This window comes from Synechococcus sp. 8F6, assembly GCF_002252665.1.
GTDB lineage: Bacteria > Cyanobacteriota > Cyanobacteriia > PCC-6307 > Cyanobiaceae > Cyanobium_A.
Map to the genome: position 1 here is coordinate 1 of NZ_NQKZ01000003.1, position 178,757 is coordinate 178,757.

Consider the following 178,757-nt stretch of genomic DNA (forward strand, 5'->3'; position numbering starts at 1 on the left):
CCCCGGTTGTCGCCAGCGACAACCGGGGGGCGATCAGTTCCCCTAACCGGCCAACTTGATTGACGCCAATCGGCCAAGGGGCTTGACGCGGGACAGCCCCGTCTGCACCATCACGTCGATCGGCTGCTGGGTGTTGCCGAACATGGCGATACTGGCGTCGCCGGCAAAGCTCTCAGCACCACGCTGGAATTGCCCCGACTCGCAGTAGGTCTTCATGGTGGTGATGACCTCCTTGGGCATCTTCTGGAGGTCGGCCACTTCGTCGAAGCCGACCACGTCCCAGATCGAGACCATCCCTTTGACCTTGCCGTTCATGTGGCCAAACAGTTTGGCCACCGTGGCGGGCCCAGTGAGCAGGGCCGCGTAGGGGGAGAGCTCCTGCACCGCAAAGCTCTTGCCGGTGCCGCGAGGACCGAGCTCCACCAGGTTGTAATTGCGCTCGCAGAGCGGGATCAGGCGCAGCAGGAAGAGGTATTTGAGCCGCTGGCTGAACTGAGACGGCTCGTAGCCCATCGAGCGGATCAGCAGATCAATCCACTCCTCGGTGCTGAATTGGGTGCGCAGCTTGCGGTATTCATCGAGGTTGAAGCTGGCCAGCTGAATCGGTGTGAGCTGGCTGATTGAGAAGGGTGCTCGGCTATCACTTTCATCCCACTCCACCTCCACCTGGGCCCACACCCCGCCGGTGAGCAGCCGCTCAAAGGCATGCACATCGTCATCGGAGATGCGCAGGCTGTTGCTGCCGAAGTTGACGCACTCGGCCACATAGGTATTGCCGATTGCCCCGCAGAAGCCAGCAGCGCGCAAGGGTCGCGCAGCGACTTGCGTTAGCCCTTGCGCGCTGCTGCTGCCGGGGCAGACCAAGGGGAGTGCTCGCCAGCCCCATGACCCACCACCTCTTTCAACTGCGCCAGCCGCGCTACTTGCCAGCAGCGAGCCCCTTGTAACGTCTCACCAAAGTGTTCCTGGCGATACAGATGGCGGCACCCTGCGCTGGCCATGGTGATTAGCCAAGCAGGAGAGATATGCAGGCATCTGGATCCACTGCTCGGCGCAGCACAGCAAGTCAGTCGCTTGAGCGCAGCTACCGCCTAATCGACGGCAGCTGCGAGCCGCACCTACAGCTCGACGGTCAGTACAGCTCCCTTGATGACGCCATCGCTGATGCCATCGAATGGATTGGTCTCTTTAGTGAGCCCGACCATCCCAGCAGCTGGATTGGGGTGGAGGTAAGCAGCACCAATGGCGACTGGCGCACCTGCCGCCTGCCGGGACCCTTGCTTTGTCCGCTGTGAGGTGATCGCCAGCAACAGGTCAGCTACCGAACTAGCTGGCTTCCTCCACCGCTGGAGCAGCACGAGCACTGGCAGCTGGAGGGCCGCCGCATGTTCTCCGCCGAGAGCATGGCGACCATCCCGGAGCTCGGCGACATCCCCATCCTGCAGACCCTCAGCGCCTGAAAGAAGCAGGACGCAGGCCCCAGGGGATCGAGGCTGCAGCGCCCCACAGGACGCAGCGGCCTTGATCGCCGCCCGGGGGCCGGGGCAACAACTTGTGGCTGGTGCCAGCTACTCCAGATTACAACACATCCGCGATCGGGCGAAAGACTTGACAAGTCAATCGCCCTGATTCAACGTGGAAGAGCGAGGTGCATCTGCGCCTCCGGAATGACAGCTCGTCATTCCACCCTGTTCACCCTCTGATCAGGGTATTCGGGCCTCGGGTTTTACACCACGCAAAAGGACGCGGCCTGAGTTCGATACGTGGATCACCCATCCAATGCGCCACATTGCTGCGTGACCCTGTCTGGAAGTTATCAACTCAGATCACGTTGTTATCCGGATCTGCCATTAACCGATCGATTAGGTGAGAGCCGATAAATCCGGCTCCACCAGTCACGAGGTGACGCATTGATTCAGTTTTGTGGTGCTCGGCAACCCTATGAAATTTCCCCGATATCTCTTCGTTTTCAACACGAATGCTGGATTATCGCTCCCACTTGCATCAACTCGCTCCGGTGTGCTGCAAGCCTATGTTTGAGGATGCCGATCTTTTTTGTGCTGGTGGCGTGCAATGCCCATGAGAGCCTCAGGCCAGCACCGGCAGTTTTGCTGGTTCGGTTTGATGGAAGCGCAGCTTGTGGGCTTCCCCCTCGCCCGTGGGCTGTAGCTCCACATCCACCGCGATCGTGTGGCCTGCGGTGAACTGGCCTCCCAGGATCCCCTTGGCGATCGGGGTTTCCAGCTCGCGCTGGATGGCGCGCTTGAGCGGCCGGGCGCCATACACCGGGTCGTAACCCACGCCGGCGAGCCAGTCGAGGGCATCGGCGTTGAGCTGGAGCGCCAGTTTTTTGTCCTCCAGGCGCTGGGCTAGGCGCCGCACCTGCAGCTCCACGATCTCGCGTAGCTCCTCCTGTTTGAGGCTGTGGAAGATGATCGTTTCATCCAGCCGGTTCAGGAACTCAGGCCGGAAGTGGCCGCGTAGGGCCTCGTTGACCCGCGCTTCCATCTCACTGTGGCGTGCCGGATCACCGGCCAGATCAAGGATTGACGCGCTGCCGATGTTGCTGGTGAGGATCAGCACGGTATTGGTGAAGTCCACCGTGCGGCCCTGCCCATCGGTGACGCGTCCGTCATCGAGGATCTGCAGCATCACGTTGAACACATCGGGGTGGGCTTTCTCCACCTCGTCGAACAGGATCACCGCATAGGGCCGGCGCCGCACCGCTTCAGTGAGCTGGCCCCCCTCCTCGTAGCCCACGTAGCCCGGAGGCGCTCCGATCAGCCGGCTTACGGCGTGCTTCTCCATGTATTCGCTCATGTCGATGCGCACCATCGATTCCTCGGAATCGAACAGCTGCGCCGCCAGGGCTTTCGAGAGCTCGGTTTTGCCCACGCCGGTGGGGCCAAGGAAGAGGAAGCTGGCGATGGGCCGGTTCGGATCGCTGAGCCCGGCGCGGGAGCGCTGGATGGCATCGGCCACGGCCGTCACCGCCTGGGCCTGACCGATCACACGCGTGTGCAGCTCATCTTCAAGGTGGAGCAGTTTGTCCATCTCGCTCTGCACCAGCTTGGCCACCGGGATTCCGGTCCATTTGGCGATCACCTCGGCGATGTCGTCTTCGGTGACCTCCTCGCGCAAGAGGGTCTTGTCGCTGCCACTGGCGTTGAGCTCCTCTTCTTTGGCGGCGAGCTTCTTGTGCAACTCCGCCAGGGTGCCGTATTCCAGTTCGGCAGCCTTGTTGAGATCGTAGTTGCGCTTGGCCTGCTCCACCTGCAACTGCACCTGCTCGATCTCCTCCTTGATCGCGCCGAGTTCATCGATCGAGCCCTTCTCCTGCTGCCACTGGGCATTGAGGGCGCTCTGCTGTTCGCTCAGATCGGCCAGCTCCTTCTCGAGCCGCTCAAGCCGATCCTTGCTGGCCGCATCGGATTCACGCCCCAGCGACAGTTTTTCCATCTCCAGCTGCAGGATGCGGCGATCGAGCTCATCGATCTGCTCCGGCTTCGAGGTGATCCCCATCTTCAGCCGGGCTGCCGATTCATCCACCAGATCGATGGCCTTGTCGGGCAGAAAGCGATCGGCGATGTAGCGGCTGCTGAGCACCGCTGCCGCCACCAGGGCGTTGTCGGCGATGCGCACGCCGTGATGCACCTCGTAGCGCTCCTTTAAACCACGCAGGATCGAGATGGTGTCTTCCACTGTGGGCTGGTCCACGAACACCTGCTGGAATCGGCGCTCCAGGGCAGGATCCTTTTCGATGTGCTGGCGGTGCTCATCGAGGGTGGTGGCGCCGATGCAGCGCAGTTCTCCGCGGGCCAGCATCGGCTTGAGCAGGTTGCTGGCATCCATCGCCCCGCCGGTGGCGCCGGCCCCCACCACGGTGTGGATCTCGTCGATAAACAGCACAATCTGGCCTTCGGAGGCGGTCACCTCCTTGAGCACGGCCTTGAGCCGCTCCTCGAATTCACCGCGGTACTTGGCACCGGCGATCAGGGCACCCATGTCGAGCGACACGAGCTGTCGGTTCTGCAATGCCTGGGGCACATCGCCATTGACGATCCGCTGGGCCAGGCCCTCCACGATCGCCGTTTTGCCCACGCCGGGCTCGCCAATCAGCACCGGGTTGTTTTTGGTGCGGCGGCTGAGGATCTGGATCGTGCGGCGGATCTCCTCATCGCGGCCGATTACCGGATCGAGCTTGCCCTCGCGGGCGGCCTTGGTGAGGTCGCGGCCGTACTTCTCCAGGGATTCGTAGGTGCCTTCGGGGTTCTGATCGGTCACGCTTTGGGATCCGCGGATGGACTGCACCGCCTCTTTGAGTTTGTCGGCGCTCGTGCCGGCCTGCGACAGCAGTTGCTTGCCGCAACGGTTGTCGATCGCCAGGGCCAGCAGCAGGTGCTCAATGGCGATGTAGCTGTCGCCGTAGGTCTCCTTGAGGCTGCCTGCCTGATCGAGCACGGTGTTGAGACCCTTGCCCAGGTAGACGTTGTCGGGGGGGGCGCTCAGGCTGGGTTGACCGGCGATCCAGGCGTCCACCTTCTGGCTGAGGCTGCCCACATCCACGCCGGCCTTCTCCAGGATGCGGCCGGCCAGGCCTTGCTGGGCCAGCAGTGCCGCCAGCAGATGTTCGCTTTCCATCTGTTGCTGGCGCTTTTGTTGGGCCAGCTGTTGGGCAGCCACCACGGAGGCCCAGGCTTTTTCGGTGAAGAGTTCGGCGGTGGGATGCATTTGGAACCTCAGTGATGGAGCCGTTGAATCAACGCTATGAGCAGCTTCCGCAGCTGGCATCCCAGGAGGCCGAAGCAGCCTGTGGTGAGAACCGGCCATGGCCGTGCAGCCACTTCTATGGGGCCATCCGAACCCCCACTCTGTGACGGAATTTTGTGCTTAGGGTTTGCTGTGCAGCACGTTTGCTACCAGTAAGGGGCCTTCAAAGGGGACATTGAGTTGATTGCCACCTGCCCAGCTCTTGACCCCTTGTTTGTATTGCCAAGACTGTTCAACGCACTGTGACCGCGGCCCTCAGTGCCGCCATCCTGCTCAGCTCTGCCGTGAGTCCGATTGCTGCTGAGGCCCGCGGTGGCGGGGGTGGTTTTCGTGGCAGTGGCGGGTTTGGCGACGGCGGCTATCACTGGTCGGGTGGCGGTGATCGCAACGTCAACGTCGACCGGAACGTCGATCGCAATGTGTCCGGTGGCGGCGACTGGCGCTCTGGCTACCAGGGCTACCACCCGATGTATGGGGCCGGAAGCCGTACCTCGATCGGCAACAACGACTTCAACCGGAATCTCACCGTCAACAACAATTTCTACAACCGCGATTACAACGGTTGGAATGACGGGTGGCGCAATGGTGGCTACTGGGGCAGTCGCCCCTGGAACACCGGCTGGTATGGCGGCTGGGGAGGCTGGGGTTGGTGGGGCGCCAATGCTGCTGCCTGGGGCGTGGCAAGCCTGGCAACAGGCGCGGTGATTGGTGGGCTTGTTAATGCGGCTTCGGCGCAGCAGTCACCGGTGTTTCTGGTGCCCAACACCAGCTACCAGCTCAACTACGGCTCGGTGGAAGCCGTGGGTAGCTCCGGAGTGAGTTTCTTTTACGGGGTTAACGGCACCCAATTGCTAGGAGCCGCCAATTGTCAGCAGGGTCTGCTGAACGGCCAGATTCCAGCTGACGCCGACCAGGCCCAGCTGCTCAATGCCGTGTGCCAGGTGGCTTACGGCTCCGGCAGCTGAATCACGCCGGCATCGGGGCCGCACAGCCGGAGCGGACAGCCGTCCGCTCCGTACACCGCATCCGCGGGCGAGAGGCAGCCCATCGCGTTCTTGGCCTTCACCTGATCGGGCTGGATGCGCCGGGGCTGAAGCAACGTCTGGCTTGCCTGCACCACCAGTGGACAGGAGGGCTTTGGCAAGGCCTGGGCTTGCGCCGAGCCCTGGGAGGCCCCCAGCAGCCCAGTTCCGGCGAGGGCGACAACGAGCAGCAGGACGGGATCCAACCCAAGCATTAGCTGGGTTGTGGGCGAGGGGCGACGGGCAGCCATGCCGATCCACTGGTTCAGACTGAGCCCACTCTGGACTCCCAATGGGGGCTCCCACGCTGCCGTTGTCTGCCGTCATGGATGAGCCCGGATCCGATCCTGTGTTGAACGAGCCGTTGAACAGCCCTTCGCACGACGCGTTCAACGACGCATTGATTGCGCGCCTTGCTGCTCAATCGCGGGAGTTTGATGCCACGGGCCGGGATCCGGAGCGCAACTGCTGGCTGGCGGTGCATCGGCACGTGCACGGCGTGCTCCCTAGTGAGTACGACATCCGCGAGGTGCCCGAGGAGCTCTACCTGGCCGTGCTGGCTGCCCGTCGAGAGCAGGGCTGATGAGGCCCAACAAAAAACCCCGGCCGAAGCCGGGGTTTGCTGAAACGGTTTGACCTGGGCATCCAAGCGTGAGCTCAGCTGTGATCAGGCCCAGCCTTTGGAGGACATGTCCTCGACGTAGGCGGCGACATCAGCGATGTCGCCGTCGCTCAGCTTGCCGCCGAAGGCGGGCATGGCGTTTTTGCCGTTGGTCACCTGGTAGGCGATGGCAGCTTCATGGCCGCTGCTGTAGTTGGCCAGATAGGCCTCAAGGGCATCCTGCTTGAGGGTGCGCTCGGCATTCACCACGTTGCCGCCACCCATGTGGCAGGCCGCGCAGTTGGCGGAGAAGATTTGACCACCGTGGGCCACATCGGCGGCGAAGCTCGGAGCAGCGCCCAGCACGAGCGCCAGGCAGAGAGCGATCAGGGAGAAGAGACGGCGCATGGAAGGCGCTTTGAAAGCACGGGCTACCCGCCAAAATTAAACTGGGAGCGGCGCTGCTGTGACCCTTGCCAGCCAGGTTCGCAACATTTGCCACACACTCTCGGGGTCATTCGGTTGCGTTTTCAGCGGCCACCACGTTGATTTCGCCGGTCATGCCCGCAGCCCGGTGCGGCTCGCACCAGATGGCGTAGCGGCCCGGGGTGTCGAATTGCTGGTCCCAGCTCTCGCCAACAACAAAGCTCAGCGGCTCATGGCTCCATTCGGGGTGGCTGTCCACAATCAGGTTGTGGGGGCCAAGCCCGCCAACTTCAAACCGCACCCGCTCACCCGCTGCAATCGTCAGGCGCTCGGGTTGGAACACCAGAAATCCCTCCTCGCTGCCCAGCCGCATCACGGCCGTGGCTGCCTGGTCTATGGTCGCTTGATCTGTGGTCGCCTGAGCCTGCTGGCCTGACCACAGCAGCACGAGCCCCAACACCACGAGCCCAAGCAGCAGGGCGGCGAGCAGCCGGCGCAGGCCGGACGGGTTCATGGCTTGGGCAGGCCGCGGTGGGGCAGGCCCGATACGTCGAAGACGGCCTGCAGGGTGGGGGCATGGCTCACTAGGCCAAACCGCTCCGGCGGGCTCACCGGTTCGTGCACGAAGTGACGCTGGCGGATCGAAAAGCGATCCCAGGCGTTCACCTCGATGCGCAGCAGCTTGATCAGGGCCTCGATCAGCCAGCCCTGCAGGTCGAGGCCCAGCGGTGGCCGCCAGCTGCGGCGCCAGCGGCACAGCTGGGCCACGGTGTCGTTGACCGTGATCGCGGCCTGCCCCAGCACCAAGCGGCGCACGGCCCCCTGGCCCGGCTCCGGGTTGCTCTGGTGAGGCTGGGTGGCCAGGTGGACGCACACCTGGGCGATGTCAGCGGCGTGGATGAAGTGGAAGCTGGCATCGGCCCGCAGCCACTTCGCCAGCCAAAGCCAGCGGCAGGCTTCGCTGAGCCCGGCCGTGAGGTAGCTGGTGGGGAAGGGGCCCTGCCCATCCACACGGCCGCCGAACACCAGGGTGGGGAAGACGGCCACCACCTTGGCGGCCAGCGGGTGGACCTCCAATTGCTGGAGGCAAAGGGCTTTGGTCTGGATGTATTCGGTGCCGTAGGCCTCGGCCTCGGGCAGCAGTTGCAGCTGGCGATCGAGGATCGAGGCCGTGGAGAAATAGATCACCTGCTCCAGCCATTCGGGGCTGGTGAAGGACAGCAGTTGCTTGACCGCCTCCACGTTGACCTGCTGGGCCCGCACGGGATCGCCCCAGGCGGTCGCGGTGTGAATCACCCGGGTGGCCGTCGCAATGGCGCCGGCATGGGGGGTGAGCTCCCGCAGGTCGCCCACCAGCAGGGTGATGCGGGGATCGTGCGCCGGCACCGCCGTGAGCTTGGCGGGATCTCGAAGCAGCAGCAGCAGGTCGGCGTCGCTCTCGCGGTAAAGCTGGGCTGCGATGTGCTGACCCACGCAGCCCGAGGCACCGGTGATCAGGATCCGCTGGGGCCTGCGACAGGGTTGGGAGGTCGCCGCCGACGGGTCGCTCAAGTCAGCGCTCCCCGCTGCTCGCCGAGGCGATCCATCACGCTCTTGCCGGCCTCAAAGAAGAACTGGCCGTTCTCCTCCGGGGTGCCGGGCAGGATCCCGTGTCCCAGGTTGAGGATGTGCTTGCGGCCGCGGGCCTTGCGCACGGTGTCGTCGATGCGGGCCTGGATGGCCTCGGGGGTGCCGAACAGCAGGCCGGGGTCCACGTTGCCTTGCACGCCCACGTGCTCAGGCAGGCGGGCTAGGCCCTCGGCCATGTCCACGGTCCAGTCGAGAGACACGATGTCCACACCCGTGCGGGCCATCCGCTCAATCACGCCGGCACTGCCGGAGATGTAGAGGATGAAGGGGGTGTCGGGGTGGGTCTGCTTGACCAGATCCACCACCTTCTTCTGGTAGGGCGCGGCGAAGGTGTCGTAGTCCATGGGGCTGAGCTGGCCGGCCCAGGAATCGAACATCTGCACCACCTGGGCGCCGGAGTCGATCTGGTAGCGCAGATAGGCCGCAATCGATTCAGCGAAGTGGTTGAGCAGCTTGTGCAGCAGGGCCGGCTCCTGGAAGGCCATGGCCTTGATCACCGCGTAGTTCTTGGAGCTCTTGCCCTCCACCACGTAGGCGGCCAGGGTCCAGGGAGCACCAACAAACCCGAGCACGGCGGCCTCATTTCCCACCGACTGGCGCAGGCGGGTGAGCACCTCGCCCACAAATGGCATGCTCTCGCCCGGCTGCAGGGGGCGAAGCGCTTCGACCTGGGCCATGGTGCGGATCGGGTCCTGAATCAGGGGACCTTTGCTCTCCACGATGTCGAAGTCGATCCCCATGCCCGGCAGGGGCGTGAGGATGTCAGAGAACAGAATCACCCCATCGGGCTTGAACGCCTCGAAGGGCTGCATCGAGATCTCGTAGGAGAGATCGGGGTTCTCCGAGCGCTCCCGGAAGCCGGGATGGCGGTCGCGCAGGTCGCGGTACACCTTCATGTAGCGGCCTGCCTGGCGCATCATCCACACCGGCGGCCGCTCCACCTGCTCACCTCGGGCGGCGCGCAGCAGCAGGGGAGCGGTTTCGGTCATGGGTGCAAGCTAGGCGAAGCGAGAACCTACCCGAGCGGGGCCCCGGTTTCGGCGGCTTCGTCACAGGTGTCCTCAACCCGTTCCTGGCTGCGCTTTTCGTCACGGCGGAGCACCAGCACCGACAGGGGCGGCAGGCAGAGATCGAGCGATTGCTCGTAGCCGTGGATGCCCCACTCGTCGGTGAACTTGCCGCCCAGATTGCCCAGGTTGCTGCCGCCATAACGCTCGGCATCGGTGTTGAACGCCTCCTCGTAGAAGCCCTCCAGCGGCACCCCCACCCGGTAATGGGAATGGCTCTGGGGGGTGAAGTTGGCCACCACCACGACCCAGCGGCCGGTGGCGCTTTCGCGGCGCATAAAACTGATGATCGAGTGCCGGTTGTCGTTGCAATCGATCCACTGGAATCCAAACTCGCTGAAGTCATCGCCCCAGAGTGCACGTTCTGATTTGTAGAAAACGTTGAGGTCGTCGACGAGGCGCTGCAGGCCCTGGTGGGCATCGTGTTGCAGCAGGTCCCACTGCAGATCACCCCACACGTTCCATTCGGCCCGTTGGCCGAACTCCATCCCCATGAAGATCGTCTTCTTGCCGGGGTGAGTCCACATGTAAGCCAGCAGGGCACGCACGTTGGCGAACTTCTGCCAGTCATCACCAGGCATTTTGTGCAGCAGGTTGCTCTTGCCATGCACCACCTCATCGTGGCTGAGGGCGAGCATGAAGTTCTCGGTGAAGGCGTACCAGATCGAGAACGTCACATTGTTCTGGTGGTACTGGCGGAACCAGGGATCCAGCTCGAAGTAATCGAGCATGTCGTGCATCCAGCCCATGTTCCACTTGAGGTTGAACCCGAGGCCGCCGATGTTGGTGGGCTGGGTGACCATCGGCCAGGTGGTGGATTCCTCGGCGATCGAGAGGGCTCCTGGGAAGTGCTCGAACAGCACGTGGTTGGCCTGCTGCAGAAACTGCACCGCCTCGGTGTTCTCGCGGCCGCCGTGTTCGTTGGGCAGCCATTCGCCGTCGGGACGGAGGTAGTCGCGGTAGAGCATCGAGGCCACCGCATCAACGCGGATGCCATCGATGTGGAATTCCTCAAACCAGTAAACAAGGTTCGCCACCAGGAAGTTGCGAACTTCGTTGCGGCTGTAGTTGAAGATCAGCGTGCCCCATTCCTTGTGCTCGCCGATGCGGGGATCGGCGTGCTCATAGAGGTGGGCGCCATCGAAGAAGGCCAGGCCGTGGGCATCTTTCGGGAAGTGGCCCGGCACCCAGTCGAGGATCACGCCGAGGCCCTCGGCATGGCAGCGGTCCACGAAGGTGCGGAACTCATCCGGGGTGCCGAAACGGCTGGTGGGGGCGTACCAGCCCGTCACCTGGTAGCCCCAGGAGCCATCGAAGGGATGCTCCGAAATGGGCATCAGTTCGATGTGGGTGAAGCCGCGGGCCTTCACATAGGGGATCACCCGATCGGCTAGCTCCGGGTAAGTGAGCAGGCGAGCGCCGGGCTTGAGGTCCGCGGCGGGCACGGGTGCGCGCGGAGTGCCGTCGGCTTCGATGTAGGGCGCATCAGCGGCGGCATGCATCCAGCTGCCGAGGTGCATCTCGTACACCGACACCGGTTGATCCAGGGGGTTGCGGCTGTCCCGCTCCGCCATCCAGGCGCTGTCGCTCCACTGGTGACCTGAGGGGGCTTCGATGATCGAGCCGTTGTTGGGCCGCACTTCGTGGCGGAAGCCGTAGGGATCGGCCTTCTGGTAGCAATGGCCGTTCTGGGCCCGCACTTCGTATTTGTAGATCTCGCCGGGATGGAGCCCTGGGATGAACAACTCCCAGGAGCCCCCAACCCGCGCCTGCATCGGGTGATGGCGGCCATCCCAGCTGTTGAAATTCCCCAGTACCGCAACGCTGCGGGCATTGGGTGCCCACAGGCAGAACTGCACGCCGCTGACGCCGTTGTGCTCGGTGAGATGGGCGCCCATCCGGCGCCAGATGTGGTGGTGGTTGCCCTCGGCAAACAGCAGCCGATCGAGCTCGCCCATCCATTCATGGCGGAACGACCAGGGGTCGTGCTGCACGTGCTCGATGCCACCGCGCAACACCCGCAGCTGATAGCCCGTGCCGGGATCGCGTTCGAGTTGGGCCTCGAAGATCCAGGGATGGTTGGGGCTGGCCATCGCCAGGGTCTGGCCGTCGAGCAGCAGCTCAACGCGCTCAGCTTCCGGCATCCAGATGCGTACCACCCAGGCGCCGCTGTCGAGCGGCTGGGGGCCCAGCACGGCGAAGGGATGGTCGTGGCGGCATTCGGCCAGCCGTTCGGCGTCCTGCAACATCCAGTCAAGGCTGAGCAAGGACATGTACCAACGACGTTCTGGCCGCGAGCTTAGGCGGCTTTTTCTTTAGCGAACCGGCTTTGGGGCGATTGGGTCGTTGGGGAAATCGACGTTGATGATCTCGTTGTTGCTGTTGAGGATCACAAACAGGGAATCGCTCAGCCGGTTGAATTTGGTGTGGACCAACACCAACCGTTGGTCGCTGCTGCTGTCGGCTTCCACGGCCTTGAGGATGCGCACGAAGGACCCGGTCTGCCGCTCCAGTTCCTGCCAGCGCAGCTGCAGCCGCTCAGCTGGGATTTCCGCCTGCATCGGCAGGCTCAGGAAGCTGCGGGCGGTGATGAAGTGCCCCTGGCTGAGGGCGGTAACGAAGTCTCGCGCCACGAGGCTGGCGGCCTCGTCGGTGAGGTCGATGTGATAGCCGGTGAGCTGGCCCGCATCGTTGAGCACCATGAAGAGATCCTGTTGGCCCTTGCTGGTGATCAGGCTGGCCTCCACCGTGGTGCTGCGCAGGCCGCTGCGCACGCTGAGCAGCGTCCAGCGCCGCAATTTGGGTTGGGTGCGCATGGTGGCGGCCACCATCGACGGGCTGCTCACCGCCTTGAGCTCGTCGGAGAACTGGCTGTAGCGCAGGTTGGCGTCGCCGCTCCTCACCGCTTCAAGGATGCGGTTGGCGGCAGCTCGGGCCTGCTCGACGCTGAGGGCTGGCAGGGTTGCGCTGCTGCTCTGGGGTTGAGCCTGCGCCTGAGCCCGCGCTGCTGATCCCGGGGTTCCGGGCATCGCGGACAAGCCGATGCTGAGGCCGGTGGCGAGGGCCAGCAGCCCTAGGGCAACGGGTTGGGGGGCGGAGCGCAGGCGGCGCATCAGCATTGGAGCGGCTAGAGGGTTGGCTCAGTTTGCCCCAACTTCTGCGTCCAGTAGAGGCAGCAGCCGCAATTGGGCTCCTGCCAGATCCAGCCCCAGGCTGATCACCCGATGCCGGGGGCCACTTGGCCCTTGCGGCAGGCTGCTATCGCCCGGATTCACGGCGATCTGGGGCCAGGCTGAGCCCGCCAGCGACAGTCGTAACCGATGCCCCTTCTCGAGGTGGGCAACGAGCGGCTGCAGCTCCAGTTGAAGCGCGGCGCTGCTGCCCTGTTGCTGTTGAAACCGGCCCACACCGGTGCAGAGCTGGTGCACGCCGCTGCCGTCGCGGTCCAGCACCGACAGGGCGGCGCAGAGATCAAAGCTGGGTTGGTCGGCTTCCACGCGGAGCCGCAGCTGGGGCCGTCCTTCCAGGTTGAGCGGCTCGGCTAGCGGGGCGCTGGTGAAGCAGACCACATCGCCGCGGCGGTCAAGGTCGCTGCGCTCACAGGGCCCGGCGTCGAGCCCAAGGTGGCCGCCGCGACCGGGAACGGGCCGCCAGGGGTCGTGCACCACGGTGACACTGCCGCTGCCGGATTGCCCCAGCATCAGCTCGCCCTCTGTGGCATCAATGGCGGCCAACCCGCCGCTGCGCAGGCCCCAGCTGGGCTGCTCCGCTAGGGCGGCGGGCGCCTGCCACTGGCGGCTGCGGATGTCCTGCAGCAGCACCGGCGCCCCGAGCTCCGCTGCGGCGTTCTGATGTTGCAGGTGGTGCTGAAAAAACGCCAGCTGCAGCCGGTCCATCCCTCCATCCCAATCCAGGTGGGTCCAGGCGCCAATCCGCAGCCAGGGCGTGGCCCCGGCTGCCTTGCAGCGGCGCCAGAGCTCCAGAATTCCGCGCAGGTGGGGGTCATGCCAGCCGCCGATCAGCAGCATGGGGCGGGCGAGCAGGGCGTCGGGCGGTTGATGCAGCACGGCTTGGCCTTCGGGGGCGGCGGGCTGTTGCAGCCAGCGGTAGGCCATTCCCTCGGGATCGTGGCGGGCGAGCAGCTCCAGCCCGTCGTGCAGAAAGGACCCGCTGGTGAGGCTGGCGCGGATGGCCTGCCATCCGGCCCCATCGCCCTGCCTCTGGCAGCGCTGTGCCGCCAGTTGCAAGCCCCAGCCCAGCCCGAGGGCCCACCAGTGGGCGCCCCCTTCGCTGGCCCAGTCGCGCTGCTCATCCAGGCCGGCCATGGCCGGAGCCAGGCAGTCGGGGATGGCCGTGGGATCGTCGCTGAGCAGCTGGGTCAGCCCCTGATAGGAGAAGCCGTAACAGCCCAGCCGACCGTTGCTGCCCTCGAGTTGGCGGGCCCAGCGGACGGTGTCGGTGCCATCGGCGGCCTCCTGCGCAAAACCCAGGAACTCCCCTTCGGATGCGCCCCGGCCCCGCACGTCCTGCACCACCACCAGGAAGCCGTGGGCGGCGTACCAGCTGGGATGGGCGTAGGTGACGGTGGAGGCGATCGCCCGGCCGTAGGGCTGGCGCATCAACAGCACCGGCCAGGGGCCGTCTGCTTCCGGATACCAGAGGCGGCTGACGAGCCGGATGCCGTCCCGGCAGGCCATGTCCGCGTCCCGCCAGCGCACTCAGTGCACGTCTGGGCAGTAGAGCCCGATCACGTAGGTGGTGAGCACCTCGGCATCCATGGGGCTGAGATTTTCCTGGCGGGCGATCTGGGCAACCGCGGCGGGCGAGGTGGCGGCCAGACCCTGGGCATTGAAGCTGCGCAGTTGGCCGCACAGCGCCTTGGCACGGGCAGGATTTTGCTTGACCGATTCCAGCAGGGCCGATTGGGCTTGCACGGCGCTTGGCACCGCAACGAGACCCGAAAGCAGGCCCAGCAGCACAGACGCCAGGCTCGGTGAAAGCCTTTGGCGGAGCCTGAACAGAAGGAAATCGCGGGTGGTCACCATGGCAGAGACCCCTAGTACATCTATTTCAGCGACTTGGCGCACCGGGTGGCGGGCCGCCTGGATCAGTTTGTTGGGCGGCGTCGGGCCCGCTGGATCCAGCTCTGCAGGGTGACCAGATCGACCATTGGGGCTGCCATGCCGGTCAAGCTGCGTTGCAGCCGCCCCATCTGCACCAGCAGCCTGTGTGGATCTGCCTCCGCCAGCCCGGCCCGGTTGGCGATGCCGGCGTAAAGCAGCAAGGCGGCCTCGGGCGGCTCCACCCCCACCTCCACCACCAGCCGGGCCTGGCCCCGCAGCTTGGTCAGGCGAGCTTCACTGGCTCCGCCGCTACGGCCCAGGCGGCGCAGGTCGGCATCCAGCAGGCCCGCCAGCTGCTCCCAGCTCACGATCCCAGCGGCCTCCAGCTGGCGCTGCTCCCTCTGGAAATGGGCTGGAAGTTGCCACATCGTCAGGGGAGCAGCTCAACCGTGCCGTCAGTCAAGTTGCGGGTGGCTTCGGCCAGCACCGCCGGTTTGCTGAGTCCTGGCGCAACCGTCTCAATCCGCCGCAGGCGCACGTGCACGAGCCCATCGGCGCTGCTGCGGCCACTGCCGCGCAGGTTCTGAGCCACTTGTTGCACGGTGGGCGCTTCCGCTTCCGAGGGAAGGTCGGCCGGGGCCGCTGCAATCACCAGATCGCTGCCGTTGTCAAACACCACCGGCACGCTCACCGCTCCCTCCAGCTGCACCCGCGGCGTGTAGCTGATCGCGAAGGCCAGGCAGGACACCGCCAGCAGGGCTGTGAAGCTGGTGACTCCCACCAGGCGGAAGCGAATCCCCCAACGGCTCAGGTAGCCCACCACCGTGGCCAGAGCCAGCACGCCGCTGGCGGCCCCCAGCCATTGGCCCGCTGTGAACAGGATCGGATCCGCGGCCATGGGGCTGGAAGGTTGGTTCTGGGCCTTTATATTGCGCCCGACGCTGGCAGTGGCAGCCCACGGGGATGGCGGTGTTGCCAGAGCAGGAGCCCGGTCCGAGCACTCCACCTCCAATCCGGTCGCCCCGCTCTGATCGGGCCCGGGTGTGGGTGGCTCTGGCGGTGCTGGGTGGAGGTTGCGGGTTGGTGGTGTGGGGCGGCGACCTCGCTCTGCGACGCCTTTACGGGCACTGGAAGCCCCGGCTGGAGCGGCCGTTGACCGAGCTTCTGGGCCATCCGGTCGCCCTCGGGCCCTATCAGGGCCTGGGCTGGGGTGGCCTGCGCTTGGGTCCCAGCCGGGTCGGGCCAGGGCCGAGCGACGCCTCCAGCCTTGCCGTTGGCTCGATGGCGGTCAGCGTGGATCCGCTCGCCAGCCTGCGCCAGCGCCTGCCTGTGCTGCAGGTGACGTTGGCTGGGGTGCGGGCAGATTTGCGCCGCAACGCCAAAGGGCAGTTCTGGGTGCCGGGCCGCCTCGCTGCTGGAGCCCAGCCGCCCCGGTTGGACCTGCGGCTGCGGCTGTCTGATCCGGCCCTGGTCAGCTTGACCCCTCCGGGCCAGACCTTCCTCCTGTCCGGGCGCCTCGCGCTGCTCACCCACCGCCACCAGCTCCATGTCAACGCTCGGCTCCGGCCTGGGCAGGGGGCCGGCCTGGTGACCTTGGACGGGCAGGGCGATTGGAAGGCGGGTCAATGGCAGGGGCAGCTGCGCAGCGAGGCCTTTCCGCTGCATCCGCTGCAGTCGCTTTTACCCCTGCCAGGCCAGCTCGCTGGACAGCTCGATGGCACGGTTGCGTTGGCTTGGGATGGGCGCCTGCCGGCCTGCCGCGGTGGGCTGACGCTGGGTCAGGTGCAGTGGCGCCCCGCCCAGGGGGGTGGCCGCCTGGAGTTGCCCTCCTTGCCGCTGCGCTGCCGGGGCCAGGTGCTGGAGCTGGCCAGCTCACGCTGGCGCTGGGCCCAACCGGGCACCCGTGGACTGGACGGCACGGTGCAATGGGCGGCCCTGTGGGATGGCGCCCAGCTGCAGCTGCGCCAACTGGAGCTGCGCCGTGGTGGGTCCTGGCTGCGGGCCCGTGGCCGCCTGGGCCAGCGCCTCGATCTGACCGGGCAATGGCGTTTGCGTCCACGGGACCTCCCCGTGCAACCCGGCAGCCCCCCCTGGCTGCTCGACCAAGTGGTGAGCGGCACCCTCACGGCCCGGGGGCCTTGGCGATTGCCCCAGCTCCAAGCGGTGCTGGGCCAGGCCAGCAACCCCCTGTTGGGGCGTTGGGAGGCCGCCCTCGATTGGCGCGACCAGCGGCTGGTGCTGCAACGTTTCACCAGCCCCCAACTCACGGCCCGCGGCGCCCTGCCCCTGGCGCTGCGGGCCGGCCAGGGCCTCGTGCCAGGGCTGCTGGACCTCAGCCTGGAGTTGCAGCGCTACCCCTTGTCGCGTCTCAATCTGTTGGTGGGCACCCAGCTGCAGGGGGTGCTGCAGGCCTCCGGCCGAGTGCGGGGTCCGCTGTCGGCCCTTACCCCCGATCTCGACCTCCGCATCGACCAACCCGGGGCCGGGCCGATCAGTTTGCGGGAAAGCTGGCAGGGCCAGTGGTTTGGTGATTCCGCAGGTGGTGGGCGCCTGCGGATGGAGGCCCTGGCACCGGCTCCGGTGGGGCTGTTGGAGGCCCGCTTCGATCCCAGCTGGGTGCCTGATCAAGTGCGCCTAGAGCGCGACTCCGGAGCTCTGGCCTTGACCGGTCGGCCCCGGGGCTATCGCTGGCAGGCGACCCGGCTCCCCCTTGATGGCTTGCAATTGGCCCTTGGCCCGCAGGCGCGCCGCCAACCGCTGCAGGGTCGACTCAGTGGCCAGGGGCTGCTCGAGCTCCAACCGTTGGCCTTCAGCGGCACGGCCGAGTTGGATCGTCCGGTGTTCCTCGGCATCTGGGGCCAGTCGGCCCAGGCCGATTTTCGCTATGCCGATCGCCGCTACCAGGCCAAGGGCAGCCTGTCCCCCTTGGGGGGCGGTGCCCTGGCAGTCGATTGGAGTGGTGTGTGGAACGGGGCTTTCCGCTCGCGCCTTGAGGCCCGTCAGCTGCCGGTGCGGTTTCTGCAGCAACTGATGGGTGCCTGGCCCCAGTGGCGCGGCGCGGCAGAACCGATCGTGGGGCGGGCCAGCGACATCGGTACGTTGCTGATCGACACCTTTGGCGGCAGTGTTCAGGACCAGCTGATCGCCCTGGACGCGGCCCGGGCCCGGTTGCTGGCAGACCGGACTGAGCAGACCAGCCGCCTATCGCTGCGCGAGCGCCTGGCGCAGCTCGGTGGCAGCGTTAATGCCGACCTTCGCCTGGCGGGCCCCACCCTGCTTCAGGCCAATGCCGACCTGGAGGCCCGGGCCCAGCTCTGGTTGCCGGAGCAGGATCAGGACAGGGCCCTCACCCAGGTGCCGGTGCTGGTGCGCTTCCAGGGGCCCCTGCGCAACGGCTCTGGCGACTTCAACCTGGCCGACCTGCCCCTGGAGCTACTGGCGCTGTTGACCCCCGTGCCAGCTGGACTGCGGGGCACGTTGTCGGCGCGTGGGCGCTACCGCCTCGGGGCTGGCGAGCCGGAACTCACCCTCAACCTCGCCTTGAATGAAGCCAAGTTGCAGCAGACCTCCCTGGCCCTCGAGCGGGGACTGATCCAGTTACAGGGCGGAAATCTCCTGCTCGACCTCTCCCTGCGGGCCGACGGTGTTTCCAGCAGTGTCGATCTGGCGGGGGTCGTGCCGCTGGACTCCCAGCAGGAGGGGCTGGAGCTGCGCCTGGCCAGCCGGGACGATGGTCTGCGCTTCCTTAGCAACCTGGCCCAACCAGCCCTGGAGTGGAACAAGGGCAGCGGCGACCTGCAGCTCCTGGTGCGCGGCAGCATCGCCAATCCGATCGCCAACGGCTTTTTGCGTTTCCGTGGTGGCGAGCTGGAGTTCATTGGCCAGCGGGTGCGCGATGTCGAAGCGACCGTGCTGTTCGACTTTGAACAGCTGTTGCTCCAGGAGTTCAACGCCAAGGTGGGCGAGAAGGGATCTGTTACGGGGAAGGGATCTCTCGGCCTGCTGCAGCCCGCCCGCAGCGCCGATGGCCAGGTCGCCCAACTGGCGGTGGAGATCAAGGCGGTGCCCTTTGCCTTGCCCCGAATCAAGGCCGTCGCCGATGGTCAGCTGCTCATCGGGGGCAGTATTCCCGCCCTCAATATCGGCGGTGCCTTGGCCATAGCCAGGGGCACGGTGAATGTCCAACCGGGTCGCTTGGCCAGCGAGGAAGGGCCGGTGGTGACCGCGGCCACACCGTCGGAAATGCTGGATGCTCGCTGGGATTATCAGCAACCCCTCGTGTTGCTCGGTCCGGAAGTGGAGAGCAACGCCAGTGAGGCGCTGCGGGCCGCCGTGCCCAATATCCGGGCCGTTGGCTTCGACGATCTGCGTCTCAGCCTGGGCCCCGATCTCAACGTGGGGGTCCCCAACCTCGCCAGCTTCGGCACCAGTGGCCTGTTGAGGCTCAACGGACGCCTCGATCCGAGCCTGCAGCTCCAGGGGGTGGTGCGGCTCTTGCGGGGTCGCCTCAACCTATTCACAACCACCTTCAGCCTCGATTCCGATTCCCCCAACGTGGCGGTGTTCACGCCGTCGATGGGCCTCATCCCATACCTCGACATCTCCCTGCGCACGCGGGTGTCCGACAGCCTGCCGATCACCAGCGGGCTGGGCCCGGCTGGCAGCCAGTCGCTCCAGGATCTTCAGGCTTCCGGTGCCACCAATTCCCTCGACCAGCTCAACCTGGTGCGGGTCTTCCTCAGTGTGAGCGGTCCGGCGGATCGCCTCGCCGATGATCTGGTGCTGCGCAGTTCGCCGCCCCTTTCTCAAGACCGGTTGCTGGCCCTGATCGGTGGCAACACCTTGGCCGGACTGGCTGGTGCTGGCGGTGCCAGCGTTTTGGCTACGGCCCTGGGCCAGACCCTGCTCTCGCCCCTGCTCGGCACCCTCAGTGATGCCTTTGGTCAAAGGCTCAGTTTTGCCCTCTATCCCACCTATGTGAATCAGGTGGTGAACAGCTCCACCGAGCTCCGCTCAGGCCGGGTTCCCCCCCAGCTGGTGCTTGGGGCTGAGATCGGCCTCGACATCTCGGAACGCTTCAATGCTTCTGTGCTGGCCGCCCCCAACCGCTCCGATGTGCCCCCCCAGCTGAACCTCAATCTCAAGGCCTCCGAGTTGCTCAACCTGCAGGGTTCGATTGACGCCCAGGGTGCCTGGCAGACCCAGTTGCAGGTGTTCTTCCGCTTCTGATGAACCAGCTGATCGGCGTGGATCTCGGCGGCAGCGCCATTAAGCTCGGCCGCTTCAGCGAAGCCGGGGCGTTGCTGGCCGAGCTGCAGGTGCCGACCCCCCAGCCGGCCATGCCCGGGGCCGTGACCACGGCGATTGTGGAAGCGGTGCAGCAGCTGGACCCCGAGCGTCTGGCCGACCGGGTGGGCGTGGGCCATCCCGGACCTAGTGATGCGGACGGCCGGGTGGCGCGCATCGCCATCAACCTGCCGGGCTGGCGGGATGTGCCCTTGGCCGATTGGCTCGAACCCCTGCTCGAGCGCCGCGTCACCCTGGCCAACGACGCCAACTGTGCCCTGATCGGTGAACACTGGCTGGGGGCGGCTCGCGAGGCGCGCGATGTGCTGTTGCTCACCTTGGGCACCGGGGTTGGCGGCGCGGTGCTGCTGGATGGCCAACTGTTCACCGGCCATCGGGGAGCGGCGGCGGAGCCCGGTCTGATCGGCATCGATCCCGACGGCCCCGCCTGCAACAGCGGCAACCGCGGCTCCCTGGAAGCCTTCTGCAGCCGTCGTGGCTTCGATCGACTCTCCAGCGTGGATCCAGCCGAGCTCTGTCGCCGGGCCGATGCCGGCGATGCCGATGCGCTTGCTGTGTGGCAGTCCTATGGCCGCCTGTTGGGCATCGGCGTGAGCTCTCTGCTGTATGTGTTCACGCCGGAGCTGGTGCTGATTGGTGGCGGCCTGAGTGGCGCCAGTGCCCACGTTTTGCCTGCGGTGTGGAGCGAGGTGGAGCAGCGGGTCCAGGCGGTGAGCCGGGAGGGGCTGACGATTCGGCGTTGCAGCCTGGGCAATGGCGCTGGCCGGCTCGGTGCCGCACGGCTGGCCCTCGAGCGCTTGGGGCCTGGCTTGGGATGATGGCGCGATGATCCCTGACCCCTCCCCAGACCTGCTCGCCCGGGCGTCCCAGGTGCGCCGCTGCGCCATGGCCCTGGGCCAGCTCAGCGACGACCAGCGGCGGCAAGCCGTGCTGGTGATGGCCGCTGCCCTTGAACGCAACCGCGACGCCATCCTGGCTGCTAACCAGGCCGATCTCAGCGCCGCTGCTGCTGAGGATCTGGCCCCGGCCCTGGTGGCCCGGCTCAAGCTCGATGGCGCCAAGCTGGATGGGGCCATCACCGGTGTGCGCCAGGTGGCCGAGCTGGCCGATCCGCTCGGGCAGCGCCAGCTGCACACCGAGCTGGATGAAGGTCTGGTGCTGGAGCGGGTAACGGTGCCCCTGGGGGTGCTGGGGGTGATCTTTGAAGCCCGGCCCGATGCGGTGATGCAGATCGCCTCCCTGGCGATCCGCTCTGGCAATGGGGCTCTGCTCAAGGGGGGGCGGGAAGCCAGCCACAGCTGCGCGGCCATCCTCACGGCGCTGCGCCAGGGTTTGGCCGAGAGCCAGGTGGCCCCCGATGCCCTGGAGCTGCTCACCAGCCGGGAGGAGAGCCTGGGTCTGCTGAAGCTCGATGGACTGGTTGACCTGATCATTCCGCGGGGGTCCAACGCCCTGGTGCGCTTCATTCAGGACAACACCCGCATTCCGGTGCTCGGCCATGCCGACGGCATCTGCCACCTGTTTGTGGATCGGGCCGCCGACCCGGATCTGGCCCTGAAGGTGGCGCTGGATTCCAAAACCCAATACCCCGCCGCCTGTAACGCGATCGAAACCCTGCTGGTGGATGCGGCGATCGCCCCGGCGTTTCTGCCCCGGGCAGTGGCGGCCTTTGCCGCCGCCGGCGTGGACTTGCGCGGCGATGCCGCCGCCATGGCACTGGGGGTGAGCCATGCCGCCAGCGACGACGACTGGAGCACGGAGTATTCCGATCTGATCCTGAGCGTGAAGGTGGTGTCCGATCTGGATGCTGCCCTGGATCACATCGCCCGGCACGGCTCGCGCCACACCGATGCCATCTGCACCCGGGATGCCGCCACGGCCGATCGCTTCCTGGCCGCGGTCAACAGCGCCGGGGTGTACCTCAATTGCTCCACTCGCTTTGCCGATGGTTTCCGCTACGGCTTCGGCGCCGAGGTGGGCATCTCCACCCAGACCCTGCCGCCCCGGGGGCCGGTGGGTCTGGAGGGTCTGGTCACCTACCGCTACCGCCTGCGCGGCGAGGGCCACATCGCCGCCGACTACGCCAGTGGCGCGCGCCAGTTCAGCCATCGCAGCCTGCCGTTGTGAACGACGCGGTGGGCGGCGATCGCATCTGGGTGCGCGGCTTGCGCCTCTGGGCCCACGTGGGGGTGCTGGATGTGGAGCGCGCCGAGGGCCAGTGGTTCGAGCTGGATCTCGAGCTGGCGGTCGATCTGGCCAGGGCCGGCGGCAGCGATGCCCTCGGCGACACCCTCGACTACAGCCAGCTGATCACGGCCCTGCAGTGCCAGGCCCGAGCGATCTGCTGCCAAACCCTCGAGAATTACAGCGAGCGGATTCTGGATCTGGCTGAGGAGCTCTATGGGCCGGTGCCAATCCGCCTGGAGCTGCGCAAATGCCACGCTCCGGTGCCGGGCTTTGGCGGCGTTGTGGCGGTGGAGCGTCGCCGACGCTGGCTCATGGCACCTGAATTGTGAATCCACCGCGATGGTGGAAATCGGCCTCGGCGGCTGGATGGTGCAGGGCCCAGTAGCTCAGGGTTCCATCGCTGCCTTGGATGACGGCCGTGATGCCAACCTCCAGCCCTGGGCGTTCAACTGAGGTGGCCCCAGTTGCACCAGCTGTTTCAAAAGCTGATTCACCAGTTGTTTCACAACCTGTTTCACAAGCTCTTTCAACGCCTTGTCTTTGCACATCGGGGGGCAGTGGGCAGCGCAGCGTCAAGGTCAGCTGCTGCGTCGTGAAGCCTGCCCCATGCTGTTCCACCTGGAAGAGCAGTTGCTGATAGGCCGGTTCGGGCGTCAATCCCTGCCGGTAGCCCTCCAGGCGGTAGACGTTCCAGTGGCCGGCCGGGGACAGGTTGAATTCCCAGTAGCCGTTGGCTCCCTGGCGGGCCAGGAACAGCTCCAGGCAGGTGGTCTGCCAGAGCAGATCGCGCCGCTCCGGCTGGCTGGCGGGAGCGGGGAGGCTCAGCCGGGCCAGATCGCCCTGGAGTTGGTAGGCAATCTCGAGGGTGTCGGCCTCGAGGGTGCCTGCGGTGAAGCTGAGGTGGCCGCTGATCGTGAAGCTCTCAGGAAGGCTGGAGCCACCAGGCTCCTTGTCTGGACTGCCGCCGCTAAAGGGGATCAGCCGGAAGGGAGTGCTGGTCATCACAGCGCGTCGACGATGGCGCGGATCTCAGCTTCCTGGGCTTCGATGCTTTCGGTGAGCCGAAACTGCACCCGGGCGCGATCGAGGTTGTGGCCGGGCCTGCTGGTGCGGAAGTATGCATCGCCCGCCAGGTGGTCGCTGAAGAAACGCAGGCCGAGCTCGAAGCTGATCAGGCGGGCTGCATCGAAAATGTGGTCGAGGTCGGCAGCGCTGAGGCAGGCGCGGGCCGCCCCCAGGTAGCCCTGAAGCACGGCCCGGCAGAGCTCCAGGTCGAAGCACACCCCCTCGCCATCGCCGGCTTCCTCTCCGAGACGATTGCAGGCGGAGCGCAGGCAGTCACCGATGTCGTAGTGCACGAGCCCGGGCTTCACCGTGTCGAGATCCACCAGGCTCACAGCGATCCCCGTGTTGGCGCAGAGCATCACGTTGTTCACCTTGGGATCGCCATGAATGGGCCGTAGCTGCAGCCGCCCGGCCGTTGCTGCGTCCTCCAGCAGCGGGGCAAGCTTGCGGCGCTGCTCCACAAAGGTGCAACACCACTGGCTCCGATCGCAGAGCTGGTGCAACGTGGACTGCAGGGTGGTGTCGTAGGCGGCTAGATAGCCGGGTGTGATGTGGAACCCGGGCAGGGTGTCGGCCAGCTGCTCGGCGGGCAGATCGCTGATCAGGCTGTGGAACAACCCCAGACCCCGCCCAACCTGCCGAGCCTGCTCCGCGGTGGTGATGGCATCCACTGTCACCGCGTCGTTGACGAAGGTGAGCAGCCGCCAGAACTGGTCCCCCCTCTCCATCCAGGGCTCTCCCGTGTGGCGGTTGGGGATCACCTGGGGCACCTCCCAGCGTTGGCCCGCCATCGGCCGCTGTTGGACGTGGTTGCTGAGCACCTGGAGGTTGCCCATCACCAGCTGGGGCTGGGGAAACACGGCCCTGTTGATCCGCTGCAGCACAAAGCGATCGCCTCCGGCGGTGTCCACCCGGTAGGTGTCGTTGACGTTGCCGTTGCCCAGGGGCGCAATCGCGGTGACGGGCCCGGGCAGGGCAAAGGCCTCGGCGATGGCCACCAGCTCCGGGGCGGCAGCAGCCATCAGGCGGCCACCAGCCCGGAGTGGCGGATCAGGGCCTCACTGCTGGGTTGGCGGCCGCGGAAAGCCTCGAACACCTCCGCTGGAGGGAGGCTGCCGCCCAGGCTGAGCACGGTGTCGCGGAAGCGGCGGCCGGTGGCCACGATCTCTTCTTCCTGCTCGAGCCCCACCTCTTCAAAGGCGCTGAAGGCGTCGGCGCTGAGCACCTCGGCCCACTTGTAGGAGTAGTAGCCGGCCGAATAGCCGCCAGCAAAGATGTGGCTGAAGGCGCAGAGAAAGGCGTCTTCGGGGATGGGTTCGAGCACTGTGGTGGTGCGGGCGAGGTCGCGGCGCAGCTGCTCCGGGCTCTGGCCGCAAGCCGGCGTCCACTGGCTATGCAGGCGCAGGTCGGTGAGGGCGAAGTGCACCTGCCGCAGGGTGGCGCTGCCACCCATGAAGGTGCGCGCCGCCAGCAGCTTCTGATAGTCCGATTCCGGCAGGGGTTCACCGGTTTGCCAATGGCGGGCCATGCCCATCAGGGTGGCTCGGTCGTAGCACCAGTTCTCCATGAACTGGCTCGGCAGCTCCACCGCATCCCATTCCACGTTGTTGATTCCGGCGGCCTGCGGGCGCTCCACGGTGGTGAGCATGTGCTGGAGCCCATGGCCAAACTCGTGGAAGAGGGTTTCCACCTCGTCGAAGGTCATCAGGCTGGGGGTGTCGCCCACCGGCGGGCTCTGGTTGCAGATCAGGTAGGCCACGGGCAGCACCGCTTCGCCGGCATGGGTGCGGGAGCGACCGAGGCACTCATCCATCCAGGCACCACCGCGCTTGCTGCCGGGGCGGCTGTAGGGATCGAGGTAAAAGCCTGCCAGGGCTTGGCCGCTGGCCCCATCGAGCACGCGGAAATAGCGCACATCGCTGTGCCAGATGGGCGCCTCGCCATCGGCGGCAACGATGCGGATGTCGAACAGGCGCTGGCAGAGGCCGAACAGCCCCTGCAGCACCTGCTCCAGGGAGAACCAGGGCCGCAGGGCTTCGCTATCGAGGTCGAAGCTCTCTTGCCGCAACACTTCAGCCCAGTAGCTCACATCCCAGGGTTTGAGTGCCGCGGCCTCGTCGGCGCCATGGCGGGCGGCGCAGGCGGCAAGGGCCTCCAGCTCCTGCTGGGCGGCGGGATAGGCGGCGGCTCGCAGGTCGTCGAGCAACGCTTCCACCTCCGCCACTGAGCCGGCCATCTTCGAGGCGAGGCTCACCTCGGCCCAGTTGGCATAGCCCAGGCGCTGGGCCTGCTCCAGCTTCAGCTGCAGGATCTGCTCGATCAGGGGATGGTTGTCGAGCTCGCCCGTGGAGGCCCGGCTCACCTGGGCGCGGTACACCTGCTCGCGCAGGTCGCGGCGCTGGCTGTATTTGAGGAACGGCACCACCCGGGGCATGTCGAGTCCAAGCCGCCAGCCGCTCTCGCCAGCATCCCGGGCGGCCTGGGCCAGCAGCTCCCGCAAACTCGCCGGCAAGCCGGCCAGGTCGGTCTCACTGGTGAGGGTGAGACTCCAGCCATTGGTGGCATCGAGCACGTGGTTGCTGAAGGTGGTGGCCAGCTCGGCCTGCCGGGCGCTGGCGGCATTGAAGGCCTCCTGCTCCGCTCCCTCCAGCCCGACCCCGCGCAGGCGCATGTCGCGCAGCTCGGCCTCCAGGATGCGGCGCTGGGTGCCATCGAGGTTGGCGGCGTTTTGCTGCAGGGCTTCGAGGGCGCGGTAGATCGGCCGCGACTGGCCGGCGCGGTTGCCGAATTGCACCACGGCGCCCTGCTGCTGCTGGTGGGCCGTCCGCAATTCGGGGGTGTTGCAGACGCCATTGAGATGGCTCACCACCCCCCAGCTCCAGCGCAGGCGCTCGCCGAGATGGTGCAGGGGATCCATCAGCTCGTCCCAGGCGAGCGGAGTGGCCTCGGCCAGCCTCTGCTCCAGCTTGGTTTCCAGGGCCGTGAGTTCACTGTTGAGGGCATCAAGCAGGGCGGGGATGCCCTGCTGCACCTGCTCCGGTGTGATCGCCTCAAACTGGGGCAGACCCTGGCCAGCCAGCAGTGGCAGCGAAGCGCTCACGGTCATGGGTGCGATCGGAAGTGCCTCCATTTCACCCGATTGGAGCGGGGTGGCGTGGTTCAGCCCAGGGCGGTCAACCGGCCCACGGCGAGCAGGGCGGTGGAGCTGAGCTGCTCGGCCAGGGCATTGGTGGACGCCTCATAGACATCGATCGCCAGCCGGGGCCAGAAGCCAATGGCCAGGGTCGGCACCAGCAAGGTCAGACCGATCAGCAGTTCGCGCGGGCGCATGTCGCCCACCATGGCCAGTGCCGGAATCCTGGGGCCAAAAAACACGCGGCGGCAGAGGCTGAGCAGGTAGATGGGCGTCAGCACAAGGCCGATGGCCGCCAGCACGATCGTGATCACGCGGAAGCCGATGGTGAAACCGTCGTTCGCCGTCACGCCGAGAAACACCGTGATCTCACTGACAAAGCCGCTCATGCCAGGCAGGGCCAGTGAGGCGAGGGAGCTGGCCAGGAAGAAGGCGAAGGTGATCGGTAGAGCTTTGGCCAGGCCCCCCATGTTGGGGATCGACAGGGTTTCGGTGCGCTCGTAGAACACACCGGTGACAAAGAACATGGCGGCGGCGATCAGGCCATGGCTGATCATCTGCAGCATGGCGCCACTGAGGCCGAGGGCATCGATCGCGCCGATTCCCACCAGCACGAAGCCCATGTGGCTCACCGAGCTGCAGGCGATACGGCGCTTGACGTTGTCTTGAGCGAAGGCGTTCAGCGCCCCGTAAATGATGTTGACGATGCCCAGCACGATCAGGGCTGGCGCTAGCTGCAGGTGGATCTCCGGCAGCATCTGCACGTTGAAGCGCAGCAGGGCATAACCGCCCATCTTGAGCAGCACCCCCGCCAGCAGCATCGACACCGGCGCGTTGGCTTCGCCGTGGGCATCGGGCAGCCAGGTGTGCAGCGGGAACACCGGCAATTTCACGCCGAAGCCCACCAGGAAGCCCAGATAGCAGAGCAGGCCGAAGGTGCCTCCAGGGGACCGGGTGGAGAGCTCCGAGAGGTTGAAGGTGAAGGTGTCGCCAGAGAGGGCGAGGGCCAGGCCGCTGAGCAAGATCAGCAGGGAAGCTGTGGCGGTGTAGAGGATGAACTTGGTGGCCGCGTATTGGCGTTGCTTGCCGCCCCAGATGGCGATCAGCAGGTAAACGGGTACCAGCTCCAGTTCCCAGGCGAGGAAGAAGAGCAGGAAGTCTTGGGAGAGAAACACCAGGCCCTGGGCCGAGGCCTGCACCAGCATCAAACCGAAGTAGAGCCGGGTTTTGCGCTGGATGTTCCAGCTGGCCGCAACCGAGAGCAGCGTGACCACGCCAGAGAGGAGCACCAGAGGAGCGGAGAGGCCATCGGCTGCCAGGGACCACTCCAAGCCAAGGGCTGGCACCCAGCTGACCCGCTCCACCAGTTGCAGGCCACTGTCGGAGCCGTCGTAATGCTGGCTGAAGCAAATCAGCATAAGAGCCAAGTCGACCCCCAGGGCCCCCAGGGCCAGGGTGCGCGGCCATTTCGGATCGCTGCCATCTCCTGGCAGCAGGGGCATCAACAGGGCGACCGCCGCCGGGAGCAGCACGATCAGGCTTAACCAAGGAAACGCGCTGTCCTCGGTGGGCAGGGCAAGGCTGGACGCGGCGAGCAGGGGCAGGTTGGCGTCCATCACGGCCCGGTTGCAGATCTGGTAATTCCCAGGGCAGGACCGAGATCGGACCCTGTTGGAATCGGCGATGAATCTATCAGTCGCCCCAGGGGAGTTGAGTAAAAATACTTAGATCGCTGGATTCAGCTGGGGGCTCCGGCCGGTTGATCGGGCAGCGCTTCCCAGCGGCTCCCCTCCTGCTGGAGTGGCAACACCTCGGAGCGCGATTCCACGCCGGCCTGGTGCCAGGCCCGCACCATTGCCGTGCTCACCGCTTCGGCCACGGGCTTGGGGCAGAGGGCCAGCAGGCTGGGGCCGGCGCCGCTGATCACGCAGCCCCAGGCGCCAGCGGCCAGAGCCGCTTCTCGCACGGCCTTGCCGCCATGGATCAGACCCCAGCGGTAAGGCTCATGCAAGCGGTCGTGCATGCCATCGGTGATCAGGTCGCCGTTGCCGGTGCGCAGCCCCTGCAGCAGCAGCGTCAGCGATCCCAGGTTGATCACCGCATCACCCACCGGAATCGACTTGGGCATGGCACGGCGGGCTTCGCTGGTGGTGAGCCGGATGGCGGGGATCGCCACCACGGCCTGCACCTCCGGCGACCACTCGCAACGCACCACCCGCCAACGGTGGGAAGCGGCTTTGGCGGTCATGCACAGCCCGCCCACCAGGGAGGGCACCACGTTGTCGGGATGGCCTTCGATGTCGATGGCCAGTTCCAGCAGCTTCTCGCGGCTGAGGGGCTCGCCCACCAGGGCGTTGGCGCCGATCAGGCCAGCCACAATCGCCGTGGCGCTGCTGCCCAGGCCACGGGCCGGTGGCACGGCCAAGCGCACCCGGGCCTCGAGGGCTACCGGCTCCTCACCGGCTTCCTTCCACACCCGTTGGGCGGAGCGATACACCAGGTTGTCGGGGCCCCCGCGCAGGTGGGCGCCCTCGCTGCCTTCGATGATCAGATCGAAGCGCTCACTGCCACCCTCGATGCAGCGCATCTGGAAAACGTTGTCGAGATCAAGAGCCGCTCCGAGGCAGTCAAAGCCAGGGCCCACATTGGCTGTGGTGGCGGGAACGTGAACCACAACCCCTTGGCCGACCCGGGGGCGCACCATGCAACAACGTCTGCTCGACCCAGTGTCTCAGGCCGCCCAATCTCAGGCCACCAGCATGCGCGCTCGGCAGGCGGCGCTGAACTGGCCGATCGCGGCATCGAGTACGGCGGTGATCGGCATGTCGGCCAGCACGGCAGCGAGGCGTCCCTTGCGCAGAAAGGCCTCCGTGAAACCGGGCGACTGGAGGGCCGCCAGCAGTTTTGCGGCGGTACCGCCGGCCAGCCACACCCCGCCGCGGCTGAGGCCGGCCAGGGCGAGATCGCCGCAGACACTGCCGTAACAGCTGATCCAAAGTGCCAGGGCTTCGCCCGCCAGGGCATCGCCCCGGGCGGCGGCTGCGGCCACTGCCGCTGGTAAGGCGTCTCCATCCACCAAGGCGCTGAGGGGATGGCCGGCGTCCGGGTGGCGACTGGCCAGCAACCAGCGCGCCACCTCGCCGAGCCCCGTGCCACTCACCACCCGCTCAATCGACACCCGCTCCAGACCGCGTGCAGCGGCCAGCCATTGCTTGAGCTCCCACTCCGCCTGGCTGCGGGGGGCAAATTCGCCATGGGCGGCTTCGCTGGCCATCGCTACCAGGCCTGTGGGCGTCGGCACCCCGTAGGCCACCCCCAGGCCCGTTCCCGCCCCCAACACCAGCAGTGGCGCTTCGGGCCGAGGTCGCCCCGGACGGATCGGGGCCTGCTGGTGCTCGGCGAGGTGGGGCAGCCCGTAAATCAGAACAGCGAAATCATTGACCAACGCGACCTGGCCGATCCCGGTTGCGCTCGCCAGCAGTGCCTCGTCCAGCTGCCAGCTGAGGTTGGTGAGCTGGGCTTGCCCCCCCTCCACCGGCCCGGCCACCGCCAGGCAGGCCGCTGCCGGGGGCTGGTGGGATCCGGCAGCCAGGAAGGCACGCACCATGGGCGCTAGATCGTCCCAGTCGGCCGATGAATAGCGCTCGCTGCCCAGCAGGCTCAGGTTGCCTTGCTCCCCTAGCGCGTAGAGCGCCAAGAGGGTTTTGGTGCCACCGATGTCGCCGGCCAGCAGGGTGGTCATGGCTGTGCGCTGAGCCCCAGCCCTGCGGCGCGGTGGGCATTGGCACCCGTCGCGGCCGCGAGCAGATCGGCCACGGACGCGCTGCCCAGATCCCCATCGCGGCGGCTGCGCAGGCTCACCTGGCCGCTTTCGGCCTCTTTGGCGCCGATCACAGCCAGCACAGGGATCTTCATCTGCTCGCCGTTGCGGATCAGCTTGCCGAGGCGATCGCCGGAGTGGTCGATCCTGGCGCGTACGCCCGCGGCGTTGAGCTGGCCGAGGAGCTCCTCGGCGTAGGGCATCACCTCATCGGTGACCGGCAGCAGCCTGATCTGCTCGGGGGCCAGCCAGAAAGGGAAATCGCCGGCATAGTTCTCGGTCATGATCCCGAAGAACCGCTCCAGCGAGCCGAAGATGGCGCGGTGGATCATGATCGGGCGCTGGCGCGTGCCATCGGCGGCCACGTACTCCAATGCGAAGCGCTCCGGCAGGTTGAAGTCGAGCTGGATCGTGGAGCACTGCCACATCCGGCCGATGGCGTCTTCGATTTTGAGGTCGATCTTGGGGCCGTAGAAGGCGCCGCCGCCCTCGTCGATCTTGTAGGCCCAGCCCTTGCGGTTCAGCGCTTCGATCAGGCCCTGGGTGGCCAGTTCCCACACGGCGTCCTCGCCGATCGATTTCTCCGGCCGGGTGGAGAGGTTGATCTCGTAATTGCGGAAATCGAAGGTGCTGAGGATCTGCTCGGTGAGATCGAGGATGCGCAGGATCTCATCGCTGATCTGCTCCGGAAAGCAGAACACGTGGGCGTCGTCCTGGGTGAAGCCGCGCACCCGCATCAGCCCGTGCATCACGCCGGGGCGTTCGTAGCGATACACGGTGCCCAGCTCGGCCCAGCGGATCGGCAGCTCCCGGTAGCTGCGCAGGGTGCTGGCGTAGGTGAGCACGTGGAACGGGCAGTTCATCGGCTTGAGCTGGTATTGGCGCTCATCCACCTGCATCGGGCCAAACATGCTCTCGGCGTAGAAGTCGAGGTGGCCGGAGGTCTTCCAGAGGCTGATGTCGGCCACGTGGGGCGTGTACAGAAGCTCGTAGCCCGCTTTGAAGTGCAGATCCCGCCAGAGGTCTTCGATCAGCAGGCGCATGCGGGCACCGCGCGGATGCCAGAACACCAGGCCAGCGCCGGCCTCATCCTCGATCGAAAACAGGTCCAGATCGGTGCCCAGGCGCCGATGGTCGCGGCGTAGGGCTTCCTCCTTGCGGCGCTTGTGTTCGGCCAACTGCTCAGGGGTTTCCCAGGCGGTGCCGTAGATGCGTTGCAGCTGGGCCTTGGTTTCATCGCCGCGCCAGTAGGCGCCCGCCACACTTTCGAGCTCAAACGCCTTGGCGTTGAGCTCGCTGGTGTTGGCCACGTGGGGGCCGGCGCAGAGGTCCCACCACTCCTCGCCGAGGGTGTAGAGGCTGATGGGCTCCTGGATGCCCGCGAGGATTTCGAGTTTGTAGGGCTCGTTCTGGGCCTGGATCCGGCTCTCGGCCTCGGCCCGACTCACATCGATCCGCTCGAGCGGCAGCTTCTTGTTGATGATCCGGATCATCTCCTTCTTGATCGCCTTGAGGTCGGCCTCGGTGAAGGGATCAGGGCTGTCGAAGTCGTAGTAGAAGCCGCTCTCGGTCCAGGGGCCGATGGTCACCTGGGCCTTCGGGAAGAGCTTCTGCACCGCCATGGCCATCACGTGGCTCATCGAGTGGCGGATGCGAAGCAACCGCTCGCTCTCGCTGGTTTTGGGCAGGGCGATCGGTGCGGGCTCGGCGCTGCTGGTGGTCACGGGCACGGGCACAGATCGCGCGTCGATCAAGGGCGAGGGACGATCCTACGCAGCGCTCCTAGGCTGAATCGATGGGTTCCTCCTCTCCCCCTCCAGCCCCGGAATCATCTGGGGCACTGCTTGATCAGCTGCTGGGTTCCCTGCTGGGCGACTTCAGCACCTGGTTTGAGCGCGGGCTGGTGCTGCTCGACCACTGCCCCGAAACGGTGATGCCTGAGGAGCAGCAACATGAGCTGCGGGCCCGGCTGGAGCTGGCCCGTAAAGAGCTCTCAGCTGCCAGCAGCCTGCGCCAGGCTGCCCCGATCCCGATGGCCCTGGAGATGGAGACCCTGGCGCCTTGGCACAAGCTGGTGCTCACGGTGTGGAACCTGTCGGCCAGTCTGCGGATGCAGGGCGTGCCCCTGCCGGAGATGGAGTGGCCCGCCGGATTGCCCCTGCCAGGGGCGCCTGGATCCAGATTCTCTGAGGAGCCGTCGCAGTAGAGATGCGGAGCTCGCGACGGCTGCTCAGCGCGGAGCAACGCAACCTGGCCCTGGCCTATGGCCTCTGGGCCCTCGGTTGCCTGGGTGTGTGCGGCGTGCACCGCTTTTACAACCGCAAGCCCCTCAGCGGTGTCCTCTGGCTGCTCACCTTCGGCTTCTGCTTTGTGGGTCAGCTGGTGGATCTCTGGCTGATGCCGGAGTTGGTGCAGCAGGCCAATGCGTCCCTGCTGCTGCGGGGCGGTCCGCCATCGGTGGAGCGCCAGCTGGTGCAACTGGCCCGCCGCAGCGGTGAAGCCGGTTTCACCCTCAACGACGCCCTCCTGGAGATGGACCTGCCTCTGGGCGTGGAGAGTCGCGAGGTGCGTGAGGAAATTGAACGCTTGCTGCACGCCCAGCTGCTCGATGTCGCCAACGACCCGCGGGGGCGGGTGATTTACCGGGAGCCGTGAGCATGCGCCGCCCCACGCTGGTGCGCGCCGCCGGGATCGCGGCTGCCACCACGGTGCTCGCACTGGCGACCAGGGCCGGCGACGGCCGCGCCCTGCCTCTGGGGCTGTGGCGTTGTCCGGTGCGTCAGCTCACTGGAATTCCCTGCCCCACCTGCTATCTGACGCGGTCGGTGCTCGCCACCCTGCAGGGCGACCTGGCTCAGGCGCTGCATTGGCATGCCTTCGGGCCGCTGCTTGTGGCGCTGACGGTGGGTCTGGGCGTCTGGGTGGCTTTCGGCGGCCGTTTGTCTCGGCGCCCACTGCTCCAGGGAGCCGTCGTGTTGGCGGCGCTGGCGGTTGGCTACTGGTTGCTGCGGCTCTGGGGCTGGAGCCATGGCCAGCCTTTGCCGCCTTGACATGGCTGTCGGTTTTCGGCTCAAACCAGCAGCGAGGGGTAGATAAGTGGGACGCAGCGTGCGACGAGCGCTTGCGTCACACTGAGTCTCAGTTGAATGAATGGGGGAGGGGATGCCAGCAAGCCATGGTTCAGGTGCAGCTCAGCTGCGCGGCAGGAAACCCAGGGCCTGGCGGACCCGCTCCAGGGTTTCGTTGGCCACCGCAGCTGCCTTGGCCTCCCCCTCCCGCAACACGGCTGCCACGGCACCGCTGTCCTGGCGCCACTGCGTGTAGCGCTCCTGCAACGGGCGCAGCGCTTCAACGGTGGCTTCCGCCAGCAGCGGCTTGAAGCTGCCCCAGCCCATGGCGGCGCACTCCTGGGTGGCCTGATCGCGGGTCTTGCCAGCCATCAGGGCGTAGAGGCCCAGCAGGTTGTCCGCTTCTGGTCGCTCGGGATTGCCAAACTCCAAACCCATGGTGGGGTCGGTTTTGGCCCGTTTGATCTTCTTGGTGATCAGCTCGGGAGGATCGAGCAGGCTGATCCGTGATCCCTCGTTGGGATCGCTCTTGCTCATCTTGGCGCTGCCATCGGTGAGGCTCATCACCCTGGCCCCCTCGCGCAGGATCAGGGGTTCGGGCACTTTGAGCACCGGGATCGGCTCGCCACTGGGGTCCCGCGGAGCAAAACGGGCGTTGATGCGCTGTTGGGCGATGTCGCGGGCCAGCTCCAGGTGCTGCTTCTGGTCTTCGCCCACCGGCACCAGATCGGCGTCGTACAGCAGGATGTCGGCGGCCATGAGCACCGGGTAATCCAGCAGCCCCACCGACACCTGATCGCCCTGTTTGATTGCCTTCTCCTTGAACTGGATCATCCGCTCCAGCCAGTTGAGCGGGGTGACGCAGTTCAGCAGCCAGGCCAGCTCGCAATGGGCGGCGACGTGGCTCTGCACGAACACCGTGGCGCGCTGGGGGTCAATGCCACAGGCCAAATACAGGGCTGCGGTCGTGAGGGTGTCCTCCGCCAGCCGTGCCGGGTCGTGGGGCACCGTGATCGCGTGCAGGTCGACCACGCAGAAGTAGGTGTCGTGGCTGTCCTGCAGGTCCACCCAGTTGCGGATGGCCCCCAGCCAGTTGCCGAGGTGCAAGGCCCCGGTGGGCTGGACCCCGGACAGAACCCTCGGCCGTGGCATGGGTCTCAGCTCTCGGTGCTGGTGTCGCCAGATGCGCTGACGGGTGCGTCCTCGGCAGCTTCGACGGCCGCATCAACCACGGCTTCGGCGTCGGTTTCGGCGACAGCTTCAACCACCTCGGGCGCCGGGGCCGGCGGCTTGCTGGGCCGGGCAAAGGGATCGATCCGGGGGGCGCGATCCTGACGGTCGCCACGCACTTCACCCGATCCGGGTCGGCGGTCGCCGCGGGGACGATCACCACGGGCGCCTTCGCCACGAGGCCCATCGCCACGGTTGCCTGCCTGGGCCCGTTGTTGGGCCACGAGCTCATCGAGTTGGCCGTCTTCAAGCAGTTGGGCCACGGTGCGGATCGCCAGGCCAAGGGCCGCCACCGTGGAGCGCAGGCCAAAGCTGTCTTGGATCGCCCTGGCAGCGCGCATTTCGTTGTCGCTCAGCCGGATGCGGAATCCGCCGGGTTCCCGGTTTCCGGGCGGGCGGCCCCCACTGGGACGTCCCCCCCGGTCGTCGCGGGGTTGGGAAGAGGTGGTGTCGTCGGCCATGGCCGCAGCCTTTGCAGTCAGGCGCAAGTGTGCCGCATCGGCTGGCCCAGGGGGGCTAGCCAGTGCAAGCTGTGGGCCTCCCGTTGACCGCCGCGGGCGAGCACGATCAACGGCAGGGCCCGCGTCACACCGGGCTCGCACTGACGCCGGTAGGTCTCCAGGAATTGCAGATAGCTCTGCAGAGTCCAACCGTGGTTGCCCCGGTCCTGGTGGTTCCAAAAGCGGCGCAGGGCGTCCTGGCAGGCCGGCTGGCCGAATTCCTGCCAGCAGCGCACCTGGGCAGACCAGGCCGGTTGGCCGGCGGCGATCCAGGCGCGGTAGCGCACCAGCTCGGGGGCTTCGCCGCTGGCATCCGGTGGCAGCACCGTGGCCAGCTGTTCCACAGGCACCCGTTGCAGCCGCAGCCAGCAGCGCTCGAGCAGGGCAACCGGCAAGGATCCGCACCAGCCCTGGGCAGCCTGGAGCTCAGCGCTCCAGGTTTCCACCAGCACCCGCTGCCGCAAGGTCAGCGCCTCGAGCAGCTCAGCCATGGGTCCCCTTGAAGGTGATCGCCGCACTGGCGTATTCACGCGGTTCAAGGTGAATGGTGCAGCGCACCCTGCCGAACTGGTCCTGCAGGTGCTCCTCCACCAGCTCTGTGATCCGGTGGGCCGTGGCCAGGTCCGTCGCATCCACCACCATGTGCATGTCGATGAACACCTGCTGGCCCAAGACACCCCGGCTGGCGATGTCATGGCAGTTGAGCACCCCGGGCACGTTCATGGCCACCTGGTGGATGGCTTCAGGGGCGATGGCGATCTGGTCCACCAACTGGGGCAGGTTGGCGCGCAGCACCCTCCAGCACACCCGCACCAGCAGCAGGCAGAGGGGGATGGCCAGGGCGACATCCAGCCAGTTGAGCTTCAGCCAGACCGCCCCACTCAGACCCACCAGCACCACAACAGTGGTCCAGATGTCACTGCTGGTGTGGGTCGCATCGGCTGTCAGCAGGGCGCTGCCAAGCCGCCGGCCTTCCTCGCGCTCATAGCTGGCCAACAGGATGTTGAAACCCAGCACCAGCAGCAGCACCACCAGCTCCTGGCCCTCCAGCCGCAGGGGCTGAAGACCACCCCGCAGGCGCTCGACGGCGGTTTGGAGAATTTCAAAAGCGGTGAACAGGATGAAGGCCGCAATCGCCAGCGCTCCGATGGCCTCGTACTTGTGGTGGCCGTAAGGATGGTCGCGGTCGGGTTCGGGATCCGACAGGCTGTTGGTCAGCAGACCAAGCAGGCTGGAGAAACCGTCGGTGGCGCTGTGCATCGCATCAGCAAGGATCGCCAGCGATCCTGTGAACAGGCCGAGCACAACTTTCAACAGCGTCATGCTGACGTTGACCACCAAGGCCACCAGCAGCACGCGTTGTACCTGCTGGCGGTGGTCCTGCTGGGCCGCCGGCTGCCGTTGCATCCTGTCGCGGTTGTCGCTCAACCCTGGAGCCGCCAAGACACTCACTCAACTTAGTGACTTTTGGCGGAGGCGCCGCGTTCCAAGCTGAGCTAGAGATGCACCAATTCCAATTCGTCCAGCGCCGTTGCCCCCGCCGGTGATCCTCCCCGAGCTTGCTGGCCTGACTGCGGCCCGCCAGGCCGTTCCCGCTCCCTTGAGGCCCTGGCTCCCGGCGATTGGCCTGGGGCTGGGTGGCTGGGTGGCTACCGATGTCCTGCTGCGGCTCAGCCATCTGCCCCTTTCGCCTGGATTCACCCTGGCGGGGCTGGCTCTGGGGGCTTGGTGGCTGCGACGCCCCCGCCCGATTGGACCCCCTGCCACCGATGTTCCAGGCTGGCTGGAACGGCTGGAGCAGCTGCAGCTTCAGTTTGCCCAGCTGGAGGAAGAGGGGGCTGAGGCGCACCAGCTGCGGGCAACCCAGCTGGCCGCGTTGCGGGAAGAGTTGGCACGGCCGGGCCTGATGTTGGCCCTGGTGGGCACCCAGCCCCCGGGGGCGGAGCTTCAGCCTGCGCTGGTGGAGGCCCTGCGCGGGCCCGAAACCTTGCTGCTGCATTGGGCCCATCCGCTGCCCGCCTGGAGTGCGGCCTGGTCGTGGCCGCCGCTGTTTGAGGCCTGTGATGGCTTGATCCATCACCTGCGCACGCCCCTCTCCGCCGCCGATCTGCGCTGGCTGGAAGCCCTGCCTAGCGGCCAGCCGGCCTGGTTGTTGGTGGATCGCAGCAACCAGACCCAGGAGCCGCTGGCCGCCGAGCTGGAATCTCAGCTGGGGCCTGAATTGGCCCAGCGCCTGTTGTTCTGGGATGGACAACCCCAGAGCCTGGCGGCGAGCCTCGCTCCCTTGGCGCGGCAGCTGGCCAGCACCGCCCCGGCCCTGCGTCGGGACCGCCAGCTGCGCAGGTTGCAGCAGCTCCATGGCCGCTGGCAGAGCGATCTGGAGCGGCTGCGCCGCCAGCATTTTCTGCCGCTGCAGCGCCGCACCCAGTGGCTGGTGGCTGCCGGTGTGGTGGCGGCCCCCCTGCCGAGCCTCGATCTGTTGGTGCTGGCGGTGGCCAACGGGTTGATGCTGCGGGACATGGCCCGCATCTGGAACTGCCCCTGGACCCTGGAGCAGTTGCAGGCGGCTGCCACCGAACTGGCCAAGGCCTCTCTTGCCCTCGGGGTGGTCGAGTGGAGCAGCCAGGCCCTGGCCGGGGTGGTCAAGTGGCACGGCGCCACCTGGTTGGTGGGTGGGGCGATGCAGGCCCTCAGTGCCGCCTACCTCACCCGGGTGGTGGCCCGTGCCATGGCCGACATGCTCGCCCTTTCCGTTGGCGTGCCGGAACCGGATCTGGCCGCCATCCAACGCCAGGCGCCCCTGCTGGTGTCCCGAGCTGCGGAGGCGGAAAAGCTCGATTGGGCAGCGTTCCTTGAGCAAGCACGCCAGTGGTTGCGCAGCCAGTCGGCCGCGGGTCTGCCCGCCCCTGGGGTATGACGCCCTTGCTCGAGATGGATCAGCGGGTGGTGTTTGCCTTCTCGCTCACCCTGGCGGCAGGATTGTGCACGGGGCTCGGCAGCCTGCTGGGGCTGGTGTCGCGGCGGTTCAGCCCCCGGGTGCTCACCCTGTCGCTGAGCTTCTCTGCCGGTGTTATGATCTACGTCTCCTTCGTGGAGATCTTTCCCAAGGCCCGGGAGTCGTTGGCGCTGGGACTGGGGCCGGCCGCGGGTTACGCCGCCACCGTGCTGGCTTTTTTCGCCGGCATGTTGCTGATTGCCCTGATCGACAACGCTCTGCCCTCCCACAATCTGGCTCTCACGGATGGGGATCAGTCCGGCGTGAAGTCGCAAACCCTTTTGCGCACGGGTTTGTTTTCGGCGCTGGCGATTGCCATTCACAACTTTCCAGAGGGTCTGGCCACCTTTGTGGGGGCCCTCTCCAGCCCACGCCTGGGGATTGGCATCGCCATTGCCATCGCCATCCACAACATTCCGGAGGGGCTGGCGATCTCCGCGCCCGTGTATTTCGCCACCGGCAGCCGTCGCAAGGCCTTCTGGGTGTCGTTTGCGTCGGGCCTGGCGGAGCCGATTGGCGCTGTGGTGGGGTACCTGTTTTTGCGCCCCTACCTCGGCAACACCGTGATGGGTCTGGTGTTCGCCAGTGTGGCCGGGCTGATGGTCTACATCTGCCTCGATGAGCTGCTGCCGGCCGCCCAGCGCACGGGTGCCCACCATCACCTGATGATTGCGGGAGTGACGGCGGGGATGGTGGTGATGAGCATCTCTCTGGTGTTGCTGGCCTGAGGTGAACGCCCTTCCTGCCGATCGCACCGCCCAGCAGCGCTGGCCCTGGTGGCCCCTGCTGCCGCTCTACCCCTACGGCCTCCGCCGCACCGTGGTGCGTGAGCTGATTCCCGAACAGGTCTGGAGTCTGGAGCAGCTGCAGGGGGTGTTGTACGTGGCGGTGCCGATCCGCATGACGGTGGTGCGGTTGCGCGCTGGGCTGATGCTCTACGCCCCGCTGCCGCCCACCGGTGAGGTGCGCGGGGCCCTGGCCGAGCTGGAAGCTCGCTATGGGCCGGTGCTCACGATCGTGCTGCCCACCAGCTCGGGCCTGGAGCACAAGTTGCCCCTGCCAGCCCTGGCGCGGGCCTTCCCGGCGGCGCAGGTGTGGGTGACCCCGCGGCAATGGAGCTTTCCCGTGCAGCTGCCCCTGAGCTGGCTGGGCTTTCCAGCCCAGCGCACTCGGGTGCTGTTTGAGCAGGGGCTGCCCCACACCGATGAACTGCGCTGGATCCCCCTGGGTCCGCTGGATCTGGGCCTGGGCACCTTCATGGAAGCGGCTTGCCTGCATTGCGCCAGCGGCAGCCTGCTGGTTACCGATGCCCTGGTGGCGATCAGCGCCGAGCCGCCCGAGCTGTTTGCCGCCGATCCCAGCCCCCTGCTCTTCCACGCCCGGGAGCGGGGTGACGACCCCCTGCTCGATACCCCTGAGCAACGCCGTCGCGGTTGGCAGCGCCTGGTGCTGTTTGCCTCCTACCTGCGCCCAGAGCCGTTGCAGGTGCCCGGCTGGCGGGAGCTGCTCTCCGGGCTGCTGGCCCCGGGCGTGCGGGAGAGCCGCGCCTATTTCGGGCTTTACCCCTTCCGCTGGCAGCAACACTGGCAGCAGGAATTCCGGCGGTTGGTGCCGGGCGAGGGCTCGGCCCTTCTGGTGGCGCCGGTGCTGGAGCGGTTGGTGTTCCCGCGCTGCCAGGCGGCTCTACTGGGCTGGATCCGGGCGTTGGCGGCTCATCCGGAGCTGCGCTGGCTGGTGCCGGCTCACTACGACGCGCCTGTCCCCTGCAGTCCTGAACGGCTCATGGCCCTGGCCGATGCGCTCGAGGGGCGTCCCTGGGCCCCGGACAACGGCAGCTGGGCCTATCTCGCTGGTATCGATCGCGCGTTGTTGCAGCTTGGGCTGGTGCCCAACCAACCGCTGCAATCCGAAGTGATGGAGCCAAGCCCGACGGAGTCGGATCGTTCGGAATCAGATCGTTCGCAATCAGACGAGGAGCGGCTCAGAGCCTGAGTTCACCAGGATCGGCGTCCAGCTCCGAATCCAGATCGCCACAGCCCAGCAAGCTGGTGTCAAGCTCCATGCGCTGCTCCATCTGGCGCAGGAAGTAACCGGTCATCATGGCGGAGGCCAGCAGGCCAGCCAGGTTGTCGCGGTTGGTTTGGATCTTCACTTCAAACTGCTCGCCGGGAAGCATGCCCAGCAGGCCTTGCACGTTGTGGCGAATGATGTCCTGAATGTCGCCGCTGGCCGAGCGCGCCACCCGTTGCAGCACATCCGGAGATTGCTCCTGGAGGTACTGGATCAGCGAGTTGCCGCTGATCGCTTCGTTGTCGGTGGTCAGGAACTCCGGGTTGAACATCGCCGGTGTGCGCTGCGTCCGGATTGCACCCTACCCCAGCTCTCCCGCTGCACCAGGGGGGTGGCCCAGGAGGGAGAACCGTAACCAGCCGAATCGGTTGAGCGGCCAGTAGCGCAGCACCGCCGTGCCGATCACCGCCGCTCGGGGCAGGGGGCCCCACAGGTGGGAATCCAGGCTGGCGTTGCGGTTGTCGCCCAGCACCAGCAGGTGATCCGGCGGCACCGTCAAGGGCTCCAGGTGGTAGTTCATCGGTTCGGCCGACCAATCCATCGGGGCTGGAGCACCGTTGCGCCAGAGCACCCCCTCGCGCACCTCCACCCGGTCGCCGGCTTCGGCCACCACCCGCTTGATCAGGGCGGCGTTGGGGTCGTAGCCCGCCTCGAGCAGGGCCGGCGGCGGGTGGAAGACCACCACGGAACCAATGGGCACGGGGCGATGCAGGCGGGCCCGCAGCTTCTCCACCAACACCCGGTCCTGCAGTTGCAGCGTCGGCAGCATCGAGCCGGAGGGGATCCAGCGGGGTTCCAGCACCGCCCAGCGCAGCACCAGAGCCAGCACCACCCAGGCCAGCACAGGCAAAACCTGACGGCGCAGGGCCTGCAACAGGCCGTTGGTGCTGCTGGAATTGCTGGGGGGCGTTGGGGCCAAGGGCGCAAGGGAGGATGGTTGCCCCATCCTGTATGGCCCCGGCTTGGAGTTGGCCCGTCGCAATCTGGAGGTGGCGCTACTGCTGCTCAGGACCCTGATGGCGCGGGGGCTCAGCCATGCCGTGCTTTGCCCCGGCAGCCGCTCCGGCGCCCTGGCCATGGCGGCAGGGGTGCTGGAGGGCCGCGGGCTGATCCTCCACACCGCTGTGGATGAGCGCTCCGCAGCCTTTTTTGCTCTGGGCCTTGGCCGGGCCTCGGGCCGGGCGGCTGCGGTGATCACCACCTCGGGCACGGCCGTCGCCAACCTGCTGCCGGCGGCGGTGGAAGCCGACTACGGCACCATTCCGCTGCTGCTGATCACGGCGGATCGGCCCGATCGCCTCAAGGGCTGCGGCGCTAACCAGACCGTCAATCAGGAGTGCTTCCTGGCGGCGAGTGTGCGCTGGCTAGGGCAGGGGGATGGCTCTGGCCTTGCCGCCATGGCCGATGGCGCGATCATCCAGTTGGCGGAAGCTGCCCTGCTGGCGACGGCGGCGACGGGCCAGCCGCCTGGGCCCGTGCACCTCAATCTTCCCTTCGAGGAGCCCCTCCACGCCGATGGACTCGCCCTGCTGGAGGCGGCTGATGGCTTGGAATGGCCCGAGTGCATTGGGCCTGAGTCGCGAGCGCCGGCGCCAGCTCCCCCACGCCCAGCTGGGGGGATGCCGCCCCCCGATCCGGATCGTCCCGGTGTGGTGGTGGCTGGGCCCTGGCGCGGCCTGCCCCAGCATTGGGATGCCCATGTGGAGGCGCTGCGCCGCTGGCAACGGCGCACGGGTTGGCCGGTGCTGGCCGATGGTCTGAGCGGTCTGCGCGGCCTGGCGGAGCTCGATCTGGTGGCCGGTTACGACCTGCTGCTGGATGGCTCGGATGTCAGCCTCCAGGCTCCTCAGGTGTTGCGCCTGGGGCCTCTGCCAGCGAGCCGCCGCTTGCAGCGCTGGCTCGCCGGCCTGGACGCGCAGCACTGGCTGGTGAGTGAGAGCGATCCGCGCGGACTCGATCCCCTGGGCACCGCCTGCCACCAGAGCGCAGCGGGCTTAGCGGCCTGGGTCGCCGGCTGGCCCCACGCCACCTGGCGGGGGCAGCCCAGCTCCGTGGCCCTGCAGCTGGCGGCGGCCTGGCGGCAGCGGGAGGACGCCTTGCAGGTGATGTTGAGCACGGTCCTGCCCCCCGGCAGCCCGGGGGAGCCGGCGCTGGCGCGTGCACTGGGGACTCTGCTGCCGGCGGGTCTGCCGCTCGTGATCGCCAACAGCAGTCCGGTGCGCGACTGGGAAAGTTTTGGCGACCCGGCGGCCCCAGCCAGGCCGGTTTACGGCTTCCGGGGCGCCTCTGGCATCGACGGCACCTTGTCGATCGCCTGCGGGGTGGCGGAAGCCTTGGGCCAGGCGGTGCTGCTCACTGGGGATCTGGCCCTGCTGCACGACAGCCATGGCTGGCTGTGGCGCCAGCAGCTTCACGGCCGCCTCACCGTGATCCTGATCAACAACGATGGCGGCGGCATCTTCGAGCAGCTGCCGATCCGCACCACGCCAGCCCAGGCCCTCGATTTTGAGCGGCTGTTCGCCATGCCCCAGCCGTTGGATCCCTTGGAGTTGGCGGCGGTCCATGGGGTGCCGGGGCGCAGGGTCCAGGCCGCTTCTGACTGGGAGCTCCAGCTGGCCTGGGCCCTGCAGCAGCCGTTGGCGCTGTTGGAGTGGGTTAGTGATCGGCGCGTCGATGCGGGCCGGCGGCAGGCGCTGCGCAGAATGGCCGCCGTTCCCGAGCTGCAGCCGTGACGGCCTCCTCCATCCCCTCGGCACCGGTGGCCTGGCAACCCGCAGGCTCCTACGAGGACATCCTGTTTGACCTCTGTGAGGAGGGCATCGCCCGCATCACGATCAACCGGCCCCACAAGCGCAACGCCTTCCGGCCGCGCACCGTGCAGGAGCTATGCGATGCCTTTTCGCGGGTTCGCGACAATCCCCGCGTCGGTGTGGTGCTGTTCACCGGGGCTGGCCCCGCCCCCGACGGCGGTTGGGCGTTCTGTGCCGGCGGCGACCAGAGCGTGCGCGGCGAGGGGGGTTACGTCGATGAGTCGGGTCTGCCCCGGCTCAACGTGCTCGATCTGCAGCGGCTGATCCGCAGCCTACCCAAGGTGGTGATCGCCCTGGTGGCTGGTTACGCCATCGGCGGCGGGCAGGTGCTGCATCTGCTCTGCGACCTGAGCCTGGCTGCCGAGAACGCCGTGTTTGGCCAGACCGGGCCCCGCGTGGGCAGCTTCGACGGGGGCTTTGGCGCGGGGTATCTGGCCCGGGTGGTGGGCCAGCGCAAGGCCCGTGAGATCTGGTTCCTCTGCCGCCAGTACGGCGCCCAGCAGGCCCTGGAGATGGGCCTGGTGAATGCGGTGGTGCCCCTGGCGGAGCTGGAGGCGGAGGGGGTGCGCTGGGCGTTGGAAGTGCTCCAGCACAGCCCCACGGCGATTCGCTGTCTCAAGGCCGCCTTCAATGCCGAAACCGATGGCTTGGCCGGTATTCAGGAGCTGGCCGGCCAGGCCACCCACCTCTTCTACCGAACGGCAGAGGGCCAGGAGGGCCGCAATGCCTTCCTGGAGAAGCGCTCTCCCGATTTTTCTGACGCTCCCTGGTTACCTTGAGGACCAGGGGCTCGTCAGGGCGAGGGATAGACGTTGGCGATGGAGTGGCGGCGATGGGGTGGTGGCGATGGGGTGGTGGCGATGCGGTTGCTAGGCAAGGCCCTTGGGTTTGGGCTCCTGATGGTGACGGCTGGCATGCCTGGCCGGGCTGCCCCCAACCTTCCGGCTGCCGTGATCAGCTCCCCGCCTGCCGCTGCTGATCGCTATTTCGTGCTGGATCGACGTCAGCGCCGCTTGACGGTTTTTGAGGGGGGGCAGGAACGGCGCCGCTTTCCGGTGGGGGTTGGCCGCCCCGGCTGGGAGACTCCCGTTGGCCAGTTTTCGGTGATTGAACTGGCGGTGGATCCCACCTGGGAGCACCCCGCCACCGGTCGCCGCATCCCGCCGGGCCCTGCCAATCCTTTGGGCAGCCGCTGGATCGGCTTCCATCGCGATTGCAACGGCCGCGTTGGTTTCAACGGCACGGAGCACCTGGTGGTGAAGGGCTGCGTCAGTGCAGGCTTCCATGGCACCCCCCAGCGCGACAGCGTCGGCCGGGCCGTGTCCCACGGCTGCGTGCGCCTGCTGGATGAACATGTGCGCGAGTTGTTCGAGCTGGTGCAACTCGGCACCCCCGTGACGGTGCTGCCTTAGCGGCGCCCGTAGAGTTGCGCCCACCTCGGTGCACCAGGTATGCGGATCTTGTTTGCGGCGGCCGAATGCGCGCCGATGATCAAGGTTGGCGGCATGGGAGACGTCGTTGGATCGTTGCCGCCGGCCCTTGCTGCCCTGGGCCACGACGTGCGCATCATCCTGCCGGGATACGGAAAGCTGTGGTCGAAGCTGCAGGTGTCGCCCGAGCCGATCTGGCGCGGCCACACGATGGGCAACGACTTCGCTGTTTTTGAGGCGCGCCACCCCACCAATGGCCTCACCCTGTATCTGGTGGGCCATCCGGTGTTTGATCCGGAGCGCATCTACGGCGGAGAAGACGAGGACTGGCGCTTCACATTCTTTGCCAGTGCTACTGCCGAATTCTGCTGGCATCACTGGAAGCCCCAGGTGCTGCATTGCCATGACTGGCACACCGGCATGTTGCCGGTCTGGATGCATCAGGATCCGGAGATCAGCACCGTGTTCACCATCCACAACCTGAAATACCAGGGGCCGTGGCGCTGGAAACTCGATCGCATCACCTGGTGTCCCTGGTACATGCAGGGGGACCACACGATGGCGGCGGCGCTGCTCTACGCCGATCGCGTCAATGCGGTGTCGCCCACCTATGCCATGGAGATTCGAACGCCCCAGTACGGCGAGCATCTCGATGGTCTGCTGAATTTCATCAGCGGCAAGCTGCGCGGCATCGTCAACGGCATCGACACTGAAGACTGGAATCCGGCCGTTGATGCCACCCTGCCGGCTCGGTTCTCGGCCACCGATCTGGCCCCCCGGCCTGTCAACAAACAGGCCCTGCAGGAGCGTTTCGGGCTGGCGGTGAATCCCCGTTCCTACCTGCTGGGGATGGTGAGCCGACTGGTGGATCAGAAGGGCGTTGATTTGCTGCTGCAGGTGGCCGATCGGGTGCTGGCCTACACCGACAGCCAGATCGTGGTGCTGGGCACGGGCGATCGCACCTATGAAAGTGGGCTGTGGCAGATGGCGTCGCGCCATCCCGGTCGCTTCGCCGTGTTCCTTACCTACGACGATGCCCTCTCCCGGCTGATTTACGCCGGCAGCGACGCCTTCCTGATGCCGAGCCGCTTTGAGCCCTGCGGCATCAGCCAGATGTTGGCCATGCGTTATGGCTCGATCCCGGTGGTGCGCATGGTGGGCGGTCTGGTCGACACCGTGCCCCCCAACGATCCGCTGGCTGGTAGCGGCACCGGCTACGGCTTCGACCGTTACGAGCCGATCGATTTCTACACCGCGATCGTGCGCTCCTGGGAGGCCTACCGCAACCAGGCCAGCTGGCAGGACCTGCAGCGCAGGGCCATGGCCGTGGATTTCAGTTGGGCCCGCTCGGCCCTGGCCTATGACGCCATGTACCGCGATGTCTCTGGGGTCAAGGAACCAACGCCCGAGGCGTCCGATGTGGAGCGCTTCTCCCAGGGTCAGGATGCCGACCCCAGCCGCCGCGGCCTGGCGTCGCTGCTGAAGCGCCGTTGAATCCTCTCCGGTGACGCCCCCCCGTGACGCCCCCCGTGACGCGCCCCTAGACGCCGCAAGCCCTGCGACGGACTCTGCGCCCTATCCAGCTCCTTACGAGGAGCCATGGGGGCGCCTGGCGGGCGATCTGGGTGCCGTGGTGGCTAGTTCGGGCTTGAAGCTGCGCGAGCTCTGGCGTCGCAATCGGGAGGGGGATCTCTCGGTGCCGGGGTTCTGGCCCGTCTCCTTGGCCCCCCTGTTCTGGCCGCTGCTAGTGGCCCTGGGCCTGGCCCTTGTGTTGGCGCTGATCCTGCGTTTTGCGCCCGGTCAGCACCACGCTGCGTCAGGCGTTCAACAACCTGTTCAACAACCTGTTCAAGAACAAGGTCAACAACAGGTCCCATCAGCCCTGTCACAACCTGTTTCCAAGTCTGTTTCACAAGCTGTTCAACAGCCTGGCCAGCAGCGTGCGGCGAATGTGCTCCAGCCCCCATCGCAGTCCCCATCCCCGCCCCAGTCGCCGCCCGAACCGCTGCTGGAGCTCGATCCCCTGTTGGCCCTGCTCGCCGAAGACGACCCGCAGGCCTGCATCGCCTCGGCCCGTCCGCACCCGCAGGCGAGCCGCCTCGATCTGGAGATGGCCGCCGCCTATCAGGCTCTGCTTCCGGAGCGCCGTCAACAGCTGGCCGACCACTGGCTGCAGCGCAGCCGGGAGCTGGGCTATGAACGGTTGCGGTTGCTGGATGGCAGCGGCACGGTGCTGGGCCAGGCGGCCCGGGTGGGTAGCGGCATGGTGCTGCTGGAGCTGTCCCCAGAGCCTCAGGCATGATCCTGGGCGTCGTCTCGCCCCGCACCGATGACCTTGCGCCTGGCCCAGCTGCAGGAGCTCTGGGGGATCCCCACGACTGGCTCCTTATCGGCCGCGCAAGCCGCAATCACCCTGGCTCCCCAGGCGATCTGCACCGACAGCCGTCACCTCGCCCCCGGCCAACTGTTTGTGCCACTGGCGGGCGAGCGCTTTGACGGCCACACGTTTCTTCCCGCTGCCCAGGAGCTGGGTGCCGCTGCTCTGCTGGCCCAGAACGGCCATCTCGATCTCGCTAGCCAGGAGGCGCTGATTGGGGAGGCCACCAAGGCGGGCGTTCCCCTCTGGCTGGTGCCAGACACCCTGCTGGCCTACCAGCAGCTCGCGGGCCTGTGGCGCCAGCAGCTGCAGGCGCCGGTGGTGGCGGTAACCGGTTCGGCCGGCAAAACCACCACGCGGGAGTTGATCCGGGCCGCCCTGGCTCCCCTGGGGGCGGTGAGCGCCTCTAGGGGCAACAACAACAACGACATCGGTGTCCCCCTGACGCTGCTCCAGGCCAGCTCCAACGACGCGGCTGTGGTGGTGGAGATGGGCATGCGGGGTCTGGGCGAGATCGAGCGCCTCAGCTGCAGTGCGCGCCCCGACGTGGCGGTGATCACCAACATCGGCACGGCCCACATCGGCCGGCTCGGCAGCCGCGAGGCGATCGCTACCGCCAAGTGTGAGATCACCGCCGGGCTGCGGCCCGATGGAGTGGTGGTGATCCCGGCAGGGGATCCCCTGCTGGATGCGGCCCTGGCGCGGGTGTGGCAGGGCCGGGTGGTGCGGATCGCCCTTAAGGGCGAAGGCCATGAGGCCCAGGCCGATTGGCTGGGCCGTCTGGATGCCAGTGGGGAGACGCTCGTGGTGGCAGGGGTTGTGGTGGAGGTGCCTCTGGAGGGGATCCACCACGCCCGAAACCTCATGTTGGCTCTCGCGGTGGCGCGGGAGCTGGGGCTCGAACCCGACCGCTGGCAGCCCTTGCAGGTGGATCTGCCCGGAGGTCGCAGCCGGCGTCTGGAGCTGGGTGGGGTGCTGGTGCTCGATGAGACCTACAACGCCTCACCGGAGGCGGTGCTGGCCTCGTTGGATCTTCTGGCCCGGCAACCCGGTCGCCGTTTTGCGGTGCTCGGCACGATGCTCGAGCTGGGCGAGCAGAGCCTGCACCTACACCGGCAGGTGGCCGAACGGGCCCGCCAGCTGGGCCTGGATGGCCTGGTGATCGTGGATGGGGGTGAGGAAGGGGCTGTGATGCTGGAAGCTGCAAGTGGTCTGACCCGGCTGGAGCGGGTCGCCACGCCAGAAGCTGCGGCGGCTCAGCTCAAGGGCTGGCTGGCTCCTGGAGACGTGCTGCTGCTCAAGGCGAGTCGCGGCGTGGCACTGGAGCGGTTGATTCCCCTGCTCCAGCAGCAGCGCCAGCACCTGGCTGATCCGTCATGATGGCTGTGGAGCAGCATTTCACGATGTTGTGCCTTCGGGCAGAGGCCCTGGGTGGTGGTTCACTCGGGGCCTTTCCTTTGTTGAGCGATCGGACCTGGCTCAGCTGAGATACCAGCGCAGCAGCGCCGTCAGCTGGCCCACCATGCCCTTGCCCGTGAGCAGTTCGCCGGCGATGGCGGCGGCAAAGCCCAGCATCGCCACGCGTCCGTTGAGCAGCTCCACTCCGGCCAGAGCCCTGGTGTTCCAAGGTTTGGGGCTGGTCATGCTGGCGCCAAAGCGCTCCACCGGCTCGTACAGAAACTTTGATTGGTCGGAGTTTTCCGGTAGGTCGGAGTTCTCCGGGCGATCTGCGTTGTTCAGGCTCATGGGCGGGGACCTGTCCAGTTTTCCTTGACCAGCTGGCGGGCCCGGCCCAGGGCCAGCGCCCCATCGGGGACATCCTTGGTGATGGTGGATCCGGCCCCCACCGTCACGTTGCTGCCTAGCCGCAGGGGCGCCACCAGCACCGAGTTGGCACCGGTCTTGCTGCCGGCCCCCACCACCGTGCGGTGCTTGCGCATTCCGTCGTAGTTGGCCGTAATCGTGCCGGCTCCCACGTTCACCCCCGCGCCCAGGTCGGCGTCGCCGATGTAGCTGAGGTGGTTCACTTTCACGCCGCTGGCCAGGCTGCTGTTTTTCACCTCCACGAAGTTGCCGATGTGGCACTGCTGGCCGAGTTGGGTGCCCGGGCGGAGTTGGGCAAAGGGCCCGATGGCGCAGCCATCGGCTACCTCGGCCTGCCGCAGGACGGAGTGGAGCACGGAGACGTTGGCGCCCAGTTGGCTGTCTTCAATCAGGCAACCGGGGCCGATGCGGCAGCCATCGCCGATCGAGCTGGTGCCGCGGAAATGGCACTGGGGTTCGACCACCACATCTCGGCCGAACCGGGTGCCCTCACTGAGGGTGCAGCTGGCGGGGTCGACGAAGGTCACACCTTCAGCCATCCAGTGGCGCCGCAGGCGATCCTGCAGCAGGGCCTCACACTGGCTGAGCTGGAGCCGGTCGTTGATGCCGGTGATCTCATCGGCGTCGTCCACCTCCCGGTGCATGGCCGGGTTGAGCATGGCCACTGTGTCGGTGAGATAGAGCTCGCCCTGGTCGTTGTCGGTGGTGAGCTGCGGCAGCACCGCCGACAGCTGCTGCCAGTTGAAGCAGTAGATGCCCGCATTGGTGAGGGCGTTGCGGCGTTGCTCGTCGTTGCAGTCGCGGTGCTCCACGATGGCGCTCACCTGTCCATCGGGGCTGGCAAACACTCGGCCATAGCCGCTGGGATCGGCCAGCCGGGCGGTGAGCAGGGTGACGGCGGCGCCGCTGCTGCGGTGTTGCTCCAGTAAGGCGGCGAGAGTTTCAGAGCGCAGCAGGGGCACGTCGCCATTGAGCACCAGCAGATCGCCGCGGAAATCCCGCAATGGCTCCAGCAGCTGCTGCACGGCGTCGCCCGTGCCGTTCTGGGGCTGTTGCAGCACAAATTCCAGGCCGCTGTGCCCCTCCAGTTCCTGTTCCACCCGTTCAGCCTGGTGGCCCACGATCAGCAGGCGGCGGTCGGGCTGGAGGTGCTCACAGCTGGCCAGCACCCGCTCCACCAAGGTGGCGCCGGCCAGGGGCTGCAGCACCTTGGGCAGGGCGCTCTTCATGCGCGTGCCCTTCCCGGCAGCCAACACGGCAACGGCAAGCATGGACAGGTGCAAACGGCTGGGCCGGAATCTACGCGGGCTGCTTCAGGGGGCAGGCTGGCGCAGGCGGGCCAGATCGTCCCAGAAGCCTGGGTAGGACACGGCCGCCGCCTCAGGGCGGTGCAGCTGGCTAGCGCCGGCGGCAATGCCCGCGGCCACCGCCAGGCTCATCGCCACCCGGTGGTCGGTTTCGCTGTCGACCGTGGCGCCGCGGAGCTCGGTGATGCCCGTGATCGTCATACCGTCTTCGAATTCCTCAATCCGGGCCCCCATCGCCCCCAGTTGGCGGGCCATCACCGCCAGCCGGTCGGTTTCCTTCACCCGCAGTTCCTCGGCATCGCGGATGCGGCTGGTGCCTTCAGCGCAGCAGGCCGCCACGGCCAGCACGGGGATTTCATCCACCAATCGCGGAATCAGGTCGCCGCCGATCTCAAAGGCCCGCAGGGGGCCATGGCTCACCTGCAGATCCCCCACCGGCTCGCCGGCCACATCGCGGGCATTGATCACCGTGATGTTGGCGCCCATCTGCTCAAGCACCTCGAGGATGCCGGTACGGCTGGGATTGAGGCCCACGTTCTCCACCGTGAGCGCGGCGCCGGGGGTAATCGCACTGGCTACCAGCCAGAAGGCGGCGGAGCTGATGTCACCGGGCACCACCACGCTCTGGCCGCGCAGGGTCTGGCCTGGCGTCAGGGTCACCACGGTGTTCCCCGCTCCACCCACCGTCAGGTCGGCCCCGAAGGCCCGCAGCATCCGCTCGCTGTGGTCGCGGCTCTGGGCCGGCTCAATCACGGTGGTGGGCCCCTCTGCGGTGAGGGCGGCCAGCAGGATGGCGCTCTTCACCTGGGCCGAGGCCACCGGCGTCTCGATCGTGGTGCCCTGCAGCGGCTGGCCCAGCACCGCCAGCGGGGCGAAGTTGCCGTCCTTGCGGCCGTGAATCACGGCGCCCATCGCGGCCAGGGGCGCCCCCACCCGCCGCATCGGCCGGCCCCGTAGGGATCCGTCGCCGGTGAGCACGAAGTGGCGCCCCGCCCGGCCCGCCAGCAGGCCGAGCATCAGCCGCATCGTGGTGCCGGAGTTGCCGCAGTCGAGCACGTTCGCGGGTTCCTGGAGCCCATCGAGGCCTACGCCTTGCACAGTCACCGGCTCGCCGGCACGGATCTCCGACACCGTTACCCCCATGGCCCGCAGGCAGGCGGCAGTGCTGAGTGGGTCTTCGGCGGGCAGTAAGCCCTCGATGCGGGTTGTGCCCTCGGCGATGGCGCCGAAGAGGAGCGCCCGATGGGAGATGGATTTATCGCCCGGCACCTGCACCGAGCCGCGCAGGCTGCCGCCGCCGCGGAGCTGCAGGGGGCTGGAGGCGGTAGTGGTCTCAGCCACGGGCAAGCAGGGCGCTGGTGCGGCGATCCTATGGAGTGTGCTTTCCCCCGCCGATGGCCTGGCTCCTGTCTCTGCTGCTCACCCTGTTGCTGGCTGTGCCCGCCTGGGCCGCGGCTCCTGACTCCCAGCAGCAGCCTCTGCAGCGCGATGCCTACCTCTGTGAGGGGGATCCGCTGCAGGCAGAGGTGTTTGCGGGGGCCGTGGATGCGCCTGGGATCGCCAACATCAGCGTGGGCACGCCACCGGGTGCCTTTGTCGTGCTCCGCTGGCGCGGTGTGAGCCTGCAGCTGCCGCGCACCAACAATGCCGGCGCGCCCAGTTACACCGATGGCCGCTGGTGGTGGAGCGCGGTGGACCCGGAGCACCCCGAGTTCAGGCAGCGCCGGGGCGGGGTTGAGCGTTACGGGTGCGAGCGGGGGGAGGCAGGGCCCTGGTCTGACTAGCGTCGATGAGCTGCTCCGTTGTGTTGATCTTGGCGCCGCTGGCCCTGGTGGCCTGCCTGCTCCTACTGGTGCTGTGGCCCTCCTGGCTGATCCGCCTGGTGCTGCAGCCGCTGCTGCCCCAGGTGCTGTTCTGCGCCGGCGGTCGGCGCCGGCAGCTGGCGATCACCATCGACGACGGCCCGAGCTGGGCGGAGCAGCCGGGCGATCCCACCAGCCTGCAGCTGCTGGACCTGCTCAGGCGCCTGCAGGTGCAGGCCACCTTCTTTGTGATCGGCGAGCACCTGGAGCGGGGGGCGCCGCAGTTTGTGGCGCGGGCCCTGGCGGAGGGCCACAGCATCGGCAACCACCTGCAGCGCGATCGGATCTCCGCCTGCCTGGACGGGCCAGCGTTCATCGAAGAGCTGCTCAGCACGGAGCAATCCCTGCAGCGGGCCGCTACGCCCCAGCCGTTGCCGCTGCACTGGCTTCGCCCTGGTGGCGGCTGGGTGCATCCTCCGATGCTGCGCCGGGTGGAGGCCTATGGCTATCGCACCGTGCTCGGGTCGGTGTTCCCCTGGGACACGTTCCATCCGCCGCTGGCCTTTCAGCGTTGGTTTGTAGGCCGCAATGCCCATCCCGGCGCCGTTCTGGTGTTGCACGACCGGCCTGACACCATCGCTGCCACCCTCGGCACGCTGGCGGCTGTGGTGCCGGAGCTGCAGCGCCGGGGCTACAAGTTTGTGGGCCTGGATCAGTTGGTGGCGGATGACTGCGTTGAGGACGCTTAAGGGGGGTCTTCGCGTTCGTTGCTGCAGTCGTTGCCCATGGGTCCACTGGGGAACGTCCTTCAGCCGTTCAGCGTTCGGGCTCGATGGTCTACCCCAGCAGTAGCCCCGCCTCACTGTTGGCGCTGGCTTCGGCGCTGCGCAGATCGAAGAGCAGGTCTTCGAGGCTCAGGTCTTCCAGCGCCTTGAGCCGGGCCCGCTCCAGTCGCCGCTGCAGGGCCTCGGTGACCTGATCGGCTGGCGAGACCTCCTGGCCAACAGTCGGGCTCATGCCGATGTCGCCCCATTGCAGCGCAGCCCCTTCTCCCAGCCCGGCCAGCACCGCAGCCAGGCTGATCTCCCGCGCTGGCCGTGCCAGTTGGTAGCCACCCTGACGGCCCCGGCGCGCCACAAGGAGTCCGTGGCGCCGCAAGCGCAGCAGCAGTTGCTCCAGCATCGGCTCCGGCAGCTGCTGGGTCTGGGCCAAGGCGTGGGTCGACTGCCACTGCGAGGGGTGGGCTGCCAGCTCCAGCAGGGCCTTGAGGGCATGGCTGGCCTGGCGCGACAGCATCAGGACCGAGCCGCGAGCCGCTCCAGCACGTGCTCCAGGGTGTAGCCAAACAGCGCCGGATCGGGCTCCGTGGTGCCCACATCCGCCAAGCCCAGCTCGGCCCAGCGGGCATCGATGCGCGCCTCCAGCTCGGCTGGTCGGCCCAGCGGCTCGCCCCAGGGGTGGCGCTTCTCCGGGCCGATCTTGGTGGTGGCATCGATCGCCAGCCGGCCGCCCAGGCCCAGGCGTTCGCTGGCGAAGTCGAGCGTGTCGAAGGGGGTGTCCTCGAGCACGAACAGATCCCGCTGGGGATCCACCTGGGCGCTGATCGCCCAGATCACTTGGCGTGGGTCGCGGATGTTGATGCTCTTGTCGACCACCACCACAAATTTGGTGTAGGTGAACTGGGGCAGGGCGCTCCAGAAGGCCATCGCCGCTCGCTTGGCCTGGCCGGGGTAGGCCTTGTCGATGGCGATCACGGCCAGCTTGTAGCTCAGGCCCTCCATCGGCAGGAAGAAATCGACGATCTCCGGGATCTGCTGGCGCAGGATCGGCGTGTAGATGCGATTCAGCGCAATGGCGAGCATCGCGTCTTCCTTGGGGGGCCGGCCGCTGAAGGTGGTGAAGTAAATCGGGTCGCGCCGTTGGGTGACGCACTGGATGCGCACCAGGGGTGAATCCTCAACGCCGCCGTAGAAGCCCATGTGGTCGCCAAAGGGCCCATCGGCCAGCTCCTCGCCCGGCGTGATCGTGCCTTCGAGCACCACCTCGCTGTGGCTGGGCACCTCCAGGTTGACCGTTTTGCACTTGGCCAGCCGCACGCCTTCACCCGCGTAGAGGCCGGCAAACAGCCACTCGCTCAGCTGCACCGGAATCGGCGTAGCCGCCGCCATCACCAGCAGCGGGTGCACGCCAATGGCGATGGCGATCTCCAGCTTCTTGCCCATGGCCGCCGCCTTGCGCAGGTGGCGGGCGCCGCCGCGCACGCTCAGCCAGTGCACTGTGAGTGAGTTGATGCTCTGCTGCTGCTGCCGGTACACGCCCACGTTGGGCGTGCCGGTTTCGGGGTCCTTGGTGATCACCAGCCCCAGGGTGATGATCCGGCCGCCATCGCCCGGCCAGGGGCGCAGCAGCGGCAGGGCATCGAGGTTCACCGCTTCCCCCTTGAACACCTGCTGGCGGCAGGGGGGGGTGAGATCGAGATCGGGCCGGGCCTTGAGCACATCCAGCAGCACCGAGCCAAACCGCACCGCCTCGCGGGCGCCCTTGGGAGGGCGAGGCTGTTGCAGCAGGGCCAGGCGCTCGCCCAGGGCCTCGAGCTCCTCGGGTCGCTCCATGCCCAGGCTCCACAGCACCCGTTCCTGGGTGCCGAGCAGGTTCACTGCCACCGGCATCGACGAGCCGATGACGTTTTCAAATAGCAATCCCGGCCCGCCGGCCGCCAGTACCCGATCGGCGATCGCCGCCAATTCCAGGTCGGGATCCACCGGGGCAGTAATGCGGCGCAGGGCGCCACGGCTCTCCAGCAGCTCCAAGAAACCGCGCAGGTCCCGGCGGCTGCGCTGGCTGAACACGGGCGCGGCCATGGGGGCAGACATCAGGTCATTCCAGTCAAACCACTGTGACGGATGCCCCTGATTACTGTGGCGCTCCTGAGCTGTCGCAGCGCCCGTGCTGGTTTCCTACTTCCACACCTCCGAGTGCGTTCCGGCCCTGAATGTTGCGGCTGCAGGCGGGCCCGATGCAGCCGGTTTGCCTGATGCAGCCGTGGTGATCGATGTGCTGCGGGCCACCACCACCATCGCCTGGTCGCTGCAGAATGGCGCCGAGGCGGTTGAGGCCTTTGCCAGCCTGGATGAGCTGGAGGCGGCCGCTGCTGCCTGGCCGGCCGAAAAGCGGCTGCGGGCCGGCGAGCGGGGCGGCCAACGGGTGCAGGGCTACGACCTGGGTAACTCGCCCCTGGCGGTCACTCCCGAGCTGGTGGGGGGCAAGCGGATCTTCATGAGCACCACCAACGGCACTCGCTCCCTGGCGGTGGTCAAGCCGGTGCCGCTGCTGTTGACGGCCTGCCTGCCGAACCGCACGGCGGTTGCCCGGCGTCTGCTCGAGCACGACTGCAAACGGGTGTGGATCGTCGGCAGTGGCTGGGAGGGTGATTACTCCCTGGAAGACAGCCTGGCGGCTGGTGCCGTGGCTTCGGCAGCCATGGAGATGGCCGTGGCTCCCCACATCGGCGTGAGCTGCGGTAACGATGAAATGTTGGCGGCCCTGGCCCTGTGGCAGCAGTGGCGCCACGATCCAGAAACCGCTCTGCGCTCCGCCAGCCACGGCCAACGCCTGATCGGCCTGGGCAACCATGACGCCGATTTCGCCTGCTGCGCCGCCATTGACACCCTGAAGATGGTGCCCTTCCAGGCGGAGCACGGGGTGCTCAAGGCCAGCTGAGGGTCCCTGACGCACCTTGGCAGTTCCCTTACAGTTCGCCCGTGCGTTTTGGGCAGTCGGTGAGCAGTTTTCTGGCGGCAGCTGTGCAGCTCACCAGCACCCCGGATCCGGATGCGAATTTCGCCGCTGCCGAAGAGCAGATCGAATTGGCGGCCCGCCGCGGTGCCGAACTGGTGGGTCTGCCGGAGAATTTCGCCTTCATGGGGGATGACGAGCGTCGCCTCGAGCTGGCGACTTCCCTGGCCGAACGCTGCAGTCGCTTTCTGGTCACCATGGCGCGCCGCTATCAGGTGACCTTGCTCGGGGGCGGCTTTCCGGTGCCGGCTGGTCCCGGCCAAACCTTCAATCGGGCTGAGCTCGTCAGCACCGAAGGCCAGCTGCTGGCCCAATACGACAAGATCCACCTGTTCGACGTCGACCTGCCGGACGGCAACACCTACCGAGAATCGGCCACCGTGCAGCCCGGCAACCAACTTCCGCCGGTGGTGGATGTGCCAGGGCTGGGGCGGGTTGGCCTCTCGATCTGTTACGACGTGCGCTTTCCGGAGCTCTACCGCCATCTCGCCGCAGCGGGAGTGGATGTGTTGATGGTGCCGGCGGCCTTCACCGCCTTCACTGGCAAAGACCACTGGCAGGTGCTGCTGCAGGCTCGCGCCATCGAGAACACGGCCTATGTGCTGGCACCCGCCCAGACCGGCCTGCACTACGGCCGGCGCCAGAGCCACGGTCATGCGCTGATGATTGACCCCTGGGGCACAGTGCTCGCCGATGCCGGTGTCGGTGTCGGTTCGGCGGTGGCCCCGATCGACCCGGGTCATGCCAAGCGGGTGCGGGCCCAGATGCCCAGCCTGGAGCATCGCCGGCCGGCCCTGTTCTGACGGTCCTGATGCGTTGGCCTGTCAGCGTCAAGTGGACATCAGCCCTGGCGGCCCTGGCCTTGGTGTTGGCGGATCTGCCGGCCTGGGCGTCGTCGCTGGCGGCCTGGCGCATCACCCGCGCCGGCCAGCTGGAGCTGCGCACCAGCCTTGATGTGCGTCCCCAGGCGTTCTTTGAAGCGGGATCAGCGTTGCGGGGGCCGCGGGTTTGGGTGGATCTGCCTGGCGCCCCGTCCCGCACCCGCACCGTTCGGGGGGGTGGCGCTGTGCGGGAGGTGCGCATCGGCCGGCCCGATGGCTTCACCACCCGCCTGGTGGTGGAGTTTGCCCCCGGCACCCAACTGGATCCTGGTGGGCTGAGGCTGGTGGGCACCGCCCGGGACCGCTGGCGGATGGAGTTGCCGGGGCTGGCCAATCAAACGGGCCTTGGTCTGGGAGAGGGCGATCTCGACGCCGTCAGCCGTGCTGGGTGGGACCGGGAGAGCACCTTCCCCACCTCCAGCACACCCCTATCGGCCGATGGCCTGCCGGTGGTGCCCCGGGGGCGCTTCAAGGTGGTGATCGATCCCGGCCACGGCGGACCCGATCCTGGGGCCGTGGGCATCGGCGGCCTGCGGGAAACCGATGTGGTGCTTGATGTCTGTCTGCAGATGGCCCGGTTGCTGCAGGCTCGCGGCGTTCAGGTGCTGATGACCCGCACCTCTGAGGTGGACGTCGATCTCCCCCCTCGGGTTGCCTTGGCCAACAGCAGTGGCGCCGATCTGTTTGTGAGCGTGCACGCCAATGCCTTGAGCATGGCGCGCCCCGATGTGAACGGCATCGAGACCTTCTACTTCGAGGGGGCGGGGGCCGCCTCGCGCCGTCTGGCGGGGGCACTGCAGCAGCAGATGCTCGCCATTTCACCTGGCACACCGGATCGGGGCGTGCGCACGGGCCGCTTCTTCGTGATTCGCCGCACGGTGATGCCTTCGGCCCTGGTGGAGATGGGTTTTCTCACCGGCGAGCTCGATTCCCGCCGCCTCGCCGATCCCGATTACCGCCGGCGCATGGCGCTCGCCCTCTCGGCTGGGATTCTCAATGCCCTGCAGGACCGGCCATGAGTGCATTGGTAGGACTCTTCGACAGCGGCCTCGGCGGGCTCACGGTGCTGCGCCGTCTGCAGGAGCGCTATCCCCACTCCTCCTGCTTGTACCTCGGCGACACGGCCCGGGTTCCCTATGGCCAGCGCAGCGTGGCCGACATCCGCGCCATCGCAGCCGAGGTGGTGATGTGGTTGCGGCACCAGCAGGTGGGCGTGCTGGTGATGGCCTGCAATACCTCCAATGCCCTGGCTCTGGATGTGGCTGTGGCCGAGGCCGGCGTGCCGGTGGTGGGGTTGATCGACAGCGTGGCGGCCGATCTGGATAGTGAGCGCGTGGGTGTGCTCGCCACCCCCGCCACCGCCAGCAGCGGCGCCTACCGCCGGGCGATCCATGCCTGCCATCCCCACGCTGAGGTGCTGGAGGTGGGCTGCCCGGCCTTTGTGCCCCTGATTGAGGCGGGGGATTTGCAGGCTCCGGCCGTGGAGGCCGAGGCGCTGGCCTACCTGGCTCCCCTGCTGGCGGCCGGCGTCGACACGGTCGTGCTGGGCTGCACCCACTACCCGATGTTGCGCCCGCTGCTCACGGCCCTGCTGCCTCCCCACGTGCGGCTCGTCGACCCAGCGGCTTCCGCCGTGCGGCGGCTGGGCCCCTTGCTCGCCAGCATGGGAGGGATGCCCGAAGGAGAGTTGTCAGGTGTGGATGTGGTCCCACCAGCCCAGCGCACCCGGGTCTGCGTGAGCGGTTGCGCGGAAGCCTTCGCTGATGGGGCCAGCCGCTGGCTGGGCTATCGACCGTCGGTGGAGCGGGTCGACCTGCGGTCGGTCGGCTGAGCCTTCTAGGATCGCGCCACGGCGGAGGTGTTGTGGCAACGGTTGCAGAGCTGCTCCAGCCCGTTGAGGCTGATCTGGATGCCCTGCTGGCCGATCTGCGCAGCCTGATCGGAGCCGGTCACCCCATTCTTCAGGCCGCTGCAGAGCATCTGTTTGCCGCTGGGGGCAAACGTTTGCGTCCCGGCATCGTGCTGCTGCTGTCTCGGGCGGTGGCTGCCGATGGCGAACTGGGCCCGCGGCATCGGCGTTTGGCCGAGATCACCGAGATGATCCACACGGCCTCCCTGGTGCACGACGATGTCGTCGACGAGGCCGCCACCCGCCGCGGTGTTGACACCGTGCACAGTCGCTTCAACCACCGCGTCGCTGTGCTGGCTGGTGATTTTTTGTTTGCCCAGGCCAGTTGGCACCTCGCCAACCTCGACGATCTCGAGGTGGTCAAGCTACTCAGTCGGGTGATCATGGATCTGGCCGACGGTGAGGTGAAGCAGGGCCTGTTCCGCTACGACACCGGCCAGAGCTTCGAGACCTACCTCGAGAAGAGCTACTGCAAAACGGCTTCCCTGATTGCCAACAGCGCCCGGGCGGCCGGCGTGCTCACGGGCCTGCCTGCGCCCCAGCTCGATGATCTGTATCGCTTTGGGCGCCAGCTGGGTCTGGCCTTCCAGGTGGTCGACGACATCCTCGATTTCACCGGCAGCGACCAGCAACTGGGCAAGCCGGCCGCTAGCGATCTGGCCTCGGGGTACCTCACTGCACCGGCCCTCTATGCCCTTCAGGAGCGACCGGCCCTGGCCTGCCTGATCGAGCGGGAATTCAGCGAGGAGGGCGACCTCGAGCAGGCCCTCGAGCTGGTTCGCGGCTGCGAGGCGATTCCCCGCTCGCGGGCACTGGCCGAGGGCTTTGCCCAGGAGGCTTCTCAAGCCCTGGACTGGTTGGCACCCTCCGAGCCCCGCAGCGCCCTGCGTGCCCTGCCGGATTTCGTGCTCAGCCGGCTGTATTGATCATTCGCCTCCCACTGCCAGCAGGGGCGTCTGCTGGAGGCTGCTGAGAAACCGCTCGATGCCCGGGTAAACCCGCTGCCGCTCGTGTTTGCTGATCTGGGCGGGCGGCACCACAAACACCTGGCAGCCAGCGGCGCGGGCCGCCTGGGCCCCGGCCGGGGAATCTTCAAACGCCCAGGTCTGCTCGGGCGCAACCCCCAGACGCTCGGCGGCCAGCAGGAACACATCCGGTGCCGGCTTGCCAGCCGCCAGCGCTGGATCGTCGCCATGGACCCGGGTGGTGATTGCCTCCAGCCATGGATGGGGTGCCGTTTTGAGCGCCACGGCTGCGCGCGAGCTGCTGGTGGCGAGCGCCATCGGGATGGCTAGCGCAACGCAGCACTGCACCAGCTCCACCGCCCCCGCGGTGGGCTGGGCGTGGATCAGCAGGGCTTCAGCGATGGGCTGGCGCACGTCCAACAGGGCTTCAGGGCTGGGGGCGGAGCCTTGGGCCGCTTCGATCCAGTCGACCACCTGGTCTGCGCAATCCAGGCGGCGGCGGCCCCGCAGGCCCAGCAGCTGGGCGTCTGTCAGCAGGCAGCCGAAATGCTCGGCGGCTTGACGCCAGGCCTGGGCGTGCAAGGGCTCGGTATCGAGCAGCAGGCCATCGAGATCAAACAGGCAGGCAGCAGGCTTCCCCATCCGACCATTCTCGGCGACGGCAGTGGCGTCATCGGCTGGCCGAGCCCCGGGGCTGCCCGCTTGAATGGCTTCAGGTTTCTTTGTTGTCGGCATCGCCATGGGTCAGGCCCCCACGATCGAGTCGGTGCTGCAGGAAGCGCGCCTGTTTGCGCCACCGGCTGAGCTAGCCGCGGGGGCCCGCATCGGTTCGATGGAGGCCTATCGCGCCCTCTGTGCCAAAGCCGAGGCCGATCCCGATGGTTTCTGGGGCGACCTGGCCCGCGAGCAGCTGCACTGGTTTGAGCCATTTCACACGGTGCTCGATTGGAGCAACCCTCCCTTCGCCAAGTGGTTTGAAGGCGGCACCACCAACCTGTCCTTCAACTGCCTCGATCGCCATCTCGAGGGCCCCCGCGCCGACAAGACAGCCCTGATCTGGGAAGGGGAGCCTGGCGATAGCCGCAGCTTCAGCTACCGCCAGCTGCACGCCGAAGTGTGCAAAGCCGCCAATGCGCTCAAGGCCCTGGGGATCGGCAAGGGGGATCTGGTGGCCCTCTACATGCCCATGGTGCCGGAAGCGGCCATCGCCATGCTCGCCTGCGCCCGCATCGGTGCGCCCCACTCGGTGGTGTTCGGCGGCTTCTCGGCCGATGCCCTGCGCGACCGGCTGATCGATGGCCAGGTCAAGGCGGTGATCACCGCTGATGGCGGCTTCCGCAAGGACAAGCCCGTGCCCCTGAAACCGGCTGTGGATGAGGCTCTTGCCGGCAACGGTGGCGCCCCCAGCGTCGAGCACGTGCTCGTGGTGCAGAGACTGGCCGGTGCCGGTGGTGACTGCGCCATGCAGGAGGGCCGCGACCATTGGTGGCACGCGCTGGTCGACGCCCAGAGCGCCGAGTGCCCGGCCGAGCCGATGGCCAGCGAAGACCGGCTGTTTGTGCTCTACACCTCCGGCTCCACCGGCAAGCCCAAGGGGGTGGTGCACACCACCGCCGGCTACAACCTCTGGGCCCACCTCACATTCCAGTGGATCTTTGACATCCGCGTGGATGACATCCACTGGTGCACCGCCGATGTGGGCTGGATCACCGGCCACAGCTACATCGTGTATGGCCCGCTCTCCAACGGTGCCACCACGGTGATGTACGAGGGCGCGCCCCGCCCCAGCAAGCCAGGCGCCTTCTGGGAGGTGATCCAGAAGCACCGCTGCACGATTTTCTACACCGCCCCCACGGCGATCCGCGCCTTCATGAAGAGCGGCCGCGAGGTGCCCGACCAGTACGACATGAGCAGCCTGCGCATCCTCGGCACCGTGGGCGAGCCCATCAATCCAGAAGCCTGGATGTGGTATCGGGATGTGATCGGCGGTGATCGCTGCCCGGTGGTGGACACCTGGTGGCAGACCGAGACCGGCGGCGTGATGATCAGCCCCCTGCCCGGGGCCACCTCCACCAAGCCCGGTTCCTGCACCCTGCCCTTGCCTGGCATCGCTGCCGACATCGTCAATCACGAGGGGGCATCCCAGGGGGTCGACCAGGGTGGCTATCTGGCGGTGCGTCGCCCCTGGCCCGGAATGATGCGCACGGTGCACGGCGATCCGGAGCGCTTCCGCAAGAGCTACTGGGAGGAGATCCGCCCGGCCGATGGCTCCTGGCTCTATTTCGCTGGGGATGGCGCCCGCCGCGATGCCGACGGTTACTTCTGGGTGATGGGCCGCGTCGATGACGTGATCAACGTGAGCGGCCACCGCCTCGGCACCATGGAGATCGAGAGCGCCTTGGTGAGCCACCCGGCCGTGGCCGAGGCCGCCGTGGTGGGCCGGCCAGACGATCTCAAGGGCGAGGGCATCGTCGCCTTCGTGACCTTGGAGACCGGCCGCACCGGTGACGACGCCCTGATGGCGGAGCTACGCAGCCATGTGGGCAAGGAGATCGGTCCGATCGCCAGGCCGGATCTGATCAAGTTCACCGATGCTCTACCGAAAACCCGCAGCGGCAAGATCATGCGCCGGATCCTGCGGGCCCTTGCTGATGGTCAGGAGGTGAGCGGCGATACCAGCACCCTGGAGGACCGTTCGGTGCTCGATGCCCTACGGGTCTAGATCGGCTGGGAGGGCTGGTCCCCCCAGGCATCGATGCTGGTGGCGATGCGGTCGAGGGCCCGCTGCCGGGCTGGATCATCGGCCCAGCTGCCCAGCAGGTTTTGGCGCAGTCCCGCACTGGCAGGCGCCAGGTGATCCCCAGGCAGCTCGAGGAGCTCGGTGGCGTCCTCAGCCCGGCTCTGCAGCACGCCCAGCAACCGGCCGCTCTGGTCGATGCCATCGCGCTTGAAGCGCACCAGCAGGTTGCGCGGTTGGCGGTAGCTGCGGGCCACCTGGTGCAGGGTTTCCTCCGGCGATGGACTGAACTCACTACGGAAGTTGAATTGCTGGCCCAGTTCCGCCAGCAGCGGCACCGAGCGCTCGGCCGAGAAGTTGTTGAAGCTCAGGGCCACCAGGCCGCTGGCGCTGCGACCGCCATCGGGAGCCAACAGATGCAATTTGCAGCCCAGGCTGTGGCCAAGCCGCAGCAGGGGGGCCGTGCTGTCATCGCCTTCGCGCAGTTGGCGAAAACGGCGCCAAGCCGTGTTGGCCTGGTCTTGATGGTCAAATCCCGGCACGTAACTCCAGGCCCGCACCAGCCAGCCCTTGGATGTCAGAGCCTCCAGCAGCCGCCGATAGCTGAGCTGGGGGGTGGCGGCCAGGTAGCTGCCGCCGATGAATTCGATGCAGCCGCGTGCCCCTCCCGCTGGCTCCAGCTGCCAGATGTCACCTCGCTGGCGCCAGCGCGTCATGGTCAGAGGGCCAGGCGCTGCAGGGCGGCCCGGGCTTCATTGCGGTGGGCGGCCCCGTCCAGCAGGTTGTTGAACACATGCCGGATCACCCCTTCGCCGTCGATCACGTAAGTTACCCGGCCCGGCAACAACCCGAGCACATTGGGTACACCGAACGCTTGGCGAAGCCGATTGCCCTGGTCTACCAGCAGCGGGTAAGGGATGTTGTGGCGGCTGGCAAAGCGCTGGTGGCTGGCCAGGTCGTCGCCGCTGACGCCCCACACCTCCGCGCCCAGGGCCTGGAGGTCGGCGTAGCTGTCGCGGAAGGCACAGGCCTCGGCCGTGCAGCCAGGGGTGTCGTCCTTGGGATAGAAAAACAGCACCAGGGCTTTGCCGGCGAGCTGATCGCTGCGGCGCTCGCTGCCGTGTTGATCAAGGAGCGCCACCAAGGGGGCTCGGTCTCCGGCGGCAAGGCCCATGCCTGGATCGGGAATCTGTTGCTTCACCCTAGGCAGCGACCTCTGGTCGCCGGAGGTTCGGGCTGGGACGATGGGGCAGCAGTGCCCTGGACACCGTGAGCGGCCCGATCGAGGAACAGCCCAGCCTTTGGCAGCAGAGCGATCTGCTCAGCCTGGCGCCCCAGGCCCCCGAGCCAGGTCCAGCCCCCAAGCGCGATCGCCAGCCCCAGCTGCCGCCCCTCACGGGCCGCTCGGATGCGGCCCGGGTCGCTCCAACCACCCTGTTGATCCTTGACACCGAAACCACCGGCCTGGAGCCCAGCTCTGCCGAATGCATTGAGGTGGGAGCCGTGTTGTTTCACGTGCCCCAGCGCGCTGTGCTCAGCCAGGTGTCCTTCCTGTTGCCGGCCCAGGTCAATCCAGCCGAGGCCGTCAACGGCATTGCGGCGGCGGTGACGCAGCTTCCCCAGCCCTGGCAGGCCGGCCTGCAGCACTTTGAGGCCATGCTGGGGGCGGCCGATGCGGTGCTGGCCCACAACGCGGCCTTCGATGCCCAGTGGTTTGGTCGGGGGCCCTTGCCACCGATCAACAAGGCCTGGATCTGCTCGATGGACGACATCCGCTGGCCCGCGGAGCGACATCTTCGGCCTGCGCCGTCGGTGCGCGATCTGGCCCTGGCCTACGGCGTGCCGGTGTGGGCCGCCCACCGGGCTCTCACCGACTGCATCTACCTGGTGCAGGTGTTCGAGCGCTGCACCAACCTCGAAGAGTTGCTGGTGGCGGCGCTGGAGCCCAAGCTGCTGTTCCGCGCCAACCTCACCTACGCCGAGCGCCACCGGGCCAAGGAGGCCGGGTTCCGCTGGAACGATCCGGTGCGGGGTGCCTGGACCCGTCGCCTCAGCGAGCGGGAGGCCCAGGCCTTGCCCTTTCCGGTGCAACCGGTGGATGCCGACCCCGTGGCGGCCTAGCGGCACGGCTCTGTACCGATTGTCTTCCAATCTCTGAAGCAGAGCGGGGTGTTCGCGCCATTGTTGTTCTGCAGGCGCAGGGTGGTGGTGCGGTCGCCATGGAGACCATGGCCAGTCGGGTGCGGTTTCGGGTTCTGCAGGTGGACGGTGGTCCCCAGCAGCGCGTGCTCCGTTGGCAGGCTGCGAGGTCTTGGGCACGGCTGATCCGCGAGGCTGAGGCGCTGTGGCGGGTGGATGTGCGCGGTCTGCGTCGTCTGGCTGCCCATGAGCTGGGCCAGTTGCTGCAGGAGGTGCCGCCGCGTTTGCGACATCGCGTCAACCGCTGGCTGGAGCGGCTCCAGGTGGCGACCCGGCTGCGGTGATCTGGGAGTGAGTCGGCTAGTTCAGTCAGCCGCTGGCTACAAAAAAACCGGCTGGGGAAGCCGGTGGAAGCTGCACTAGTGCTGAAAGCGGTACTAGTGCTGGAAGCAGTACTAGTGCTGGAAGCAGTACTAGTGCTGGAAGCAGTACAGATGCTGACCGCTGGACGCGGTGCCGGCTAAAAATCGGAGCGACAGGATTTGAACCTGCGACCCCCACTACCCCAAAGTGGTGCGCTACCAAGCTGCGCTACGCCCCGGCAGAAGGAAGCTACCACAACGCTTTGCGCGGTTTCAGCCGCTGGATCAGGCGCCGGCTGAGTCTCTCCCGGCTGAGACCCGCGTAGCCCGCAATCCGCTGCTGATGGGCCAGTTGGCGCAACTCCGCCAGCCCCATGCTCGCCAGCCGCAGCTCGGGCAGTTTCTGCCAAGCAGCGGCGGCGGCCGGCAGATTCGACCCCCGACGGGAGCCGCCGAAGCTCAGCAGGGCTCCCCCTGCTATCCATTCCGGCACCAGCACAAACAACACCGCGAGCAGTCCATAGAGCTCAACCAGCCCCTTGGGCAGGGGGTGCAGTTGGCGATGCTGCGATTGGCGGTGGCGCGACGGTGGCTTGGTCACAGCAGCTGGAGGCTGGGTTGGGGGCGCCGGTCCAGGGCCTGGGGCGCGGTGTTCTCGCGCCACTGGAGCGGTGGCTCTGGACGCGGATTCAACCGCACGCTCCAGAACACAAGCGCAAAGCACAGGCCCAGGGTGATCAGGAGTCCCAGAATCACCACCCGATCCGGCAACGGGTTCATGGCTCCAGCCCTCTCACACCTGCTCCGTACGCAGGCATTCCAACCGCCGTGACTGCTGCTCCATGGTGAGCACGTCCCCCTTGAGTACCAGGGTCATCTGGTCGTTGCGGTAGCGGATGCCGGGCAGGTCGGAGGCCTCGCGGAACAGGGTTGAACGGAAACGGCCGGCGATCAGGGAGGCCTGGGCGTCGTTGCGCTCCAAGGTGACCCGACGGGCATTGGGGCAGAGGAACTGCTCGGTGATGCCGTAGTCCTCCCACCACGGGGAGCCCATGGAGATCAGGCTGAGTGCCAGCAGCGACAGGGGCAACGACACAGGCAGCACCGACCCCTCCTAGGCCAAGTGAATGGGGGAATTGTCCCCCCGCAGCACGCAATGGGCCACCGACCAGTCGTAGGCATCCCACACTCGGGAATCGAGTTTGTAGGCGGCGCCGGGGAACTCGCCCAGCCGTTGGCCGCTGGGCTGGGCGGAGCAATAGGGCCGGCTTCCCGGTTTCGCTAAATACTGCTGGTGATACGGCTCTGCAAACCAGAAGGTCTGTTGGCTGCGCAGCTCGGTGGTGATCGGCCCAAAGCCAGCGCCGCTCAACAGGGCTTGGTAAGCGTCGCGGCTGGCTTCGGCCTGGGCCAATAAGCCCGGATCGTTGACGTAAATCACGGAGCGGTACTGGCTACCGCGGTCGTTGCCCTGGCGATCTCCCTGGGTGGGGTCGTGGCATTCCCAGAAGAGTTTCAGCAGGTCGCTGAAATCAATCTGAGCGCTATCCCAAACCACCCGCACCACCTCGCTGTGGCCGGTGCGTCCAGAGCACACCTGGTCGTAGCTGGGTTGCTGGATCGTGCCGCCCGCGTAGCCCACCGCTGTGGTCACCACCCCGGGCAGGCGCCAGAACCCTTTTTCTGCGCCCCAGAAACAACCGCAGCCGAACACCGCTTCGTGCTGCCCCTGCTGGGGGGCCGCCTCGATCGGAGTGCCCAGCACCACATGCGGAGACTGGGTCTGGGGAGCGGTCTGAAACAGCCCGAACACACTCGATCGTGCAATGAAAGACGAGCCTAGGCAGCCCCTTTCGTGCCTGCGTCAGCCTCCAGCGCGATGTGGTTGAGCAGGGTGGTGGTAAAGGCGAACAGCAGGAAGGGCAACGAGAGCACCAGGATCAATCCCACCCCCACCAGGGCGAAGATCGGCTTGCTGGCTCCCATCAGCGCCAGGCCCGCAGCCAGGCTGGCAAAGATCACCAGCATCCAGATCAGGATCTGGCCGTAGATGTCGCCGAAGGTGAGGGTGCAGCGCAGCCGATACGACAAGCCGGTCAGTCGGGTGGCGGGCGACGGTGCGGGCTCCATGACTCCGGACGCGATTGGCGATCTCTTCTAGGTAAGCCGCGGCGGGCCGGGTTGTCTGGAGAGGGCAACAAGTATTGAGATCAGCCCGCAGCCCTGAGCTGCTCGGTGGCCTGTTCCCGATCCCACAGCCGCCGGTAGGTGCCGCCCTGGGCGAGCAGCTCGCTGTGGTGGCCCTGCTGCACCAGCCGCCCCTCCTCCATCACCAGCACCCGATCACAGGCGGCGGCGGCAGAGAGTTGGTGGCTGATCATCAAGATTGTGCGGGTCTGCCGTTGACGCGACTGTTCCTCGCGGACGCTGCCCAGGATCTCGGCGGCCGTCGTGTTGTCGACACTGGCGAGGGCATCGTCCAGCACCAGCAGGGGCGTCTGCACCAACAGGGCTCGTCCCAGGGCCGTGCGCTGGCGCTGGCCTCCGCTGAGGGTGATGCCCCGTTCACCCACCAGGGTGTTGTAGCCATCGGGGAAGCCCTTGATATCGCCCTCCAGCCGGGCCTGGCTGGCTGCCGCCTGAACGCGCTCCAGGGGCGCCTCGGGCTCGCCATAGCGCAGGTTGTCGGCAAGGGTGGCGGTGAACAGGTAGCCCTCCTGGGGGACTAGGCCGACTTGGGCGCGCAGGGCCTCGAGATCGAGGGCGGTGATGTCGACCCCATCGAGCCAGAGTTGGCCGGGCTCCACCTCCACCATGCGTCCAAGCGCTCGGGCCAGGGTGGTTTTGCCGCAGCCCACGGGCCCCACCACCGCCACCAGTTCGCCGGGATGGAGCACAAAGCTGACGTCCACCAGTGCCGGTCGCGGAGCACCGGGGTACTGCACGGTGAGACCGCGGGCTTCGATTGCGCCCCGGCTTGGTTGGCTTGGCGGTTGGGGTGACGAAGGCGACACGATCAGGGGGCGCCGGCGCAGCAGGTCTTCCACCCGCTCCAGGCTCACCTGGCCCGTCTGGAAGGTGTTAAGGGTGAAGCCCAGCAGCGCCGTGGGAAACACCAGTCGCTCCACAAACAGGATCAGGGCGACGAGGTCGCCGATCGTCAGGCGGCCACTTTCGAGTTGGCCGCTGCCCAGGGCCAGCAGCAGCAGCAGGCTGATCGAGGAGATGCCCTCCAACAGCGGAAATAGCGTGCTGCGGGTGCGGGCTAGTCCCAGGGCCGCATCCCTGTACATCCGGTTGCGTCCGGCGAAGGCGGCCTGCTCGGTGCTCTCCTGGCCGTAAATCTTGATCGCGCTGATCCCGGAGAGGTCCTCCTGGATCAGGTCGCTCAGGGAGGCGAGGGCCTCCTGTTGGCGCCGCTGCTGGCGCATCATTCGCCCTCCGAACAGGCGAACCACCATCAGCATGAGGGGATAGAGCCCCACCGCCGCCAGGCTCAGCCACGGGTCGATGGCCAGCATCGCCGGCAAGGTGAGCGCATAGGCCAACACCGTGTTGGTGAGGCTGAGCACGGCGAAGCCCAGCAGCCGCCGCACATTTTCCACATCGCTGGTGGCTCGGCTGATCACCTCGCCGCTGCCGGTGGTTTGCACCCAACCGGGCTCTTGCCGCAGCAGGTGATCAAAAATCTGCTGTTTGAGATCGGCTTCTACCTGCCGCCCCACGCCAAACACCAGCATGCGCGAGTAGAGCCGCACCGCTCCCATCACTGTTGCCAGGGCGACGATCAGGGCTGCCTGCGCCAGCACGTCCTGGAGATCAAAGCCGTCCTGCAGGTCGTCGATCACCCGCCGTACCAACAGCGGAATCGAGACGCTCAGCAGGTTCACTACCACCAGGGCGGCCATGCCCTGGAACACCACTTTGCGGTGGGGCCGCAGGTAGCGGCCAATCAGATCCAGCCGGATGGCTCCCATCGGGGCCGGGTGCACAGGTGGCCCCAACCTAGGGACGCGCTTTTCCGGCAGGCTGGACACCTGAATGGGGCAGCGCCATGGCTTCCGGTAACTCGGCCTCCGGCAACTCGGCTTCCGGCAACAAGGCTTCCGGCAACAACGACCAGAGCCATCCCCTTTATGCCACCGACCGCGACGCAGTGGACCGTTTGCTGGCTGCGGAGGTGCCGGCCGACGATCACCTCGTGGATGCGGCGCGTCTGCTCATGCGCTACGAGGGTTTTCCTGGCGCCCATGACCTCAGCGCCGACCTGGCCAAGACGCTGCGACTCTGGGGCCTGAGCCGGGAGGAGCTGCATCGCCGCACCCGCGCCATCTGGGCAGCGGGCTTTCGCCCGGCGCCGGCGGCCAGTGAGGCGGTTGGATCCAGTTTTGATACCGCCGATCAGGAGCAGGGCTGAACAACGTTGCTCAGGGGCATCGCCAATTTCCCCCTCTTCGGGTGATAGTGGAGGAGTCCCCATCACCCGGCCCGGCGTGCTTTGCACCCGGGCTTTTTTCTGGCTCCAGCTCTGGCTTCAAGTCCGGCTCCAACGGATCCTTCCCTCCCCGACCCCATGGCCCAAGCCCATCCCTGGCCCGCTCTCCTGGAGCAACTGCTGCAGGGAGATCCGCTCTCGACAGAGCAGGCCACAGCGCTCATGCATGGCTGGCTGGCTCAGCAAATTGACCCCGTTCTTACCGGTGGCTTGCTCGTGGCTCTGCGGGCCAAGGGGGTGACGGGTGGCGAGCTGGCGGCGATGGCTGCGGTGCTGCGGCAGGCCTGTCCGATGCCAGCTGCCCGCCCGTCCTTCGCCCTGGTGGACACCTGCGGCACCGGCGGCGACGGCGCCGACAGCTTCAACATTTCCACCGCCGTGGCCTTTGTGGCGGCTGCCTGCGGTGCGCCTGTGGCCAAGCACGGCAACCGCAGCGCCAGCGGCCGGGTGGGCTCGGCCGATGTTCTGGAAGCCCTGGGCCTCCATCTGCAGGCGCCAGCGGAGCAGGTGATCGGCGCCCTGGCCGATGCAGGGCTCACGTTCCTGTTCGCACCGGGCTGGCATCCGGCTCTCGTCGGCCTGGCCCCCCTGCGGCGCACCCTTGGGGTGCGCACCGTGTTCAACCTGCTCGGGCCGCTGGTCAATCCCCTGCGGCCCGAGGCCCAGGTGTTGGGGGTGGCCCGGCCGGAGTTGCTCGATCCCATGGCCGAGGCTCTGGCTCAGCTGGGCCTGCGGCGCGCGGTTGTGGTGCACGGCCACGGTGGCTTGGATGAGGCGTCCCTCGCTGGCGTCAATGCCCTACGGCTGGTCGAGAACGGAGCGGTGCAGGCCGATCAACTCGACCCCGAGCAGTTGGGCCTGGCTCGAGCGCCACTGGCGGCTTTGGCTGGCGGCGACCTCGCCACCAATCGCACCATCCTTGAAGCGGTGCTCCAGGGCCGGGGCACCCAGCCCCAACAGGATGTGGTGGCGTTGAACACGGCCTTGGTGCTGTGGGCCGCTGGCCGGGCCGACAGCGTGGCGGATGGACTCCAGCAGGCCCAGCAGGCCCTGGCGGCTGGCGGCGGCTGGCAGGCCCTGGAGCGGCTGCGCGCCGCCCTCCCCGCCCCCGCTGCGGGATGATCCAACCAACTGCGTTGAACCCGTGAGCGAGCCTGCTGCCACTGCCCTGCTGGTGCTGGCCGATGGCACGGTCCTGCGGGGCGAGGCCTTTGGTGCCCGCGGCACGGCCATCGGTGAAGTGGTGTTCAACACCGGCATGACCGGGTATCAGGAAGTGATGACCGACCCGAGTTACTCCGGGCAGCTGGTCACCTTCACGTATCCCGAGCTTGGCAACACCGGCGTCAACGCCGACGACCAGGAGGCGAATCGGCCCCATGTGCGTGGCGTCATTGCCCGCCAGCTGGCACCACGCGCCAGCAATTGGCGCTCCGAAGGAGATCTGGAAGCATGGCTGAGCCTGCACGGTGTGGTCGGCATCCGTGCCGTCGATACCCGCGCCTTGGTGCGCCATTTGCGAGAAGGGGGCGCCATCAACGGGGCCATCAGCACCGATGGCACCGCCCCTGGGGCCTTGCTGGAGCAGGTGCGCTCAGCCCCCTCCATGCAGGGGCTCAACCTGGCGGCCCAGGTGTCGACCCCAGAGCCTTATCAGTGGGATCGCTCCTGTGGCGCGGCCTTTGACGCCCGGCTGCAGCAGCGCCCCGATCGCCCCTACCGCGTGGTGGCGATCGATTTCGGCATCAAGCGGGCCATCCTCGAGCGCTTGGTGGCCCATGGCTGTGGGATCACCGTGTTACCCGCTGACGCCACCCTTGAGCAGGTGCTCAGTCACCAGCCGGAGGGGGTGTTTCTCTCCAATGGACCTGGCGATCCCGCCGCCGTCGCCACTGGCATTGAGCTGGCCAAGGGGTTGATTGCGCAGCCCAACCTGCCCCTGTTTGGGATCTGTCTGGGTCACCAGATCCTGGGGCTGGCCCTGGGGGGCCGCACCTTCAAGTTGGGCTATGGCCACCGCGGCCTCAACCATCCCTGCGGCAGCATCGGCCAAGTGGAGATCACCAGCCAAAACCATGGCTTCGCTCTGGATTCGGATTCCCTTCCCGCCGAGCGGGTGCGCGTGACCCATCACAACCTCAACGACCAGACGGTGGCGGCCTTGGAGATGTGCTCTCAGCCTGTGTTCGGTGTCCAATACCACCCCGAAGCGAGTCCCGGTCCCCATGACGCGGACCACCATTTCGCCCGTTTTGCCACCCTGATGGCCGAGCGCCGCTGAAGCCTGTCGCAGTTTTGTTGCGACTGCAGCAGCGACAAATTTGCTCTCTACACTTCGCCCCAGAACGGATTGGGGGCTGGAGCCATCAACGACCTGCAGCGATTGACGGTGTCCCTTCGAGGCGGCTTCGAGCAGCAGGCCCACTGCCAGCTGTTCCGCTTCACGGGACAGCTTGACGCCTATTCCGACAAGCAGTTCGGCGAGTTTGTGGCCTCCCATCGAGGCACCGGCCAGTCCTTGGTGATCGACCTGAGCCACATCGACTTCATCGACTCCTCCGGACTGGGGGCGCTCGTGCAACTTGCCAAGCAGTGCAACGCTGACCAGCAACAGTTTTTGGTGGTGGGTAACGCCCGGGTGGTGCAGACCGTGAAGCTGGTGCGCCTGGAAGAGTTTTTGCATCTCCAGCCCGATCTCGACACCGCCCTTGGCAACCTCGCGGCCTGAGCAGGGCAGCCCCGACCCATTGGACAGCACGGGTTGGTTGGCAGGGCTGACGCCCCAGCCCCCCGGTGCCGAGCTCGGCCCCCTGCAGCTGGCCTGGCTGGGGGATGCGGTGTGGGAGTTGCACCATCGCCTGCAGCGCTGTCGTCGCCCTGCCCGCTCCCAGACCCTGCATCAGCAGGTGGTGCAGGTGGTGCGCGCCGATGCCCAGGCCCAGGCACTGGAGTGTCTTGATTCCTTGCTCAGTGAGGCCGAGCGCGATCTGGTGCGGCGCGGCCGCAATCGGGCCGGTCGTGGGCCGCGCCGGGGGGATGCGGCGGCCTACGGACAGGCCACGGGTTTTGAGACGCTGCTGGGCTGGCTGTTTCTTCACAACCCTCCCCGGTTGGTCGAGCTGCTAGATCACTTGAAGGAGAACGATCCATAACCTGCGGAAGACGTCATGAGCCCACGATTTGATCGCCGCCCCGAGAAGCGGACGGGGGGCGGGGCCCGCGGGGCTGGTCGCCCGCCCCGTTTCAGCGGTCCAAAGCCGGAGTGGCGCCGCGATGGAGCCGGCGAGGACCGGGAGGGAAGCCGCGATGCCCGGCGGGACCCAGGCGGGCCTGCGCCTCGCGGCGCTTCGCGCTATCAACCCCGCCGCGACGGTGGCGCCGATCGCCCCAGCAGCCGAGGTGAACGCCGCCCCTTTGAGCGCCGCAATGACAGCGACCGCCCCGCCTATGGGGAGCGCAGGCCGGATCGTTTCTCAGGGGATCGCGGTGCCGCCGATAGCAAGCCCTACGACCGCCGGCCTGGTGGCCGTTTTGAAGGTCGTCCCCAGGGTCGGCGCCCCGATGCAGCAGGAAGCCCCGATGGTCGCCGTTTTGCAGGGCGCCGTCCCGATGGCCCGCGCTTCGAAGGACGCCGTGCTGACGGGGGCAGAATTGCCAGCGGCAGATTTGAAGCTGGCAGATTCGAAGGTGGGCGCCCGTCGCCAGGACGCTTCTCGCCCAAGCCCCTGATTGTCGATGCCGACAGCCTCCCCCCCAGTGGCGATGCGGAGCGCCACAGCGTTGACCCCAGCACCGACCTGATTTGGGGACGCCATCCAGCCCAGGCGGCCCTTGAAAGTGGTCGTCCCATCCACCGCGTCTGGTGCACGCCGGAGATGCGGTTCAGCCCGAAATTTCTCCAGTTGCTGCGCGAGGCCAAAGCCTCCGGGGTGCTGGTGGAGGAGGTCACCTGGGCGCGCCTGGGGCAGATCACTGGTGGGGCCGTGCACCAGGGCATTGCCCTGCAGACCGCCGCTGCGGAAACCCTGGACCTGCCGACCCTGCTTGAGGGTTGCGCCGGCATCGGTGAACCGCCGCTGCTGATGGCGGTGGATGGCCTCACCGATCCCCAGAACCTGGGGGCGATCGTCCGCAGCGCCGAGGCCCTCGGGGCCCATGGCCTGGTCTTGCCCCAGCGCCGCAGCGCCGGCCTCACCGGTTCGGTGGCCAAGGTGGCAGCCGGGGCACTGGAGCACCTGCCCGTGGCCCGGGTCGTCAATCTCAACCGCGCCCTCGACACCCTCAAACAGGAGGGTTATCGGGTGGTGGGCCTGGCCGCTGAGGGCACCGTCAGCTTGGAGGAGGCCGATCTGGAGGGCCCCCTTGTCATCGTCACCGGATCGGAGGGCGATGGCCTCTCCATGCTCACCCGCCGCAATTGCGATCAGCTGGTGCGCATCCCCCTGCGCGGTGCCACCCCCAGCCTCAATGCCTCCGTGGCCACCGCCCTGCTGCTTTATGAAGTGGCCCGTCGCGGCTGGATGAAGGGGTTGCGTGGCTCCCAGCCCGCACCGCGCCTGGTTCGCCCCCAGCTCCCCGCTCCAGCGGCGGAGACCGCTGAGATGGCCACTGAGATGGCCGCTGAGCTGGTCACTGAGCTTGTCGCTGAGCCTGAGGTCTCTCCCCTGGCACTGGAGGAGGCTCCCCCCATCGCTGAGCTAGCTGCTGAAGAGCTGCCTGTTGCGGCTTGGATGCCTCCTGAGGATGAGGCTCCCGTGGCGGATCCCGGCGTCAATGAGACCACCCTGGACCTCGGTCTCACCCCGGCAGGGCCCGCGGGTTTCAACGGGGATATTCAGCTGTGATGCGCCCAATCCCTTCCGGTCCCAATGGCGGGCAGAATGGACGCAGTCCTGCCCCTGCTCCATGAATCCCCTGCTGTGGCCCGTGCGCAGCTGCGCCAATGGTCTGGGCCTAGCTTGGTGGGCGCGGGTGGAAACCCGTTCACCGGACGCGGTCTACTGGTTTGGGCCGTTTGTGCGTCGTGGCACCCTAGAGGCCCACTTGCCAGCCTTCCTCGCCGATCTGCAGGCTGAATCGCCCGGATCCCTGGAGCATCAGCTGCTGCGCACCCGCCGGGGTGAGCCCCTCACCGAAGTGGGTTGATCGGGGTCAGCTGATAGCGTCCAGACCAGCTTGCAAGTAGGTGAATGGGGATCGCCGCATGGCGTGAGCAACTGCGCAAGGGCGATATCTCGGCCCGGGAGCTCACCGATCACCATCTGGCTCGGATCGCGGCGGTCGATTCCACCGTGCACGCCTATTTGGACGTCACTGCGGAGCGGGCCCGGGCCGATGCCGATCGCATCGATGCCCTCCGGGCCGCCGGTGAAGAGCTGCCTCCGCTGGCGGGGATTCCGTTGGCGATCAAGGACAACCTCTGCACCAAAGGGGTCGCCACCACCTGCTCCAGCCGCATGCTGGAGCACTTTGTGCCCCCCTATGAGAGCACCGTCACCGAGCGCCTCTGGCAGGCCGGTGGCGTGCTGCTGGGCAAAACCAACCTCGACGAGTTCGCCATGGGCAGCTCGACGGAGACCTCAGCCTTTGGCCCCAGCCGCAACCCCTGGAATCCGGAGAAGGTGCCCGGCGGCAGCTCCGGCGGCAGTGCGGCGGCGGTGGCCGCCGGTGAGTGCATGGCCTCCCTCGGCTCTGACACCGGCGGTTCGATACGCCAGCCGGCTGCCTTCTGCGGGGTGGTCGGGCTCAAGCCCACCTATGGCCGCGTCAGCCGCTACGGCCTGGTGGCCTTCGCCAGCTCCCTCGACCAGATCGGCCCCTTCACCACCTCGGTGGCTGATGCTGCCGAGCTGCTGCAGGTGATCGCCGGTGCCGACCCCCGCGATTCCACCTGCCTCAACGCCCCCGTGCCCGATTACGTCGAGGCCCTGCAGCAGCCGGTGGCCGGGCTGAGGGTGGGCCTGGTGCGCGAGTGCTTTGAAGCGGAGGGTCTCGATCCCCAGGTGAAGGCGTCTGTGCTCGCCGCTGCCGCCCAGCTGGAGGCCCTGGGCTGTGAGTTGGTCGACGTGAGCTGCCCCCGCTTCAACGACGGCATCGCCACGTACTACGTGATTGCGCCGTCGGAGGCTTCGGCCAACCTGGCTCGCTACGACGGCGTGAAATACGGCTACCGCGCAGCCGATGCGGCAAGCCTGGCGGAGATGACGGCGCGCAGCCGGGCCGAGGGCTTCGGCGATGAGGTGCAGCGGCGCATCCTGATCGGCACCTACACCCTATCGGCGGGCTACGTGGATGCCTACTACAAAAAGGCCCAGCAGGTGCGCACCTTGATCCGTCGCGACTTTGACCGGGCCTTCGAGTCGGTGGATGTGTTGCTCACTCCCACCTCCCCCACCACGGCCTTCGGCTTTGGCGCCCACAGGGACGACCCCCTGGCCATGTACCTGGCCGACCTGCTCACGATCCCCGCCAACATGGCTGGCCTGCCGGCGATCAATGTCCCCTGCGGTTTCGATCTCCAGGGCTTGCCGATCGGCTTGCAACTGATCACCGGTGTGCTCGAAGAGCCGCGGCTGTTGCAGGTGGCTCACCACTACGAGCAAGCCGCACGGGTAATGCAGAGCCGTCCGGTGGCTGATCTGGTGCCCTAGCGGCACTCCAGATCTGGTGCCGGTAGCCGCGGGTGCTCCAAGCACCACGCTGGATCTTGCGTAGTCGCCTAACTTGGGCCTGCACTAGGTGCCCGCCGGCCGCTTTTGCCCTTGGCTTTCGTTCCGCTCCACAACCACAGCGACTACAGCCTCCTGGACGGGGCGAGTCAGTTGCCGGCGATGGTGGAGCGGGCGGTTGAGCTCGGCATGCCCGCCCTGGCCCTCACCGACCACGGCGTCATGTATGGCGCCATCGAGCTGCTGAAGCTCTGCACCAAGGCGGGGATCAAGCCGATCATCGGCAACGAGATGTATGTCATCAATGGCTCCATTGATGACCCCCAGCAGAAAAAGGAGAAGCGCTACCACCTTGTGGTGCTGGCCAAGAACGCGGTGGGCTACCGCAATCTGGTGAAACTCACCAGCATCAGCCACCTGCGCGGCATGCGCGGCCGGGGCATCTTTGCCCGCGCCTGCATCGACAAGCAGCTGCTGGCCCAGCACAGCGAAGGGCTGATTGTGGCCACCGCCTGCCTGGGCGGCGAGATTCCCCAGGCGATCCTGCGGGGCCGCCCCGAGGTGGCCCGCGACGTGGCCCGCTGGTACCAGCAGACCTTCGGCAACGATTTCTACCTGGAGATCCAGGACCATGGCGGCATCGAAGACCGCATCGTCAACACCGAGATCGCTCGCATCGGTGCCGAGCTGGGCATTGAGCTGATTGCCACCAACGACGCCCACTACCTCAGTGCCAACGACGTGGAGGCCCACGACGCGCTGCTGTGCGTGCTCACCGGCAAGCTGATCAGCGACGAAAAGCGTCTGCGCTACACGGGCACCGAATACATCAAAGGCGAGGCCGAGATGCTCGCCCTGTTCGGCGATCACCTGCCGCCAGCAGTGGTGGAGCAGGCTGTCGCAAACACAGCCAAGGTGGCTGAGAAGGTGGAGGCCTACGACATCCTGGGCCGCTACCAGATGCCGCGGTTCCCGATTCCCGAGGGCCAAACACCGGTGAGTTACCTCACCGCGGTGGCCGAGCAGGGCCTGCGGGATCGCCTGCATCTGGAGAGCGATGCGGCGTTTAAGCCGGAGTACGGCGAGCGGTTGGCTTTCGAGCTGCAGGTGATGGAGCAGATGGGCTTCCCCACCTACTTCCTGGTGGTGTGGGATTACATCCGCTTCGCCCGGGATAACGGCATCCCGGTGGGGCCGGGTCGGGGCTCGGCGGCCGGATCCCTGGTGGCCTATGCCCTGGGCATCACCAACATCGATCCGGTCACCAATGGCCTGCTGTTCGAGCGCTTCCTCAACCCAGAGCGCAAGTCGATGCCGGATATTGACACCGACTTCTGCATCGAGCGCCGTGGTGAGGTGATCGATTACGTCACCCAGCGCTATGGCGAAGCGAAGGTAGCCCAGATCATCACCTTCAACCGCATGACCTCCAAGGCTGTGCTTAAGGATGTGGCCCGGGTGCTTGATATTCCCTATGGCGATGCCGATCGACTGGCCAAGTTGATTCCGGTGGTGCGGGGCAAACCCGCCAAGCTCAAGGAGATGATTGGTGCTGAATCGCCAGCACCGGAATTCCGCGAGAAGTATGAGAAGGACCCTGTGGTCCAGCGCTGGGTGGACATGGCCATGCGCATTGAGGGCACCAACAAAACCTTCGGGGTGCATGCGGCCGGCGTGGTGATTGCCGCAGATCCACTCGATGAGCTGGTGCCGCTCCAGCGCAACAACGATGGCCAGGTGATCACCCAGTACTTCATGGAAGACGTGGAGTCGATGGGCCTCTTGAAGATGGACTTCCTCGGGCTCAAAAACCTCACAATGATCGACAAGACCGTCGACCTGGTGGAGCAGAGTAGTGGCATCAAGGTTGATCCCGACGACCTGCCCCTCAACGATGAAGGCACCTATGCCCTGCTGGCCCGGGGCGATCTCGAAGGCATCTTCCAGCTTGAATCGAGTGGCATGCGCCAGATCGTGCGCGATCTCAAGCCCTCATCACTGGAGGACATTTCCTCGATTCTGGCCCTTTATCGACCGGGCCCTCTCGATGCTGGACTGATCCCCAAGTTCATCAACCGCAAACACGGTCGCGAAGCGATCGATGTGGCCCATGAAAAGCTGGAACCGATCCTGAAGGAGACCTACGGGATCATGGTGTACCAGGAGCAGATCATGAAGATTGCCCAAGACCTGGCCGGCTATTCCCTCGGTGAAGCCGACCTGCTGCGGCGGGCGATGGGCAAGAAGAAGAAAAGCGAAATGGAGAAACACCAGAGCATCTTCGTGAGTGGTGCCACCGAGCGGGGTGTTGATCCGAGGGTTGCGGAAGCCCTGTTTGAACAGATGGTGCTGTTCGCGGAATACTGCTTCAACAAGAGCCATTCCACCGCCTATGGGGCCGTCACCTACCAGACGGCCTATCTCAAGGCCCACTATCCAGTGGCCTACATGGCGGCGCTGCTCACTGTGAATGCCGGCGACAGCGCCAAGGTGCAGCGCTACATCGCCAACTGCAATGCCATGGGCATCGAGGTGATGCCGCCGGATGTGAATGCCTCCGGAATCGACTTCACACCGGTCGGCGATCGCATCCTGTTCGGCCTCTCGGCCGTACGCAATCTGGGCGATGGGGCGATCCGTCAGTTGATCGAAGGTCGACGCAACGATGGCCCCTATGAATCTCTAGCCGAGCTCTGCGATCGCATTCCCGGCCAGCAGCTCAACCGCCGAGCCATGGAGGCCTTGATTCACTCCGGTGCCCTCGATGCCCTCGAACCCAAGGCCAACCGGGCCCAGTTGATGGCGGATCTCGAACTGGTGATCGATTGGGCCAGCTCCCGCGCCAAGGATCGGGCCAGCGGTCAGGGCAATCTGTTTGACCTGTTCGGAGCCGCCGCGGGGGCCGATTCCACTGCGGCGGGCGTGGCCGATTTGAGTACGGCGCCCAAGGCTGCTCCTGTGCCCGACTATCCCCCCACCGAGAAACTGCGGCTGGAGAAGGAGCTGGTGGGCTTCTACCTCTCGGATCACCCCCTCAAGCAGCTGGCCCACCAGGTGAAACTGCTCTCACCGGTGGCCCTTGGCAGCCTGGAGGAGATGGCCGATAAGGCCAAGGTGAGTGCTGTGGTGATGGTGTCTGAGTTGCGCCAGGTGACCACCCGCAAGGGTGATCGCATGGCCGTGCTGCTCCTTGAGGATCTGACCGGCAGCTGCGAGGCCGTCGTGTTTCCCAAGAGCTACGCCCGCCTGGCAGATCACCTGATGGTGGACGCCCGTCTGTTGGTGTGGGCGTCGGTTGACCGCCGCGATGATCGCGTGCAGCTGATTGTCGACGACTGCCGCTCCATCGACGATCTTCAGCTGCTGATGGTCGATCTTCCGGCCGAACAGGCTGCCGACATCGCCATCCAGCACCGGCTACGGGAATGCCTGCACCGCCACAAGCCACCCCAGGAAGAGGCCGGACTGCGGGTGCCGGTGGTGGCCTTGGTGCACCAGGCGGATCAGACCCGCTTCGTGCGACTCGGGCCCCAGTTTTGTGTGGGCGACGTGGGAGCCGCCCTGGACACGCTGACTGCCGCCGACTTCCGCGCCAGGGTCAGCTCACCCATCCTTGCGGCCTGAGCCGGGCGGCGGCTGGGCATTGCCCCCTGTGCGCATGCTCCGAATTGAGCTGCGCAGGCGGCTGATGTTCACCCCGATCTGCTCGGTGCCCAACAGGCTGCCCGGCTGGTCTTCCCAGCTGGCCGACAGCACACCAAAGCTCAGGCCGAGTAGGCTTAGAAAAAAACAAGCTCCCGATGCCGCCAAGGTGGCACCGGGAGCAATGTCGGCGATCTCTCGGCTCACCAGCAAGTAGCTGCCGACAAACACGCCCATGCCCATCAGGGTGGGGATGCCGGTGCCGATCGCAATGCGCCGGGCCATGCGGTTGGCTACCGCGTCTGGTATCACCTGCTGGCGAGCGGGTTGACGTGAGCCCTTGCCGGCTGGAACTCGGCGTTGAATTCCTTTGCCGGCCATGGACGCGCTCCGTTCAGCCGCGGATGCCGAGCTTGGCGATCAGGGCGCTGTAGCGCTCCTTGCTGATGCCGTTGAGGTAACCGAGCAGCCGCTTGCGGCGGCCGATCATCTTGAGCAGACCCTGGCGCGAGGAGAAGTCGTGCTTGTTCTTCTGGAGATGGCCGGTCAGCTGGCTGATCCGCTCACTGAGCATGGCCACCTGCACTTCCACCGAACCGGTGTCGGTGCCATGGGTCTGGTGACCGTTGATCAGTTCCTGCTTTTTGGTGGTGGTGAGCGGCATGGGCTGGGGAGTGAAGCGCAGGCTGGGCCCGGGTTGGGGACCTACGGTGCAAGCGACCACCATACCGCCCAGGGGTCTGGGTAGCTGTCGGTTCAGGCCACCTGGCGGGACAGCCAGCGCAGGCATTCGCGGATCCAATCTTCCGCCCCAGCCTCTTCCCCGAGCCCGCCTGCGGCCACGGCCCGCAGGGCCCGGTGAATCTCCAGGGCCTCGTAGCCCAGGGCCGCCAGGGTGAGGTGCACCTCATCCCGACCGGCGGCAGGCAGCAGCGGGCCGTCCGCTAAGGGATCGCTGTCGTCCTGCCCCTCCAGCTGCCCCAGGAATCGCTGCTGCAGCCGGGTGCGCAGTTCCACCGCCAGCCGTTCCGCGGTGCGCTTCCCCACTCCCGGGGCCTGGCAGAGCCGGCGCAGATCGGCCTGCACGATCGCCTGCACCAGCTCACCTGGATCCATCACGCCGAGTAGCCCCAGGCCCATCTGGGGACCCACACCACTCACGGCAACCAGTTCCCGGAACAGATCCCGCTCGTGGCGTTCGCCGAAGCCGTAGAGGATCCAGGCGTCGTCGCGGATGGCGTGGTGGATGTGCAGGCTCACGGCGCTGCCCTCCGCCGGCAGCTGCTGCCATTGCCGTTGGCTCACCTGAACGTCGTAGCCCACCCCCTGACACACCAGCATCAGGCCGAAGCGTTTGTCCTGCTGCCAGGGATGGGTGAGTTGCCCTTGCAGCCAGCCGATCATGGGAGCAGTGAAAGGTCCCCCATCGTGCCCGCCCTGCCCAGCCGTGCCCAGGCCTCGCCCGCGATTCGATCCCGGTGGCAATCTCGCCGGCTGCTCGGTTGGTTGTTGCCGTTGGTGCTGGTGGTCTGCACCGCGCTGACCGGTTGCAGTGGTGTCGCTCAGCCACCGCGCTCGGTGTTGTTGCAGGCCTTGGAGTTGCAGATCCAGCTCACCCAGGGGGCCATCGCTGAGGCCCTCGCCCTCGAGGCCGGCGGCACCCCGGAGGTGAGCCGGGTGCGGGTGTCTGAACAGGAGTCGGTGCGGATCGGCGACGCCAAGGGTCTGCGGGTGCTGGGTCAGTTCGACTGGCGCCTGGCCGGCGATCCGATTCGGGTCGACAGCCCCTTTGAGCTCTATCTGCAGCGTGGGGTACGGGGCGAGAGCTGGCGTCTGGCCAGGCCCAGGAGCCTCGCTGCCGATGGCGCTGCAGGGGACGATGCCAACGTGCAGGCCTGGATCACCGACCCCCTGCCGCTCAAGGGCTGACCAGGCTTCAGGACCCTTTCCTGCGTCATCCGCAGAGCTTCTCGACCCGCACCCCAACGCGAACCGCATGGAGACCCCCGCCCCACCCTGGCTGCTTCAGTCCGTGGCCCTCACCTATCCCGGCTGGGTGCAGCGCAAGGCCGTCACCCTGTGCAAGCGGGATCAGAAGCGCGGCGGGAGCGGCAATGTGCAGGACTACCGCCTGGCCATTCACAACGCCGTGGTGGCCTCGGCCGGTCTGGACCACTGGACCGGCGAGCCGCTCGACTGGCACCTGATCGGCACCTACGACAATCGGGAGGCAGCAACAGGCAAGGGCGAACACAAGAAGCAGTACGCCCTGCTGCCCACCATCGACCACCGTTTCAACACACCGAGCCCCGACTTTGTGATCTGTGCCTGGCGCACCAATGACGCCAAGCACGACATGACGCCTGAGGAGCTCCTGGCGTTTTGCCGCCGGGTGGTGGCCCACGCCGAGAGGATCAGCGCGCCCGCTGGCGGTGACTGAGGCTCACCAGGGTGGCGGCCAGAACCAGGGCCGCGCCAGCGATGGTCCAGGCGTCGATCGCTTCGCCGAACATCAGCCAGCCCCAGCCCCCCGCAAACAACACCTGCACGTAGCTGATGGCTGTAGCCCGCGCCGCCGGCAGGGCCATCAGGCTGCGGGTCAGGTACACCTGGCCCAGCTGGGTGAACAGCCCCACGCCGAGGAGCCAGAGCACTTCCATCGGGGTGGGCAGCACCGGATGGAGCGCCACCAGCGGCAGGCTCAGGGGCAGGGCCACCAGGGGGAAGTAGAAGACAATCACGAGCGGGTGCTCGCTCTGGCCCAAGGAGCGCACACTCACGTAGGCCAGGGCCGTGAACAGGGCCCCGGCCACGGCGATCAGCACAGGTTGCCAGGCCAGGGCCATGCTGCCGCCGGGCTGGGCCACCAGCAGCACCCCAAGCCAGCCCAAGGCCATGGCGGCCACCACCCGCTTGCCGATGCGCTCGCCCAGCATCAGCCAGGCCAGCAGGCCCGTGAACGGTGGATAGAGGTACTGCAGCACCGTGGCTGAGGCCAGCGGCAAAGCGGCCAGGGCGGCATAGACGCAGAGCAGGGCGGCGGTGCCGATCACCCCGCGCCAGATCAGCAACCACCGGCGCTGGCCCCAGGGGGAAATGCCGGCCCGGCGCAGCAGCCACCAGCTCAGGGCCACACTCACAATGGCCCGCGCCAGCACCACCTCGGCGGCGGGAATGCGGCCCCCCACCTGTTTCACACACACGCCCATCAGCGAAAAACTCAGGGCGCTGGCCACCATTCCGAGCATGGCCCGCCGGCCCCGGTCAGAATCGGGCATCGCTTCAGCGCCCACCACCGCCCCCCATCGCCTTGAGCCTGCCGCGCCTCCACCCCCGCACGATCGAGGCCGTCAAGGAGCGGGCCGACATCGTCGATGTGGTGGGCGAGCACGTGGTGCTCAAGAAGAAGGGGCGGGAATACGTTGGCATCTGTCCCTTCCACGACGACACATCGCCGTCGATGACGGTGTCCCCGGCCAAGCAGTTCTACTACTGCTTCTCCTGCGGGGCCGGCGGCAATGCCATCAAGTTTCTGATGGAGCATCAGCGCCAGAGCTTCAGCGATGTGGTGCTGGAGCTGGCGCGCAAATATCAGCTGCCGATCGAAACCCTCGACGGCCCCCAGCAGGAGCGCCTGCGCAAGCAGCTCTCCCGTCGCGAGCAGCTGCACCGGGTGCTCACCCTGGCGGCGGGTTGGTTTCGCAGCCAGCTGCGCGCCCCCGAGGGCGCAGCGGCCCTGGCCTACCTGCGCGACAGCCGCGGCCTGAGCGAAGCCACCCTGGAGGCCTTTGAGCTCGGCTACGCCCCCGACCGCTGGGACGGCCTGCTCAGCCACCTGCAGCAGGTGGAGGGCTTGGGTCCGGAGCTGCTGGAGGCGGCTGGCCTGGTGGTGCCCCGCAAGGGGGCTCTTTCACAGGACAGCCGTGGTTTTTACGACCGCTTCCGCCACCGGGTGATGGTGCCGATCAAGGACCGCCAGGGGCGGGTGATCGGCTTTGGTGGCCGCAGCCTCGATGGCGGCGAGCCGAAATACCTCAACTCCCCGGAAACGGAGGTGTTCGAGAAGGGCAAGCACCTCTTTGGCCTCGACAAGGCCAGCAACGCCATCCGCAAGGACGACAGGGCGGTGGTGGTGGAGGGCTATTTCGATGTGATCGCCCTGCATGCCGCCGGTATCACCAACGCCGTGGCGGCCCTCGGCACGGCGTTGAGCAGCCAGCAGATCACCCAGCTGTGCCGCTGCTGCGAAAGCCGCCGGTTGATTCTCAATTTCGACAGCGACGGTGCGGGTGTGCGTGCTGCCCAGCGGGCCATCGGCGAGGTGGAGCAGCTGGCGCTGCAGGGGCAGTTGGAGCTGCGGGTGCTGCACCTCCCCGCTGGCAAGGATCCCGACGAATTTCTCAAGGGCCAGGGGGCTGGCGACTACCGCTCCCTGCTGGATCAGGCCCCCCTCTGGCTCGACTGGCAGATCGAGCAGGTGTTGGAGGGGCGCGATCTCGCCCGTCCCGACCAGTTCCAGCAGGTGGTAACGGCCCTGGTGGCTCTGCTCGGCAAGCTGCCCCAGAGCGCCGTGCGCAGCCACTACCTGCAGCGGGTGGCCGAGCGGCTCAGCGGCGGTCAGGCGCGTCTGGCGATCCAGTTGGAAGACGACCTGCGCCAGCAGGTGAAAGGCCAGCGCTGGCATGGCCGCTCCCAGAAGTGGGAACAGCCCGGCGAGGCGGGCCTGCGGGAACGGGCCGAGGCGGAGCTATTGCGGCTCTATCTGCACTGCCCCAGCCACCGCGCTGCCATCCGGGCGGAGCTGCGCCAGCGGGAGCTCGACGATTTCGCCCTGCAACACCACCGCCTGCTGTGGGCGGCGATCAGCGCCCTCGAGGAAGACAACCTGGGGGTTGGCCGGCTGGAGGCGATCAACCGCGGCAGCGATCCCGGCCACGACCTTGGCGATCTCGAGCTGCCCCGGTTGCTGGGTGATCAGCTGGTGGTGGAGCAGAGCGCCCTGCTCAGCCGCTTGACGCCCCTGCTGGAGCCCAATGAGTTGCAGCGCATGGCCCTCAGCCAGCCGATGCTGCAGCTGCGCGGTGCCACGGCGGCCCTGGAGCGCCAGAAGAGCGTCAAGCGCTGCCGGCACCTGCTGGATGCCTGGAGCACCCAGCGCCTCGAAACCCTGGAGCGCTGCATCGCCCGGCTGCTGGATGAGGAGCGGCAGGAGGCGCGAGCCGCCGCCTCTGGTCTGGCTCCGGTGAGCGACATGGAGGCGCGGATTGAAGCCCTGTTCACCGAGCTCAATGGCGATGCCCTGCGCTTCCAGGAGCTCTATTACAACGAGCGTAAACACCTGGAGCACCTCGACTCCCAGCGTCGCGCCGGCTACGGGGAGGTGATGGCCCAACCCGCTGCCTGATCCGCTGCCTGATCCTCTCTGCGGCTGTGCTCACCAGGGCGTTTCACAGCCCGTTCAACGGTTTGTTGAACGGTTTGTTCAACACCTCTGGATTCCCTAAACCCATCCCGATCTCCTCGGCCTTGTCCTGATGTCCCCGTCTCTGTTGCCGTCCCGCGTCGCCGTTGTCAGCGGGATCGGCCTGCTTGGCCTGGCTGCTGCTCTGTTGCCTTGCTCCCAACCGGCCCAGGCGCAGGCCCCGGCCCCGATCCAGGCCCAGAGCCAGGCTTGCCCCTGCAGCTGTGAGCAGCCCAGCGTGGGGCTGATTGGGCCGGATGGCTTGTGTCAGTGCCCCTGTGGGGCTGTGCCGATTCCCGGCATCAATGCCGAAACCCTGTCAGGGCCACCCAAGCCGCCCAAGGCCGGGGGACCGGCACCCACCTGGACCGTCGAACCCGGCTTCGAGGATGGCTTCGGAGGTCCTTTCTGGGGTGACTGGTGGTAAGCGCTCATCCATCGCCACCCGATGGCGCTGTAGTGCCCGGATACGCTGGATTTCTCTGTGCACTGCCAATACCTGCGGCCATGGGGTTTTTCGAGGTGTTCTGGCAGGGCGAGGCCATCGGGGATGGTGGCGATCTCGAGGAAGCCCTCACCGCCTATCTCGCTGTGCAGCCTGAGGAGGGCAGCTGGGCTGAGGCCTGCGCGGAAGCGGAGGTGCAGCCATGCATCCGGCGCTATGCCTCCTTCGAGGCCTACCTCGACAACGCCGACGAACTCGAGACGATCCCTGTGAGCGCCGCCATGATCGAAGCAGCCCTTGTGTCGCTCGCCTAAGCGCGGCCCTGCCAGACCCATCAACGGGCCTGCACCACCGGGATGGCGGCCAGCCGCGTGGTGGCGGCACCGGAGAGCCGCGAGCGTCGCATCCGCCAGGGCGTCTGCAGGCCTGCGGCGGCCCATTGCACGGTGCCGCTGCCGTAGTGGCGGTTGAGGCGATCGATGGTGGCCATCAGGGCCGAGCGGCGGTGCTGCTGCTCCAGGGGCAGTGGCACCAGCAGGTGGTGCTGCAGGATCTCCTCGCTCTGCAAGTTCTGCAGCAGAACGCCAGCCTTCTGTAGGGGTTTGTGGGGCTTGAACAGCCGCTCCACCAGGGGCAGGGCCGCCTGCAGCAGTACGGCCGTGTCGTTGCTGGCCAGCGGCAGGGTCACCGTGGCGCTGTTGCTGTAGAAGCTGGTGCCATTGAAGGGGCTGCTGCGCACAAATACCGTGATGGCCCCGGCCCGTTGCCGTTGGCGCCGCACCTTCTCCGCCGCCCGGCTCAGGTAGGTGGCGATCGCCTCCTGCAGCTCGGCCTGGGTGGTGATGGGCTGGCTGAAGCTGCGGCTGACGCAGGTTTCCCGCTTGGTGGCCGGCAGGGTGTCCAGTGGCAGGCAGGCGTGGCCGCGCAGCTCCTGCTGCAGGCGCACGCCCACCACACCGCAGCGGCGCCGCAGTTCGCCGCTGGGCATGTCCCGCAGGGCCCGGGCATGGCTGATGCCGCGCAGGCGGCACCAGCGGGAGAGCTGGCGGCCGATGCCCCACACGTCTTCGATCGCGACCGCTTCGAGCTGGGGATCGGGGTCACCGATGCCGCCGAAGTCCCACACACCGTCGCTTCCTGGTGCCGTTTTAGCGAGGCGGTTGGCGAGCTTGGCCAGCACCTTGCTGGGGGCGATCCCCACCGCCACCGGCAGGCCCAGCTCGCAGAGCACGTGGTGGCGCAGTCGCCGGCCCCAGTCGTGCAGGTCACCGTGGCCGGCGGGCCGGTGCAGCTGGCCGAAGGCCTCATCGATCGAATAGATCTCCAGCTGCTCGACCCACGGCTCCACGGTGGTCATCAGCCGCTGGCTCATGTCGGCGTAGAGGGCGTAGTTGGAGCTACGCACCACCACACCCTGGCGTTCCAGCTCGCGCCGCACCTGGAAGTAGGGCTGGCCCATGCGGATGCCGAGGGCTCGCGCTTCGGCACTGCGCGACACGATGCAGCCGTCGTTGTTGGACAGCACCACCAGCGGTCGGCCCAGCAGTGCGGGATCCATCACCGCTTCGCAGGAGGCGTAGAAGTTGTTGCCGTCGATCAGCACGATCGCTGGCCGGCCGGTGGCCTGAGAGCGGCAGGTCATGGCGCTTCAGCGATGGCCCGTGCCGGGCTCGAGGGTACGGATGACGTGCACGGCCACCCCCCAGAGGTGGGGCTCAGCGCCGGGATCCAGCTCCAGCGGGGGATAGGCGGGATGGGCCGCCTCCAGCCGCAGCCGGCCCCGGTGGCAGACCAGCCGTTTGAGGGTGAAACCACCAGCGAGCCAGGCCACCACGATCTGGCCAGGCCGGGGCTCCAGGCCTCGATCCACGATCAGCAGGTCGCCGTGGGCGATCCCGGCGCCCTGCATCGACTCGCCACTCACCCGCAGCAACACCGTGCTGGCACGGCAGCGGATCAGCTCGTCTTCAAGACTGATGGCGGTGAGGTTGGTGGGGGTGAGGCTGGTGGGGGGAGCGGGGGGTGCCAACGGCGCGCCGCAAACCCAATCACGTTAGTTCAGGTGTACTGGCATGGCGCCGGCCTAGTCCTGCGGGCCGGCATCCTTGGAGCCGGTGAAGCGCCGATAGAGCCACAGGCCGCCGCCGCCCCACAGCAGGGTCCACAGCACGAAAGTGGTGAGCGTGCCGAGCTGGCCCGTCTCGAGGGAATAGACGCCGGCCTGGATCAGCCCGGCATCGATCAGGGAACCGCCAATGCCCCAGCCCAGCACCCAGCTGAGCAAAAAGCCGATCGCCTGCAGATTGCCGGTCATGCCGGCGAGGTTAGGCGCTGGCTGAAGCGGCGGACGAACTGCGCCAGGGGCATCGGCCCGCAGCGGCGCTGCCAGCCCACTCCTTCCGGGTAGCGGCGCCAGCAGGACAGCCGATTGCCGCGGTTGTCGAGACAGATCAGGTAGCGGTAGGTGGCAGTGGCGGCGGTGGACGGGGCCTCCGCGCTGGGCAGGGGCCGCAGCGGCTCAAACACGGCAGCAAGCTCCCGCCAGTTGCGGGGCGGCAGCCCGCTGGCCCGCAGCGGCGCGCCGAGCAGGCTGGCGAGGTGCTGGGGGAAGCCGGCATCGGGAAGCCACCAGTGGCCCTGGCGTGACCGGTGGGACTCGAGCAGGGAGATCACGGCGCCGCAGGCCATGGGCAGGGAAGGGAAGGTCCCTTCACCAGTGCCCGGCCTGTCTCATCCTCAGCTGTCAGGCCGCAGCCAGTGCTGCTCCACCCGGTCGGCCAGGGCGAGGCAGCGATCCATCTCTTCCCAGAGGAGATCGCGCCGACTGCTGTGCACAGCGAAGGAGCGGTGATGCAGCTCCCGGGCCTGGTAGCGAAGGGCATCGCGGATGCGCTGCCAATCGTCGCGATGGAGCGTGTCGCTCAACACTGCTGCTGGGTCAGCCACTGCTGGGTCAGCCAATGGTGGCCATGTGGCGCATCAGGTCGATGCACTTGCAGCTGTAGCCCCACTCGTTGTCGTACCAGGCCACCAGCTTCACGAAGGTGTCGGTGAGGGCGATGCCGGCACCGGCATCAAACACTGAGGTGCAGCTCTCGCCCAGGAAGTCGGTGCTCACCACCTCGTCCTCGGTGTAGCCGAGGATGCCGGCCATGGGGCCTGCCGAGGCGGCCTTCATCGCGGCCTTGATCTGGTCGTAGCTGGTGGGCTTGGCCAGGTTCACGGTGAGGTCCACCACCGACACATCGGGGGTTGGCACGCGGAAAGCCATGCCGGTGAGCTTGCCGTTGAGCTCGGGGATCACGCGGCCCACAGCCTTGGCGGCACCGGTGGAGCTGGGGATGATGTTCTGGCCGGCACCGCGGCCGCCGCGCCAGTCCTTCACCGAGGGGCCGTCCACCGGTTTCTGGGTGGCGGTGGCGGCATGCACGGTGGTCATCAACCCGTTGACGATGCCGAAGTTGTCGTGCAGCACCTTGGCCACTGGAGCCAGGCAGTTGGTGGTGCAGCTGGCGTTGGACACGACGTCCTGGCCGGCGTAGCCGGTGTGGTTCACGCCCATCACAAACATGGGTGTGGCGTCCTGGGAGGGAGCGCTCATAACCACACGCTTGGCGCCTGCGTTGATGTGGGCGCGGGCCGCTTCGTCGGTGAGAAAGAAGCCGGTGCTCTCCAGCACGTAGTCGGCGCCCACGGCGCCCCAGTTGAGATTGTTCGGGTCGCGTTCGGCGCTGATGCGGATGGCCTTGCCATTCACCACCAGCTGACCGTTCTCCACGCGCACTTCGCCCTGGAAGCGGCCATGGGTGGAGTCGTAGCGAAGCATGTAGGCCAGATACTCCACATCGATCAGGTCGTTGATGCCCACCACCTCCACGTCCGGCATGCTCACGGCTCGGCGGAAGGCCAGACGGCCGATGCGGCCAAACCCGTTAATGCCGATGCGGATGGTCATCGCGGCGCTCCTGAAACCCTAGTAAAAAGGCTCGAAGCCACCTTAGGGGCACTGATCAGGCTCCTTGCCGTCAGCCCAGGGCCTGCTGGAGAGCCGCCAGACCGAACACCAGGAAGAGGCCACCACTGAGCCGGTACAGGAGCCGCTCGTTGACGCGCTGGCCGATCCATTTGCCCGCCCCCACCGCCAGCCAGGTGACCAGGGCGTGACCCAGCAGCGTGCCGGCGAGCAGGCCGGTGAAGCTGAACACCTGGGCTGGTGCCGTGGCCATGAAGATCGTGGTGAATTGGGTGCGGTCACCCAGCTCGGCGACAAACACCAGCACGAAGGCTTCCCAGATCACCGCCCAGGCCGTATTGACTGGCCGGCTGGTTTCGGCCGCATTGATCGCTTCCTCGGCTTCCTCAGCTTCCTCCGAGGCCGCGTCCGCTGCCATGCCCTGGGCATCGATCAGCAGCTTGAGGCCAAAGCCGAGAAACAGGGCGGCGGCCAGCCAGGGCACCACGGTGGGTGGCAGCAATTCCCGCAGGCCGTAGCCCAGGGCCAGGGAGATCAGCGTGACTGCCGTGAGGGCGGCAAAGGCACCGAGAAACACCCAGCGGCCCCGATGGCGCACCGCCAGGATCAGCGCCATAAAAAACGTTTTGTCGCCCAGCTCGGCCAGGGTGATGGCGGTGAGGCTGGAGCCGAAGGCGGCCAGGCTGGGGTCGCTCGAAAGAGTGATGCTCATCCTCTACCCCTACCCCAGCGGTGGGAAAAACGGCGTGAAAGCGGCTACGCCAGTGGTAAATCCATGGCCAGCACGCACCGGCTCGGGTCTGCAGCAGCCAGCTCAGGCGTCCTCGTCGTCTTCCAGCAGCAGTTGCTGGAATGCGGTGTAAAGGTCGACGTGGTCCGCGGCCGTGCGGGGATCCGCCCGGCCCACGGTGTTGGCTCCGGTGGGCCTGTTGCGACCCGAGGCGGGAGCGGCTGCCGGTGGAGGGTCCTGCCGGCGGGCTTCCAGCTCCCGCAACCGCTCCATCAGATGGGGCGGCACGGTGCCATCCGGGCTGACCTGCATCAGTTCGCGAAACAGGGCCTCCGGGTTCTCCTCGACTTCAACGCGATGGCGTTTGTCTGTGGCCTTGGGCGTGCCCTGCTGGGGCGGCGTCGGTGTGGGCAGCGGTTTGGGCAGGCTGCGGCCGAGGGCCTCGAGGCGTTCGCGGCTGCGGGCGTCGAAACTCATGGTTCGGGGGTCAGCTGCAGCCCAGGGAGGAACGGGTGTCGCGGCCGGTGACGGGGTTGGTGCCGCTGGCCACGCCGCAGAGGGTTTTGAGGGCATCGCCCCGCAGCGGCACGTTGGTGAAGTCGGCCCCCTCAATCACCACGTTGGTGAATTTGGTGTTGAAGGCAAAGGCATCTTCCAGCACTGCATTGGTGAGGTTGGTGCCATCGAAGATCGCCGAATCGAGGGTGGCTTCGCGCAGGTTGGTGTTGCTCAGATCGGCGTCCTGGAGCTTGGCGCCGAACAGGCTGGCTCCCTGCAGATCGGAGCCGGCGAAGGTGGCGTCCCGCAGGTTGGTGAGGTTGAAGGTGGCGCCGCGCAGATCCTGGTCGTGGAAATCAGCGCCGATCAGCACCTGCTTGGCCACATCCATGGCGGCCATGGCCGGGGCGGGGGCCAGCCAGGTGGTGCCGAGGGCCAGCAGCAGCGCCAGCACCCAGCCAGCCAGGCGGTGTGGGCCGCGCTTCGGAGACATCGGCGGATGCATGGCAACCTTTCAGCTCATCCCAGCCTAAGGAGGGCCATTCCGCCGGGATGCTCGACCCCTTGTGGGAACCCTGAGGCCACACCGGGGAGGGCCATGCCACGCACCACCGCACGCCGTCAGGGCGACTGGGCCGAGCAGCGCGCCCTGCGCCTGTTGCAGCAGCGTGGCTGGCGGCTGCTGGCCCGGCAGTGGGTCTGCCGCTGGGGCGAGCTCGACCTGGTGCTGGAGAAGCAGGGGCGACTGCTGCTGGTGGAGGTGAAGGGTCGGCGCCGGCCTGGCCCCGATGGTTGGGGGGTCGGCTCCCTACGGCGCGGTAAGCGTCAGCGGTTGGAGCGGGCCTGGCATTGCTGGCTCGAGAGCCAGCCAACCTGGGCCGAGAGCCCGGTGGAGATGGTGTATGCCCTGGTGCCGCTCGCCCCGGCGACCGGCCCGGTGCGCTGGATTCGCCCAGACGGCTAAGCGACCACGGCGCATCGGGTCAAGGCCAGGCGTCAGGGTGTCGGGGTCGGAGTTTGTGTCGGAGTGGAGGTGGGTGTGCTGACGGCTGGAGCGGGGCTGAACTCCACCGTGCAGAGATAGCGGATGTTGCCGATCCCCACCTCCACCTCCTGACAGTGTTCGCCGGTGATGACAGCCCCCGGCGGCAGCTGCTGCCGTGCCCGAGCGAGGGCATTGGTTTTGTTCCAGATCGAGGAGGCGGTGGCGCTGCCAGCGCGGGCGGCGGGGGACAGCCCCGCGATGCCAGCCAGCAGCATTCCGGCGAGCAGCGATCCAGTCAGGAGCAGACGGGCCAGCGCGGGGGTGGGCCGCTGGGCGAGGCGGAGAGGGGAGACAGGCAATGTGGAGCAACTGCAGCGTCATCCATGAGTTTTGCTGCCCACCGCGCCCGCAAGCGTTTCGGCCAGCACTGGTTGGTGGATCAGGGGGTGCTCGGCCGCATCGTGGCGGCCGCAGAGCTCGAGCCCGCCGATCGGGTGCTGGAGGTGGGGCCGGGTCGGGGAGCGCTCACCGAGCGGCTGCTGGCCTCGCCGGCGGGGGTGGTGGCAGCGGTGGAGCTCGATCGCGATCTGGTGCACGGTCTGCAGGAGCGTTTTGGCGGCGAACCGCGGTTCAGCCTCACCCCAGGCGATGTGCTGGCGGTTGAGCTGCCGGCAGCCAACAAGGTGGTGGCCAACATCCCGTACAACATCACCGGCCCCCTGCTGGAGCGCCTGGTGGGCCGCCTCGATCGACCCGTTGCCCGCCCCTACGAGCGCCTGGTGCTGTTGGTGCAGCGGGAGGTGGGGGAGCGCATCCGCTGCCAGCCAGGGGCCAGCGCCTACTCGGCGTTGAGTGTGCGGATGCAGCTGATGGCCCACTGCCGCAGCGTCTGTGCCGTTCCCCCGCGCTGTTTTCAGCCGCCGCCGCAGGTGCACTCCGAGGTGATCCTGCTGGAGCCCCTGCCAGCTGCCCAGCAGCTGGTGCCGCTGCTGGCCCGCACCGTGGAGATGCTGCTGAAGCGCTGCTTTGCTGCCCGACGCAAGATGCTGCGCAACACTCTGGCGGGCCTGCTCCCGGAAGCCCAGCTGGCTGAGCTGGTGGCAGCGGCGGGTATCAACCTGCAGCAACGGCCCCAGGAGATCGCCCCGTCAGCCTGGGTGGCGTTGGCGGGCGGCTTGAATCAGACCACCACTGTCACTGCGCCCCCTCCCGCCCATGGCTGACCTGTGCGTGCGGGCCCCCGCCAAAATCAACCTGCACCTGGAGGTGTTGGGCCTGCGACCCGACGGCTTCCACGAGCTGGCGATGGTGATGCAGTCGATTGAGCTGGCGGACACCTTGCGGCTGCAGCCCACCGCCGATGCCCGGATCAGCCTGCGCTGCGACCGAGCCGACCTGCCCACCGATGGCAGCAACCTGATCGTGCGGGCTGGCGAGCTGTTGCGGGCCCGTTCGGGGTTTTCCGAGCTGGGCGCCGAGATTGTGCTTGAGAAACGCATCCCCATCGGTGCCGGGTTGGCCGGTGGCTCCAGCAACGGGGCGGCGGCCCTGGTGGGCCTCAATGCCCTGTGGGGGTTGGGCTTTGATGCCGAGACCCTGCAGACGATGGCCGCCGAGCTCGGATCCGACATGCCGTTCTGCCTCGATGGCGGCACCCAGCTGTGCTTCGGCCGTGGCGAGCGGCTGGAGCCGGTGGAGCGCGCGGAGCCCCTGGGTTTGGCGGTGCTGTTGATCAAGCACCCCGAGGTCAGTGTCAGCACCCCCTGGGCCTACGGCCGCTGCAAGGCGATGCGGGGTGATTTTTACCTCCAGGGCGAGCACGACTTTGAGCAACGCCGTCAGGCGTTGCGCCAGGGGCCGCTGCTGCAGGCCCTGCACCAGGGCGCTGCCCTGCCTGCGCTGCGCAATGACCTGCAGGCCGTGGTGGAACCCGATGTGGAGAGTGTGCGGCAGGGCCTGGCTCTGCTGCGCCAGGCCGAAGGCCCGCTGGCGGTGGCCATGAGCGGATCGGGCCCGAGCCTGTTTGCCATCTTCGCCGGCCTCGCCGAGGCGCAGGCGGCCCAGGCCGGCTTGGCGTCCCAGCTCGAGCAGGCGGGCTTTGAGGCCTGGTGTTGTGGCTTCAGCAACCGAGGTGTCAGCCTGGAGGCGTGAGCGACCCCAATCCCCCGACCGAGTCCGATGCGGCTCCCCGCAAGGGCCCCCTGAGCTTCCTGTCCGGTTCGCTCACCGCCGGGCTGCTGGCCTGGTTTGCCCTGGGCTTGAGCCGCCGGATGGTGAGCTACTACGCCCTGCACCCGCCCAGTTACAGCTCTGCCATTGCCCAGAGCATTGCCACCGCCCTCAAGACCCTGATTGTGGGCATGGCCTTCCTGGCCACCTTCAGCTTTGCCTTCATTGCCGTGGGGTTGGCCCTGGTGTTCGTGCGCAGCCTGGTGTCCGGTTCCGGATCAGCCCCTGTGGAGTCGGGTAAAACTCCCTAACCTCCATCCACTAGCGCCGTCCTATGACCCCCCACGACCTTGGTCTGTTGGTGACGCTGTTGCTGCCCGGCATGCTGCTGTCGGTGCTGCTGCTCTCCACGTTCGCTGCCGGGGGCTGAGGCCACTGCCGCCGCTAGCGGCTGAGATAAGTTGGCGGCACCACCGGTCCTGTGCCGGAATCGCCTTCCCGCCGTGGCAGAGACGCTTCTCTTCAACGCCCTCCGCGAGGCCATCGATGAAGAGATGGCCCGCGATCCGCACGTCTGCGTGATGGGCGAGGACGTCGGCCAATACGGCGGTTCTTACAAGGTGACCAAGGACCTCTACGAGAAGTACGGCGAACTGCGGGTTCTGGACACCCCGATCGCCGAGAACGCCTTCACCGGCATGGCCGTGGGGGCTGCCATGACGGGTCTGCGCCCGATCGTGGAGGGCATGAATATGGGCTTCCTGCTGTTGGCCTTCAACCAGATCTCCAACAACATGGGGATGCTGCGTTACACCAGCGGCGGCAACTACACGATTCCCACCGTGGTGCGTGGCCCCGGTGGTGTCGGTCGGCAGCTGGGGGCGGAGCATAGTCAGCGCCTTGAGGCCTATTTCCACGCGGTGCCCGGCATCAAGATCGTGGCGGTGAGCACCCCCACCAATGCCAAGGGGTTGATGAAGGCGGCGATCCGCGACAACAACCCTGTGCTCTTTTTTGAGCATGTGCTGCTGTACAACCTTTCGGAAGACATTCCCGAGGGCGACTACATCTGCGCCCTGGATCAAGCGGAAGTTGTGCGCGAGGGCAGTGATATCACGATCCTCACCTATTCCCGCATGCGTCACCACTGCCTCAAGGCGGTGGAGCAGCTGGAGAAGGATGGTGTGAGCGTGGAGCTGATTGATCTGATCAGCCTCAAACCCTTCGACATGGACACCATCGCCCGCTCGATCCGCAAAACCCACAACGTGATCGTGGTGGAGGAGTGCATGAAGACCGGCGGCATCGGCGCTGAGCTCATTGCTCTGATCACCGAGCATTGCTTTGACGAGCTCGATGCCCGGCCGATTCGTCTCTCTTCCCAGGACATCCCCACGCCCTACAACGGCGCCCTGGAAAACCTGACGATCATCCAGCCCCACCAAATCGTCGCCGCGGCCCAGCAACTGCTCGCGGGCCAGATCTGAGATGGCCCGCCAACAGGGGTGGTTTGCCCTGATCCTTGCCCTGGCCATCGCGGCCGGAGCCCTGCTGTTCAGCTGGAACAGCCCCTCCACCCCGCTGGGGCAGAGGCTCGGCCTGGATCTCCGCGGTGGCAGCCAGTTGACCCTGCAGGTCCAGCCTGCCGGAGCCATCACCACCGTCCGCAAAGAGCAGCTCGACGCCGTTAAGGACGTGCTCGATCGCCGCATCAATGGGTTGGGCGTGGCTGAGTCGACTCTGCAAACCGTCGGCGACGACCAGTTGGTGTTGCAGCTGCCCGGCGAACAGGACCCCACCCGGGCGGCCACCGTGCTCGGCACCACGGCCCTGCTGGAGTTTCGGGCCCAGAAACCGGGAACGGAGCAGCGCATGCAGGAGCTGCTCACCCTGAAGCGTCAGGCCACGGCCCTGCTGGCGCGCCTGGGCCAGCCCAGCCAGGACAGTGCACCGTCAACCAGCGATTCCCAGCAGGCAGACCCCAGCCAGGCAGACCCCAAGCAAATCGACCGCGAGCAGGTGCAGGCCGATCTTCAGCGGATCAACGTTGACATCGTGGCGCTCTTTGAGCCGGCCAGCCTCAGTGGCAAGGATCTCGTGACTGCTGGGCGGCAGCAGCAGCAGAGCGGACCTGGCTGGGATGTGACCCTCAGTTTCAACAAGGATGGGGGCGACAAGTTTGCCCAGCTCACCCAGTCGATTGCCGGTACAGGGCGCCTGCTGGGGATCGTGCTCGACGGGCGCTCGATCAGCGAAGCCAGCGTGGGCCCTGAGTTCAAGGCGGCCGGCATCACCGGTGGCTCCGCCAGCATCACCGGCAATTTCAGCGCTGAAGAAGCCCGTGATCTGGAGGTGCAGCTGCGCGGAGGCTCTTTGCCCCTGCCGGTGAAAATTCTGGAGGTGCGCACGATCGGCCCCTCGCTCGGCGCCGAAAACATCCGCACCAGCCTGCTGGCTGCCCTCACCGGCCTGTTGCTGGTAGCGGTGTTCATGGTGGTGGTGTACCGCCTCGCCGGCATCGTGGCAGTGATCTCCCTCTCTCTGTATGGCCTGTTCAATCTGGCCGCCTATGCCCTGATTCCCGTCACCCTGACCCTGCCAGGCATTGCCGGATTTATCCTGTCGCTGGGCATGGCGGTAGACGCCAATGTGCTGATTTTCGAGCGGCTCAAGGAGGAGTTGCGCACTGGCAACACCCTCATTCGCTCGATCGACACGGGCTTTTCCCTCGCCTTGTCTTCCATCCTCGATGGACAGGTCACCACCCTGATCAGCTGTATCGCCCTCTTCGCTCTGGGCACCGGTTTTGTCAAAGGCTTTGCGGTCACCCTTGGCATCGGTGTGCTGCTGAGCCTGTTCAGTGCTCTCACCTGCACCCGCACGTTGTTAAGGGTGCTGATGAGTTATCCAGCCCTGCGCCGGATCGATTACTTCATTCCGCTGGCCCAGCGCTCTGAGCGAGTGGCTTGAGTTGACCATGCCCCCCATCCCTGCCCCTTCCTCCACCAGCCGGCCGATGTTCGCCTTCCGCGTCAACCGTCATCGCCGCCGTCTTTGGCTGCTGTCGCTGGTGGCTTTGGTGTTGAGCATCCTTGGGATGGCCCTCAGCTGGACTTCTCCGTCGATCCGAGCCCCACTGCGGCCGGGTCTGGACTTCACCGGAGGCACCCAGATCCAACTCGAGCGGCGCTGCGAGTCCGCTTGCACCCCTCTGACGGTTTCCACCCTGCAGCGGTCGCTCGCTGCCCTGAAGCTGCCCGCCGATGGCGCCAATCCAGCCCCTGCATTGGCTGGGGCTTCGGTTCAGCTGCTGGATGGCGGCCGCTCCCTGGTGGCGCGCACCCCCAGCCTCAGTCCGGATCAGGCCCAGGTGGTGCTGCAGGCGCTCCAGGATCAGGTGGGAGACACGGTGCCCGGTGGTTTGTCCATCGACACGATCGGCCCCACGCTGGGCTCCCAGTTGCTCCAGGCCAGTTTGGTATCGCTGCTGGTGAGTTTTGTGGGCATTTCCCTCTACATCAGTTTTCGTTACGACCGCATCTATGCGGCCCTGGCGTTGTTGTGCCTGGCCCACGACGTGCTGATCACCTGCGGTCTGTTTGCCTGGCTCGGTCTGCTGGCCGGGGTGGAGGTGAACAGTCTGTTCGCCGTGGCCCTGCTGACCATTGCCGGCTATTCCGTGAATGACACGGTGGTGATCTTTGATCGGATCCGTGAGAAGCGGAACCAGCTCAAGGACCTCCCCTTGGCGGATCAGGCCGATGAAGCCGTGATCAGCACACTCACCCGCTCCGTCTACACCTCCCTCACCACCCTGCTACCCCTGATCGCCTTGATCTTCTTTGGCGGCAGCACCCTGTACTGGTTCGCGATTGCCCTCAGTTTCGGCATCCTCGTAGGCGCCTGGTCCAGCATCGGGGTGGCACCCACCCTGCTGCCGGTACTGTCCCGTCGCTGACCGTTCACTGCGGAGGCTTGGCTGGGCGATGGTCCCCGTATCGCTGGGCCTGCTGGCCCTGTTGGATCTGCGGGTTGAGTTGCAGTTGCTCCTGGAACACTTCACCTTGGCAGGGTTGGGGGCGGCGATCCGCAGCCATCCGCTGGCGGTGGCGGTGTTGCTGCTCCTGCCCTCGATCCTGCAGCGCTACCGCGGTCGGCCCAGATAAAGAACTAGGTCCAGCGATCCATCACCTCCTTCACCACCACTTCCTCGCAAAGCACCTGCAGCACCACCACCAGGGGCAGGGCCAGCAACACCCCGGGCAATCCGAGCAGGGCCCCTAGGCACAGCTGGGCGGTGAGGGCCACGGTGGGCAGCAGATTCACCGTGCGACGCAGCAGCACCGGTGTCAGCAGAAAGGCCTCGGCGTTTTGGAGCACCACCCGCAACACCAGCACCTGAATCATCTTGGCCGGCGAAACCAGCAGGGCCAGGGCCAGGGGCAGCAGGGTGGCAGCGGTGGGGCCGATGGTGGGAACGAAGGTGAGCAGGCCGCAGATCAGGGCGCTCAGTAGCGCCAGGGGCACCCCCAGCAGCGCCAGCCCCGCCCAGGTGAGCAGAAACACGCTCACGGCGGAGAGGGTCATGCCGGCCAGCCAGCCTCCAAGGGCCTGGCGGGATTCGCTCAGCAGGTGGCCCATCTGGAGCCGCAAGAAGCTCGGCGTCAGCGCCACTACAACCTTCTGGTGACTGCGCGGATCCAGCGCCAGCAGGATGGCCAGCAAGGCCATTAACACCAGTTGGATCGACGTGTTGGCGGCCCCGCCGGCAAACCCCAGCAGCTGGCTGCCGAGGGGTTGCAGGTTGTCCCAGGTGCCCAGCTCCATCAGCTGGCGCTCCAGGCCGGGCAGCCAACGCACCTGACCGGCGAGGTCGGCCAACCTTTGGGCGAGGGCCGGCAGCAGCTCCGAGAGTTGGCTGATCTGCTGAAGCAGTTCCGGCAACAGCAGTTGGGCCAGCAGCCCACCCACCAGCACAAGGGCCACCAGCACCAACACCAGGGCGGCGGGCCGGTTCAGCGGCAGCAGGCGCCGCAGAAGTGTGATGGGCACATCGAGGGCCACGGCCAGCACCACCGCGCCAAACAGCACCAGCAGCACCCAGCGCAATTCCCAGCTGAGCAACCCCAACACGATCAGGGCCAGAGCCCCCAGCACCGTGCGGCCGTTCATGGGGTCAAGGGGCCAGCCGGTGGCGTTTCCATGGATCCAGGATGTCGTGGATCAGCAGGTCGCGCACGATCACCTGCAAGCACACCGCCAGGGGCAGGGCGAGCAGCAGGCCGAGGGGGCCGAACACCACCGTGAACAGCAGCTGGGCCGTGAGGGTGAGACCGGGCAGCAGCCGTAGTTGGTGGTGCATCACCGACGGGGTGATGAAGTAACTCTCGAGATTTTGCACGGCGACATAAAGCACCAGCACCGCTGCAGCTTTCCACGGGGCATCCAGCAGGGCCACCGACATCGGAAAGAGGGTGCTGAGGGTTGGTCCCACGTTGGGAATGATGTTGAGCAGCCCCGCCAGTAGCGCATTGGCGGCCACCAACTTCACACCCAGCAGGCTCAGGCCGATGGCCGCCAGGGTGCCCACACACAGGGAGCTGATCAGCACTCCCACCATCCAGGCACTCAGGGCCTCGCCGCATTGCACCAGCACCTGGCGGAAACGGCGCCGGTAAAACGAAGGCACCAGCAACACGGCCACCTCGCGATAGGCGACGGGTTGCACCGCCACCATCAGGGCCACTGCAAATACAAACAGGGTTTGCAGCAAGCCGGTGCCGAGACCACCAGCCAGCCCCACCAGTCGCAGGGCGCCGGACCCCAGGCTGCCGCCCAGACCAGACGACAAGCCGCTGGATGCGTCGGCTCCGCCGATCAGGCCATTGCGCAGCCAGGACAATCCGCCTTCTCGGGTGCCGTAAAGCATCTGGCTCACCCGAGCCAGGCCATCACGCAGCAGCTCCAGGAGGGTTTCGGCGGCCGCCGGCAATTTGCTCAGCAGCTGGCTGAACTGGTCGACGAACGGGGGAATCACCGCCGTGGCCACCACCGCCAGCAGCAGGGTTGCCGTGCCCAGGCTGAGCAACAGGGCAACTGGACGGGAGCAGCGCAGGCGGGTCTGGATGGCACCCACGAGGGTGCAGAGCGCCATCGCCAGGACCACGGCAGCAAACAGATGCATCAGGCTCTGGCGCAGGTTCCAGAGCAGCACCAGGGCTGCCACCAGCGCCAATAGCCCCAGCCATTGGCCGAATTTCAAGGGATCAGGCCTCGTCCTGCTCCGCCTGATCTTCGCCCTTGTTGTTCGAGAAGCCGAGATCGTGACTGTCGGCGTAACGCTGGGCAAAGCGCATGAAGCGGTCGAAGTCTTCGGTGCTCTTCCAGGTGTAGGTGCACTCGAGGGCGCTGGCCTTGCCATTGACAAAGCGGGCCTTGACCTCACGGGTCACCAGCTCGCCCTCCTCATCCACCAGGAACATGCCGGTGATGTCTCCCATGCTCTCAGGGGCGAGGGCGTCGGGTTCTTCGAACACGAACAGGGCCTGACCGGTGCGGCCATCGCGGGAGCGGGTTAAGCGGATATCGGGCACGACCGGCTCATCCACCCCGCGGAAGAACTGAATGGCGGCGCCCATGGCAAGCGGGGACAAAAATCAATCCTAGGAGCCAGCCTCAGAGTGGACCGCAGTTGCAACACTGCGCTCCTCTGCCTCCTGCAGCAGCCGGCTGGCGGCGGCATCGGCAGCGATTCCCGCCAGGTCGACGCTGGTCAGCACTGGGCTGTTCCGGCGGCTCAGCTCGTGGTCGTAGCAGCGGTCGTAGTAATCCAGCATCTGGACGCAGGCGCTGGCCCAGTCGCAACGGTCGATTGCTTCCAGGGCCGTGGCGGTGCGCTGAGGCCCCAGCCGACGGGCGATCCGTTCGGTGGCCTGGCGCAGGGCCTCCTGCCCCTGGTTTCCATACACCGCCACGAGCTGCTCGACACGCTCTGCCAGTGGGCGCTGGATCTCGATCGCGGGCGCCTCCCCCATCTGCCGCCACAGACCGGCGGGGATCCGGCAGCGGCCCACCTGGGCGCTTTCCGCCTCGACCCAGATCGGCGCCTGGCCCTCGAGAGCCTGCAGGTTGGACGCAAGACGATTTTCGTAGTGCTCGCTGCTGGGTTGGGTCGGCAGCCCCAAGCCGCCAAAACTGCTTCCTCGGTGGTGGGCAAGCCCCTCCAGATCAACCACGGCTGCTCCCTGACGCCGCAGGGCCAGCAGCAGATCGGTCTTGCCGGTGCCGGTGCGTCCGCCCAGCACCAGCAGCGGCCAGGGCCGCTCGAAGGTGTCCAGCACCCAGCGGCGGTAGGCCTTGTAGCCACCCTCAAGCAGCAGCACCGGTAGCTCCAGGGTGCTGGCCAGCCAGGCGACGCTGCCTGAGCGCATGCCGCCCCGCCAGCAGTGCAGCCGCAGGGGTGTGTTGTGCTGACCCAGCCGGCGCAGCTCCTGGCCCAGCGCTGCCAACTTGGGACCCACCAGCTCCAGCCCAAGCTGGATCGCCGCAGGGCGACCCTTGTGCTTGTAGCAGGTGCCCACCTGAGCCCTTTCGTCATCGCTGAACAGGGGCAGGTTGAGGGCGCCAGGGATGTGGCCCTGGGCAAATTCCTGGGGACTACGTACATCGACGATGGGCCCGCCTGCCGCCAGGAAAGCTGCCACGGTGAGGGGGGGGCTGGCGCCCGGCATCGCTGTTGTGGATCTCTGCTGACATAGTGGTCCCACGCTGGCTTCGCTTCAGGCTTCGACCCCTTCCATGCTTTCCGGTCCTCCGGTCACCGCCACCACTAGCGCCAGCCCCGAGTCTCTGCTTGAGCGCTTTCAGAGCGGCAATCCCCGACAGCGTCGTGCCCTGCTGGCCGCCCTGCAGGAGCAGCGGCAGCTCCTGCGGCCGCTGATCGCCGACCACCTGTCGGCCCTCGATGCCACTGGCGACGACTGGGCCGCCGGTTTCCTGATCCAGTTGTTGCTCGACGAGAGTGACGGCCTGCGCGACGCCTTCCTGGCCCGGTATCCCCTGGGGTGGCTGGCCACGGTGTCGGCGCGAGGACTCGACTACGCGCCGCTGCAACAGGCCCTGATGGCCCAACAGTTTGAGGAGGCCGATCGGATCACCAGCGCCCTGCTGCGGGAGCTGGCCGGGCCGACCGCGGTGCGCCGTGGCTATGTGTATTACAGCGAGGTGCCGCCGATGCCGTCGGCCGATCTCGACAGCCTGGATCGCCTCTGGGTGTGCTTTTCGCGCGGGCGTTTCGGGTTTTCCGTGCAAGGGCGACTGCTGCGCAGTTGCAACGACCGCTGGGAGCTGCTCTGGCCCAAGTTGGCCTGGAAGGACGGGGGCCGGTGGACCCGCTACCCGGGCTCCTTCCAGTGGTCCATCGATGCGCCCGAGGGGCACATGCCCCTGGTGAACCAGCTGCGGGGGGTGCGGTTGATGGATGCCCTGCTCAGCCATCCCGCTCTGCAACAGCGCATCTACGCCTGAGCCAGGGTGCCGGCAGCGGCGTAGGGTCGAATTGGCCCCTGCGGATCCCAGCCGGATGGCGCTGCGCTGGTCAGATTTCATCACGCCTTCGACCCTGCAGCTCGCTCCGCTGCTGGAGTTGCTGATTGAGCCGATCCGCTGCCTGCAGCTTCAGAGCCAGGTGCAGCTGGGTCTCCAGGAGGCGCTGGTCAACGCGGTGCGCCACGGCAATGGTTGCGATCCGGCCAAGTGCCTGCGGGTGCGGCGGATTGAAACCCCGCGCTGGCTGGTGTGGCAAGTGCAGGATGAAGGCCCGGGGCTGCCGCCGGATGCCCGCACCACGTCCCTGCCGGAGCAGCTTGACGCCACCGGCGGACGAGGCCTGTTCTTGATCCACAACTGCTTTGACGACGTGCGCTGGAGCAGCCGCGGTAACCGGCTGCAACTGGCCGTCAGTCGCCAGCGGGCTGCGGTGCTGTCGCCGGTCGGTGGCTGGGGCAACCGGGGTCGCTGAGCTCCCCCCGCAACCAGCCCAGGCCGTGTTCCACCAGTTCGATGGCCTGCTGGCGGGCGGCGCTGGCCTGGGGGGCGCTGGGGTCATCGCCGCCCAGCAGGAGCACCAGGGCAGCGGCCAGCTGCTCCGCTCCCCGTCGGGACCGCTGGGCCTTGAGGGCGTGCCAATCGCGATCGCCGATGGCCAGTTGGCGCTGCAGGGCCAGGGCCTGATCCAGGGCTCCCTCAGGCCAGCACCGGGATGGCTTGGGCGGCGAGGTGGGCACTGGACGTTTGTTGATGGCAGGCCCCATCCTGATGCCACTGCTGCGTTGCTGTGAGCTGGCTATGCCGAGCCGACCCCTGGGCCACCATCTGGTACACCAGCCGATCCGTCTGCTGCACCTCTTGGACGGCTTGTTCACCCAGGCCTCGCTGACGCGCCACAGCTCCGGGGTGACCCAGCGGCGCCAACGCCAGCGCCTGGCCCTGACCCAGCGCCTGCTGGATCCGCTGCCGGAGTCTTTGGCACCCCCGCACCGGGTGGAGGTGTTGTTCTGGCGAGGGCTGCGCTGGTCGACCGCCGGATTGCTGCTGGCCTGGTTGCTGAAGCGTTAACGCGGTTTACGCGCTGTCCAGATCCGCGTCATGAAGTGGGATTCGGCGGCGACGGCTTCAAATCCAGCCTGCCGCATGCGGCCGTCGATGTCGTCGCTGATGTAATCGCGGTAGTAGGGCTCGTGGAACACGCGCCGGAAGTTTTCCATCGCGGCGCTGAATTGGGGGGAATCGGCCAGCTGCACCGAGTCGGCCAGCACCACCACCCCGCCGGGCTCGAGCACGCGATAGGCCTCATCAATCACCGCCTGACGGGCGTCTCCAGGCAGTTCGTGAAACAGGAAGACGCAGGTGAGGCCTTGGAACGTGGCCTCCGCAAAGGGCATGCTTTCGCCATTGCCCTGCACCAGCTGGGGCAGCTCGCCGGGCAACTGGCTCAGCCATTTGTTCGCCTGGCGAAGGTAGGCCGTGGAGAGATCCAGGCCCACCAGCTGGGCCTGGGGCAGGGCGGCCCGGATCTGGCGCAGCGTGCGGCCGGTGCCGGTGGCCACGTCGAGCACCCGCAACTGGCCCGCTGGCCGATCGGCAAAGGCTTTGATGCCTCGCAGCAGCGGCGCCAACACCCGCCGCCGCATCGGATCGGCGGTGCCGTTGAACAGAATCTCCACCTGCAGGTCGTAGAGGGCTGCGGAGTGGTCGCTCAGGTAGCCGTCAGTCTGGTGGTGAAAGTTCTGGAGGTAGTAGTCGGGGTAGGCGGCCGGATCCACATCCTGGGGTAGGTCACGCACGTTGCGCTCGCTGCGGCGGGTCCAGGTGCTGGGCATGTCCAGCCATACCAGCGGGTAACGGCTGGCCCAGTCGAGCCAAGGGGCATCGAATAGCAACGACGCTGGATACAGACCCTGCTCCGCCTCCTGCCAATCACGCTCGTGCAGGCAGTCCATCGACTGCTTGAGCCGGCCCATCAATTCCGGCGGCACCGGCACGGTTTTCGGGGTGCCATCCGGAGCCAGCAACCCCATCAGCCGGGTGCTCACTTCCTTATGGGTCAAGCCCAGCAAAGCCTTGCCCTGCTGCATGGTTTGGTAGGCCAGCTTGGTGAGCTGATCGGGCATGGCTGGGCAATCGCGTGCTGCCATTCCAGCCGATTGCCCCGGCGAGCGCGAGCAGCGAAGACCTGTGCCCCCCCCCTTGTGTTTCCAAGCAACGGCTCGAGATACAGCCCCCATGGCATGCAGCGATCCAGGAAGTCCTCGAATTCCAGGCCTGGAGACTCAGCTGAGCTGTGCTCGATCTGAGCTGATCAGTGTTCGGATTCGGCAGGTCCGCTTCGACCATCAAAAAGCCCCGGCCTTTGGCCAGGGCTCAGGGATTGAGCGCAATGCGACAGCTCCTTGATCAGGCGTCGTAATACATCACGAATTCGTGGGGGTGGGGCCGCTGGCGCAGCTGCTGGACCTCCTCGTATTTGAGAGCGATCCAGTTGTTGATGAAGTCTTCGGTGAAGACCCCGCCGGCCAGCAGGTAGTCCTTGTCGGCGTCGAGGGCCTCGAGGGCGCCGTTGAGGGAGGCGGGCACCGTGGAGATCTTGGACAACTCCTCCGCCGAGAGCTCAAACAGATCGACGTCGGTGCCATCGCCCGGATCGATCTGGTTTTTGATGCCGTCGATGCCGGCCATCAGCATGGCGGCAAAGCCCAGGTAGGGGTTGGAGAGGGCATCGCCAGAGCGGAACTCCAGGCGCTTGGCCTTGGGGCTGGGTCCGGTGAGCGGGATCCGCACAGCTGCGGAGCGGTTGCCCTGGGAATACACCAGGTTGACCGGAGCCTCGAAGCCCGGCACCAGACGCTTGTAGCTGTTGGTGGTGGGGTTGGTGAAGGCTAGGAAGCTGGGGGCGTGCCTGAGCAGGCCGCCGATGTACCAGCGGGCGGTTTGCGAGAGGTTGGCGTAGGTGCCTTCGCCGAAGAACAGCGGGTTGCCACCCTTCCAGAGGCTCTGGTGCACGTGCATGCCGCTGCCGTTGTCGGCAAACACCGGCTTGGGCATGAACGTGGCCGTCTTGCCGTACTTCTTGGCAATGTTGCGCACCACGTACTTGTAAATCATCACGTTGTCGGCCGCGCTGATCAGCTCGGCAAACTTGATGCCCAGTTCGTGCTGAGCCGTGGCCACCTCGTGGTGCTGCTTCTCGATCGGCACACCCAGGCTGCCCATGGTGAGCAACATCTCGGAGCGCATGTCCTGAAGGGTGTCGTTGGGCGAAACCGGGAAGTAGCCCTCCTTCAGCTGGATCTTGTAGGCCAGGTTGCCGCCTTCCTCAAGCCGGGCGGTGTTCCAGGGGGCTTCGATCGAATCGACGCTGTAGAAGCTGCTGCCACTACCGGAGGTGTAGCGCACATCGTCGAAGACGAAGAACTCAGGCTCCGGACCGAAGTAGGCCGTGTCGGCGATGCCGGTGGAGCTGAGGTAATTCAGCGCCTTCTGGGCCAGGGCGCGGGGGCAGCGGGCATAGGGCTGGCCGCTGCGGGGCTCCTGGATCGAGCAGATCAGGCTGAGGGTTTTGTGGCTGTAGAAGGGGTCGATCCAGGCGGTGTTCGGATCCGGCACCATCGCCATGTCCGATTCATTGATCGCTTTCCAACCGCGGATCGAGGAGCCGTCGAAGGCCACACCTTCGCTGAAGGCGGCTTCATCGATCAGGTCGTTGCAGACCGTCAGGTGCTGCCATTTGCCGTGCAGGTCGACATATTTGAGGTCGATCAGCTCGATGCCCTCGTCATTGATCTGACGCAGGACCTCTTGGGCTGTTTTGGCCATGACGAACAAAAGAGTGGGTGCCGCCCTAGTCGCGGCGTGGCGGGACCGTACGGATCGCCCCGGCGCCGCTGTGTATCGCTTGTAACCAAATGGTGGGCAGCGCTTGCGTAACCGTTTCTGTCAACTTCCCCAGAACGCGCCCCTGGCCTGGGATTTGGCCAAATGTGAGTGCTACGTTCCGCTGTAGGTGCGTCGATTCGATCCCGCCATGCGCGATGCCATCACTGGTCTGATTGGCCGTTACGACCAGCTCGGCCGCTATCTGGACCGGGACGCGATTGACCGGATCTCGGCCTACTACTCCGAGTCGGAGGTGCGTCTGGCGGCCGTGGAGCTGATCAACCGGGAAGCGGCGGCGATCGTGCGGGAAGCGGCCCAGCGCCTCTGGCTGGCGGATCCCGAGTTGATCCTCCCCGGCGGCAATGCCTACACCACGCGGCGGCTCTCGGCCTGCCTGCGCGACATGGACTACTTCCTGCGTTACGCCAGCTACGCCCTGATCGCCGACGACGCTTCGATTCTCAACGAGCGGGTGCTCAACGGCCTGGACGACACCTACAAGAGCCTGGGCGTCCCCACCGGCCCCACCGTGCGCAGCATCGCCCTGATGGCGGATGTGGTGTGCGAGATGTTGCTCGATGTCGGCGTAACCGCCACCAACGTGGTGCGGGTTCCCTTCGAGCATCTCTGTCGTGGGCTCGGCGCCACCAACGTGCGTGCTCGCTAGGCCGTTCGTCGCTGCTTAGGCTCGATCGATCTGTTCATCCGGTTTTGGTTTCCCTCCCCGTGCTGCCCCCCGTTAATTCCGCCCACCGCCGCACGCTGGGTCCCATCGCCACCCCAAACCGCCTGCTGCTCGGTCCTGGGCCATCCAATGCCCACCCCACGGTGCTCCGGGCCCTAGCCCGCACCCCGATCGGCCACCTCGATCCGCTCTACGTCGAGCTGATGGGTGAGGTGCAGGAGCTGCTGCGTTACGCCTGGCAAACCGACAACCGCCTCACCATTCCCATGAGCGGCACTGGCAGTGCCGCGATGGAAGCCACCCTGGCCAACACGATTGAGCCCGGCGACACCGTGCTGGTGGCGGTCAAGGGGTATTTCGGTCTGCGCCTCGCCGACATTGCCGGCCGCTACCGGGCCAATGTCGTAACGCTGGAGAAGCCCTGGGGCGAAGCCTTCAGCCTGGCCGAGCTGGAGGAGGCTGTGGCCACTCACCGGCCCAAGATCCTGGCGATCGTCCATGCCGAAACCTCCACCGGCATCTGCCAGCCCATGGAGGGCATCGGCGATCTCTGCCGTCAGCACGACTGCCTGCTCTTGCTCGACACGGTCACCTCGCTTGGGGCCGTTCCCCTCTACCTCGATGCCTGGAAGGTGGATCTGGCCTACAGCTGCAGCCAGAAGGGCTTGAGCTGCCCTCCCGGTCTCGGTCCCTTCACCATGGGGCCCCGGGCCGCAGCCAAGATGATGGCGCGCCAGGGCAAGGTGCCCAACTGGTACCTCGATGTCACCCTGCTCAACCAGTATTGGGGCAGCGACCGGGTGTATCACCACACCGCTCCGGTGAACATGAACTTCGGCATGCGCGAGGCCCTGCGCCTGCTGGCCGAGGAGGGGCTGGACTCGGCCTGGGCCCGCCACCGCAGCAATGCCGAACGTCTCTGGGCTGGCCTGGAGCGTCTCGGCCTTGAGCTCCATGCCCCCGAGCACCTGCGCTTGCCCACCCTCACCACCGTGCGCATTCCGGAGGGTGTGGACGGCAAGGCCTTCACCCTCCACCTGCTCAACCAGCACGGCATCGAAGTGGGCGGCGGTCTCGGCGCTCTGGCGGGCAAGGTGTGGCGCATTGGTCTGATGGGCTACAACAGCCGGCCTGAAAACGTCGATCGGCTGCTCAATCTGTTCGAAACCGAGCTGCCGGCCTTCCGTCCCGCTGGAACCCCTGCTGCCGTCGCTGTCTGAACCACGCGGCCAGCTGATCTCCAGCTGGTTCCCCCAACACTCCGCCGATCACCCGCATGTAGTGATGGGCGCTGGCTGCGGTGGCAAGGTTGTGGCAACTGCCCAGGGCGCCACGCTTGGGATCCAGTGCGCCAAACACCACGGTGCCCATGCGGGCCTGCACCAGGGCACCGGCGCACATCGGGCAGGGCTCCAGGCTTACCAGGAGGGTGCAGCCGTTGAAGCGCCAGTCGCCCCGCAGGCGTGCCGCCTGCCCCAGGGCCACCAGCTCGGCATGGCCGAGTGGATCGGCGTGGGCCTCGCGTCGGTTGCTGCCCCAGCCAATGCAGCGCCCCGCCTCATCCAGCACCACCGCCGCCACCGGAATCTCGCCGCTGGCTCCAACCCGCTGGCTGTGGCGCAGCAGGCGCTGCATCCATTGCTCATGGGTCCACAACGGCGCGTGCTGCGCCAGGGGCTGGGGGTCTGGGGATTGGGTGGACTCCAACGCCTGAGCCGCAGCAGCAACCACACCCTTGTAGCTCACCTCCGCAGGTGAGAATGGAGTCATTCGAGCGTTCCCCGTTGGCAAGCGCGCCACCTGCCCCGCGGGCGAGCCAGCCCCTGCCGTTTGCCAGTCCTGAGCAGCTCGACCCGCAACTGCAGGACTTTCTGGAGCAGGCATCCCGCCAGCTCTGCAGCTGGCTGGGGTCGGCCTCCCAGCGCTCGCCGCTGCCGGGTCTGAGCGTGTTGCCGGGGGTGGAACCCGCCCTGGAGGGATTGGAGCCTGCTGCGTTGCTGGCCGACCTGCAGCTGGTGATGGACGGCGCCTACAACCCCAACCACCCCGGAGCCCTCGCCCACCTCGACCCGCCGCCGCTGGCGGCATCGGTGGCGGCCGACCTGATCTGCGCCGGGCTCAACAACAACCTGTTGGCTGAAGAGCTCTCCCCCAGCCTGACGCGCCTGGAGCGCAGTCTCACGGCCTGGCTGGCGGAGCAGCTGGGCCTGCCGGCTGGCAGCGGTGGCGTGGCGGCGAGCGGTGGCACCCTCTCCAACTTGATGGCTCTGGTCACGGCCCGGCGCTGCCGTGGTCTGGCAACACGGGCCGATGCGGTGGTGCTGGCCAGTGCCGATGCCCACGTCTCCCTGGCCAAGGCGTTGGCAGTGATGGGCCTGCCGGCTGCTGCCTTGCACGCGATCCCGGTGGACCATGAGGGGCGCCTGGATCCTGCGGCCCTCGAGCTGGAGCTCGATCAGCTGGCGCAAACCGGAACGCCGGTGATCGCCGTGGTCGCCACCGCGGGCACCACCGTGCGGGGCGCCGTCGATCCGCTCCTGCCATTGGCATCGATCTGCCGGAAACGCGAGCTGTGGCTTCACGTCGATGGAGCGATTGGCGCCGTCTTCGGTCTGGTGGCCGGTCATCGCTTCCGGGTGGCGGGCCTGGAGCGGGCCGACTCCATCACGATCAATCCCCAGAAACTTCTGGGCATCACCAAGACCTCGTCGCTGTTGCTGTTGGCCAGGCCCCAGTGTCTGGCTGAGGCTTTTCACACCGGTCTGCCCTACATGGAGCCGAGTTGGGGCAACGGCCACGGTGGGGAGACGGGGTTGCAGGGCACTCGGCCCGCTGAGATTCTCAAGCTCTGGCTTGGTCTGCGCCAGTTGGGTTTAGAGGGAATTGAGGCGGTGCTCGATGGGGCCATTCAGCGGCGCCGCCAGCTCGCGGCCCTGCTGGAGGCCAGTGGCCGCCTGCAGCTGCGTGGGGGATCCTTCCACCTGCTGGCCTTCACACCCCGGGGCTTGGACGCCGCTGCTGCCGAGTGCTGGAGCCAACACACCCGCCAACGGCTGCTGCAAGAGCATCTGATGCTCTCGCGACCCTTGTACGCCGGTCGCCACCACCTCAAGGCCGTGCTCGGCAATCCCCACACCCGCAGCAGCCACCTGGACAGCCTGGCCAGGCTGGTGCAGCTCAGCTTGGACGAGCTGCCATGACCGACCCTTCGGCTGAATCCCAGGCTGGTCGCGGACGTTGGGTCGCGATCCTCACCGGGGCGATCTCGATTCTGATCGGTGTGCTGTATCTGGCCCTGATCGTGGTGCTTGACAGCCGGGGACCGCTGCAGCCGCCTCCGCCGGAAGCCCTTGTCGACAGCGCCGTCATTCGGCCGGAGGCCGGGGCGGCAAGCGCGGCTGCTTCGCCTGCAGCGGTTCCACCACCCGCCTGAACGCCGCCTCGAGAAAGCGGCTCAGCGCCCCATCGCGGCGGCTCAGGTCGTACTGCTGCTGCACCACCTCCTGCACACCGCCATCGCCCCAGTCCTGGTCGCGCTCGAAGTAGGTGACAAAACTGAGGCCCGCCACCCGGGTCAGCCAGGCCGCACTGACCGCCTGAATGGCCCGGCTCACCACCAGGGCGGGCAGATTCAGGCTCAGGGCCGCACTCAGCAGGCTGACCCCACCTTTCACCAGGCCCAGGCCGGCCATGGTGCGCCCCACCGACAGGGCTAGGTCCTGGGCGTTTTGGCGGCTGAGGCTGATGCCGTAGATCCGGCCGATCTCCACCACCATCTGGGCATTGACGGCCGCCGCGCCCAGCAGGTCGAGCCCGGGCAGGGGCGTGACGGCCAGCACCCCGGCGCCGATCCACATGTAGCGATCCACGATGGCTTCGCTATCGCTGCGCCGCTGCCGGGCCAGCAGGGAGCGGCTGGCTTCGCTCAGCTGGCGGCACTGCAGCAGCAAGTTGTCGGCGATCAGCTCTTCGCCATCGGCATGGAGCACCGCCGCGATGCGGCGCAGTAGCGCGTCCACTTCAGCGGGCGGTTGGAGCGGTCTGCCGCCCGGCATCGGCACGCTCTGGGGAGCCGCGCTGGACGGCAACACATCCTCGGTGGCGATGCGGCCGCGGGTGCGTTGGCGCAGCAGCTGCAGCAGCCGTGCTTCTTCCTGTTCGCCACGCAAGTCGCACTTGTTCAGCACCAACATCAAGCGTTTGCCGAGGCTGGCCAGGGCTTCAAACACCTCCAGTTCGGCAGCACGCAGATCGCCATCCACCACCAACAGCAGCAGGTCGGCCTTGCCGGCCTGCTCCCGGGCCAGCCGTTCACGCTCCAGCCCCGCCGCGCCGGCTTCGAGAATGCCTGGTGTGTCCACCAGCCACACGGCCCGTTGCAGCCCACGCAGGCGCAGGCGGTAGCGCTGGCTGCCGGTGGTGGAGCCCATGGCGGCGCCCACCTCGCCCACCAGCTCCTGCAGCAGGGCGCGGATCAGCGAGGTTTTGCCAGAGGAGCCGATGCCGAACAGCACGATCACCAGGTCGCCCCGCTCCAGTTCGGCGGCCATGCGCTGGCGCTCCTGGCGCAGGGCTTCCCGCTCGACTGCATCCCGCACCCGGTCGAGGGTTTGATCAATGGCGGCCAGGTTCTGGGCGGCGGCCTCGCGGCGGTTGCCGGGAGGCGGCAGCTGCGACGCCGTGCCAGGGCCTGCCTTGCCCCCCAGGGCGGCCCGCAGCCAAGGCCAGGCCAGCTGCACCAGCAGCAGCACCAGGCCAGCGAAGACCACAAAAAACACCGGCTGGACGATCCAGTACGGCAGATACCAACTCAGTTGCAGGTAAAGGGTGTTGATCGCCTGCAGCACCACACCCACCGCGATCAGGGCCAGCAGGGCCAGACCAGCGATCAACCACAGGCGGGTGCGGGTTTTCATCGATTAAACCCAGGCATCAGGTTCGGGAGGCGCGCAGAATCTCACCCCACAGACTGGCGGCGAGGGCGCTGCTGGCGCGGGTGGGGCTGTTGTCGTCGTTGCCCAGCCAGATGCCCACCACCCAGTGGCGCTGGGGCTCATAGCCCACAAACAGCAGATCGCGGCTCTCGTTGGTGGTGCCGGTCTTGCCGCCCTCCTGGCCCCCCAGACTCGCCATCTGACCGGTTCCCCGCTGCACCACGGCCCGCAACATCTGCTGCATCGCCTGGGCCGTGGCCGGGGTGATGACCTGGCGGCCCGGCTGAGCAGGGGCCTGGCCAGTCCCCGAACCCCCACCGGCAGTTGTGGTCTGACGGCATTGACTGGACGTTTGGCCGCTGCAGGCCTCTGCATCGGTGAGGCGCCGGATGGTGGTGGGGGCATGCCAGATGCCGTCGTTGGCGATGGCGGCGTAGGCGGCGGTGAGCTCCAGCAGGGTCACTTCGCTCTGGCCGAGGGCGAGACCCGGCACGGCGGCCAGCGGGCTGGTGATGCCTAGATCGCGGGCCTTCTGCACCAGCGCGTCGAGGCCCACCCGCTGGGCTAACCGAAGGGCTGAGGTGTTGCTGCTGATCGCGAAGGCTGAGACCAAACTCAGGGAGCCGCTGCAACCGCTGGCGAAGCTCTGACCGCGCCAGCGGAAGGGAGCGCAGCTGATCCCATCCCCGGGGCGCAGACCCCGTTCCAGGGCCACCAGATAGGGGATCAACTTGAAGGTGCTCCCCGGCTGGCGCAGGGCCATGGAGGCCCGGTTGAACTGGCTCTGGCGGTAATCCCGGCCCCCGGCAATGGCCAGGATGCCGCCGCTGCGGGCATCGAGCACCACCACGGCGCCCTCGCTCACCCTCAGGCCAGCACTGCTCTGCAGCCTCTGGCGCAACAGCCGCTCCACCTGCTCCTGCAGGGAACGATCCAGGTGGGTGTCAATCAGAAAGTTGCCCTCGGCGGCCACATCTCGGCCTACCAGCTGATCGAGGTCGCGGCGCACCTGGTCGGAGTAGAAGGGCACGCCGCGCTGGGCTGGGCTGCTGCGGCAGGCCTGGGGTGACAAACGGATGGGGCTGCGGCGCCCACTGCGGGCCTGGTCGGCGGTGAGGCGCCCGGTTTCCCCCATCTTGCTGAGCACGGCGTTGCGGGCCTCTAGGGCTGCCTGGGGATCAAAACAGGGGTCGTAGCCGTTGGGGGAGGGCAACAGCCCCACCAGCAGGGCCGCTTCCTCGCGTTGCAGTTGGCTGGCGGGCTTGCCGAAGTAGTGGCGAGAGGCATCTTCGAAGCCCCAGCCCACGCCGAGATACACCCGGTTGAGATAGCTCAGCAGCAGGTCGCGCTTGCTGAAGCGGGCTTCCAGCTGCAGGGCTACGAGCAGCTCCCGCCACTTGCGGCCCAGGGTTTCCCCCTGGCCCACCTGATCGGGATACAGGCTGCGGGCCAGTTGCTGGGTGAGGGTGCTTCCGCCCTCGAGCACCCGGCCTCCGAGCACGTTGGTCACCAGGGCCCTCGCCGTGCCCACCGGGTCGACGCCCGGATGCCACCAGAAGCGGCTGTCCTCACTCGCCAGCAGCGCATCGATGAGCACCGCCGGATAGTCGCGCAGGGCCTGGCGCTCCCGGTGCTCGAGAGCATCGGCCGTGGTGATGGGCTTGCCCTGGCGGTCGTAGAGCACCAGCGGACCGCGCACCGTGGCCAGGCTGCCGCGGATCGGGGCTTGCACGACGGAGAGGGCCAGAAGACCAAGCCCTCCAATAGCCATGCCCGCCAGCGCCCAGCTGACGCCTCGCAGCAACCGCTGAAGCTGAGGTAGTGGTCGGATCTGAAAGTCCAGTTCGGGCAGGCCCGCTTCCTGACTGGGGCCAAAGCGGAGGCTGTCGCCGTCGCGCAGCAACAGCTGCCGCACGCGGCGGCCTTGCCACCACAGGCCATTGGTGGAGTTCTGGTCACTCAGCAGCCAGTGGGGGCCGCACCGTTCGAGCAGGGCATGGCGCCGACTGACCGCCTGGTGGTCGATGCTGATCTGGCAGTCGCTGTCGCGGCCGATGCCGTATGCGCCCGGATGCAGGGGCAGCAAGCGCGAGGCCTGGCCCGGCTGGTGAATGCGCAGCTGGGCCTGGCCAGGCTGGCTAAACCGCTGCCAGCGGCGGCGCAGGGCCTCAAGGGCGGGGTTGGCCATGGCTCCCCAGTAGATCGATGGCGAAGCAGAGCACCGCCAGGTTGATCGCCACATCGGCGAAATTGAACACCGGGAAGGAGATCGGCACCAGGGCCAGGAAATCGACGACGTAGCCCAGCCGCCAGCGATCCAACCCGTTGCCGATGGCGCCGCCCAGCACGAGCCCCACCCCCAACCAGCGGGCCGGAGCCAGGGCGCCCTGCCGCTGAATCCAAACGATCACCCCCAGGGCCGCTAGCAGACTCACCAGGCCGAGCAGTTCAGGGTGGCCCGTGAACAGGCTGAAGGCGGCGCCGGTGTTGCGGGTGAGGTGCAGATCCAGCAGACCCGGCCAGAGTGGTGTTGTGCCAAATAGGGCCAGCTGGGCTACGGCCCAGGCCTTGCTGAGTTGGTCCAAGAGCACCACCACACCGGCTGTGGCATAGGCCAGGGTGCGGGCCCGTCTCATGGCTCCACCAGCAGCAGCCGACGCAACAGCAGGGCCGCCACGGCGACGCCGCAGCACAGCAACAGCTGGGGCAGCAGGGGCGCGACGCTGTAGCTGATCAGCAGCATGCCGAGATTGGGCCCCCAGCGGCCCGCCAGGGCGCCGAGCAGCAAGTTGGCGATCCCGCAGAGTTGCAGCACCGCCAGGCCCACCACTGCTGCGCCAAGCAGGCTGAGCAGATCGTTCATGCCCGGTTGGCGCGCCAGCTTGCCGGTGAGCCAGGCGGCGGGAAGGAAGCCGGCCAGGTAGCCGAAGCCGGGATCGAGCAGATAGGCGGCGCCACCACCGCCGTGGAACACCGGCAGCTGGAACAGCCCCAGGCTGAGGTAAGCCACCGCCGCCAACATGGCGCTGCGGGGCCCACAAACCAGGGCGGTGAGCAGCAGCGCCGGCACCTGCAGGGTGATCGGCAGGGTGGCCAGGCTCCAGCCCCCATCGGCCGCCGGCAGAGGAGCTGCGGCCTGGATCAGTCCCCCCACCAGGATCAGCAACAGGCCGGCAATGGCGCCGCTCCAGGTGGCTAGGGCCCGCAACTGATCCCATCATGTCTGCGACCATTTTGGGGGGTCGTGCCACCAAGGCCGGTCCCATCTGCCCTCCCACCTGCCGGTATGGACCAACCCACAAGCCCGGAGCCCCGCGAGTCCCAGCTCTTTACGGTGGGCGACGCCGTGCAGCTCAAGGGACGGCAGCAGTACCTGAAAACGGCCGATCCCATGCCGATGCTCCGCCCCCCCGATCTCGTGGATCCGGAGGAGCTGGGTGAGGTGCTGGCGCTGAAAGCGCGCAACCTTCTGGCAGTCCGCTTTCGGCGGGGCACTTTTTTGATCGAGGCCGATCAGCTCCAGCCCCCGGAGCCCCAGAACGCCGACTGATCGGCGAGTCCTCAGCGGCTGAGGGCATGGCGCTGCCAGGCCTGTTCGGCGGCAGCCAGAGCCTGCGGTGGTCCACAGAGGCTCAAGGCCGGCTCGGTTAGTCGCCGTTGGGCCGCGGCCAACAGGGCTGGGGCATCGAGCTGCTGGGCCCGGTCCAGGGTGTCTTGCACATAGGTCCAGCCCAGACCATGGCCGAGCACTAGGGCCTGGCAATCAGCGATCTGGCCGCAGGTCTGCCGTCCCATGGCGTCCTGGCCGCGGTATTTGGCTTTGGCTAGGGCGAGTTCGCCGTCGCTGAGTGGCTGCTCCAGCATGCGAGCCCATTCATCGAGCAGGGAGGTGGTGGCTTCGGCGGCCCGTTCCGCCGAACTGGACAGGTGCCAGATGAAGGGGCTCGCCCCGCGCCGCGCCGGCATGTGCACTCCCACGTCGTAGGCCAGGCCGCGCTCCTCCCGCATCGTCACAAACAGCCGGCTGGACATGCCCATGCCGAGGTGGGCCTGCAGCAGCCGCAGGGCCAGCCCGTCGGGATCCCCCAGGGGCACGGTGGCCACCCCCAGCATCAGCACCAACTGCTCGGTCTCCTGCTCCAGGCTGTTGAAGCGCTGGCTGCAACCGGGCGCCTGCGGGCCTGGGCCCGCTAGGGGCGTGGTGGTGGACCATGGGCTGCGCGCCAGCCAGGCATTGAGCAGGTCCGGCAGCTCGGCCCCCAGATCGCCACAGGCCACCAGCAGGGCACCGTCCTGGCCAAGCACCGGCACCAGAGCACTGATCTGCTCGCCGCCGATTGCGGCCAGTTCTTCTTCCACCCCCAGGGGGTCGTGCCCATAGGGCCCCAGGCCGTAGAGCTGGTGGCGCAGCTGGTCGTGGGCCAATTGGAAGGGATCCTCCCGCTGGCGCTGCAGGCTCTGCAGGTTGAGGCCGCGCTCGAGCTCGAGTTGGTCGCTGCTGAGCCAGGGCTGCCTCGCCATGGACAACAGCAGGGGCAGCAGCTCGGGGGCATCGCTGCTGGCGCACTTGAGGCTCAGCACCAGGCTGTCCTCCGTGGCCTCACAGCGCAGGGCGGCACCCCGACCTTCCACCAGATCGGCCAGGGCTTCGGCGTTGTAGTCGCCGCAGCCTCGCGTCAGAAGCCCGGCCAGCAGCTGGGCAGCTCCCCGCTCGCCTGGACGATCCCCACTGCTACCGCCGCGGATCCAGAGGCGGCAGGCCACGATCGCAGGCCCTGGCCGCCGTTGCCATACCAGGGGCAGGCCCCCCTCCAGGGTTGTGTTCTGCCAAGTGCCTGTTGGCCATGGGGAATGGCTCATGCCGGCACCGCTTCAAGGACGCAGGCCGCCGCTGGATCCAGCAGGGGCAGCGTCCGCCGCACCAGCTCCTGCCGATCCCAGCGCTCGATATCCTCCAGCGGCTGGGCCAGACCGTGCCGCCGCCCCCAGAGCCTGTTGTTGCCGATCAGCCCCGCCACGCCACCGGCGGCCTCCAAACCGAAGCGATAGCCGTTCGCCACCAGCCGCTGGGCCCGCTGCCACTCCACATCCGGCAGCCCGTCCTGCTGCAGTTGCGACCACACCTCAGCGATGGCCTGGCGCACCGCCGGCAGCTCGTCGGGTTCGCAGATCGCCTCCAGCAGGGCAAAGCTGCCGCTCTCCATCACATGCAGATCGAGATCGATACTCTCCACAATGCGGAGCTGCTCGCGCAGTCGCTCCACCAGGCGGCTGCGGCGACCTTCGGCCAACACGGTGGTGAGCAGGTCGGCACCCATCACTCCGTGGAGATCGGCGGCGGGTGGGAGCCCCCAGAGCATCAGCAACCGGGCTGATTCAAGCCGGGGCACAGCCAGTCGGTGCTCACCGGGTTGTACAGCCAGGGGAGGGCGGCTCGGGGGTTCAAGCACCGCCGGCAGGTCGGCCAGGGCGCTGCGCTCCAGGCGATCGCCGAGGGCGGCGGGTTCTACGGCACCGCTGAGGGCGAGCACGCAGCGGTTGGCGCCATACAGACGCTGCTGGAAGCCGGCCATGGCCTCGGGCGTTTGGGCCAGCAGCAGCTCCCGCTGACCCAGGATCGGTTCGCCGTAGGCATGGCCAGGGCAGCCCAACCGCAGCAACTGCTGCAGGGCGATTTCATCGGGCTGGTCTTCGCTTTGGGCCAGCTCTTCGAGCACCACCTGGCGCTCCATCACAAAGGCGTCGCGGTCCAGCCGCGGGTGCAGCACCAGATCCAGCAGCAGATCCAGGGCGTCGGCAGCGGCCTCAGGCGGAATCAACACGTGGTAGTGAACGTCGTCGAAGCCGGTGGCGGCATTGCTGTTGCCGCCCATCGCTTCGATGCGCAGGTCGAATTCCCCCGGCCCCAGCCGCTCGCTTCCCTTGAACACCATGTGCTCGAGGAAGTGGGCCATGCCGCTCTCCCCGGGACCCTCAAACACACTGCCGGCCCGGCACCAGAAGTCGAGGCAGACCAGGGGGGAGTCGGCCAGGGGCAGATAGACCACGCTGGCACCGTTGGCTAGCGGGTGATCGCTGGGTGACGCCAGCCCTGGCAACAGGGTCTCGGACGGGGCCAGGGTCAAGGCTTAGATGCGTGGCAGGATCTGCATTCTGCTGGCTGCACCCCCTGCCGTGAGTTCCGCCCCCGCTTCCTCCCAGGCTTCCGGTATCCACCCACTGGTGGATGCCCTGGCCGAGCGGATGCGCCAGTGGTGGCGAACCCTGCCCGAGCTGGCCCCCCTGGCGGTGGATCCGGAGCTGGAGGCGATCAGCGGCAGTCTCGATGGCGATGCCCTGTTCATCCGCAACGAGCTGCGCCAGTGCCGAGGGTTGCGCAAACTGCACCTGGAGACGGCGCGCCTCGGCGCGGGGCTGAAGATCCTGCACTGCGTGATGTTCCCCGACCCCCGCTTCGATCTGCCGGTGTTTGGCGCCGATATCGTGGCGGGTCCAGCCGGGGTGTCGGCTGCCATCGTCGATCTCTCGCCGGTGCTGGGGGAGCTGCCAGTGGGCATTGCTGCCGCATTGGCCGCTCGGCCTCGCCCCTCCTACAGCCAGGAGCGGGAGCTGCCCGGATGGGGATCGATCTTTTCGCCCTTTGTGCGCTTTGTGCGCCCCACCAGCCCCGAGGAGGAGAAGGCTTTTGTCGATGAGGTGAGCAGCGTTTTGGCTGTGTTGGCCGATGCCATCGCCGCCGCCGCGCCTCAGGACCCAGACCATCCGGCTACGGTTGAGCGCTGGCAGGGGCAGCTCCGGTATTGCAAGCAGCAGAAACAAAACGACAAGACCCGCCGGGTGCTGGAGAAGGCCTTCAACCCCGCCTGGGCCGACCGCTACATCGAGGAACTGCTGTTCGACGATCCGCCGGCTCCGTGAAACGGACCCTTCAGCGGGTGCCGCGGCTGTGGTGGCTGGCTGGTGTCGCCGTGGTGGTGGTGCTGGGGGGGCTGGCCGTCAGTCGCCAGCAGCGTCCAACGCCCATCCCCGCCACAGCTGCCTCCCAGTCGCCTCGCCCGCCTGAGGCCGTTGCAGCTCTGGGCCGGCTCGAACCCGCCGGAGATGTGCGGTTGCTGGCCGCCCCGATCAGTGGCATTGGTGGCAGCCCCCGCATCACGCAGTTGCTGGTGGAGGAAGGCGACACCGTGCAGAGCGGCCAACTCCTGGCCCGTTTTGATACGGCACCCAGCCTGCTGGCCCAGCAGCGGTTGCTCGAGGCCCGGATTCGCAACCTCGACACCCGGCTGCAGGTGCAGACCCGCGACATCAGCCGCTATCGCCAGCTGAGCCGCTCCGGTGCCATTCCCAGTGGTGAGCTCGACACCCGCGAAACCGCCCTGCTCGAGCTGCAAGGGGCCCGCACCGAGGCCTGGGCCGAGCGCGAGAAGGTGAAGGCGGAGTTGCTGCTCACCCAACTGCGGGCACCCATCGCCGGCACGGTGTTGAAACTCCATGCGCGGGTGGGCGAGCGGCCTGCCGACAAGGGCGTGCTCGAACTCGGGGCCAGCGACCGAATGCAAGCGCTGGTGGAGGTCTATGAGAGCGACATCGACCGGGTGCGCCTGGGCCAGCCCGTCTCCCTGATCAGTGAGAACGGCGGATTCCAGGGCAACTTGAGCGGAGAGGTGATTCGGATCAGCCCCCAGGTGCGGCAGCGCTCGGTGCTCTCCACCGATCCCACCGGTGATGCCGATGCCCGCGTGGTGGAGGTGCGGGTGGCGCTCACTCCCACCGACAGCCTGCGAGTTCGCGACCTTACCGGCCTGAAGGTGATCGCCCGGCTCGGTCGCTGATGCTGGGTCGCCTCTGGCAGGGCCGGCGCATTCCGCTGGCCTGGCTGTTGCTGACGCGGCAGCCGGTGCGCCTGCTGGTGGCCCTGGCCGGCATCGCCTTTGCCGGCATTTTGATGTTCATGCAGCTGGGCTTTCGCGACGGGCTGTTCGACGCCAGCGTCACGATCCATCGGCTCTTTGACGCCGACCTGGTGCTGATCAGCCCGCGCTCCAGCAGCTCGGTGAGCATGGCAGGGTTTCCCAGGCGTCGGCTCGTGCAGGCCATGGCCGACCCCGCTGTGGAGGGGATCACGCCGGTGCACTGGAATCTGCTGCTCTGGCGCAACCCGGAAACCCGCGGCACCCGTTCGATCCTCACCCTCGGGTTTGAACCGGGTGATCCCCTGTTCACCGATCCCTCCCTGGCGCCCAAGGCCAAGCTGCTCCAAGACCGGGGTCGCGTGCTGTTCGACGAGCGCTCCAGGCCCGAGTTCGGTCCGGTGGCGGAGTGGTTTCGCAGCGGCCGCACGGTGGAAAGCGAAATCGGCGGCCAGCGGGTGCGAGTGGCGGGGCTCGTGGGTCTGGGCACGTCCTTCGGGGCCGACGGCAACCTGCTCACCAGCCACGAGACCTATCTGAAGCTGCTGCCCAACACCCCTCCGGGCAGCATCGAGGTGGGGCTGATCCGGCTGCAGCCGGGCTCCGATCCGGCTGCGGTGGTGGAGCGGCTCAGGCAGCGCTTGCCAGCCGATGTCACCGTCCTCACCAAGGAGGGCTTCATCGCCTTCGAGCAGAACTATTGGCGCACCAGCACCTCGATTGGCTTCATCTTCACGCTGGGCGCTGCGATGGGATTCGTGGTGGGCTGCGTGATCGTGTATCAGATCCTCTATTCCGACGTGAGTGATCACCTGCCGGAATACGCCACGTTGATGGCGATGGGCTATCGCCTGCCCAGCCTGCTTGGGGTGGTGGCCCGTGAAGGCCTGCTGCTCGCCACCTTCGGCTACCTGCCGGCCTACGCAGCCGGCCAGGGCCTCTATTGGTTGGTGCGCAACGCCACCCAGCTGCCGGTCACGATGAACACGACCCGGGCCCTGACCGTGTTCACCATGATCCTGGTGATGTGCATGGGCTCGGCGGCCCTGGCGATGCGCCGGCTCGCCGACGCCGATCCGGCGGAAATCTTCTGATGGATCTGGATCGTCTGGAGAGTGGGCCTGCTGCATCGGGCACCGTGGTGCAGGTGGCCGGGTTGAGCCACTGGTATGGGGCCGGCTCGATGCAACGGCAGGTGTTGCAGTCGGTGGATCTCGCCATTGCTCCCGGTGAGGTGGTGCTGCTCACGGGCCCCTCCGGATGCGGCAAAACAACCCTGCTCACCCTGGTGGGAGCCCTGCGCCAGGTGCAGCAGGGCTCGGTGCGGGTGTTTGGCGAAGAGCTACACGGCGCGGGGCGAGCCTCCCGCCAGCGTCTGCGTCGCCGGATCGGCATGATTTTTCAAGGTCACAACCTGCTGCGCTGCCTGAGCGCCGAGCAGAACGTGCAAATGGGTGCCGACCTGCTGCCGGGATTGGGTTATCGGGCCCGCCGCGATCGCGCTCGCGAATGGTTGCGCGCGGTGGGGCTTGGCGATCACCTGAACAAATTGCCCCACGATCTCTCGGGCGGCCAGAAGCAGCGGGTGGCGATTGCCCGAGCTTTGGCGGCCCGGCCCCAGTTGCTGTTGGCCGATGAACCCACCGCGGCCCTCGATTCCCGCAGCGGACGGGAGGTGGTGGATCTGCTCAAAGGCCTGGCGCGGGAACAGGGCTGCGGTGTGCTGATGGTGACTCACGATCCCCGCATTCTCGATGTGGCCGACCGGCTGGTGCAGATGGAGGATGGCCAGCTCTGCCAGGGGGCCAGGCCCATTGAGTAGGGTAAGGATTCGCATCTCTCCCCGTTGCCGTACGCATGGCCAAGCGCAGGAATCTCAAGAAAGAAAAACAGGAGCGCAACCGTGCCTATGCGCGCAAGTTCAAGAAGCGCAAGCTGCGCAACGACGGCCGTGGTGAAGGGGCTGGCAACGGTGTGACCGGCACGGCCAACAACGGCGGCGCTGCAGACTGATCAGCGCTTTGACGCGTTGCTGGGGGGATCCTGCGGGGTCCCCTTTTTGCTGTTCACGACCACTCGGCTCAATCTCTCCCGGCGGTTCCGATGTTCCTCAGCGTCGTCATCCCCACCTACAACCGCCTGCCGATCCTGCAGAAGTGCCTGCGGGCCCTGGAGGCCCAGGAGCTAGCTGCGCCGATCTCCGGCTACGAGGTGGTGCTTGTTGACGACGGCTCCACCGATGACACGGTGGCCTGGCTGCGGGGGCATGCGGCCGAATTGCCCCATGTCCGGCTGATCCAGCAGGAACACGGTGGTCCTGCTGAAGGGCGCAACCGAGGGGTGCAGCAGGCCCAGGGTGAGGTGATTGTTTTCATCGACAGCGACCTGGTGGTCACCCCCAGTTTTCTGCGCTGTCACGCTCAGGCCCTGGAGCAGCACTGGACGAGGCGGGGCGATCGCCGCTGTTTCACCTATGGCGCGGTGATCAATACCGCCAACTTCGACACTCCCACCAGCGAGCCCCACAAGTTGCAGGACGTGTCGTTTGCCTATTTCGCCACCGGCAATGTGGCGATCGATCGCACCTTGCTGGAGCAAGCCGGCCTTTTCGACACGCGCTTCCGCCTGTATGGCTGGGAGGATCTGGAGCTGGGGGAGCGGTTGCGGCGTCTGGGTGTTGCGCTGGTGCGCTGCCCTGAGGCGGTGGGTTATCACTGGCACCCGGCTCTGCGGCTGGAGCGGATCCCCGACCTGATCCGGGTCGAGCGGGAGCGGGCCAAAATGGGATTGGTGTTCTATTTGAAGCACCCCACCCGGCGGGTGCGATTCATCATTCAGTACACCTGGTTGCACCGGCTGCTCTGGGAGCTACTCACCCTGGGGGGCTTGCTCAATGAGCGCAGCCTGCGCCCCCTGCTGGCTTGGTTGATCCGTTGCGGCCACCCCGGTCTGGCCATGGAGCTGTTGCGGCTGCCCCTGAACCGTCTGGGGGTACGCGCTCTGTATGCCGAAGCCTGGGCCCTTGCGGCCACAAGCCAGGCCTGCAGGCCCGTTTGATAGGGTGCTGGGGTTCCATTCACCCCGCACACCTGCGTGTTTCGGGTGATCTGAGCGCTTCACCCCACCGGCCCCTCTTGGCTGGCTGGGCGGCTCGAGATCCCTGGCAGGTGGAGGCAAACCCGAAACCCCCAACCAAACCATGGCTGTTGTCACACTCGCCGAAATGATGGAGGCGGGTGCCCACTTTGGGCACCAAACGCGCCGCTGGAATCCCAAGATGTCGCGCTACATTTATTGCGCGCGCAACGGCGTTCACATCATTGATCTCGTGCAGACCGCCGTCTGCATGAACAACGCCTACAAGTGGACCCGCAGTGCCGCGCGCAGCGGCAAGCGCTTTCTGTTTGTTGGCACCAAAAAGCAGGCCTCCGAGGTGATTGCCCTGGAAGCCACCCGCTGTGGAGCCTCCTACGTCAACCAGCGCTGGCTAGGCGGCATGCTCACCAACTGGACCACGATGCGCGCCCGCATCGACCGGCTCAAGGATCTTGAGCGCATGGAGAGCTCCGGCGCCATTGCCATGCGTCCCAAGAAGGAAGCTGCAGTGCTGCGCCGCGAGCTGGAGCGCCTGCAGAAGTATCTCGGCGGTCTCAAGAACATGCGTCGGCTGCCCGACGTGGTGGTGCTGGTGGACCAGCGCCGTGAAACCAACGCCGTGCTCGAGGCCCGCAAGCTCGATATCCCCCTGGTGTCGATGCTCGACACCAACTGCGATCCCGACCTCTGCGACGTGCCCATCCCCTGCAACGACGACGCTGTGCGCTCGGTCCAACTGGTGCTCGGACGCCTGGCGGACGCCATCAACGAAGGCCGCCACGGTGCCCAGGACCAGGGCCGTGACGACGAAGGCTGATTTCGCCCCTGCCCATTTCTCTCTGAATTCCGTACCCCATACCCTCCATGGCTGAGATTTCGGCAAAGCTGGTTAAAGAACTGCGCGACAAGACCGGCGCAGGGATGATGGACTGCAAGAAGGCGCTGTCGGAGTGCGACGGCGACGCCACCAAGGCCACCGAGTGGCTGCGCCAGAAGGGCATTGCCACCGCCGAGAAAAAGGCCGGCCGCACCGCTGCTGAAGGAGCCATCGGCAGCTACATCCACACCGGTGCCCGCGTGGGCGTACTGGTGGAGGTCAACTGCGAAACCGACTTCGTCGCCCGCGGCGAGGGCTTCCAGGAGTTGCTCCGCAACGTGGCCATGCAGATCGCGGCCTGCCCTGGGGTCGAATACGTCAGCGTGAATCAGATCCCTGCCGAGGTGGCCGAGCGCGAGAAGTCCATTGAGATGGGTCGTGACGACCTGGCTGGCAAGCCCGACCAGATGAAGGTCAAGATCGTCGAAGGCCGTATCGGCAAGCGACTCAAGGAGCTGGCCCTGCTGGACCAGCCCTTCATCAAGGACAGCTCTGTCACCGTGGCCGAGATGGTCAAGCAGGTGGCCGGCAAAGTGGGCGAAAACATTCAGGTGCGCCGCTTCACCCGGTTCACCCTGGGTGAAGGCATCGAGGTGGAGAAGGCCGACTTCGCCGCGGAAGTGGCGGCCATGACCCAGCCAGCCTGAGCGCCCCCCCTGTGACGGTGCTGGAGGCTGCCCGCCAGCAGCTCACGGATCTGGAAACCCAGCTGTCGGCCTCCAACCCGCAGCTGTATCGGCACCTGGCCCTCTACCTCCAGGTGCTGCGTGATGGCCTGTTGAACGGTGTTCAACAGGCCTGCTTTCATTTGGCGACTCAGGCCTATCCCGATCGCTATCTCGAGCTGGATGCTTCCCAGCGGCAGGTGTTGCATCGGCGTCTCCGCAGCCTGGTTCAGCGGGCCACCAGCCTGCTCACGGTGGAACATCTGGCCCACCTGGCGTCCCAGATGGCGCGGGAACAGCATCGTCAGCGTCAGCGGCGGCGCAGCCGTCTGCTGGAGGCCCTTGAGCAGGGCGAACCCAGCGAGTCTTTGGCCGATGCGGACGAATCGGACCAGCCGCCGCACGGTTCGGTGCATCTCGGATTGGCATTGCCGATCGGAGCTGATTTTCTTCCCACCTCCAGCTTTGCCATATCGTCAGCGCCCCAAGCACCTTCGCTTGCGTCCGACGCGGCCGATACGGATCCAGGGGAGGAGGGTGAGCAGGACTCAGCCATGCAGGCCATGGCCGAAGCCTTCAGTGAATGGCTCGAGCAGTCCCCGCCCCGGGCTTCCACCCCCTGGGATGGAGGCTCGTTGCCGAGCGAACCGGCCCTGCTGATGGCCTGGATCGCAGGTTTTGAGCTGGCCCTCAGCCGCCGGCTGCGCAATCTTTCCCATGCCCTCAACGTGGAGCTGTTGCGGCTTGGGCTCAGCCGCACCCTGCTGCCGGTGAGCCTGCTGGATGCCGTGTTGGCTGGTCAATTGGATACCTTGGAGGCTCCGGCCAACCTGCTGCGGCTGCTCTTGCCGTTTGGCCCCGATACGGGCCCGGCGCGGTTGGAGACCATGACGGTGCTGCTGCGACCGGATGATCTGGAGTTGGCGCTTCCCAAACTGCGCACCTGCCGCACCCGGATTCAGCAACACCGGCAGGAGGTGCGCAGAATGGCTCAGCACTATCGCCGCATCCAGCGGCGCGTTCAGGCGCTTGAGGCGGAACAGCTGTGGCTGCAGGACATCAACCCAGCCCAGACACCCCCGCTGCCCCCGACCTAGAGGCCTGGCTGCGCACCCTGCAGCAGGCGCTGCAGGTGGAGGCGGATCGTGGCTTCATTGATCTCAAGGGCCGCCATAGCCGCTTCAGTGCTTTTGTGATTCAGCAGCTGCGGGAGCGACCTGCTGATCTCCCGGACGAGCCACTGCAGCGGATCCTTGAGCTGAAGGCGGGCTTCGACACCTACAGCCAACTCTCGCTGGCACGGCGCCAGTCGCTGGTGCGGCAGTGCCGCGAGCGCCTGCATGCCTTGCGCCAGGCTCAGCGCCCGGTGTTGGCGGTGGCCCCACCGCGGCTGCGCCTGGTGTCCAGTGCACCCGGAACCACGCCCAGCGCAGGCGCGGCGGACTTCACGGCCGACACGCCGCTCTCGGAGGTCCGCGGCGTCGGCCCCAAAACGGCGGCACGGCTGGCCCAGCTTGGGCTCTGGGTGGTGCGCGACCTCGTGCACTACTACCCCCGCGACTACCTCGACTACGCCAACCTCGTGCGGATCAGTGGCTTGGAGCCGGGGCGCACGGCCACCATTGTCGCTACGGTGCGCCGCAGTCACGCCTTTGCCAGCCCGCGCAACCCCAATCTCTCGATCCTGGAATTGCATCTGGTCGACTGCACCGGGCGGATTCGGGTCAGCCGGTTCTTTGCCGGCCAGCGTTTCTCCAGCCCAGGTTGGCTGAAATCCCAACAACGTCTGTTTCCAGTGGGCGCCACGGTGGCAGTGAGTGGCCTGGTCAAAGAAACCCCCTATGGCCCGGCATTCCAGGACCCGCTGATGGAGGTGCTGGACTCGCCCCAGGCGCCGGTGCGCTCCGAAACGATCGGTCGCCTGCTGCCGGTGTATGGGCTCACCGAAGGCCTGGGGGCCGACCGCTTGCGTCAGGTGGTGGAGGCGGTGCTGCCGGTGCTGCGCCGCTGGCCCGATCCTTTGCCCAAAGGCCTGCGCCGCAGCCAGGGGCTGATCACCCGCTCCGAGGCACTCACCCAGATCCACGCGCCGGCCAGCCAGGAGCAACTCCAGGCCAGCCGCCGCCGGCTGGTGTTCGATGAGTTTCTGCTGCTGCAACTGGGCCTGGCCCAGCGGCGGCGCCAGCTCAGCCAGCGCCCTGCCCCGCCCCTGGCCCTGCCCGCCGGGGGTGAGGGCCTGGTGCAACGCTTCCTGGCAATCCTGCCCTTCGCGCTCACCGGCGCCCAGGAGCGGGTGCTGGCAGAAATCCGCGCCGATCTGGCTCGCCACCAGCCGATGGCTCGGCTGGTGCAGGGGGATGTGGGTAGCGGCAAAACCGTCGTCGCTCTGGCCTCCCTGCTCACCGCCATCGAAGCCGGCTGCCAGGGGGCGTTGATGGCGCCCACCGAGGTGTTGGCGGAACAGCACTACCGCAAGCTGGCGGAATGGCTGCCCCAGCTGCACGTCACCTCGGCGCTGCTCACCGGCTCCACGCCGGCCCCGAGGCGCCGGCAGTTGCTCCAGGACCTCGCCAATGGCCAGCTGCAGCTGCTGGTGGGCACCCACGCCCTGCTTGAAGACCCGGTGCAGTTTGATCGCCTGGGTCTGGTCGTGGTGGATGAGCAGCACCGCTTCGGGGTTCGCCAGCGCAACCGCCTGCTGGCCAAGGGCCTGCAGCCCCACCTGCTCACGATGACGGCTACCCCGATCCCGCGCACGCTGGCGCTCTCGCTGCATGGCGATCTGGATGTCAGCCAGATTGATGAGCTGCCGCCAGGCCGCCAGCCCATCCGCACCCACCTGATCAAGGGCAGCCAGCGCCAGCAGGCCTATGGCCTGATCCGCGAGCAGGTAGCCCTGGGCCAGCGGGCCTACGTGGTGCTGCCTCTGGTGGAGGACTCGGAGAAACTCGAGCTGCGCTCCGCCGTGGAGGTGCACCGGCAACTGAGTGAGGAGGAATTTCCCGAGCTCAGCGTGGGTCTGCTGCACGGACGGCTTAACAGCGCCGACAAGCAGGCCGCCATTGGCGCGTTTGCCCGCGGTGAATGTCAGGTGCTGGTCAGCACCACGGTGGTGGAGGTGGGTGTGGATGTACCCGAGGCGAGCGTGATGGTGATCGAACACGCCGAGCGCTTCGGCTTGGCCCAGCTGCACCAGTTGCGCGGCCGCGTCGGCCGGGGAGCTGCTGCATCCCATTGCCTGTTGATCAACGACAGCAGCAACGTGCTGGCCCGGCAGCGGCTGGAGGTGCTGGTGCGCTCCAGTGATGGTTTCGAGATCGCCGAGATGGACCTGCGGCTGCGGGGGCCTGGACAGGTGCTCGGCACCCGCCAGAGTGGCCTGCCCGATCTGGCCTTGGCCAGCCTCACCGAAGACGGTGCGGTGCTCGAAGAGGCCCGCGACCTGGCCAGGCAGATCACCGCCACCGACCCCGATCTGCAGCAGCATCCTGGGCTCGCCCAGGCCCTGGCAGAGCAGCGTCGCCGCCAGATGGATCAGGCGGCCCGGCTCAACTGATCAACCCCTTCCCTTCCTGTTATGGCCCTGCGACCCTGGAGTCCGATTCCGATCGTGGAGGCCGGGGAGCCACTGGTGGGGCTGCCGCCGCAGTTGTGGCGGCTGCAGCCCCATCCCTACGTCAGCCTCGGAGCGCCCTATGGGGCCCACGGGAATCCTTTCCAGCTGCGCAGCAGTGTGGTGGAGCGGCTACTCCAGGCCGAGCACGCCCTCCGGCAGGCCCAGCCCCAGTGCCGCCTGGCGATTTTTGATGCCTGGCGGCCCCTCGCCGTGCAGCGCTTCATGGTGCGCCATGCCGTGCTGCAGGAGTGCGCCCGTGCTGGTGTCAATCCCGATCAGCCCTCCCCTGCGCGCGACCGCGTGATCACCGAGGTGGGGCGCTTCTGGGCCCCGCCGAGTAACAATCCGGCGACACCGCCCCCCCACAGCACCGGGGCGGCTGTCGACCTCACCCTGGCGGATGTCTCAGGGATGCCGCTGGAGATGGGGGGCGAGATCGATGCGATTGGCCCTGCATCGGAGCCGGAGTTCTACGCGGAGGCAGCCCTGGCGGATCCCAACGGTGCTGAGGCCCTCTGGCATGGGCGTCGCCAACGCTTAGCCCGGGTGATGGCCGGAGCAGGCTTCGTGCAGCATCCCAACGAGTGGTGGCACTTCAGCTGGGGCGATCAACTCTGGGCCTGGCGCCGTAGCGAAGGGCAGGCCCGTTATGGCCGGATTGGCGAGGCCGCCAGCTCCCTGGCCAGCTGATCAGCCTGCTGGGCGGTCAGCAACTGCCGCAGGCGGGCGAGCACGGCTGGGCTCTGGTCGGCATAGGGCTGCAACTGTTGCTGAAACGCCGTTCGAATGCGCTCCGCATCGCAGGTGGTGCGATCGGGGTCGTAGACGGTGGGCCTGGAGGGGGCGGTTCCGGTTGGTGGCGGCCCTGGCTCAAGGCCACTGGGGTAAGCAGCGCCGAACCCAGGGCCACGGCGAGCAGGGGCCTGATCACCCAGCCCCCGCGCTGAGCCACTGCTGCACGGGGTGGCGGCCACTCTTGACCACGAAATCACCGAGGCTGCGGCGCCCACCGGCGCTCTGCCAGGCCTGCAGCAGGGGCTCAAGCGTGGCTTCCAGGGCCTCCAGGGGCATCTTCTCGAGATAGGGCTCCGCCAGGCGGCTGAGGTTGGGGGTTCCACCCAGCCAGAGTTGGTATTGATCGACGCCGCTCCCCACCAGGCCGATCTCGGCCATGTAGGGGCGGGCGCAGCCGTTGGGGCAGCCGGTCATGCGCACCAAGACCGATTTGGTGATGCCGAGCCGTTGCATCAGCGCCTCGAGCCGCTCCAGCACCTCGGGCAGGATGCGCTCGGCTTCTGTCACCGCCAGGCCGCAAAGGGGCAGCGCCGGGCAGGCCAGGGCATGGCGCGCCAAGGGGGCGGGACTCTCGGGCGATTCAAAGCCGAGAGCCGCCAGCTCATCGCGCACGCTGGAGCGCTGGGCCACACCGATGTTGCAGAGCAGCAGGTCTTGGTTGGGGGTGAGGCGCACCTCGAGCTTGTAGGTGTCGATGATCCGGCGCAGGCCGCTCTTGACGGTGCCGGAGAGGCGGCCACAGAGCACAGGAAGGCCGACAAACCACAAGCCACGGCTTTGGCGGTGCCAGCCGAGGTAATCCTCGAGCTTGGCCTTGGGCTCCAGCCGCATGCCCTTGATCGGATGGGCGAAGTAACGGGCCTGCAGCTCCTGGCGGAACCAGGCGACACCACGGTCGTGGATCAGGTATTTCATGCGCGCATGGCGGCGCTGCTCCCGGTCGCCATGGTCGCGTTGCAGCGCCACGATCGACTGGAGCAGATCCAGCACGTGTTCGGCGGCCACATAGCCCAGCGGGTCGGCCGTGCGGGCGAACGTTTCCTCTTTGTTGTGGGTGCGGCCCATGCCACCGCCCACGTACACGTTGCAGCCCTGGGGCTGGCCCTGGGCATCGCAGAACAGCACCAGGCCGATGTCCTGGGTGAGCAGGTCCACCGAGTTATCGCCGGGCACGGTGACAGCCACCTTGAACTTGCGCGGCAGATAGGTGTCGCCATAGAGGGGTTCAGCGGCGTCGCCGCTGAACACACGTCCGTCGTGCTGACGTGCCTTCACTTTGGTGACGGCAGCGCTGGGCTTGATCCGGTAGCTGAGCTCACCATCCACCCAGAGATCGAGGTAAGAGCCTTCCGCAGCCTGGGGGGCGAGCAGGTCGGCGATCTCGTCGGCCAGTTGGCGTGCCGCCGGGTAGCCGCCCTTCTCAAACGGTGCCGCCGGTGCCATCACATTGCGGTTGATGTCACCGCAGGCGGCCAGGGTGGAGCCGAGATGACGCACGATCGTGCCGATCACCTCCTTGAGGTTGTCCTTGCGGACGCCGTGCATCTGGAAGGCTTGGCGGGTGGTGGCCCGCAGGGTGCCGTTACCCAGGCGATCAGAGAGCTCGTCAATAGCGAGATAAAGCGGCGCCGGAACCCGCCCACCCGGGTTGCGCAGGCGCAACATCATCTGCCAGTCCTTGTCCTGGCCTTTGACGCGATGTTCGCGGTTGTCCTGTTGGTAACTGCCGTGGAACTTCAGGATCTGAACGGCGCTGTCCGTGAAGTTCGGGGCGTCGTTGCCAAGTTCGGTGAGCAGCGGTTCCTTCAGGTGACCGCTACCGGCCTTGAGCTGTTCAAATTTTGATGGGGCCTTGTCAAAAGAGGCCTTGGCATCGGAGCCGTGCATGACTTGGGGCATCGGGTCCTGACTCAAGGCTCGGCACGACACCGAAGTTAGCGAACAGCGTTCAATACAGTCGCGCTGTCTCGCCTGCCACCCGTGTCGACCTTTTTGCTCGAAATCGGCACTGAGGAACTTCCCGCCGACTTTGCCCGGCTGGCCTTGCCCCAGTTGGAGCAACTGGTGCGGAAGGATCTCGACGGGTTGAGGCTTCGCTTTGATGCAATCCGTTGCACCAGCACGCCGCGCCGCTTGGTGGTCACGGTGGCCGGGCTGCCGGAGCGCCAGCCGGATCTGGAGGAAGATCGCAAGGGCCCTCCCAAAGCCCAGGCCTGGAAGGAAGGCAAGCCCACGCCAGCGGCCCTGGGGTTTGCCAAACGCTGTGGCGTGGCCGCTGAAGCTCTGGAGATCCGCGACACCCCAAAAGGACCGTTTGTATTTGCCCGCTGCCGCGAGGTTGGGCGACCCGCAGCGGAGGTGCTGGCGGGCCAGATTCCGCAATGGATCGAAGCGCTCCAGGGGCGTCGCTTCATGCGCTGGGGCGAGGGGGAGATCCGCTTCTCCAGGCCGGTGCGCTGGCTGGTGGCCCTGCTGGATGCCACGCCCCTGACCGTGACCCTGCCTGGCAGCGACCCGCTGGTGGCGGCGGGCACCCTCAGCCGGGGCCATCGCCTGGTGGGTGCCAAGGTCGCGATCGCCAGTGCCGACAGTTACGTCGCCGACCTGGCTGCCGCTGGTGTGGAGGTGGATCGTCAGCGTCGCGGCAGTCTGATCCGCGCAGCCGTAGACGCTGCGGCTGCAGTCCACGGCGCTGACGCTGACCTCCCGGAAGCCCTGTTTGAAGAACTCATTGACCTTGTCGAATCACCGTCCCTGCTGGAGGGCAACTTCGATGCCGCCTATCTGGAGTTGCCCGCCGAGGTGCTCAGCACGGTGATGCGGGTCCATCAGCGCTACGTGCCCCTGGTTCGCCAGGGGCACGCACTGGATCCCCTGGCCCTGAACGCCAGGGATAGCCTCCTTCCCCGCTTTCTGTGTATCAGCAACGCCTTGCCTGAGGCGGCAGCCACGGTGGCGCGAGGCAATGAGCGGGTACTCAAGGCCAGGCTCGCCGATGCGGAGTTCTTTGTCCGGGCTGACCGGGCCATCGCCAGCATCGATCGCCGAGATCAGCTGGCGCGTGTCACCTTCGCGGAAGGACTGGGTTCGCTGCTGGATCGCACGGAGCGCCTGGAATGGTGCACCGATGTGTTGCTGAAGCAACTGGGCCTCCCCGCCAGCTGTGGCGACCATGCCCGCCGGGCCGCTCACCTGTGCAAGCACGACCTGGTCAGCCAGATGGTGGGCGAGTTCCCCGAACTGCAGGGGGCTATGGGTGGCAAATATCTGGTAGCGGAGGGCGAACCAACGGAAGTGGGGCTGGCCGTGCTGGAGCACTACCTGCCCCGCGGAGCCGGTGACACCCTGCCCCGTTCGGATGCCGGGGCGGTGGTGGCGCTGGCCGAACGGCTGGAACTCCTGCTCAGCATTTATGCCAAGGGTGAGCGACCCAGCGGCTCCTCCGATCCCTATGCCCTGCGCCGCGCGGGCAATGGCCTTCTGCAGATTCTCTGGGAGCGGGGTTGGACCCTCGATCTGCAGGCTTTACTGCAACGCTGCACGGCCCATTGGGCCCAGTTGCTGCCGCACTTTGCGGTGGAGGCGCCAGCGCTTGCTGCCGAGCTGGGCGAGTTTCTACGCCAGCGGCTGGCCAGCCTGCTGGAAGAACAGGGCCTGGATGTCGATCTGGTGCAGGCGGTGGCTGGCGAGGGCATGGCCCTGGAGCGCATCCTTCGCGACCCATTCGATGCCCGCCAGCGCGCCGATCTGCTGGCCGAGCTGCGGGCCAGCGGTGAGCTGGCCGGGGTGCAAACCGTGGTCACCCGCGCTGCCCGCCTGGCGGAGAAGGGCAACCTCGACGGCACCGTGCTCAGCCCGGCAGCGGTGGTCGATCCCGGCCTGTTCGAGACCCCCAGTGAGGCGGCCATGCTCGAGGTCCTGGAACAGTTGCAACCGATCGCGTCCAGTGAGAGCATCGGACGCCATGCCGCCCTCGCCCGGGCCCTTGCGGCCAGCCGGCCGACTCTGGAGGCCTTCTTTGATGGTGAGCAGAGCGTGTTGGTGATGGCCGACGATCGAGCCGTGCGCACCAACCGGCTCAACCTGCTCGGGGTGCTGCGCAACCAGGCGTCCGTCCTGGCGGACTTCAGCCGCATTGCGGGTTGAGGGCCACCTAGGATCAGGGTGATAGGCATACCTGATGCCTGTTCAGACCGGGGTTATCGCCTGACTCGTCTCTCATCTGAACAGGCCACGATGCCGGTTCAACCCCTACGCCGCTGCGACTTTCAGCTGGAGGCCTTCCGCAGCCCCGACGACCGCATCGCCTTTTGGCAGCTGCTCAACACCCACGTGCCCACGGCCGTGCTGTGGGCATGCGTTCAGCCGCTGGCTCAGGCTGGATCGGGCCTCCGGCTCCTGCTTCTGCCGGTGCTGGTTCTGCTGGTGCTCTTCTCAGCCCGCTCCTTCGCGCTGATGCACGACTGCGGCCACGATTCCCTGTTCCGCTCCCGTTGGCTGAATCGACCGGTCGGCTTCCTGTTGGGCTGTCTCAATGCGATTCCCCAGCACCCCTGGGCACGGGGGCATGCCTTTCACCATCAACACAATGGCAATTGGGACCGCTACCGCGGACCATCAGCTCTGCTCACCCGGAACGCCTACCTCGCTCTTGCGCCAAGGCAGCGCTGGCTCTATGGACTCAGCCGCCATCCATTGATGCTGCTGCCCGGTGGCGGCTACTACCTGTTGATCCGGCCACGGTTGCAGTTGCTGCAGGGCCTGGCTGAATGGCTCAGCGCCATGGCCGCCCACCTCGGCAGCCGTGGTGTTTCAGGTGTCGTCGACCTGCCCGCCCTGAGTCGCGATTTCCAGTCCAGTCATTGGTACACCGCCGGGGAATGCCGCGAGCTGGTGGCCAACAACGTGGTGGTGCTCAGCAGCTGGTGGCTGATGGGAGCCTGGCTCGGCCATGGCCTCTTCTGGGCCTGCTATCTGCTGGTGATGACCCTGTCAGCGGCCATCTTCCTGTGCATTTTCTTTGTGCAGCACAATTTTGAGGGCTCCTACGCCAGTGGCAGCGACGGTTGGAGCTATTTGCGGGGGGCGCTGGAGGGCAGCAGCAATCTGGATGTGCCCCCCCTGCTGAACTGGTTTTGGGCGGACATTTCCTTCCACAGCATTCACCACCTCTGCGAGCGGATCCCCAACTACAGGTTGCGGGCCTGCCACACGGCCAACGCCGAACGACTCGCCACAAGCCGGCTGCTGCGATTGGCAGATTTCTCCACCTGTTTCACCTACATCCTCTGGGTCGATGAGGCAGGTCGGTTGATCACCCTCAAGCAAGCCTGAGGCTGTCAGCTGAGACCTGCGCTCAGCCCTTGCCTGCCAGAACGGGCTCGCGCTCTTCTTCTCCAGCTTCGGAAGCATTGCTCCGTTCGGCCGCGGTCGGCTTGGTTCGCACTTTGATGCCCCCCTTGATGGTGCTCACGGCAAGCATGGCGTTGACTTCAGCCTCATTCCGCACGGCGCTATCGACAGGCTTGTAGCCCTGGGGCGCCAGGGCGTTGCCGCGCAGCACTGAACCCAGGGTGAGCAGGGTGAGCTTCAGCTGCTGCCAGGGATTCATCAGCACCACCCGCTTGTAGAGGTAGCTGTCGAAGGTGAGGCGCTGCACGTCCTTGTCATCGCACATCTCCACGAAGGCCTCCCGGGCCGCATCGTTGCGGTAGAAGATGTTTTGCAGCAGTTCCAGCACCTTGTAGGTGGCGCCGTACTGGCGATCCCACTTCTTCAAATATTTTTTGAGATCGGCTTCACTGGGCACCTTGGTGCCACCGGCGCTGGCCTCAACGATTTGCTCAGCGCACATCCGGCCGCTCTTGGCTGCGAAGTAGATGCCTTCGCCCGAGCTCTTGGTCACATAGCCGGCGGCATCACCCACCAGGGCCATGCGGCCCACCACCCGACGCGGGCGGGGATGCTCAGGAATCGGATGGGCTTCCACCTTGATCACTTCGCCATTGACCAGGCGCTTCTTGGCCCGCTCACGGATGCCTTCCTGCAGGCTTTTGATCAAGCCCTGGTTCTGTTGCATCGTGCCGGTGCCCACGGCCACGTGGTCGTACTTGGGGAAGACCCAGGCGTAGAAATCGGGAGAGACATCGGTGCCGACGTACATCTCGGCGAGGTTCTCGTAATACTTCATCTCCTCGGGAGGCAGTTTGATCCGCTCCTGGAAGGCGATGGCCACGTTGTAGTCGCCGGCATCCATGGCCTTGGCCACGCGGCTGTTGGCGCCATCGGCGCCCACGATCAGATCCACTTCGAGGGTCTTGGTTTCTCCGGTAGCCTCACCCGAGGCGTAATCGGAGTAGGTGAGGGTGTAGGGGCCCTGGCGATTGGCGCCCGTGTCGATCTTGGTGACCAGACCGTTGACCAGGTGAGCGCCCAGATCGGCGGCGCGGTCGCGCAGGAAGGCGTCCATCACCTCCCGCCGGCACATGCCGATGTACTCGTCAGCGTTCTCAAGGTTGATGTCCACCTCCCGGTTGGAGGGGGAGATCATTTTCATGTTGCGGACCTTGCGGTCGATGATCGACTCCGGCAGGTCGAACTCGCTGACCATGCAGAGGGGAATCGCCCCGCCACAGGGCTTGGCATTGTCCAGCTTGCGTTCAAAGATCCAGGTTTCGATGCCGGCCTTGGCAAGCACTTCGGCCGCACAGGAACCACTGGGGCCGCCACCCACCACTGCCACACGCAACATCGGAAAACCGCTCCGCCAGGATGGATGTGGCTCGGAAGCTAACACTGCTGAGCAGCCTTTTGAGGGCCAATCCGCATGCCCCGCCTAGGATCTTTACTGCTCCCGTTTCCAGGGCTGTTGATTGGTGCCAGGCAGGGGACCCGCGTGACCCGTCGCAACCCCCTTAGTAGCCCCAAGAGGCGCCCCCCTGATCAGGATGGGCTGTTGCAGGCTGGCGGCCTGGAGGACATTCCCGTGGCGCGTCGCTCTGCGCGCCCGGGATCTCCGGCCAATCGCTGGTTACTGCGGCTCACGGTGGCCACCGGGTCGCTCCTGCTGGGCTTGGTTGTGCTGCTGCTGTGGCGGCCCCAGCCCCTGCAGGGCCTGTTGGCGCCACAGCCAATCAAGGGCCTGAATGCCCGCACGGGCCCAGATGGGAGGCTGCTGGGCCATTTCCCCTACCCTGAACTGGCCCCCTCCGACCAGGTCGCGGTGGCTCCAGGCCTGTCGTTGCACCGAGACGCCGCCGTCTCCCTCCTGGCCATGCAGCGGGATGCGGCCAGCAGTGGGGTCGAGCTGGTGGTGCTGAGTGCCTTCCGCTCAATCACGCTCCAGAACGATCTGTTTTTTGGTGTGAAATCCGAGCGCAATCAGAGTGCGCGCGAGCGGGCGATGGTCAGTGCTCCTCCAGGCTTTTCCGAGCACAGCACCGGCTATGCGGTCGATCTGGGTGACGGTCGCACTCCGGCCACCAACCTCTCCCCAGCCTTCGACCAAACCGAGGCGTTTGCCTGGCTCCAAGCCCATGCGGCTCGTTATCACTTCACCCTCTCCTTTCCTCGCGGCAACGCCCAGGGGGTGAGCTACGAGCCCTGGCATTGGCGCTTTGAAGGCAGCGCCGAGGCACTCCAGGTGTTTGAGCCGGCGCAGCGGTTGGCCCGCTGATGGTGCCCGTTCCCGAACTGCTGGCACCGGCGGGCAACTGGGAGGCGCTGCGGGCCGCGGTGGCCAACGGTGCCGATGCCGTTTATTTCGGTGTGGAGGCGTTCAACGCCCGCATGCGTGCGGCCAATTTTCGGGTCGCCGAACTGGCGGAGGTGATGCACTGGCTGCACCAGCGCGGGGTCAAGGGTTTCCTCACCGTCAACGTGCTGGTGTTTAGCGACGAACTGGGCGAAGCCGCAGCGCTGGTGCAGTCGGCTGCGGCGGCGGGGGTGGATGCGCTGATCGTTCAGGACATCGGCCTCGCCCGTCTGGCCCAAGCCCTGGCGCCTCAATTGGCAATCCATGGATCGACTCAGATGTCGATCACCAGCGCCGCCGGCGTGGCCCAGGCCGCCGCGCTGGGGTGTGAGCGGGTGGTGCTGGCCCGCGAGCTGACCCTCACCGACTTGGGGCGTCTGCAGCACCAGCTGCAGCAGCGACAGCTGGCCATGCCGCTGGAGGTTTTCGTGCACGGGGCCCTGTGCGTAGCCTATTCGGGCCAATGCCTCACCAGCGAAGCCCTCGGCCAGCGCAGCGCCAATCGGGGTGAATGCGCCCAGGCCTGCCGCCTGCGCTATCAGCTGATTGTGGATGGCGAGGAGCGCGACCTGCACGACCAGCGCTATTTGCTCTCACCCCAGGATCTGGCGGCCTGGGAGTTGCTGCCCCAACTCCAGGCGATCGGGATTGCCAGCCTCAAGATTGAGGGGCGCCTGAAGGACGCCAGCTATGTGGCGGCCGTCACCGATGCCTACCGACAGAACCTCGATTGGCTCGCCGCGGGCAGCGACCCAGGCGCCCTGCCCGCCGAGCAACGCCGCTCCCTGGAGCTGAGCTTCTCGCGGGGCCTGTCCACCGGTTGGTTGGCGGGCATCAACCACCGGGTCCTGGTGCATGGCCGTTGGAGCAAGAAGCGCGGGCCCCGGATCGGCGTGCTCGAGCACTGGGATCCGCAGGGGGGATGGTGGATCGTGGACACCCGCGAGGCCCTCAAGCCCGGCGATGGGCTGGTGTTTGAAGCTGCTGGTGCCGCACCACTGGAGGCCCCATCGGAGGTGGGGGGCCGGGTGATGGCGGTGCAGCAGCGGCCGGGCGAGCGCCTGGCGATTCGGCTTGGACCTGGCCGGGTCGACGGCCGTGGCTTCCGGCCCGGCAGCCCCTGCTGGCTCACCAGTGACCCCAGCCTGGAGCGCCATTGGCAGCGGCTGGCGAGCCAGAGCGTGCCGGAGCGAAGCCGGCTGCTGCTCCTCCAGGTGAGCGGTCAGGTGGGCCAACCCCTCGAGGTGCGGGTGCTCGCAGCCGAGGGCCTGCCGCCCGATTGCACCGGTTCCCTTTTGCTGTGCTCTGCCTCAGCGCTGCAGGTTGCAACTGGCCAGTCTCTCAATCGGGAGCGGCTGGAGACCCAGCTTGGCCGGCTCGGCGGCACCTGTTGGACCCTGGAGGGCCTGGAGCTCGCGCTCGACGGCGAACTGTTTCTGCCCATGGCCCAGCTCAACCAGCTGCGGCGTGAGCTGGTGGATCAGCTGGCGGCGCTGGAGCCGGATCCCGGGCTGGCTGGATCGGGCGAGCCGTCTGAACCCTGCGCCGATCTCGAGGCTGTTCTGCAGCAGCTGGCCGCCGTCGAACCGCGCGAGATAACCCCGGTGGGTGCGGATCCAGGCCCCGAGTTGGTGGTGTTGGTTCGCACGCTAGAGCAGCTGCGAGCCTTGCGAGATCAGCCGGTGGCGGCGGTGATCGCCGACCTGGAGCAACCCGCTGATCTGCGGGAGGCGGTGGCGATCGGGCGGGGCTGCTGGCCCCAAGGCATCTGGCTGGCGGGGCCGCGCATCACCCGACCGGATGAGCGCTGGACGCTCGAGCCGCTGCTGCGGGCTCGCCCCGATGGCTACCTGGTGCGCAATGCCGATCAATTGGAAGCCCTCACACCCCTGGCCCCCTGCAATGGCGATTTTTCCTTGAACGTCGCCAATCCGCTCACCGCGGGGTGGTTTCTTGAACGTTGGGGCTTGCAGCGGATCACCGCCAGCTACGACCTGGATCTGCCGCAGTTGCTGGTCTTGCTCCAGGGCTGCCCCCCTGAGCGTGTGGAGGTGACGGTGCATCAGCACATGCCCCTGTTCCACATGGAGCACTGCCTCTTCTGCGCCTTCCTTTCGGAGGGCCACAACCATACCGATTGCGGTCGCCCCTGTGAGCAACACACCGTGGTGCTGCGGGATCGCAGCGGCAGTGAGCACCCCCTGCTGGCCGACCTCGGTTGCCGCAACACGCTGTTCAACGGCAAAGCCCAAACTGCCGCCGAGGCCCTTCCCCAGCTGCGGCGTGGCGGAGTGCGCCACCTCCGAGTCGAACTCCTGCAGGAATCCGCGGCCCAGGCCCGTCAGCGGGTGGAGCAATACGCCGCTGCGCTGCGCGGCGAGATCAGCGGCCGCAGCCTCTGGCAACAGGAGCAGCTCGACAGCCGCCTCGGCGTGACCCGCGGCAGCCTCAGAAGCGGCAAGGGCGTGGGATAGAGTTGAGTACTGGCTTCAAGTCTTCGTAAACGTTCCGCATCCCGTTCCGTCTACATAAACTTCAAGTCAACGTACTTAAAACGTACGGCCATCAAGTACTCAGTAGGACCTTTATTCATATGAGCGGCGCACACACAGGCACGCCCATTCGCAACATTGCGATCATCGCCCACGTTGACCACGGCAAAACCACGTTGGTGGATGCCCTGCTCACCCAGTCGGGCATCTTCCGCGAAGGAGAGGCAGTTCCCACCTGTGTGATGGACTCCAACGATCTGGAGCGCGAACGCGGCATCACCATCCTGTCGAAGAACACGGCTGTTGATTACGACGGGATTCGCATCAACATCGTCGACACCCCGGGCCACGCCGACTTTGGCGGCGAGGTGGAGCGGGTGCTGGGCATGGTGGATGGCTGTCTGCTGATCGTGGACGCCAACGAGGGCCCAATGCCCCAGACCCGTTTTGTGCTCAAGAAGGCCCTGGAGAAGGGCCTGCGGCCGATCGTGTTCGTCAACAAGATTGACCGGGCCCGGGTTGACCCTGAGGTGGCGGTCGACAAGGTGCTTGATCTGTTCCTGGAACTGGGTGCCGACGACGACCAGTGCGATTTCCCCTACCTGTTTGGTAGTGGCATGGGCGGCTACGCCAAGCCAGACATGAAAACCGAGAGCGACAACATGTTGCCGCTGTTCGAAGCCATTTTGCGGCACGTTCCGCCCCCGGTCGGGGACCCCGAGAAGCCCCTGCAACTGCAGGTGACCACCCTCGATTACTCGGATTTTCTCGGCCGGATCATGATCGGCCGCATCCACAACGGCACGATCAAGGCTGGCCAGCCCGCCGCCCTGATCCGCGACGACGGCAGCATCAAACGTAGCCGCATCAGCAAACTGCTCGGCTTCCAGGGGCTGCAACGGGTGGAGATCCAGGAGGCTCGTGCTGGTGACCTCGTGGCCGTGGCCGGTTTTGATGAGGTTAATATCGGCGAAACCATCGCCTGCCCCGATCACCCGGAGGCCCTGCCCCTGATCCGGGTGGACGAGCCCACCCTGCAGATGACTTTTGTCATCAACGATTCGCCGTTCGCCGGCAAGGAGGGCAAGTTTGTCACCAGCCGCCAAGTGCGCGATCGCCTGCAGAAGGAGCTGCTTACCAACGTGGCCCTACGGGTGGAAGACACCGATTCCCCTGACCGCTGGGCCGTCAGCGGCCGCGGTGAGCTACACCTCGGCATCCTGATCGAAACCATGCGCCGTGAGGGCTATGAGTTTCAGGTGTCCCAACCCCAGGTGATCTTCCGCACCATTGACGGCACCCCCAGCGAGCCCTACGAAACCCTGGTGCTCGATGTTCCCGAGGAATCCGTCGGTAGCTGCATCGAAAAACTCGGCGTGCGCAAGGCCGAGATGCAGAACATGGAGAACACCAACGACGGCCGCACCCAGCTGGAGTTCGTGGTGCCAGCTCGGGGCCTGATCGGCTTCCGTGGCGAATTCATCCGCGCCACCCGCGGCGAAGGAATCATGAGCCACTCCTTCCTCGACTACCGGCCCATGCAGGGCGATATGGACAACCGCCGCAACGGCGTTCTGATTGCTTTCGAGGAGGGCACCGCCACCTTCTATGCCCTTAAGGGAGCCGAAGATCGGGGCCAGTTTTTCATCACGCCGGGCACCAAGGTGTACAAGGGGATGATCGTGGGAGAGCACAACCGTCCGCCCGACCTCGAACTCAACGTCTGCAAGGCCAAGCAGGTGACCAACATCCGCTCCGCCGGCGCTGAGGTGCTTGACACCCTGCAGGCCCCAATCCAGATGACCCTGGAGCGTGCCCTCGAGTACATCGGGCCTGACGAGATGCTCGAGGTCACCCCTGCATCCATCCGTCTGCGCAAACTGCCTTCCAAAAAGGCGGCCAAGCGCTGATCGGTGCCCCTCGACCTCGAAGAACAGGCGTTGATGGCCGATCCGCGTCTTGCGGAGGCCATCGCCCTGTTCAATGCCAGCGACTGGTACGCCTGCCACGACGGCTTCGAAGCCCTCTGGCATGAGACGGCGGGAGCCATGCGTCCGGCGCTCCAGGGCATTTTGCAGATCGCCGTGGCAGAGCTGCACCTCGAGCGCGGCAACCTCCGGGGGGCCACGATCCTCATGGGCGAAGGGCTCGGCAGGCTGCAGGGCGTCGCAGATGGGGCGCTGGGCCTGAACCTCACCGCCCTGCGCGAGTGCGCTAGCCAGCGGCTGCGGGCCCTGCAGGAGGAGCGCTCGCTGGAGGGGCTGGAGTGGCCGAGATTGCCTGCGGCGCAAGCGCAGCACTGCTCTGTAGATTGATGCGAGAGCCTCTTGGGCCCCAGCTGTTGCTCGTTTCCCCTCTGCGCCCGTGGCCCCTCCCGGTGGTGGTCAGCCTGATGGCCTGCCTCGCCGGCGCAACCTCGGCTGCATCCGCGGCAGCTGCCGATCTCCCGCCTAGTGCCCCTGGGTCCATCACCCCCACCAGTGGTTTGGTCACGATCGAGTCCGACCTGCAGAAAGCCGACAACACCACCGGCGTCGTCACTGCCACGGGCAACGTGCGCATCGTCTATCCGGATCAACGGGTTGTGGCCACCGCACGCCAGGCGCAGTACTTCAGCCGTGAGGGGCGGGTGGTGCTCAGCGGCGATGTCGATGTGGTTCAGGACACCGGTCACAGCATTCGGGCTGAGCGACTGGTTTACCTGGTGGAGCGTGAGCGGATCGTGGCTGAACCAGCGCCGGGCGATCAGGTGATCACCCACTACCGACTCAATGCTCCGCAGTCGCAGCCGGGTTCCCAGCCATGAGCCTGGAGTTGGTTGATGTGGTGCTGGCCATCAGCGGCCGGTTGTTGGTGAACCATGTGTCCTTGCAGCTCGAGCCCGGTGAAGTGGTGGGCCTGCTGGGCCCTAACGGCGCTGGCAAGACCACCACCTTCGGACTGGTTACGGGTCTGCTACGTCCAGATTCCGGCCGGGTGTCCTTGGATGGCCTGAAGATTGAACAGTTGCCGATGCCCCAACGGGCCCGGCTCGGCATCGGCTACCTCCCCCAGGAGCCAAGCGTGTTTCGTCAGTTGAGCGTGCGCGACAACCTCAGCCTGGCCTTGCAGGAAAGTGGCACCCCAGTTGAACTGCGTCGCGAGCGCCTTGAGGGCTTGATTGAAGATTTCCACCTCACGGCCTTTCAGCACCGCAAGGGCTATCAGCTCTCCGGTGGAGAGCGCCGCCGCTGTGAGGTGGCCCGGGCCCTGGCGGTGGGGGTGGAAGGTCCGCGCTACCTCCTGCTTGATGAGCCCTTCGCCGGGGTCGACCCAATCGCCGTGTCAGATCTGCAGCAGTTGATCGACCAGCTGCGGAGCCGGGGTATGGGTTTGTTGATCACCGACCACAACGTGCGCGAGACCCTGGCCATCACTGATCGGGCCTACATCCTCTCGGAAGGTTCCATCCTGGCCTCGGGCAGCTCCGAACAGGTGGGATCCGACCCCCTGGTGCGTCGTCACTATCTCGGCGAGTCATTCCGTCTATGAGCTGGACCCTTCGCTTCCGCCGCCAACTGTTGCGTCCCTGGGGCCGGCTGCCCCTGATCGACCGCTGGCTGCTGTCTGAGTTGATCGGCCCACTGGTTTTTGGCATCGCGGCCTTCACAGCTGTCTCCCTGTCGGTGGGAGCGGTGTTTGAACTGGTGCGGCGGGTGGCCGAATCCGGCCTGCCCCTCGACGTGGCGCTGCGGGTGCTGGTGCTTGAGCTGCCGTCGTTTCTGGTGCTCTCCTTCCCGATGGCCACCCTGATGGCCACCCTGCTCACCTACTCCAAGCTCTCGGGCAACAGTCAGCTGACCGCCCTGCGCAGCGTGGGGGTGGCGACCTGGCGGATGGTGATGCCGGCGGTGGCCGTCGCCCTTGTGATGACCCTGCTCACCTTCACCTTCAACGAGGCCATCGTGCCGAGGACACTGCTGGAGGCCAAAACAGTTTTAAACCGGGCGATCGGCCGCGCGGTGGCCGGGGAGCAGAAGGACAACGTGATGTTCTCCAAATACGGTGAGATTCAGGCTGACGATGGCAGCACCGAGCGGGGGCTGACCCACTTTTTCTATGCCCAGCGCTTCAACAAAGGCGTGATGGAGCGGGTCACCCTGCTCGATCTGTCGCGGCGGGATCAACGGGTGCTGCTCAGTGCCGATCGAGCCCGTTGGAGCGAGCCCGACGCCCAGTGGGAATTCCTTGATGGCCATGTGTTTGGTGTCACCGAGGGATCGAACAGCTCCACAACGTCAGGGGATTTCGACCGCTACCTCTACCCACTCGGTAGCCAGCCCTTGCAGGTGGCCAAGCTGCCCAAGGATTCCAACTCCATGACGATCGGTCAGGCCCGTACCGCCGAACGGCTGCTGCGCGAGGCCAGTGATCTGCAGGGCGCCCGCAAACTGAGGGTGCGGATTCAGGAGAAATTCGCCTTCCCAGCTGTGTGTCTGGTCTTTGGCTTGATCGGCAGCAGCCTGGGGGTGCGACCCCACTCACGCCGAAGCCGCAGCCAGGGGTTTGGGCTCAGTGTCCTGTTGATCTTCGGCTACTACCTCGTGGCCTTTGTGTTCAGTTCCCTCGGGGTGAAGGGCATCCTCACGCCCTATTTCTCAGCCTGGCTGCCCGTGGTGATTGGTCTGGGTGGCGGCATGTATCTGTTGCGCCAGGCCAGCCGCTGAGGTTGCCGGTGATTCGCCAAACTGGGTGCTGGTTTCTGCGATGCCCGTGCCCGCTCTGTTAAACGATCCGGTGCTTGGCCTTGGCCTGACGGCGTTTGCCCTGTTGCTGCTGGTCCTGCCCCTGGCATTCTGGTCGTTGAGTGGTGGCCGAAACAGTGGGCTGGTGCGGCTGCTGGTGGCGGCGGCCAACCTCTGCCTCACCGCCCAGCTGGTGCTGCGTTGGTGGGAGTCCGGCCACTTCCCAATCAGCAACCTCTACGAGTCGCTCTGCTTCCTGGCCTGGGGGTGCACCCTCACCCAGTTGCTGGTGGAACGCAGCTGGCCCTCACCGCTGGTGCCGGCAGCGGCTACGCCGATGGCCCTGGGCTGCGTCGCATTCGCGAGCTTTGCCCTGCCCGATCGGCTGCAAGAAGCCTCCCCCTTGGTGCCGGCGCTGCGCTCCAGCTGGCTGGTGATGCACGTCAGCGTGATCATGCTCAGCTACGCAGCCCTGCTGGTTGGCTCGCTGCTGTCCCTGGCCGTGCTGTTTACGGATCGTCACAACACTTTGGAGCTGCGCAGCAGCTCCATCGGCAGCGGTGGGTACCGCCAAGCCCAACTGGCCACGGCCACGGAAGGAGCGGGCAACGCTTCTCCACCACTCCAGCTCAGCAGCGTGGTCATGCCGATTGCTGAGCAACTCGATTCCCTCAGCTACCGCACCATCACCGTTGGCTTTCTGTTGCTCTCGGTGGGTCTAGTCAGTGGGGCGGTGTGGGCCAACGAAGCCTGGGGCAGCTGGTGGAGCTGGGACCCGAAGGAAACCTGGGCCCTGATCTGCTGGCTCGTCTACGCCGCCTACCTGCACACCCGCTTGATCCGAGGCTGGCAGGGCCGTAAGCCAGCCCTGGTGGCAGCCGCTGGCTTGGTGGTCATCGTGGTCTGCTACATCGGCGTCAACCTGCTTGGCATCGGTCTGCACAGCTACGGCTGGTTCTTCGAGAGCTGAAGCGTTTCCACAGCGCCAAACCCAGCGAATGCGGCAACCCAAGCCAGCAAAAAGCCCCCCTCTCGATGAGGGGGGCAGATGTTGGTGAGCGCGCTACCCAGCCCAGTGCTCAAGCCGCCACAGCCACGGGACGCTTGCTGTTGCGAATGCCGGTGATCGCTTCGGCGTAGTTGGGCTGGTTGAACACGCCAGAGCCACTGACGATGGCATTGGCTCCGGCCTCAATCACCTTCCAGGCGTTTTCGGCCTTGATGCCGCCATCCACCTCAATCCAGGGATCGAGACCGCGCTCATCGCACAGGCGGCGCAGAGTACGAATCTTCTGCACCTGGTTGTCGATGAAGCTCTGACCGCCAAAACCAGGGTTGACGCTCATGATCAACACGAGGTCGCACAGCTCAAGGCAGTACTCGAGGGTGTCGAGGGGTGTGCTGGGGTTCAGCACTGCACCGGCGAGCTTGCCCAGATCCTTGATTTGGGCCAGGTTGCGGTGCAGGTGGGGGCAGGCTTCGACCTGAACGGAGATGATGTCAGCCCCGGCTTTGGCGAAGTCGGCGACGTATTTCTCGGGCTCAACGATCATCAGGTGAACGTCGAGGGTTTTGCTGGTGACCGGACGCAGGGCTTCGACAATCAGGGGTCCAATGGTGATGTTGGGCACGAAACGGCCATCCATCACATCAATGTGGATCCAGTCGGCACCGGCCTGGTCGACGGCACGCACGTCATCACCGAGACGGGAGAAGTCGGCGGACAGAATCGACGGGGAGATCACCAGGGGCTTAGTGCTCATGCTGGGGTCACCGCAAGAAGAGTGGCGGGATTCTAAGGAGCGGCGGTTTGGCGCCCTGTGGAAGGGGCGGCTTTCACTGATACAGTTGCAGGCGCTTCATCATCGAAAGGCCTAGCGGCAGCAGGACTCTGACCCCGTGTCCCGCCTGGCCAACGCCATTCCCTGAAGCCCATTCCCCTGCCGGATCACCGTGGATCGCACCCTCATCCAGGAAATTCTTGAGGTCGTTGAGCAAGCCGCCATCGCCTCCGCCGAACTGACCGGCTTGGGCAAAAAAGATGAGGCCGACGCTGCGGCGGTAGAAGCCATGCGCAAGCGCATGGGCCAGATCCAGATGCAAGGACGCATCGTGATCGGAGAAGGAGAGCGCGACGAGGCTCCCATGCTCTACATCGGAGAAGAGGTCGGCAGTGGCACCGGCCCCGGCGTGGATTTCGCCGTGGACCCCTGCGAAGGCACCAACCTCTGCGCCAACAGCCAGCGCGGCTCGATGGCCGTGCTTGCCGCGTCCGACCGTGGTGGTCTGTTCAACGCCCCCGACTTCTACATGAAGAAGCTGGCGGCCCCCCCGGCAGCCAAGGGCAAGGTGGACATCCGCAAGTCGGCCACCGAAAACATCAAGATCCTGAGCGAGTGCCTCGGCCTGGCCGCGAGCGAGCTCACCATCGTGGTGATGGATCGTGCTCGCCACAAAGACCTCATCGCCGAGATTCGCGCCACCGGCGCGCGGGTGCAGCCGATTTCCGACGGTGATGTCCAGGCCGCCATTGCCTGCGGGTTCGCCGGCACCGGTACCCATTGCCTGATGGGCATCGGCGCCGCTCCCGAGGGTGTGATCTCCGCAGCCGCCATGCGTGCCCTGGGCGGCCACTTCCAGGGTCAGCTGGTGTATGACCCCGCCATCGCCCAAACCTCCGAGTGGGCTGACTACACCAAGGAGGGCAATATCGCCCGCCTCAACGAGATGGGCATCACCGACGTTGACAAGATCTACGAGGCCGAGGAACTGGCCTCCGGTGAGAACGTGGTGTTCGCCGGCAGTGGCATCACCGATGGCCTGCTGTTCCATGGCGTGAAGTTCGAGAAGGACTGCACCCGCACCAGCTCACTGGTGATCAGCACCCTGGACAACACCGCCCGTTTTACCAACACCATCCACATCAAGGATGGGGCGAAGAGCATCGCGCTCAGCTGACTCCCCCGTCGCACGAGCAAACGAGCCAGCCTCCATGCACATCGCCGTTGTCGGCCTCAGTCATCGCACGGCTCCAGTAGAGATCCGGGAGCGCCTCAGCATCCCGGAACAAAGCATGGAGGCGTCGCTTCAGCAGCTGCGGGCTGATGAGCAGGTGCTGGAGGCGTCGATCCTCAGCACCTGCAATCGCCTGGAGATCTACACCCTGCTTCGCCATCCGGATCAGGGTATTTCGGCGGTCGGATCCTTTCTCAGCAACATCTCCGGGTTGGCGGTCGAAGAGCTGTCCCCCCACCTGTTCACCTACCACCACGAAGAGGCCATCGGTCACCTGCTGCGGGTTTCCGCCGGCCTCGACTCCCTTGTGCTTGGTGAGGGGCAGATCCTGTCCCAGGTGAAGAAGATGGTGCGCCTCGGGCAAGAGCACCGCTCCGTGGGGCCGATTCTCAACCGCCTGCTCAACCAGGCGGTGAGCACCGGCAAGCGGGTTCGCACCGAAACGAATCTGGGCACTGGTGCGGTCTCCATCAGCTCAGCGGCCGTCGAGCTGGCCCAGCTGAAAGTGGGGCAGGGCCGCGGTGCCGACGATTTGGTGCCCCTGGACCAAGAGCAGGTCGCGGTGGTGGGTGCGGGCCGCATGGCCCGCCTGCTGCTGCAACACCTTCAGGCCAAGGGCTGCCGCGGAGTGGTGCTGCTCAACCGCACCGTCAGCAAGGCTGAGCTGCTCGCAGCAGACTTTCCCGCCCTGCCGGTGCAGTGTCGTCCCTTAAGCGACCTCGACCATTGCCTCAGCACCTGTTCCCTGGTGTTCACCAGCACCGCCGCCGATACGCCGATCATCACGGCGGAGCGTCTGAGTGGCCTAAACCGGCGCTCCAGCCTGATGTTGATTGACATCGGCGTGCCCCGCAACATCGCTGCAGACACGGCCGGACTGCCAGGCGTGCAGTCCTACGACGTGGATGACCTGCAGGAGGTGGTGAACCGCAACCAGGAAGCCCGGCGAGAGATGGCCGCCGAAGCCCAGGAGCTGCTGGAGGAGGAAGCCAGGCTGTTCCTCGAGTGGTGGGATGGTCTGGAAGCCGTGCCCGTGGTCAACCGGCTGCGCCGACAGCTCGAAGACATCCGCGAACAGGAGCTGCAGAAGGCCCTCAGCCGCATGGGCCCCGACCTCTCCGCCCGCGAGCGAAAAGTGGTGGAGGCACTTAGCAAAGGCATCATCAACAAGATCCTGCACACCCCCGTTACAAATTTGCGGGCCCCCCAGCCACGTCAGCAGCGCCACAGCGCCATGCGGATACTCGAAGAGCTGTTTGAGCTCCGTGAACAGCCCCCTGAGGGCTGATCACAGACCCACCCGCTCTGCAACAGTTCGTGCTGGCGATCATCCAAAGGGTCGCGCTGAGGCGGGCTGCTCCAGTACGGTCAGCGTCGAGAGACGCCGGCAGCAAAGGTTATGAAACGCGTACTGGCGATCATTTTGGGAGGTGGTGCCGGCACGCGCCTCTACCCGCTCACCAAAATGCGTGCCAAGCCAGCCGTACCGCTGGCTGGCAAATACCGATTGATTGATATTCCGATCAGCAACTGCATTAATTCAGAGATCAACAAAATCTATGTTTTAACGCAGTTCAATAGTGCTTCGCTGAATCGTCACCTGACGATGAGCTACAACCTTTCGGCTGGATTTGGCCAGGGATTTGTTGAGGTCTTGGCGGCCCAGCAAACGCCTGAAAGCCCGAGTTGGTTTGAGGGCACGGCTGACGCCGTGCGCAAATACCAGTGGCTGTTCCACGAGTGGGATGTGGATCACTACCTGATCCTTTCCGGTGACCAGCTTTACCGGATGGATTACAGCCGCTTTGTGCAGCATCACATCGACACCGGCGCCCAGCTGAGCGTGGGGGCCTTGCCTGTGGATCAAGCCCAGGCGGAAGGGTTTGGCCTGATGCGCACCACGTCCGATGGTCGCATTCAAGAATTTCGCGAAAAGCCCAAGGGGCAGGCCCTTGAAGCCATGCGGGTGGATACCCAGGCCCTGGGCCTCTCCGCCGAGGAAGCGGCCAAGCGCCCATACCTGGCCTCGATGGGGATCTATGTGTTCAGCCGGGAGACCCTGTTTGATCTGCTGACCAGCAACCCCTCCGCCACCGATTTCGGCAAGGAGATCATTCCAGCCTCCCTGGCCCGGGGCGACCGGCTCCACAGCTACCTCTTCGACGACTATTGGGAGGACATCGGTACCATTGGCGCCTTCTATGAGGCGAATCTGGCCCTGACGGATCAACCGAACCCTGCCTTCTCCTTCTACGACGAGAAGTTTCCGATCTACACCCGTCCCCGCTATCTGCCGCCCAGCAAGATGCAGGACGCCCAGGTGACGGCCTCGATCATCGGAGAAGGATCCTTGCTCAAGGCCTGCAGCATTCACCACTGCGTCCTTGGTGTGCGCTCCCGAGTCGAAGATGAAGTGGTGCTCCAGGACACCCTGGTGATGGGTGCTGATTATTTCGAGTCTTCCGAAGAACGGTTGATGTTGCGAGAGCGCGGTGGAATTCCAATGGGCGTGGGCAAGGGCACGACAGTGAAGCGCGCGATTCTTGATAAGAATGTTCGAATCGGCAACAACGTCACCATCGTCAACAAGGACCACGTTGAGGAGGCCGATCGGCCTGAGCTCAATTTCTATATCCGCAACGGCATCGTGGTCGTGGTCAAAAATGGCACCATCGCCGATGGCACGGTGATCTGAGCCTCAGGGCAGATGGCCCTCGGTGCAGACCTTGGCTTGGCCAGGCAACGGCGCACGGGCAACAGTTGGCGCTTCGGTTTTAAAGCCAGGAGTTGCTGACACGTTGCCACCAAGTTGTGACGGTTGCACGGGATGGCTGAGCTCCTTTGCCACACTAACGGCGAATGGTTTCAATCTCAGCCATGGGTAAGGCGCATTTCGGCCTGATTGGTCTCGGTGTGATGGGAGAAAATCTTGTGCTCAACGCGGAGCGCAATGGGTTTTCCTCCGTTGTCTTCAATCGCACCTACGCCAAGACGGAAGAGTTTCTAGCCGGCCGTGGTGCAGGCAAAGACATCGTTGGAGCAACCACCCTGCAGGAGTTTGTGGCGGCTCTTGAACGTCCGCGTCGGATTCTGATGATGGTGAAGGCCGGGCAACCGGTGGATGACACGATTGCGGCGATCTCCCCCTACCTCGAGGAGGGCGATCTTCTGATCGATGGCGGCAACTCTCTGTTCAGTGATACCGAGCGCCGTGTTGCGGAGCTGGAGAGCAAGAGCTTTGGCTACATCGGCATGGGGGTGTCCGGCGGAGCCAAGGGAGCTCTCGAGGGGCCGAGCATGATGCCAGGTGGCACCAAGGCTGCCTACGACGCCATCGAGCCTTTGGTGCGCAAGATGGCCGCCCAGGTCAATGATGGCCCCTGTGTGGCCTACATCGGCCCGGGTGGTGCTGGCCACTTCGTCAAGACGGTGCACAACGGCATCGAATACGGCATCGAGCAGATCCTGGCCGAGGCCTACGACCTGATGAAGCGCGTGGCCGGTATGAATGGCGATCAGATGGCGGATGTGCTCGCCGGTTGGAACGACACCGAAGAGCTGGCCTCCTTCCTGGTGGAGATCACCGAGGTGTGCCTGCGCACCAAAGACCCCGACAGCGGCGCCGATCTCGTGGAAGCCATTGTGGATGCCGCTGGCCAAAAAGGCACTGGCCTCTGGACCGTGGTGAGTGCGCTGGAGATGGGCGTACCCGTCCCCACCATCTACGCGGCTCTCAACGCCCGGGTGCTGAGCTCGTTGCGCTCCGAACGGCTGACGGCAGGAGCACTGTTGCCCGCACCGGCGCCCCATGCCTTTGCGCTCGGAACCCCCGGCGACGGCATGGCCCCCCTGCGGGATGCCTGCATCGCCGCCTGCATCGTCAGCTATGGCCAGGGCATGGCCCTGCTGCAGGAAGCCTCAAAGCTGCACAACTACAACCTCAATTTTTCGGCTATCGGTCAGATCTGGAAAGGGGGCTGCATCATTCGGGCACGGCTGTTGCAACGGATTCAGAACGCCTATGGCGCCAACCCCGGCCTGGCCAACCTGATGCTCGATCCCTGGTTTGCTGAGCAGATCAACCGCCGCCTCCCCGGCCTGCGTCAGGTGGTGGCTGGAGCCGCCCTTGCAGGCATCCCCGTGCCCTGCCTGAGCAGCACCCTCGACTACATCGACAGCTACCGCAGTGGCCGCCTGCCCCAGAACCTGGTCCAGGCGATGCGCGACTGCTTCGGCTCCCACACCTACGAGCGGGTCGATCGCCCTGGCAATTTTCACACCGAGTGGCTCGACTGATGCAGTCACACCCCCCCTCCTCCAGCAATTCCCCAACCCGCTATCGGCTGATCGTGGCCGAATCTGCCGAAGACCTGGCTCGGCAGACGGCCCAGGCGATCGCTTCGGCCTTGGATCTGGTGCTGGCGGAGCGGGATCGGGCCCAGATCGCCCTGGCTGGCGGTGAGACCCCCCGGGCCACCTACAGGCAACTGGGCCAACAACATCTGCCCTGGGATCGGGTGGATGTTTTGCTGGGTGATGAGCGTTGGGTGAGCAGCAGCGACCCTTCCAGCAACGCCCGCATGTTGCGGGAGACCCTGATGGCGGAAGCACCCGGCAGCCACGCCTGTCTTCATCCGGTACCCACGGAGCTCAGTAGCCCGCAGGAGGGTGCTGAGGCCTATGCCGCCCTGGTGCAGCAACTGTGCGGGGGCACACCACCGGCCCTCGATCTGGTCTTGCTGGGGCTCGGTGACGATGGTCACACCGCCTCCCTGTTTCCAGGAACGGCCGCACCAACCATCACGGATCGGGCGGTCACCCTGGGGGAGGGCAAGGGGCTGCCTCGCGTCACCCTCACCGCCCCCACGCTCTCGGCGGCGCGTCGGGTGCTGTTCTTGGTGAGTGGTGCTGGCAAGGTGCAGGCCTTGCAGCGCTTGCTGGATCCCTTGGAATCGCCCGAGCGCACCCCAGCCAAGCTCGTTCAACCGGCTGATGAGGTGATGATCCTGGCCGATCGGGATGCAGCTGCAGGGCTGCAACGATGATCCCGGTTGCCGCAGGCGACGGTTTCAGCGGCTGGCATGCCCTCAACGACACCGTGATGGGCGGACGCAGCCAGGGCGCCTGCCGCATCGGCCCCACGGGCCTGGTGTTTGAAGGCACCTTGATTGCTGAGGGGGGTGGCTTCATCAGCTGCCGCTCGCCCCTGTTTTCACCGCCCTTGGATCTCTCCAGCTGCAGTGGCCTGGAGCTGGAGCTGGTGGGCGATGGACGCCGGTTCAAGCTGGCGGTGGCCTGTGCCGATGGCTTGGGCGGGCTCACCAATCTGATCCCTGGTGGCCTGCGTTGGGTGGTCGAATTCGGCACGGCAAACTCGGGAATGACGCTGGTGCGGATTCCCTTCGCCGACCTGACAGCCTCCGTGCGCGCCAAACCAGTCGGCCTGCCAGTGCGTTTTGATGCGAGCCGGATCACGCGGCTGCAACTGCTGCATTCCCGTTTCGCCGATGATGGGGGGCTGAATGCAGGCTTTCGAGCCGGCCCGATCCACCTGGAACTGCACGCCATCCGTGCCTACCCCTGAGCTGGTCAACAGCAACCTGCAGCAGTTGGTGGCCGCCGCGGCCGACCTTTGCCGCAAACCGCTGCGGCATGCGGTGCTGCTGGTGGGTGAAGCGGAGAGCTCCGACGATTGCTGCCTGCGGCTGGAGGCACGCCATCCCGATGGCGAGCGTTGGCTCGATGGCGATCTGGAGCTGGAGATCTACCGCAGTGGTGGCGATCTTAACCTCACCTTGGCGTGGTGTCAGGGGCCTGATCGCCCACTGTTGTGGCAGGGGAGCCATCCGGTGTGGATGGAGGCTGAATCGGGTCTGCGCTGCGAGCGGCCTGCAGATGGTGCGCCCCTGGAGGCCCTGGCGAGGCGGCTCAGGGCCCTGTTGATTCCCGTCGACTGATGGTCAGGGTTGATCGGTGACGGCCCCCAGGCTGCTGGAGCTCACCTGACGGGCGTATTTGCCCAGCACTCCCGTTTTGTAGCGGGGTGCGGGCCTGGTCCAGGCCGCGCGGCGCTGAGCGATCTCATCGTCGCTGACATTGAGCTGGATCAGCAGCTGGTTGGCGTCCACGGTGATGCTGTCGCCCTCGTGCACCAAGCCGATGGTGCCACCCACGGCGGCCTCGGGGGCCACGTGGCCCACCACCAGGCCGAAGGAGCCACCGGAAAAACGACCATCGGTGATCAGGGCCACCGAATCCAGCATCCCCTGGCCCACGATCGCGGCGGTGGGGCTCAGCATCTCGCGCATGCCCGGTCCTCCAACGGGACCCTCCTGGCGCACCACGACCACATCACCGGGTTGGATCTGCTTGTCGAGGATCGCGGCCAGACAGGATTCCTCGCTTTCAAACACCCGGGCCGGGCCAGTGATTACCGGATTCTTGACGCCGCTGATCTTGGCCACAGCACCTTCTTCGGCCAGGTTGCCCTTGAGAATCGCCAGGTGCCCCTTGGCATAGAGCGGATTGCTGAGGGGGCGGATCACGTCCTGCCCTGCGGGCGGCGCAGAGGGCACCTCAGCGAGCACCTCCTTGAGGGTCTTGCCCTCGATGGTCTTGCAGTCGCCGTGGAGCAGACCGGCATCGAGCAGCAGCTTCATGACCTGGGGGATGCCGCCGGCCTGGTGCAGCTCAACGGTCACGTAACGGCCACTGGGCTTGAGGTCGCAGATCACCGGCACCCGCTGGCGGATGGTCTCGAAGTCGTCGATCGAGAGATCGACCCCGGCGGTGCGGGCCACGGCCAGCAGGTGGAGCACCGAGTTGGTCGATCCACCCACCGCCATGATCACGCTGATGGCGTTCTCAAAGGCTTCGCGGGTGAGCAGATCGCGGGGACAGATGTTGGCTTTGATTGCTTCGACCAGCACCTCGGCGCTGCGGGCGGCGCTATCGGCCTTTTCGGGATCCTCGGCCGCCATGGTGGAGCTGTACGGCAGGCTCAGACCCAGCACCTCAAAGGCGGCGCTCATCGTGTTGGCGGTAAACATGCCGCCGCAGCTGCCGGCGCCCGGACAGGCGTTCTTCTCGATCGCCGTGAGCTCCTGCTCGTCAATGCGGCCGCCGCTGTATTGGCCCACCGCCTCAAAGGCGCTCACCACGGTGAGATCGCAGGCGCCGAGTTTGCCGGGCTTGATCGTGCCGCCATACACAAAAATGGAAGGAATGTTCATGCGGGCCATGGCCAACATGGCGCCGGGCATGTTTTTGTCGCAGCCACCGATCGCCAGCAGAGCATCCATGCTCTGGCCGTTGCAGGCCGTTTCAATCGAATCAGCGATCACCTCCCGGCTTACCAGGGAATACTTCATCCCCTCGGTGCCCATCGAAATGCCGTCGCTCACCGTGATGGTGCCGAACAGTTGGGGCATCGCCCCGGCCGCATGGGCAGCCGCTTCCGCCCGTTGGGCCAGCTCGTTCAAGCCGAGGTTGCACGGCGTGATCGTGCTGTAACCGTTGGCAATGCCGATGATCGGTTTGCTGAAATCGCCGTCACCGAAGCCAACAGCCCGCAGCATGGCGCGGTTGGGGGAGCGCTGGATCCCCTGGGTAATCGCGGCGGAGCGAAGCATGGGCGGCTGCGGTGTCTCTGATGGAAAACCTACCCACCGGCCCTGAGCCGCCAGTGGCCTCAGCCTTGGGTGTTCATGGATTCCAGCTGACGGCGCACATTGTCGATGGCCTGGTTGAGCTCGTGCACGCGATCGTGCAGGTCGCGCTCGTGCGGCTCGCTCGGCGTGCCTGTGCCAACTTCGGCGGACACCGGGGTCCGCAGGGCTGAGAGCCGTAGGGAACGTGGCTGGCGAGGCTGTTGGCGGCGCCGTTCAGCCTCCGACAGCAACCACCAGGCCAAACCAGCGGCACCGATCACGGCCCCGGCCATGACGCTGAGGGCCGATCCGCCGCCCCCTTGGGTGGAACAGCCGTTGCGATCGCCCATTGCTGACAGTTGCTCTCTTACCAGCCTAGGCATGGGCTGGGCTGGATTCCATCACGGGGTGGCAACCACCGTGCCGCCAAAGAGGCGCTCGGCCACCGGGCCGATACCGGGCACGATCTGACCCGGTTCATTGAGATCTGGATCGATCCCCGCCGTGTACAAGGTGAGGGCGCCATGGCGTTCTCCCACCGCCTTGAGACCGGGCCCCGAAGCAAGAGCGGTGACCACCCGCAGCCGATCGCCGCTTACGCCGAGGGTGGCCAATTGATCGAGCAGCTGGATTAACGACGTCCCGTCAGCCAGTTCAGCTGTGAACACCAGCACTCCACAGCGGGATTCAATCGGGCCATCCAGACCGGTCAGGACTCCGCCGTGGTCCCACAGGTGCCGCACTTGGGCCGCAGGAATGACGGTTTGGGCGCCCTGCCAGAGGCCTAGGCCCGCCGTGAGATGGGGCAGGGCCAGCAAGGGAATCGCCGGATCAACCAGATCGGCCTCACACGGACCGAGGTGGGTATCGAGCACCAGGCGCCGGTGGGGTAACCAATCGCGCAGGGCCTCATAGGTGAGCCATCGCCCGAGCTCAGCGGTGGCCGTGACGTAAAGAGCAGGGGGGGTGTGGCGATCCCGCAGCACGCCCAGCCAGTGGGCGATCAGGGGGTGGGGCGGGACTACAACCCGCAAGGCCATCGCCATGGTTGACATAACTTGATGGCTCACCGTAAGTGCGCGCCCATGGGCTCCCATTCCTCCAGAACTGAGAGCCGTTGGTCCCGATGGGTTGTGGCGTGCCTGACGCTGGTGCTGGTGTGGAGCTTGGGGGTGGCGCCGGCCTCGGCCATTACGGCTCCGGAGCTGCGTAGCCAGCGTTCACTTCAGGATCTCCAGCCCGATATGCACGGCCGCAACCTGCAGCAGCAGGAATTTCTCAAAGCGTCGCTGGCGGGTTTTGATCTGAGCGCGGCAGATCTGCGGGGTGCGGTGTTCAACAGCAGCGACCTGCAGGGCGCCGATCTGCGGGAGGCCAACCTGGAGGACGCGGTGGCCTTTTCCAGCCATTTCGAAGATGCGGACCTGCGCGGGGCCCTGTTTCGCAACGCCATGCTGATGCAGAGCCACTTCAAGGGCGCCAACATTGAAGGTGCCGACTTCACTGATGCGGTTCTGGATTTGCCGGAACAGAAGGCACTCTGCAAACGCGCCGCTGGGGTCAACCCGGTGACGGGGGTGGAGACCCGGGACAGCCTGGCGTGCCGGTAGGGCTTCAGCCGGATACCATTAGCGCACCGGTTCCGGTGGGGAACAGCCACCGGAGGTAAGGGGGAAAGTCCGGTGCAAATCCGGCGCTGTCCCGCAGCTGTGAAGGCGCGCTTTTGATCGATCCGTCCCCTCCCGGGAACTGGTCTCGACCAGCCGCCCAGTCAGAACGCCCGCCGGTGTTGATTGATCTACGGCGCGGACCGGCCCCATGACACCTCTGGCTTTGCATCGTTTCGGCTCGCCCCAGGCCGCACAGGCATTGGGCCTCGGCCTGCTGGCGTCCCTGTTCCTGATCCCCTTCTGGAGCGCAGCTCCGGCGTTGGCTCACCACGTCGCCGATCTCAGCGCGATGCAGCCGACTGTGCTGAACGGGATCTTGAGCGGTCTGGCCCACCCGGTGTTGGGGCCAGACCACCTGCTCTTCCTGCTCGCGCTCTCCCTGGTGGGACTGCAGCGCCGCCTGCGCTGGGCCCTGGGCCTGCTGGTGGTGGGTCTGCTGGGCAGTGCCTCCGGTCTCATCTGGCCTGGCTTGCCCGGGGCCGAGATCCTCGTGGCAACCACCCTCGTTGTGGAGGCTTTGGTGTTGCTGCGTCGCCTGCCAGCCCTGACGCTGTTGCCTGCGATGGCCCTGCACGGCTACGTGCTGAGCGGCCCGGTGTTCGGCTGGAGCACCATGCCGCTCACGGCCTACGGCTTTGGATTGCTGCTCTCCCAGGCAGCTCTGTTGGTGATGTCTCTCGTGGTGCTGCGGCCTGCCGTGTCTCGCCTCTCCCCCACCGCCCTGCGCTGGCTGGCCTTGGCCCTGATCGGCTGCGGCGGCACCTGGGCCTTGGCCGGGCTGGCGGCCTGAGATGGCCAACCCAAGCGGACGCCTGCCGGTCACCGTGGTGACCGGTTTTCTGGGTGCCGGCAAAACAACCTTGTTGCGGCATTTGTTGCTGCACAGCGGTCAAAGGCTGGCTGTGCTGGTCAACGAATTCGGTGAGGTCGGCATCGATGGGGCCCTGCTGCGCAGCTGTGGCTTCTGCCCCGACGACGAGGTGGAGAGCCGGCTGGTGGAGTTGGCCAATGGCTGCCTCTGCTGCACCGTGCAGGAAGACTTCCTTCCCACCATGGAGCGGCTTCTGGAACGGGCAGACAAGCTCGATGGAATCGTGGTTGAGACCAGTGGTCTGGCCCTGCCCGAGCCCTTGATTGCCGCCCTGCACTGGCCCGAGATCCGCACGCGGATCCGACTCCACGGGGTGGTGGCCATGGTTGATGGTGAGGCGTTGACTGCCGGCAGCGTGGTGGCCGATCCTGCAGCCCTCGAAGCGCAGCGCCTGGCCGACCCCAGCCTCGACCACGCCACAGCCATTGATGCGTTGTTTGCGGAGCAACTGGAGGCGGCTGATCTGGTGCTGATGAGCCGTGCCGATTGCCTCGCCTCAGAGGCCATGGAGGCCGTGCATCAGCGCCTCAAGCCCCTGCTTCGGCCAGGGGCCGTTGTGCTTCCGGTTGCCCGCGGAAACGTCGATCCTGAGCTCGTCCTGGGCCTGGAACGCCGGGCCAGCAACGATCGCTCTGATGATCACGAAGGCCACCACGATGCGCATGCCCACCATGAGCATGACCACCACGACCATGAGCACCACGACCATGAGCACCACGATCACAGCCATGTAGCGATCGAAGCGCTGGCCCTGGATCTTCCAGGTGCGTTTGGGCGCCAGGCTTTGGAGCAACAGCTGGCGCAGCTGCTGCGCCAAAGCGCAGTGATCCGCCTCAAGGGACGGCTTTGGCTGCCGGGCAAGGCCCGTCCCCTGCAGATTCAGGCAGTGGGCCCCCGCCTGGAGTGCTGGTTTGACGCGGGGGGCGCTGCCCCAACTGACACCGCCACCCATCGCGCTGGGCTCGAGCTGGTGGTGCTGGGATTTCAACTCGACCAGGGGGCGATCGAAGCCTCCCTGCAGCAGGCCAACCAGCTCAATACCAGGGCCGCTTAGTCGAGGGGAATGTCACCCTGGGCGCAGACGCCGTTCCAGCAGAGGGCCGGGCCGGCGATCCAGGAGGTTTCCACGGCGATCCAGTCGCCACCACTCGATCCACGCTGGTGGCCGCGAATTTGGTTCTGCATGCGCACCATGCCCGAGCCGTCGTGGCGGAAGCCAATGCGGCGCTTGCCCACCACAAGGGTCCAGCTGGCTCCAAGCTGCTCCACCTCCATGGCGCAGCCCAGCCATGGCCCATCCCCAACCCTGCACCGAAGGGGCACGGCCACCGGCACTTCACGGACCGAAGGGCCGGCCAGGCTGGCCGCGGGGTGGAAGAGGGCTCCTGAGCAGCCCACAACAACCTACAGCGCGCCGCGATGCAGGTAGCGATGCAGGCAGCGCGGAGATGGGCTGCTAAGCCGGGACACGGCCGGAGGACAGGGGGCTGCCTTCAAGCTGATCAGCGGCGCGGGTGAGGGACCACCGGGCTGCCAAGATTTAACAAACCTCCAGCTCCTCAGGTGCCCGTTTTCCGCGCTCGCGTTCAGGTTTCGCTTAGGCCATCGGTGCTTGATCCGGCTGGAGAAGCCACCAGGGCCGCTGCCGCTCGATTGGGGGTGGAAGGCATCCGCCAGCTGCGCATCGGCAAATCGATTGAATTGGAGCTCGAGGCCCCCGATCGCCAGGTCGCCCAGAGCCAGCTGGAATTGCTCAGTGATCGGCTGTTGGCCAACCCGGTGATCGAGAACTGGTGCCTGGAGCTGCTGGATAGCAACGGGGAGCAGCAGCCATGACGGTGGGGATCGTGGTGTTTCCTGGCTCCAACTGCGACCGGGACGTGCGCTGGGCCCTGGAGGGCTGCGTGGGGCTGCCAACCCGCTTCCTCTGGCATGAAGACCGGGATCTCAGCGGCCTCGACGCTGTGGTGATTCCTGGCGGTTTCAGCTATGGCGACTACCTGCGCTGCGGCGCCATCGCCCGCTTTGCGCCCGTGCTGGAGTCGCTGCGGGAGTTTGCCCAGGCCGGCGGCGCCGTGCTCGGCATCTGCAACGGATTCCAGGTGCTTACGGAGTTGGGCCTTTTGCCCGGAGCCCTGACCCGCAACGCCAAACTCCACTTCCTGTGCGAGCCCACGGGTTTGCGCGTGCAGCCCGGATTGTGCCGCTGGTTGCAGGGCTACGCCCACGATGAGCAGATCGTGCTGCCGATTGCCCACGGGGAAGGGCGCTACCAATGCGACCCCCAACAACTGGCGGAATTGGAAGCCAACGGTCAGGTGGTGCTTCGCTATGCCAGCAACCCGAATGGATCGGTGGGGGATGTGGCCGGCCTGACCAATGCCACCGGCAACGTGCTCGGCCTGATGCCCCACCCCGAGCGGGCCTGCGATCCCGTCACCGGCGGCCTGGATGGTCACCGGTTGCTGGCGAGCCTCAAAGGCTGAGCGAGGGTCATAAAAAGGGGGCCGGTAGGCCCCCTGCGGGTGCTGAAGCTGCGCACCCGAACTGAACAAGTCAGTTGACAGCGGCGAAGAACTCCTTGCTCTTGACGGGATCAGGATTCATGGTCTTGTCGCCGGGGGTCCAGTTGGCGGGGCAGACCTCGTCGGGGTTGTTGCGGATGTGCTGGAAGGCCTGCAGCAGACGCAGGGTCTCGTCGACGCTGCGGCCCACGGGCAGGTTGTTGATGGTGCTCTGCATGATCACACCATCGGGATCGATGATGAACAGACCGCGCAGGGCCACGCCGGCTTCCTCGTCGAGCACCTCGTAGGCGCGAGCGATCTCCTTCTTGAGGTCGGCCACCAGGGGATAGGCGATGTCGCCGATGCCACCGTTTTTACGGTCGGTCTGCACCCAGGCCAGGTGGCTGAACTGGCTGTCCACCGAGACGCCCAGCACTTCGCAATTGCGGCTGGAGAAATCGCCGTAACGGTCGGAGAAGGCGGTGATCTCCGTGGGGCACACGAAGGTGAAGTCGAGGGGATAGAAAAACAGCACCACGTACTTGCCGCGGTAGTGGGAGAGGGTGATCTCCTTGAATTCTTGGTCCACCACGGCGGTGGCGGTGAAATCGGGAGCCTGCAGGCCAACGAGCCGGGACATGCTGGATGGGGTGAGAAAGGATTGAACGCCGTTGGAATTGACCGACCGCTTCTGCTGCTCTCGCTTCCTGAATCCAGAGGCTTGGCAGACAAAGCAAGAAAGCACAGGTCAGGCCAAAGTCGGACCGACTTCCAGTTGCAACCTCAACAATTTATCACGGCTGGTCGGGCGCTGCGGCCATAGGCTGGCAGAAGTCCTGTTCCAAAGAGAAGAGCAACCATGGCCTGGGAGCCAACTGTGCTGCGGAAATACAACACCACTGGTCACTTTCGGCTGCTGAATCAGCTGCGCACCGAATTGAAGGGCAACCCGCTGGTACGTCCCAAGGAGGGGCAGAGCATTGGCGAAGTGAACCGCAGCAAATCGCTGATCCGCGCCATCGAGGGGCGCTCCCAGGGCTACGCCCGGGCACGCCGTGCCGCCGCCGCTGCGGCACCCCAGCCTGTCCAGCCACAGGCTGAACAGACCGTTGAAGAATCCGCTTCCTTCCTGGCTCGACTCAATGCTGTCGAGCTGCGCTGAAGGGGCCTGTTGACCTGCTTGCACGCCATCAACAAAAAACCCCGCCAAGGCGGGGTTGGAAGCGCAAACGCGCAGATGGCTCGGGGGAGACTTGAACTCCCGACCTTGGGGTTATGAATCCCACGCTCTAACCAGCTGAGCTACCGAGCCGCGGTGACCTGACTTTATCAGGCCCTACTCCCAACCCCTGTCAGGCTCTGGGGGGCAGGAATTGGAGCGGATTGGCGGCACCTGCGCTGGGGGGATGAATCTCGAAGTGAAGGTGGGGGCCGGTGCTGCGTCCGGTGCTGCCCATGTGAGAAATCAGGCTGCCCTGTTCCACCTCCTGGCCCACCCGCACCATCAAGCGGCTGTTATGGGCATACAGCGAGCGGCTGCCATCGGAATGGGCGAGGGTGACCAGATAGCCATAGCCGCCGTCGTGCCAGCCGGAGAAGACGACACGACCTGCCTTGGCGGCCACGATCGGCGTACCGACATTGTTGGCCACGTCGATGCCCTTGTGCATCCGCCCCCAACGCCAGCCGTAGCCGGAGCTGAACACGCCCTTGGTCGGCCAGATCCAGCCTTGTGCTGAGCTCGGGCCGTCAAAGGGCTTGTTGAGCTCGTCGAAACCAGGCAACTCAGGCCAGCTGACTCCACCGCTGCTGGTTGGCTTGAGACCAAGGGTCATTCGGGTGCGGCCCGGCGCCGACTGGGCGAGTCGCACCTGACTGCCAACCACCAACCGAGCCGTTTCCAGACCTGGATTGAGGCGAAGCAGATCCTGCAGGGTCAGGCCGTAGCGCTGAGCGATCTTGAGCAACGTGTCCCCGAAGCGAACCTCGGTGCGCTCTTCGACGGGGGGCAGGGATTGCAGCGGTGGGGTACGACGCAACTCACTGGTGTCAATCGACGCCAGTTGCTTGATCTGACGGGTCTGCTGGCTGGGCACCACCAGCCAGTCGCCTTGTCGAAACCTGTGATCCTCGTTGACGTCATTGAGCTCGGCGAGGCGCTCCTCGTCGAGCTTCAAACTGCTGGAGAGTTCTTCAACGCTGATCGGCTGACGCACCTTCACCCAGATCCTGTCGGTGCTGGGTGAAGGCAGGGCGGCGATCTCGATATCGATGGAAGCCTTGTCGATGTCGGCGGGGACCAGAGCGACGACCACGGCCGGAACGGCCACAGCACAGGGGATCAGGATTCGCAGACTCGTTTGCAAAGGCTTCATGCAGTTCTTCCCATCGGACAAAGCTCGTGGAGAAGCCGCCATCCCCGAGCCGGGCAGAGAGTAGCGGACGGAACCCAAGGCCACAAGTGATGTTGGCAACAACGGAGACGTTCCAAGGCTCTAAATGCTTGTGGTGGCCTGCGATCCCGGCAGCGTCAGGAAATCCTGTTGCCGCAGGCACTCAAACAGCACCACCGCCACCGCCACCGACAGGTTGAGGCTGCGTACCCCGCAGCGATCTGGGCGCGCCGCCCGGGCCATCGGGATCGTGAGGGCCACATCGGCGCAACCCAGCACGTCGCTGGGCAACCCATCACTCTCCCGGCCGAACAGCAGCCAGTCGTCGGGACCGAAGCGCCAGTCGAGATAGGACTGGCACGCATGGCTGCTGAGGGCAATCAGCCGTCCCCCTAAGGCTTTGCGGTGATCGGCGAACGCGGGCCAGCTGGCATGGCGCTGCAACGGCACGAGCGGCCAGTAGTCGAGCCCGGCCCGCTTGAGCTGGCGATCATCGATCGAGAACCCCAGGGGTTCAACCAGGTGCAGGGGGGTACCGGTCGCTGCGCAGGTGCGGGCCACATTGCCCGTGTTGGGCGGGATCTCTGGCTGGTACAGCACAATCTGCGGCATGGTCATCCCGCGGGCACGGCCACACTGTGGGCCCGCAGATCGAAGGCCCGGCCAGCTACCACCAACCACAGGGCGTCGCAGAGGGGAACCAGCTGCTGCTCCAGGGCACCGAGGCGATCCCGGAACAGCCCACCGATGGCCGTGGCGGGAACGACCCCCCAGCCTGCTTGCTCACTGACAAGCACCACGGGCACCGCACAGGCGCTGAGGCTGGCCGAGAGGGCAGCGCATTGATCCCTCCAGCTCTCAGCATCGTGGTCAAGGCCAGCCGCAACCCAGGTCCCGAGGGAATCCACCAGGGCCAGGCCAGGGGGCTGGAGGGCCTTAAGGGCTGAGCAGAGCTCGGCACCCACCTCGAGGGTGGTCCACCCTGGTGGACGTCGGTTGCGATGGGCCGAGACGCGGGCTTGCCAGGCCGGATCGTGGGCCGCAGGACGGGGGCCTGTGGCCAGGTAGGAGACCGGCAAGCCTGATTGATGTGCCAGATGTTCGGCCCAGCGGCTCTTGCCGCTGCGGGCCGGACCCAGCACCAGCGCAAAGCGCGGGCAAGTCTCAGCCACCACCGTTCATGTTGCGCAGAGTGGCCACGGAGGAGGGAGAAACGCGGTTGAGGTAGCGGAAGATCCAGTACTTGAACACCGTGGCCAGCACCACCGGGAATGTGGCAATGAACAACATGATGAAGTTTTCGCGGGCTGGTAATCCGAGATGGTGGGCAACACCATCGAGCAACACCGTCCAGCCCTCTGGACTATGGAAGCCCACGAAGATATCGGTAAAAAGAATGATCGCGAAGGCCTTGGCGCTATCGCTGAGGCCATAGACCAGCTCATCAAGGAAACCTCGCAGCACCTGTAGATCGCGACGACCGAACAGGCAGACCAGCACAAAGCCCAACAAGCCGCCCAGATCAGCCAACACGTTCTTGATGGCGTGGGTGCTCTCCAGATCAGCCTCCTCCTTGAGCTCCTGGGCCCGACTGGCCAACTGGGCCTGCAATTCCTCTCGGCTCGGTAAGGGGTTGCCGTTCAGCAGGGCGTCAAACTCAATTTCCGCCTGGAAGACCCTCAACTTTTCAACGGCCTGCTCCTCAAGCTTGGGTTTGGGGTAGGTGAGAAAGGCGTTATCGGGGGCAAAGCGATCAACCAGCGGTGACACGACATAGGTGCGGCTGATCTGCTGCACCAGCACCGGCACCAGAATCAGCAACAACAACACGCGAAGCGACACCAAGGTGGAGTCGCGCCGGCGGCGGAAGCCGGCCACCACATTGGCTTCCGCTTCCGGAACGAGTTGTCGTCGCACCTGGTCGACCACGCCGATCAGGCTGCGGGGCAGCACCTCTGGAGAGCGGCTAATCGCGGGCAGGGGCTCCCGTTTGGCGCCGTAGCGGGCCACCACGGTTTCAATCAGTTGAAACTGACGAATCTCCTGACCCGCCAGCTCCGCGCGGTTGGGCTCCAAGGTGAGGAGCGACTGACGACACACCTCCAGGGCCGCCCGGAAGCGGCGCAGCAGCTGGGCCTGGGCCGCCCGCGGAATGCGCAAGTCGAGTTCAGGCCGCACAGGGCGATCGTTGTAATGCTCCAGCTCAATGCTCTGGATCAACAGGGCCGATTCGTAACCCCGCTCGAGATCGTGGCTGAGATCGAGGGCCTGGGCCCGGCCGAAAGCCCCCATCCAATTGGTAGGTGCCATGGGGTCAGCGTGAAAAAACCCACCAGGTGAGCATCGGGACCAGGGTGCCCAGGACCAGCAGCACCACCACCCAGGTGAAGGCGTTGCTGGACGCTGTTTCCTCTTTGGTGGGAATGTTGGTGGGCTGGGTGACCACCTCGGCGGTGGCTGGTTCACCCGGATCGTCGCCGCCCTCGAGCACCGTCAGCAGACGGTTCATGGCGTCGAGACTGCCCTGGCGATAGCGACCGCCCTCACGAATCGGCTGGGCCATCGTGGTGCGTGCCGTGCTGCGCAGCAGACTCGGATCCAGCTGGCCATTGAGATTCGGCGAAGCCACTACTGCAGCGCTGTTGGTCTGACTGTCGATCAGAAACAGCAGCTGCAAGGAGTCGGCGCCGGCCTCCGCCCAGCGCTCCAACACCTGGGCGCCGAGCTGGGGCAGGCTGAGGCCGTAATCCAGGCGATTCACCGTGATCAGGTGGGCATCCACGCGATCGGCGGAAAAACTCTCCAGGGTTTTGCCGAGCTCACCGATGGCAGCGCGGCTCAGCACATTGGCGGTGTCCAGGATGCGCTCCTGGGGAGGCGTGTCGGGTAGGCCACTCGCCGCGATGGCCAGGGCGGGAGCGGGCGCAAGGCAGAGAAAACCTCCGAGCAGGGCAGCAATCAACCCCTGAAGGGAGAGCCAGCGGCTCTTGTGAAGTGAGGGCGCCAACGAATTCGACCCAGCGTGGCCCTAGTTTGCCGCTAACGGGCCCTGCTGTCGCCTCCTGCTTGCTGTTCATGGCCGCCTCCCTACCTGCGCGGATCTGTCTGGGGTCAGGTATCGGTGCCCTGGCCCTGGTGGTGCTCAACCAAACCAGCGCTGTCAACACAGATCCGGCCCTGGAGCGAGCTGCCGTGCTGGCCAGCTTTCTGGCGGTGGGGTTGATGTTGGTTGGGGTGTTGTGGACGCGGGCCGTGCCCGAAGCGGCAGGCCGGGTGGCCTTGGAGGGGCGCCAAGGGGTGGAACTGGCGGAGGGTCTGCCACCCGAGCTGGCCGAAGAGCTGGGCTGGGGCAGCCAGATGCTGCTTACCGCCAGTCCGGCGGCTGTGGTTGTTGTGCTGTGGCAGGGGCGCTGCCTGCTGCGGCGGGGTCTGCTGGCCGACTGCAGCTTCACCCCTGGGGTGATCTGTGCGCGCACGCAGGCAAAGGGGAGAGCCATCTCCCTGGTGGACCTACGCCTCTACCCGGGCCGCGACGAATTCACCAGCCTGCTGCCGGGCCTGCCCTCGGCGGTTGTGCAACCCCTGGGGGAGCAGGGCCTGGTGGTGTTGGGTGGCTGGTCACCACGCTGTTTCAGTCGCAGTGATCTGGTGTGGCTGGAGGGCTGGGCTCAACGCATCACAACCCGAATGGTGGCGCTTTCGGGGACTGCTTGCGCGCGTCTCGACGGGGCGGCGGCACCTTCAACTGGCTCTCCACCCGACTCCCCGGACTGCTGAACACCACCTGCCCCTGCTGGGTTGCCACACCTTGCAGTTGCTGGGCTCGGGTGACCTGCTGGAAGGCCGAGCGGCGCAGCTCCACCGAACCCTGCGCCGTCACCTGGTTGGTCTGCCAGTTCCAGGTGCAGCGATTGGCGACCAGGGAATCGGTGGGTTGCTGGAGTCGGCACGCCTGGGGAATCACCAGAGTTTGACTGCCACCCAGGGCCTCAAAACCCTGCCCACTGAGCCGTGACTGGTCGAGCTGGGCACGGAAAGGGTGGGGGCTGCTGATCCGCTCCACATCCAACTCCAGCCGGGTTGCCCTGGCATCCAACCGCGCCTTGCGGCCCGGATCGAGCACTTGGACGGGAGCCTGGAGGTCGATCACTTGGCGCAAGGAGTTGCCGGTCAGCGAGGGGGACGTGAGGGTCTGCAGACCACTGCCAGCCAAGCGCCGCTCACCCCGAACCGGTCCGCGACCGATCAGCTCGCCAGTGCCAAGGAACCAGTCGGCGGAGGTGAGGGCCAGGGTCCAGGTGCCTTCGTCGGAGCGCTCCAGCAGCGGCCGGCCCCGCAACTCGAGTTTGTCCTGCTGAATCCAGAAGCGGGCCCGCCTGGCGGTGAGACGGAGATCACCCTGGCTGGCGCGGGGGCTCCGATCGATTTCCATCCGCTCCTGGCGCGAATACCAGCGCACGCGGGTGGCCGTGACCACCAGCGGCTTCGGCCCCACCCGAACCAGCTGGGTCGGCCCTTCCAGCTGCACCACTTCGCCGTCATTGATCACCGTGCCACTGCTTGCTGTGATCGTGTAAAGGGGCTTGCCTTTGGCATAAATCGTGCCGCTCAGGTCCCGGGCCTGGGCCACCCGGCGGCTCAGGTCATAGCGGGCCTCCGGGCTGCTGATCTCCCAGAGGGGGCGACCGCTGGGATCTTTCTGCCGCAGGTTGAGGGAGCGGAACACAAACGGTTGGGCTGGTTCCTCTTTGGTGGCGGGCGCCTGGCAGCCGGCCAGCAGGGTGGGCACCGCAAGGCCCGCCAGGCTCAAGACCAGCAGGAACTGCGGCAGCCGCCGGTAGGTGCGCATGGTCACAGGGGGGTCTCGAGCTCGAGCCGCTGCATCACCGGCTGGGGTTCGATCAAGGCCAGTCCAGGCTCCAACGCGCCCCACCGCTGAGCCGCACGCCACGGCGATGGCGTGGTCACGCTGGTGCCAATGCTACTCTCAAAGGGCTGCTGACCGAGCTGCACCAGCATCCGCTCGGAGAGTTCGGGCAACAGGGGGGCCAACAGCACCGCCACCCAGCGGGTGGCTTCCAACACCGCATAGAGATCCGCCGCCACGGCAGTCTCCTGACCCTCCAGTTTCATCTGCTTCCAGGGGGCTTGGTCGTTGAGGAAGCCGTTGGCCGTGATGGCCAACTGCAGGCTGGCTTCAGCGGCAGCGCGGAAATCCAGGGCATCCAAGGCGGTGTTCACCGTCTCACCGGCGGCCAGGGCCGCCACGGCCAGGGGGTGGTCGGGTTGGGCGGCAGGCCCGGCGGGGGGCACCGCATCAGCAAACCAGCGCCGCGCCATCGACGAGGTGCGGTTCAGCAGGTTGCCGATCGTGTTGGCCAGGTCGTTGTTGACCAGATCGGTGAAGCGCTGCTGCTGAAAGTCGCCGTCGTCGCCGAAGGGGATATCGCGCAGCAGATACCAGCGCACCGCATCACGCCCACAGCGCTCGAGCAACACCTCCGGATCGAGCACGTTGCCGAGGGACTTGCCCATCTTCTGACCCTCCCGGGTCAGGAAGCCATGGCCAAACACCCGCTCGGGCAGGGGGAGTCCCGCCGACAGCAGCATTGCCGGCCAGTAGACCGCGTGGAAGCGCAGGATGTCCTTGCCGATGACGTGCAACTGGGCCGGCCAGCCACCCTGGCTGATCAGCTCCAGGTTGACCGGATCCTCTGGGGGGATCAGGGCCGTGAGATAGCCCAGCAGGGCGTCAAACCATACGTAAAAGGTATGGCCGTCATGGCCAGGCACCGGGATCCCCCAGGGTAGATCGATCCGGGAGATGGAAAAGTCACGCAGGCCCTGGGCGACAAAGTTTTCAACCTCTTTCTGTCGGCTGGCCGGGGCGATGAAACCAGGTCTGCGGATCAGCTCCTCGATCTGGCTCTGGTAGCGGGAGAGGCGAAAAAACAGATTCACCTCATCGCGCCACTCGAGCGGTTTGCGGTGAATGGCGCATTCCGGGTCTTCACTTCCCGGGGCGTCATCCTTGAACTCCTCACAGGCCACGCAGTACCAGCCCTGTTGGCGGCCTTCCACCACATCGCCGTTGGCCTCGACCCGGGCAAAAAACTGCTCGACCAGGGCTTGATGGCGAGGGTCGGTGGTGCGCACAAACCGGTCGTTGCTGATCTGCCAGCGGTTCCAGAGGGCGCGGTAGCCCTCGCTGACCGCATCGCAGTGGGCCTGGGGACTCAGCCCCGCGGCTTCAGCGGTGCGTTGAATCTTCTGCCCGTGCTCGTCACAACCCGTGATGAACAGCACTTGCTCCCCCTTGAGCCGCTGGTAGCGGGCCACCGCATCGCAGGCCAGCGTGGTGTAAGCACTGCCGAGATGGGCGCGATCGTTGACGTAATAGAGGGGTGTGGTGAGGGTGTAAGACATGCGACCGGGAAGGGTAGCTCGCGGCGCCGCGACCGCGACCCACCCTGCCACGCTGGGCTGCACCATCCCCCGTGCCGGTAGCCATGGCGATCCCCCCCGCGCAGGTTGACGTGCTGGTGTGGGGCGGTGGCACCGGTGGGGTGGCCGCTGCCCTGCAGGCTGCCCGCGGCGGCGCCACCGTGGTGCTGCTCACGCCTGGGCCCTGGCTGGGGGGCATGGTGAGCGCCGCTGGCGTCTGCGCTCCCGATGGCAATGAGCTCACGCCCTGGCAAACCGGGCTGTGGGGCGCCTTTCTGCGGGAATTGCAACGGCGGGAGCCCGAAGGACTCGACCACAATTGGGTGAGCTGTTTCGGCTACCGCCCCGCCACCGCCGAAACCCTCCTGCGCGAGTGGTGTTCGGCAGAGCCGTTGCTGCATTGGTCCCCGGGGGCACGGGTGACCGGTGCCCATCGCCAGGGTCGGCGTCTCACGGCGCTCGATGTGGAGGTCGCAGGAGAGGCGCAACGCATTCAGCTGCAGGTGGTGATCGATGGCAGCGATCGCGGCGACCTGCTGCCGATCTGTGGTGCCAGCTACCGACAGGGGTGGGAAGCGCAGGAGCTGTGGCAGGAGCCCAGTGCCCCGCTCCAGGAGCGTCTCGATCAGGACTCTTTTTTTGCGAAGCATCCGCTGCAATCCCCCACCTGGGTGGTGATGGGGCAACTGGCGGATGAGGCCGGTGCCGGCACCATGCCCGGGCCCCCGGCCGCTAGCCCTGCAACCTTGCCGCCCCCGTTCAAGCAGGCCGACCAGGCCTTTGGCCTGGAGCGCACCATCAGCTACGGCCGTCTGCCCGGCGGGTTGGTGATGCTCAATTGGCCGCTTCACGGCAACGATTGGCATGGCCACGGCCTGGAGCTGCTGGAGCGCGAGGCCGCTGATGGGCCGATCGGAGCAGCGATGCAGGCCCACAGCCTTGCCTTTGCCGATGCCCTGGAGCAGGCCTCCGAAGGCTGGCTGAAGCCAGCCGCCTGCTTTCCAACAGCGGGGGAGCTTGGCGCCAGCGCCGTGAGTGGGCCCTCACCCCTGGCCATGATGCCCTACTGGCGCGAAGGGCGCCGCTTGGTGGGGAACACGGTGGTGCTGGAACAACATCTGCTGCCCCTGGGAGGCGGCGAATCCCAAGGACCGTTGCCTTGGGATGGCACCGGGGCACTCGAAGCCGTGGCGGTGGGCAACTACGCCAACGACCACCACTACCCGGGCCCCGATTGGCCGCTGGCAGCCAAAAGCATCCGCTGGGGTGGCCGCTGGAGCGGCACCCCCTTCACCGTCCCCTATCGGGCCCTGCTGAGTGCCGATTTCGACAACCTGCTGGCAGCCGACAAAGGCTTCAGCGTCAGCCACATGGCCAATGGCGCCACACGTCTGCAGCCGCTGATCCTCAACATCGGTCAGGCAGCCGGCGCAGCCGCCGCCCTGGCGGTGCAGCGGGGCGTTCCCCCCTGCGATCTGCCGGTGCGCGAGCTGCACGAGCGACTCATTCACGATCCCCTGGCCCCGGCGGCGGTATTGCCGCTCTGGGACACGCCCTGGCATGCGGCCGACTGGGCCGCTCGCCAGCTGCTGTTGCTGGAGTCTCCAGATCTGCTCCAGGGCGATGGCCAGCTGCAGCGCCGTGCGGCGCGAGCCAACGATCCCAGGGCAGGTGCAGCCGAGTTCGGCGAAGCAGCCTGGCGCGGCACGGTGCATGCTGATGGCCAAGGGGGCTTTCTGTTCAGCACAGGCAGCACCGCATGGCCATTGATCACCCTGGAACCAGGGCTGAACTGTTGGCTTCAGGATCTGGAGCGGCCCACAACCACCACGTTGGTGGGTTGCCTCAATCCCTGGGGCCCATGGCTGCGGGCCTCGCGGCTGGCGGGGGATTAGCCGCTGGCCAGCAGGCGCAGCTGATCCCGCAGCGGATCCACCTTGTGAACCCGCAGCTGCAGCAGATCGCCCGGATCGGAGCCGGCCGGGCAGTCGGCGGCCAGATCCATCGCCAGGCTCTCGACATGCACCAGGCCGAGGCGATCCTGGGGCCGTAGCCAGCGCAGGAAGGTGGCCGGCCAGTGGTCGCTGCGATGGGCATCGAACCACACCTGTTGCCAGTGGCGCTGGTCTTCCCGACTGATCTGCTGCCCCTGCCGCAGCGGACCCTCAAGATCGGTCAGGAGGACCTGAAGGGCCTCGGACTCCAGGGGCTGGCGTTGCTGCTGCAGGGCCAGCAGTTGACGTTGCACCACCAGGTCGGCGTAGCGGCGGATCGGCGAGGTGGCCTGCACATAGGCGGGAAGCCCCAGGCTGAAGTGGCCACTCGGCTGGGTGCCGGTGTGCCCGCGGCTCAGGCAGCGCTTGATGGCCGCATGCCGCACGGGCCCGGCTGGCAGGGCGGCCAGCTCCGCCTCGGGGGGCAAGGCAGCCGGCAACTGGCTCCGGTACGGCAGGGCGAGGTTGTACTCACGGCCCATTTCGGCCACCACCGCACCGGCCAGGATCATGGCCTCGGCCACGAGCAGCCGAGCCGGGCTGGGCTCAGTGATCTCCAGCAGGGGTTCTTCGCCGCCGCACTGGATGCGCCCCTCCGGCTGGTCGAGCAGCAGGGCGCCATGGCGCACTCGCCACTGGCGGCGTCGCTGCAACAAGCCATGCAAATCGGCGAGATCGCGCTCCTGAGGGGGCGCCAGGTCGATCAGGTCGTCGGCATCTCCGTAGGAGAGCCGGTAGGTGGGCTTCACCCAGCTGCGTTGCAGGCCGGATGCGGCGATGGCACCTTCGGCATCGAGCTCCACCCAGAGACTCCAGGCGGCACTGCGGCACCCAGCTCTCAGGCTCATCGGGCCGGTTCCTAGCTGCTCGGGAAACATCGGCAGGATGCCGCCGGCCAGGTAGAGGCTGCTGCCCCGGCGTCGGGCCTCCTGATCCAAGGGCGAATGGGCTTCAATCAGGCGGCCGGGATCCGCCACGTGGATCCAGATGCGCTGCTGCCCGGTCGGGGTGGTTTCCAACGCCAGGCCGTCGTCGATGTCGCGGGTGTCGGAATCGTCGATGGTGACGCTGCGCTGGCCCATCAGATCCACACGGTCGATGTCGCCGGGGCGATCAGCCTCGGCCATCTCCAGCAGACGATCAGCCTCCGCCAACAGCTCCGCCGAAAAGCCCTGCTCCCAGGTGGTGGCGCGCAGCGATGGCAGGTGATGGGCTTGCCAGAGGCCCAGGTCAACCAGCAGATGGCGGATCGAGCCGGTGTCGGCCGTGCACTGGGCCGCGTGGAGAGCCTGTTTGAGCTGAGTGGGCAGAGGGCTGGTGCAGTCGCCCCCGGCCCAGCACTCCAGGAGTTCGAGTTGCTGCCGGTGCTCGCTTGCCAGGTCGTGGGGATCCAGGGGCTGGCGGAGCCGCAGGGCTTGGTGCCAGCGCTGCTCCGCCTCGGCCTGCAGTTGCTGATGACGCCGCTCTCGGCGCAGCTGCCGCAGGTCGTTGAGGCCACGGGCCTCCACATGGCCCTGGCGCAACCGAAACAGGGTCTGGGCTCCGTGGCACCATCGCCAGCAGGCCGCCACGGTGAGGCCATCGCGGCGGGAGCACACCAGATCCACCCAATCGGGCAGGGTTAACGGATGCCCATCCGCCTGCATCAACAACCAGGCCGCGGCCACATCACGCCTGGAGGGCACGGCTGCCGTTAAAGCGTCTTCCGTGATGTGCCAGGGCAGTTGCTCCAACCGCTGGGGCTGGGCCCCATCGCCAGGGCACGCGCCGAGCAGCTGCAACTGGCGCAGCGGTTGAATCTGTTGACGACCGGATGCACCGATCGCCAGCGAAGCCTTGTTGGACTGAACACTGAGAACGACAGCAACCTGGGGGCCGCGCTCGTCGCTGAGGCCCACCAGATCGCCGGGTTGGAAGGTTGCTGAGGCCAGCGGTCGCGCCTCAGCCTTCCGGATTCACAAAGGGCAGCAGGGCCACGATGCGGGCACGCTTGACCGCATTGGTGAGATCCCGCTGCTGCTTGGCGGTGAGGCCAGTGAGACGGCGGGGCAGGATCTTGCCCCGCTCGGTGATGAATTTCTTGAGCAGATCGACGTCCTTGTAGTCGATCGGATCGCCGGGCTTGATCGGCGACAGACGCTTTTTAAAGAAGGAGCTGGACATGGGTTCGAACGGAGGGAAAAACGAACTGGTGCCTAACCGTGCAGAGGCGTGACGGAGACCAAGGAAATCGGCTTCAAGCTGACGTTGAGTTGACGTTGAGTTGACGTTGGTGCAAGCGCAACCGAGTAATCGGAGCGCTAGGCGGCCAGGTCAGTTGAAGATCACTTGATTTCCTTGTGCGTCGTCGAGGCGTTGCAATGGGGGCAGAACTTCTTCAGCTCGAGCCGTTCGGTGGTGTTGCGGCGGTTCTTTTCGGTGGTGTAGCGAGACACACCTGGAGACCGCTTGGCGGGGTTGGACCGGCATTCCGTGCACTCAAGAGTGATCACGATCCGGACGCCCTTGTTTTTAGCCATGAAGGACGTTGCGCCGCTGGTGCGATGCGAGAGGACAAGTTGCCAACATACCTTCCGGCAGTTCCCCTGCCTGTTGATCTCTAGGATCCCCCTTCTTGAAGGGATGGGCTGATGCGGGTCTCGCTCCAATGGTTGCAGGAGCTGGTGACCGGCCCTGAGCAGGCCCTCGCTGTCGACGTTCTGGCCGAGCGGCTTTCGATAGCTGGCTTTGAGGTGGACGCCATCGACGACCTGGCGGCCCAGGCCCAGGGGGTCGTGGTGGGCTACGTGCGCGACCGGCAAGGCCATCCCAACGCCGACAAACTCAGCGTCTGCCAGGTGGATGTCGGTGCCGCGGAATCGCTGCAGATCGTCTGCGGGGCCGCCAACGTGCGGGCTGGCATCCACGTGCCGGTGGCCCTGGTGGGGTCTACTTTGCCCGCCGTCAATCTGACGATCAAGCCCGCCGAACTGCGTGGCGTGGCCAGCAGCGGCATGATCTGCTCCCTGGCGGAACTGGGCCTGAGCAGCGATGCCGATGGCATCGCCGAGCTCGATCAGCTGCTGGAGCAGGTGCCACCGGTCGGTAGCCCCGTGGGCCCGTGCCTCGGCCTCGACGACCAAGTGCTGGAGTTGGCCATCACCGCCAACCGCCCCGACGGGCTCTCCATGCTGGGCATCGCCCGGGAGGTGGCGGCCCTCGTCGGCGGACAGACCCACACCCCCGTGCCGGCTGGCGCCGCCCTTGACAGCCAGCCATTGCCCGTGGCCGCTGCGGATCTCGCCGCGATTGAAGCCGGCGGTCTGTTCAGCGTGACGGCCCTGGACGGCCTCCAGGTGGCCCCGTCGCCCCGCTGGCTGCAACAGCGCCTCGAAAAGGCCGGCGTACGCCCGATCAACAACGTCGTCGACATCACCAATCTGGTGATGCTGGAAACAGGGCAGCCCCTGCATGCCTTTGACAGCCAGCAGCTGGCGGCTATCAGTGCCACATCCGCCCCCCAGGTGGACGCCCTGGGCCTCAGGCAAGCTCACGACGGGGAGCCGTTCATGGCCCTGGATGGCAGCGAGCACCAGCTCAGCCCCGAAGCCCTGGTGGTGACCTACAGCGGTCGGCCCATCGCCCTGGCCGGCGTGATGGGTGGTGCCGAGGAAGCGGTCGGTGAGGGCACCTGCGCCATCTGGCTGGAAGCCGCGGTGTTTGCACCCCAGGCCGTGCGCCGCTCAGCCCGCAGCGTCGGACTGCGCACCGAGGCCAGCAGTCGCTTTGAGAAGGGCTTGCCCCGCGACAGCACCCTGGCAGCGGCCAACCGCGCCGTGGCACTGCTGCAGCAGCTCTGCGGCGCCAAGCTGGTCGGGCGCTGGCTGCATCAGAGCCCGCAGCTGGCCACCCAGCCCCTGCAGTTAAGGCGGGATGCCCTGCACAACCTGCTGGGGCCTGTGCAAGACGGAGACGCGTTCAGCGACCTCAGCGATGACCGCATCCTGCAAACCCTCACCGCTTTGGGCTGCAGCCTTGAGGCCGATGCCGACGACGAGGGTTGGCTGGTAACCGTGCCGGCTTCCCGTTCGATGGACCTGCAGCGGGAGGTCGATCTGATTGAGGAAGTGGCCCGCCTGGTTGGTTACGACCAATTCGCCTGCCATCTGCCCGATCCCCTCGAACCCGGCGGTCTGGACCCAGCCCAACAGGTGGAGCGCCGCTTGCGGCTTCAGCTCTGTGGGGCTGGGCTGCAGGAAGCCTGCAGCTTCTCCCTTGTTGCCGCTGCTGCAGGGCGCATCCCCCTGGCCAATCCCCTGCTGGCCGACTACGGCCACCTGCGCGACAACCTGCACGGAGAGCTGCTGGCGGCAGCGCGCCGCAACCTGCAAAGCGGCCAAGCCGGCTTCTGGGCCTTCGAGATCGGCCAGGTGTTCAGCACGGCGGCCGCCCAACCCGATCGCCAGCTGCTGGTGGGGGTGATCTGCGGGGAGCGACGCGGTGAGCGCTGGAGCAGCAGTGGCAAACCCCAACCGCCCAGCTACCACCAGGCCCGCGGCGTGCTGCAGCAGGCATTGGTGGCCTCGGCGATTCCCATCGAGGATCGGCCGCTGACGAGCCACCCCTTGCTGCATCCGGGCCGGGCGGCCGAACTGGTGGTGGAGGGCCGCCCCCAGGGTTGGTTTGGGCAGCTGCATCCTGAGCAGGCCGAAGCGCTCGACCTGCCGGAAGCCACCTACGTGTTTGAACTCGAGCTGGCGGCCCTGCTCACCGCCGCCACGCGTCGCAACCGATGGCAACCCGCCTTTGCCCCCTACGCCACCGTGCCCGCCTCAGAGCGGGATCTGGCGGTGGTGGTGTCAACTGAGATCCGCTCGGCCGACCTGCTGCAGGTGATTCGCAAGGCTGGCAAGCCCCTGCTGGAGAAGGCCGAGCTGGTGGATCGTTACGCCGGCGACCAGCTGGCCGCCGGCCAATGCAGCCAGGCCTTCCGTCTGCGCTACCGCGATCCCAAGCGCACCCTGACCGACGAAGATGTGGAACGGGCCCATACCGCCATTCGTTCCGCCCTGGAACAGCAGCTGGGAGCTCAACTGAGGGCCTGAGCCGCACCGGCTGTTGCACCCTGCGGTGGTGCCCCACGGTGCAACACGGCCAACGTTTCAACGTGACTGGTCTGGGGAAAGAAATCGATCGGCTGGAGACTCGCCAGCTGGTAGTGGCAGCTCTCCACCAACTGGGCCAAGTCCCGGGCGAGGGTGGCAGGATCACAGCTGAGATAAAGGAGATGGGCCGGAGGATTCGCCACGATGGCCTGCAGGGTGGCGGGTTCGAGACCTTTGCGTGGCGGGTCGAGGAACAGCACGTCGCAGTGGGCAAGATGCTCCCCGAGGCACCCTGAAACCACCCCCGCCTCAAAGGATGCCCGTTCCCCCAATCCGTTCTCCTTGGCGTTGGTCTTGGCTTGATGCACCGCCTCCGGGCTGAGTTCGATGCCATGCACCTGCCACCCCGCCGCTGCCACCGGCAGGCTGTAGGTCCCGATGCCGCAATACGCATCCACCATCACGCCGGCCGGTAGGCCGTCGAGGGCCGCCAACACGAGCGGCACCACCCGTTCCGCTTGCTGGGTGTGCACCTGGAAGAAGGTGTCGGCCGAGATGCGCAGGCTGAGATCGCAGAACCGTTCCTCCACCCAGCCACGTCCGACCACCACCCGGGTCTCAGGGCCCAGCAGGGTATTGGTGGGGAGTGGTTGCAGGTTGAGGCACACACCCACCAGCGCGGGCCAGCGCTGCATCCACTGGGCCGCCAGGATCTCCAGGCCATCGAGCTCATCGTGACTGCTCACCAGGGTGATCAGCAGCTCGCCGCTGTGGCTGCCCAGGCGCAGCGCCAGATGGCGCAGACCACCACCCTCCTGGCAATCGCGATCGACGGGCCAGTCGCTGGACTCCAGATCGGCTTTCAACGGCGCGATCAAGGCATCCAGGCGCGGATCGAGCACCGGACAGTGGTTCATGTTGACGATCCGGTGGGTGCCGCGGCGGTAGAACCCCGCACGCAGGTGGCCGTCTTCACAGCGCTCCAGCGGAATGATCGCCCGGTTGCGGTACCCCAGGCCCTCGGGAGCTGCCAAGAGGGGGGCCACTGGATGGTCGAGGTGAGCAATGCGACGAATGGCATCCACCACCTTCTGGTGTTTCCAGTGCTGCTGGCCGGCATCCTCAAGGTGTTGCAGGCTGCAGCCACCGCAATGCTCCGCCAGGATGCAGGGCGGCCGGCGCCTATCAGGAGCCGACTCCAGCACCTGCTCCAGCTCTGCCAACCAGTGGCGGCGGGCCTTGTGGGTCAGGCGCACCTGCACCTGCTCGCCTGGCAGGGCGCCGGCGACAAACAGCACCCGATCGGACAGCCTGGCCACCCCCTGACCATCGTGGGACAGGCCGGTGATCGACACTGTGACCCGGTTGCCGGTGGCCAGGTCTGGCTTGCTGTTGCTGATGTTGCTGCTGCTCGACGCCACGCCCGCCCGCCAATCGTTCACCCTACGCCGTGCAAAGGGGCGTTACACGTTGCAGCCAGGGAAGGGGTTCCTGCTGCGGAGTCGATACAGTGATGCTCGCGTGTGGCCGCTGCGATGAGCGTCGTTCGGGATCTGATCCTCCAGGCAGATGATCAGCTGCGCTATCCCAGCGGCGGCGAGCTGCGCTCCATGGTGGAGTTCCTCAGCGGAGGGGCCGAGCGCCTTGCCGTGGTGCGGGTGCTCACCGACAACGAAAAAAAGATCGTCGACGAAGCGGCCAAGCAGCTGTTTCAGCGCAACCCCGACTACGTCGCGCCTGGCGGCAACGCCTATGGCCAAAAGCAGCGGGCTCAATGCCTGCGGGATTACAGCTGGTATTTGCGCCTTGTCACCTACGGCGTTTTGGCTGGCAGCACCGAGATGATTCAGCAGATCGGCCTGGTGGGAGCCCGCGAGATGTACAACAGCCTCGGCGTGCCGATGCCGGGCATGGTTGAAGCGATGCGCACCATGAAGGATGCCGCGATTGCCCTGCTCAGCACCGAGCAAGCAGCAATGGCCGGCCCCTACTTCGACTATCTGATCCAGGGCATGCAAACCAGCACCTGAACACCACCCGCCTAGCCTCCTTTCGCCCCGGTTGAGCATCCGTCTCATCCGGGGCTCTTTATTGGACCCACTAAGAATCCCGAATGGGATTATTGAGACGCTGGCCGAAGCGAAGGCTGTCGTCGATCCGTCCATCACCGCATCCACTCCTGCGCCGACAGATGCGTGCGTGATCGGCGAGGAAGAGTCGGTGTTGCGAAGCGCGGTCGGCTCATCATCACGCTCACCCCTTCAAACCGAATGCGTGGATCTGGCCAGATCAAGAGCCCCAAGCCAAGGTCAGGCTGCCCCCACCTCCGTCTCAGGTTCTTCGCCTAAGACTTGTTTCTGGTCTCAGGCTAAGTCTGGCCTTGGTTAACCGAGAGAGGCGGTCGACTATCCGATGCCGCGGGCGTCACGCCACTCCTGCTGACCATTGTTCAAGCCGCGTACCTGCATTAGACACAGGTACTCGTAGTCGAAAAGCTATATCATTACTCGTCTTCATCACTGATTCGAGCCACTGGACAGCGTCCTATCCCCACCCTGGACACAGTCCATTGATCGTCGTTGTACCCAGAAACACCAGCCGGCATTCTGTGAAGGAGTATCTCCCAGGCTTGACCCAGGCAGAATCACTGAAATATTCAAGTCTCAGGAGACGGCATCCGAGATCAATGCTTGGACGCCAATGGAATCAGCACGCTCCGCGAGTCCCCACGGCCCTGGCGCGCGCAACTATTCGCCCGTCTGATCTGAGTCCGCATTCAAGACTCAAAACAGGACACCCCCGGTTTCAGGAAAGATGTCACCCCTCTGATCAGTACACCTGGGGGCTTGAGGACATGACCAATGCGTCGTTACAGCGAGGCCGTCAAGGCTGACGTGAGAAGGCGGATGAGCCCGCCGCACCGCCAGAGCGTGGCTCGGATTTCAGAAGAGCTGGGCATTCACGTGGTGACCCTCTACAACTGGAGAAAGATTTGGCGGTTACAGGGAGAGGTGGTGCCGGCTTCCGAGAAGGAACCAGAGGGCTGGAGTGCTGCCGACAAATTCACGGTGGTGCTGGAGAGCGCTGGCCTGAATGCCACCGAACTCAGTGGCTACTGCCGGGAGCGGGGGCTGTTTCCTGAGCAGGTGGAGCGTTGGCGGCAGGCTGCCCAGGATGCCAACGCAAAGCCAGTGCTCACCTTGAAAGAGCAGAAGGAGCTCGAGAAGCTCCGCGCCCAGGACCAGCGGGAGATCAAGGCTCTCAAGAAAGAGCTACAGCGCAAGGAGAAGGCCATGGCGGAGATGGCGGCCTTGCTGGTGCTGCGAAAAAAGTGGGAAGCCTTCTGTTCGGAGGACGCGGAAGGCTGACCAGTGCCGCGCACCGGCAGAAGGCGATCGAGCTGATCAGCGAGGCCAATGCCGCTGGCGCGGCTCTGGTGCCTGCCTGCTGCGAGATCGGGATCTCTCTGCGCACCCTCAAACGCTGGCGCAAGGCCTTTGGTGGTGATGGGGACGGCGTGGATCGCCGTAAAGGCAGTGACCGCCTGGTGGGTCACCGCCTGAGCGAGGAGGAACGACAGCGGATCCTGCTGACGTGTAATCAGCCGGAGTACGCCTCGCTGCCGCCGGGACAGATCGTGCCGGCGCTGGCCGATCAGGGCCTCTTTATCGGCTCTGAATCAAGCTTTTATAGGGTGCTGCACCAGGCAGGGCAGTGCCACCGCCGCGGGCGTGCACGGCTGCCGCAGGAACCGCGCTCGGTGCCGCGTCTCAGGGCGGATCGCCCCAACCAGG

At 66.4% G+C, this 178,757-nt stretch carries 186 protein-coding genes, 2 tRNA genes, 1 pseudogene and 1 riboswitch; of the genes and pseudogenes, 98 read left to right on the plus strand and 91 right to left on the minus strand.

Translation table 11 applies throughout. The features are described from left to right. Window positions 1-42: 42 nt before the first annotated feature. On the minus strand, window positions 43-807 hold the full coding sequence (locus tag CJZ78_RS03265; RefSeq protein ID WP_233128449.1) for a BREX system Lon protease-like protein BrxL: 765 nt from the start codon (window positions 805-807) through the stop codon (window positions 43-45). Window positions 808-1,025: 218 nt separating this feature from the next. Between CJZ78_RS03265 and CJZ78_RS03270 the strand changes: the two genes are divergently transcribed. Then, a complete protein-coding gene (locus tag CJZ78_RS03270) occupies window positions 1,026-1,295 on the plus strand; it encodes a hypothetical protein (protein ID WP_094559486.1) in 270 nt (89 codons plus the stop codon). Between the two features lie 457 nt (window positions 1,296-1,752). Here CJZ78_RS03270 and CJZ78_RS14795 read toward each other — a convergent pair. Together CJZ78_RS14795 and clpB are read right to left on the minus strand one after the other, a co-directional pair. Next, window positions 1,753-1,911 (minus strand): annotated as a pseudogene (locus tag CJZ78_RS14795) (NAD-dependent epimerase/dehydratase family protein); the annotation flags it as partial. A gap of 177 nt (window positions 1,912-2,088) precedes the next feature. After that, window positions 2,089-4,731 (minus strand): ATP-dependent chaperone ClpB, encoded by a 2,643-nt coding sequence (clpB, locus tag CJZ78_RS03275; protein WP_094559487.1) that lies wholly within the window; start codon window positions 4,729-4,731, stop codon window positions 2,089-2,091. 281 nt (window positions 4,732-5,012) lie between these two features. Between clpB and CJZ78_RS03280 the strand changes: the two genes are divergently transcribed. Further along, entirely contained in the window at window positions 5,013-5,735 is a 723-nt protein-coding gene (locus CJZ78_RS03280; RefSeq protein ID WP_233128450.1) for a hypothetical protein, read from the plus strand. Here CJZ78_RS03280 and CJZ78_RS03285 read toward each other — a convergent pair. Next, the gene (locus tag CJZ78_RS03285) at window positions 5,717-6,007 is read right to left on the minus strand and encodes a hypothetical protein (protein WP_094559489.1); all 291 of its coding nucleotides are present in this window, start codon (window positions 6,005-6,007) and stop codon (window positions 5,717-5,719) included. The two genes, CJZ78_RS03280 and CJZ78_RS03285, sit on opposite strands and share 19 nt — an antisense overlap. A gap of 149 nt (window positions 6,008-6,156) precedes the next feature. Between CJZ78_RS03285 and CJZ78_RS03290 the strand changes: the two genes are divergently transcribed. Then, window positions 6,157-6,375, plus strand: coding sequence for a hypothetical protein (locus tag CJZ78_RS03290; RefSeq protein WP_094559630.1), 219 nt, complete (start codon window positions 6,157-6,159; stop codon window positions 6,373-6,375). 84 nt (window positions 6,376-6,459) lie between these two features. Here CJZ78_RS03290 and CJZ78_RS03295 read toward each other — a convergent pair whose 3' ends face one another. The 10 genes from CJZ78_RS03295 to CJZ78_RS03340 all read right to left on the minus strand — a co-directional run bounded on the left by CJZ78_RS03295 (window position 6,460) and on the right by CJZ78_RS03340 (window position 15,476). Continuing rightward, window positions 6,460-6,801: a c-type cytochrome gene (locus tag CJZ78_RS03295; protein WP_094559490.1), complete on the minus strand. Its 342-nt coding sequence runs from the start codon at window positions 6,799-6,801 to the stop codon at window positions 6,460-6,462. 106 nt (window positions 6,802-6,907) lie between these two features. Further along, window positions 6,908-7,333, minus strand: coding sequence for a plastocyanin/azurin family copper-binding protein (locus CJZ78_RS03300; protein ID WP_094559491.1), 426 nt, complete (start codon window positions 7,331-7,333; stop codon window positions 6,908-6,910). Beyond that, window positions 7,330-8,370, minus strand: coding sequence for an NAD(P)-dependent oxidoreductase (locus tag CJZ78_RS03305; RefSeq protein ID WP_094559492.1), 1,041 nt, complete (start codon window positions 8,368-8,370; stop codon window positions 7,330-7,332). The genes CJZ78_RS03300 and CJZ78_RS03305 overlap by 4 nt, the downstream gene beginning before the upstream one ends. Continuing rightward, window positions 8,367-9,437, minus strand: a complete 1,071-nt coding sequence (gene hemE / locus CJZ78_RS03310) for a uroporphyrinogen decarboxylase (RefSeq protein WP_094559493.1) — start codon at window positions 9,435-9,437, stop codon at window positions 8,367-8,369. The genes CJZ78_RS03305 and hemE overlap by 4 nt, the downstream gene beginning before the upstream one ends. A gap of 26 nt (window positions 9,438-9,463) precedes the next feature. After that, the gene (glgB, locus tag CJZ78_RS03315; RefSeq protein WP_094559494.1) at window positions 9,464-11,788 is read right to left on the minus strand and encodes a 1,4-alpha-glucan branching protein GlgB; all 2,325 of its coding nucleotides are present in this window, start codon (window positions 11,786-11,788) and stop codon (window positions 9,464-9,466) included. Between the two features lie 42 nt (window positions 11,789-11,830). Next, the gene (locus CJZ78_RS03320; RefSeq protein ID WP_233128451.1) at window positions 11,831-12,634 is read right to left on the minus strand and encodes a DUF3887 domain-containing protein; all 804 of its coding nucleotides are present in this window, start codon (window positions 12,632-12,634) and stop codon (window positions 11,831-11,833) included. A 21-nt stretch (window positions 12,635-12,655) separates the two neighbouring features. Continuing rightward, window positions 12,656-14,212, minus strand: coding sequence for a CocE/NonD family hydrolase (locus CJZ78_RS03325; RefSeq protein ID WP_094559495.1), 1,557 nt, complete (start codon window positions 14,210-14,212; stop codon window positions 12,656-12,658). Between the two features lie 21 nt (window positions 14,213-14,233). Then, window positions 14,234-14,560 carry a hypothetical protein gene (locus CJZ78_RS03330; RefSeq protein WP_315859675.1) on the minus strand — a complete coding sequence of 109 codons (327 nt, stop codon included), beginning with the start codon at window positions 14,558-14,560 and terminating at the stop codon, window positions 14,234-14,236. 62 nt (window positions 14,561-14,622) lie between these two features. Further along, the gene (locus CJZ78_RS03335) at window positions 14,623-15,006 is read right to left on the minus strand and encodes a DUF4332 domain-containing protein (RefSeq protein ID WP_094559496.1); all 384 of its coding nucleotides are present in this window, start codon (window positions 15,004-15,006) and stop codon (window positions 14,623-14,625) included. Between the two features lie 2 nt (window positions 15,007-15,008). Further along, window positions 15,009-15,476 (minus strand): Ycf51 family protein, encoded by a 468-nt coding sequence (locus CJZ78_RS03340; protein WP_094559497.1) that lies wholly within the window; start codon window positions 15,474-15,476, stop codon window positions 15,009-15,011. A gap of 65 nt (window positions 15,477-15,541) precedes the next feature. On the opposite strand from CJZ78_RS03340, the gene CJZ78_RS03345 reads away from it, so the two are divergent. Genes CJZ78_RS03345 through CJZ78_RS03360 form a run of 4 tightly spaced genes read left to right on the plus strand, consistent with a single transcriptional unit; the run spans window position 15,542 to window position 22,401 of the window. After that, window positions 15,542-19,807, plus strand: coding sequence for a translocation/assembly module TamB (locus CJZ78_RS03345; protein ID WP_143592838.1), 4,266 nt, complete (start codon window positions 15,542-15,544; stop codon window positions 19,805-19,807). Beyond that, window positions 19,807-20,703, plus strand: a complete 897-nt coding sequence (locus CJZ78_RS03350; RefSeq protein ID WP_094559499.1) for an ROK family protein — start codon at window positions 19,807-19,809, stop codon at window positions 20,701-20,703. Before CJZ78_RS03345 ends, CJZ78_RS03350 begins: the two co-directional genes overlap by 1 nt. Window positions 20,704-20,710: 7 nt before the next feature. After that, window positions 20,711-22,012 (plus strand): glutamate-5-semialdehyde dehydrogenase, encoded by a 1,302-nt coding sequence (locus CJZ78_RS03355; RefSeq protein ID WP_094559633.1) that lies wholly within the window; start codon window positions 20,711-20,713, stop codon window positions 22,010-22,012. Continuing rightward, window positions 22,009-22,401: a dihydroneopterin aldolase gene (locus CJZ78_RS03360; RefSeq protein WP_233128452.1), complete on the plus strand. Its 393-nt coding sequence runs from the start codon at window positions 22,009-22,011 to the stop codon at window positions 22,399-22,401. Before CJZ78_RS03355 ends, CJZ78_RS03360 begins: the two co-directional genes overlap by 4 nt. Here CJZ78_RS03360 and CJZ78_RS03365 read toward each other — a convergent pair. The 7 genes from CJZ78_RS03365 to thrS all read right to left on the minus strand — a co-directional run bounded on the left by CJZ78_RS03365 (window position 22,382) and on the right by thrS (window position 31,730). Next, entirely contained in the window at window positions 22,382-23,074 is a 693-nt protein-coding gene (locus CJZ78_RS03365) for a DOMON-like domain-containing protein (protein WP_094559500.1), read from the minus strand. The two genes, CJZ78_RS03360 and CJZ78_RS03365, sit on opposite strands and share 20 nt — an antisense overlap. After that, complete coding sequence (locus tag CJZ78_RS03370) at window positions 23,074-24,159, minus strand: phosphotransferase enzyme family protein (RefSeq protein ID WP_094559501.1); 1,086 nt, start codon at window positions 24,157-24,159, stop codon at window positions 23,074-23,076. Before CJZ78_RS03370 ends, CJZ78_RS03365 begins: the two co-directional genes overlap by 1 nt. Beyond that, a complete protein-coding gene (locus CJZ78_RS03375; protein ID WP_094559502.1) occupies window positions 24,159-26,243 on the minus strand; it encodes a M3 family metallopeptidase in 2,085 nt (694 codons plus the stop codon). Before CJZ78_RS03375 ends, CJZ78_RS03370 begins: the two co-directional genes overlap by 1 nt. 53 nt (window positions 26,244-26,296) lie before the next feature. Further along, window positions 26,297-27,886 (minus strand): NAD(P)H-quinone oxidoreductase subunit 4, encoded by a 1,590-nt coding sequence (locus tag CJZ78_RS03380; RefSeq protein WP_094559503.1) that lies wholly within the window; start codon window positions 27,884-27,886, stop codon window positions 26,297-26,299. Between the two features lie 122 nt (window positions 27,887-28,008). Then, window positions 28,009-28,974 (minus strand): homoserine kinase, encoded by a 966-nt coding sequence (thrB, locus tag CJZ78_RS03385; RefSeq protein WP_094559504.1) that lies wholly within the window; start codon window positions 28,972-28,974, stop codon window positions 28,009-28,011. A 42-nt stretch (window positions 28,975-29,016) separates the two neighbouring features. After that, a complete protein-coding gene (gene glk, locus CJZ78_RS03390) occupies window positions 29,017-30,012 on the minus strand; it encodes a glucokinase (protein ID WP_094559505.1) in 996 nt (331 codons plus the stop codon). After that, window positions 30,009-31,730, minus strand: a complete 1,722-nt coding sequence (thrS, locus tag CJZ78_RS03395; RefSeq protein WP_233128473.1) for a threonine--tRNA ligase — start codon at window positions 31,728-31,730, stop codon at window positions 30,009-30,011. The genes glk and thrS overlap by 4 nt, the downstream gene beginning before the upstream one ends. Window positions 31,731-31,885: 155 nt before the next feature. Here thrS and CJZ78_RS03400 point away from each other — a divergent pair, with 155 nt between their 5' ends. From CJZ78_RS03400 to CJZ78_RS03410, 3 genes are read left to right on the plus strand one after another with little or no spacing between them, the layout of a single operon-like run. Then, a complete protein-coding gene (locus CJZ78_RS03400) occupies window positions 31,886-32,296 on the plus strand; it encodes a DUF2605 family protein (protein WP_094559507.1) in 411 nt (136 codons plus the stop codon). 2 nt (window positions 32,297-32,298) lie between these two features. After that, window positions 32,299-32,745, plus strand: coding sequence for a TM2 domain-containing protein (locus CJZ78_RS03405; RefSeq protein WP_094559508.1), 447 nt, complete (start codon window positions 32,299-32,301; stop codon window positions 32,743-32,745). A 2-nt stretch (window positions 32,746-32,747) separates the two neighbouring features. Next, window positions 32,748-33,140 (plus strand): DUF2752 domain-containing protein, encoded by a 393-nt coding sequence (locus CJZ78_RS03410; RefSeq protein ID WP_094559509.1) that lies wholly within the window; start codon window positions 32,748-32,750, stop codon window positions 33,138-33,140. A gap of 141 nt (window positions 33,141-33,281) precedes the next feature. Here CJZ78_RS03410 and trpS read toward each other — a convergent pair whose 3' ends face one another. The 4 genes from trpS to CJZ78_RS03430 are packed head-to-tail and all read right to left on the minus strand — an operon-like array spanning window position 33,282 to window position 36,295. Further along, window positions 33,282-34,310, minus strand: a complete 1,029-nt coding sequence (gene trpS, locus CJZ78_RS03415) for a tryptophan--tRNA ligase (RefSeq protein WP_094559510.1) — start codon at window positions 34,308-34,310, stop codon at window positions 33,282-33,284. Between the two features lie 5 nt (window positions 34,311-34,315). Then, window positions 34,316-34,849 carry a hypothetical protein gene (locus CJZ78_RS03420; RefSeq protein WP_094559635.1) on the minus strand — a complete coding sequence of 178 codons (534 nt, stop codon included), beginning with the start codon at window positions 34,847-34,849 and terminating at the stop codon, window positions 34,316-34,318. Between the two features lie 17 nt (window positions 34,850-34,866). Then, window positions 34,867-35,379: a hypothetical protein gene (locus CJZ78_RS03425; RefSeq protein ID WP_198953833.1), complete on the minus strand. Its 513-nt coding sequence runs from the start codon at window positions 35,377-35,379 to the stop codon at window positions 34,867-34,869. Beyond that, window positions 35,372-36,295 (minus strand): cation diffusion facilitator family transporter, encoded by a 924-nt coding sequence (locus CJZ78_RS03430; protein ID WP_094559511.1) that lies wholly within the window; start codon window positions 36,293-36,295, stop codon window positions 35,372-35,374. The genes CJZ78_RS03425 and CJZ78_RS03430 overlap by 8 nt, the downstream gene beginning before the upstream one ends. A 136-nt stretch (window positions 36,296-36,431) precedes the next feature. On the opposite strand from CJZ78_RS03430, the gene CJZ78_RS03435 reads away from it, so the two are divergent. Genes CJZ78_RS03435 through CJZ78_RS03445 form a run of 3 tightly spaced genes read left to right on the plus strand, consistent with a single transcriptional unit; the run spans window position 36,432 to window position 39,875 of the window. Beyond that, complete coding sequence (locus CJZ78_RS03435) at window positions 36,432-37,805, plus strand: YcjF family protein (RefSeq protein ID WP_233128453.1); 1,374 nt, start codon at window positions 36,432-36,434, stop codon at window positions 37,803-37,805. Next, window positions 37,802-38,611 (plus strand): zinc transporter ZupT, encoded by an 810-nt coding sequence (gene zupT, locus CJZ78_RS03440; RefSeq protein ID WP_198953834.1) that lies wholly within the window; start codon window positions 37,802-37,804, stop codon window positions 38,609-38,611. Before CJZ78_RS03435 ends, zupT begins: the two co-directional genes overlap by 4 nt. A gap of 1 nt (window position 38,612) precedes the next feature. Continuing rightward, a complete protein-coding gene (locus CJZ78_RS03445; RefSeq protein WP_094559512.1) occupies window positions 38,613-39,875 on the plus strand; it encodes a DUF4336 domain-containing protein in 1,263 nt (420 codons plus the stop codon). Here CJZ78_RS03445 and CJZ78_RS03450 read toward each other — a convergent pair. Both CJZ78_RS03450 and lepB read right to left on the minus strand, forming a co-directional pair. Beyond that, window positions 39,865-40,224, minus strand: coding sequence for a DUF760 domain-containing protein (locus tag CJZ78_RS03450; RefSeq protein WP_094559513.1), 360 nt, complete (start codon window positions 40,222-40,224; stop codon window positions 39,865-39,867). The two genes, CJZ78_RS03445 and CJZ78_RS03450, sit on opposite strands and share 11 nt — an antisense overlap. 30 nt (window positions 40,225-40,254) lie before the next feature. Then, window positions 40,255-40,872: a signal peptidase I gene (gene lepB, locus CJZ78_RS03455; protein ID WP_233128454.1), complete on the minus strand. Its 618-nt coding sequence runs from the start codon at window positions 40,870-40,872 to the stop codon at window positions 40,255-40,257. 43 nt (window positions 40,873-40,915) lie between these two features. Here lepB and menD point away from each other — a divergent pair, with 43 nt between their 5' ends. The 6 genes from menD to murF all read left to right on the plus strand — a co-directional run bounded on the left by menD (window position 40,916) and on the right by murF (window position 47,950). Beyond that, on the plus strand, window positions 40,916-42,685 hold the full coding sequence (gene menD / locus CJZ78_RS03460; protein WP_094559515.1) for a 2-succinyl-5-enolpyruvyl-6-hydroxy-3-cyclohexene-1-carboxylic-acid synthase: 1,770 nt from the start codon (window positions 40,916-40,918) through the stop codon (window positions 42,683-42,685). Continuing rightward, window positions 42,682-43,542, plus strand: coding sequence for a 1,4-dihydroxy-2-naphthoyl-CoA synthase (menB, locus tag CJZ78_RS03465; protein WP_094559516.1), 861 nt, complete (start codon window positions 42,682-42,684; stop codon window positions 43,540-43,542). The genes menD and menB overlap by 4 nt, the downstream gene beginning before the upstream one ends. A gap of 39 nt (window positions 43,543-43,581) precedes the next feature. Next, window positions 43,582-44,175, plus strand: coding sequence for a L,D-transpeptidase (locus CJZ78_RS03470; RefSeq protein ID WP_233128455.1), 594 nt, complete (start codon window positions 43,582-43,584; stop codon window positions 44,173-44,175). A 39-nt stretch (window positions 44,176-44,214) separates the two neighbouring features. Next, a complete protein-coding gene (gene glgA / locus CJZ78_RS03475; RefSeq protein ID WP_094559517.1) occupies window positions 44,215-45,687 on the plus strand; it encodes a glycogen synthase GlgA in 1,473 nt (490 codons plus the stop codon). Between the two features lie 457 nt (window positions 45,688-46,144). Then, window positions 46,145-46,495 carry a hypothetical protein gene (locus CJZ78_RS03480; protein ID WP_094559518.1) on the plus strand — a complete coding sequence of 117 codons (351 nt, stop codon included), beginning with the start codon at window positions 46,145-46,147 and terminating at the stop codon, window positions 46,493-46,495. 27 nt (window positions 46,496-46,522) lie between these two features. Next, complete coding sequence (gene murF / locus CJZ78_RS03485; protein ID WP_094559519.1) at window positions 46,523-47,950, plus strand: UDP-N-acetylmuramoyl-tripeptide--D-alanyl-D-alanine ligase; 1,428 nt, start codon at window positions 46,523-46,525, stop codon at window positions 47,948-47,950. A gap of 99 nt (window positions 47,951-48,049) precedes the next feature. Here the strand turns inward: murF and CJZ78_RS03490 are convergent, their stop codons facing one another. The 3 genes from CJZ78_RS03490 to aroA are packed head-to-tail and all read right to left on the minus strand — an operon-like array spanning window position 48,050 to window position 51,042. Then, window positions 48,050-48,316, minus strand: coding sequence for a chlorophyll a/b-binding protein (locus CJZ78_RS03490; protein ID WP_094559520.1), 267 nt, complete (start codon window positions 48,314-48,316; stop codon window positions 48,050-48,052). Continuing rightward, window positions 48,313-49,665 (minus strand): bifunctional UDP-N-acetylglucosamine diphosphorylase/glucosamine-1-phosphate N-acetyltransferase GlmU, encoded by a 1,353-nt coding sequence (gene glmU, locus CJZ78_RS03495; protein WP_094559521.1) that lies wholly within the window; start codon window positions 49,663-49,665, stop codon window positions 48,313-48,315. The genes CJZ78_RS03490 and glmU overlap by 4 nt, the downstream gene beginning before the upstream one ends. Before the next feature lie 42 nt (window positions 49,666-49,707). Further along, complete coding sequence (gene aroA / locus CJZ78_RS03500; protein WP_094559639.1) at window positions 49,708-51,042, minus strand: 3-phosphoshikimate 1-carboxyvinyltransferase; 1,335 nt, start codon at window positions 51,040-51,042, stop codon at window positions 49,708-49,710. Window positions 51,043-51,095: 53 nt separating this feature from the next. On the opposite strand from aroA, the gene CJZ78_RS03505 reads away from it, so the two are divergent. Both CJZ78_RS03505 and CJZ78_RS03510 read left to right on the plus strand, forming a co-directional pair. Further along, window positions 51,096-51,485, plus strand: coding sequence for a hypothetical protein (locus tag CJZ78_RS03505; RefSeq protein WP_094559522.1), 390 nt, complete (start codon window positions 51,096-51,098; stop codon window positions 51,483-51,485). Between the two features lie 5 nt (window positions 51,486-51,490). Next, entirely contained in the window at window positions 51,491-52,252 is a 762-nt protein-coding gene (locus tag CJZ78_RS03510; protein ID WP_094559523.1) for a polysaccharide deacetylase family protein, read from the plus strand. Window positions 52,253-52,340: 88 nt separating this feature from the next. Here CJZ78_RS03510 and CJZ78_RS03515 read toward each other — a convergent pair whose 3' ends face one another. Together CJZ78_RS03515 and CJZ78_RS03520 are read right to left on the minus strand one after the other, a co-directional pair. Further along, window positions 52,341-52,799: an Rrf2 family transcriptional regulator gene (locus tag CJZ78_RS03515; RefSeq protein ID WP_094559524.1), complete on the minus strand. Its 459-nt coding sequence runs from the start codon at window positions 52,797-52,799 to the stop codon at window positions 52,341-52,343. Further along, window positions 52,799-54,376: a UbiD family decarboxylase gene (locus tag CJZ78_RS03520; RefSeq protein WP_198953835.1), complete on the minus strand. Its 1,578-nt coding sequence runs from the start codon at window positions 54,374-54,376 to the stop codon at window positions 52,799-52,801. Before CJZ78_RS03520 ends, CJZ78_RS03515 begins: the two co-directional genes overlap by 1 nt. 73 nt (window positions 54,377-54,449) lie before the next feature. Between CJZ78_RS03520 and CJZ78_RS03525 the strand changes: the two genes are divergently transcribed. Genes CJZ78_RS03525 through sds form a run of 5 tightly spaced genes read left to right on the plus strand, consistent with a single transcriptional unit; the run spans window position 54,450 to window position 59,014 of the window. Next, window positions 54,450-55,223 (plus strand): 2-phosphosulfolactate phosphatase family protein, encoded by a 774-nt coding sequence (locus CJZ78_RS03525; protein ID WP_094559525.1) that lies wholly within the window; start codon window positions 54,450-54,452, stop codon window positions 55,221-55,223. Between the two features lie 59 nt (window positions 55,224-55,282). After that, window positions 55,283-56,101: a carbon-nitrogen hydrolase family protein gene (locus CJZ78_RS03530; protein ID WP_094559641.1), complete on the plus strand. Its 819-nt coding sequence runs from the start codon at window positions 55,283-55,285 to the stop codon at window positions 56,099-56,101. 8 nt (window positions 56,102-56,109) lie between these two features. Then, on the plus strand, window positions 56,110-57,198 hold the full coding sequence (locus tag CJZ78_RS03535) for an N-acetylmuramoyl-L-alanine amidase (protein ID WP_094559526.1): 1,089 nt from the start codon (window positions 56,110-56,112) through the stop codon (window positions 57,196-57,198). Then, window positions 57,195-58,010 carry a glutamate racemase gene (gene murI / locus CJZ78_RS03540; protein ID WP_094559527.1) on the plus strand — a complete coding sequence of 272 codons (816 nt, stop codon included), beginning with the start codon at window positions 57,195-57,197 and terminating at the stop codon, window positions 58,008-58,010. Before CJZ78_RS03535 ends, murI begins: the two co-directional genes overlap by 4 nt. Before the next feature lie 32 nt (window positions 58,011-58,042). Beyond that, a complete protein-coding gene (gene sds / locus CJZ78_RS03545; RefSeq protein WP_094559528.1) occupies window positions 58,043-59,014 on the plus strand; it encodes a solanesyl diphosphate synthase in 972 nt (323 codons plus the stop codon). Here the strand turns inward: sds and CJZ78_RS03550 are convergent, their stop codons facing one another. Then, window positions 59,015-59,695, minus strand: coding sequence for an HAD family phosphatase (locus CJZ78_RS03550; protein ID WP_094559529.1), 681 nt, complete (start codon window positions 59,693-59,695; stop codon window positions 59,015-59,017). 64 nt (window positions 59,696-59,759) lie between these two features. Between CJZ78_RS03550 and acs the strand changes: the two genes are divergently transcribed. Then, window positions 59,760-61,775, plus strand: a complete 2,016-nt coding sequence (gene acs, locus CJZ78_RS03555) for an acetate--CoA ligase (RefSeq protein WP_233128456.1) — start codon at window positions 59,760-59,762, stop codon at window positions 61,773-61,775. On the opposite strand, the gene CJZ78_RS03560 is transcribed toward acs, so the two are convergent. Further along, window positions 61,772-62,506 carry a DUF1350 family protein gene (locus CJZ78_RS03560; RefSeq protein WP_094559531.1) on the minus strand — a complete coding sequence of 245 codons (735 nt, stop codon included), beginning with the start codon at window positions 62,504-62,506 and terminating at the stop codon, window positions 61,772-61,774. The genes acs and CJZ78_RS03560 overlap by 4 nt on opposite strands. Window positions 62,507-62,508: 2 nt before the next feature. After that, complete coding sequence (locus CJZ78_RS03565; protein ID WP_094559642.1) at window positions 62,509-62,964, minus strand: peroxiredoxin; 456 nt, start codon at window positions 62,962-62,964, stop codon at window positions 62,509-62,511. 95 nt (window positions 62,965-63,059) lie between these two features. On the opposite strand from CJZ78_RS03565, the gene CJZ78_RS03570 reads away from it, so the two are divergent. Next, window positions 63,060-63,911, plus strand: a complete 852-nt coding sequence (locus CJZ78_RS03570; protein ID WP_233128457.1) for a 3'-5' exonuclease — start codon at window positions 63,060-63,062, stop codon at window positions 63,909-63,911. A gap of 107 nt (window positions 63,912-64,018) precedes the next feature. Continuing rightward, window positions 64,019-64,273, plus strand: coding sequence for a hypothetical protein (locus CJZ78_RS03575; protein WP_094559644.1), 255 nt, complete (start codon window positions 64,019-64,021; stop codon window positions 64,271-64,273). Window positions 64,274-64,456: 183 nt separating this feature from the next. Here CJZ78_RS03575 and CJZ78_RS03580 read toward each other — a convergent pair. The 7 genes from CJZ78_RS03580 to CJZ78_RS03610 form a co-directional block, all read right to left on the minus strand. Next, window positions 64,457-64,530: transfer RNA gene (locus tag CJZ78_RS03580), tRNA-Pro, on the minus strand. Between the two features lie 11 nt (window positions 64,531-64,541). Beyond that, window positions 64,542-64,892, minus strand: coding sequence for a hypothetical protein (locus CJZ78_RS03585; RefSeq protein ID WP_198953836.1), 351 nt, complete (start codon window positions 64,890-64,892; stop codon window positions 64,542-64,544). Continuing rightward, window positions 64,889-65,071, minus strand: a complete 183-nt coding sequence (locus CJZ78_RS03590; RefSeq protein WP_094559532.1) for a hypothetical protein — start codon at window positions 65,069-65,071, stop codon at window positions 64,889-64,891. Before CJZ78_RS03590 ends, CJZ78_RS03585 begins: the two co-directional genes overlap by 4 nt. A gap of 13 nt (window positions 65,072-65,084) precedes the next feature. After that, a complete protein-coding gene (locus CJZ78_RS03595; RefSeq protein WP_233128458.1) occupies window positions 65,085-65,396 on the minus strand; it encodes a hypothetical protein in 312 nt (103 codons plus the stop codon). Window positions 65,397-65,405: 9 nt separating this feature from the next. After that, window positions 65,406-66,104: a peptide-methionine (S)-S-oxide reductase MsrA gene (gene msrA, locus CJZ78_RS03600; protein WP_233128459.1), complete on the minus strand. Its 699-nt coding sequence runs from the start codon at window positions 66,102-66,104 to the stop codon at window positions 65,406-65,408. 26 nt (window positions 66,105-66,130) lie between these two features. Beyond that, window positions 66,131-66,421: a hypothetical protein gene (locus CJZ78_RS03605; RefSeq protein WP_094559534.1), complete on the minus strand. Its 291-nt coding sequence runs from the start codon at window positions 66,419-66,421 to the stop codon at window positions 66,131-66,133. Between the two features lie 80 nt (window positions 66,422-66,501). Beyond that, window positions 66,502-68,268: an ABC transporter ATP-binding protein gene (locus tag CJZ78_RS03610; protein WP_094559535.1), complete on the minus strand. Its 1,767-nt coding sequence runs from the start codon at window positions 68,266-68,268 to the stop codon at window positions 66,502-66,504. A 77-nt stretch (window positions 68,269-68,345) separates the two neighbouring features. Between CJZ78_RS03610 and CJZ78_RS03615 the strand changes: the two genes are divergently transcribed. From CJZ78_RS03615 to CJZ78_RS03655, 9 genes are all read left to right on the plus strand, one after another. After that, entirely contained in the window at window positions 68,346-68,708 is a 363-nt protein-coding gene (locus CJZ78_RS03615) for a DUF3288 family protein (protein WP_094559536.1), read from the plus strand. 156 nt (window positions 68,709-68,864) lie between these two features. After that, complete coding sequence (trpD, locus tag CJZ78_RS03620; RefSeq protein WP_094559537.1) at window positions 68,865-69,908, plus strand: anthranilate phosphoribosyltransferase; 1,044 nt, start codon at window positions 68,865-68,867, stop codon at window positions 69,906-69,908. A 22-nt stretch (window positions 69,909-69,930) separates the two neighbouring features. Further along, window positions 69,931-71,067, plus strand: a complete 1,137-nt coding sequence (gene carA, locus CJZ78_RS03625; RefSeq protein WP_233128460.1) for a glutamine-hydrolyzing carbamoyl-phosphate synthase small subunit — start codon at window positions 69,931-69,933, stop codon at window positions 71,065-71,067. A 102-nt stretch (window positions 71,068-71,169) separates the two neighbouring features. After that, a complete protein-coding gene (locus tag CJZ78_RS03630) occupies window positions 71,170-71,514 on the plus strand; it encodes an STAS domain-containing protein (RefSeq protein ID WP_094559647.1) in 345 nt (114 codons plus the stop codon). A gap of 37 nt (window positions 71,515-71,551) precedes the next feature. Next, the gene (locus tag CJZ78_RS03635; RefSeq protein ID WP_094559648.1) at window positions 71,552-71,938 is read left to right on the plus strand and encodes a ribonuclease III domain-containing protein; all 387 of its coding nucleotides are present in this window, start codon (window positions 71,552-71,554) and stop codon (window positions 71,936-71,938) included. A 15-nt stretch (window positions 71,939-71,953) separates the two neighbouring features. Then, window positions 71,954-73,630: a 23S rRNA (guanosine(2251)-2'-O)-methyltransferase RlmB gene (gene rlmB / locus CJZ78_RS03640; protein ID WP_094559539.1), complete on the plus strand. Its 1,677-nt coding sequence runs from the start codon at window positions 71,954-71,956 to the stop codon at window positions 73,628-73,630. A gap of 61 nt (window positions 73,631-73,691) precedes the next feature. Continuing rightward, window positions 73,692-73,931, plus strand: a complete 240-nt coding sequence (locus tag CJZ78_RS03645; protein WP_094559540.1) for a DUF1816 domain-containing protein — start codon at window positions 73,692-73,694, stop codon at window positions 73,929-73,931. A 44-nt stretch (window positions 73,932-73,975) separates the two neighbouring features. Then, window positions 73,976-75,436 carry an Asp-tRNA(Asn)/Glu-tRNA(Gln) amidotransferase subunit GatA gene (gene gatA / locus CJZ78_RS03650; protein WP_094559541.1) on the plus strand — a complete coding sequence of 487 codons (1,461 nt, stop codon included), beginning with the start codon at window positions 73,976-73,978 and terminating at the stop codon, window positions 75,434-75,436. Window positions 75,437-75,547: 111 nt separating this feature from the next. Further along, the gene (locus CJZ78_RS03655; protein WP_094559649.1) at window positions 75,548-79,078 is read left to right on the plus strand and encodes a DNA polymerase III subunit alpha; all 3,531 of its coding nucleotides are present in this window, start codon (window positions 75,548-75,550) and stop codon (window positions 79,076-79,078) included. Here CJZ78_RS03655 and CJZ78_RS03660 read toward each other — a convergent pair. The 3 genes from CJZ78_RS03660 to ruvA all read right to left on the minus strand — a co-directional run bounded on the left by CJZ78_RS03660 (window position 79,058) and on the right by ruvA (window position 80,500). Continuing rightward, window positions 79,058-79,477, minus strand: a complete 420-nt coding sequence (locus CJZ78_RS03660) for a PAM68 family protein (protein ID WP_094559542.1) — start codon at window positions 79,475-79,477, stop codon at window positions 79,058-79,060. The two genes, CJZ78_RS03655 and CJZ78_RS03660, sit on opposite strands and share 21 nt — an antisense overlap. 13 nt (window positions 79,478-79,490) lie before the next feature. Continuing rightward, window positions 79,491-79,760, minus strand: coding sequence for a 30S ribosomal protein S15 (rpsO, locus tag CJZ78_RS03665; RefSeq protein WP_094559543.1), 270 nt, complete (start codon window positions 79,758-79,760; stop codon window positions 79,491-79,493). A gap of 92 nt (window positions 79,761-79,852) precedes the next feature. Beyond that, the gene (ruvA, locus tag CJZ78_RS03670; RefSeq protein ID WP_094559544.1) at window positions 79,853-80,500 is read right to left on the minus strand and encodes a Holliday junction branch migration protein RuvA; all 648 of its coding nucleotides are present in this window, start codon (window positions 80,498-80,500) and stop codon (window positions 79,853-79,855) included. Between the two features lie 21 nt (window positions 80,501-80,521). Here ruvA and CJZ78_RS03675 point away from each other — a divergent pair, with 21 nt between their 5' ends. Together CJZ78_RS03675 and CJZ78_RS03680 are read left to right on the plus strand one after the other, a co-directional pair. Then, window positions 80,522-81,025: a hypothetical protein gene (locus tag CJZ78_RS03675; RefSeq protein WP_094559650.1), complete on the plus strand. Its 504-nt coding sequence runs from the start codon at window positions 80,522-80,524 to the stop codon at window positions 81,023-81,025. Window positions 81,026-81,092: 67 nt separating this feature from the next. Continuing rightward, entirely contained in the window at window positions 81,093-81,536 is a 444-nt protein-coding gene (locus CJZ78_RS03680) for a hypothetical protein (RefSeq protein ID WP_094559545.1), read from the plus strand. Here the strand turns inward: CJZ78_RS03680 and CJZ78_RS03685 are convergent. Next, window positions 81,511-82,374 carry a DMT family transporter gene (locus CJZ78_RS03685; RefSeq protein ID WP_233128461.1) on the minus strand — a complete coding sequence of 288 codons (864 nt, stop codon included), beginning with the start codon at window positions 82,372-82,374 and terminating at the stop codon, window positions 81,511-81,513. The genes CJZ78_RS03680 and CJZ78_RS03685 overlap by 26 nt on opposite strands. A 32-nt stretch (window positions 82,375-82,406) precedes the next feature. On the opposite strand from CJZ78_RS03685, the gene dnaG reads away from it, so the two are divergent. The 3 genes from dnaG (at window position 82,407) to CJZ78_RS03700 (ending at window position 85,316) form a co-directional block, all read left to right on the plus strand. Next, complete coding sequence (gene dnaG, locus CJZ78_RS03690; RefSeq protein ID WP_094559546.1) at window positions 82,407-84,500, plus strand: DNA primase; 2,094 nt, start codon at window positions 82,407-82,409, stop codon at window positions 84,498-84,500. Between the two features lie 130 nt (window positions 84,501-84,630). After that, entirely contained in the window at window positions 84,631-84,984 is a 354-nt protein-coding gene (locus CJZ78_RS03695) for a hypothetical protein (protein WP_094559547.1), read from the plus strand. 80 nt (window positions 84,985-85,064) lie between these two features. Beyond that, window positions 85,065-85,316, plus strand: a complete 252-nt coding sequence (locus CJZ78_RS03700; RefSeq protein ID WP_094559548.1) for a hypothetical protein — start codon at window positions 85,065-85,067, stop codon at window positions 85,314-85,316. Window positions 85,317-85,336: 20 nt separating this feature from the next. Here the strand turns inward: CJZ78_RS03700 and CJZ78_RS03705 are convergent, their stop codons facing one another. The 9 genes from CJZ78_RS03705 to CJZ78_RS03745 form a co-directional block, all read right to left on the minus strand. Beyond that, window positions 85,337-86,644: a Y-family DNA polymerase gene (locus tag CJZ78_RS03705; protein WP_094559549.1), complete on the minus strand. Its 1,308-nt coding sequence runs from the start codon at window positions 86,642-86,644 to the stop codon at window positions 85,337-85,339. 6 nt (window positions 86,645-86,650) lie between these two features. Continuing rightward, the gene (locus CJZ78_RS03710) at window positions 86,651-87,031 is read right to left on the minus strand and encodes a LexA family transcriptional regulator (RefSeq protein WP_233128462.1); all 381 of its coding nucleotides are present in this window, start codon (window positions 87,029-87,031) and stop codon (window positions 86,651-86,653) included. Window positions 87,032-87,085: 54 nt separating this feature from the next. Continuing rightward, complete coding sequence (locus CJZ78_RS03715; RefSeq protein ID WP_094559550.1) at window positions 87,086-87,316, minus strand: hypothetical protein; 231 nt, start codon at window positions 87,314-87,316, stop codon at window positions 87,086-87,088. Then, window positions 87,313-87,690, minus strand: a complete 378-nt coding sequence (locus tag CJZ78_RS03720) for a hypothetical protein (RefSeq protein WP_094559551.1) — start codon at window positions 87,688-87,690, stop codon at window positions 87,313-87,315. Before CJZ78_RS03720 ends, CJZ78_RS03715 begins: the two co-directional genes overlap by 4 nt. 48 nt (window positions 87,691-87,738) lie before the next feature. Further along, window positions 87,739-87,927, minus strand: coding sequence for a hypothetical protein (locus CJZ78_RS03725; protein WP_094559552.1), 189 nt, complete (start codon window positions 87,925-87,927; stop codon window positions 87,739-87,741). A gap of 28 nt (window positions 87,928-87,955) precedes the next feature. Next, the gene (gap, locus tag CJZ78_RS03730; protein WP_094559553.1) at window positions 87,956-88,957 is read right to left on the minus strand and encodes a type I glyceraldehyde-3-phosphate dehydrogenase; all 1,002 of its coding nucleotides are present in this window, start codon (window positions 88,955-88,957) and stop codon (window positions 87,956-87,958) included. Window positions 88,958-89,027: 70 nt separating this feature from the next. Then, complete coding sequence (locus CJZ78_RS03735) at window positions 89,028-89,687, minus strand: TMEM165/GDT1 family protein (protein WP_094559554.1); 660 nt, start codon at window positions 89,685-89,687, stop codon at window positions 89,028-89,030. A 102-nt stretch (window positions 89,688-89,789) separates the two neighbouring features. Next, complete coding sequence (locus CJZ78_RS03740) at window positions 89,790-90,182, minus strand: hypothetical protein (protein ID WP_094559555.1); 393 nt, start codon at window positions 90,180-90,182, stop codon at window positions 89,790-89,792. A gap of 10 nt (window positions 90,183-90,192) precedes the next feature. Then, the gene (locus tag CJZ78_RS03745; protein WP_094559556.1) at window positions 90,193-90,696 is read right to left on the minus strand and encodes a pentapeptide repeat-containing protein; all 504 of its coding nucleotides are present in this window, start codon (window positions 90,694-90,696) and stop codon (window positions 90,193-90,195) included. A gap of 105 nt (window positions 90,697-90,801) precedes the next feature. Here CJZ78_RS03745 and CJZ78_RS03750 point away from each other — a divergent pair, with 105 nt between their 5' ends. After that, window positions 90,802-91,167: a YraN family protein gene (locus tag CJZ78_RS03750; RefSeq protein ID WP_094559557.1), complete on the plus strand. Its 366-nt coding sequence runs from the start codon at window positions 90,802-90,804 to the stop codon at window positions 91,165-91,167. 32 nt (window positions 91,168-91,199) lie between these two features. On the opposite strand, the gene CJZ78_RS14170 is transcribed toward CJZ78_RS03750, so the two are convergent. Then, window positions 91,200-91,547 carry a hypothetical protein gene (locus tag CJZ78_RS14170; protein WP_198953837.1) on the minus strand — a complete coding sequence of 116 codons (348 nt, stop codon included), beginning with the start codon at window positions 91,545-91,547 and terminating at the stop codon, window positions 91,200-91,202. Between the two features lie 24 nt (window positions 91,548-91,571). Here CJZ78_RS14170 and rsmA point away from each other — a divergent pair, with 24 nt between their 5' ends. From rsmA to CJZ78_RS03790, 7 genes are all read left to right on the plus strand, one after another. Further along, window positions 91,572-92,411, plus strand: a complete 840-nt coding sequence (rsmA, locus tag CJZ78_RS03760) for a 16S rRNA (adenine(1518)-N(6)/adenine(1519)-N(6))-dimethyltransferase RsmA (protein ID WP_094559558.1) — start codon at window positions 91,572-91,574, stop codon at window positions 92,409-92,411. Continuing rightward, window positions 92,404-93,339 carry a 4-(cytidine 5'-diphospho)-2-C-methyl-D-erythritol kinase gene (gene ispE / locus CJZ78_RS03765; RefSeq protein ID WP_094559559.1) on the plus strand — a complete coding sequence of 312 codons (936 nt, stop codon included), beginning with the start codon at window positions 92,404-92,406 and terminating at the stop codon, window positions 93,337-93,339. The genes rsmA and ispE overlap by 8 nt, the downstream gene beginning before the upstream one ends. Then, window positions 93,336-93,668 (plus strand): DUF3082 domain-containing protein, encoded by a 333-nt coding sequence (locus CJZ78_RS03770; protein ID WP_094559560.1) that lies wholly within the window; start codon window positions 93,336-93,338, stop codon window positions 93,666-93,668. The genes ispE and CJZ78_RS03770 overlap by 4 nt, the downstream gene beginning before the upstream one ends. A gap of 192 nt (window positions 93,669-93,860) precedes the next feature. After that, the gene (locus tag CJZ78_RS03775) at window positions 93,861-94,844 is read left to right on the plus strand and encodes a pyruvate dehydrogenase complex E1 component subunit beta (protein ID WP_094559561.1); all 984 of its coding nucleotides are present in this window, start codon (window positions 93,861-93,863) and stop codon (window positions 94,842-94,844) included. 1 nt (window position 94,845) lies between these two features. After that, entirely contained in the window at window positions 94,846-96,327 is a 1,482-nt protein-coding gene (gene secD, locus CJZ78_RS03780) for a protein translocase subunit SecD (protein WP_094559562.1), read from the plus strand. A 7-nt stretch (window positions 96,328-96,334) separates the two neighbouring features. Beyond that, window positions 96,335-97,315, plus strand: coding sequence for a protein translocase subunit SecF (secF, locus tag CJZ78_RS03785; protein ID WP_233128463.1), 981 nt, complete (start codon window positions 96,335-96,337; stop codon window positions 97,313-97,315). Between the two features lie 28 nt (window positions 97,316-97,343). Next, entirely contained in the window at window positions 97,344-97,523 is a 180-nt protein-coding gene (locus CJZ78_RS03790) for a hypothetical protein (protein WP_094559564.1), read from the plus strand. 4 nt (window positions 97,524-97,527) lie between these two features. Here the strand turns inward: CJZ78_RS03790 and CJZ78_RS03795 are convergent, their stop codons facing one another. Genes CJZ78_RS03795 through mnmH form a run of 4 tightly spaced genes read right to left on the minus strand, consistent with a single transcriptional unit; the run spans window position 97,528 to window position 101,087 of the window. After that, window positions 97,528-98,529: an AI-2E family transporter gene (locus CJZ78_RS03795; RefSeq protein WP_094559565.1), complete on the minus strand. Its 1,002-nt coding sequence runs from the start codon at window positions 98,527-98,529 to the stop codon at window positions 97,528-97,530. A gap of 4 nt (window positions 98,530-98,533) precedes the next feature. Beyond that, window positions 98,534-99,619: an AI-2E family transporter gene (locus CJZ78_RS03800; RefSeq protein WP_094559566.1), complete on the minus strand. Its 1,086-nt coding sequence runs from the start codon at window positions 99,617-99,619 to the stop codon at window positions 98,534-98,536. A 4-nt stretch (window positions 99,620-99,623) separates the two neighbouring features. Then, a complete protein-coding gene (gene psb28 / locus CJZ78_RS03805; RefSeq protein ID WP_094559567.1) occupies window positions 99,624-99,995 on the minus strand; it encodes a photosystem II reaction center protein Psb28 in 372 nt (123 codons plus the stop codon). A gap of 24 nt (window positions 99,996-100,019) precedes the next feature. After that, complete coding sequence (gene mnmH / locus CJZ78_RS03810; protein WP_094559568.1) at window positions 100,020-101,087, minus strand: tRNA 2-selenouridine(34) synthase MnmH; 1,068 nt, start codon at window positions 101,085-101,087, stop codon at window positions 100,020-100,022. Window positions 101,088-101,154: 67 nt separating this feature from the next. Here mnmH and CJZ78_RS03815 point away from each other — a divergent pair, with 67 nt between their 5' ends. Both CJZ78_RS03815 and CJZ78_RS03820 read left to right on the plus strand, forming a co-directional pair. Then, entirely contained in the window at window positions 101,155-101,883 is a 729-nt protein-coding gene (locus tag CJZ78_RS03815; RefSeq protein ID WP_094559569.1) for a GUN4 domain-containing protein, read from the plus strand. A gap of 55 nt (window positions 101,884-101,938) precedes the next feature. Further along, on the plus strand, window positions 101,939-102,376 hold the full coding sequence (locus CJZ78_RS03820; RefSeq protein ID WP_094559570.1) for an ATP-binding protein: 438 nt from the start codon (window positions 101,939-101,941) through the stop codon (window positions 102,374-102,376). Here the strand turns inward: CJZ78_RS03820 and CJZ78_RS03825 are convergent. Beyond that, entirely contained in the window at window positions 102,315-102,668 is a 354-nt protein-coding gene (locus CJZ78_RS03825; protein ID WP_198953838.1) for a DUF6439 family protein, read from the minus strand. The genes CJZ78_RS03820 and CJZ78_RS03825 overlap by 62 nt on opposite strands. 34 nt (window positions 102,669-102,702) lie before the next feature. Here CJZ78_RS03825 and CJZ78_RS03830 point away from each other — a divergent pair, with 34 nt between their 5' ends. Further along, window positions 102,703-102,972 carry a hypothetical protein gene (locus tag CJZ78_RS03830; protein WP_158217025.1) on the plus strand — a complete coding sequence of 90 codons (270 nt, stop codon included), beginning with the start codon at window positions 102,703-102,705 and terminating at the stop codon, window positions 102,970-102,972. Here CJZ78_RS03830 and CJZ78_RS03835 read toward each other — a convergent pair. Together CJZ78_RS03835 and glnA are read right to left on the minus strand one after the other, a co-directional pair. Further along, window positions 102,969-104,027, minus strand: coding sequence for a class I SAM-dependent methyltransferase (locus CJZ78_RS03835; protein ID WP_094559572.1), 1,059 nt, complete (start codon window positions 104,025-104,027; stop codon window positions 102,969-102,971). The two genes, CJZ78_RS03830 and CJZ78_RS03835, sit on opposite strands and share 4 nt — an antisense overlap. A 283-nt stretch (window positions 104,028-104,310) precedes the next feature. Next, entirely contained in the window at window positions 104,311-105,729 is a 1,419-nt protein-coding gene (glnA, locus tag CJZ78_RS03840; RefSeq protein ID WP_094559573.1) for a type I glutamate--ammonia ligase, read from the minus strand. Between the two features lie 208 nt (window positions 105,730-105,937). On the opposite strand from glnA, the gene CJZ78_RS03845 reads away from it, so the two are divergent. Both CJZ78_RS03845 and CJZ78_RS03850 read left to right on the plus strand, forming a co-directional pair. Next, window positions 105,938-106,456 (plus strand): allophycocyanin subunit beta, encoded by a 519-nt coding sequence (locus CJZ78_RS03845; RefSeq protein ID WP_094559574.1) that lies wholly within the window; start codon window positions 105,938-105,940, stop codon window positions 106,454-106,456. Window positions 106,457-106,500: 44 nt separating this feature from the next. Continuing rightward, window positions 106,501-107,694 carry an alanine--glyoxylate aminotransferase family protein gene (locus CJZ78_RS03850; RefSeq protein ID WP_198953839.1) on the plus strand — a complete coding sequence of 398 codons (1,194 nt, stop codon included), beginning with the start codon at window positions 106,501-106,503 and terminating at the stop codon, window positions 107,692-107,694. On the opposite strand, the gene CJZ78_RS03855 is transcribed toward CJZ78_RS03850, so the two are convergent. Continuing rightward, entirely contained in the window at window positions 107,627-108,109 is a 483-nt protein-coding gene (locus tag CJZ78_RS03855) for a nucleoside deaminase (RefSeq protein ID WP_094559575.1), read from the minus strand. The genes CJZ78_RS03850 and CJZ78_RS03855 overlap by 68 nt on opposite strands. Window positions 108,110-108,258: 149 nt before the next feature. Here CJZ78_RS03855 and CJZ78_RS03860 point away from each other — a divergent pair, with 149 nt between their 5' ends. Next, window positions 108,259-109,674 carry an aspartate aminotransferase family protein gene (locus tag CJZ78_RS03860; protein WP_369802010.1) on the plus strand — a complete coding sequence of 472 codons (1,416 nt, stop codon included), beginning with the start codon at window positions 108,259-108,261 and terminating at the stop codon, window positions 109,672-109,674. A 165-nt stretch (window positions 109,675-109,839) separates the two neighbouring features. Here CJZ78_RS03860 and CJZ78_RS03870 read toward each other — a convergent pair whose 3' ends face one another. The 4 genes from CJZ78_RS03870 to CJZ78_RS03885 are packed head-to-tail and all read right to left on the minus strand — an operon-like array spanning window position 109,840 to window position 114,616. Beyond that, window positions 109,840-111,390 (minus strand): YcjF family protein, encoded by a 1,551-nt coding sequence (locus CJZ78_RS03870; protein WP_094559578.1) that lies wholly within the window; start codon window positions 111,388-111,390, stop codon window positions 109,840-109,842. Between the two features lie 16 nt (window positions 111,391-111,406). After that, the gene (locus CJZ78_RS03875) at window positions 111,407-113,596 is read right to left on the minus strand and encodes a transglycosylase domain-containing protein (protein WP_094559579.1); all 2,190 of its coding nucleotides are present in this window, start codon (window positions 113,594-113,596) and stop codon (window positions 111,407-111,409) included. Further along, the gene (lspA, locus tag CJZ78_RS03880) at window positions 113,577-114,044 is read right to left on the minus strand and encodes a signal peptidase II (protein WP_094559580.1); all 468 of its coding nucleotides are present in this window, start codon (window positions 114,042-114,044) and stop codon (window positions 113,577-113,579) included. Before lspA ends, CJZ78_RS03875 begins: the two co-directional genes overlap by 20 nt. Continuing rightward, a complete protein-coding gene (locus tag CJZ78_RS03885; RefSeq protein ID WP_094559581.1) occupies window positions 114,041-114,616 on the minus strand; it encodes a biotin transporter BioY in 576 nt (191 codons plus the stop codon). The genes lspA and CJZ78_RS03885 overlap by 4 nt, the downstream gene beginning before the upstream one ends. Window positions 114,617-114,694: 78 nt before the next feature. Here CJZ78_RS03885 and CJZ78_RS03890 point away from each other — a divergent pair, with 78 nt between their 5' ends. Continuing rightward, window positions 114,695-114,958 carry an NAD(P)H dehydrogenase assembly family protein gene (locus CJZ78_RS03890; protein ID WP_094559582.1) on the plus strand — a complete coding sequence of 88 codons (264 nt, stop codon included), beginning with the start codon at window positions 114,695-114,697 and terminating at the stop codon, window positions 114,956-114,958. Between the two features lie 11 nt (window positions 114,959-114,969). Here CJZ78_RS03890 and CJZ78_RS03895 read toward each other — a convergent pair whose 3' ends face one another. Together CJZ78_RS03895 and CJZ78_RS03900 are read right to left on the minus strand one after the other, a co-directional pair. Continuing rightward, complete coding sequence (locus CJZ78_RS03895; RefSeq protein WP_094559583.1) at window positions 114,970-116,268, minus strand: pitrilysin family protein; 1,299 nt, start codon at window positions 116,266-116,268, stop codon at window positions 114,970-114,972. Continuing rightward, complete coding sequence (locus tag CJZ78_RS03900; RefSeq protein ID WP_094559584.1) at window positions 116,265-117,533, minus strand: pitrilysin family protein; 1,269 nt, start codon at window positions 117,531-117,533, stop codon at window positions 116,265-116,267. Before CJZ78_RS03900 ends, CJZ78_RS03895 begins: the two co-directional genes overlap by 4 nt. Before the next feature lie 118 nt (window positions 117,534-117,651). Between CJZ78_RS03900 and CJZ78_RS03905 the strand changes: the two genes are divergently transcribed. From CJZ78_RS03905 to CJZ78_RS03955, 11 genes are all read left to right on the plus strand, one after another. After that, on the plus strand, window positions 117,652-118,326 hold the full coding sequence (locus CJZ78_RS03905; RefSeq protein WP_233128475.1) for a phycocyanobilin:ferredoxin oxidoreductase: 675 nt from the start codon (window positions 117,652-117,654) through the stop codon (window positions 118,324-118,326). Then, the gene (locus CJZ78_RS03910; protein WP_233128464.1) at window positions 118,323-119,240 is read left to right on the plus strand and encodes an HlyD family efflux transporter periplasmic adaptor subunit; all 918 of its coding nucleotides are present in this window, start codon (window positions 118,323-118,325) and stop codon (window positions 119,238-119,240) included. The genes CJZ78_RS03905 and CJZ78_RS03910 overlap by 4 nt, the downstream gene beginning before the upstream one ends. Continuing rightward, window positions 119,240-120,412 (plus strand): ABC transporter permease DevC, encoded by a 1,173-nt coding sequence (gene devC / locus CJZ78_RS03915; protein ID WP_094559586.1) that lies wholly within the window; start codon window positions 119,240-119,242, stop codon window positions 120,410-120,412. Before CJZ78_RS03910 ends, devC begins: the two co-directional genes overlap by 1 nt. Then, window positions 120,412-121,140 (plus strand): DevA family ABC transporter ATP-binding protein, encoded by a 729-nt coding sequence (locus CJZ78_RS03920; RefSeq protein ID WP_094559587.1) that lies wholly within the window; start codon window positions 120,412-120,414, stop codon window positions 121,138-121,140. Before devC ends, CJZ78_RS03920 begins: the two co-directional genes overlap by 1 nt. A gap of 35 nt (window positions 121,141-121,175) precedes the next feature. Then, window positions 121,176-121,331, plus strand: coding sequence for a hypothetical protein (locus CJZ78_RS03925; protein WP_006171625.1), 156 nt, complete (start codon window positions 121,176-121,178; stop codon window positions 121,329-121,331). Between the two features lie 90 nt (window positions 121,332-121,421). Further along, a complete protein-coding gene (locus CJZ78_RS03930; RefSeq protein WP_094559588.1) occupies window positions 121,422-122,375 on the plus strand; it encodes a glycosyltransferase family 2 protein in 954 nt (317 codons plus the stop codon). A 142-nt stretch (window positions 122,376-122,517) separates the two neighbouring features. Beyond that, on the plus strand, window positions 122,518-123,231 hold the full coding sequence (gene rpsB / locus CJZ78_RS03935) for a 30S ribosomal protein S2 (protein WP_094559589.1): 714 nt from the start codon (window positions 122,518-122,520) through the stop codon (window positions 123,229-123,231). A gap of 47 nt (window positions 123,232-123,278) precedes the next feature. Continuing rightward, window positions 123,279-123,938 carry a translation elongation factor Ts gene (gene tsf, locus CJZ78_RS03940; protein WP_094559590.1) on the plus strand — a complete coding sequence of 220 codons (660 nt, stop codon included), beginning with the start codon at window positions 123,279-123,281 and terminating at the stop codon, window positions 123,936-123,938. 11 nt (window positions 123,939-123,949) lie between these two features. Then, the gene (locus CJZ78_RS03945; RefSeq protein WP_233128465.1) at window positions 123,950-125,053 is read left to right on the plus strand and encodes a hypothetical protein; all 1,104 of its coding nucleotides are present in this window, start codon (window positions 123,950-123,952) and stop codon (window positions 125,051-125,053) included. Next, window positions 125,002-127,512, plus strand: a complete 2,511-nt coding sequence (recG, locus tag CJZ78_RS03950) for an ATP-dependent DNA helicase RecG (protein ID WP_233128466.1) — start codon at window positions 125,002-125,004, stop codon at window positions 127,510-127,512. The genes CJZ78_RS03945 and recG overlap by 52 nt, the downstream gene beginning before the upstream one ends. A 21-nt stretch (window positions 127,513-127,533) precedes the next feature. Then, complete coding sequence (locus CJZ78_RS03955) at window positions 127,534-128,262, plus strand: M15 family metallopeptidase (protein ID WP_094559591.1); 729 nt, start codon at window positions 127,534-127,536, stop codon at window positions 128,260-128,262. On the opposite strand, the gene CJZ78_RS13660 is transcribed toward CJZ78_RS03955, so the two are convergent. Next, window positions 128,220-128,546, minus strand: a complete 327-nt coding sequence (locus tag CJZ78_RS13660) for a hypothetical protein (RefSeq protein WP_143592839.1) — start codon at window positions 128,544-128,546, stop codon at window positions 128,220-128,222. The two genes, CJZ78_RS03955 and CJZ78_RS13660, sit on opposite strands and share 43 nt — an antisense overlap. Continuing rightward, window positions 128,500-130,254 (minus strand): sulfite reductase, ferredoxin dependent, encoded by a 1,755-nt coding sequence (gene sir / locus CJZ78_RS03960; protein WP_233128467.1) that lies wholly within the window; start codon window positions 130,252-130,254, stop codon window positions 128,500-128,502. Before sir ends, CJZ78_RS13660 begins: the two co-directional genes overlap by 47 nt. A 93-nt stretch (window positions 130,255-130,347) precedes the next feature. Between sir and glyS the strand changes: the two genes are divergently transcribed. Both glyS and CJZ78_RS03970 read left to right on the plus strand, forming a co-directional pair. Then, entirely contained in the window at window positions 130,348-132,513 is a 2,166-nt protein-coding gene (glyS, locus tag CJZ78_RS03965; RefSeq protein ID WP_094559593.1) for a glycine--tRNA ligase subunit beta, read from the plus strand. 90 nt (window positions 132,514-132,603) lie between these two features. Then, window positions 132,604-133,701, plus strand: coding sequence for a fatty acid desaturase (locus CJZ78_RS03970; RefSeq protein WP_094559594.1), 1,098 nt, complete (start codon window positions 132,604-132,606; stop codon window positions 133,699-133,701). Window positions 133,702-133,723: 22 nt separating this feature from the next. Here the strand turns inward: CJZ78_RS03970 and chlP are convergent, their stop codons facing one another. Further along, window positions 133,724-135,118 carry a geranylgeranyl reductase gene (gene chlP, locus CJZ78_RS03975; RefSeq protein WP_094559595.1) on the minus strand — a complete coding sequence of 465 codons (1,395 nt, stop codon included), beginning with the start codon at window positions 135,116-135,118 and terminating at the stop codon, window positions 133,724-133,726. Between the two features lie 204 nt (window positions 135,119-135,322). On the opposite strand from chlP, the gene CJZ78_RS03980 reads away from it, so the two are divergent. From CJZ78_RS03980 to ccsB, 8 genes are all read left to right on the plus strand, one after another. After that, window positions 135,323-136,042, plus strand: a complete 720-nt coding sequence (locus tag CJZ78_RS03980; protein WP_233128468.1) for a D-alanyl-D-alanine carboxypeptidase family protein — start codon at window positions 135,323-135,325, stop codon at window positions 136,040-136,042. Then, window positions 136,042-138,594: a U32 family peptidase gene (locus tag CJZ78_RS03985; RefSeq protein ID WP_233128469.1), complete on the plus strand. Its 2,553-nt coding sequence runs from the start codon at window positions 136,042-136,044 to the stop codon at window positions 138,592-138,594. The genes CJZ78_RS03980 and CJZ78_RS03985 overlap by 1 nt, the downstream gene beginning before the upstream one ends. A 119-nt stretch (window positions 138,595-138,713) precedes the next feature. Further along, window positions 138,714-140,522 carry a translational GTPase TypA gene (gene typA, locus CJZ78_RS03990; RefSeq protein WP_094559597.1) on the plus strand — a complete coding sequence of 603 codons (1,809 nt, stop codon included), beginning with the start codon at window positions 138,714-138,716 and terminating at the stop codon, window positions 140,520-140,522. 3 nt (window positions 140,523-140,525) lie between these two features. Then, the gene (locus CJZ78_RS03995) at window positions 140,526-140,927 is read left to right on the plus strand and encodes a DUF309 domain-containing protein (protein ID WP_369802011.1); all 402 of its coding nucleotides are present in this window, start codon (window positions 140,526-140,528) and stop codon (window positions 140,925-140,927) included. Between the two features lie 26 nt (window positions 140,928-140,953). Then, window positions 140,954-141,418, plus strand: coding sequence for an LptA/OstA family protein (locus CJZ78_RS04000; protein ID WP_233128470.1), 465 nt, complete (start codon window positions 140,954-140,956; stop codon window positions 141,416-141,418). Further along, on the plus strand, window positions 141,415-142,143 hold the full coding sequence (gene lptB, locus CJZ78_RS04005; protein WP_094559598.1) for an LPS export ABC transporter ATP-binding protein: 729 nt from the start codon (window positions 141,415-141,417) through the stop codon (window positions 142,141-142,143). Before CJZ78_RS04000 ends, lptB begins: the two co-directional genes overlap by 4 nt. Continuing rightward, on the plus strand, window positions 142,140-143,318 hold the full coding sequence (locus tag CJZ78_RS04010; protein ID WP_094559599.1) for an LptF/LptG family permease: 1,179 nt from the start codon (window positions 142,140-142,142) through the stop codon (window positions 143,316-143,318). Before lptB ends, CJZ78_RS04010 begins: the two co-directional genes overlap by 4 nt. A 40-nt stretch (window positions 143,319-143,358) precedes the next feature. After that, window positions 143,359-144,306, plus strand: coding sequence for a c-type cytochrome biogenesis protein CcsB (gene ccsB, locus CJZ78_RS04015; RefSeq protein ID WP_094559661.1), 948 nt, complete (start codon window positions 143,359-143,361; stop codon window positions 144,304-144,306). Between the two features lie 109 nt (window positions 144,307-144,415). On the opposite strand, the gene rpe is transcribed toward ccsB, so the two are convergent. Further along, entirely contained in the window at window positions 144,416-145,099 is a 684-nt protein-coding gene (gene rpe, locus CJZ78_RS04020; RefSeq protein WP_094559600.1) for a ribulose-phosphate 3-epimerase, read from the minus strand. Window positions 145,100-145,289: 190 nt separating this feature from the next. Here rpe and glpX point away from each other — a divergent pair, with 190 nt between their 5' ends. From glpX to CJZ78_RS04055, 7 genes are all read left to right on the plus strand, one after another. Further along, on the plus strand, window positions 145,290-146,294 hold the full coding sequence (gene glpX, locus CJZ78_RS04025; RefSeq protein ID WP_094559601.1) for a class II fructose-bisphosphatase: 1,005 nt from the start codon (window positions 145,290-145,292) through the stop codon (window positions 146,292-146,294). Window positions 146,295-146,328: 34 nt separating this feature from the next. Next, window positions 146,329-147,639 carry a glutamyl-tRNA reductase gene (locus CJZ78_RS04030; RefSeq protein ID WP_094559602.1) on the plus strand — a complete coding sequence of 437 codons (1,311 nt, stop codon included), beginning with the start codon at window positions 146,329-146,331 and terminating at the stop codon, window positions 147,637-147,639. 111 nt (window positions 147,640-147,750) lie between these two features. Then, window positions 147,751-149,046 (plus strand): glucose-1-phosphate adenylyltransferase, encoded by a 1,296-nt coding sequence (locus CJZ78_RS04035; RefSeq protein ID WP_094559603.1) that lies wholly within the window; start codon window positions 147,751-147,753, stop codon window positions 149,044-149,046. A gap of 182 nt (window positions 149,047-149,228) precedes the next feature. Further along, a complete protein-coding gene (gndA, locus tag CJZ78_RS04040; protein ID WP_094559604.1) occupies window positions 149,229-150,647 on the plus strand; it encodes an NADP-dependent phosphogluconate dehydrogenase in 1,419 nt (472 codons plus the stop codon). Next, window positions 150,647-151,396: a 6-phosphogluconolactonase gene (gene pgl / locus CJZ78_RS04045; RefSeq protein ID WP_094559605.1), complete on the plus strand. Its 750-nt coding sequence runs from the start codon at window positions 150,647-150,649 to the stop codon at window positions 151,394-151,396. Before gndA ends, pgl begins: the two co-directional genes overlap by 1 nt. Then, on the plus strand, window positions 151,393-151,935 hold the full coding sequence (locus tag CJZ78_RS04050; protein ID WP_094559606.1) for a CIA30 family protein: 543 nt from the start codon (window positions 151,393-151,395) through the stop codon (window positions 151,933-151,935). The genes pgl and CJZ78_RS04050 overlap by 4 nt, the downstream gene beginning before the upstream one ends. Further along, window positions 151,922-152,308 carry a hypothetical protein gene (locus CJZ78_RS04055; protein ID WP_094559607.1) on the plus strand — a complete coding sequence of 129 codons (387 nt, stop codon included), beginning with the start codon at window positions 151,922-151,924 and terminating at the stop codon, window positions 152,306-152,308. Before CJZ78_RS04050 ends, CJZ78_RS04055 begins: the two co-directional genes overlap by 14 nt. A 3-nt stretch (window positions 152,309-152,311) precedes the next feature. Here the strand turns inward: CJZ78_RS04055 and ilvD are convergent, their stop codons facing one another. The 3 genes from ilvD to CJZ78_RS04070 are packed head-to-tail and all read right to left on the minus strand — an operon-like array spanning window position 152,312 to window position 155,046. Then, window positions 152,312-153,982 carry a dihydroxy-acid dehydratase gene (ilvD, locus tag CJZ78_RS04060; RefSeq protein ID WP_094559608.1) on the minus strand — a complete coding sequence of 557 codons (1,671 nt, stop codon included), beginning with the start codon at window positions 153,980-153,982 and terminating at the stop codon, window positions 152,312-152,314. A 59-nt stretch (window positions 153,983-154,041) separates the two neighbouring features. Next, window positions 154,042-154,350, minus strand: a complete 309-nt coding sequence (locus tag CJZ78_RS04065) for a hypothetical protein (RefSeq protein ID WP_094559609.1) — start codon at window positions 154,348-154,350, stop codon at window positions 154,042-154,044. Window positions 154,351-154,401: 51 nt separating this feature from the next. Next, the gene (locus tag CJZ78_RS04070) at window positions 154,402-155,046 is read right to left on the minus strand and encodes a uracil phosphoribosyltransferase (protein WP_094559610.1); all 645 of its coding nucleotides are present in this window, start codon (window positions 155,044-155,046) and stop codon (window positions 154,402-154,404) included. Window positions 155,047-155,085: 39 nt separating this feature from the next. On the opposite strand from CJZ78_RS04070, the gene CJZ78_RS04075 reads away from it, so the two are divergent. The 3 genes from CJZ78_RS04075 to CJZ78_RS04085 all read left to right on the plus strand — a co-directional run bounded on the left by CJZ78_RS04075 (window position 155,086) and on the right by CJZ78_RS04085 (window position 157,595). Next, window positions 155,086-155,610: a pentapeptide repeat-containing protein gene (locus CJZ78_RS04075; protein WP_094559611.1), complete on the plus strand. Its 525-nt coding sequence runs from the start codon at window positions 155,086-155,088 to the stop codon at window positions 155,608-155,610. Window positions 155,611-155,620: 10 nt separating this feature from the next. Continuing rightward, window positions 155,621-155,803, plus strand: a riboswitch (cobalamin riboswitch). A gap of 15 nt (window positions 155,804-155,818) precedes the next feature. Then, a complete protein-coding gene (locus CJZ78_RS04080) occupies window positions 155,819-156,460 on the plus strand; it encodes a HupE/UreJ family protein (RefSeq protein ID WP_094559612.1) in 642 nt (213 codons plus the stop codon). Window position 156,461: 1 nt separating this feature from the next. Next, window positions 156,462-157,595: a GTP-binding protein gene (locus CJZ78_RS04085; RefSeq protein WP_094559613.1), complete on the plus strand. Its 1,134-nt coding sequence runs from the start codon at window positions 156,462-156,464 to the stop codon at window positions 157,593-157,595. On the opposite strand, the gene CJZ78_RS04090 is transcribed toward CJZ78_RS04085, so the two are convergent. After that, entirely contained in the window at window positions 157,592-157,870 is a 279-nt protein-coding gene (locus CJZ78_RS04090) for a hypothetical protein (protein WP_233128471.1), read from the minus strand. The genes CJZ78_RS04085 and CJZ78_RS04090 overlap by 4 nt on opposite strands. Before the next feature lie 234 nt (window positions 157,871-158,104). Between CJZ78_RS04090 and purS the strand changes: the two genes are divergently transcribed. Both purS and purQ read left to right on the plus strand, forming a co-directional pair. Next, window positions 158,105-158,377: a phosphoribosylformylglycinamidine synthase subunit PurS gene (gene purS, locus CJZ78_RS04095; protein WP_094559614.1), complete on the plus strand. Its 273-nt coding sequence runs from the start codon at window positions 158,105-158,107 to the stop codon at window positions 158,375-158,377. Next, on the plus strand, window positions 158,374-159,027 hold the full coding sequence (gene purQ, locus CJZ78_RS04100; RefSeq protein WP_094559615.1) for a phosphoribosylformylglycinamidine synthase subunit PurQ: 654 nt from the start codon (window positions 158,374-158,376) through the stop codon (window positions 159,025-159,027). Before purS ends, purQ begins: the two co-directional genes overlap by 4 nt. A 70-nt stretch (window positions 159,028-159,097) precedes the next feature. Here purQ and CJZ78_RS04105 read toward each other — a convergent pair whose 3' ends face one another. Beyond that, a complete protein-coding gene (locus CJZ78_RS04105) occupies window positions 159,098-159,688 on the minus strand; it encodes a peroxiredoxin (RefSeq protein ID WP_094559616.1) in 591 nt (196 codons plus the stop codon). A gap of 219 nt (window positions 159,689-159,907) precedes the next feature. Between CJZ78_RS04105 and CJZ78_RS04110 the strand changes: the two genes are divergently transcribed. Beyond that, window positions 159,908-160,210: a hypothetical protein gene (locus CJZ78_RS04110; RefSeq protein ID WP_094559617.1), complete on the plus strand. Its 303-nt coding sequence runs from the start codon at window positions 159,908-159,910 to the stop codon at window positions 160,208-160,210. A gap of 76 nt (window positions 160,211-160,286) precedes the next feature. Here CJZ78_RS04110 and CJZ78_RS04115 read toward each other — a convergent pair. The 6 genes from CJZ78_RS04115 to psb32 all read right to left on the minus strand — a co-directional run bounded on the left by CJZ78_RS04115 (window position 160,287) and on the right by psb32 (window position 164,448). Beyond that, window positions 160,287-160,360 (minus strand) — tRNA-Met (locus CJZ78_RS04115). Window positions 160,361-160,400: 40 nt separating this feature from the next. After that, window positions 160,401-161,378 carry a peptidoglycan DD-metalloendopeptidase family protein gene (locus CJZ78_RS04120; RefSeq protein ID WP_369802012.1) on the minus strand — a complete coding sequence of 326 codons (978 nt, stop codon included), beginning with the start codon at window positions 161,376-161,378 and terminating at the stop codon, window positions 160,401-160,403. A 165-nt stretch (window positions 161,379-161,543) separates the two neighbouring features. Next, entirely contained in the window at window positions 161,544-162,053 is a 510-nt protein-coding gene (locus tag CJZ78_RS04125) for a tRNA (cytidine(34)-2'-O)-methyltransferase (protein WP_094559663.1), read from the minus strand. 2 nt (window positions 162,054-162,055) lie between these two features. Then, complete coding sequence (gene cobU / locus CJZ78_RS04130) at window positions 162,056-162,616, minus strand: bifunctional adenosylcobinamide kinase/adenosylcobinamide-phosphate guanylyltransferase (protein ID WP_094559619.1); 561 nt, start codon at window positions 162,614-162,616, stop codon at window positions 162,056-162,058. After that, window positions 162,606-163,751: a proton extrusion protein PcxA gene (gene pxcA, locus CJZ78_RS04135; RefSeq protein WP_094559620.1), complete on the minus strand. Its 1,146-nt coding sequence runs from the start codon at window positions 163,749-163,751 to the stop codon at window positions 162,606-162,608. Before pxcA ends, cobU begins: the two co-directional genes overlap by 11 nt. A 4-nt stretch (window positions 163,752-163,755) precedes the next feature. Next, window positions 163,756-164,448 carry a photosystem II repair protein Psb32 gene (gene psb32, locus CJZ78_RS04140; RefSeq protein WP_094559621.1) on the minus strand — a complete coding sequence of 231 codons (693 nt, stop codon included), beginning with the start codon at window positions 164,446-164,448 and terminating at the stop codon, window positions 163,756-163,758. Window positions 164,449-164,516: 68 nt separating this feature from the next. Between psb32 and CJZ78_RS04145 the strand changes: the two genes are divergently transcribed. Then, the gene (locus CJZ78_RS04145) at window positions 164,517-165,218 is read left to right on the plus strand and encodes a cofactor assembly of complex C subunit B (protein ID WP_094559664.1); all 702 of its coding nucleotides are present in this window, start codon (window positions 164,517-164,519) and stop codon (window positions 165,216-165,218) included. Here CJZ78_RS04145 and CJZ78_RS04150 read toward each other — a convergent pair. Both CJZ78_RS04150 and metG read right to left on the minus strand, forming a co-directional pair. Next, on the minus strand, window positions 165,118-166,290 hold the full coding sequence (locus CJZ78_RS04150; protein ID WP_094559622.1) for an LPS export ABC transporter periplasmic protein LptC: 1,173 nt from the start codon (window positions 166,288-166,290) through the stop codon (window positions 165,118-165,120). The genes CJZ78_RS04145 and CJZ78_RS04150 overlap by 101 nt on opposite strands. 2 nt (window positions 166,291-166,292) lie before the next feature. Next, window positions 166,293-167,867: a methionine--tRNA ligase gene (gene metG, locus CJZ78_RS04155; RefSeq protein ID WP_094559623.1), complete on the minus strand. Its 1,575-nt coding sequence runs from the start codon at window positions 167,865-167,867 to the stop codon at window positions 166,293-166,295. Between the two features lie 83 nt (window positions 167,868-167,950). On the opposite strand from metG, the gene CJZ78_RS04160 reads away from it, so the two are divergent. Continuing rightward, window positions 167,951-169,780 carry an FAD-dependent oxidoreductase gene (locus CJZ78_RS04160; RefSeq protein WP_094559624.1) on the plus strand — a complete coding sequence of 610 codons (1,830 nt, stop codon included), beginning with the start codon at window positions 167,951-167,953 and terminating at the stop codon, window positions 169,778-169,780. Here the strand turns inward: CJZ78_RS04160 and CJZ78_RS04165 are convergent. The 3 genes from CJZ78_RS04165 to rpmG form a co-directional block, all read right to left on the minus strand. After that, entirely contained in the window at window positions 169,777-171,777 is a 2,001-nt protein-coding gene (locus CJZ78_RS04165) for a ribonuclease catalytic domain-containing protein (RefSeq protein WP_369802013.1), read from the minus strand. The genes CJZ78_RS04160 and CJZ78_RS04165 overlap by 4 nt on opposite strands. Before the next feature lie 43 nt (window positions 171,778-171,820). Then, on the minus strand, window positions 171,821-172,042 hold the full coding sequence (gene rpsR, locus CJZ78_RS04170; RefSeq protein ID WP_006041316.1) for a 30S ribosomal protein S18: 222 nt from the start codon (window positions 172,040-172,042) through the stop codon (window positions 171,821-171,823). 161 nt (window positions 172,043-172,203) lie between these two features. After that, window positions 172,204-172,398 carry a 50S ribosomal protein L33 gene (gene rpmG, locus CJZ78_RS04175; protein WP_094559626.1) on the minus strand — a complete coding sequence of 65 codons (195 nt, stop codon included), beginning with the start codon at window positions 172,396-172,398 and terminating at the stop codon, window positions 172,204-172,206. Window positions 172,399-172,509: 111 nt separating this feature from the next. On the opposite strand from rpmG, the gene pheT reads away from it, so the two are divergent. Beyond that, complete coding sequence (gene pheT, locus CJZ78_RS04180; protein ID WP_094559627.1) at window positions 172,510-174,963, plus strand: phenylalanine--tRNA ligase subunit beta; 2,454 nt, start codon at window positions 172,510-172,512, stop codon at window positions 174,961-174,963. Here pheT and rlmD read toward each other — a convergent pair. Beyond that, window positions 174,948-176,405: a 23S rRNA (uracil(1939)-C(5))-methyltransferase RlmD gene (gene rlmD / locus CJZ78_RS04185; RefSeq protein ID WP_233128472.1), complete on the minus strand. Its 1,458-nt coding sequence runs from the start codon at window positions 176,403-176,405 to the stop codon at window positions 174,948-174,950. The genes pheT and rlmD overlap by 16 nt on opposite strands. A gap of 93 nt (window positions 176,406-176,498) precedes the next feature. Between rlmD and CJZ78_RS04190 the strand changes: the two genes are divergently transcribed. The 3 genes from CJZ78_RS04190 to CJZ78_RS14350 all read left to right on the plus strand — a co-directional run. Further along, a complete protein-coding gene (locus tag CJZ78_RS04190) occupies window positions 176,499-176,993 on the plus strand; it encodes an allophycocyanin subunit alpha-B (protein ID WP_094559628.1) in 495 nt (164 codons plus the stop codon). A gap of 831 nt (window positions 176,994-177,824) precedes the next feature. Beyond that, the gene (locus tag CJZ78_RS14345; RefSeq protein ID WP_143592840.1) at window positions 177,825-178,331 is read left to right on the plus strand and encodes a transposase; all 507 of its coding nucleotides are present in this window, start codon (window positions 177,825-177,827) and stop codon (window positions 178,329-178,331) included. Next, a partial coding sequence (locus CJZ78_RS14350) for a helix-turn-helix domain-containing protein (protein WP_143592841.1) occupies window positions 178,295-178,757 on the plus strand: 463 nt, incomplete at its 3' end. The genes CJZ78_RS14345 and CJZ78_RS14350, both read left to right, overlap by 37 nt.

Excerpts from the sequence above, each read along its gene's own strand:
- CJZ78_RS03270 (WP_094559486.1), top strand. The coding sequence starts at position 1,026 with ATGCAGGCATCTGGATCCACTGCTCGGCGCAGCACAGCAAGTCAGTCG.
- clpB (WP_094559487.1), bottom strand. The coding sequence starts at position 4,731 with ATGCATCCCACCGCCGAACTCTTCACCGAAAAAGCCTGGGCCTCCGTG.
- CJZ78_RS03285 (WP_094559489.1), bottom strand. The coding sequence starts at position 6,007 with ATGCTTGGGTTGGATCCCGTCCTGCTGCTCGTTGTCGCCCTCGCCGGA.
- CJZ78_RS03295 (WP_094559490.1), bottom strand. The coding sequence starts at position 6,801 with ATGCGCCGTCTCTTCTCCCTGATCGCTCTCTGCCTGGCGCTCGTGCTG.
- CJZ78_RS03300 (WP_094559491.1), bottom strand. The coding sequence starts at position 7,333 with ATGAACCCGTCCGGCCTGCGCCGGCTGCTCGCCGCCCTGCTGCTTGGG.
- hemE (WP_094559493.1), bottom strand. The coding sequence starts at position 9,437 with ATGACCGAAACCGCTCCCCTGCTGCTGCGCGCCGCCCGAGGTGAGCAG.
- glgB (WP_094559494.1), bottom strand. The coding sequence starts at position 11,788 with ATGTCCTTGCTCAGCCTTGACTGGATGTTGCAGGACGCCGAACGGCTG.
- CJZ78_RS03320 (WP_233128451.1), bottom strand. The coding sequence starts at position 12,634 with ATGCTGATGCGCCGCCTGCGCTCCGCCCCCCAACCCGTTGCCCTAGGG.
- CJZ78_RS03325 (WP_094559495.1), bottom strand. The coding sequence starts at position 14,212 with ATGGCCTGCCGGGACGGCATCCGGCTCGTCAGCCGCCTCTGGTATCCG.
- CJZ78_RS03330 (WP_315859675.1), bottom strand. The coding sequence starts at position 14,560 with ATGGTGACCACCCGCGATTTCCTTCTGTTCAGGCTCCGCCAAAGGCTT.
- CJZ78_RS03335 (WP_094559496.1), bottom strand. The coding sequence starts at position 15,006 with ATGTGGCAACTTCCAGCCCATTTCCAGAGGGAGCAGCGCCAGCTGGAG.
- CJZ78_RS03340 (WP_094559497.1), bottom strand. The coding sequence starts at position 15,476 with ATGGCCGCGGATCCGATCCTGTTCACAGCGGGCCAATGGCTGGGGGCC.
- CJZ78_RS03345 (WP_143592838.1), top strand. The coding sequence starts at position 15,542 with ATGGCGGTGTTGCCAGAGCAGGAGCCCGGTCCGAGCACTCCACCTCCA.
- CJZ78_RS03350 (WP_094559499.1), top strand. The coding sequence starts at position 19,807 with ATGAACCAGCTGATCGGCGTGGATCTCGGCGGCAGCGCCATTAAGCTC.
- CJZ78_RS03355 (WP_094559633.1), top strand. The coding sequence starts at position 20,711 with ATGATCCCTGACCCCTCCCCAGACCTGCTCGCCCGGGCGTCCCAGGTG.
- CJZ78_RS03365 (WP_094559500.1), bottom strand. The coding sequence starts at position 23,074 with ATGACCAGCACTCCCTTCCGGCTGATCCCCTTTAGCGGCGGCAGTCCA.
- CJZ78_RS03370 (WP_094559501.1), bottom strand. The coding sequence starts at position 24,159 with ATGGCTGCTGCCGCCCCGGAGCTGGTGGCCATCGCCGAGGCCTTTGCC.
- CJZ78_RS03375 (WP_094559502.1), bottom strand. The coding sequence starts at position 26,243 with ATGACCGTGAGCGCTTCGCTGCCACTGCTGGCTGGCCAGGGTCTGCCC.
- CJZ78_RS03380 (WP_094559503.1), bottom strand. The coding sequence starts at position 27,886 with ATGGACGCCAACCTGCCCCTGCTCGCCGCGTCCAGCCTTGCCCTGCCC.
- thrB (WP_094559504.1), bottom strand. The coding sequence starts at position 28,974 with ATGGTGCGCCCCCGGGTCGGCCAAGGGGTTGTGGTTCACGTTCCCGCC.
- glk (WP_094559505.1), bottom strand. The coding sequence starts at position 30,012 with ATGACCACCCTGCTGGCCGGCGACATCGGTGGCACCAAAACCCTCTTG.
- thrS (WP_233128473.1), bottom strand. The coding sequence starts at position 31,730 with ATGAGCCACGTGATGGCCATGGCGGTGCAGAAGCTCTTCCCGAAGGCC.
- CJZ78_RS03400 (WP_094559507.1), top strand. The coding sequence starts at position 31,886 with ATGGGTTCCTCCTCTCCCCCTCCAGCCCCGGAATCATCTGGGGCACTG.
- CJZ78_RS03405 (WP_094559508.1), top strand. The coding sequence starts at position 32,299 with ATGCGGAGCTCGCGACGGCTGCTCAGCGCGGAGCAACGCAACCTGGCC.
- CJZ78_RS03410 (WP_094559509.1), top strand. The coding sequence starts at position 32,748 with ATGCGCCGCCCCACGCTGGTGCGCGCCGCCGGGATCGCGGCTGCCACC.
- trpS (WP_094559510.1), bottom strand. The coding sequence starts at position 34,310 with ATGCCACGGCCGAGGGTTCTGTCCGGGGTCCAGCCCACCGGGGCCTTG.
- CJZ78_RS03420 (WP_094559635.1), bottom strand. The coding sequence starts at position 34,849 with ATGGCCGACGACACCACCTCTTCCCAACCCCGCGACGACCGGGGGGGA.
- CJZ78_RS03425 (WP_198953833.1), bottom strand. The coding sequence starts at position 35,379 with ATGGCTGAGCTGCTCGAGGCGCTGACCTTGCGGCAGCGGGTGCTGGTG.
- CJZ78_RS03430 (WP_094559511.1), bottom strand. The coding sequence starts at position 36,295 with ATGCAACGGCAGCCGGCGGCCCAGCAGGACCACCGCCAGCAGGTACAA.
- zupT (WP_198953834.1), top strand. The coding sequence starts at position 37,802 with ATGACGCCCTTGCTCGAGATGGATCAGCGGGTGGTGTTTGCCTTCTCG.
- CJZ78_RS03450 (WP_094559513.1), bottom strand. The coding sequence starts at position 40,224 with ATGTTCAACCCGGAGTTCCTGACCACCGACAACGAAGCGATCAGCGGC.
- CJZ78_RS03470 (WP_233128455.1), top strand. The coding sequence starts at position 43,582 with ATGGAGTGGCGGCGATGGGGTGGTGGCGATGGGGTGGTGGCGATGCGG.
- glgA (WP_094559517.1), top strand. The coding sequence starts at position 44,215 with ATGCGGATCTTGTTTGCGGCGGCCGAATGCGCGCCGATGATCAAGGTT.
- murF (WP_094559519.1), top strand. The coding sequence starts at position 46,523 with ATGACCTTGCGCCTGGCCCAGCTGCAGGAGCTCTGGGGGATCCCCACG.
- CJZ78_RS03490 (WP_094559520.1), bottom strand. The coding sequence starts at position 48,316 with ATGAGCCTGAACAACGCAGATCGCCCGGAGAACTCCGACCTACCGGAA.
- glmU (WP_094559521.1), bottom strand. The coding sequence starts at position 49,665 with ATGCTTGCCGTTGCCGTGTTGGCTGCCGGGAAGGGCACGCGCATGAAG.
- CJZ78_RS03505 (WP_094559522.1), top strand. The coding sequence starts at position 51,096 with ATGGCCTGGCTCCTGTCTCTGCTGCTCACCCTGTTGCTGGCTGTGCCC.
- CJZ78_RS03510 (WP_094559523.1), top strand. The coding sequence starts at position 51,491 with ATGAGCTGCTCCGTTGTGTTGATCTTGGCGCCGCTGGCCCTGGTGGCC.
- CJZ78_RS03515 (WP_094559524.1), bottom strand. The coding sequence starts at position 52,799 with ATGCTGTCGCGCCAGGCCAGCCATGCCCTCAAGGCCCTGCTGGAGCTG.
- CJZ78_RS03520 (WP_198953835.1), bottom strand. The coding sequence starts at position 54,376 with ATGTCTGCCCCCATGGCCGCGCCCGTGTTCAGCCAGCGCAGCCGCCGG.
- CJZ78_RS03535 (WP_094559526.1), top strand. The coding sequence starts at position 56,110 with ATGCGTTGGCCTGTCAGCGTCAAGTGGACATCAGCCCTGGCGGCCCTG.
- murI (WP_094559527.1), top strand. The coding sequence starts at position 57,195 with ATGAGTGCATTGGTAGGACTCTTCGACAGCGGCCTCGGCGGGCTCACG.
- CJZ78_RS03550 (WP_094559529.1), bottom strand. The coding sequence starts at position 59,695 with ATGGGGAAGCCTGCTGCCTGCCTGTTTGATCTCGATGGCCTGCTGCTC.
- acs (WP_233128456.1), top strand. The coding sequence starts at position 59,760 with ATGGCTTCAGGTTTCTTTGTTGTCGGCATCGCCATGGGTCAGGCCCCC.
- CJZ78_RS03560 (WP_094559531.1), bottom strand. The coding sequence starts at position 62,506 with ATGACGCGCTGGCGCCAGCGAGGTGACATCTGGCAGCTGGAGCCAGCG.
- CJZ78_RS03565 (WP_094559642.1), bottom strand. The coding sequence starts at position 62,964 with ATGGGCCTTGCCGCCGGAGACCGAGCCCCCTTGGTGGCGCTCCTTGAT.
- CJZ78_RS03575 (WP_094559644.1), top strand. The coding sequence starts at position 64,019 with ATGGCCAGTCGGGTGCGGTTTCGGGTTCTGCAGGTGGACGGTGGTCCC.
- CJZ78_RS03590 (WP_094559532.1), bottom strand. The coding sequence starts at position 65,071 with ATGAACCCGTTGCCGGATCGGGTGGTGATTCTGGGACTCCTGATCACC.
- CJZ78_RS03605 (WP_094559534.1), bottom strand. The coding sequence starts at position 66,421 with ATGGAGCCCGCACCGTCGCCCGCCACCCGACTGACCGGCTTGTCGTAT.
- CJZ78_RS03610 (WP_094559535.1), bottom strand. The coding sequence starts at position 68,268 with ATGGGAGCCATCCGGCTGGATCTGATTGGCCGCTACCTGCGGCCCCAC.
- CJZ78_RS03615 (WP_094559536.1), top strand. The coding sequence starts at position 68,346 with ATGGCTTCCGGTAACTCGGCCTCCGGCAACTCGGCTTCCGGCAACAAG.
- trpD (WP_094559537.1), top strand. The coding sequence starts at position 68,865 with ATGGCCCAAGCCCATCCCTGGCCCGCTCTCCTGGAGCAACTGCTGCAG.
- rlmB (WP_094559539.1), top strand. The coding sequence starts at position 71,954 with ATGAGCCCACGATTTGATCGCCGCCCCGAGAAGCGGACGGGGGGCGGG.
- CJZ78_RS03645 (WP_094559540.1), top strand. The coding sequence starts at position 73,692 with ATGAATCCCCTGCTGTGGCCCGTGCGCAGCTGCGCCAATGGTCTGGGC.
- gatA (WP_094559541.1), top strand. The coding sequence starts at position 73,976 with ATGGGGATCGCCGCATGGCGTGAGCAACTGCGCAAGGGCGATATCTCG.
- CJZ78_RS03660 (WP_094559542.1), bottom strand. The coding sequence starts at position 79,477 with ATGGCCGGCAAAGGAATTCAACGCCGAGTTCCAGCCGGCAAGGGCTCA.
- rpsO (WP_094559543.1), bottom strand. The coding sequence starts at position 79,760 with ATGCCGCTCACCACCACCAAAAAGCAGGAACTGATCAACGGTCACCAG.
- ruvA (WP_094559544.1), bottom strand. The coding sequence starts at position 80,500 with ATGATCGGCTGGCTGCAAGGGCAACTCACCCATCCCTGGCAGCAGGAC.
- CJZ78_RS03680 (WP_094559545.1), top strand. The coding sequence starts at position 81,093 with ATGGAGACCCCCGCCCCACCCTGGCTGCTTCAGTCCGTGGCCCTCACC.
- CJZ78_RS03685 (WP_233128461.1), bottom strand. The coding sequence starts at position 82,374 with ATGCCCGATTCTGACCGGGGCCGGCGGGCCATGCTCGGAATGGTGGCC.
- CJZ78_RS03695 (WP_094559547.1), top strand. The coding sequence starts at position 84,631 with ATGTCCCCGTCTCTGTTGCCGTCCCGCGTCGCCGTTGTCAGCGGGATC.
- CJZ78_RS03700 (WP_094559548.1), top strand. The coding sequence starts at position 85,065 with ATGGGGTTTTTCGAGGTGTTCTGGCAGGGCGAGGCCATCGGGGATGGT.
- CJZ78_RS03705 (WP_094559549.1), bottom strand. The coding sequence starts at position 86,644 with ATGACCTGCCGCTCTCAGGCCACCGGCCGGCCAGCGATCGTGCTGATC.
- CJZ78_RS03715 (WP_094559550.1), bottom strand. The coding sequence starts at position 87,316 with ATGACCGGCAATCTGCAGGCGATCGGCTTTTTGCTCAGCTGGGTGCTG.
- CJZ78_RS03720 (WP_094559551.1), bottom strand. The coding sequence starts at position 87,690 with ATGGCCTGCGGCGCCGTGATCTCCCTGCTCGAGTCCCACCGGTCACGC.
- gap (WP_094559553.1), bottom strand. The coding sequence starts at position 88,957 with ATGACCATCCGCATCGGCATTAACGGGTTTGGCCGCATCGGCCGTCTG.
- CJZ78_RS03735 (WP_094559554.1), bottom strand. The coding sequence starts at position 89,687 with ATGAGCATCACTCTTTCGAGCGACCCCAGCCTGGCCGCCTTCGGCTCC.
- CJZ78_RS03740 (WP_094559555.1), bottom strand. The coding sequence starts at position 90,182 with ATGAGTTTCGACGCCCGCAGCCGCGAACGCCTCGAGGCCCTCGGCCGC.
- CJZ78_RS03745 (WP_094559556.1), bottom strand. The coding sequence starts at position 90,696 with ATGTCTCCGAAGCGCGGCCCACACCGCCTGGCTGGCTGGGTGCTGGCG.
- CJZ78_RS03750 (WP_094559557.1), top strand. The coding sequence starts at position 90,802 with ATGCCACGCACCACCGCACGCCGTCAGGGCGACTGGGCCGAGCAGCGC.
- rsmA (WP_094559558.1), top strand. The coding sequence starts at position 91,572 with ATGAGTTTTGCTGCCCACCGCGCCCGCAAGCGTTTCGGCCAGCACTGG.
- ispE (WP_094559559.1), top strand. The coding sequence starts at position 92,404 with ATGGCTGACCTGTGCGTGCGGGCCCCCGCCAAAATCAACCTGCACCTG.
- secD (WP_094559562.1), top strand. The coding sequence starts at position 94,846 with ATGGCCCGCCAACAGGGGTGGTTTGCCCTGATCCTTGCCCTGGCCATC.
- secF (WP_233128463.1), top strand. The coding sequence starts at position 96,335 with ATGCCCCCCATCCCTGCCCCTTCCTCCACCAGCCGGCCGATGTTCGCC.
- CJZ78_RS03790 (WP_094559564.1), top strand. The coding sequence starts at position 97,344 with ATGGTCCCCGTATCGCTGGGCCTGCTGGCCCTGTTGGATCTGCGGGTT.
- CJZ78_RS03795 (WP_094559565.1), bottom strand. The coding sequence starts at position 98,529 with ATGAACGGCCGCACGGTGCTGGGGGCTCTGGCCCTGATCGTGTTGGGG.
- psb28 (WP_094559567.1), bottom strand. The coding sequence starts at position 99,995 with ATGGGCGCCGCCATTCAGTTCTTCCGCGGGGTGGATGAGCCGGTCGTG.
- mnmH (WP_094559568.1), bottom strand. The coding sequence starts at position 101,087 with ATGCCGGGCGCCAGCCCCCCCCTCACCGTGGCAGCTTTCCTGGCGGCA.
- CJZ78_RS03815 (WP_094559569.1), top strand. The coding sequence starts at position 101,155 with ATGCTTTCCGGTCCTCCGGTCACCGCCACCACTAGCGCCAGCCCCGAG.
- CJZ78_RS03820 (WP_094559570.1), top strand. The coding sequence starts at position 101,939 with ATGGCGCTGCGCTGGTCAGATTTCATCACGCCTTCGACCCTGCAGCTC.
- CJZ78_RS03825 (WP_198953838.1), bottom strand. The coding sequence starts at position 102,668 with ATGGGGCCTGCCATCAACAAACGTCCAGTGCCCACCTCGCCGCCCAAG.
- CJZ78_RS03830 (WP_158217025.1), top strand. The coding sequence starts at position 102,703 with ATGCCGAGCCGACCCCTGGGCCACCATCTGGTACACCAGCCGATCCGT.
- CJZ78_RS03835 (WP_094559572.1), bottom strand. The coding sequence starts at position 104,027 with ATGCCCGATCAGCTCACCAAGCTGGCCTACCAAACCATGCAGCAGGGC.
- glnA (WP_094559573.1), bottom strand. The coding sequence starts at position 105,729 with ATGGCCAAAACAGCCCAAGAGGTCCTGCGTCAGATCAATGACGAGGGC.
- CJZ78_RS03845 (WP_094559574.1), top strand. The coding sequence starts at position 105,938 with ATGCGCGATGCCATCACTGGTCTGATTGGCCGTTACGACCAGCTCGGC.
- CJZ78_RS03855 (WP_094559575.1), bottom strand. The coding sequence starts at position 108,109 with ATGCAGCGCCTGCTGCGCCACAGCCAGCGGGTTGGAGCCAGCGGCGAG.
- CJZ78_RS03870 (WP_094559578.1), bottom strand. The coding sequence starts at position 111,390 with ATGAAAACCCGCACCCGCCTGTGGTTGATCGCTGGTCTGGCCCTGCTG.
- CJZ78_RS03875 (WP_094559579.1), bottom strand. The coding sequence starts at position 113,596 with ATGGCCAACCCCGCCCTTGAGGCCCTGCGCCGCCGCTGGCAGCGGTTT.
- lspA (WP_094559580.1), bottom strand. The coding sequence starts at position 114,044 with ATGAGACGGGCCCGCACCCTGGCCTATGCCACAGCCGGTGTGGTGGTG.
- CJZ78_RS03890 (WP_094559582.1), top strand. The coding sequence starts at position 114,695 with ATGGACCAACCCACAAGCCCGGAGCCCCGCGAGTCCCAGCTCTTTACG.
- CJZ78_RS03895 (WP_094559583.1), bottom strand. The coding sequence starts at position 116,268 with ATGAGCCATTCCCCATGGCCAACAGGCACTTGGCAGAACACAACCCTG.
- CJZ78_RS03905 (WP_233128475.1), top strand. The coding sequence starts at position 117,652 with ATGCGCCAGTGGTGGCGAACCCTGCCCGAGCTGGCCCCCCTGGCGGTG.
- devC (WP_094559586.1), top strand. The coding sequence starts at position 119,240 with ATGCTGGGTCGCCTCTGGCAGGGCCGGCGCATTCCGCTGGCCTGGCTG.
- CJZ78_RS03920 (WP_094559587.1), top strand. The coding sequence starts at position 120,412 with ATGGATCTGGATCGTCTGGAGAGTGGGCCTGCTGCATCGGGCACCGTG.
- CJZ78_RS03925 (WP_006171625.1), top strand. The coding sequence starts at position 121,176 with ATGGCCAAGCGCAGGAATCTCAAGAAAGAAAAACAGGAGCGCAACCGT.
- CJZ78_RS03930 (WP_094559588.1), top strand. The coding sequence starts at position 121,422 with ATGTTCCTCAGCGTCGTCATCCCCACCTACAACCGCCTGCCGATCCTG.
- rpsB (WP_094559589.1), top strand. The coding sequence starts at position 122,518 with ATGGCTGTTGTCACACTCGCCGAAATGATGGAGGCGGGTGCCCACTTT.
- tsf (WP_094559590.1), top strand. The coding sequence starts at position 123,279 with ATGGCTGAGATTTCGGCAAAGCTGGTTAAAGAACTGCGCGACAAGACC.
- CJZ78_RS03955 (WP_094559591.1), top strand. The coding sequence starts at position 127,534 with ATGGCCCTGCGACCCTGGAGTCCGATTCCGATCGTGGAGGCCGGGGAG.
- sir (WP_233128467.1), bottom strand. The coding sequence starts at position 130,254 with ATGCACGGCTCCGATGCCAAGGCCTCTTTTGACAAGGCCCCATCAAAA.
- CJZ78_RS03970 (WP_094559594.1), top strand. The coding sequence starts at position 132,604 with ATGCCGGTTCAACCCCTACGCCGCTGCGACTTTCAGCTGGAGGCCTTC.
- chlP (WP_094559595.1), bottom strand. The coding sequence starts at position 135,118 with ATGTTGCGTGTGGCAGTGGTGGGTGGCGGCCCCAGTGGTTCCTGTGCG.
- CJZ78_RS03985 (WP_233128469.1), top strand. The coding sequence starts at position 136,042 with ATGGTGCCCGTTCCCGAACTGCTGGCACCGGCGGGCAACTGGGAGGCG.
- typA (WP_094559597.1), top strand. The coding sequence starts at position 138,714 with ATGAGCGGCGCACACACAGGCACGCCCATTCGCAACATTGCGATCATC.
- lptB (WP_094559598.1), top strand. The coding sequence starts at position 141,415 with ATGAGCCTGGAGTTGGTTGATGTGGTGCTGGCCATCAGCGGCCGGTTG.
- CJZ78_RS04010 (WP_094559599.1), top strand. The coding sequence starts at position 142,140 with ATGAGCTGGACCCTTCGCTTCCGCCGCCAACTGTTGCGTCCCTGGGGC.
- ccsB (WP_094559661.1), top strand. The coding sequence starts at position 143,359 with ATGCCCGTGCCCGCTCTGTTAAACGATCCGGTGCTTGGCCTTGGCCTG.
- rpe (WP_094559600.1), bottom strand. The coding sequence starts at position 145,099 with ATGAGCACTAAGCCCCTGGTGATCTCCCCGTCGATTCTGTCCGCCGAC.
- CJZ78_RS04030 (WP_094559602.1), top strand. The coding sequence starts at position 146,329 with ATGCACATCGCCGTTGTCGGCCTCAGTCATCGCACGGCTCCAGTAGAG.
- CJZ78_RS04035 (WP_094559603.1), top strand. The coding sequence starts at position 147,751 with ATGAAACGCGTACTGGCGATCATTTTGGGAGGTGGTGCCGGCACGCGC.
- gndA (WP_094559604.1), top strand. The coding sequence starts at position 149,229 with ATGGGTAAGGCGCATTTCGGCCTGATTGGTCTCGGTGTGATGGGAGAA.
- pgl (WP_094559605.1), top strand. The coding sequence starts at position 150,647 with ATGCAGTCACACCCCCCCTCCTCCAGCAATTCCCCAACCCGCTATCGG.
- CJZ78_RS04050 (WP_094559606.1), top strand. The coding sequence starts at position 151,393 with ATGATCCCGGTTGCCGCAGGCGACGGTTTCAGCGGCTGGCATGCCCTC.
- ilvD (WP_094559608.1), bottom strand. The coding sequence starts at position 153,982 with ATGCTTCGCTCCGCCGCGATTACCCAGGGGATCCAGCGCTCCCCCAAC.
- CJZ78_RS04065 (WP_094559609.1), bottom strand. The coding sequence starts at position 154,350 with ATGGGCGATCGCAACGGCTGTTCCACCCAAGGGGGCGGCGGATCGGCC.
- CJZ78_RS04070 (WP_094559610.1), bottom strand. The coding sequence starts at position 155,046 with ATGGCGATGGCCTTGCGGGTTGTAGTCCCGCCCCACCCCCTGATCGCC.
- CJZ78_RS04075 (WP_094559611.1), top strand. The coding sequence starts at position 155,086 with ATGGGCTCCCATTCCTCCAGAACTGAGAGCCGTTGGTCCCGATGGGTT.
- CJZ78_RS04080 (WP_094559612.1), top strand. The coding sequence starts at position 155,819 with ATGACACCTCTGGCTTTGCATCGTTTCGGCTCGCCCCAGGCCGCACAG.
- CJZ78_RS04085 (WP_094559613.1), top strand. The coding sequence starts at position 156,462 with ATGGCCAACCCAAGCGGACGCCTGCCGGTCACCGTGGTGACCGGTTTT.
- purQ (WP_094559615.1), top strand. The coding sequence starts at position 158,374 with ATGACGGTGGGGATCGTGGTGTTTCCTGGCTCCAACTGCGACCGGGAC.
- CJZ78_RS04105 (WP_094559616.1), bottom strand. The coding sequence starts at position 159,688 with ATGTCCCGGCTCGTTGGCCTGCAGGCTCCCGATTTCACCGCCACCGCC.
- CJZ78_RS04110 (WP_094559617.1), top strand. The coding sequence starts at position 159,908 with ATGGCCTGGGAGCCAACTGTGCTGCGGAAATACAACACCACTGGTCAC.
- CJZ78_RS04125 (WP_094559663.1), bottom strand. The coding sequence starts at position 162,053 with ATGCCGCAGATTGTGCTGTACCAGCCAGAGATCCCGCCCAACACGGGC.
- pxcA (WP_094559620.1), bottom strand. The coding sequence starts at position 163,751 with ATGGCACCTACCAATTGGATGGGGGCTTTCGGCCGGGCCCAGGCCCTC.
- CJZ78_RS04145 (WP_094559664.1), top strand. The coding sequence starts at position 164,517 with ATGGCCGCCTCCCTACCTGCGCGGATCTGTCTGGGGTCAGGTATCGGT.
- CJZ78_RS04150 (WP_094559622.1), bottom strand. The coding sequence starts at position 166,290 with ATGCGCACCTACCGGCGGCTGCCGCAGTTCCTGCTGGTCTTGAGCCTG.
- metG (WP_094559623.1), bottom strand. The coding sequence starts at position 167,867 with ATGTCTTACACCCTCACCACACCCCTCTATTACGTCAACGATCGCGCC.
- CJZ78_RS04160 (WP_094559624.1), top strand. The coding sequence starts at position 167,951 with ATGGCGATCCCCCCCGCGCAGGTTGACGTGCTGGTGTGGGGCGGTGGC.
- rpsR (WP_006041316.1), bottom strand. The coding sequence starts at position 172,042 with ATGTCCAGCTCCTTCTTTAAAAAGCGTCTGTCGCCGATCAAGCCCGGC.
- rpmG (WP_094559626.1), bottom strand. The coding sequence starts at position 172,398 with ATGGCTAAAAACAAGGGCGTCCGGATCGTGATCACTCTTGAGTGCACG.
- pheT (WP_094559627.1), top strand. The coding sequence starts at position 172,510 with ATGCGGGTCTCGCTCCAATGGTTGCAGGAGCTGGTGACCGGCCCTGAG.
- CJZ78_RS04190 (WP_094559628.1), top strand. The coding sequence starts at position 176,499 with ATGAGCGTCGTTCGGGATCTGATCCTCCAGGCAGATGATCAGCTGCGC.
- CJZ78_RS14345 (WP_143592840.1), top strand. The coding sequence starts at position 177,825 with ATGCGTCGTTACAGCGAGGCCGTCAAGGCTGACGTGAGAAGGCGGATG.